Raw genomic sequence first — 230,686 nt, forward strand, 5'->3', positions numbered from 1 at the left:
CCGGTTGCTTTGACCACCAGCTCTTTTCGCCCGTCCATCGCCGGATACACCGCCGCCAGCACGGTCGGCGAGATCAGGGTCGCGTCGTCGATGAACAGCACCCGGCCCTCTTTCATCGCCCGAACGAGGGGCCCGTCCACGAAAATGAAACGGCCGTCGGGGGTTTGGGTGTACTCGCCCACGAAATCGGCGACCGTAGTGTCCCCGTCGCCCTGCACCGTCAACAGGTCGCCGTAGGCGGCCTCGATGAGCGAGGTCTTCCCGGTGCCGGGCGGACCGTACAGCAGCACCGGAACCTCGGCCGCGCGCATGGTCTGCAACACCTCCACATCGGCGCGCCCGGCGAGCTGGCGCAGGTGGTAGTCCTGCCCGTTCGGCCGGGCCACCGTGTTACCCGTGCGGGCCGGGGCCGCCGGGGCGGCGGGCGCGGCCGGGGCCGGGGTGGCGGATTTCTTGGTGCGGCGGGCCGGTTTCGGCTTGCTGGGGGCCGGGGCCGCCGGGGTGGCAGGCGCGGCCGGGGCCGGGGCGGTAGCGGCCGGGGCGGCCGGGGTGGCGGCGGTAGTCGTGGTGGCGGTGGCGCGGTAGCGGCGGGGCGCGGCCGAGGTGCGTTCGGCGTGCCCGGCGGCGGTCAACGCCTCGAGAGCGTTGCCGACCGCGCCGGAAGACCGGCCGAGCCCCGTGGCGATTTCGCGGGGCGACTGTTCGCGGACGGGGTCGGCGGCCAGCGCAGCGGCCACCATGCGGCGCAGTTCACCGTTGGGCAGGCGACCGGCGGCCGGTGCAGCGGTAGCGGCGGGGGCGGGTGTGGTGGGCATTGCGACTCCTGCAATTCCGGTTCCGAATTCGTGGCCGTTTTCGGCATACGTGCGGCGTGGCCGCCATTCGGATTTCTGCGAATTTCCCGGCGAATTCCGGGAACGTGGTCGACGCTAGCTCGACCTCGAACAGCCTCACAACCCCGAAAACAGCTCAATTTTCCGGAATTTTTCCGGACAACCGCGAGCCCGACTACGCAATTCCGGAATGCGCCATGCAAGCAGCCTCACCAGCGCACACCACACCTCGGCCGACAAAGACCCAAAAAAGACAATAAAATTACAAATTGGAGGAGCGGGGAAGATCGCGGAAGATGGAGATACAGCAGCGGGAAGCGAGTCATTCGAGAGCACGGCCAACCACGCGAGAGAGCCCGCACGAGCATGTCTATCCATCTTTGTGGATAGACAATCCCCGATGATATCCGCGCGGATATCCGCCGCCCGACCTGCCTATATGACTCGCAGAGGGTGCGTCGTTCCAATCTTCGCACCGAATCGCGCATCGAAACCCACCATGGAACGACGCACCGATCTTTTTTCATCGAGCCACTCAGGCTCACCGCAGCTACACCCACAGCCGAGCACGGAGTGTTCAGCGGCGAGGAAACCGTCCCGAATACAATTCGATTAGACATTCCACTACCCCTGGCACGCATTTTAAGTCAGTGCCAGAACAACCGGAATTCCGGCTTCTACATTAATTGACATGCCGCGCGAGCGGTAATGGACGCCAGCATTCAACTCTATTTCTGGGCGCTGCGGAGCTGTTCGAGGAGTTGGCGGGTTTCTGGACTCGGACGCTGCCCAATCTCGGAAAGCCGCCGGGTCAGGAGTCGGTAGGTGCGGGTGAGTGCGGCGGTTTCCCCGCGACGGGCGTGCAGGCGTAGGAGGTCGTGCCAGACCGCCTCGTTGTAGGGGTCGTTTTCCACGGCGGTCTCGAGCATTCCCAAGGTCGCGTCGAGGTCGGTGCTGCTACGGGTCGCCAGCCAGCTCAAGGCGTTGAGCGAGGTCCGCCGGGCCGATTCGCGCAGGGATTGAACCCAGGTGTCGGTGAGGTCGCTGGCCAGCTCGCTTGTGGCCAGCGCCGCGATACAGCGGGCGGCATCCGCCTGCTCGGAGTCGCTGCGCGCGTGGCGACGTTGAGCCACCGCTGCGTTGAAGTCCCAGTAGTCCACCCCCACCTGGCTCGACAGCCGGACCTGGGTGCGGTCCTCGGCGAGTACTTCGCTGACCTGTCCGCCGGTGGCGGTGCCCAGCGCGGCACGCAAGCGGCTCAGGGTGTTCGCCAAGGCGCTGCTGCCCCGGGTGCCGGGCCGCTCACCCCACAGCCGCTCGATCAGCTGCTGGCGTGGCAAACCCTCGGGATGCAGGGCGAGCACAGCCACCAGTTCGCGGGCACGCGGTTGTAGTTGGGTGGTGATTTCCACGCTCTCACCGGTTTCGGCGTCGTTCCAGAAGATGCGGGTGGGCCCGAACACCCGCACTGCCAGCGCGGGCGCGCCGTCGGCCGGTGTCGGCCCCGGTGCAGGCTCAGTGGTCTCGAGGTGCGGGCTCGGCTCGGGCACCGCGGCGAGGTCACCTTCTGCGGGTTGGCCGGCATCCTCGGCCGCCACCGCGAGCACCGGTTCAGAGGCCGGTGTTTCGGTGGTATCGACCACGACGGGCTCACGCGGGCGAAGGCGCGGCGTCGGCACGGTGGCGGGGTCGATGGCATAGATCCTGGGCGCGTCCTCGCCGCGGCGAGTGCGCCGCACCGGACGGCCTTGGTGGCGGGCAGATTGTCCGATGTGGGGTGGGTCGAACTGGCCGGTGCGTTCGTAGCGGCGCAGTTCGATCTCGACGGCGGTGATGGTGCCGCGTGCGGGCGGGATGAGGTGCTGGCGGGAGCGGCGGCCGGTCAGCAGGGCACGGGCACCGGAGCGGGAGACCGGCAGCTCGCCGACGACGGGGAATCCGATCGCGTCGATGTAAGCGCGGCTGCCGCCGATCACCACTAGGCCCCGGGGGCGCCGACGGCGGGTGAGGTCGAGGACCCGCTGGGCGGCGGTCTCGGGGTCGATGTGCTCGGCGCGGACCACGAACAGGGCGGAGTCGGCGGCAGCGATGACCGGGTGCGCGGGCGCACCCGGCTCGGGGACACCGCAATCGGCGAACACCACCGCGCCGAACCCACGCCAACCCCGGTCCAGATCCGTCAGTAGCGCAGCAGCCGGGACCGGGTCGTCGGGGGCATGCCCGGGCGGGGCTGCCAGGAACGCCTGCCCGCCAGGCAGATACTGCACGTGCTGGCCCAGCAGCTCCCCTGTCATGGGCACACCGAGGGCGGTTCGGCGGGCCAGGCTCGCCGAACCCAGATAGGGGTCCGCGCCGACCATGTCGGCGAGCTGGCCGCCTGCGGGGTCGGCCTCGACGATGAGGGCGGTTTCGGGTCCGGGCCAGGTGTGGGCGAGCGCGACGGTGGTCGTGGTGGTTCCCGCGCGCGAGCTCAGTCCTGCGACGGCGATCAGGTAGGGCGCCTGCGGCCTCATCGGTGGGCTCCTATCCCTGCTTCTGGACGTTGGAGATCAGCAACGCGCCCCCGCTGTCGGCGGGTCGGGTGTTGATCAGTTGGAGGTAGTCGGTCCGGGTGCGGTCCGGGCGGATCTCGGCGATGTGAACGTTGGCGGTGGTCGGGGCGATCGGGGTGATCGCGACGCAGTGGCGGGTACCGGGCGGGATCGAGGCGATTCCCGCGGCGAGTCCCTCGAAGGTGATGCCGCTCTCGGGCGCGAGCAACGGCATCGCCTTCCCGGCGTCGCGGTGGATGTAGTAGGCGGCCTCGAAGGAGGCGATCACCCCGGCCAAGGTCGTCGGGTCACCGGCCTGCTCGGTGACCACCTCGCCGGTGAGCCCGGTGCACGGGCCCTGCACTGGCGTGGTCGAGGTGGGTGGTGCGGCCGTGGCCGGTACTTGCGCTCCGCTGTCGCCGGTCTTCCCGGGCGATGCGAGCAGCACCCCGGCCAGGACGGCGATCGTGGCCGCCAGCGCGGCCCAGGCTCCGCGCGGCAGCCGCTCCCCTAGCCCGGTCCCCCAACGGGGAATCCCGGGGGTGTCGGCCGCGCTGGGAGTGTCGCGTATCCGGTGGTACCAGAACTGCTCCGGCAGGAGCGGCTCGTCGGGCTCACCGAGATCATGGTCGGTGCCGGTGTCGGCGACGAGGCGCAGGTCCACAACAGCCGGGGGCAGCTCGACCCAGGCGTCGACCTCGTCGTCCTCGTTCTCAGGTGGGTTGCGCGGGTACCTCGGCATTCATCTCGCCTCGACTCGGATCAGTGGTGTCTCCGGGGGCCTGCCCGCACCCCGGTGGTGGGGGAAGTGGGGTGCCCGGGTGCGGGCAGGTTCCCCCGGAGGGGTTCAGGGGCGGCTCACGCGCCTCGCCTCGCCTCGGCCTCGTCTTGAGCCGGGATCGGCTGGGACACCGGACCGTTGGCGATGTCGGTGGTGAGCCGGGCCAGGACATCGGAGATCGCCCAGTGCGCGGTGGAGCGGTGGTCGCCGTCGTATTCGCGCCAGTCAACGTTCGTGCCGCGCTGCCGGTAGGCGATCATGGCGCGCCGCCCTGATCGCACCGGCACGACCAGGTCCAGCTCGCCGTGGTAGAGGTGCAGCGGCACAGACGATTTCACGTGTGCCAGCGACTCCAGTGCGAGGACTCGTCGCCACCAGTGGTCGTTCCACGGGTCACGGTCGCGGCACCAGTGCGCCAAGGGTTGAGGGAAGCGTTGCAGCAGTTCGACGACGGTGAGGTGACGGGCCTCGGCGGCGGCGGCGAGCCCGTCCTCGTTGAGCACGTGCCGCAGCGGGAGCTGGTTGTAGGCGTGAGACAACCCGATCAGCCCGGCGAACGCCAACCCCGCGATACCTCTGCGGGTGCCCCGGCTGATCAACGGGGCCAGGACCGCCAGATCGGAGAAGACCGCTCCGGCGGCGACACCGCGCAGGTCGATCTCGGGCGCGTACCACGGTTGCAACTCGCCCGCGACGGCCGCGACCCGACCGCCGTCGGCGTACCCCCAGGCAACTACCGGGGCGACGGGCAGGTCCAGATCCGAGGCGCGGTAGACCGCGCGGGCCAGGTCGAGGACCGGTTTGGCACCGGCGGCGCGGGCGGCGAGGAAGGTGTGCGGGCCGGTGCCCGCGCCGAGTCCTTGCCCGTCAGGGATGGCGACGACCCAGCCTCGCTTGAGAGTGGATTCGATGCCGGCGAGGTCGTACTCGGCGCCGGTCGCGAGCAGTTGCGAGGGCGCGCAATGCCCGCCGAGTCCGCGGAAAGGTGGGCAGTAGAGCAGGATCGCACCGGTCCCTGGTTTCGGCTTGGTCTCAGGGATGAGGACGATCGCCGAGGCCGCGATCGGCTGGGAGCGGGAATCGCTGGAGACGTAGACGAGTTGCCACGCCCCGGCCGCGTCCGCCAGCTGCGGGACGAAAACCGGTCGCAGGCGCACGATGTCGCCCGGACGCGCCCCTTCGGGGAGAACGGGGGTGGTGTAGAAGTCGCTGATGGTCATTGGTTGCCTCCGGCGAGGTCGTGGGCAGCGGCGGTCAGCCACGCGGCCCCGCTGGCGATGTGCCCTGACGCGGCATAGCCGGTGTGGCGGGCAGGAATGTCGGTGTAGCGCAACAACACCGCAGGATTGACCAAGTCGGCGTTGTCGGAGACGAGCTGGCCCCACGCCGCCGACAGTCCCGCCGTCAGCGGCGGCAGCGTGGCCAACGGGTTGGCGGCGACCGTGGCCGTGATCTCGGCCCACCGCGCGGTCGCGGCGGCGGTCTCGTCCGGGCCCGGTGCCGGGGTACGCGAGTCTGCGGCCTCGGTGAGACGCTCGGCCAGACTCGCCGCGGGCACGTAAGCCACCGTGCTGGGCCCGACATGGAAGTCGTTGAGCACCACCGTGGTCCAGGCATCCCCGATTGCACCTGACAACAACGACTGGATCGAGCCGACTGCGGCGATTGGGTCACGCAGGTCGGCCTGGGCGGCGATCTGCGCGGCGACCCGCAGCAAGGCGGCCCGGTCGGGTGCCGCGCAGCTGAGGTCACCCTCGACACAGATGTTGGCAACCCGGCCCGTCAACTCGCCGTAGTCGACCCCGGACGTGGTGGCGATCCCGCCACCGGAAGCGACAGCCGAACTCAAGCTCACCCGCGACACCGCCGCCCCGCTCGTCCCGGGGGGCGCGTCCGGAATCGTCTGCCCGGGGCGTCCCGCGATGACCGGTGAACCGGGGGCACGGTCGGGGTCGGAGTACAGGATCACCGCGGCGACTCGCGCAGGCGCCACAGGGCCTTCCCCGGCCCCGACCATCTGCGCGAACCCGGACACGACTTGTGCGCCTTGGGAATAACCGACAATGGCCTGCGAGGTCCCCGGGCAGATCCCCGCAACACGCTCGGACTCGGCCAGCAGCGTGTTCAGTCCCGCGCTGGCCGAGGCCGCATACGGATCGGTGCCACCACCGGTGCCCGGTGCGCCACCGAACGATGCCGGATAGCTGATGTAGGAACGTGCGATCAGACTCGGATCGGCGGCGGCCACCGGGCCGAGCAGGTGACCCAGCATCCCCGAGTCCGCGGTCGTCGAAGCGCTCGGCGAAGACTCTGAGGTCCCCTGCACACCGAGGACCCACAGAGCCGGGCAGCCTTGGCCGGCGACCTCGGGCTGCGCACTCGCAGGGCCCGCGCTCGTGGGGCCGAGGACAGCGGCGACGGTCGCGGCGGCGACGGTCGCGGTGGTGAGCAGGCGTAGCCCGGTCATGGCTGCCCGACCCCCACCCCGGCACCGAACCCCGCACCGACCGTGCCACCGACCAACGCCCCTAGCGCGGCGGCAGGCACACCAGCGACGGCGGCCCCGGCTGCTGCCCCGGCCGCCGCTCCCAACGCGGTACCGGCGACACCGGAGGTGACGGTGCCGATCACCGGGATCGCGATCACGGTGCCGATGGCGGCTCCGGCGATTCCGCCGATCGTGCCTCCCGCGAGCCCTCCCACGACAGCACCGACCGCTGCCGCCGGGGCACCGGTGAGCGCGCCGCCGATCGCGCCACCCGCTCCGGCTCCGGCGACGGTGGCACCGGCGACGCGGTCCGAGCGCCCGGCAGGCAGCCCGACCGAGTCGAGGAACGTCGCGGCCTGGGCTTCCAGGTCGGCGCTGACGGTGTTGATCGTGTCGCCGACCTCCGGGGGCAACCATTCGGGGTCGGGGAACACCGCCGTCCCGATCCGGATCGTGTCCGGGGGCGGTTCGATCGGCGCGACCGGCTCCACCGGTTCCGGCGAGTGCAGTTCCATCAGATACACCGGCGGGGCGGGCGCGGGTGAGGGTTCCGGGCGCGGTTCCGGTCCGTTGCGGATCTCGGGCGGCTGTTCGACATACACCGGCGGTTCCGGTTCGACGGGGGCCGGAGGCGGTGCGGGAGTATCGGTTCCGGGTTGGGCCGGGGCGGTGACGCCGGGCTGGTCCGCGATCGGGGCCAACGGCGCCATCGCACTCGCGGGCTGGGCGGCCAACACCATCAGCACAGGCACCGCACCCGCAGCGACCGCACGGCCACCCCACAGCATCCAGCCCTCATGGCCTCGGCGAATGCACCGGCCTCCGGCACCGTAGAGCGGCCCGACGGACACGACCGTTGACGATGTAGCACCGTTTTTGGACATGACAAATGACTCCTTTCAGGTAAAGGAAGGAATGAAGGAATGAAGCAGAGAAGCAATAGGAAGTTTTGAGGCGAATGAAGCCGCCGGTCCCCGCCGGGAGATTCCCGGCTCCCGGCGGGGATCGCAGCCGGGAGGCTTAGCTGATCATCTTTTGAGTAGTCAAAAAATGATCAGCCTAGATCAGAAGAACGGCAGCACCTGCGTGGCGATTGCCAGCACGTTCGAGACCAGTGACGCACCGGCGCTGAGAACCGACAGGATAGTGTAGAGGTCCATGACTTCCCTTTCAGAGGAGGAGCGATTGCCTCACCATCACAACCCCGAAAACCACTGGTGCGCCACCCTTTTGACGGGGACAAAAATCGGTACCATTTTCCGTCCCCCCATGCACACACACGGTGGCCTGCAACGATCAGCGAAACAGGTACAAAAAGTGTCACCAAAGAAATTTTCCGGCGGGTGTCCCGCACCGGGGAAAGGGTGCCCTGAACACTCCGCGCGCCCCGCGCGGAGGTCCGTAGCTAATTGTCAGCCAGGTCACAGTGAATGATCGGTGGCCGGGCTGTTCCCTTTCTGGTAGAAGTTAATCAACTCGGGGGAGTTAACCCTTCAACCTATCGCGTGGTGAAGGGGCGACGGAAGACTCAAATAGGAGGGGCTTGACACATGAACCGGCGGACCGGCTCGACCCGGCGACCGCGGCGAGGCAAGGCCCGCCGCCCCACATCCGAGCTACCCGACCTGCGCCGATGGGTCCGACAAGTCCGCGAGGCCCGCGGCCTGACCCGAGCCGAGGCCGCCGGCCGACTCCAGATCAGCGAGGACCTGATCAAGAAGATCGAACGCGGCGAACGTTCGGCCTCGCCGACAGTGCTCGAGCAGTTCATCACCGGGCTCGGCATGAACGAGTCCCAGGCCCGCTACACCCGCGAACTCGCCGGGCCACCGCTACCGCTGCCCTCGATCGAGGAGCTACGAGCCCGCCCCGTCGCCTGCGAGCACCACACGACGTTGCGCCGTCTCGATGAGCGAGGTTTGGTCGGTGCGTATCTCGACCCTTTGTGGAACGTGGTCTACGCCAGCGAGCGCTTCCGCAGCGAGCTGCCTGAGCTTGCCGACTACGACGACAACCTCAGCCAGTGGTTCTTCCACCCCGGCAGCACCGCACCCACGGCCGAGCCTCTCCTTGTGCACTGGGACGCCGCCGCGACTTACATGGTCGCGTCTCTGCGCGCGAAGTTCGGCATCTACCGCCACAGTCCCCGCGCACGAACGCTGCACGAGAAACTCAGCGCGGCAACCACTTTCCGGCAGTTGTGGACCGACAGCATCGAGGTCGCCTACGGCCACAAAACCGTGCACCCGCTGCAGGTACGTGATCCCGACACCGGCGAGAAACGCACCATCCGCATACACCTCGGCGTCGGAGCAGAAGGCCCTCCCGACCTGCGATTCTGCTTCGTCTACCCCGACCCGTGCAAGCCGCCGAGCAGCGGCACCTGACCCTCCACCGCCCCACGACCACCCGGAAGCCCCGGGCGGAGACATCCGAACGAAGGAGCCCGACCATGACCAGCAATCCCCAGCACACCCGCCATCGCGGAGCCAATCCCGACGTCGCCAACCAGCCACCGGCACCGCGTGCTGCGCTCGCCGTCGACATCGTCCTCATCCCGCCGCAGAAGCGAGACCACTGACATGCCCCTCGTGCTCTCCGGGATGCCCGACTTCCACGACACCCTGGAATTCCTGCGCCACAAGCGCCAGCTATCCCGCGAATCCACCGCCAACAAAGCAGGATTCGGCATCTCCCGCCTCAACCAGATCATTCAGACCCGCACCAAACCAGGACCCAAGGTACAGAAGGGTCTGTTCACCTTCTTCGACGACCTCACCCCCGACCAACAGCGACACCTGCACGAACTGCTGCACCCCGCCCCCGAGCTAGCCCCGATCACCGGCCTACGCCGCTACCTCACCAACGACGGCGTCCACCACCACCTCGACTACCTCGACCGCTGCGAGGTCATGGGCGCCTACCTCGACCCACTCCAGAACGTCCTGCACGGCAACAAGGTCTTCTACCGGATCATGCCCGGCCTCGATGACGCCGACCACAACATCGTGCGATGGATGTTCACACCCACCGCCCGCGACCTCATCGAGGACTGGCACGAACACCTGCCCTACAACATCCGCAACCTACGCGCCGCGCTCGGCCGCTACCGCGACGCGCCCCGAGCACAAGCACTGTTCCGGACGCTGCGCGACAACCCCGGGTTCCAGCAAGCATGGGACACCACACCCCTGCAGGTCAGCTACAACTGGCACCGCGCGATCCCACTCCGACTCCACCCACCCGGCAACGCGCACCCGATCCAACTGAACCTCGAAATCGACCAGTACGGAGCATGTTTCGAGATCTTGTCCGTCCACGGCCTCTACAACACAAACGCCATCGCCTGCTGAGGTTCACCTCGACCGTTCCAACAAACCGACACCGCCGGTGAGGCCCCTCGGTTCTGGGCCCCGCCGCGCGGTGGGACATGTCGTTTGCAATCTCGCGGCGTGTCCGTGTTAGGCGATCGGGTGCCATCCCGACCACGGTCGTGGGCCATAGGTGCCGCGTAGGCAGTCAACTCGATGTTGCGCTTGAGCAGCGTGGTTAGCCTTCGTTCCTGCTGCTTGGGCCGCCATACAGGTCATCCGCAGCTCGCGAATGTCTCTCAACAGTGAGAAGCCCTCCCAAGTCGTGACGTCGTGGCCGTATGCGTCACAGAAGGCACGGTAGCGTTCGGCCGAGATCCAGCCGAAGGAGCTTTGTTTGATCGCGGTAGAGACGAGGTCCCACTCGGGTGGGCCGACCGAGGCTCGCTCGAGGTCGAGGAACGTGGTCACTCCGGCGTCGGTGGTGACCACGTTGCCTTCCCAGGCGTCGCCGTGGATCGGTGACCACGGCATGCCGGTGGGCAAATTTTCCCAGCCTGCGCGCAGGTCCGCGAGCCGCTGGTACAGCCACTGCCGATCTGCGTGGCTCAGCGATGACGCGCTGTCGATGCGCTGCTCGAGCCGGACGAACGGTTGGACTTCGGGCAGGAACGGCGGCGCGGCCAGCTGGTGCAAGGCGCGCAGCGCCCTCCCGATCTCGTGCTCGCTGCCGTTGTGGTGCGGCGGCAGCTCTTTCCACAGAGTCACCGGCCGCGAGTCGATCACCGCAAAGTCGGCGCGAGTGCCCATCGGCTGCACAGCCGAAATATGCTGTTCTCGAAGCCATTCCGCGATATCCACCTCGCGGCGTGCAGCTTCGGTCTGGCCCGCCCGCGCAACGCGGATGACCATGTGTTGATCAGGTACTCGGAAGATCGCATTCTCCGCGAGTTTGATCGGGACCATCCCGTCTGGGTCGACGCCAGCATCTGCGCATGCCGTGCGAGCGATACGTTCGACCTGCGAGGTGTTCATGTGGTGGTAGCAGGAGTCGGTATCTGAACTTTGGCGCGGTGGGCGTAGCGGCGTAGTTCGGCGATGTCCTCGTTCGCGCGCTGGGACTTGAGGTCACGCGCGCGGCCGAGGGCTTGGTTCGCGATGGTGGTTGCCTCGTCCGGGTCACCGGTGGCCATGACCAGCGATGCGAGTTTGATGGTCGACATCGTCCGGGACCGTGCGGCGGTGTCGGCGTGGCCGTCGACGGCTGCGGTCAGCCGGTCGCGTGCCTCACCGATGAAGCTGCCGTGCACGGCGATGTCGAACAGGGCGTGGCCGGTGTCACCCGCGTGCTGCGCGCTGTCGTAGTACCGCATCCACGCTGGGTCGTTGCCGGGTACACACCTGCTGAAGTCACGGTCGGCGTTGGCGACGGACGTCAGCGTTGCGGGAACGTCACCCAGCTTGGCGTGCACGCGCGCTTCGGTGGTGTGCAGCATTGCGCGTTCGGTGGCGGTGAGCTTGTCTGCCTCGGTGAACGCCCTGCGGACGTATCCGAGTCCGTCGTGGTTGCGGCCGGTCCAGATCGCGTGGCGTGCCATCGACGACAGGATCTTTGCTCGCAGGTTCACCGCCCCGGACTCTTCGGCGCAGTCGAGGGCCAGTGCAAACATCGAGTTCGCGTCGTCGTGTGCGCAGGCGTCGAAGGCCATGAACGCCGCCGTGTGCGCGAGTGACCCGACAGCCATCTGCAGGGCCGCGCGGTCGCGCGCGGAACAGTTGGCTTTCAGGTAGGCGACCGCGACTCGTAGTTGCGCGACAACGACATCGCGGACCAGGCCGCCGCCATAGGTGGCGTCCCACCGGGCGAATAGCTGGGCGGCTTCGTGAATCTGTTTGATCTCCACTGCGCCCACTCGCGTCGGGTTGACGGTGGTGCGGGCTTGGCTGAGCATCTGGGTGAGGCGGTCCGGTGACACGATGACCGTCGCAGCGGTAGCTGCGGCCACACGCAGGAATCCTTGTCGGTCCACGGGCTCCACGGTAGCCACGTTCGGCAGCTTGAACCACAGTAGATCCGGCGGGATGCGCAGGACGGTTGCCCACTTGACCAGCTTGGAGAGCGTCTCGGGCGCCGGACCGTTCTCGATCCTGCTCAGCTGTGCCTGGCTCAGATCCAGCCACTGCCCTACCTGGATCTGGCTCAATGGCTGCCCGTGAGCGGGGTGGTTGCGGTATGCCTCGATGACCGCGCCTATATGCCAGTTCGCCAGCCCCTCACGCAGTGGGCCGTGATCCCAGAACTCGGCTGGCATCTCGGGCGGCCCGTCCGCCGAGGCGATGGGCGAGCAGTTCGCACACCACGGTCCGATGTTGAATCGACTCAACGCGCTCCCACACGTCGCGCATGTGCGCCCATTGCCGGCGCTTTCCGCCATCGCTTCGCTCCCGTCGCTCCGACCCCACACAACGCGAATATTTCGACGCTATCACCAGCTCACGCGACTGGCATACGTCCGGCGCATATCGGTTATGCCTTGTGCGCGTTGCCCATAACCCGCGGGGGAGCGACTGTCAGTTAGTCCGAATTAGCACCGATACGGACTCCGCGACTACTGGCAAAGCCGACCGAGGTGACCAATGACCACCACCCTCGAAAACGATGTGTTCGCCGTCCCCGAGCCCGGGGAACCGATGACCGTAGAGACGATCGCGCACGACCTGAGGGTGGCGCGGTGGACCGTGGCACGAGCATTCAACGCGCTACGTCACAACGGCGATGCCTTCCGGAACCGGAACGCGCAGTCGCAGATTTCGGCGGACAAGCGCCGCCCGGCTCGACAGGCGACCCGATGAGTGGCCACGCCCTGCCGGACCCGACGTCTCCGCCGACCTGGGAAGAGCTGCACACGACCCTGGAAGCGATGCGCACCGACGGGTGGCTCACGAGCATAGCCGCTTCTTCGAACTCGGTCGGAACTTCTACTGATGACCGGACCGAGCCACTACCGCGAGGGACACGATGACCTCGACCATCCCAGCCACGCTGGCTTTCTCCGAGACGCCGCGCTCCCGGTGCGAGTTCTACCGGCGGGTGTGTTCGCTGCCCACCGTGGTCGAACCCACCACTGGGCGAATCACGATGCAGACCAGACAAGTCGGCGCGATCATGATGCCCACCAACCTCGCCCGTCAGGTGAAGTCCAGCCTCGACGCGCGAGGTGTCGCGCCGTTGTCGATCATCGGCCACCCACGCGCCGATATGTGGACCTTCCTCGTGCGTTCGGACATGCGCCCCATCGGCGACCCCACCGTCATCGCGCAACTCTGGCGCGCGCGGGTCGTGGTGATCCGCGAGGGCGACAATGCCTTACCCTCCCCCGCACCCGACCCGCTGATGGTTCGCACCTGGGTCTCACCGGCTACCGGGACATTCCGCCCCTCCGGCGCAGTGGTCATCGAGTGCGCCCGGGCGTGCCTATCGCAGCAGGCCGGGCGATGAACAACGACAGTAGGCAGTCACCGTGTCCTGACGAGTCCGACGTTTGTCTCTCGGTCCTGATTTCCAGCGTTCGAATGGAATTCGCTTCCTGCGTTACCGCCGCGCTGGTTTTCGTTTGTGACGTGGCCGCCCGGCGCCCCGGAACTGTCGCCGTCTACCCCGGCCAATGCACCGGCCTGCCCCGCCTGCCCAACGAACGGCTCTACCTTCTGCCCTGATCACACCCTTGCGCCTCCGGGAGCGCTCCCCCACGCCCAGCGACCACACCCGGTGGATCCCCACCAGATTCTTCAACCGCCGAAATTGGATGAAAGGTTAGATTATGTCCTACTCCAGCTGGTACGCCGTGGCCGATGGCGGCCTGGAGACGTTGCAGCGCAGCCTGATCGACATCGAGTCCACGACCAAGCATCAGCGCGGCTACAGTCCCGAAATCCTGCCTGGCCTCGTCCAGACCCTCGACTACGCCCGCGCGATCCTGTCCAGGTGCACGACCGTGCTCGGCGTGCCTGACGACAGCGAGGCGACCGCGGCGGTGCGGATGCAGCGCCAGGCCGTGCTTGACGCCCCCGGGCACCGCTTCCACCTGCTGATCGGTGAAGCCGCATTGCGGCGCACCGTGGGCAGTCACGCGATCATGGCCGCACAGATCCGCCGGCTCGGTGACATCCTCACCCAACGCGACAACGTCGATATCGGCGTCATCCCTCTCGATGCCGAGTTCATCGGCCAGGCTGAGAATTTCGTCATCCGCGACGAGTCCGGCGTCGATATCGAGACCGTCGCCGGCTCGGTCGAAACCAGCGGCGCCGACGAGATTGCCCTCGCGCTGCGCACTTTCGACCTGCTCGCCGGCCAGGCCCGCTACGGCGAGCACGCCCGAGCCCTTCTCGACCGCGCGCTGGCCGAGCATGTCGGCCCCGGCATCTGAAACTACCCGCCCCCTGCCCGGGCCCGACCTGTCTTCCGTTAGGCCGTACCCCTCGTCACGGCCGGGACGGGTCGGGTCCCGGCAGCCCCTTCTCATCACGGGAGTTGTTCGACATGGCCGATCACGACCTCGCGCTGCGACACGACGTGCCCAACAGCGCCCGCGTGGTCAACAAGCTGCTCGGCGGCAAGGACAACTACGAGATCGATGCACTCGTCGCCGCGGCAGCGGGCAGGAAGTTCGTCGCCTCGCTGCGCGAGGCGCGACGGTTCCTGCTGCGCGCAGTCAACGTCCTCAGCACTGAGCACGGCGTGCACCAGTACGTCGACCTCGGGTGCGGGCTCCCGCTGTCCCCGGACGTGGGTGATGCAACCGCGGACCGCGGCGAGACTGGGCGCGTTCTCTACCTCGACCATGACATCTTGGTCGCCGCGCACGCCCGCGCCCTGCTCGAAAACAGCCCGAACCGCCGCTTCGCCCTGGTCGATATCACCGACACCGCCGACGTCCTCAACCAGATCAGCGGGTTTCTCGACCTCGGCCAACCCGTCGCATTCTGCCTGTCCGGCACCGCCGAACTACTCCCCGACGCCACCACAATGCTCGCGGAACTGACCACCGGTCTGCCGCTCGGGTGCTGGATCATCTTCAGCCACATCACCGACGACGTCTTCAGCGAGGACATCCGTGAGACAGCGGCGCAACTCGAGTCTCACTCCATCACCTACCGGCCCCGCGAGCGCACAACCGTGACCAACATGCTCGCCCCGTACCGGCTGCTGCAACCCGGTCTCGTCGCTCCCCATCAATGGCGGCCCGAAATCGGCAGCCGCGTCTATCGCGGCCTCCATCCCGTCGAATTGGTGTTGAGCGCCTATGCCGCCGTGGGCCACCTCCCCCGCTGAAGGAATCGACCGACGACCAACGCTTCTCGCGAAAGCGCTTCAGCGAACTCACCCGAGCTCAGGTAGCAGCGATCTGTGCGTTGGCCGCCATCCCGAAGAACGCCCGCCAGATCACAGGAGGACACCTGGTGGGACCAGTCACAGCCACGCTGCGGCGCGCGCGCCGGGACCGCAAACCTACTCAGTTTCCCCCAGCCCATTCTCTCCAAATGTTCTCTTATGAAAGGTGATTCACCATGATCGATTCGACTGACCCTCAGTTCGTCGCTACCTGTGCCCGCGAGGGCATCGGCGTCGAGGAGGCCGCTGCTGCGGTCGCCAACGGCACGATGGTGTTCTTGCGGTCCTACGATTCCCGCTCCCAGGACGGCTACAGCCCGATCCTCGTCGGTGCCGGGACGCGCCGGAAGGTGACCGCGCTGATCGGTCTCGGCCCGCGCGACACTGACCGCGCAGCGATCGTCGACAGCATGGCGGTGATCAACGCCGCCGGACCCGACGCCGTCATCGACCTGACCACCAACCCCGAAGGGATCGCGCTGCGCCGCGAACTCAAGGACGTCGTGGGCGTGCCGCTGGGGTGCTGCCTGACCTATGACCTGTTCGCCCAGCCCCGCACGAAGCTCGGCCGCGAGGAGTTCCTCGAGCGCTTCGAACTCGGCCTCGACTCCGGCGTGGATTTCGTGCTGATCCACGCCGGAATCAACCCCGAGTTGGCGCGGCTGAGTGAGAAATCGGACCGGATCATGCCGACGACCTCGCGCGGTGGTGGCTTGATCGCCCGCTACATGCGCATGCACAACACCGAATCCCCACTGCACGAGCATTTCGACGGGATTCTCGAAATCTGCCGCCGCCGTGGAGTTGTGCTCGACCTGGGCGACATCTTCCGTCCCGGCGCGACCGCCGATGCCGGAGACGAGCTGAAATGGCGGGAGATCGAACTGCTCGCCGGACTGCGCAAGCATGCCCTCGACGCGGGAGTGCAGGTGCTGTGTGAGACCGGCGGACACATCCCGCTGCACCGCATTCCCGAACTCATCCCCGCCTACAAACAAGCGCTCGGAGGCGCACCCTTGTGGCTGGCCGGGCCGATGGTCGTCGACAACGCAGTCACCCTGGACTCGATCGTCAACACGATCGGCGTCGCCACCGCGGGTGCGCACGGTGGCGACATGTTCGCCTCCATCACCCAGGTCGAGCACTACCTGATGCCGACCGGCATCGACACCGCCGAAGCTGTGCGCAACGTCAAGGTCGCCATCACCGCCTTGGAACTCGGCCGGGGAAACACCACCGAAGCCGCACGCCAGCGCGCCATCTCGGTGGCCCGGCGAGCCAACGACTGGGAAGTCCAAGCCACCCACGCGCTCTACCCCGGACTGGCCACCAACGCCTTCATCAACGCCGGACTCAAAACCGGTGCACCCTGCACGATCTGCGGATCATTGTGCCCGCACCTGACCGCGAAGAAGGACCGCGAGGAAACCCCAGTCCCGGCCACCGCCATCCCCCTCCCACTCACCATCGCGGAGAGCTGAACCATGACCACCACAGTGGATACCAACCACGCCGCCACCCTCGCAGACGCAATCACCCGACGGCTGCCCGATGCCCAAGATCTCGCAGCACCTGCGCACAGAATCGCCGACGATCTGGTCGCCCTCGGACGCCTGGTCCCCGCCGAGGACTGGTTGATTCTGGGTGGGTCGATGGCCCGCGGCGAGCCCACCTTGATCCACCACCACGGTGGCCGAGTGCTCATCAGCGACGTCGATCTGCTCTACGTCCATTCCGCGCCCGAGCCCGCCAAACCCCTCGACCAGCTGAAAGCGATGGCCGAAAGGTGCTTTCCCTCAGTTGACATCATGGTTCTGCCGGAACACCAGTACCGCCACCTGCACACCTCGCTGGGCTACGACTTTAAAAACCTCGGACTCGATCTGGCCGGCCACGGACTGCCCGAACACACTCCGGTGCGGCTCGATGACCGCGACGCCTACGAAATCCTGCTGTACTACGTGCAAGCCCACTACTGGCACGACCTCAACACCAAATGGCTCGCCGGTTGCGACACCGCTCAATTCCACCTGCTCGTCAACCGCCTGTGCATCAAAGTCCTGCGCGCCACCGCGATGCTGGACGGTGCTTATGCCCACCACGACTTCGCCAGCATGGCCCCGCACCTGTCCGAACAGATGCGCGCCGAGCTGCGATGGCGCACCGACCCCACACAACCACCCCTGGACCCAGGCAGATTCTGGCACTACCTGCATGACGCGTTCCGCCGCTTCGACTACGTATTCGGCGGCCCCCGCCCCGACGCCGTGCGGCTGAGCCGCTACGCGGTCACCAACAGCGGCCAAGTCATCGCCCGCCACCACCGCATCGCCCACGACCTCGCCCGCCAAGTCGCCGCAGCCTGGGTAGCGAAACCGGACCTCGGTGAACTCGCTACGGTGGAGGCCGCGATCTGGTCGCGCGTCACCGGCTGGGCCGGGACCAAACCCGCGCCCGGCCCCTCGGCCTACTTCGCCGCGCACCAACGAGAAATTCATGATCACCTCCTCGCGATGAAAGTGCAGACCACATGAAGATCCTCGTCACCGGTGGCGCTGGCTACGTCGGTGCCACCGTGACCCGGCTCCTGCTCGACGCCGGGCACCACGTCGAGGTCGTCGACGATCTTTCACGCAACGACGACCAGCAAATCCCCGCCGAAGCAACGTTCCACCAGTTACGCGTGCACGACATCGCCCAAGTACTCACCTCGGACGCGGGCTTCGACGCCGTTCTTCACTTCGCCGGGCTCATCGCGGCCGGCGAGTCCATGGCGCACCCACAATGGCACTGGGACAACAACACCGCCGCGTCACTGGCACTCCTCGACGCGATCCAACAGGCCGCGGTGCCTCGTCTGGTGTTCTCCTCCACCGCCGCCGTCTACGGCGAACCCGACCAAGTCCCCATCCTCGAAACCGCCGCGACCAACCCGGTCAACACCTACGGCGACACCAAACTGGCCGTCGACAAAGCGATCGCCTCGATCACCCGCGCCAGCGAGCTCGGCGCGATCAGCCTGCGCTACTTCAACGTCGCGGGCGCACACACCTGCGCAGACGGAACGATGATCGGCGAACGCCACACCCCCGAAACCCATCTGATCCCCCTCGCACTCGACGCCGCCGCAGGACTACGCGACAAATTCTCACTGTTCGGCGACGACTACCCGACGCCGGACGGCACCTGCATCCGCGACTACATCCACGTCACCGACCTCGCCCAAGCCCACCTGCTCGCACTCGACGCGATCCAGCCCGGCGAACACCGGATCTACAACCTGGGCAACGGCATCGGGTTCTCCAACCGCGAGGTACTCGACGCAGTCCGGAAAGTCACCGGTGCGACCTTCGAGACCGAGATAGCGTCCCGCCGCCCTGGAGACCCGGCAGTCCTCTACGCCTCCTCCGAACTCGCACAAAACGAACTCGGCTGGCGACCCACGCACCCTGATATCGTCGAAATCGTTTCCCACGCATGGAAATTCCATCAGCGCTTCACTGGCCGACGGTCAGCGGCGGGCTAGACGAAGACACTCGCAGCGCTGACGGACCTTCTACCGCAACTCTCCACCACCGCGGCGACTCTGACTCGCGATGTCCTGGAAGCTGTCATCGCTTCCCCTGTGATGCCGCTACCCACCGCGCGTCTAGCGGGAACGATCGTCGGCGCACTGACCCTGGTCATGTACACGATTTCCACCGGACTGCGAGCACGCATCGAAGATGTCGTCGTCGACCGAGCAGCGCGAGGTCACGGCATCGGACAAGCCCTGACCAACACCGCGCTCGTCATCGCAAAAGACCACGGAGCACGCTCGATCGACCTCACCTCGACCCCGAAGAGGTCCCCGCGAATCAGCTCTACCAGCAGCTCGGATTCACACCACGCGAGTCCACGACCTACCGCTTGACTCTTTGACCGCACTCGACCAGCCGCTGCGACAACGCCGGCCCCGACCCAAGGACACTGAATGGACACCGCTCAACCGACAGCCGAGGGCCAGATCCGCCAATATGCCATCGCGCTGGCCGCCCTGGCGCACAACGGTCTCGTCTTTTCCACCGATGTCTTCGACCGGCAACGCTACGAACAGGCCAAACAGATCGCTGCGGACCTGCTCGCTCTCATCAGCAACGACACCGTCGAGGACCTGCAGAAGAACGTGTACCTCGAACAGGGGTACATGACGCCCAAAGTCGACGTTCGAGGAGGAGTGTTCGATGAGCAGGCCCGCATCCTGCTCATCCGTGACCGCAGCGACGAGAAATGGACCCTGCCGGGCGGCTGGTGCGATGTGCTGGAACCGCCCTCACTCGCTGTCGAACGCGAAGTCGAAGAGGAATCCGGCCTCGCAGTGCGCGCCAGCAAGCTCGTGGCCCTGCACGACCGGGATGTGCAAGGCCACCAGCCCGCCTTCCCGTATCACGTGTACAAGCTGTTTTTCCTGTGCGAGATCGTCTCGCACGGTCAACCCAGCCCCGTAGAGACCATGGAAGTCGGCTGGTTCGATGTCGAGGCCCTCCCCGAACTGTCATCCACCCGGGTGCTCGATACCCAAATCCGCCTCCTCCACCAGCATTGGAACAAGCCCGACCTGCCAACCATGTTCGACTGACCACTCTCGATGCTCGGACCGCGGTCCCAGAGCTCGTTCACCCACCACAGGCCCGGTTCAAAGCGTGCCGCTCCTGGTCCCAGCAGCCGGTCCCCAGCCCGAAGTCATCTCGTGCTCTCCGGCGTTCCCTGTGGTTCTGCCCCGACCCTGGCTGATCAATTCGAAGGGCTCCACTACCAGGCTGAATGGATCATGGACATGCTGGGGTACGAGCAGCCCCGACCGCCGAGGCCGATGTCGCGGCTGGCCGTGAACGAGCGGATCGTGATCACCGGCTGCGGCGGCAGCGGCCAACTCACCTCACCTCACCTCGCCTCACCAACCAGCTCGCCGACCTGCACGCGCTACCGCTGACACACCTCTGCCGTCTACTACGACACCGACTTGGAACCCGCGCCCACCCGAAGAGTTCCAGGCCATCCGACAGCGCCTCGCCGCCGGGATCACGCCGGCTGATCAAGGCAACTACGCGGGCACCGTGGAACCTGGGCAGAATCATCGCCCGACTCGTCCTTCTGCTGCGGCCTGCCGAATACGTAGCCCGAACGGTGTGAGGCCGCGGGGCTTGAAGACCGCCAGGATCATCGCAGCAGCCAGAACGATAGAAGCGGCTGCACCGTGGACAATGAAAGTCGGCGCCCGCAATTCGAGCAGAGTCGAGTCTGGGCGCGAGGCGACAGCCGCATAGTGGTCGACCGTACTGGTGTAGAGGATCAAGATCGCCGTTGCGACCACGTTGAGCACGAGTTTGATCAGCACCCAGTAATGGCGGATGAGACCCCATGGTGTGCCGAGGGATTGAACGATGCCTGTCACTAGCGTGCCCACCGACAGTGGCACCAGCACCCACCATGCCAGTGGTCGGGCGACGAGGTCGACCGCACGCACCAGCTGCACGTCGGAACTGGTGACCCCGACGACGGCCAAGGCCAGGAAAGCGACGACGGCGCCGAGCCAGCCGACCGAGATGCTGACGTGCGCGGCGAGGGCGAGTTTGCGCCCGCGCGGGCTCAGCATCGCACGAACTGAGCGCTGGCTGGCGCCGCAGCCGACTGACTGTGCCGCCCTGGCCCGTGCTGGCCTCCGCTGACGAGCAGTCCGATGACGAGCACCGCCACCAAGAGCGCGACGACGACTCCGGTCACTTTCACCCAGCGGGGCGTATTCGGGCCGTGGGGGCGTTGCGGGGAGTTGTTTGCCATCTGGAGTCCTTCGGTCAGCGCACCATAGTTTGCAAGACAGTATGTCTCTATCAATTACGATCTGTCTATGACCACGGCAGGCTGTATCCTGGTTGGGTGCCGAAGCTGTGGAGCGAGACGATCGACACGCACCGCCGCACGGTGCGCGACTCGATCCTCGACACTGCCGCGCGGTTGGCGATCGAGCACGGGGTCGCCTCGATGACGATGTCGGGGATCGCCGAGCAGGCCGGGATCGGGCGGGCGACGCTGTACAAGTACTTCCCCGATGTAAGCGCGATCCTTGCCGCCTGGCACGAGCGCCAAGTCGGTCACCACCTGGAGCAACTGGTGGCGGTGAGTGATACAGAATCCGATCCGTCCCGACGACTGGATGCCCTGTTGGGCGCCTATGCGCGGATTCTTCGCGAGTCCAGGCACCGTCACGACAGCGATCTCGGCGCGATGGTGCGCCACAGCGGCCCGCACGTCGACCACGCCGAACAACGACTTCGCCAGTTGGTGACCGAGGCGGTGGCCGCCGCCGCCGCGACCGGGACGGTGAGGACGGATACCCCTGCCGATGAGCTGGCAATCTATTGCCTACATGCGTTGGATGCCGCCGTCGCGGCATCATCCGACGCTGCGGTAGCCCGGCTGATCACAGTGATCCGGGCTGGATTGGGACCCGCCTGAACATCCGCCGAGCAGCAGCAGGCGCGGCGAATATTTCCAGCGGTCGAGGGTAATCGCGCCTTGTGGGGGTGTGCGCGAGGAGGTGAACAGTGATGCCCGGGATGTGCATGCAGATGATGAACATGCTGCGCGACATGTGGAACATGATGTTCCCGTCCATGCCGATGTGAACGACGCCAAAAGGGTTAGGCTGTGCTGCACTGTCCGTCGGGAGCCACCGATATCTGCGCGGCCCTGCGTGGGTCCCGCGCGGGCCGCTGGTTTGTGTTTCGACGAGAAGATCATGTCCCACTCCTGAGGAGTTCACATGTCTCGACGTTCCATCATCGCTCGAAGGCTCGTTCCGTGTATCGGATTGGTCGCGCTGGTCGTTGCCGGCTGCGGGAATGACGACGATTCGGCACCGGTCCACCATTCCTCAACGACACCCGCCGTCTCGACGAGTGCGGCTACCGGCACCGCCCAGGCCGGCACCTTCAATGACGCCGACGTAACGTTTCTGCAGATGATGTACCCGCACCACGAGCAGGCCGTGCAGATGGCCGAGCTGGTCCCTTCACGATCCCAGGACCAGCAGGTCATCGACCTCGCGGCCGGGATCAAGGCAGCCCAGCAGCCTGAGATGACCCAGATTCAATCGCTGCTGGCCAGCGCTGGGAAGCCCGACCCCGCCGGTGGGGCGATGAACCATGACATGCCCGGAATGATGTCGCCGGAGCAGATGTCCTCGCTCGAGGCGATGTCGGGGCCGGAGTTCGACAAGATGTGGTTGCAGATGATGATCGACCATCACCGCGGGGCGGTGGAGATGGCCCAATCCGAAATCGCCTCCGGAACCAACTCCCAGGCCAAACAAATGGCAGAGACCATCGTGGCCACACAGCAGCAAGAGATCACGCAGATGGAAACTCTTCTGGGACAAAAGTAAGCGTGGTCCGGCCCCCTCGAAGCCCTGTGGCCTGCGCCGCCCTGCGGTTCTACGGGCCGGTGGATTCGAAGCGGCGCTGAGGCTTGACAGGCTGGCCCGCGAGCGCGACGCGGAGGGCTTCGGCGCCGCAAGCCAGAACGCACGCCGCGGCGGTTCGGGCGGCGGGATGGCGGGCAATCCGCAGGATCACCGCTGTGAAGGTGTGCATCGTTGCCTCCGCTTTCAGGAAAGGGCGGGGCCTCACTTGGTTGTGCAGCCCCACCCTCTTTTCTCGATCACATGCTCAGAGCCTGGTTATGTGATGTCGATGGATCCTCTTTCGGCTATCCGACGAGGACTGGTTCGCGTGCTTCGCGCGGCCAACGCCGGTGTGCGTCGTCGATGACGAACGGGTGGGTGTGCTGGTAGATGCGGTCGCTGATGCGGATCGCGTCGGCGAGGCGGGCGGGGTCGATGGTGCCGACCTCGTGCAGGTGGGTGATCTCGGCGGGTTCGTTGCGTGGCCAGTTCCGTACCGCGACGGTGGCGCCGAGCCCTGCCAGGCCGATCAGCACCACCCAGGTGGTGGTGAATCCGGCGGCGCTGGTCAGCCATCCCGCGATCGGGTAGGTGAGCAGCCAGGCCAGGTGCGACAGCGAGAACTGGGCGGCGAACAGTGCCGCGCGATCGGCCGGCTGCGAGGAGCGCCGCAGGATCGCGCCGGTGGGGGTGAGCACGCCGGCGGTGCCGGCGCCGATGAGTGCCCATACCGCGCTCGCGGCGGCCCACCGCCACTGGCCGGCGTCGGCGGTCGAGAGGGCGATGGCCGACCCGAGCCCGAGGATCAGGGTCGCGGCGCCGGCCAGCATCACTGGGCGGGCACCGGTGCGGTCGAGTACTCGCGGCAGCGACAGCGCGATGATCATCGTTCCGAAGCCGTTGGCGGCCAACAGCATCGCGACGCCGGTCTGTGATCCGCCGAGGGTGTCGCGGACGTAGTTGACGGTGTTGACCATGATCACCGAGCCTGCCGCGGCGACGACCAGGTTCAGCCCCAGCAGCCCGCGCAGCCGTGGTGTGGCGGCGAAGATCCGCATGCCCACCGCGATCCGCTTCGCGAAGCTGCCCTGGGTCGTTGCTCCGGCGTCAGGGATGCGGGTCGAGACCACCAGGGCGGCCGAGACGGCGAAGCCGATGGCGGTGCCGACGAACAGCCAGTGGAAGCTGATCAGGGTCAACGCGGCCGCGGCCAGCATGGGGCTGAGCAGCGTTTCCATGGTCGCGGCGAGCTGAGCGGCCGACAGCGCGCGGGTGTAGTCACGTTCGTCGGGCAGGATGTCGGGAATCACGGCCTGGTAGGTCGGAGTGAACGCGGCCGAGGCGGTTTGCAGGATCGCGATCAGGACATAGATCTGCCAGATCTGGTCGATGAAGGGCAACGCCAGCACGACCCCGCCACGGATCATGTTGAGCGCGACCAGGAACAGCCTTCGCGGGAAACGGTCGGCATAGGCGGCCACGATCGGGGCAACGGTGACGTAGACGAGCATCTTGATCGTCAGTGCGGTGCCGAGCACCGCGCCGGCGTCGGCGCCGGCGAGTTCGTAGGCGAGCAGTCCGAGCGCGACGGTGGTCAAGCCGGTACCGAACAGCGCGGTCATCTGCGCGGTGAACAACCGCAGGTAGTCGCGGTGGGCGAACAACGAGGTCATCGGGGGTGTCCTTCTGGTCCTGTGTCGGTGCGGGGCACCGGGTCTAGCTGAGGGTGGCGACCGTCATGGGACGCTGCGGGCCCCCGATTCCCGGTCGTCGTGTCACGCGGGGACACGACGACCGGCCGGGGTCAGCTCTGGACGAGTTCGTAGCCGAGGTTTTCGACGGTGGCCTGGATCAGTGCGGCGTCTGCGGCGCTGGCGCCGGTGACGGTGACCGCGCCGCTGGTCAGATCGATGTCGACGTCGTCGATGCCGGAGAGCTTTTCGAGTCCGGCGCTGACCTTGCCGACGCAGCTGCCACAGGACATGCCCGAAACGACATAGGTGCTCGTGGTGGTTGTGGTGCTCATGGCCGGGCCTCCTTGTGTGGCGTTGCTTTCCGAGGAGAGACGCTACGACATCATCTCCCGAATGTAAACCCCTAGGGGGTATAGGTATCACGCCATTTACCCATATACCTAGTGGGGGTATATTGGTGACGTGGGTCACCGGGACTCGCATCGAACCGGAAAGGGGCCTGGCCGTGGTGAAAACGCAATGGAGTGATCGCGCCGGCATCGAGGCGCGAACCGCCGACAGCACCCGAGGCGAGGACCTCGCCATGGCCGCCACGAGCGTCTGGATCGTCGTGGCCGTACACCTGGACGGGCGTGCGCACTACCTGGATCTACCGGACTCGTTCTTCACCTGGTGGCATCTTCTGTTGTATTCCGGCGTCGGCGCAGCGGCTGCCCTGCTGTTGGCGATGGGCGTGCGGCGCCGCAACGCAGGTCGATCGCTGATGTCGGCAGCGGTGTCGATGCCCCGGGGGTACGGTTGGTCACTGGCCGGGGTCGGCGTTTTCTCCGCCGCCGGGGCCGCGGACATGGCGTGGCATCTGAGGTTCGGGGTCGAATCCGGGCTCGACGCGTTGGTTAGCCCGACTCACCTACTCCTGTTCACCGGGGCCGTGCTGCTGTTCTCCGGCCCACTGCGCGCGATCCAGATCAAACAGCCCTCAGCACCGGCCTGGGCCCCGCCCGCTGTCATTGCCGCCGCCGCGATCACCGGGATCATCGGCTTCGCCCTCAGCTACGTCTCCGCGTTCACCACCGACGCGCCACTGCGCGCGGTCGAGGACTTTCCCGAGGGCACCCCCGAGCACTACGCCACCGAGATCCCGGCCCAGGCCGGGCTCGGCGCCTACCTGATCACCACCGTGCTGGTCGTGGTGCCGATCGCACTGCTGCTGAAGCGTCGGCGATTGCCCGTCGGTGCGATCACCGCCATCGTCACCGGGTTGGCCGTCCTCGCCCAGACCGTGCAGAACTTCACCCGGCCCTCGGTCGTGGTGGCCGCCGTCATCGCCGGGCTGATCATCGAAGGACTCGTCGCGGTATCCACAGCCTGGGTGCCCCGGGTGCCAACAGCAGCCATGGTCGCGGTCGTGCTCCCGGCGGCGCTGTGGTCGGTGCAGTTCGTGGCCTTGCAACTCGGCCCGGGAGTCGCGTGGTCGGCAGAACTCACCGCCGGGACGGTCGTGCTGTCCGCCTTGGTGTCGGTGGCGCTCGTCTCTGCCCTGGGCGCCCGAAAGGCGTGAGGGAACCTAAGCCTGCGGAGGAGAGATCCCGGCGCGCTTACCGGGCAAAGCCGACGGTTTCTACGATTTTCCTACGTAGCTTCGCTCTCGGGTGCCCGCCATCGACGTGAACATGATTCATTTCCGCATACCTGCGCCGTGGTGGCGGCGCCGGATATGCGGCTCGACTGCCCGGGCGCGCCGAGTCGGTGTTCAGCCGAGAGCTGCGATCAATTCCCGGCACGCCGCTTCACAGCGCCGACATGCCTGCGCGCAGACACGGCAGTGTTCGTGGGCGGTATGGCGTTCGCATTCATCCGCGCAGCTCGCGCACGCCGTCGCGCACGCTTCGAGAACCGCTCGGGTCAAGTTCGCGTCGTAGCCGGTGTGACGCGACAACACTCTTCCCGTGGTGTCACAGATGTCGGCGCAGTCGAGATCGGATCTGATGCACTTGACCATTTCGGCCACTCCCCGCTCGCTCAAGCAGGCATCCGCGCACGCGGTACAAGCCTGTGCGCATTCGAAACATCGTTCGATGCACGTGGCAAGCACGTTCCGGTCGACCTGGCCGAGATCGGCCGGATACGAGTCGAGCAGTTCAGCGACGGTACCCATGAAATTCCTCCTCGACGACAAGTTTCAGCTGGTCGTCGGTGCATTACCCGGCCACCGGGCTGCGAAACCGCAGCGCACCGGCGGACTCGACCGGTCACGGGGCGATCGTCTCGCAGTCTCAGGACCCGGCACCCAGCAGTACATGGCGCGCGCCACACCTCGGATCGGTTGCTACACACCGAGCCCGTATCTACTGTCTAACTACGTAGATACTCGTATCCGTTCGACACGAACTCATCGTCGAACCCAGCACAGAGGAGTACCCCACAGTGAGCCAAGCAGGCCGTCCTGTAGTTCTGATCGCCGACAAGCTCGCCCAGTCGACCGTCGACGCGCTCGGTGACGGTGTCGAGGTTCGCTGGGTCGATGGCCCCGACCGCCCGGCGCTGCTCGCCGCGGTGCCCGAGGCCGACGCGCTGCTCGTGCGTTCCGCGACCACCGTCGACGCCGAGGTGCTCGAGGCGGGCAAGAAGCTCCAGATCGTCGCCCGTGCCGGCGTGGGCCTCGACAATGTCGACGTGCCCGCCGCCACCGAGCGTGGCGTGATGGTCGTCAACGCGCCGACCTCCAACATCCACACCGCCGCCGAGCACGCCGTCACCCTGCTGCTCGCCGCCGCGCGCCAGATCCCGGCCGCCGACGCGACCCTGCGCGAGAAGACCTGGCAGCGCAGCAAGTTCAACGGTGTCGAGATCTTCGGCAAGACCGTCGGCGTGATCGGCCTGGGCCGCATCGGCCAGCTGTTCGCCGCCCGGCTGGCCGCGTTCGAGACCAAGATCGTCGCCTACGACCCCTACGTGTCGCCGGCCAAGGCCGCCCAGCTCGGCATCGAGCTGCTGTCGCTGGACGAGGTGCTGCAGCGCGCCGACTTCATCTCGGTGCACCTGCCCAAGACCCCCGAGACCAAGGGTCTGCTCAACGCCGAGCGTCTCGCGCTGACCAAGCCGGGCGTCGTCATCGTCAACGCCGCGCGCGGTGGCCTGATCGACGAGCAGGCGCTGGCCGACTCGATCAACTCCGGCCACGTGCGTGCCGCGGGCCTGGACGTGTTCGAGACCGAGCCGTGCACCGACTCGCCGCTGTTCGACCTGCCGCAGGTCGTCGTGACCCCGCACCTGGGTGCGTCCACCTCCGAGGCCCAGGACCGCGCGGGCACCGATGTCGCCAAGTCGGTGCTGCTTGCGCTGGCCGGTGAGTTCGTGCCCGGCGCCGTGAACATCACCGGTGGCGCCGTGAACGACGAGGTCGCCCCCTGGCTCGACGTCGTGCGCAAGCAGGGCGCGCTGCTGGGCGCCATCGCCAGCGAGCTGCCCGTCAGCATCGAGGTACAGGCGCGCGGCGAGCTGGCCGCCCAGGACGTCGCCGTGCTGGAGCTGTCCGCGCTGCGCGGTGTGTTCTCGGCGCTGGTCGAGGACCAGGTCACCTTCGTCAACGCGCCGTCGCTGGCCAAGGAGCGGGGCATCACCGCCACCGTCACCACGCACACCGAGAGCCCGAACCACCGCAGCATGGTCGACCTGCGCGCCGTGTTCGGCGATGGCTCGACCCTGAACGTGGCAGGCACGCTGACCGAGCCGAACCTGGTCGAGAAGATCGTCAACATCAACGGCCGCAACTACGACATGCGCGCCGAGGGCCTGAACCTGGCCGTCCTCAACTACGAGGACCGCCCAGGTCAATTGGGTTACATCGGAACGGTTCTCGGCCAGGCCGGAGTCGACATCAAGGCTGCCCAGTTGGCACAGGATGTCGATCCCGGCGGTGCCACCGTTGTCCTCCGTGTCGACAAGGAGGTCTCCGCGGAAACGAAAGCGTGGATCGAGAAGGTAGTCGGCGCCGCCAAGGTCGTCTTGGTCGATCTGGCCTGATCGCACCGACAATCCACCGGTACCAGCAATGACGTGACGCGCCTGGCGACAAAGCCTTCACCGGAACTACGGAGACGAGGCGTAGCGTGACGCGCAGTTTCGCATCCCCAGCGACCTGTCCCCGTTGCACACAATGGGGACAGGTCAGTGTCGGTACCGGCACGACGTGTCAGGGGCAGAGGGTCGCGTGAACGCCTGGATGCCGGGTATGCGGCTCGCAGGGAACACTGACTGAGGAGGCATACCAATGATTGCTCAGCTCACTCGACTCGCCGCATCCGCGGCCCTGGCGTCCGCAGCGATAGCCGCGAGTGCTGGAGCGGCCGCCGCTGACCCAGGCTCGGTCTCGATCGACGGCAATATGCAAGTAGCAGGCATGAACGTGCTCCACATCGACGCCCAAGGCACCGGCGATGGACCGGCGACGGGCACCTACGTCGCGAGCGGCCGGTTGGGGAATATGCCGCTACCGGTACGCGTGACCGGCCCGGTGACCTGTCTGACGATCAACGGAAACACCGTCTCGCTGATCTATCCGATCACAACCGCCGAACCGGTCATGATGTTCGCACCGGACTCGATGGCCATCCAGATCACTGTCACCAAGGGCGTCAACGGGGAACCGAGCCGGATCGGCTACGGAGTCCCGATGCCGACGAACAGCTTCCGGGGATGCCAGCCGGGCGCGACGCCATTGATCTTCGACGGGACAATCGACATCAACTGATTGCGTATATCGCGGCCCGACAGCCACGCCAGCTCGCTGCGCAGCGCTGTACGGCGTGGCGTCAGAGCGGCATTCGCCCGTCAGCTGTTGCTGGAGCGGAAGCCTCGCAAACGCAGACTGTTGCTCACCACGAACACCGACGAGAACGCCATCGCCGCACCGGCGAGCATGGGGTTGAGCAGACCTGCCATCGCCAGCGGCAAGGCGGCAACGTTGTAGGCGAACGCCCAGAACAGGTTGCCCTTGATGGTGCCGAGCGTCTTGCGCGACAACCGGATCGCGTCCGCCGCGGCCCGCAGATCGCCTCGGACCAGAGCCAGGTCACTGGCCTCGATCGCCACGTCGGTGCCGGTTCCCATGGCCAGACCGAGGTCGGCCTGGGCCAGAGCCGCCGCGTCGTTGACGCCGTCTCCGACCATCGCGACGACCTTGCCCTGGGCTTGCAGCTTCGTGATGACATCGACCTTCTCGCGCGGCAGCACCTCCGCAATCACCTCCTCGATGCCGACCTCCTCGCCGATGGCCCGCGCCGCGGCCGCGTTGTCGCCGGTCAGCAAGATCGGTGTCAGCCCCAGCGCACGCAGTTGGGTTGTCGCGTCGGCGGAGGTCGGTTTCACCGTATCGGCGACGACCAGGACACCGCGCGCCTTCCCGTCCCAGGCCGCCACGACGGCCGTTTTCCCCTCGGATTCGGCGACGGCCATGACTCGTTCCAAGTCCGAGTCCAGGCTTTGCGCTCGCTGCGCCAGCATTCGGCGACGCCCGACGACAACCCTGCGGTCATCGACTACGCCCTCCACACCCAGGCCCTCGACGTTGGCAAAGCCCTGCACCGGCGCGAGGTCGCCGAGCTTGTCCCGGGCGGCCTTGGCGATCGCCTGCGCGATCGGGTGCTCGGAGGAATCCTCGAGCGCTCCGGCCAGCTCCAGGATCTGCAACTCGTCCTCGCCGTCGGCGGCATACACCTTGAGCAGGCTCATCTTGCCGGTGGTGACGGTCCCGGTCTTGTCCAGCACCACGGTGTCGACCCGCCGGGTCGATTCCAGCACCTCCGGGCCCTTGATCAGGACACCCATCTGGGCACCGCGGCCGGTACCGACCATCAGCGCGGTGGGCGTGGCCAGGCCGAGGGCGCAGGGGCAGGCGATGATCAGCACGGCGACCGCGGCGGTGAAGGCCGCGGCGACCGAACCTCCGGTGCCGAGCCAGAACCCCAGGGCCACCACCGACAGGGCGATCACGATGGGGACGAAGATGCCGGCGATCTTGTCGGTCAGCCGCTGCGCCTGGGCTTTGCCGTTCTGAGCTTCCTCCACCAGCTTGGCCATCTGGGCCAGCTGAGTGTCAGAGCCGACACGGCTGGTACGCACCACGATCCGGCCGCCGACGTTGACGGTGGCGCCGACCACCGCGTCGTCGACGCTGACCTCGACGGGCACCGATTCCCCGGTCAGCATCGAGGCGTCGACCGCCGAGGAGCCTTCCATCACGACGCCGTCGGAGGCGATCTTCTCGCCGGGGCGCACGACGAACAGGTCGCCCACGGCGAGCTGCTCGGCGGGTATGCGCTGTTCCTTACCGTCGCGCAGCACCGATACGTCTTTGGCGCCGAGCTCCAGCAACGCTCGCAGCGCGGCACCGGCCTGCCGCTTGGATCGGGCCTCGAAGTAACGTCCGGCGAGAATGAAGGTGGTGACTCCGGCCGCCACCTCCAGATAGATGTTCCCGGCCCCACCTTCGCGGGCGATGGTCAGTTCGAACGGGTGCGTCATGCCCGGCATACCGGCAGTGCCCCAGAACAGTACATACAGCGACCAGCCGAGCGCGGCGAGCGTGCCGATGGAGATGAGGGTGTCCATCGTGGCGGTGGCGCAAGTTGGTCCAGGCCGCCCTGTGGAAGGGCAAGGCACCCCAGATCACCACCGGCGCGGCCAGTGTCAGCGACAGCCACTGCCAGTTGGTGAACTGCAGTGCCGGAATCATCGCCATGGCGATCACCGGCACTGTCAGGACCAGCGAGACGAGCAGACGTTGCCGTAATGAGGCCGTCGGGTCGTCGCCTCCGGAAGCGGCTGATGACGCGTCCGGTTTCCCGGCCTTCGAGGTCGGGAGCGCGGCGGTGTAACCGGCTTCCTCGACCGTGGCCACCAGGTCCTCGGGCGTGAGGACGCCGGAGTATTCCACGCGCGCCTTCTCCGTGGCGTAGTTGACCGTGGCGGTGACCCCGTCGAGCTTGTTCAGTTTCTTCTCGATCCGATTGGCGCACGACGCACACGTCATGCCACCGATCGCCAACTCGATCCGGGTGGAGGATTGCGTCGTGGTGCCCATTGCAGGCTCCGTTCCGTACTGGGGAAATCTGGCTAGAGGTAGTGACAGGTTCGATCAGTCGGCAAGCTGATAGCCGGCCTCGCTGACAGCAGCGGCGATGACGCTTCGCTCGACGGTGTCCGTCGCGTCGATGGTCACGCGCCCGCTGGCGAAGTCGGCCTCCACCGCAGTGACACCCGCAATCTTGCCGACTACTTTGTTCACCGAATTCGCGCAGCAGCCGCAGGTCATTCCGGTCACGGTCACAGTTGTGGTGGTCATCGCTGATCATCTCCTAGCTCTGCGGTGCCTCCGACCGCATGACGACCATCATACCCCCCACGGGTATTGCGCGCTGCTGCTCTTCGGTGACCACTCAGGCCGCGTCGATTCCCTCGCACCCGGAGCCGACACACGGGAGGCGAAGTGCGATGCGCGCGACAGTGGACCGACATCTGCTGGCCTGAGAAGGCGCCGGCCGAACTGCATCACGCACGCGGCAGCCCCGTCGCGAACAGGCAGCTGCCGGAGAAGGGCGGGGGTGACGCCCCGACCTCGTCACCTACCGCTTTTTCGATGACGGGGACGGAGGCGAGATGAAGGAAATCGCACGCCTCCGCCCCAGCCGACACCCCAGGTTCTGGGGGGTGTCCCTGTGCCGGGATCACCATTTCGGCACAAGTACTATTCTACTCAGTAGAACGGTAGTCAGGGCTGCCGAGGAATGCAACAGCTCGGCGTCCCCTGGCACAGGCCCATCGGCCGATCTGGGCCCGCGCGGCCCCCGTTCGGCGATCCACATTCGGACGCGGACGTTGCGATCACTGTCGGCATTCGCCGGGCAGTTCGACCAACCGCAGCGATCCACGATCGCAGCGCTGCAACGACTCCGGCTGCTCCAGCGCCATGCGGTGAGAGGCATCGCCGCCGCTTGCGCGTCCATAGACCCTCGCCGGTCAAGAGAGTAATCTGTGGAATTGGCGACAAGCTCGGTCTATGTGGACATCAGGGAGACGCCATGACGCCCAGACGAGGCGGGTGGACGAAATGCCAGGCGTTTACGACACTGGCCGCGCTGTCGGCACTGACGTTGGCGGCATGTAGCTCTGGGGGCGGGGATCCCGGCGCCGCTCGAGAATCCGGCCTCACATCGACCTCGGCCAACTCGACACAGATCGCGGTCAACGAGAACGAATTCTCCATCAACATATCCAACCCTCCATCGACGGCGGGCGCGTACACGTTCGTCGTCGAAAACTCGGGATCGGTCTCCCACGATCTCGTGATCGAGGGCCCAGGCGTGGAGTCGCGACGCACACCGCGGATCGAAAAGGGCGGATCCGGCGAGCTGGCCGTCGATCTGGAGCCCGGCACCTACACGCTATGGTGCTCGGTGGGAAACCATCGAGAACTCGGCATGAGCACCGAAATCACCGTCAGCTGACCGGAACCCAGGATGCGGCACCACTTTCGGCGACAGGGCCATGGCGGGAAACTCGGCCCGTGTTCGCCGTGGGCGGCGATACGGCGGACGGCTCGGGCGGCCTTTGCCGATAGAACGCTGGTAGAACAAAAGTGAGGGCGACGCCACGAGTCGTCGCCCTCACTCCCGAAGGCCGGCCCCGAGCGCGCGAGATGAGGGGATCGCGCGCCGAGGGCCGTGGCCAACACCCCTGGCTCTTAGGGGCGCCCGCGCCGAGAACGGCGCAAGTACTATCTACGTCAGTAGATAGTAGATAGTAGGCTCGTGGAATGCAAGCTCCCGGCGGAGGACCAGCACCGGCGCCGCAGCAGCGCAATCATCGGTCGCCCTCGGGGGCCGATAGTATGGCGGCGAGCCGCAAACGCTGTGGGCAACGCCCGTATCTTGATCCGGCAGAGGAGCCAATCGGTGCCATCGATGTCTGTGCGTACGGTCGCGATCGTTGAAACCGATTCGCTGCGGGCGCTCTCATGAGTGTGGCGCTGTGCCTACTGGCCTACACCGTGGTCGTGGCGGTGCTGGCGCCGCCACTGTTGCTGCGCACGGCCGGCGACGGGCAACATCCCCGCTTGGGCCTCGTAGCCTGGCTCAGCGCGATCGTCTCGGTCCTGTTGTCCTGGGCGGTCGTGGTTGCCTTCCTCGGCGTCGATGTCGTTCGCGATCTGCTCGCAGATCAACATCTGGATCTCGGACGTTGTTTCAGGCAACTACACGACGCCGCGGCCGGCTCGTACGGAACCGCTGTCCAGATCGGCTTGTGGACGCTGGCAGGACTGGCGGTGCTCGCGGCTTTCGTCGCGGCGTGGCGGCTGTGCCGTTCGCTGGTCCGGGCTCGATCGGTGACTCACCAGCATGCGCAGGCGGCACGGATGGTCGGTCGCCGTCATGACCGCCACGACGCGGTGGTGCTCGATCATCCCGAACCGGCGGCCTATTCGGTGGCAGGCAACCCGAACACCATCGTGTTGACCCAGGGCATCGTCGCCACCCTCGACGAGGAACAACTGGCCGCGGTCATGGCCCACGAACGCGCTCACCTGCGTGGACGCCACCACCTGCTACTCGCCTTCACCCGAGCACTCGCCTCGGTGTTCCCCCGCATCGAGTTGTTCGCCACCGGCGCCGCGCAGGTGGCGCGCCTGACCGAGATGATCGCCGACGACGCCGCCGCCGACATCTACGGACCCATCACTGTCTGCGAGGCGCTGGTGACCTTGGCAGACAATCACGGCACGGCCCCGGTCGCGGCCACCGAAGTGGGGCTGGTCGATCGGGTCCGCCGCCTCGCGGATCCCCCGGCACCCACCCGGATCAGTCGTGTCGCCGCCTCGGCCGCTATCGCCGCGGTCGTCCTGGGACCGATGATGGCGACCCTGGCCGCGGCAGGTGGGATCGGTGTCTGCGCGCTGGGCACCTGAACCCGGCAAGGGCCCGCCGGTCGCGGGGCAAGCTCGGCTCAGCGTCCGGCGATCGCGCTGGCGGTTGTTCGGCGTCTTGTGAACTACTGTTTTGTATCCAGGAAGGTGAAGGAGTCGATGATGGCAGGCCGGTCCTTGGTCCCCGACGCCGCCCGCTGGCCCGGTGGTGACCGTTTGCAGTGGCTGACGCTGTCCGCTTTCGTATTCCTCGGCGGCGCCGCGGCGCTGCGGGTTGTCGGTGTCCCATCGGTTGATCTGCACGGGCCGACGCATTTCCTCGGGCTCATGGACCCTTTCTGCGGCGGAACCCGGGCCACCTACCTGCTGCTGACCGGCGAAGTGTCGGAGTCTCTTCGCTACAATCCCGGCGTCCTTGTCCTCGCCGTCGTCGCCCTGCTTGCCCTGGCGCGCGGCGCGGTCGGGGTGCTCACCGGCCGCTGGTTACAGATCGCGCTGCGTCCAGGAATGGGGCGCGTGTTGCGGATCGTCGCCGTGGTCGCGGTGCTGGGGTTGTGGGTGCGCCAGCAGATCAACGCCGACCTGCTGACCCAACCCTGGCCGGTCCCGTAACTATCGAGTGACCGCCGCGGTGTAGCCCAACTCGGTGATCGCGGCGATCACGTCCTCGACGGTGGTGACCGCGACATCGAGCTCCACGGTGCTGCGGCCCTTCTTCATCGAAGTCTGCGTGCCGGCCACGCCGGGCAGGTCTTCGAGGGTGTCGTCGATGAGCAGTGCGCAGCTGCCGCAGTGCATGCCCTCGATCCGGAAAATGTGGGTGGTCATGCGGAGTTGTCCCTTCAGAGGATGGTGATCATGCCCGAGTACATGCCCATACCGCAGGTGTAGTCCAAGCGGCCGGGCTGCAAAGTGCCGACGTCGATGCGGGTTTCGCCGCTGGTCGGCAGCATCGCGGTGATGCCGAGGCTCGGGACGACCATCGACCGGATACATCCTTGTGTTCGGTTGGTCTTGACGACGAGCGTGGTCGGGATGCCCGAGACGGCTTCGATATTCTTGGGACCGTAGGAGCCGGTCTTGGCGGTGATTGTCAGGGTCTGCACACCGTCGGCGACGACAGCGGCCGAGGCGTCTGCTGCTGGGGGTTCGAATCCGATCGACTCGGTGATCCGGCTGGCCGCCAGCGGCGAACCGGCGAGCTCGAGGCCGCCGTTGAGTGTGTAGAAGCCCATCGCGAGCACCACGACACCGGTGGCCAGGGCCAGTCTGCCCCGCCACACCGTGGCCGCGACCCGGGCGGCGTATCCGAGGATCGCGAACAGCGGGCTGGTACCAAGCACGAAGACCGCCATGATCGCCGCACCCCACCACGGTGAGCCCGAGGCCAAGGCCAGCGCCTCCACCGACAGCGTCACCCCGCACGGGATCAGGACCGTCGAGACACCTAGCACCGCCGGAGCAAGCGCGGCCTGCGATCGTGCCCGCTTGCGCAGTACCCGCATCCAGGACGCGGGTGGTTCGACCACGATGCCCCGGAACCCCGGCACGCCCAGCTGCGCGAGACCGAAGACGATGATCAACAGCCCGGCCCCGATCTGCAGCCAGGTCCGGGCACCGGTCGACAACTGCACGGCACCTCCGACGGCACCCAGGACCGCGCCGAGTACGGTGTGCGACAACAGTTTCCCGGCAAGGAACCCGCCGACCGGGGCGAGATCATCGACGACCCGTTGGCCCCAACGCGGCTGGCCCGTCGTTGTCCCAGCGGCACTGTCGGAGGCCGATGCAGCGCCGATACCCGCCGCGGTGGCGGCGCGCTGACGGGTGATCAGACCGGTGAGCAGACCGCCTTGCACGGCAGCACACGACACACCGCCGGCGAACAAGCCGGTCACCAGAACAGGAAAAAGATTCACGAAGACTCCTGCGAGGAAAGGAAAGACAACGGCATGACAGATCGCGCCGACGACAGAGTCGGCGGCGCGAGACCCGAGACGGTCACAACATCGGACACATCCCGGGCGCCCGCTCCTATGTCCGCAACACGCAGAGTTCGACCAAGGTCGGTGCACGCGGCAGGACCGCCCGCACCCGTATCATCGCGACATCCGGGGCTCGGCGAAGCACAGTGGCAACGACGTCGCGCCGCGGAAAGGCGAGTGTCGCCAGCATCGCCAGGAATGCCGCCAAACACGCCATCACCAGACCCACCGGCGGGGCAGGCACGGCATCGTCGGCCACCGTCAACGGCGTATCGGCAGCCTGGACGCCCACCCTGGAATCAGGGCCGTGGTCATGCTCGTGGAAACCGGCATCACCGACCTGCGCACCACCACACTGACCCGCCACACCACCGACCATGGCGGCCGAGTGCGCCATCATCCCCATCGGCATGCCGGTCTGGCACTGCGCCCCGTGCACGAGGGCGATCGCGACGAACGCCGACAGCGCCACCGCAAGCCGCAGCAGCGCGACTCGTCGTGCAGTCATCGGCGCGAAGATCACGCCGTGATCCTACTAAGCGAGCCAGTAGGAAGCGCAGCCCACCCGCGATCACTACGGTCGTGTTCGATTGCCCTCGACGCCACCACCGCTAGCGGCCTCAACTCAGGCTGAGACTTCACAGTCCGGCACTCCGGGCTCCACTGAGCTCGGTGAGCGCGGCGCTGCCCGGGGCGAAGGCATGGCGGCATCGCAAAGCCGACAACGTGCTGCCCGATTCTCGGCGAATGCCGCCACGACCCCGAACAGTGCCATGCGTGGCCCCTGACCAGGCCAGTGAGTGCTAGCGCGGTGGTTTTCTGCATCTGCACCCACTGGCCGCTCAGCGACTATCGAGAGGTGCGGCGGGTGCGTGCCAGTGCGGCCACCGCGGCGGCCGCGGCGATCACGCCCAAGCCCAGCCCGCCCGCAGCCATCCAGCGAGTCGCCGAATCAGTGCCGGTCTCGGAATCGTGCTCGTCCTGGGCCGCCGGGGCGGCGGCGTGGGAGTGCCCGTGTCCGTCACCGGCGGGAGCGGGTGCCAGAGCCAGGACCGGCAGCGGGAACTCCGGTTCGGGTGCGCCCTCGGCGCTGGGCTGGTCCCAGGTGACGACCTTGCCGTCGCTGTAGGTCTGCACGGCCCGGAAGGCGACGGAGTCCTTGGTGGGCAGCGGCCCGGCGTAGAGATCGAAACGCTGGAACTGGCCCGGGCCGACACCGGAACCTGGATCCGCGGTCCAGGTGACCGAGGTCGCCATCTTGGCCGCATCCCGGTTCACCGTGGCCGTCCACCCGGGCAGAGGTTCGGTACGCGCGGTTTTGAGACCGGGCAGCTCGACGGTCAACGCGGTGGTCGAGGCCTGCTCGGATTCATTGGAGATGCGGAAGGTCAATACCGCGGAGGTGTTTTGCTTGGCGCCGGGGGCTTCGACACCCAGGTGCGCCGAGGCGATACCGCCGGCGAACACGGTGGCGGCCGCAGCGGCACCGAAGGTGACGGCCAGGCGCCGCAGAACTGTGGTCATGTCATATTTCCTTGAGTAGGTGGTGAGCAACGATCGGGAGCCGGGACCCGATGGGAGGGCCCCGGCGCTCGACGACATCACCGGCCTGGCTGTGGAACCAGGCGGGCCTCACCGCCTGGTTTCCGGTCCGGTGGCGGGATAACGCGAGCGCCGGTCCTCGGCAGAGGGGTGTGTGCGGGGCGGCGGTGGTAGGACCCGGCGGTGTCCGCGTCGCTCGGGCTCCGAACCCGGCCACGGGCGCGGCGCGCCGTTCGGGATGCGAGGCCCGGGGCCGAGGCGGTCTTCACCGGCTGCTGGCCGAGGCCGTGGCGGTAGGGGCTGTCGGCGGTAGGTGCGCTGGTCGGACTCGGCCGTCGGTCGGAGCTTGGTCGCTGTACCGAGCCGATTCATCGGTTCGACGCCGTGCCCGGGTCGGCGGCGCAGTGGGGTGGTTACCGGATCCGAGCCCGCAAAGGCGGGTTCGGTGAGCCGGTGGCGTCCGCTGGGCAGTCGATGACGTCCGGTGACGTGCTGCTCGGGCGTGGTCGCGGTGCGGTCTGAGCGTTCCAGCCGGGCCAAGGCGTAGGCGGCGATGACGCCGATCGCGGTCAAGCCCGCCCAGACGACCCAGTCCAGTCCGGCGTCGCGCGCGGCGCCGACGAGGGTACCGGTGGCCAGGTTGCCGACCAGGATGCCGACGCCGACGACGGTGTTGTAGAAGCCGTAGTGGGTGGCGACCAGCTTGTTTCCCGACAGCGAGACCACGGTGTCCATCTCGAACGGGAACACCGCCGCCGTGCCGATCGCCAGCAGCGTGGTGGTGACCAGCAGCGCGGTCACCGCGGCCACGGTGCCGAAAAGCCCCGTGGTGGGCACGATGATCAAGGGGATGAACGCCGCAGCGAGCACGGCCATGCCGGCGACCAGGCTCTTGCCCGGCCCCCAGCGGGCACGCAACCACGCGGTGATGCGCAGCTGACCGGCGACAGCGACGACGCCGGAAACCACGAACAAGGCCGAGACCAGGGTTTGCGAGCGTGCCCCGGCGATGAATTCCGCTTGCAATGGCAAGGCCAGATACACCTGGAACGACAAGACATACGAGCCGATCATCGCTACCGAGAACGCCAGGAACCGCCGGTTGGACATGACCCGGCGCCAGTCGTCGAGCACCGAGGTCTTCTCGGCCGGGGCTTCACCGCGGCGGGCGGGCAGGGCGAACAGCTGAGCGATGGTCAACGCGGCGAACACCGCCGCCGCGACCCCGGCGGTGACGCGGAAGTCGACCGCCATCAACGCCAGCCCGACCAGCGGTCCGGCGAGGATGCCCGCTTGATAGAACATGTTGAAGACCGCGAACGCCTCGACGCGGCGCTCGCCGGTGTCAGCGGCCAGATAGGCGCGCACGGCCGGATTGAACAACGCGCCCGCGAAGCCGGTCGCCGCGGAAGCGATCAACACCGCGGGCAGGGATTCGGCGAAGACCAGCAGCGCGAAGCCGCCGGTACGCAGCAAGCATCCGGCCACGATCAACGGTTTGTAGCCGAGCCGATCAGCCAGGGTGCCGCCGATGAGGAACATGCCCTGCTGGGAAAAGTTGCGTACACCCAGGACCAGTCCGACCGCCCACGCCGCGAGCCCCAGTGGGCCGGCCAGGTATCCGGCCAGGTACGGCATCAGCATGTAGAAGCCGAGGTTGATGCCGAACTGGTTGATCATCAACAGCTGCGCGGGCCGGTCGAAACTGGCGAATTTGGTGACCACGGTCACGAGGCGAGTTCTCCTTCTGCCATTGCCGTCGGCGAGACCACCGTGGTGCAGCGGGTCCAGCGCTGCACGACCCGTTCACCGGGGTGGCTGATCGCTTCGGGCGCGATCGGCGGGGTGGTGTCGAGGAGCCCGTGCTCGGCGCAGTAGGCGTCGTTGTAGATGGTGTCGAAGTAGCGGTGTGGCCCGTCGGGGAACACCGCGGCGATTCGGGTCGACGGCGCGGCGACGCGGGCGGCCCATCCGGCGACCAGCGCGACCGCGCCCACGCTCCACCCGCCGGTGGCGTGGTGTGTCGCTGCCAGTGTGCGGCACGCCCACACCGATTCCGCCGGGGCGACCCAGTGGACTTCGTCGAAGGCCGCGTAGTCGACGTTGGCGGGGTAGATGCTCGAACCCAGGCCGCGCATCAGCCGCGGCCCGGCCGGTTGGCCGAAGATCGTCGAGGAGATCGTGTCGACGCCGACCAGTTTCATCTCCGGGTTGTAGCGGCGCAGCACGCGCGCGACTCCGGCCGAGTGTCCGCCGGTGCCGACCGCGCACACCAGGACATCGACGGTGCCCAGCTGCTCGATCAGTTCCAAAGCCAGGGATTCGTAGCCCTCGACGTTGTCGGGATTGCTGTACTGATCCGGGCACCAGGCGTCGTCCTCGGCGGCCAGCAGCTCGGCGACCCGGTCGCGCCGCGCCTGCTGCCAGCCACCGACCGGGTGCGGTTCGGTGACCAGGTCGACCGTGGCGCCGTAGGCGGCCAGCATCTGGGCGACGATCGGTTCCAGCCCCGGGTCGGTGACCACGGTCACCGGGTGCTGGTACACCATCCCGGCCAGCGCCAACCCCAGGCCCAGCGTGCCGCTGGTCGATTCGACGATGCGCGCGCCAGGCGCCAGATCGCCGCGTTCGCGCGCCTTCTGCACCATGTGCAGCGCGGGACGGTCCTTCATCCCGCCAGGGTTGAATCCTTCCAGCTTGGCCCAGAACCCGCGATCGGCGCCGGCCAGAGGTTCTCCGATCCGCAGCACCGGGGTGTTGCCGACCAGACCGCGGGGTGCATCGATGGCATCTGGGGCGCCCAGCATGCGACGGGTGTGGGCGAGTTCGAGGGTGGGGAAGGTCGAGGTGTTGTTCACGGTTGCTGTCTCTTCTCTGCACAGGCGACCGCTTTCGCGGTACGCCACGACGATGGGCAGCGAGCACCGGCCGGACACGACGGATCGGCCTGGCGCTGACCGATCAGCGTCGGGAAATACAGAACAGAGTCAGTACAGTGCGCCCATCAGGCGAACGCGGCGCAGTAGGCGGCCCACGAATACCACCAGCGCGGGAGTCCGGTGTCGACGCCGGCGTCCAGACCGCGGTGAAAGCGGCGAGCACCAGAGCGGCCAGCGTCAGCGACACGATGCCCGGCGGCAGCGCCTTGTCCGGGCAGTGCCCGGCGTGCGCGATGCACAGCTGGGTCGCGTCGACGGTAGGGAGGGCGTGGTCGTGGCCGGTCGCGGCGTCGAAATCGGCGTGGTCGTGGTCAGTCGCGCTGACGGGCGCGGCAGCGGTGAGCGCGTGATGGACACGTGAGCCGGTCTGATCATTGAAGAGCAGGCAATCGGCGGCAGGAACGATCACCAGGGCGGCCAGCAGCAGAACTGCCAACCAGCTACCCCTGCGCATCCGACCGAGAGAATTCACGATGCCGCGACAATAACGAACACATAACGGCGAACGCAATGGCGCCGCCGCCACATCCACAGCGTCGCGATGGGATCGTGTGCCCGTCTTCGTGTCGTAGACCGGCGCGGAGAGCCCCCACGCTGCCTTGCTGCGCAAACTCCACCTCCCGAACTCGATCACGCTGGGCACCAATACTTTTGGCGGTTCCTACCCTATCCGCAAGCGGAGGGTTGGTTGACAACCACAGCGATCAATCTACTATCTCGGTACGTAAATAGTTTGTGTTGTGTGATCAGGCGCACGCCTCGGCGTGTCGGACCACAAGACCTTGCGCGAGTCACATCCGTGACATGCCCCGGTGACGAGCACGTGACGAGCACCGTTTGTTCGTCCGAATGCGGCTAACCCGCCGCCCGCCGGCGGTAAACCGCACCGGCAACGATGAAAGGGACCATCATGACCACCACCGCCCGACCCCAGCGACATCGCCTTCCCGCCCGCCTGCTGGCTGCCACATCGATCGCCGCGGCTGCGACCTTTCTGGTCGCTGTTCCCGCGACCGCGGCACCGTCGGCCTCGGGGACCAGCGGCCGACCCGCGGGCGCCGATGACGGCCGGGGCACCGCCTGGCATGGCAACTCTCGCGTCGACAACGGCCACAGCACCGATGGTGGTCCACGCGGGCACGGACACGATCGCGCCGACGCCGGTCGCCACGACCCGTCCGACGACGGCGGCCACTGCACACCTCGCGTGTGCTCCGGACCCCGCTAGCCGCTGGAGTCGGGGTGATCGATCCCTCGCGGCCGCTGCCGCAGCGCCTCACGCAACCGCTGCGATTGCGCGGGGGTCATCCTTTCGATGAACCGGGCCAGCACGTCTTCAGCGCGGCCGCCCGCATCGAGCGCGGCGCGCATCAGTCCGGCGCTGTACTGCTCGCGAGTCAGAGTGGGCCAGTAGAGGTAGGCCTTGCCGTGACGTTCGCGGTCGAGCCAGCCCTTGCGGTGCAGGTTGTCCATGGTGGTCATCACCGTGGTGTAGGCGATCTCACGCCCGCCGGCGATCACCTCGCGCACCTGGCGAACACTGACCGGCTCGCCGGCCGACCACACCGTGTCCATGACCACCGTTTCCAGCTCGCCGAACCCGCCGCCTGCCACCCGAACCTCCTCACCTTCCGGCTTACCCGCACCGAGCGGGCCGCGCAGATCTCGGCGACGAGACGCGCGCGACAGCCTGGCCGTGATCGTAGGACGAATTCGTTTCACTCGCGCGGCAACGAGGTGAACAACCAACACGCCCGCTCACGTGCCTCTCCCCACACACGAGCGCCCTAGCATGCGACGAGAAATCCTCTTCACCTGCACAAACCCAGTCATTCACCGGCCAGTCGATCACCGGTATCGACACGACGAAGGAGACGCCCATGTCGTCACCACCCAACCTCGGCATGCTCAGAACCCGGCGCAACTTTCTGGCGCTGAGCGCCGGTGCGGGCACAGCCGCACTGCTGGCGGCATGCGGGAATTCCACCTCGCCTCAGCGTTCTCCGGTCGGCCCCGATTCCGAAGCGGTCCGATCCGCCGAGGACACCCGGCGATCGGCCACCGCGGCGGTGCGCGAGGTATCGCTGCGTCCCGCGCCGAGCACGGTCGATCTCGGCGGGGTCCAGGTCCAGACCTGGACCTACGACGGCTCCCTGCCCGGGCGTGAGATCCGGTTGCGCCGCGGGGAGGTGCTGCGTGCCGAACTGAGTAATGCTTTGCCCGCGCCGACGACGGTGCATTGGCACGGCATCGCCTTGCGCAACGACATGGACGGCGTTCCCGAGATCACCCAGGACCCGATCGCCGCGGGCGCGAACTTCCGCTACGAATTCACCGTTCCCGATGCGGGCACCTACTTCTTCCACCCGCACGTCGGTGTCCAGCTCGACCGCGGCCTCTACGCCCCGCTGATCATCGAGGACCCTGACGAGGGATCCGACTACGACACCGAAGCCGTCATCGTGCTCGACGACTGGCTCGACGGTGTCGACGGCCGCGACCCGGACAAGGAGCTGGCGAGGCTGCGTGAGCAGGGCATGGCCGGAATGGACATGGGAGGGCAATCCGGCGGCATGGACCACGGCGGAATGTCGATGAGCGGCTCGGCGCCGATGTCGGCACCCAGTGACCCGGCGATGCCGTTGGGCACCGACACCGGCGACGTGCAATACCCCTACTACCTGATCAACGGGCGCCTGGGCACCGACCCCGTGGTCCTGCAGGGCCGCCCGGGACAGCGGATGCGGCTGCGCATCATCAACGCTGCCTCCGACACCGCCTTCCGCGTCGCCCTCGGTGGTCACCAGCTACGGGTCACCCACACCGACGGCTTCCCCGTGGATCCGGTGTCGACCGCCAACATCCTCATCGGGATGGGCGAACGCTACGACGCCGTGGTCGAACTCGGCGACGGGGTGTTCCCGCTGGTCGCCTCCGCCGAAGGCAAGACCGGTCAGGGCTTCGCGCTCATCCGAACCGGATCCGGCACTCCACCACCGCCGGATGCTCGCCCCACCGAACTGGCCGCGATCCCGCTGTCAGCGGACAGGCTGAGCGCGGCCGAGGCCGTCCGGCTGCCCGACCGCAAACCTGATCAGATCCTCGATGTGGTCCTGGAAGCCGACGTGAACAAATACATCTGGACGATCAACGGCAAAGCCTTCCCCGACCATGCCCCGCTGGATGTGACTGCCGGGCAACGGGTCCGGCTGCGGTTCAACAACAAGACGATGATGTGGCACCCGATGCACCTGCACGGCCACACCTTCCAGGTCGTCACCGGCTCCGGGGCCGGGCCACGCAAGGACACCTTGATCGTGGTGCCCAACCAGACCGTCGAAGTCGACTTCGACACCGACAACCCCGGCCAGTGGATGCTGCACTGCCACAACGTCTACCACGGTGAAGCCGGGATGATGGCCGTCGTCTCCTACGAGCAATAACCCCAGGCCGAGTGCCGCTGCCCCATGCCGCGGTTTCCACCGCGCGTCAGTGCGCGTACCGCCCACCGATACCTGATGCCCGCCACCGATGCGAAAGGAGGTGACCGACCGATGAACCCGATGAAGATGTTGTGCGACTGGATGTGCTCGATGATGGCCTCGTGCTGTCAAATGTGACCCCCAACGGGTCACGTGGGTCGGCCGTCGAGTCGCCAGTCGGCCGACCCACGAAATTCCACCAGGGCGACGTGACAAGCAAACTACTATCTGCGTACGTAGATAGTAGTTCTACGAGATAGGCCACTATGAACACCAAATCCTCACCGCAGAGCACGCGCCGGATCGCCACTAGCGTCGGCCTTGCGATCTTCACCGTCGCCGCCACTGCCACGCTCGCCTCTCCGGCGCTCGCCGACGCCGGCACCACCGCATCGGCCACCGAGGTCTCCGCCGCACACGACAACCGCCACCGTGACCACCACCCGGGCAGTCGCCACGGCAACCACCGCAACCATCAGGCCCCGCTGCTCAACAACTACCGGCCCGGATTCCCGCTTCCGCGCACCGGCAGCTGGTAACACAGGCCTGGTCAGATGAGGGTCGATCCCACGATGGCGATCGACCCTCATCTGCACTTCGACCAGGTCGAAGTGACAGAACATCACCGAACAACCTACGATATTGCTACGTAGATTTAAGGTTCCTGTCAGGAGGTTGGTCGTGGCACACCGATTCGGCGATCTCGAAGCCGTCGTGATGGAGCGCGTGTGGGCGGCCGAAGACGACCTCACCGTCCGTGACGTCTACGAAAGTTTGCTGCTCGAACGCGAGATCGCCTACACCACGGTGATGTCCACCATGGACAACCTGCACCGCAAGGGCTGGCTCGACCGCGAACGCCATGGCAAGGCATACCTGTACTGGCCCACCCTCACCCGCGAGGAATACAGCGCACAGCTCATGCGTGATGCCCTCGAAGGCACGCGCTCCGATCTCGTGCTGGCGCATTTCGTCGACCAGATCAGCGAGGATGAATCCGAGGCCTTGCGCGCCCTGCTCCGCCGCGGAAAATCCAACCGATCCAAAAGCTGAGCCATCCCGTTCGCCCTGGTCGCGGCGAGTTCGGCCGCGGCTGCGCCCCTGCCGTCGACCCAAAGGAACGTCAGCGCATGTCCAGCGATCACCTACGCTCCGACGCCGACCCAGCGACCGCCCACACTCACGAACACGGCGGAAGCCGTGGCCCTGACCACAACGAGGCCTCGCACCCGAGACCCGAACATCACGAGCACACCGCCACCTCCGGCCACGATCACGGTGCGCCTGCACCCGACCACGGCACCCACGACGATCACGCCGGGCACACAGGCCACGGCGGGCACGCGGGCCACGGCGATCACGTCGCGATGTTCCGGCGCCTGTTCTGGGTGATGCTCGCCCTGGCCGTGCCGGTCGTCGCCGCGGACATGATGTTCGCCGACCTCATCGGCTACACCGTGCCCACCGGGTTGCAGTGGGTGTCCCCTGCGCTGGGCACCGTGATGTTCTTCTGGGGCGGACGGCCCTTCCTGACAGGGGCGGTCAGCGAGATCCGTTCCCGTCAGCCAGGGATGATGCTGCTGATCGCGCTGGCGATCACCGTGGCCTTCGCCGCCTCCTGGGGCTCGACACTGGGCCTGCTGGCCCACGAGCTCGACTTCTGGTGGGAACTGGCACTGCTCATTGTGATCATGCTGCTGGGCCATTGGATCGAGATGCGTTCGCTCGGCCAAGCCTCCAGCGCGCTGGAATCGCTGGCCGCGTTGCTGCCCGACGAAGCCGAACGTCTCGGAGAGGACGGCACCACCGCCACCGTGCCGGTCACTGACCTGCGCACCGGCGACCTGGTCGTCGTCCGCCCGGGCGGACGAGTCCCTGCCGACGGCAGCGTCGAGACCGGCAGCGCCGACGTCGACGAATCCATGATCACCGGCGAATCCCGCCCGGTCCACCGTGGCCCCGGCGACCGGGTTGTCGCCGGAACCGTCACCACCGACTCCGCTCTACGGGTCCGGATCACCGCAGTCGGTTCCGACACCGCGCTGGCCGGAATCCAGCGCCTGGTCGCCGAAGCGCAGAACTCGACCTCACGCGCCCAGGTGCTGGCCGACCGCGCCGCGGCATGGTTGTTCTGGTTCGCTTCCGGCGCAGCGGTCATCACCGCGATCACCTGGCTGCTGCTCGGGCAGCCCGAATCCGCGGTCACCCGCACCATCACCGTGCTCGTCATCGCCTGCCCCCACGCCCTGGGACTGGCGATCCCGCTTGTGGTCTCGATCGCGACCGAACGAGCTGCCAAAGCCGGTGTGCTGATCACCGATCGCCGCGCTCTCGAAAGAATGCGCACCGTCGATGCGATCCTGTTCGACAAGACCGGCACCCTCACCCGCGGCGAACCCGCCGTCGTCGCCACCACCTCGACCCAACCCGGCATCGGTGACGACGAAGTCCTGGCCTTGGCCGCAGCCGCAGAGTCCGACAGCGAACACCCCTTGGGTCGCGCCATCGTCAACACTGCTACCGAACGCGGCATCAGCATTCCCACCGCGACAGATTTCACCGCCCAGAACGGTGTCGGAGTCACCGCCACAATCAACGGCACAAAGATCAGCGTCGGTGGGCCCGCGATGCTCGACCAGCACAACCTCGACCCAGCACCCGCTGCGGCCGAGTGGTCCGCGCAGGGATCGACCGTGCTGCACGTCCTGCGCGACGGGAAGCTCATCGGGGCACTAGCTCTGGCCGACGAGATCCGCCCCGAATCCGCCCAGACCATCAAGGCCCTGCACGCTCGCGGCATCCACGTGGCCATGATCACCGGCGATGCCGAGCCCGTCGCCCGCACTGTCGCTGCCCAACTCGGCATCGACGAAGTCTTCGCCGGAGTCCTGCCCCAGGACAAAGGCGCCAAAGTCCAAGCCCTCCAAGACGCCGGGCACACCGTGGCGATGGTCGGCGACGGCGTCAACGACGCCCCCGCCCTCGCCCGTGCCGACGTCGGCATCGCCATCGGCGCCGGCACCGACGTCGCTATCGCTTCCGCCGGTGTCGTGCTGGCCTCCGACGACCCCCGCGCTGTCTTATCGGTGATCAAACTGTCGCACGCCACCTACCGCAAGATGATCCAGAACCTGGTCTGGGCAGCCGGATACAACATCATCGCCGTGCCCCTGGCCGCGGGCGTGCTCTCGCACTGGGGCATCACACTTCCGATGGAAGTCGGTGCCCTGCTGATGTCGGCCTCTACCGTCGTCGTCGCGGTCAATGCCCAACTGCTCCGCCGCCTGGACCTGAGTCCGGACGCGGTGCTAGCTGACTAAGCCGAGTCGCGTCCGCTCGAGCCATCCTTTGCGGTGCAGGTTGTCCACCGTCGTCATGACGGTGGACAACCTGCACCGTCGTCATGACGGTCGTGTAGGCGATCTCTCGGTCACGAAGCAAGTCGCCGTACACCTGCCGGACCGTGATGGTGTCGTCGGCCGACCAGGCACGGTCCATCACAACCGCTCCCCAGTTCCCCGAAACGATGCCCCATCGCCGCTCTCCCGGCCCGACGTGCCGACGGCTCGCGGACCGGCAGCACGCAAGATGCACCTACTATGTCTCTACGTATTAGACGCCGAAAACTGGACTGCCCGGTCTCACAACTCGGCCGACGGATACCGCTCCCAAGACTGAGCGGAGACAGCCCAGAGATCGTGATCGCGGCGCCTACCACCGACGCTGAGATAGCTGACCATCGTGCCTTCACGCACCAACCCGATCCCGCGAACCAATCGACTCGAGTTGACATTGTCCACATCTATCGGCGCAGTGACGCGCGCGAGATCCAGTTCATCGAAGGCATACCCGACGATCAGACGCCCCGCCGCCGCACCGATGCCGCGCCCGGACAGTCGAGAGTCGACCCAGATACTGAGTTCGCCACGCTTGTCGTGAGGCTGTATCCACAGGTCGCATTGTCCCGCGAATCGGCCACCGACCTCGATGACCGTGCGCACGATACGGTCGGCCTTCGCCTCCGCTCTCGACCATAGCCACTCGTGAATCCACACCCGCTCGCGGTGGCGCGATTCCCAGCTCCGCTCGTCGGTCAGCCAGAACGGCTCGATCGCCGAACGGTCGGCGATTCGGATCGCGCGCCAGGTAGACGCGTCGGACAGTCGCGGAGGGCGCAGAATCACCGGCTCACCACTGGAGGTTCGGCCGACAAGAATGACACGACGCGGAGTGCGTAGCGAGGTGACCACGAGACGGAGTACACGCGATGCGCAATAGCGCGCCACCGCGACCACCATCACCAACGCCGGTCTACACCTCGACACGACGCTCCGACGAAGGCTGCCCGCGCGCACTCCCGTTTGAGCTGGCAACCCGTCGGAAGTTGCAGATGCGGGACGCCGATTCACGCGAACGGGGCTGCTGCAAGATCGGGTGACAGTGGTTAAGCAGCCTGTCGGGCTGCTGGGGACATGATGGTTTCGAATTCGATCGGGGTCAACCGGCCGAGCCGAGCTTGTCGGCGCCGACGGTGATAGGTGCGTTCGATCCAGGTGACGATGGCGATCCGGAGCTGATCGTGGGTTTCCCCAGCGCTGCCGGTCCAACACGTTGCGTTGCAGCAGGCTGAAGAAGCTTTCCATGGCGGCGTTGTCGCCGGCCGCGCCGACGCGCCCCATCGATCCGACCATACGGTGACGGTTGAGCGTGTGCACGAATCTCCTTGACCTGAACTGAGATCCGCGATCGGTGTGCAGAATGCAACCGGCCACATCACCTCGCCGGGCGACAGCATTGTTCACCGCGGTCACCGCCAGCCGGGACTTCATTCGTGAATCGATCGAATAGCCGATGATCCGGTTGGAGAACACGTCTTTGACCGCACACAAATACAGCTTGCCTTCACCGGTGCGATGTTCGGTGATGTCGCTGAGCCACAAACGATTTGGTGCGTCGCTGCGGAAGTTCCGCTGCACCAGATCATCGTGGACAGGCGGCCCTGGTTTGGCGTTCTTGCCGCGCCGGGACTTGCCGAACGCGCTCCACCACCGATTGCTCGAGCAGATCCGCCACGCGGTCCGCTCGGCCATCGTCTCACCGGCTTCGTGGGCCTCGTCGGCGAGAAACCGGTAGCCGAATTCGGGGTCGTCGCGGTGCGCATCGAACAACGCATTGGCTCGATACGCCTCGGCGACCTCGGCGGCGGTCACCGGATCGGCCAGCCACCGATAGTAGGGCTGGCGAGCGAGCTGCAGCACCCGGCACGTCACCGCCACGGGGATCCCGTCGGCGGCAAGCTCTTTCACGAGCGGGTAGAGCCTTTTCCCGGTATCTGAGCCTGGGACAAATAGGCAGCCGCGCGCCGCAGGACCTCGTTCTCCTGCTCCAGCAACCGGATCCGGCGGCGGGCATCACGCAATTCGGCGGACTCGCTGCGAGTGGTTCCCGGCTTGTTCCCGTCGTCGACGTCGGCTTGGCGCATCCACTTCGACAACGTCATCGGATGGACGCCGAAATCGGCCGCGATCTGGTCGAGGGTCACCCCGTCGTCGCGGTTGCGGGCGACCCTGACCACGTCGTCGCGGAACTCTTTCGGATACGGCTTGGGCACTGTGACATCCTCTCAGGCCCGCCTCCCGGCAAGCCATCTCGATTGTCACCTACACCTGCAGCAGCCCCGAACCTATCCCGGGTCACGCGTGACTGCATCTTCGTTGTGCCTCACCCGCAGGCACAACGTAGATGGGAGCGCGATAGGATAGGTCGCGGCCGGACAGCATCGCTAGATCGGGTAGGAATCCGCGATGACCAGGCGTTTTCCGGTTGCCCATGTTTTGTGTGTCCTGCCGGGGGCGCCAACCTGCGCATCATTTGCGCAGGTCAGGGCCGTTTGGACGAGATCGAGATGCTAGAGAGCGAGGAAAACCCCAGGTGACGGGTCGCAGGTTGGCGCCCTAGGGGGGTTAGCTGACAGCTAACGACACGCCGACGGAATCCGGCGACACGCCGGAGGTCCGATTTGTCAGACGGCAGCGTAGATCGGTGGCACAACATGAGAATGACCGAGAACACAGCGCCACCCGATCCGAACGCCTCCAACGAATCCCGACAGCGGCGTCCGCCACTCGAAGCGGTCTGCGAGATACTGATTGCCAAAGACCGAGACAGCGAGCAGTTAGCACGGCAGCAGGCTGAAGCTCTCCTCGACGTCCTGCGATGGCATGCCACACAACGCCCATCATCTCCGTAATCCGCTGGCCGACATCCGCATATTCGCTGCGCACCGACAAGCGAGATTCGGTTGAGATCTCGCTGAGCGGCCGCATACGAACCGAGTCAGTGTGACGAACGACTTGTCGGCCGACACTACGCTCGCCCGAATCACCTGACGTCAGCGTCATCGTCACGATGGGCCTGCGATTCCGTGGACATGCTTGTGTGCTGGGACTTCTCCGGTTCCGGGCCCACCGGCGGGGCCGCCGGTTTCGCTACCCGGGCACCAACAGCCGATCACGTGGATACCGTTGTCTACGTGCGTGATCTGCTCGGTGGTTCGGCGACGGCGGTCGCGCTCGCGCTGGGCTGTTACGGTGCCGGATCAATGGTGGTGGCCTGACGCTCGTGCCCCTCACCCAAGAAACACGGCCTAGCGGCCAGCTACGCCTCGCACGGGCGCTGCTCCGTCTGCGCAGGTGAGTGCGCCTGCGATGTCGAAATAGCGTGGGCTGATCCGTCGAGCTCGCTGGCGCGCGTGATCGATGCGATCACTTCGTCGGCGGCCAGTTTGGTGTCGCCGTCAGTTCGAGCCTCGCGCCCTGGTTGTCGTGGCGCGAGGCTCGATTGGGTTGACCGTGTGCGGGGCCTTGTCAGGCGCGCGTCGGCAGCAGCTCGGCGACGAGGGCTTCGACGCGGGTCTTGATCTCGTCGCGGATCGGCCGCACGGACTCGACTCCCTTGCCTGCGGGGTCTTCCAGGACCCAGTCCCGGTAGCTGACGCCCGGGAAGGCCGGGCAGGTGTCGCCGCACCCCATTGTGATCACGACGTCGGAGGTTTCTACCGCGTCGTAGGTGAGGATCTTCGGGGTCTGGTCGGAGATGTCGATACCGAGTTCGGCCATCGCCTCCACTGCGGACGGGTTGATCGTCTCGGCAGGGGCGCTCCCGGCGGAGCGGACTTCGATCGAGTCGCCGGCGAGGTGGGTGAGGAATCCGGCGGCCATCTGGGAGCGTCCGGCGTTGTGGACGCAGACGAACAACACGCTGGGCTGGGTGCTCATGTGGGGCAATGCCTTTCAGTTGGCGGGGAGGTCGAGTTCGGTGAGCAGGAGCCGGACGCGGGTTTCGATCTCGTCCCGGATGGGTCGGATGGCGGTGATGTCGAGTTCGGCGGGGTCGTCGAGGTCCCATTCCTCGTAGCGGCGTCCGGGGTAGAGCGGGCAGGCGTCGCCGCAGCCCATAGTGATGACGACGTCGGCGGCTTGGATGATTTCCTCGGTCCACGGTTTGGGGAACTCGGCGGTGATGTCGATGCCGACCTCGGCCATCGCGGCGATGGCGGCGGGGTTGATCTCGTCACCGGGTTCACTGCCGCCGGACCAGGCCACCGCCCGGTCCCCGGCGAGATGGGTGAAGAACCCGAGGGCCATTTGGGAGCGTCCGGCGTTGTGGGTGCACAGGAACAGCACTGTGGGAGTGCCGGTGTGGGCTTTGCCTTCGACGCGGGCCAGGGCGTGCAGGCGTTGGCGGGCGAAGCGTTCGGCCAGCAGCGGCAGAAAGTTGATGACGGTCGCGCGTCCGGCGAACTGGTCGTAGGAGGAGTGCAGGAACCGTTCGATGGTCTCGACGCCGAAGGTGCCGTCGAACTCGCGCTGCAGGTGCGTGGCGGCGGTTTTCAGGGCGAGTTGCTGGTCGATGGTCAGGTCGTGGCGGGTGTGGGTGGGCGCGAGTGGGCTGTCGCTCATGATGTGGTCCGTTGCTCGGCGGGTGTGGTGAGTTCGGTGAGCAGGTTGTTGACGCGGGCGGCGATGTCGTCGCGGACCAAGCGCATGCGCTCGATGCCGTCGATGCCGCGTTTGGAGGGTTCGTCGGTGTCCCAGTTGACGAGCCGCACCCCGTCGACCGGGTCGATGTGTGCTTCCCGCCCGAGCGTGACGACCACGTCGACTGAGCGCAGTAGGGCCGGGTCGATCGGTTTCGGGATCTCGGCGCTGATGTCGACACCGACTTCGCGCAGCGTTTCGGCGGAGAGTGCGTTGATGGTGGTGCCGGGTGCGGTTCCGGCGGAATGGACCTGCACGCGGTCACCGGCGACGGCTCGCATCAGCCCGGCCGCCATTTGCGATTTGCCGCCGTTCTTCACACAGACGAACAGCACGGACGGGGTGGTGCTCACCGCGGTGTCACCTCATCGGTTGTCGCGGCGCCGGTGCGCTGGGTTGGCTGGAATCGTTTCCGCAGGGCGAGGGACACATAGACCAGCGCCACGAGGACGGGGACCTCGATGAGCGGGCCGACGACTCCGGCCAGGGCTTGGCCGGAGGTGGCGCCGTAGGTGGCGATAGCGACGGCGATGGCGAGTTCGAAGTTGTTGCCCGCAGCGGTGAACGCAAGGGTGGTGGTGCGTTCGTAGCCCAGGCCCAGGGCCGCGCCCATCGCGTAGCCGCCGCCCCACATGATCGCGAAGTAGGCCAACAGGGGGATCGCGATGCGGATGACGTCGAGGGGGTGGGAGGTGATCTGCTCACCTTGCAGGGCGAACAGGATCACGATGGTGAACAGCAGCCCGTAGAGCGCCCACGGCCCGATCTTGGGCAGGAAGCTGGATTCGTACCATTCGCGGCCCTTGGCACGTTCACCGAAGCGGCGGGTAAGGAACCCAGCCAGCAGCGGGATACCGAGGAAGATCAGCACCGATTTCGCGATCTGCCACGGTGAGGTGTCGATGGTTGTCTGTTCCAGGCCGAGCCAGCCCGGCAGGACCGAGAGGTAGAACCAGCCCAGGACGGCGAACATGATCACCTGGAACACCGAGTTCAACGCGACCAGCACGGCAGCGGCCTCACGGTCACCGCAGGCGAGGTCGTTCCAGATGATGACCATCGCGATGCAACGGGCCAGCCCGACGATGATCAGTCCGGTCCGGTACTCGGGCAGAGCCGGCAGCAACAGCCACGCCAGGGCGAACATCAAGGCCGGGCCGAGGATCCAGTTCAGCACCAGGGAGCTGATCAGGAGTTTGCGGTCGCCGGTGACGGTGTCGAGTCGGTCGTAGCGGACCTTCGCCAGGACCGGGTACATCATGATGAGCAGGCCGATTGCGATCGGTAGCGAGATGCCGTCGATCTCCACGGCCGAGAGGGCGTCGCCGAGACCGGGAATCATCCGGCCCAGCAACAGCCCGGCGATCATGGCGACGCCGATCCAGACCGGCAGGAACCGGTCGAGAGTCGACAGCTTGCCGACGACGGCGGGGTGCTCGGTGGTGGTCGTGCTCATGCGGTGACTCCGATCGCGGTGCCGCTTTCGACGAGCAGAACTTCCGACAGTCGTTGCAGGGCTTCGGGGACGACCCGGTAGTACACCCAGGAGGCGCGGCGTTCGCTGTCGAGCAGACCGGCTTCGCGCAGCACCTTGAGGTGATGGGAGATCGTGGGCTGGGTCAACTCGATCCCGGCCGACAGGTCGCACACGCAGGCTTCCTGGCCTTCACGGGAGGCGATGGTGCTCAGCAGGCGCAGCCGGACCGGATCCGACAGTGCTTTGAACACGCTCGCCAGCTCGACGGCGTGAGGCTCGGACAGGGGCTCACGCACCAGTGGCGCGGCGGAGCACGCCTGCACAGGCGTCACCACCAACTTCGACTTCGACATACGCCAATATTGACCGATATCAATATGGTGAGGCAAGCAAACAGCCGGTGAACGCCAGGGACGAGCCCTACCGCATAGGCGAGCGGCGCTCGAGCAGGACGGTGTCGTGCCAGACGCCGTCGCGTTGGGCGATGCGTTCGCGGACGCCGACGGTGCGGTATCCGGCGCTGTGGTGCAGGGCCAGTGAGGCGCGGTTGTCGGTGAAGATCGAGGTCTGCAACGTCCACAAGCCGTCGTCGTCGGCGGCGAGGACCTGCTTGTGCAGCAGTGCCTTGCCCACGCCGCGTCCACGGTGAGAGTTCGCGACGTAGACCGAGGTCTCGGCGACACCGGCGTAGCAGTCGCGGCTCGATACCGGGGTGGCGGCGGTCCAGCCGACGATCCGTCCGTCGATCTCGGCGACCCATCGGTGGGCGGGCAGCCAGTGCTTGTCGAGGTGGGCGCGGGTGGGGACTTCGGTCTCGAAGGTGGCGATGCCGGTGGCGATCCCCTCACCGTAGATGCGCCGCACGTCAGCCCAATCCCTGGGCTCCAGGGCGCGGATGGTGACGTCGACGGGCAGGTCGGCGGGGCAGCACGGACGCGGGGCGAGCAGGCCCATCACCGCGTCGGCGGCGTGCGGCAGTCCGGCGCAGCATGCCTCGTTGACGGTGACGATGGTCGCGGCACCTTCCTTGTGCAGGCGCACGAATCCCACGTCGGCGAGCTTGCGGACGTGATGGGAGGTCGTGGACTGACTCGTGCCCAGGATCTCGGTCAACGCGCCGACCGTGATCCCTTTCGGGGTCGTGGCCACCGCGTGAAGTAGTCGCACCCGCACCGGTTCGGCCAGGCAGGCGAACCACTCGGCGTAGGTGGTGGCTTCGCCGGTCGGCAGGACCTGGGCTTGGGGCAGAGCGATGGGCATGCGGCCAGTATATCGACGTAGATCGATGGTTGCTTTCATCGATGCCAGTCGATACTCTCGGCCGTAGTTAATCGATCTGTATCGATGAAAGAAGGTTCGTCATGAACTCCCTGCCCGTAGTTGTCGTCGGAGCTGGGCCGGTCGGTCTGGCTGCCGCTGCCGAGCTGTCCCGCCGTGAGCTGCCGTTTTTGCTGCTCGAACGCGGTGAGCACGCCGGTGCCGCTGTCGCGCAGTGGCATCACGTGCGGGTGTTCTCGCGCTGGGCCGAGCTGATCGCCCCGGCCGCACGCCCGCTGCTCGACGGTGCGGGCTGGTCCGAACCCGACCTCGAGGGCTACCCGACCGGCGCGGAGTGGGTCGAGCACTACCTGCGCCCGCTCGGCGCAGCACTCGGCGATTCGGTCCGGTTCAACACCGAGGTGACCGGTGTCGCGCGTCGAGGCCGCGACCGGGTCGTGGACGCCGGACGCGACAGCGAACCGTTGACCGTGCACGTGCGTAGCGCGCACGGGCGCGAGGAACGAATCATCGCCCGCGCGGTTATCGACACCTCCGGCACCTGGACGACACCGAACCCGCTCGGCGGAGACGGGCTGCCCGCCATCGGCGAAGCCGCTGCGGCACAATGTATTTCCTACCGTGTGCCCGACCTCACCGACCCTGATATCGCGGCCCGCCACGCAGGCCGTCACGTGGTCGTCGCCGGAAGTGGGCACTCCGCGCTCACGGCGTTGATCGTGCTCGCCGAACTGGCCGGCGAGCACCCGGGGACTCGCATCACGTGGCTGCTGCGTCGGGGCACGATCGGATCGACCTTCGGTGGCGGACAAGCCGACGAACTGCCCGCTCGCGGCGCCCTCGGGTTGCGCGCTCAGGCAGCGGTCGAGGCCGGACACATCAACGTGGTCACCGGATTCCGCACCGAGACCGTCGAACACGCCGACCAGGGCCAGCTCACGCTCATCCCCGCCGAAGGCGACCCCGTCACCGATGTCGACGAAGTGATCGTGCTGACCGGGTTCCGCCCGGACCTGTCCTGGCTGTCGGAAATCCGTCTCGACCTCGACGCCACGTTGCAGGCTCCGACGAAGCTGGCGCCGTTGATCGACCCGAACGCGCATTCCTGTGGCACGGTCTACCCGCACGGAGTCACCGAACTGTCCCACCCCGAACCCGGCGTGTTCCTGGCCGGGATGAAGAGCTACGGCCGCGCGCCGACGTTCTTGGCGATGACCGGATACGAGCAGGTCCGCTCCATCGTCGCCGCCCTCGCCGGAGACCACGAAGCCGCGCAGCGAGTCGAACTCACCCTGCCCGACACCGGGGTCTGCGGCGGATCCGGCTTGTTCGACGCCCCCGCCGAAGAATCCACGGGCGGATGCTGCGGGGCCCCGACCGCAGTGCAGGAGCTGACCCTCAGCGTCCCGACCGCGATCCAGGAACTGCCCCTGACCTCTTCGCCTGCGCGCTGATCCACTGCGATGCAGGTTGTTTCGATATCAGCGGCACCCGCCGCGACCGGGTTGCGGCGGGTGCTGGTGGTCTTGTGCGTCACCGAGATCACCAGCTGGGGAATCCTGTTCTACGCCTTCCCGGTCCTGCTCGGAGCCATCGCCACCGACACCGGTTGGTCGGCCACCGCGCTGACAGCGGTGTTCTCGGCCGGACAACTCCTCACCGCGCTCACCGGCATCCTCGTCGGCCGTCGCCTGGACCGCCACGGACCCCGCATTGTGATGACCGCAGGCTCGGCGCTCGCGGTCACGGCACTGATCGTCGTGGCCACCGCGCAAACCCTGACAGCGTTTCTGCTGGGCTGGGCGCTGGCCGGGATCTCGATGGGTGCGGTGCTGTATCCCCCGGCGTTCGCGGCGCTGACCCGCTGGTACGGGCCCGACCGGGTGAAAGCGCTGACCGTGCTGACCCTCGCAGGTGGGCTGGCCTCCACCGTCTTCGCACCCTTGACCGCAGCCCTGGCAACCAGGTTCGACTGGCGCGCAACCTATCTGATCCTCGCCGCGATCCTCGCGGTCGTGACGATCCCGGGCCATTGGTTCGGATTGCGATTGGTCTGGCCGACCCGGCCCGAAGAAGGCACCGAACACGCCCACCTGGGCAACCCCGGCAGCATCGCGCGCAGCCGGGCATTCATCACCCTGGCGATCGCGTTGAGCGTCACCGGATTCGCGTCCTTCGCGGTCGTGGTCACCCTCGTGCCGTTGATGACCGAGCGCGGGATCTCCACCACCACCGCAGCACTCGCTCTCGGACTGGGCGGACTCGGGCAGGTCGTGAGCCGGATCGGCTACAGCGCCTTCGCCGACCGAACCAGTGTGCGCACCCGCACCGCAATCATCCTGATCGCGATCGCCGCCACCACGATGCTGCTCGGAATCTTCACCACCGCAGCAGCACTGACCGTCGCCGCGATCCTGTCGGGTATGGCACGCGGGGTGTTCACCCTGCTGCAAGCCACCGCGATCACCGATCGGTGGGGTTCGGCCCACTACGGGCAACTCACTGGGCTCGTCTCCGCACCGATGACCATCACCATCGCCTCAGCACCGTTCGTGGCCACCGCCCTGGCCGCGAACCTGGGCGGCTATCCCGCCACGTTCCTGATCCTGGGCACAGCCGCCGCCCTCGCCGCGGCACTGTCGCTGACCACCATCCCGAAACACTCACCGAAAGAACAACACTCATGATCGACGCAATCGTCATCGGCGCAGGACAATCCGGACTCACCGCCGCCCGCGCGCTCACCGACCACCACCTGACCCCAGTCGTGCTCGAGGCCGGGCCCGACCCCGTCGGGTCCTGGTCGCACTACTACGACAGCCTCACCCTGTTCTCACCCGCCCAACACTCCAGCATGCCCGGTCTGGGCTTCCCCGCCGAGCCCGACCACTACCCGCATCGTGACGAGGTCGTCGACTACCTGCGCCGCTACGCGAAAACCCTCGACGCCGACATCCGCACCAACACCACCGTCACCACCGTCGAGTCCCACCCCGACCAAGGATTCGTCGTCCACACCGGCGACGGCCAACAACTCCACACCGCCGGAATCGTTTCCGCCACAGGCTCCTTCGGTAACCCCTATGTGCCCGAACTGCCCGGAGGAGACAAATTCCAAGGCACCGTCCTGCACGCCGCCGACTACCGGCGCCCCGAGCACTACTCGGGTCAACGCGTCATCGTCGTCGGCGCGGGCAACTCCGCCGTGCAAATCGCCTACGAACTCGCCGACCACGCCACCGTCACCCTCGCCACCCACAACCCGATCAACTTCTTGCCCCAACACCGCGACGGACACGACATCCACCACTGGCTCGTCTCTACCGGATTCGACCAACTCCCACCCGAATGGCTCATCCGCTACGTCGGCGGCACCCTCGTCATGGACACCGGCGACTACCAACACGCCCTCACAACCGGGCGCATGGACCGCCGACCCATGTTCACCAGCTTCGACACCGACGCCATCGTCTGGGCTGACGGCACTCGCGAACCGGTCGACACAGTGCTCTTCGCCACCGGTTACCGACCCAACCTCGGCTACCTCACCGAGCTCGGCGCCCTCGCTGACGGATACCCACTCCACAACGCCGGTATATCCACCACACACCCCGGCCTCGCCTACGTCGGGCTCGAGTTCCAGCGGACGTTCTCCTCCAACACGCTGCGCGGCGTCCACCGCGACGCCGAACACGTCACCACCGCGCTGGCCGCTCACATCAACCGGGCACCGGCGAAAGTCGGTCTGTAAGCCTCCCAGCGCTAGGCGTCCGGGTGTCGCCTACCAGCAACACCCGGGCTATAGTCGAACATGTGTGCGAATCCACGCGACCATACGTGAGGCTCGGTGTCTGGACAGAGCCCTCGCCGCGGTTCTGCCCCAACGGCCACCGCCTCGGCGCAGGACGAGCAGTCGTCGCCGCAATGCCGTGTCGGCGCGTCGGCGGCCACCACCGCGCACACACCTGCCTCGCCTGCGGCGCGACCACCTACAGTCCGCCCGCGCACACCGACTGCGAACACTGACCGCCTCACGCCAGAAGTTCTACTGACGGACGGTTCGGCACCACGGCGACCGGGCGCATCATGGCGACCAGGACGACAGACAGCCCGCAGGCGGCTCACGGGCAGCGCCGCTAAGGCTCCCTACTTGGCGGGCCAGACGCAGTTCCACTAACCGCACGGCGTGGTGATGGTCGAACATGGATTCGATCGAGCAGTGTGTGGCACTGGATAGCGTCGATGCAAACGTTCTTCGCAAGTGGGGTTCAGCTTGGCTTGACTTCACTCACGCCGACTCGGTTCTGCTAGCACGCCGCAGTATCCCAGCGACTGCTCCGAACCTCTTCTTGCGCCGAGTCCTGTGCGAGTCGGCAGTAGTCAGCTACCGCCGGGTCGGGCAAGGCCAACAGCGACGATAGACCGACCTCAGCGCGCTGTTTGCCGAGTGACGACTGAACTGTCCGGACAGAGCGGGCCGATCGACACCGGAACCGTCCAGAGTCGATCGGCCCGCCGTGATTGCGGGAGCCGTCCTGCTGTCACATGGGACAGCAAGGGCCCATCATGCTGCACATCCAGTCACAGATCATCTTCAGCGGGTTCACGTAAATCACCTCCCTGGGTTGCGTGTTCGGACTCGTCGGCCGCGCGATCGGTGGATTGATACGGTGCCGTCGTCGTGGTTCCCAGAGCTGCCAAGACAATCTCGGCTGACCGGTGGACCACAGCGATGCTAAACGTTCCATTAGGATGGAAGGTCAAGTCGTGCAAGCGGCTGGCGATCGGTTGATCGGGCTATTGGGTGCCGACGGATTGGTGCTTGCCAGGGCGGCGCCGGTTGCGCCGTGCTGGCTTGGAATTGGGCGAATGTAATGAGGCCAGGGTCGTCACGAGTCGACCGTTGCGGTGTAGCCGAGTTCGGCGATGGCTGCGATGACATCGCCGGGGGTGGCGTAGTCGAGGTCGACGGTGGTGCGGTTGTGCCTCCGGGAAGTGCGGGTCTCGCGCACACCAGGCAGGTCTTGCAGGGTGTCGTCGATGAGCAATGCGCAGCTGCCGCAGTGCATGCCGTCGACCCGGAAGGTGTGTGTGCCCATAGGTTTTCGATCCCTTCTCAAGCAATGGTGAGGGTGCCGGAGTACATGCCCATGCCGCAGGTGTAGTCCAGGCGGCCGGGTCGAAGAATCCCGAGGTCGATACGGGTCTCGCCGGTGGTCGGCAGGACTTTCTGGATGTCGAGGCTCGGTATGACCAGCGACCGGATGCAGCCCTGGGTGCCGTTGGTCTTGACCACCAGGGTGGTCGGTACACCGGGCTTCGCTGCGACGTTGTCCGGTGTGTAGGCGCCGGTGCGGGCGGTGATCGTCACGACCTGCGCGCCGTCTGCGACGGTAGCGGCGGAGGCATCGGCCACCGGCTGGCTCGCGCCGAACGCCTCGGCGATACGCCCAGCGGCCAACGGTGAACCGGCGAGTTCGAGTCCACCGTTGAGGGTGTAGAACCCCATCCCGAGCACCACCAGTCCGGTCGCTACCGCCAGCCCGGCATCACCGAGAAACAGCGCGTACAGCGACCAACCGAACGCGGCCAGCACGCCCACCGAGATGAGAGTGTCCATGGTCGCGGCGGCGTGACGCAGGTTCGTCCACGCCGCTTGGTGGAACGGCCAGGCGCCCCACACGACTATCGGCGCCGCCAGGGTGAGCGGCAGCCACTGCCCAGTTGGTGAACTGCAACGGTGGCACCATTGCCATCGCTACCACCGGCACCGCCAACGCCAACGCCACCGACACTCGCATTCGCTGGCGCAGTGAGCGAGTGTCGGTGTCGTATGTCTCGGTCTCATAGGAGGTTTCGCTATCAGGACCTCGCACCGGGTGTGGAATTCGTGCGGTGTACCCGGTGGCTTCGATCACCTCGATCACGTCGGCGTCTGCGGTGTCGGAATCGATCTCGACACGGGCCTTCTCGGTGGCGAAGTTGACGGTGGCCACGACACTGTCCATCGTATTGAGCCGCCGCTCGATTCTGGTCGCGCACGACGCGCACGTCATCCCGCCGATAGCGACTTCCAACCGCCGCGGCGCGGCAGCCGCGTCCTCGGCCGGTAGGGGTCCGCTCGACGCGGGCATCACCGGCACCGCGACGAGCACCAGCACGTCATCCCGCATACTGCACACTCGAGCTCGTTCACGCCGACCTCCATCCATCCACACGCCTCCCGCTTGGCAATCCCATCCTGAACCTTCCAGTAAGATGGAATGTCAAGGGGCCGGATCCGAGGGAGTATGCGATGAAGATCGGTGAACTGGCTGCAGCGGGCGGAGTCACGACAAAAACGATCCGGTTCTACGAGGGCGAGGGCTTGATGCCTGAACCGGGCCGCACTCCTACCGGCTACCGCGACTACAGCTCCGAGCACCTGGCCCGGTTGCAGTTCATCCGCCGGGCGCAAGCGGCGGGGCTGAGTCTGCGCGAAGCAGGTCAGATCCTGTCTGTCCACGACCGCGGCGAACAACCCTGCGGCCATGTCCAAGCGATCCTCAGCGAGCGCCTCGACCAGGTCCGGGCCCAAATCGCCGAACTCATCACCCTCGAAGCCCACCTGCAAACACTGCTGGACACTTCCCGTACCGACCAGCCCACCAGCCACGACGACTCCACAGTCTGCTGGATCATCGAATCCAACGTCTCGGTGTCGAACGACCAACCGCTCGATGCCGACCCGTTCGGTCATGTGAGCGAAGCGGGCTCAACTCCTCCAGGTGGTGGAGTTGGCAGGTGAGTTGTTCTCGCTCATCGAAGTTGGCCACCAGACGGCGTGCGGGCAGTCGGTGGCTCGCCACTGAGTCGCCGCGGCGTCATATCGGCAGCACGACCGCGGTGACGAATTCGTTGCGCAGCCAGCCGATGAACACCGCCCACACACCGCTGACCAGCGCCGCACCCACCAGGATCAGCATGACACCACCGGCGATTTGAATAGTCCTGGAATGTCGGCGCAACCAACCGACACCGCGCAAGGCCTTCGCGGAGCCGAAGCCGAGAACGATGAACGGTGATCCGAGTCCGACGCAGTAGGCAACGATCAGCGCCACGCCGCGCGCGGCGGTCGTGCCTTCGGTTCCGGCGGCGACCGAGAGGACTCCCGCAAGAGTCGGCCCCAGACAGGGCGTCCACCCCAACCCGAACACTCCCCCGAGCAAGGGCGCTCCGGCAAGCGAGGATATCCGCAACGGGGCGAAGCGGGTGTCCTTCTGCAGCGCCGGGATGAGCCCGACAAAGGTCAGACCCATCACTATCGTGACCACACCACCGATGCGCTGGAGCAGATCCTCGTTGATCCGCAACGCTCCGATCACCCCGAACACCGACGCGGTGGCAAGGACGAACACCACGGTGAATCCGGCGACGAACAACGCCGCCGCACCGGCCACCCGCCAGCGGTCTGCGCCCGAGCCCGGCTCATCGGCACCGCCGGGTGAGGTGCTGGCGCCGGAAACACCAGCGAGGTAAGACAGATACCCGGGCACCAGCGGGACAACACACGGCGACGCGAACGAGACCAGCCCGGCGAGTATGCAGGCGGCGAGCGCGAGCAGCAGTGGCCCGGTCGCGGCGGCGGTCTGAAAACTGGTGCCTATCCCCTGGGCGAGCGCCGTCATCGTCGCGCCGCCACACGCTCGATCACCGGTTGCAGATCCTCTGCCAGCAGGGCACGCAGGAACACGGCCGCTACCCGGTGCTGCCGATCCAGAATCAAAGTGGACGGGATGACGCTGGTGGGATAGCTGCCGCCGAGCGCGATCAGCGTCCGCATCGAGGGGTCATAAATCGACGGATAGCCGACTTTGTAGTCGATGACGAAATCCTGGGCTTTGTCACGCTGCGGATCACGGACATTTATCCCCAGAAACTGCACTCCCATGTCCTTGGTGGCCGCATATACGCGTTCGAGGTCGTCGGCTTCAGCACGGCACGGCCCACACCATTGACCCCACAGGTTGATCACCACCACCTGCCCGGCGTAGTCGGCCACGGACACAACCTTGTCTTCGGCCATGAGGTCGGGCCCCGACAGGGCCCCGATCTGCCCGCGAGCCTCCGGCGGATCGTAGAAGATGTCTGTCTGCCCGCCCGGTGAAACGAAGTCGAACGTGCCACCACCAGTCGCGACCGAATCGGAGCCCGCAGCGCAACCGGTCACGGCGATCACCGAGCAGATGCCAAGGGCGAGCACGGCGATAAACTGGGATCGCCGAACGTGTGTTGGGGTGGGTCGTGCGGTCGTTCGCGTGCCTTGTCGCTGGATCATCGGGTCATCTCACTGATCGCGGCCCGAATCTGGGCGGGGTTGTCGAATACAGCGGGTGTAGTGATGCGCGCGACCGAACCATCCTGCTGGACAAGGAAACTCAGCGGCAGCACCGGGGGCGCGGACAATGCCCCGCGCACGTCGCCGGAATCGACGAATGACGGATAGTCGGTGCCCAGGGCTGTCAGTAGATCCAGGGCAGCGACGGGGTTGTCTTGCACGTTGATCCCCACGACGCGAACCGAACCGGGCTCGTTCGCGTACGCATCGAGCACGGGAATCTCTTCCCGACACGGCCCGCACCAAGATGCCCAGAGATTGATCAAGGTCGGCTCGCCGGTCAGCGCGGCGCCGAGGTCGACGGTGTCGGTCGACCCGAGACACCGCGCCGAGACACCGCGCAAGTCGGCGTCGGCCTGCGGCGCTACGGCGGTAGTCGGGCAACGCCGCAGCTGTGCCAAGCCCGCGTGACCCACCTCGGGAGCGTTTGCGGCGGAGCCGGTGACTGCATCCGCCGAAACACCCGGTTGCCCGGATCGGGTCTGCGACGAAGTCGATCGCGGCCAGATCGCCACGATCAACGCGACAATTACCAACAGGCCAACGACCACCCCACGAGCACCCGGCTGCACGCGCGACAACTTCTCCATCACCACCACCTGTCTACTATGCATCGTAGTAGACAGGTGGGTGGCACGGACCGGCGCCCACGTTCACAACAGCGTGCTCCAGTAGCTCCAGAAGCGGATGCCGATCAACGACACGATCGTGAGAGACCAGACGGTGACAACGACGCCGTGGTAATCGGCCGTGACGTCGGCCAGTCGCCGGCCAGCGGCGGGGACAGGCAGATCACCCACCACGAGGTTGCGCAGGGTGACGTAGCCGAAGATCGGGATCGTCACTGCCCACACCACCATGCAGTACGGGCACAGGGCCCCGATGCTGTATAGCGTGTGGTAGATCAACCAGTGCACGAACACGACACCGAAGCTGACACCGGCCTGTAGTCCCAGCCAGAACCAGCGCTGGAACCGTGCTCCGGACAGCAGCCCGGCACCCACAGTGGTGACCACCGCGAACCCGGCGATCCCCAGCACAGAATTGGGGAGACCGAACGCCGCCGCCTGCGGGCTGTCCATGACCGACCCGCAGGACACGATGGGGTTCAGACTGCAGCTCGGCACATAGGCGGGATCCCGCAGTCGCGCCATCTTCTCCACTGTGAGCACACTCGCAGCCACCGTGCCGAGGAGACCACCGATCAGCAACAGCCAGGGCAGCAGCCGCGGGAACGGGTCCCGATAGTCCCTTCTCCGAGTCGGCGTGGCGATGCTTGCCTCACTTGGCGAGTGCGGCATCGATGGCCTCGATGAAGTCTTCGGCGGAGCGCGGTTGGAGTTTGACACCGTCGAGGAAGAAGGTGGGCGTTCCCTGCACACCGAGGGTTCGGCCGTCGGCGACGTCGTCCTTGATTCGTTGCAGGGTGGCAGGATCGCTGTAGGCGGAGTCCCATTGCGTCATGTTCAACCCGAGCTCGCTGGCGAAGCCACGGAAGACGTCGTCCTTCGGAACGCGCTGCTCGGCCCACTCGGACTGTGTTTCATACATCTTCTTGTACATCGCCTCGAACGCACCCTGCCCGGCGGCGGCCTCCACTGCACGTGCCGCGCGTTCGGCGTTGAAGTGCGACGGGATCGGGAAGTAGCGCACGACGAATGTCACTCGCCCGCTGTAGGTTTCGCGAAGTTGCTCGACGAAGGGAAACGCTGCGCCGCAGGCCTCGCATTCGAAGTCGAGAAATTCCACCAGCGTGACCTTGCCGTCGCCGACGGGACCGACCCGATGACTGTTGTCGCGGACGAGCACGCTCTGAATGTCGGCCCCCGCGTCGGGCTGGTCCTTCTCGGAGCCGGAGTTGATCGCGACGATCACGGCGGCCACCGCGACGAAGACTGCAACGATCACTGCCGAGATCATCAAGTTTCGCGTTCGGCGAGAGGCTCGTTTGTCCGGGGTTGACGTGTTCATACGCTGGGCCTCGCCAGCCTTGCTCTGCCTTTGCGGCATGTCGGTTCCTTACTGTTTTCCGAAAGCGGGAATGTCGGACGGGTCTCGGTGCGCGCGGTTTCCCGCCATAGAGGGCGCATCCGATGCCGACGACAGAGGCCGCTCGCTATGGATGACGGTGATGGGCAGTTTGCCGTGCGTCGAACACGACACGGCCGCGTCAAGCAGTTGCCCCGAATGGTGCGTCGGCGGTGCCGACTGCGGATGCCGACAACACGCGGACGCACCGAGAGAAGGCCTGCTCCTATGTGCGCAACACGCAGAGCATGGCCAAGCTGTGCGCGTGGCAGCGCCGCTGAATGTTGCGCGGGCGCGGCCCCGCGCGTGCCGGTACAACAAGGATCGGACGGGCGCGGGCCTGCCGAGCCACGGCGAACAACACGCTCAGGAGCAGAATCACACACAGCCCGAGCACTCCGACCGGAGCCTCCGGCCCCAACACGGCGCCGGCGAGAAGATCAGCGCCAGCGTCGAGGTCGCCCGCCACTTCCGACGCTGACGGCGCAGAAGTGCCCTCATCGCTGACAGCAGCTGACGACACATTGATGGTCGCGCACCGCATGTCATGACCAAAGGCGCGAACCTCATCCGCGCACGGTGAAGTCTGCATCATCGCCAGTCCCACCAGAGCTGCCAACACCGCGGTCAACCGCGCGAGTCCCACTCGCACAGCTACACCGCAACGCCTGCTCTGCACGCCGCCAGGGTAATAGATGATCCGAAACCGCCCAGACGACCGGGCCGACGACTACTCGCGACAGACGACTGCTCAATCAGCGGGCTTTTGCGCCAGAACCCGGAAGGTGACCCCACCGCGGCCGGTGCGACGTGATTCGGAAATCACGAATCCGGCGGCTTCCAGGTAGGGAATCGGGTCACGCAGCAGATGGTCGGCCCCGAACCTGACGCTGATCGGCTCGATCAAGCGCATGAAGAGCCGAGCCGGTGCTGAGGTGGATGGTCCGTGCTCAGCGAGCACGAAAACCCCACCCGGGACCAGCGCCCGGTACGCCTGCGCACAGGCACGTCCCGGGTCGGGAATGGTGCAGAAAGTGTAGGTCGATACCACCGTATCGACGCTCGAGTCAGCAACATCGAGGTCCTGCACGTCACCCAGACGGAGCTGCACCGCGAGATCCTGGCGGTGCGGACGCTGTCGAGCGATATCGAGGACACCTTGGGAGACGTCGACGCCGATGACCCGTTCCACCTCGCTGCCATAGCGGGGCAAGTTCAACCCAGTGCCTACGGCAAGTTCAAGGACCCGTCCCCTGGCATGACCCACGGCCCAACCACGCGCGTCACCGAGCATAAATCGCTCGAACGCGCCGATCTGGCGGTCATAACGTGTGGCGTTTCTGTCGAAAACCGCGGCGATGCGGTCGATGCTCGGCTGCTGCATGATGCCTCTGTTCGGTGGTCCGTCGGGTGAGTCCCAGTCTGCGCTGCATCTCCAACAGTCACTATCGGGAAAACCCCTGAACTCTCTAGGTAGCGGCTTGGTGCCGCCAGCGCGTCCAGGTCCCGCGGGGTCGGCGTGGGGCTGATCTGGTCACAGACCCGAGTCCGTCGGTCGGGTTGCGGCGAACACTCGGCCCAGGCGGCGTGAGCGCTCAATGATCGGCGTCCACGTCGTCGCTTTCGTTGAGCACGGTCGTGCATAAGTGCCGCAGTCGCACCGTATGCGGGCCGTCGTAGGCAGCAGCGAGCAGCAACCAGCAGGGCACCCACGCGAACGGGCACGCCGGATCAAGATGCAGGTCGATTTCGGCAGCGATACAGCCCAGTCCCCGGCGGTGGCTCGCATGAACTCGACGATGCCCATGAGGCTGCAGTTGGTTGCCGCGAGTAGGGGGCGGGATGCGCCCGCCAATACCCCCTCGGGTATCTTCGTCTCGACACGAGGTATACCCCCTAGGGTATTTACGAAAGGTGGAATGGTGGACACGAAACTCGCTGTCACCGAACCCGCTCACCACGGCACCGGGCACTCCGGTGCGCTGGGCCGGTGGGGTGCGTTCATGGCTGGCCACACCAAGGCGGTGATCGGGGTGTGGTTGCTGGTGCTGATCGCACTCGGAGCCGCCGCGCCTAGCGTGTTCACCTCTCTGGCCGGGGCGGGATGGCAGGCCAACGGCTCGGAATCGGTACGCGCACGCGAACTGGCCCAGCGACACTTCGGCGGCAATTCCTCGGCCGCGGTGCAGGTGGTGATCCATTCCGAGGCCGCCAGGATCGGCGATCCGGCGATGACCCGTACGGTCGAGCAGGTCACCGCGGTGTTCGCCGGTGACAAGCGGATCGCGCAGGTGATCGCCCCGCAGCCCGGATTCACGATCAGCCCTGATGAGCACACCGGAATCGTGATCGCGGGCGCAAACGCCTCCACCGACGACATGGTCAAGGCCGTCGACGAACACAAGGACGCGTTGAGCGCGCTGTCCCAGGACGGGATCGAGGTCTACCCGACCGGGGCCTCGGCGTTGTGGAGCGATTTCAACGTCGCCAACCACGACGCGATGATCAAGGCCGAGATGTACTCGTGGCCGGTCACTTTGGCGATCATGGTGCTCGCGTTCGGGTCACTGGTCGCTGCCGGGCTGCCGTTGCTGCTGACCCTGGCGGGCCTGGTCGCCTCCGCGGGTGGGCTGGTGTTGCTGAACCAGATCACCCCGATCTCGGTGTGGGCGATGAACTTCGCCATGATGTTCGCCCTGGCCCTGGGCATCGACTACGCGTTGTTCCTGGTCGCGCGCTTCCGCGACGCCCTGGCCCGCACGGGCGATCCCCGCGCCGCGGTCGCCGAGACCATGGACACCGCCGGCAAGGCGGTCCTGCTCTCGGGGTTGACGGTTCTGGTGAGCTTGTCGGCGGTGCTGATCGTGCCCGCCCCCGCGGTGCGGACCATGGCCGTGGGGATCATGCTCGCGGTGGTGTTCGTGCTGGCCGCGACCCTGACCCTGCTGCCCGCCGCGCTCGGAGCGCTCGGTGGCAAGGTCAACGCTGCGGCGTTGCCGTACGCGCGCCGTCAGCAGCACCGCTCCCCGGTGTTCGCACGCTGGGGTCAGATCCTGCACAAGCACCCGTGGCCCCTCGCTGCGGTGGCGCTGACCATCCTGATCGGGTTGGCGATACCGATGTTCGGGCTCAAGACCGCGATGCCCTCGATCACGGTGGTGCCCGCCGAGGCCCCCGTGCGCCAAGGCTATGAACTGATTCAGCAGCAGTTCGGACCTGGAGCCCCGGGCATGCTCTCGATCATCGCTCCCGCCGCCGAGGCCGAGACCACCGCGACCATCGCGCGCGCCAGCGACGGCATCCTCATGCTCACCCCACCCCAGCCCGCCGCCGACGGCGCCGACCTGGTGATGATGCAGGCGATGCCCGCGGTGGATCCGTCCGCACCGCAGATGGCCCAGATCCTGGACCGTCTGCGCGCCGATCTACCCGAGAACGCCGTCGTTGGTGGTGCGGCGGCGGAGAACCTCGACCTGCAACAAGCCCTGAACGACTACCTGCCCATCGTGGTGGCGGTCATCCTGATCCTGGGGTTCGTGCTGTTGCTGATCGCGTTGCGGGCTCCGCTGATCGCGGCCCTGGGCACCCTGGTCAGCTTGCTCTCGACCGCGGCCGCGTTCGGGGTGGCCAAGCTGATCTTCCAGGACGGGCACGGTGCCGGGCTGCTCGGTTTCACCCCGCAAGGGTTCCTGGACGGGTGGGGGCCGGTGTTCTTCTTCGCGATGATCTTCGCCATAGCCATGGACTACACGGTGTTCCTGTTGGCTACCGCCAAGGAGCATTACGAACGCACCGGCGACCCACACGCCGCGCACCTGGACGGGCTGGCGCATTCCGGGCGGGTCATTTTCGCCGCCGCGGCGGTGATGGTGGCGGTGTTCTTCACCTTCGCCCTGGCCGAGCCGCTGCCGCCGAAGGAGATGGGCATCATCCTGGGTGTGGCGGTGCTGCTCGACGCGCTGCTGGTTCGACTGGTATTGCTGCCGGTGATCCTGCGCCTGACCGGGCACGCGGCCTGGTGGAGCCCGGCGTGGTTGCACCGGGTTCTGCCCGCCATCAGCTTCGCCCACCACTGACCCAGCGACACCGACCCCTCTCCCGGATCCTCACTTCAGATACCCCTGGGGGTATTGTGGGGTGAGGATCCGAGAAAGGGACACATCATGATCGGCAACGACGACGAAATCGCGCAGGTCCTCAACCGGCTGCGCCGCGCGCAAGGCCAACTGGCCGGGGTGATCGCCATGATCGAGGCCGGGCGCGACTGCAAGGACGTGGTCACCCAACTCGCCGCGGTCTCCAAAGCCCTCGACCGCGCCGGATTCAAGATCGTCGCCACCGGTCTGCGCGAATGCCTCACCGAAACCCCCGACGGTGAGCGCGCACCCCTCAGCATCGAGGAACTGGAAAAACTCTTCCTCGCCCTGGCCTGACCCCCAACACACGCCCGGGGTCTGGCACTCACCGAAAGGACTCCCGCCGATGGCACTGCCACCGCGACCGCGCGAATGGACCATCACCCGCCTCGTCCCGGCCCTGGCCGGAACCCTGGTCCTGCTCAGCGCACTGCTGAGCACGACCCTGTCGCCCTGGTGGTTGATCCTGACCGCCTTGGTCGGGGCGAATCTGCTGCTCTACAGCGCGATGGGCTGGTGCCCGGCCACCCTGGTGATGCGCCGGTTCGGCCTCGCCGACACGTCCTGCCCAACCCCTACCGCCTGACCACTCGTCTCGGATCGGAGCACATGATGGACCTAGCCCTCTCGACGAGCCTGCACACCACCTTCGACGACGCAATCGAACGCACCCGAACCGCGCTGGCCGAGCAAGGATTCGGCATCCTCACCGAGATCGACATGCAAGCCACCCTCAAAGCCAAACTCGGCCACGACATGGAGGACTACCGCATCCTCGGCGCCTGCAACCCGCCCCTGGCCCACCGCGCGGTCGAGACCAACCGCCAGATCGGACTCCTGCTGCCCTGCAACGTGGTGGTCCGCCGCGACCGGACCGACCCCGACACCATCATCGTCGAAGCCATGAACCCTCAACTGATGGTCCAGGTGACCGACCAACCCGCCTTCGACACCGTCGCCGACGAGGCCACCACCCGGCTGCACGCAGCACTGGCCGCGCTGGACTCGACCCGGACCTGACACCTCGCCCAACCCACCGCGGCCAAACGAGTCGCCCGTATCGAGACACCGCCTGACCGGGTGGCTACCGGATCAGCTCGACTCCAGCAACGCGGCGAGATCAGGCGGAGTGGTCATGGTTTGGCGCAATCCGACATCGGCACGGCCGGTGTTGCCTTCCGGGGCGAGCCCGGCCAGCGACCCTGGTGCGGCGAGGATGATCCGGATGACCTGCCCGAAGGCTTCGCGCCGGTCGCGTTGACGTACCGCCAGGGCGAACATGGCGACGTGGTTGGCGGTGTGCAGCCAGGGATCGGGTTGGGACAGGATGTGGGCGCGTTCGAGATGGCTCCAGCGTCGTGCCAGGTCGGTCGTGGTGTTCGCGGCCTGCATCTCTTCGTGGTAGCGGGCACGGGCAGCGTCGGGAATCTTCGCCATGGGGGTGCTCCTTCGTGTTGAGCTGAGCGTCAGGCTTTCTTCGCCTGTTCGGCGGCGCCGAGCACAGCCGTCGCCTCCGGGCTGGGCTGGACGGTGCCGTGACGGGTGAAGGGTTCGGCGAGTTGGGCGAGGTAGCCACTGGGGTAGTCGGGTTTGGCTGCCATGCCGAGGTCTGCGCTGGAGAACCGTCGGTGCGGGTCGTAGCTGTAGGTGCGCAGCAGGTGATCCCAGATCAGGGTGAACAACCCGAAGTTGACGTCACCGATACCTGCCCATTTGAGGTGGTGGAAACGGTGGCCTTCGTTGAGCGCCAGAACGTATCTGAGCGGGCCGACGCGATAGTCGGCGTTGGAGTGTTGCAGCAACAGTTGCACCGCCACCGCTAGCGATAATGCCGCCGCGACCGGGACCGGGATCCCGACCAGCAGGAGCGGTGTGACTCCGGCGGTCATCTCGACGGTTTGGTGCAGCGGGTGTTTCATGAGGCCGTTGAGGCCGTAGAACCGTTGCACGCTGTGGTGTACGGCGTGGAATCGCCACAGGATCGCGATCTTGTGGCTGGCGTAGTGAGCCAGGGTGATACCGAAGTCGGCGACGAGTATCGCGATCAGCACCTGGACAATGAAAGGCCAACTGCCAGGCCAGATCCCGTCACCAGGAATCAGCGCGGCCAGTGCGGGGATGGCGGCGACGCTGCCCAGGATGAGGGTTTCGTTGACGAAGCCGTGTGCGGTGTCGCGGCCGGTATCACCGTGGGAGGTGTTCCAGTCCGCCCGGTACGGCAGAAGCGCTTCGGCGGTGAACGACACCGCCACCGCGATCCCGAGTAAGGCGAGCAGCCACAGTTTGTTGGCACCGGCGGCGGCCAGGGCGACACCGGCACCGTTGATGCCGAGCAGCATCAACGGCGCATAGCCGAAGCGGACGAGGGCAGAGATGAGCGTGGACACGGATTCAGCTTCGCGCCCAGGCAGTAGGTCGGGCTTGAAGAAATCAGCTGACTCTCCGCGCCGGTGACGTCTCATCGATCAAGCGGATGCCCCGGGTGTCGCACCGAAGTATGGCTACACCCTGGCTACAGTCTCAAGTAACACTTCATTCTTTGAGGTGGCTGTGGCTGGTGTGATCGATGGTGCCGGTTCGGACGCATGATCCGGGCCCGCCATCGTGGTTTCTACTGACGTAGGAGTATTCGTGCCGAACTACACCCGCAAACGAAGCTATGTGCTTCCCCTGGTCGCGGTCGCTGTGGTCGCGGCGCCGGTCGCGGCCGGTTTCCTCGGTGGTGACGGACAGTACCGGTTCTCCAACGACAGTGAAACCGATCGGCTCCGGCCTACTGCGACGACCCAGGTCGGGTTGGCTGGGGCGCCGAGGGTCGTGTTGCCGTTGCGCGAGCTGGCCGGCATGCAGTTACCGGACCTGAAGGTCGCGGATCTTCGGCTCGTGCCCGGCGCCCCGCCGCTGCCGGAGGGTTCCCGGGTCGGGCCGATCGGGTTCGTCACCGACGAGGGGGCTGCGCCGATCTCGGCGCGGACTCCGGCGTTGGATCCAGGTGTGGTGCCCGAGCACTTGGCAGATCGGGTCGGTGCTCAGGTCACCGAGCTCACCAACGGGAGTCATTTCAGCATGGTCGGGTTGACCGCGCCGGATCTCGCGGGTGTCACCACGATGGTGCGGGCCCGCCAACTCGACAGTTCCTGGGGTCCGTGGTTCGAGGCCGGGACCGACGACAGTGTTTCGGCTCGCCGCCCCGGTCCGGGGCGCATGCAGGGTAGCGAACCGGTCTATGTCGGTGACACCGACGCGGTGCAAATCCTGAGCACGCGCAAGCTAACCGACACAGCGGAGCCCGGATCACGGGGACCGGCCCCGGTCGCGGGCCCGGACCATCTCGGTCCCGCAGTCCCGCAGATGAGCGCGGTGTTGCTCGATCCCGGCCGTAGTGAGGAGAACCTGTCGGCGATCGCGGCACCGCTGGCTGGTGGCGGGCCACGGGTGATCAGCCGCGCGCAGTGGGGCGCCGACGAATCGATCCGGTGTGAGGATCCGACCTACGACGACGGCCTGGGCGGGATCGTGGTGCATCACACCGCGGGCCGCAACGACTACAGCAAGGCCGAGTCCGCGGCGATCGTGCGCGGGATCTACGCCTACCACGCCGAAACGTTGGGCTGGTGCGATATCGGCTACCACGCACTGGTGGACAAATACGGCCAGATCTTCGAAGGCCATTTCGGCGGTTTGGACGAGCCAGTGCAGGGCGCGCACACCGGTGGTTTCAACGAAAACACCGCTGGAGTGGCGTTCATGGGCAATCACGAATCCGAGGACCCGACCCAGGCGGCGATCACCGCGATGGGTCAGTTCGTCGGATGGCGTGCTCGCGTCGCGGGTTTGGATCCGCGGGGGACCACCACGATGATCTCCGAGGGCACCGAGTTCACTCCGTATGGCGAGGGTGAACAGGTGCAGTTACCGGTGGTGTTCTCTCATCGCGATGTCGGTAACACCACCTGCGCCGGGGATGCCGCCTATGCGCTGATGGACCGTATCCGTTCGATCGCTGCGGGTGTGGGTTCGGGTGCGGGGCCGAGACAGGCTTCGGTGCCGGTGCCCGCGCAACCCGATCCTGATGTTGATGCCGACGTGTCGGCGCTGGCGGCGTTGACGGGCAAGCTGTTGGATCTGGTCGACCACAATATGTTGGCTCGGCGTTGGGTCGATGCCGGTGGACCGCAGGGGCGGCTGGGGTTGGCCGCCTCGGAGCCGGTGCCCACCGCCGAGGGCGGGCAGTATGCCAGGTTCGTCAACGGTTACCTGTTCCAAGCCCCCGACGGTCAGGTCTATGAAGTCGCCGGGCGCATCGGGCAACGGTTCGCCCAGCTCGGCGGGGACAACGGCGTGCTGGGCACGCCGCGCAGCAACGAGTACCCGGTCCCGGGTGGCGTGCGGGTCGATTTCGGTCGCGGGTCGTTGGTGTTCAACGAGGCGACCGGTGTCGTCACCACACTGGGGCTGCCCCAGCCAGGTTCCGATCATCCGAGGCCGCCGGCCACTCCCACGCCGGCAACAGCAGACACTCCACCAGCACCTGCACCGCTACCGGCAGAGCCCGCACAGGTTCCGGCTCCGGCGCTGGCTGATACGCCAGAAGTTGGGCCCGGCGAGGTGCCGGCGGCCGGACCGTGAGGTAGTTCGCGCGCTGCCATCAGCGTGATTCGGTGGTGACTCGCTCGCGTGGGGGTGGTGGCCGCCATCCGGTGGCGACGAGTGCTTCGGTCGGAGAGATGCCGATCAGATCGCGGCAGGTGCGAGTGAGGTGGGCGCTGTCGGCGAACCCCGCTGTGTGCGCGGCTTCGGTGAGGGAACCGCCTTCACGCACGACAGCGAATCCGAGCTGCAGGCGTACCCACCGCCGCCACGCCACATACGGCAATCCCACCTGCGCGGTGAAAATATGGGAGAGGCGGCTCGCCGAAATCCCGATGTCGGCGGCGAGTTCGCCCAGCGAGGGTGGACCTCCCACCCAGCAGGTCGCCCGGCGCAGCGCCTCGGCCACGACAGGGTGCGAGGCCCGGCGCACCGATCTGGTGACCGGACCGCCGCCCGGCGGAGCCGGTAGGGGCGCAGCGACGCTGACCCAGCTGGTGACTGCGTGGCGCGGTTGCCCGCCCAGTCGGGCCAGTGCCGCGTGGGCGGTCACGCTGTCGGGATCGAGGAACGCGAGGAATCCGCTGGTGCCCGGTTCGGTACTGACCTGGTGGACTACACCGGGTGGGATAATCGCGGCGAGCGCGGGCGTGGTGTGTCCGGCCGCGTCGGCGAGGGTCAGTCTCCCTCGTGCGACGAAGAGCACCTGCACGGCGGCGTGCGCGTGGGCAGCTGCGTCGCCGATCTCGCCGGTGAATGTCATGAGCCCGGGAGTCAACGAAACCCCGCCGGACCATCGGTGCTCGGGAGCGCTCACCTCCGCACGCGCCATGTCCGGTCGTTCCCGGACAGCAATCGACAACACGAGCACGGGCACAGACAGGTCACCTCGCGTCCTCCCTCTTGGTGATCTCGTGTGTAAACAGGGTGGTGGGCGGTCAGAGGCCGAACGCGCCGCCGCTGACGAGGATGACAATTCCGAGAACGACCAGAACGAGCGGAAAGAGTATGTGTTCCCACCGCTCCAAGATCTCGGCAATGCCCTTGCGGGTGGTGAGGAACTTCGCGGCGAGCACCAACACCCCGACCAACAGCAGGAACACGACCGAGTAGGCGAAAATCGCCGCCGTTCCCACGGTGGCGAAGACAGGGACATAGACGCCGATGTTGTCGCCTCCGTTGGCGAAGGTCACCGCGGCAACCGTCCACACCGCCACCTTCTTGCCCTCGACCCGATCGTCGTCGTCGTGGTTTCGCCACGCTCGCCATGCGGCGAGCAAACCGAGCAGCAGCGGTATCAGCCCGAAGTAGGCGATAGCGTGTTCCGGCAGCAACGCGGTCACACCGAGCGCGACGAGGATGGACGCGGCGAGGATCGCGCCGAAACCGAGATATTGCCCCGTTGCGATGGCGAGGGTGGTTCCGCGAGTCCCCGCGCCGCGGGCGAAGAACAGGGACAGCACGATGATGTCGTCGATGTTGGTCACCAGGAAGAGCCCGATGGCCTGCAAGATCGTGGTAACCATTGGCGTGGAGGCCTTTCTCGGGGAGCACACAGTGATTGGGCGGACGTGCGTTGTCGGGCTGCACCCTCGCGGCTGGCTACCGACTGTCTACCTCATCGCGGGCTGGGCGCCGGTGATGTTCGCCCCGGCGAGGGTGTCTGTTTGGGGAGCTTGGCGGCGATGGCCGCGGCGAGCAGGGCGCTGACAGCGGCGCTGGCCAGGAACACCGCAGATATAGCTTCGGTGTAGGCGTGGGCGCTGGTGGCGGTAAGGTCGGCACCAGCTGGGTCAGGAAGCCCGGTCGCGACCAGTTGTGCTCCAGCGATGTTGTCGCGTGCCGCGCCGACCACGGCCTCGGGTAGCCCGTTCAGGTGGGGGTCGAGGTCGCGGGTGTAGACGACGGTGAGCAGGGTGCCCAGGATGGCGACGCTGAACGCGGCCCCGACCTGTCGGATGGCCATCAGCAAACCGGCTCCCGCGGCGCTGCGGTGTTCGGGCAAGCTCGCCATGACCGCATCGACCGCCGGTGCCAACGCCAGCCCTGCGCCCAAGCCGATAACCGCGAGGCACGTCGCCACATAGCCGTAGCCGGTGTCAACGGTGATACGGGACGCGAGCACGAAACCAGCTGACGCGATTACCATTCCGGTGACGATCGGGACTTTCGCGCCGACGCGGGTGACGATCTTGTCGACCGCGGCCGCGGCGACGATGATCGCCAGCACCAACGGAACCAAGCGCAGTCCGGTGCCGAAGGCGTCGTGATGGCGCAGGATCTGCAAGTATTGCGGCAGCACGAACAGCACTCCGACAAGGGTGAAGGTCCCCGCAGTAGCGGCCAGGGTGGGCCAGGTGAAGGCGGGATCGGCGAACAGTGCCAGATCGACCAGAGGGTGGCGGGCCCGCCGTTCCCACATCACAAATCCCACGATCAGCACCACACCGGCTGTGAGAGTGGCGAGCACGATGGGGTCGGCCCACCCGTACTCGGGTGCTTGGATGACGGCGAACACCACCGCCGCCGTACCGGGCACGGCGGTGACGATCCCGAGCCAGTCCAGCGGCGGTGCGTCCGGATCGGCCGACTCGGGCACCAACACCATGCAGGCAACCACAGCGGCGACACCGACCGGGACGTTGATGAGAAACACCGAGCCCCACCAGAAGTGCTGCAAAAGCCAGCCTCCGACGATCGGGCCCAGCGGCAAACCGACGCCCAGTGCGCCCACCCACACCGCGATCGCGCGACGACGCTGGTCTGGACCGAACAGCGTCGGCAGGATCCCGAGTGAAAGCGGCACGATGATCGCGGCTCCGATGCCCATGACCGCGCGGGCGGCGATCAGCGAACCGGTGGACCCGCTGTAGGCGGCCCATGCCGACGCGGCGACAAAGGCGACCAGACCTACCAGCAGCAGCCGTTTGCGGCCGTAGCGGTCGCCGAAGCCACCGGCGGGCAGCATCAGCGCGGCGAAGACCAGCGTGTAGGCGTTGACGATCCACTGCAGCTGGGTGGTGCTCGCGCCCAGGTCTTGCGCCAGGGTAGGCAGGGCGACGTTGAGGACCATCAGGTCCAGCCCCACGGTGAGCAGGGCCACGACCAGCGCCGCCAACCCTGCCCACCGACGCGATGGGCTCGGTTCAGTCCCGATTGCCGGTGTGGCGATCGGGTGAGAGTTGTTCTCGCTCATCGGAGTTTCCGATCAGGGTGGTGATGATCAGGGCGGTCGCGCCGAGCACGATGAAGGTGTCGGCCAGGTTGAAGGTGGGCCACCAGCCGGTATGCAGATAGTCGGTGACCAGCCCGTCGGGGGCTCGGTCAATGACATTGGCAGCGGCACCACCCAAAATTGCGGCGAGTGCGACCCGGGTGAACAAGTTCGCGCGCGGTGCGACAACCCATCCGGCCACCGCGACCGCCGTGGTGATCACCGTGGTGATCGACAGCATCACCCAGGTCGGTGCGTCGGCGGCGATCGAGAACGCGGCGCCGGGGTTGAACGCCAACCGCAGATCCACCGGCCCCGCCTCGATCGGCGACCCGTCCAGCGCGGTCTGCGCCCATGCTTTGAGCGCGAGGTCGATCCCGGCGAACACGGCTGCGGCTGCGGCCCACCGCAGTCGCCGCCCCCACCGCGAAACGGTGGGAGCAGACGACGAGGTGGCGATCACGCGGAGGCTCCGGCCAGCGCCGGGGCGGGCTTTGCCGTCGAATCGGGCAGCGAGGCCAGGGACTTCGTGCGTCCTGCGCGGACACCGTTGGCGATCACGACGATCTCGGCGAGCTCGTGGACCAGCACCACCGCCGCCAATCCGAGGATTCCGAACAGTGCCAGCGGGATCAGGATCGTGATCAGCCCCAGCGACAAGCCGACGTTCTGCAACATGATCCGCCGGGCCCGGCGGGCGTGCTCGAGCGCGCGCGGCAGGTGCCGCAGGTCCTCCCCCATCAGCGCCACGTCGGCGGTCTCGATGGCGACGTCGGTGCCCATCGCGCCCATCGCCACACCGAGGTCGGCGGTGGCCAGGGCGGGGGCGTCGTTGACGCCGTCGCCGACCATCGCGGTGAACCGGTCGGTACGCAGTTCGGCCACGATGCGGGCCTTGTCTTCCGGGCGCAGGTCCGCGTGCACGTCTTCGATCCCGGCCTCGGCGGCCAGCGCGGCGGCAGTGCGCGCGTTGTCGCCGGTGAGCATCGACACGCGAATACCCAGGGCATGCAACCGGTCGATGACCTCACCCGCCTCTGGACGCAGTTCGTCGCGCACAGCGATCGCACCGATCACCTGGCCGTCGAGCTCGATCAGCACCGCGGTCGCCCCCGCGTGCTGCATCCGCTCCACATCGGCAGCCAGCGCACCGGGTTCTATCCAGCCCGGGCGGCCCAGTCGTGCCGCCCGGCCGTCGACCAGACCGGTCAACCCGGCGCCGGTGACGGCCTCGACGTCGGTCGCGGGAGCGAAGGTGTCGACGGCGGCGAGGATGGCACGAGCGAGGGGATGCTCACTGCGCGATTCCAGCGCCGCGGCGACACCGAGCACAGTTTCCTGATCGACGCCGGTGACCGTCGAGATCTCGACGACAGCGGGCTTGTTCGCGGTCAGCGTGCCGGTCTTATCGAGCGCGACCTCACGCACCCGACCCATCGCCTCGAGCGCGGCGCCGCCCTTGACCAGCACACCCAACTTGCTCGCAGCACCGATCGCGGCCACCACGGTGACCGGTACCGAGATCGCGAGCGCACACGGTGACGCCGCGACCAAGACGACCAGCGCGCGTTCGATCCAGGTGACCGGATCGCCGAAGAGCGCGCCGATCACCGCGATGGCGGCGGCGGCGATCATGATGCCGGGCACCAGCGGTTTGGCGATCTTGTCGGCCAAGCGTTGGGCGTCACCCTTGCGGGCCTGCTCGGCCTCCACGATCCGTACGATCCGCGCCAAAGAGTTGTCCTCAGCGGTCGTGGTGACCTCGACGGTCAGCACGCCGGTGCCGTTGATAGACCCCGCGAACACCTCCGCACCCGGCCCGGCTTCCACCGGTACCGATTCGCCGGTGATCGCCGAAACATCCAGCGCGCTACGGCCTTCGACGATCACGCCGTCGGTGGCGACACGCTCGCCGGGGCGAACCAGCATCCGGTCCCCCACCCGCAGCTCCGCCGGGCTGATCACGGTTTCAGTGCCGTCACGCAGCACGGTGGCCCGGTCGGGGACCAGGTTCAGCAGCGCGCGCAGACCGCGGCGAGTGCGGGCGACCGCGTACTCCTCGAGGCCCTCGCTGATGGAGAACAGGAACGCCAGCATCGCGGCTTCGCCGACCTCGCCCAGGATCACCGCACCGATCGCGGCGATCGTCATCAGCGTGCCGACCCCGATCTTGCCCTTGGCCAACCGTTTGAACGTCGACGGGACAAAGGTGTAGGCACCGACCAGCAGTGCGGCGATCTCCAAACCCAACTCCACGGGGCGTGGGCCGCCGGTCCAGCCAACGATCAGTGCCGCCACCAGCAGCACACCGGCAACTGCGGCAGCGCGCAGTTCACTGACCTCCCAGAGCTTTTCGGGTTCCCGCTCCTCGGTCTCGCCGTCTGCGGTGGGTTCGTCGTGGCCGCAGCCGCACGCGTCGCTCACGCTCGCACCTCCGCAGTGGTCTCCGTCGTCGGGGAGGTGGCGTCGGTGCCGTAGTTCGGGCACAACGCCACCGCGTTACCGGTCGCCGCGAGCAGGGTCTCCGCCGAGGCGAGCAGATCCATCAGCTCAGGACGGGCCAGACTGTAGAACACCTGCCTGCCCTGCGGACGACCCACCACCAGCCCACAGTCACGCAGGCACGCCACATGCGCCGACACCGTCGACTGCGCCAGTCCGAGCCCGGCCATCAGATCCGCGACCCGCGCTTCCCTGGACGCCAACCGCTGGACAATCGCCAACCGCGTCCCATCCGAGAGGCTGTGGAACAACGCCACCGCCGGATCCAAGCCCTGCGTCTCGACGAGGCAACCCTCGCCCTCATTAATCGCCATACGACGATGATAGCGGCAGAGGGTATTGATATCGACCGCTTGCGTGATTAATCTCATTTCAACGATCACATCGTCATTTGACGATCAATGGTGATCGGTTACGGAGGGAGAACACGTGAACCAGCAGCGGATCACCGTCACCGAGAGGTCGCGGCAGAAACCACTGCCACCTGGCTCGCCAGGGCTGCTGTATCGGTGGGGCGTTCTCATGGCCCGACGCAGACGCGCGGTCTTGGCGATCTGGGCGCTACTACTGGCGGTGTGTGCGGTGGCCTACCCACTACTCGAAAACCGGCTCGGTGCCATGGACTTCGGCGTCGAAGGCTCCGAGTCCACCGGGGTCGATCGTCTTGTTGCCCAGCACTTTCCACAGTTCGGCGCCGAGCAGGCGGTCATTGTGCTGAGATCCTTTGCCCTCACCGCCGACGACTCCGACTTCCGTGCAGCGGTGACTCACACAGTCACCGCGGCCAAGGAGGTGCCGGGCGTGGTCGATGTCATCGGCCCCTACGACGGGCCGCCCGGATCCCAGATCTCGGCTGATGGGCACGTCGCGATCGCGCTGGTCGGTATCGGCGGCGACATGGCAGAACGCGCGAGGGTCGCCCGCGACCTGCAGGGCGCTATCGCCACCACGGGCGACGACTCCGTCGAGGTGGGACTGACCGGATATTCGGCGGTGCAGAACGCGGCCACCGAACTACAGAACGCCGACCTGGCCCGCGCCGAGGCGATCGGCATCCCGGTCGCCCTGATCCTGCTCGTCCTCGCGCTCGGCGCTCTCGCCGCCGCGGCGGTCCCGATCGGAGTAGCCATCGCGGGATTGCTGACCACTGTCGGGGTGTTGTTCGGTCTCACCACGGTGACCGTGTTCGATTCGCTGACCGTGGCCATGGCCACCATGGTCGGCCTGGGCGTCGGTATCGACTACGCGATGTTCATCGTCAGCCGCTTCCGCGAAGAACTCGCCCATCCCGTGGTCGCCGACCACGCCGCGATCGCGGCCGCGGTCGGCCGCTCACTGGCCACAGCAGGCAAGACGATTCTGGTCTCGGGCCTGGTGGTGATGATCTCGCTCTGCGCATTGATCATCATCCAGGCACCGATCTTCCGTGGCATTGCCATCGGCGTCGCCACCGCTGTCATCAGCATGCTCATCGTCGCCGTCACCCTGCTTCCCGCCCTGCTCGCAGTCCTGGGCCCTGCTGTCAACCGCGGCGCACTCCCGGCCCGCTGGCGCCCCGCCGACAGCGTCACCGACCTTCCTGGTGCCAGCCCGGGTCGCTGGGCGCGCTGGGCGTATCTAGTCATGCGCCGACCGGTCCTGTTCGGCACGGCCGCAGTAGCGGTGCTCGTCGTCGCTGCATTCCCGGTATTCGGGATCCGCTACGGCCTCGATATGGGCACCAGCGCCCTCGACGACACCCCCACCGGACGCGCCACCACCGCACTGACCACCAACTTCCCGGCCGGAGCACTCTCACCAGTCGAAATCATCGCCACCGGCCCTGGCGACACCCCACTCAGCGGCGACGCGCCCGAACGGGTCAACCGATTCCTGACCGAGATCGCCGGCGACGAACGCATCGCCACCGTTCTCCCCACCCAACTCAACGACGGACGAGTACTGGCAATGGCGATCCCGTCAGTCGCGTTCGACTCCATGGAGGCCACCAACCTCATTCGCGACCTTCGCACCGCAGCGGCTGACGCGGCCGGAGTCGAGGTCCGCATCGGTGGCAGCACCGCCGAATTCGTCGACCTCTCCGACGAAATGACCACCAAACTGCCGCTCGTCGTCGCCCTCGTGCTGACTGCCTCACTGATTTTCCTCATCGCCGCGTTCCGCAGCATCGCCCTGCCGGTCAAGGCCATCGCGATGAACCTGCTCGCCACCGGCGCCGCCCTCGGCATCACCGTCGCGGTATTCCAATGGGGCCTCGGCGAAAACCTCCTCGACTTCACCAGTCCCGGCTTCGTCCAGGTCTACCTGCCCACCGTCGTGTTCGCCCTGCTGTTCGGCCTCTCGATGGACTACGAGGTCTTCCTCATCCGCCGCATGCGCGAATACTGGGATGCCACCGGCAACAACCAGCACGCAGTCGCTGCCGGACTCACCCACACCGCCCGCCCCATCACCGCGGCCGCCGCGATCATGATCGCCATCTTCCTCACCGCCGACATCCTCGAACTCAAACAACTCGGCCTCGCCCTCGCTGTCGCGGTCTTACTCGACGCCGTCCTGATCCGCCTCGTCCTCGTCCCCGCCCTCATGCGCCTGCTCGGAGACTGGAACTGGTGGCTACCGACCCGGCACCGGATCCGATCCGACACAAGCGCACCCGAAACGTCGGCCGCCGCTGATTAGCACGGCGATCACGACAGGTTGGTGTCTTCGCGTTTGCTGACCGACAGCCGGGCGCGCACGGCCCAATGATCGTCCTCAGCGCCAACGGTCAGTGCGCCACCCGCGAGTTCAGCACGTTCCCGCATTCCGACGAGGCCGTGCCCATGGGGCACCCCATGGGCACGGCCACCGTTGAGCACGACCATCGCGATACCGCCCTCATCACTGCTGATCCGAAACATCACCGGAACGTCGCGATCCGCGTGCTTCATCACATTAGTGAGCGATTCCTGCACCAACCGCAGCAGCGTCAGACGATTGATCGCGTCGAGCCCGCCGAGCTCGGCGTCGATCTGCGCGTCGACGGTGAATCCAGCGCTACGGACGCGGGTAATGGCCGCGGCGATCTCGGTGGCCACCGCATCGCTGTCAACCAAGGCCACCACACCCAGCGCTGGATCGCGTAACCCGGTCAGGAGCCTGCGGATATCGGACAGCGCGTCGGCGGCGGTTGCCCGTACATCGTCGAGCACCCCGACGATGCGCGAATCCGCCCCACGAACAACATGTCCGGCGACCGAGATCCGCAAAATGATCGAAGCCATGTGATGAGCGACCACGTCGTGCAGTTCTCTGGCCATGGCTGCGCGCTCATCGATGCGCGTGCGCGCCTCGGCGTCGGCGGCCTGCCTGCGCAAGTTGTCGGCAAGATCGCGTTGACCACGCAGATACAAGCCCAACAACAACGGAACTCCTGCATAGGCAGCTACTTCGACTGCGATATAGGCACGCCCGATGGAAGTCTCATGCAAACCAACCCGCCCGAGCACGATCGCAGCCGCCCAACCCGCAGCTGCGACCACCACCGTCGCCCATCGATGCGTCCTGGCGATGACGACCACCAGCGCAACCGCACCAAGATAGGGCACCAGCCCCGACACACCCCACGCTGGTGCACGCAGCATCGGCACCGCCAACGACGACAGCACAACCGAGACCACCAACGGCCACCGCGCGACCGCCACGAACACCACTGCGGCGGCCAACGCCAGCAGCCAATAGTAGGTCGGCACCCGGTACTGGCCCGGATACGTGCTGGCCAACAACAGTATCGGGATCAACATCAACGGTAGCCACCGCAACAAACGCTGCAGGTCGCGGCGTGCACGCAAGTCGATCACACGCTCACCGTAGGCGAAGCGCTGCCGAGCAGCTGACAGCGCCGGAGCGACACACTGTTGTCAGCTCTTAACTCACCGCGCGATATGATCGGCACAGGCGGACCGGGGTCGCTAGACCGTGTAGGAATCCACGATGACCAGGCGTTTTCCGGTTGCCCATGTTTTGTGTGTCCTGCCGAGGGCACAAACCTGCCACGGCGTTTCCGCACGCCATACCCGCCTTTGCCGTTGCAGGTTCGATTCCGCAGGGGCATGTGGGTGTCCATTGCCCACCATCGATGGAGTAGTCGCGCGACGACCGCTGATGCACTGCTGATACCGCCGACGCTCCACCGGCAGGCCAGACCCGTCACTACACTCGGCAACCATGCGGTTACGAGCGAACGACATCTACGGCGGCGTCGTCGGCACGGTGCTGGCGAGCGTCATCGTGGCGGCGATGCCGCTCGGCGAGAATCCCAGCCAGGCGGCGCTGTGGGTGTGCGTCAGTATCGCCATTACGGCGATAACCCGCAGTTACGGGCAGCATGTCTCCACCCACAGCGCCGATTCGGAAGCGGGATTCTGGACGGACCTCGGGCGCAACATGCTCACCGGCATTCCGCTCGTGATCGCCTGTCTCCCCACGATTCTCATCCTGCTCTTCGCGCATGTGCTGGATTGGCACGACGATATCGTTCACCCCGACGGTTCGGTCACTGTCGGCTACACCACCGTTATCCTGGTGGTGAACATGGTGTTGCTGTTCGGCTGGGGATTGCTGGCAGCCCGAGCAGGCGGCTATTCCGCGTGGAAAGCGGCGGCGATCGGGCTGGGAAATACGGCGCTCGGCTTGGCGGTCTTTGTGGTGAACTCGCTCAACCAGTAGCAACTGAAGCGGCATTCGGCCGCGGCGAGACCCGCACGTCGGCTGCCAGTCCAGCCGATCGGCGGGGCGGAAACCGGAACCTGCCGGATGTTGTGGTGACGCGGCGACCACGACATTGGTGGTATGACCTCGATACAGCATTCGGAGCAAACCTCGGCTCCGCCTGCCGGGCCAGCGGCGGAAGACGCCGCGCCCGCCCCACCCGGTCCGTCGACTGCGCGGCTGGCGGGGCTCGACGTGGCGAGGGCGCTGGCGGTTTTCGGCATGTACACCGTGCACATCGGCCCCGCACCGGCGAGCGGCGTCGGCAGCTGGTTTCGGTATGTGGTCGAAGGGCGCTCCTCGATCCTGTTCGCCACCCTCGCCGGATTCTCGCTGATGCTGATCGCGGGCCGTCGGGAGCCGAAGACCGGTCTGGCCGGTCGACAGGCGAAAGCGCGGATCGCGATCCGTGCGCTTGTCCTGTTGGCGATCGGTACCGCGATGACGATGGTCTACGGCGACGTCGTGATCCTCGCCTTCTACGGCGTCTACTTCCTGCTTGCCCTGCCGTTGGTCAAGCTGAGTGCCACGAAGCTCGCGCTCATCGCGGCCGGGCTCGCCCTGGTCACCCCTCAGCTGGCCTTCCTTCTGAAGAAGGTGCTGTCCGGGTCGGTCCAGCAGACCATCAACGCCTACGACCCGCTCGAGAAGCTGAGCAACGTCGGCGTGCTCGATCTGCTGCTCACCGGCATGTACCCGACCATGACATGGATGCCGTTCGTGATCGCCGGTATGGCGTTGGCCCGCCTCGATCTGGCGACCGGTGCGGTGCGAAAGCGGGTGGCCGCACTCGGTGCCGCGCTCGTCGTACTCGGCTACGGTCTGTCCCGGCTGCTCGGCGGTGCGGACGCGTTGAAGAGCATGGCAGGTTCCGGGCCGCCCCCGGGCACGGACATGAGCGCGAAAATGGACATGAGTACGGGGCCGTTCGGTGCACAGGGTCCGGGTTCGTTGCTGTTGGCCGGACCACACAGCGGTACCACCTTCGACATCGTCGGCAGTCTCGGTGTCGCGATCCTCGTGATCGTCGGCGCGACAGCGGCGCTGGAGCGGTTCGGATTGCTGAGGCGTCTTGCGGTGCCGATCATCGCTGTGGGCAGCATGTCGCTGACCTGCTACGTGGGCCACTTCGTCGTGCAAGGGGCCGTGGGGATGCACATGGGTCCCACTGCCGCGCAGTCGTGGCTACCGCTGCTCTGGTTCGTCCTCGGGGCAACCGTGTTCGCCACGGTATGGTCGCGCTTCTTCAAGCGCGGACCGCTCGAGTATCTCCTCAACGCGGCGACCAAACCAGCGAAATACATCCGCTGAGGTCTCCGGGCCGGGTGGACTCGTCGACTGACGTGTCCACCCGGCTTCGCACGTCGTATTGGCCTTCTAGCGCAGCCTCGACACCCCTGTCGCCACTGCCGAACCCGCACCATGGAAGATCACGCTGCCCAACACCACGATCACCATCACCGACAGCGTCGTCTCGGCCGCTCGGCCGTCCAGAACGTTGAACGCCATCAGCCCGAACACGATCGAGGCCGTGCCACGGGGGCCCAGCCAGCCGACGAGCAGCCGATCGCGCCAGGAGAAGTCCGAGCCGAGCATCGACAGCAGCACCGGTCCGACCCGCACGACGGTCAAGACCGCGGCGCCGAACGCGATCAGTCGCCAGTTCAGGTCGTAGGTGACCACCAGAACCGCGACGCTGCCGAAGACGAACCACATGGCAACGGTGAGCAGGAAACCCAGATCGTCGAGCAGTTCCAATTCCCGTCGGAGCGCGGCCTCGTCGCGCATCGACCTGTACACGATGCCGCAGACGAACGCGGCGACGAACCCGTTGCCGTGCATGCCCGCGGACAGAGCGAACGCCAGGATCGGCGCGGCGACGACCGCGACCCGTTTGGATTGCTCGGTCATCAGGTCCTGACGATCACCCGCATTGGTGAGCAGGGCGAGGACGACACCGACCGCCAGGCCGACAAGTACGGCTTTGATCGTCGCGGGCAGCGCGGCCTGCAGTGCGGCGGCCACACTCGTCCCGTGTTTCGTGCCGCCTGCCAGCACGAGGGCGCCGAGGAATATCGGCGACACGATGCCGTCGTTGTAGCCGCTCTCCACGTTCAACAGAGTGCGAAGGCGCTGGGGGAACCGTGCGTCGCGCACGACCGCGGTCGCGGGGGCGAAATCGATCGGCACGACCGCGCAGGCGATCACGAGCAGGACCGACCAGGCCAATCCGGGCAGCAACCATCCGCCGAGCAGCATGGCGAGACCGATGCTGAGCGGTAAGGCGACGAACAACAACCGCAAGGCCGACCATCGCTCTCGACCGAGCAGTCCGCCGCGGACCTCCGCCGCGTCGCTGAACAGCAGGATCGCCAGGATGATCTCCGCCGCTTTCAACGCGACCTCGGTGTTCAATGTCTCGCCGAGTGAGCCCTTGGTCGTGATGCCCATGGCTGCCCCGGCGACGACCATGATGATCGGGGCGGTGATCCGCCAGCGCTCCAGCCGCCCGGCAACCACCGCCCACAGCGCGAGCACCGACGCCACAACGGTCAGTACCTGATTCACCGCGCTACCTCTCCGTACCGGTCCCGATCAACGCACCTCGGCGCTGCCTGCGATGATCGTGGCTCGCGGACCCGGCCGATCGTGGCACGACACGCTCACCGGCAATCGCTCCGAGCCAACCGCGGCACCTGTGCCCGCTTGCGGACACAGGTGCCGTTCGGCGCATCAACGCGCCGTGGCCCGTTCCTCGATGCGCAACGCGCTCACCAACTCGCGGTACAGCTCGTCGGTGTCCACGAGCTCGGCGTGCGAGCCCTGAGCGCGAATGCCGCCGTCCTGCAACACCACGATGTGGTCGGCGTCGACCACGGTCGACAGTCGGTGGGCGACCGTGACCACCGCGCCGACCCGCGACCGCTGCCGCACGCATTCGTGGATCGCGGCCTCGGTGATGCCGTCGGCATGCGCGGTGGCCTCGTCGAGCAACAGCACATCGGGTGCGCCGAGCAGGGCCCGCGCCACCGCGATGCGCTGACGTTGACCGCTCGACACCGAGGACGAACTCAGCGGCGTGTCGAGCCCGTGCTCCTGCGCGGCGATCGTCTCCCGCAACCGGGTCGCCCGGATGACCTCGGCGAGATCCTCCTCTGACGCGTCCGGGCAGGCGTAGAGCAGGTTCTCCCTGATCGTTCCCGGAACCACCGGCGTGTCCTGTTCCACGTAGGCCAACCTGGCCCGTACCCCGGCGTGGCCGTAGTCACTGTAAGGCCGCCCGTTCAGCAGCAGCTGTCCCTCGCGGGGTTCGAGGAACCGCATGATCAGCGACAGCAGCGTGGTCTTGCCCGACCCGGAGGGGCCGACGATCGCCACATGCCCGGTGCGCGGGATGATGAGATCGATGTCGCGCACGGCATCGTCCCGGCCGTAACCTGCTGTAACGCCACGCAATTCGAGCACCGCCGAGGAATCGGCGACGGCGTTCGCGTCGATCTTCGCTGTGCCGATGTCGGATTCGATCTCGAGCTGCTCCATCTCCCGGATGCGCCCGGCCGCGGCGATGCCGCCCTGCAGGGTCATCACATGCTGGCCGAGTCCGGTCACCGGTTCGATCAGCGCGAACGCGTACAGCAGGAACGCGATCAGGCTCGACAACGCGAGCGAACCCTGACCGACCCGCCACGCGCCGACGGCGACGACAACGACGATCGCGATCTCCACGCCCGCCCAGGTGATCGCCGACGCGATGGCCTCGCGGCGGACCGCGCGCAGCGCGTGCCCGGTCGAGGCCTCCGCCTCGGCGATGATGCGCCCGGATTGGCGCTGCTCGGCACGACTGGTCTTCACCGTACGGATCGCGTGCAGGGAACCCGCGAGTGCGGCGCCGACAGCGCCGAGGCGCTGCTGGGCCCGCTGCCGTTCGGTGGCCACGGCCGGCATCAGCGCCAGGAACAGCACACCGACCACACCGATGGCCACCAGCGTGGTGACGAGCAGCATCACGTCGAGTACGGCCATCAGCACCAGGGTGCCGACGAGCATAATCATGCCGTTGATCAGGCCGAGGAGGCTGGCGGAGGCGGCTTCCTGCAGCAGGACGGTGTCGGAGGTGACCCGGGTCACCAGTTCACCGATGGGGCGGCGGTTCAGCGACGGAATGGTCGCCTGGAAGTATCTGCGCACCAGAGACTTCCGCGCGGTCAGCACCACCCGTTCGCCGATCGTGCCGAGCAGCATCGTCTCCAGGCACAGCACAGTCGCGCTGAACACCGACAGTCCGAGCAGTGCCGCGACCGGAGTGGTGAGCGTGGCACCGGATCCGACGGCGTCGAGGATCCACTTCGTGATCATGGGGGTGGCCAGGCCGGCCGTCGCACCCAGGACTCCGAGCACCGATCCGAGTCCGAGGGCGCGACGATGTGGCGCGACGAACGACCACAGGACCCGGAGCCGGGCAAAGGTGGGCGACGTTTTCTTCATGCCATCGAACGTAAGTTCCCGACGACCGCTCACACACCCCCGCAGCGAACTCTCAGCCACTCGGCGGAGCGAGACCAGCCACACGGCGGAGGCGACGCGACTTCCGGATCACCCGGTCTGGCGGCGCCGGAGCGACGCCTCTGCCGGCGGCGACGGGCACCCACGGCGAGGGGGGTCTTCCACGGGTGCCCGTCTTCTCACGCGCCCGGTCGGGCGCTGCCAGTCACCGCCCTTGCCGGTAGCGGTGACCTGCGCCGTGCCTGATTCACAGCGCACTCCGATTCTGCGATCTCGGTATCTCGACGGGAACCCGCCGATCGGCGGTAGCGCCCCCGGCCGACGTCGGGTTCGCGGCGGACGGGCGCGACGGCGTCCTTCAGGAACGGGGCAGTCGAAGTTCGACGCGGAAACCGCCTTCCTCGGTAGGAGCGGTGTGCAACCGGCCCTGCAACAATTCCGCGCGCTCGGCCAAGCCGATCAGGCCATGACCGGAGCCGGGCAAGGGAATCGCTGTCCGGGTGGGCGGCGAATTGCTGACGATCACTCCGACCTGATCGGCATCGGAGAATAGTTCGACGTGGGCGTCGGCACCGGGCGCGTGCTTGCGGACGTTGGTCAGCGCTTCCTGCACCGTGCGGTAGATCGCCCGCTGTGCCGCGCCGGTGATGTCGGGGGGCAGCGTGCCCACCAGATCGACGGGCAGTGCGCTGGACTCGATCAGGCTGTGCAGGTCTGCCAGTGTCGGCTGGGGAGTGAGTTCGGTGGTCTTGCCGCCGGAGGCACGCAACAACGTCACCAGGTGCCGCAGTTCCTCGAGCGTCGCCACGCTCAGCTGCCGAATCGTGCGGGCCGCGTCCCTGGTGTCGGTGTCGGGTGCGGCGACCATCAAGGCGCCTGCCCGCACGGCGATCAGGCTCACCTGGTGGGAGACGACATCATGCATCTCGCGTCCAATCTGCGCCCGTTCCCTGGCGAGCACGGCTTGGGCGTGCAGCCGGCGCTCATGGTCGCGCGCCTCCTCGATCTCCAACAGTCGCTGGGCGAGTTCGTCTCGTGCGCGCACCAATTGACCGAAGAAGACCGGAGCGATGGCAGTACCTGCCGTATAGGCGAAATAGGCGATGGCATCGGTGCGCGACAACTCGAAGAACGGGCTCGACGACGCGGCGACGAGACCGGCCACCGCCGCGCACCCGACCGGCAGATAGCGATTGGCGGACAGTTTCGCCAGTGTGTAGAGCGCGACCGCCGGGGCGACGACGAGTTCGGTCAGAGCCAGCGCCGGAATCGTCAGCACGAAGGTGAGCAGCGGCCAGCGCCGCCGGAACACGAGACCGAAGCAGGCGAGCGCGGCGATCGTCAGTTCATCGGGATCGTATTTGACGCTGCCGAACCACGCGTCGGCCACCGCGAGCACCATCAGCGCGGCATCGACCACCCACAGCGGCGTACGCGTGCGCGCCATCGTCAACATCAATCGTCGTGCCGATCGGTCAGTAACCCGGCCCGCTGGGCGACCAGCGCCGCCTGGACGCGGCTGGCGACGCGTAGTTTGGCAAGGATCGCGCTGACATGATCTTTCACCGTTCCGACGCTCAGAAAGATCCGCTGCCCGATGTCGGCGTTCGACAATCCCTCCGCCAACAGCACGAGGACGTCTCGTTCGCGCTCGGTCAGCCTGTCCAACCGGGCGACCTCGTCGTCGGTCGCGGCCAGCCGGCTCAGGGCGTTGTCCTGGTGCAGCAGCGTCGCAGCGGCTTTCGGGGACATCACCACTCCCCCAGCCGCCAACGTGCGGACCACCTGCGGCAGCTGGCCCGGTTCGGTGTCCTTCAGCAGGAACCCCGCCGCGCCGGAGCGCAGCGCGGTGACGACGTACTCGTCGGTGTCGAAGGTCGTCAGCATCGCCACCACCGGGGGTGCGCTCATCGCGCGCACCTCATGCAACACCGTCAGCCCGTCCACGTCCGGCATCCGGATGTCCAGCAACACCACGTCCGGTGCCTGCGCGGCGATCAGCGCGAGCGCGCCGCCGCCGGAACTCGTCCCGACCACCTCGATATCGGGCGCGGCCCCCAGGATGAGCTCGAATCCGGAACGGACCAATGCCTCGTCGTCGACGATGATCACTCGAATCATGAATTGACCTGCTTCGCTGTCGTCTCGGTTGTGCCGATGGCGCGGCCGCCTACGACCGTACCGCTGAGCATCTGTTCACCTTCGGATATGCGCAGCGCCCTCGGCAATGCGTCGAGCGGTGTTCGAATCCAGCCGAAGGACCGGTTGCGTCCCCCCGGTCGACGGATGGCAGACCCCGTCGACCGGCGCCTACGCTCGCTGCGATCGCAGGTCCTCACCGCTGGTCACACAGCGGCGATCCCGGTCACCGCGGTGCACGTGCTCGCATCGCTTTCAGCATCTGATGAGGGTTGGACATGAACAGATTTTCCGGTAGCCGCCACCGGATCCGGGCCGCAGGGCTCGGGGCCGCCGCACTGACGGCGCTCGGCGTACTCGCCACCGGCACCGCGAGCGGTGACACCGTCGTTCCGTTGCCCGACGGTGAGCGTCTCGGTCCGGGTGTCAAGATCACCCGCACTCAGGAGCGCGCGGTGATCTCGCCGTCGCTCGCCGCCAACGGCGCCGGGCGCGTCGCCTGGTTGTCGGGCACCGTCATCGCCGATGTCAGCGCGACCCCAACCGGCACGGTCGGACCGAACAACGGCGCCGCGGACAGACCGGGCACCAACAACTCCTCGACACACGGGGCTTCGCGCGTCACCACCGGCTACATCGTCGGCTGCCAGGTCAGCATCGGCGACGAGGCGATCTCGGCGGGGGTGTCGGGTGGCGTCAGCACCGGCGGAGTGAACGCGGGCGGTTCGATCGGCGTGAAGCTCGGTCCGGGCGACGTGGCGTTCGTCGCGCTGGGAGGCAAGGACATCCTGAAGCCGAGTGTCTACGCGGTCGAATACCAGGACGCCGAGTTGCAGATCCAGGGCTGTGCCGGCTATGCCCAGGCACGTTCGTTCACCGTGGTCGAGATCATCGGTGACCACTACTCCAAAACCTCACTGTACGGAATGCCGTTCAGCATCGGATGACCCGGAATCGACCACTGCTCAACAGCATTCAACCCTGAGGGAAAAGCAACCATGATCGATCGCAAGACTGCGGTGCGCCTGGCCGGTGCCGGTGCCGCCGCGACCATAGCGCTAGGGCTGTGCTCCACCGGCGCGGCCAACGCCGACACTTTCGTACCGCTACCCGGCGGCGAGATCTCCCGCACGCTCACCGACGGCACCGTGGTGACCGTTCGCCTGGTCGGCGAATCCGCCACCATCAACCCCTCCATGGGTTCGACTCCGGTACATCGCAACACCTGGGTCTCCGGCAGCGCCCAGGTGGAACTGTCCGGCCCCGGCGTCAAGGGCGGCGCCATCTATCCGGGGTATGTCGTCGGGTGCCAGGTGAACATCGGCGGCGGCGGGGTGACCGGCGGCGTCGACGCCAAGTCCGACTGGGAGGCTGGGAAACCCGAGATCGGCGGCAAGACCGGCGGCAACCTGTCACTGGGGCCGGGTCAGGCGAAGGCGATGTACCTGCTCGATCTGGAAGAAGCTGACGACTACGGCGACGAATCGCACAAGACCCGCAACAGGTTCAGCGGCACGAGTGGCAGCGTCACCTGGTCCGATTCGACCATCGGATTGTCCGGCTGCGCGGGCTACGCCCAGGCGCGCGCCTTCGTCACGGTGAAGGTATCCACCGAGGCGGTCAGCTCCGTGGTGACCCTGTGGGGTCAGCCGTTCAGCATCGGCTGAGGCCGGGACACCGATCGCGGGGGTACCACTGAATTCGTACGCTGATACCCCGGCTGCTCACAGCTGAATGGTGTCGCCGTACACGGTGACCGTGCTGTCGGCGGTCGAGGTTCTGATCGTCGCCGCGGCGACCGAGCGTATCGTGACCGGGCCGAGGCAGGCGTCGACATTGATGGTGACCCCTTCGGCGGTGATCGACCCTCGCGACGCGGTCAGTGGCTTCTTCCTGATCTCGACGGTCGATACCTTGCCGGGCACGAGCGTGGCGGAGGTGTTCGGCGTCAACGACGCGCGCGCACCGAGCGTCGCGCCGGAGACCGTTACCCCGGCGTTCCCGCCGAGCGAGGCGCCGACGCCCAGTCGCAGACCACTGGAAACATCGACGGCCAACCGATTTGATAGCTCAGGGTCAAAGTCCCGTCTACCACATTCGGCAGGTGCGCCCCGGCCGCCTCGGCAGCGGCCTTCACCGCGACCACACCCGCACGGCTCACGGGTGAATTCGCCAGGTTGGGCCCGCTGTCGAGCTTCTCACCCGTCTTGCTGACAGTCAGCGTCCAGCCGTCGTCTGTCACAACCTGACGGGAGGCATCGAACACCGGTTCGGCACCGGCCACGCTCACCGTCAGCGCGGCGAGTGGAATCGTACCGAGCAAAACTCCGGCGCAGAGCGCCGCCGTACGTCGTGCGTCTGTGTGCATCTTGATCACGTCCAAATTCAGGTTGCGGCCGACGCTATCGATGAATGCCTCACAGCTGCACGGGGTCACCGTAAACGATGACGCTGTGGTCCGCAGTCCGTGTGGACAGGGTCGCGGTGGCGAACGAGCGAATGGTGACCGGTCCCACGCAGGCGTCCACATTGACCTCCGACTGGTCGAAGCTGATCGATCCGTCCTGCCCGATAAGGGGTTTGTTGCCGAACATCACCGTGCTGACGGTCCCCGGCACGAGAGTCGTGGAGATCGACGGTGTCACGGTGGCCTGGCCACCGAGTGTGACGCCGGGAACCGGCGCGACGGTAGGACCCGAGGTCGTCAGTCCCAGTGTAATTCCCGAGAAAACGTCGATCGCACAGCCGACCTGGTATCCGACCCTGATGCTGCCGGACCCGACCGGTCGGCTACCCGCGCCACTGATCACCGCGGCAGCTTTGAACGTGACCACCCCCGCACGGCTGACCGGCGACTGGGACAGGCCAGGGCGCCGCTCCACCGACTCACCGGTTTTACTGACGCTCAACGTCCAACCGTCCGCAGTGATGGTCTCACGTGAGGCGTCCACTGGAGTCTCGGCACGAGCCGGGCCGGCGCGCGCACATTTCCGTCACTGCCGCACTCAACAGAATTCCCGCGCCGAATTTTCGGCCTCTTAGCATTACAGCCATGAAGTCCCATCCGAACCAGCCGATTGACAACGACTTCCGCGCAGTGAGTACCCGGCCCGCCGGCGGGTCGTCCGGACAGACGGCCTCGCGCATCACCGTGCGGACGTCAGTTCCTCACACGTGCAGGAGCCGACGATCACCATCGTCCCGCCATCTACCCACCCCGGAAATCCGCCGACCGGCTGCGCACTCCCCGTCCAACGTAAGCACGCGCCCAACTGGACGCTCATCCACGTTCCTGTGGCTCGATCTCGCCCGGAGACCCCGATACGAAACCCGAACCAAGACGGCCAGGCCATTCAACTGATTGGATGTCCGGCCCAGAAACTCTGGTGGATTCCTGGTAACACCGGCCAGGACGTCTAGCCTGTTCCCACGGCTTCCGACACGAACGTCGGAGAGTGTTTCGAGTTATGGAGTGCCGAACTCGGGGACCTCTACCTCGCCTGGAATCTCATGAATCGGCAGTTCCGGGACGGCGCGAAACCGGAGTCGCCCGCGTCGCGTGACAATGCCGCTCCGGAGGCGAGGACACCGGAACCCCACAAACCAGAAGGTACCGGCGCGGGCACAGACGCGGTTCAGATGATCGACGGCGCCGCACGACCATGTCATCCTCACCTTTCGCAAGGATCCCGACGCATGGGGGGTCGGATCGTCCGACCAGCGAGCATGCTGATCTACATCGCTGCGATAGCTGTGTGCAACTACTTCGGGTCCAGAGCAACCCCATCGCAGTCTGGTACGGATCGCGGCCGCCGCGTTCTCGTACGTGCCCCACCGAGGTGATTCAGCGGCTGGGGTGGGATCAACTGCCGACTCGCACCTGCCGCACGCACCTCGATGTCGAGGCTCTGCACGCGGCCCGCACCGTGACCAAGTCCGCGGCTCACCGAGGCAACGATGGTCGATGGGTGTCTTCGGTCGCGACCAGTTGGCTCCGGTCACGATCGAGACGGTCCGGCGGGTGCGGATCCGGCCGAGCAGCGGCGATCGTGGCCACGCCGTCAGTCAGCACGTCGACCACCTCTGCGACCCGCTCAGGTGGGGTGGCGACCAGCATGATCCTGTCCAATCGCGCGTCCCTCCCGGTGGCCGGCGAGCAGCCTGAAGTCGCACTCGTCAGGTCGGTGCAGCGCCGCCACGACCCCGGCGGTCGAGCGGCAGCGACGAGGTTCGCCAGCACACTGCCGCGCCGGCACGCAACGACACCGCCATACGGAAGTCCGCCGCCGATCGCTTCGCTGACCGGCCCCCGCACCGGCACCGGCACCGGCAGTAGATCGGTGGTGACCGTCGGCGCCGACGAAGCTCGGACAGCTGCCGTTCGCGGGGGAGCGTTGTCAGGTCCGCCCCACGAACAGAGATGGTCCATGTGCACACTTGACTTGCGCTTTGGCCGGAAGTTGTGTGTCGTGGAGTCGTTTCCGTCGTCCACGGCACCGTCATTGCACGTCGCTGGCGTGTCAGTCCGCCCCATCGACACCAGAACCAGGGTATCGGCGCGACGCCCGGAAACCGCGGTGGCGCAATGATACCGAGCCTCGTCTCCGGCATCCCCCGCGCCCACGACTCCGTCCCGCGTGTGGTCGACGACCTCCGGTCGGCAGGCGTTGTCCCGCCGACCACCACGTGGCGGGCTCCCCTGCCGCTCCCGCCGTTGATCGACCCCGACGCACCCCGGCGCCCGCCGATCCGCTATGAGGTGCGCCGCATGGACAAGTCCGGTCGCCTGATGGCCCGCCCGCTGCTCGACTACCTGGGATGGCCGCCACGCCAGCGACTCGAGGTCCGCCTCGACGAGGATGTCCTCACCCTGACCCCCGGTCAGGACTGCGACGACACCGTCTACATCGACAACCGAGCCCACCTGCGCCTACGCGCGCGGCTGCGCCGCGATCTCGCAGTCCAGGACGCCGACGATTTCCTGTTGGCCGCCGACCCCACCGCCGCCACCCTGCTGATGTTCACCCCCACCGCCGTCGCCGCCCTGCTGCGCCCCTGGACCGCCCCGCTCGAGGAGAACCACCCCGCATGAGCGCCCCCGTCTCACCCGCTCAACTCGCCGCCGCCAGAACACTGCTGCAAGGCCTCGGCATCCAACCCGTCCACCTGCTCACCGTCGCCACCTCGTCGGTCCCGACCTTCGCCCAGTACATCCCCATCGTCTACAACTCCATGCCCGCCACCGTCACCCGCGACCACTACCGCACCTACTGGAACAAACTGCTCGAGATCTGGCCCGAGCGTCGACTCGACGAACCCACCGTCTCCGAACTGCTGACCTTCGTCCACACCGTGCGCGAACAACGCCTGCGCCGCAGCACCGACCGCGGCGGCATCAGCACCGCCAACCACTGCATCCACGCCCTGCGCTGCCTCTACCAACACGCCGTCAACGACCGCCTCCTGACCGCCGCCGACAACCCCGCAACCAAACTCACCAAATCCCAACGCCCCGCCACCACCCGCCGCGCCCTCCCCCACGACGCACTCGCCCAGATCTGCGCCGCCGTCGGCACCGGCGGCAACGATCCAGCCCTCGACACCCTCATCATCCGCCTGCACATCGAAACAGCCTGCCGCCGAGCAGGCATTCTGACCCTGCGCGCACAAGACCTCGACCTCACCCGCTGCGTGATCCAGGTCCGCGAAAAAGGCGGATTCGCCCGCTGGCAACCCATCTCTCCCTCCCTGGCACGCGCACTGGATCACCACCGCCACGCCAGAACCCCGGCCCCCGATCAACTTCCCACCCGAACCCGCAACGGCCACCCCATCACCCCCGACCGCAACCAACGACTCCTGCGCTACCGCAACGGCCTGCCCCTGGGCATCCGCCGCTACAACGTCCTCTGGAACCGGCTCGCCCGCCAACTGCCATGGATCACCGACCACGCCGTCTCCACCCACTGGCTGCGCCACACCACCTTGCGCTGGGTCGAACGAAACTACGGACCCGCCGTCGCCCGCGCCTACGCCGGACACACCGACCGCAACAACGGCAACGCCATCGATATCTACACCCGCGCCACCATCGACGAAATCGCCCACGCCCTGGCCACACTCACCGGCGAACCCCACCCCCTCGCCACTCCACCCACCCACAACCCATACAACCACCCGCCCCTACTCCCCGCCCGCGCATAACCCGTCGAACCACAACTCAACCGTATGAGCTCACTCCGTTCCCCACCGACTGTTCGGATACCTTCGCTCGCCGCGCAGCCTCGGCGACAGTCACCTCACCGGCCAGGACCGACAACACGATCCGGACCTTCTCCTCGGCTGGCACCGCCGATGGTCTCGCCATGAACGATCAGACTCCTTAGCAGATCAGACCCGCAAGCAACGGGCCCTACCACATAGTCGGACGTGCGACAACCGGAGCTTTTTCGCAATGATCCTCTCCGCCCGACGGCTTGGTACGAGTGAAGGGGCGAGCCGGATAGGATCGAGTGTGGCGTCGGAGTATGTGTTGAGCGGCGCGCGAGGTGGGAGGTTGGATGTCCTGGCGCGACAGCGCTCCAGAGTTGGTGCAGAACGACTTGGACGGGCTGCTGGATACGGCGTTGTCGCTGGCCGAGCAGCATCTGGCGGAGCGGGGTGGTTTTTTCCCGTTCGCGATGACGGTCGGCCTTGATGGTCGCGTCAACGTGGTCAACGCTGTCGCTGAGGATGCGCAGACCGCCAAGCAGTGCGCTGTGGAGGCGTTGCGCTCGATGCGGCGTCGGATTCGCGCGGCGGCGGTGGTCGTGGACGTGGCGGTGCCGGCAAGCGGTTCGAGCGGGATCGAGGTGCATCTAGAGTATGCCGAGGGGCCGGCGATAGGTGTGCTGGAGCCGTATGCGGTCCGCGGCGGGAACGTGTCGGTCGGCGCGCTCGAGGGCTATCGCACCGAGCCGGTTATCTGGTGAGTCGACCCCCGCCGGGTCAGCCTTGGTCGTAGTGCAGGATTCGCTTGGCCAATCGCCGATGTGAGGCGTATTCGGCGTTGAGGAACGGTTCGACGTGTTCTCGGACGCCTTGGGCGCGTAGCTTCGACAAGGCTTCCAGAGCGCTGCCTTGGACGCTTGGGTCGTCGAGTTGGGCCAGAGCGATCGCGGCCGCGTCGGGGTGTCGCGATCTACCGAGCCACGCGATGACCATTGCGCGGCTTCGGCCGAATCTGCGGTCGGCCGCGATGGCTGCGAGCGTGTCGAAGTGTTCCTTGCCTGCGGGGATGTCATAGAGGGCGATTCCTGCTGCGCTGCGGCTGCGTTCGGTGATGGTGTCCTTCGCGTGATCGAATTGGGAGATCAGCGCGGGCACGGCGGCGGTCTTGCGGGATTCCTTGGTCCCCAGCGCTCGGCAGATGCTGAGTCTGGCCAGGTCGCGGCCCTCGGTCTCGGGCCCCGGCCAGCGGGTCTCCAACTCCGTCAGCCACGAGGCGAGGACTGCGATGATCTCGAGGGTGATCGAGCGGTTGGGGATGTCGAGGATGGTGTGGGCGTAGCCGCCGGCGCGCCGGTAGTCCTCGAGCAGGCGGGTAGCTGCGGCCTCGTCGGTGGGAGTCAACTCTGCAGGTCCATCGTGACGTGTTTGATCCTTCCTTGGTCGACCAACCCTTGCAGGGGCGCGGTGAGCTTGGTGTTGGTGTCGGTGATCAGGACGAACTCGTAGCCATTTGTCTGGCAGTAGATCAGATCATCCTTGATCTGCTCAGTCAGGCTCTGCTGTTGAACGTTTTTGACCTCGGTGAGCCGCTTCTGGCCGTGGTCGATGTCGTCGGGGACACGTCGGGCGCCGGTGGATCCGACGAAGGACTCCTTGGGTTTGACCGGGTCGATCCCGGCACGCGCTTCGCCTTTGGCTCCTTCGAGCTTGTTGCGGCGCGCCGTCCCGCCGGACAACGGGGGGCTGCTGCATGATGTGGTGATAGCGATTAAGCGGCCTGTGGGGCTGCTGGGGTCATGATGGTTTCGAATTCGATCGCGCCGTAGTTGTTCGCGCGTGTCCCATCGCTGCCGATCCAGGACATTGCGTTGCAGCAGGCTGAAGAAGCTCTCCATCGCGGCGTTGTCGCCGGCCGCGCCGACCCGGCGCGTCGACCCGGAGATGCCGAAACGGTTGAGCGCGTGGACGAACCGGCGGGAACGAAATCGAGACCCGCGGTCGGTGTGCAGGATGCAGCCAGAGACCTCACCGCGACGCGCAACCGCATTGCGCAGGGCCGCGACCGCGAGCCTGGACCTCATGCGTGAGTCGATCGAGTAGCCCACGATCCGGCCTGAGAACACATCCTTGATCGCGCACAGACAGAGCTTTCCTTCGTCGGCGCGACACTCGGTAATGCCGCTGAGCCACAGCCGGTTTCGCTCATCGGCGGTGAAGTTCCGGCGGACGAGGTCATCGTGAACCGGCGGCCCCGGTTTCCAACTCTTGCCGCTGCGTCGTTTGCCGAACGCGGTCCACCACCGGTTGTTCGAACAGATCCGCCACGCAGTCCGCTCAGCCATCGCCTCACCCGCTTCGCGGGCCTCCTCGGCCAGAAGCCGGTATCCGAACTCGGGGTCGTCTCGATGCCCGTCGAACAACGCATTCGCCCGATACACTGCGGCAAGTCCGCCAGCGGTCACGGGTTCGGCCAGCCACCGGTAGTACGGCTGGCGAGCGAGCTGCAGCACCCCGGCACGTCACCGCCACGAGAACCCGTTCGGCGGCAAGATCTTTCACGAGCCGGTAGAGCCCTTTCCCGGAAGCTGCGCTCGCGACAGATACGCCGCGGCGCGGCGCAGCACTTCGTTCTCCTGCTCCAGCAACCGGATACAACGCCGCGCATCACGCAACTCGGCCGACTCGGTCCGAGTCGGGCCCGGTCTATCCCCGTCGTCGACCTCGGCCTGGCGCATCCATTTCGACAGCGTCACCGGATGCACACCGAAACCAGCGGCAATCTACTCCAGCGTCACCCCGTCCTCACGGTTACGAGCCACCCGGAACACGTCCTCGCGGAACTCCTGCGAACACGGCTTGGGCACGGAACCACCCTTCCAGGCCCACCTTCCGGCAGGCCAGATCGATGTCACCTATCCGTGCAGCAGCCCCTTCAGTACGCTGAATTCTAGGACAACCCTTCCTATACCGAGAGGTTGGTTTGAACAGTGCAATCCCTGGTCCCTCGTCTATTCATAGGATCATCCGGAGAGTCACTGCAGATCGCCGAATACCTACAGATGATCGCCAACGACTTCTGCGAGGCAACCGTCTGGAACCAAGGCACCTTTGGGTTGGGGCGGTCGGCCTTACAGGATCTCACCGACGCCCTCACGAAGCACGACTTCGCCGCACTAGTGCTAGCGGGCGAGGATAAAATTACTACCCGCGGTACAACCCATCCCAGTCCAAGAGACAATATCGTCTTCGAATTGGGCCTCTTCATGGGCGCACTCGGGCCTGAACGGACCTTCATCGTGTACGCCGCCGACGATCGACCGAAGCTCCCCAGCGATCTGTCCGGCATCACCTATGCGCCATATCGGCGGCGGGCGGACGGAAATTGGAGAGCCGCGTTGAATCCGGTAGCCGTGTTGCTTCGAGAGGCCATGCGGGACGCACGGTCCCGGATGCCTGCCGTGCGTATCCAGGTCGACGAGATGACGCCTCGAAGCTCGACCGAGAGCAGGTCGGAGGCGACGATCGATAAACTGATTGCTTACGCCGCAGATCTGACTACAACCTACGCTGGCGGTTCAGCGGGTATCGAAAAGCTGACCACAGATCCCGACTCTCAAGATCGTTGGGTGGGAAATCTCCTGGGGATGCTGCAGGACGCGTACGCGACGAAAGATCCTCAAGTATACGTCGCCTGGCTAAGGCCTAAACCGCAGCCGCCGAGGCGACTGAGCGCTTACAGATTCCGGAATCTGAGCGACCTGCACAAGCACTACTTCTTCTCCTGGGGCGAAGGGTTGGCTGGCAAATCATGGGCAAACAGTACTGCGTCGATGCACTCACCATCTCGTCCGCACCCCTGGTGGGTATTTCGGGAGGGTTGCGACAACTCGACCTACCTGTGCGCACCGGTCGGACCCGCTTCCGGGGACGGCGGCATACTCGCGGTTGGTTCGGACGGGCACTTCGACGTCGATGACCTCGATCTCCGCATGATCGAATTGTTTGCTTCGCTACTTGCCCTCACCTTGCCGAATCAGCTCGATCAATGATAAGGCTCTCATCCCCGCTTCGCCGGGTAGCAGACCTTTCCGTTCCTCGTCGAGGGGCACCAACCCGGTCGACCCGGTTCCCCAGCTGATCGCCACCCGCGTCGTCGCCGAACTCTCGGTCGCCATCGTCGAATTCGCCCCCGCCGTCCCTAACTCTGCTACCGCTGCCTGCTGCCGCTACCGAGCGTGCTGATCCCCCGGGTCGCGCCAGCAGGATCACGGTGAGGGTCGTGAGCGCGGCCAGCCAGGCGGTGGTGACCGCTCCGTCGAGGGGGGTGGTAGGCAGAGGCCAGGTTGAGCCCGGCATGAGCCAGTAGCTCGGTCGGCCTGTCGGTCGGCGGTGTGCGCTGTTCACCGGCGAAAGGTCGGGCGCTGGTACTTACTGGTTGGCGAGGTCGTCGCGGATGCGGTCGAGAAGTTCCTGGTGGTGCTGGCCGTAGGTCTCGGCGGCGAAGCGCACAGCTTCCAGCGCTGCTCGCAGCGGTTCGGCCAGGCGGGCGTATTCGTAGGTGGCGATCGCCTCGACCTGCGGGACGATGCTGGATCGTGCCCCGAATCCGGGACGAGGGTGAGTTCTATCGTGGGATCGGTGGCGAGGCGGTGGTAGGACAGCGAGTGATTGGCCAACCCGGCCGGTGGTTCACGGCCTTCGTCCAAAGCGTCCAGCGCCTTACCGAAGTCGGGGATCCGGCTGAGTCCGGCACGCTCGAACGCCCAGCGTGCGCACCGGCGCGCGAGAGCGAACTGTTGTTGTGGGGGCAGGGCGGTGATGGCGTCGAGGAGGTTGCGGTCAATGTCGGCCACCGCGGAGGCCGCGTTCCGGACGGCGGGGTCGTCGAGGATGGCGCCGGTGGGTGGGCGCCCGCCCCATCGGCCGCGGGTGGCGTAGACGGCGTGGGCTTCGGGGCTGTCGCGATGGACCGCGCGGTAGCCCCCTTCCTGGGTGGGGACCCATACCTGTTCGTAGTCGATGACCGGGATCCGGCTGGCAGTACCGCCGTCGGCGTGGCCGGTGGTGAGGGTGGTGATGGTTCCGGTCGGGTCGGTGGTGGGGGTGAGGGTGATCAGGTACGTCTCGGCGGGTTCGGTGACGTCGAGATCGGGGTGGGTGTCACGGCCGCGGGCGTGGACCCGCACGCGCCACCGTCCGGGTGGGATGGTGCGAACTGCGGGGGCACATGTTCGTCGAGCCCGATCACCCGCAGCGGTTCGGGAGAATCGATGACGGTCTCCTCGACCACCTCCCAATCCTCGGTCGCGGTGTCGGCTTCGTCGGTGCTGTCGAGGGTGAGGGTGGCCGGGCCGTGGGCGGTTCCGGTGAGGACGGTGACGAAACCGGGGGCGGCCCAGAGGTTTCCCTCGCCGGTAACCGCGGTGGTGTCGGTGTCGGTGGCGGCGAGCAGGAACTGGTGGTGCTCGACCTGGACGGTCCCGGTCTCGGTCACTGGATGTGCTCCTTCGAAGGTTATGAGCCTCTGACGTAGAAGCGGTCGTTGTCATGCACGCGGTTCTTCACATAGAACCAGCTCAGGATGCCGCCGCCGCGCAGATTGTCACGACTGCCCATCATGCACATGCTGACCCCGTTGCTGTCGAAATATCCGGGTGGCGTCGGCAGCAATGCCACCCAGCTCGGCTGCGATTGCGCGCAACTGCCCTGATAGGTGCACGCCTACTGCTCGCTCTCAGTTTCCTGCGCCGTGAGGTGTCTTTCCACGGATTCGAGCTTCGTATTCAGGGTGTCGGTGTGGCCCGGACGAAGGTCAGCCTTGATGATGATGCTGGCGCGTCCGGCGGTCGCCATGACAGCGTCGGTGGCGGCTTTGATGACGGCCATGACTTCGTCCCAGTCGCCTTCGATCTCGGTGAAGCTGGCCGCCGTCCGGTTCGGAAGTCCGCTGGCGCGGATGACCCGAACTGCGGCGGCGACGTGAGCGCCGACATCTTCACCGGCGCCGACTGGTGTTATCGAGAATGCTGCGAGCACGGCTGTTCTCCTCCTGCTGGGTGCCGTCATACAGATCAGAGACTATCCAGCAGCACAGCGGTCTTGTCGCAGAGTTCGGCGACGGGGCCGCTGGTCTTGATCCGGGAGTCTGTCGTGAGTCGGTGGATGCGGCAGATGTCTCGAATTACTCGTGCTGAGGTAGTGCCTCGTGCGTCGGCGAGTACCTCGTGAGCAAGGACGACGCCGTGTTCGGGGTCGCCGTGGCGCAGATGCAGGGCGGCCAGTTGGGCGGTGCTGCGCAGCCGAGATCGTGCGTGGGCGTCGGGCAGACGTCGTGCGGCTTCGAGCTTGGTCATGGTCGGCCCGAGCTCGAGTCCCCGCTGAAAGGACAGAGTGAACAGGCCGTGCGCGAGGTCGGCGGCCAGCAGCTCGGCGCTGTAGTAGGTGGAGAATCCTTCGTGCGCCAGGTCGGGGTGGTCTTCGTCGGCGGCTTCGTTGAAAAGCGACTCGGCTTCGATGACCGCGCGAACGCACTCGCGGTGGTTGCCCTGGGCACCGAACGCTCGAGCTTTGACCGCAGTGATATCGGCTCGTCGAAGCAGCGACAGCTTGTCCGCCCGGATCGCCGCGATGCCGAGCTTATCCAAGGCGTAATCGAGGTGACCGAGGTAGATCGCCTGGCGGGCCATGCAGGTCAACAGAGCTGCCCGCAGCCACCGGGGGCCGTCGTCGCCGATGAGGTCGTAGCCTTCGTTCCAGTCGTTCAGGGCACCGGCGTGGTCGCCGCGGTCGTACCGGGCCCAGCCAACAACGCGGTGCAGGGTTGCGACCGCGGCCTTGAGTTCCCGCTCTACCGGCGGAGGCATCGTCGCCTGGAGAAATTCGCGGGCACGCACGAGCTGCACGGTCATGCCCTCGAACGCGCCGTTTCCGGCGTCGTCGCCTTGGCGGAACTCCTCGGCCCAGGCGTTGACACGCTGAGCGTGCTCGATACCTACGCACCGCGGCACGTTGCGCTCGGTCGAACGGATCGTTGGTTGCGGTGCGGGAAGGGCTGCGATGACGGGGACGGCTGCCAGTGTCCGCAGGAACTCCTGCCGATCCACATCGACCTCCTTGACCCGGACGCTGGTGGTCCGGGGGTTCGCCAATCCGAGCTGACCTGGTGCGACGCCGAACAACCGACACAATGCCTCACGGTAGCGAAGGTGGGGCCACGACACCGACCCGTTGACCAGCCGTAACACCGAGTCACCGGTGTAGAGCCCACGACGTCCGGTTGACCGCTCGACGAGATCGTTGATCTTGTCGGCGACTTCCTCATAGGTCCATCCGGCGTCGCGGATGGACTGGTACAGCAGGTGATTTCTACTCAGCCGGGTCACGATCACCCACCTCCCGCGCAGTCACCGAGACGGCTGCTCGAGCCGCACCACCGTCACTCCATCGTGCCGGTTCGTCCACCCAGCAGATTCGGTTTTCGCCCAATCCACTGCATCGCGTGACGCGACCACCCGACCCAGCAGAATCCACAGCATTCCAGCGACTGTGAGTCTGCTGGGAGAACTGCTGTGGTGGGCCGACCCGGTCACCTGTCAGGATCGAAAGATCGAGTAGCACAGCCCAACTGGCCATTTCGGCTCGCGGCATTCGAGGCGGCCGATTCGCCGTCCAGGCGAAAACACGCGGGCTATCGGCCGCAGCCTCCCACGAAGCCCTGCACCACCTGCACCCTCACCGGGCGCGGTGGCGCGGGCTGCGGTGGGCAGCTTACGACAGGAAGGCGTTCGATGACGATCTCCCCAGAGCCGGTGCCGACGCTGGCCGGCGCGGCGCACAGACCAGTCCCGCCCGTCGATACGGAACGGCCGTCACAATCACGGTCGTGGGCCGCCTTCGACTCTCGCCCGGTCGCCGAGCTGCTGGCGGCAGCGGTCGGTGAATACGGTGATGCTCCCGCAGTAGAGGACGGCCAGATGGCAGTCACCTACCGGGAACTCGATGAACGCGCTGGTCAACTCGCTGAGCAGATCGTCGCAGCCGGTGCGCACGTCGGGGACATGATCGGGGTGTGTGTCAGCCGGTCGATCGCACAGGTCGTCGCGGTGGTCGCGGTGGTGAAGGCAGGGTGTGTCGTGGTCCCCTTGGACCCGGCATACCCCGCGGAACGGGTGGCGTTCATGCTGGCCGATTCCGGCGCCGCGATCGTGATCACCAGCCCTGGTCACAGCGACAGGGCAGGCCTGGAACCGGTTCTGCGGCAAGTTCGGTCGCTTTCGGTCACCTCCGACGGCACGGTGATCGCGCCCTTCCCGACTGTCGTCGCGGCGGGCGCGAATCTGATTGTGCAGGCGCCGGTCTACATGATCTACACCTCCGGATCCACCGGTCGGCCGAAGGGGACCACGGTCAGCCATGAGGCGATCGCGAACCTCCTCAGCTGGCATCGCCGAGTGTGGCTGTCCGAGCCCGGCACGCGGGTGCTGCTCTACTCGCCGATCAGCTTCGACGTGGCCTTCCACGAAATCTTCGCTGGCCTGGCCACCGGCGCGACACTGGTCGTCCTCGACGAGGGCACCCGCACCAACCCGATCGCGCTGCTCGAAATTGCCCGCAGGCAGCGAATTCAGAAGTGGTACATGCCGTTTGTCGCCTTGCAGCAGGTCGCCCAGGCCGCGACCACCGCCGCCGAAGTCCCGACCGAGCTGACGGAGTTGATCGTCGGCGGGGAGGTCCTGCGCATCACCCCGGCGATCCGGGAGTTCGCCCGCCGCAGCGGGGCCGTGATCCACAACCACTACGGCTCCACCGAGTGCATCGACGTCGCCACCCACACCCTCGCCGGTGACCCGGCCACCTGGCCCGCGGTCGCGCCGGTGGGCCGCGCCAGCGTCGACAACATGGCCCTGCACATCCTCGACGACTCCCTCACCCCGGTCGCTCCCGGCAGGGTCGGCGAAATCTACTGCGAGGGTGCCTGTCTCGCAGTGGGATACCACCGCCGACCAGGATTGACCGCGCAGCGCTTCGTCGCAAACCCGTTCGGCCCGGCCGGGTCACGGCTGTACCGGATGGGCGATCTGGGCCGCGACACCGGCGGCGGGGTCATCGAGTGCATCGGCCGCGCCGACAACCAGCTCAAAATCCGCGGCTTCCGCGTCGAGCCCGGAGAGATCGAAGCCGCCCTGGCCGAGCACCCCGCGGTCGGCGAATGCGCCGTCGTCGGCGTTCGCGCAGCTCACGGCAATGCCCGCCTGCTTGCCTACGTCGTGCCCGCCTCCGGCACCAAAACCGCCGATCTGGGCGCGCAGCTGCGTCGGCATGCCGCCGCGACCCTGCCCGAACACCTGGTACCCGCAGTGGTGCACGTCGTGGCCGCGCTGCCGCTGACCCCCAGCGGCAAACTCGACCGCAACGCCCTTCCCGAACTCGCCGCGGCTGCGGCCGACGGGCGCGCCCGGCCGCTGACCGAGACCGCGGCCACCGTGGCCCGGATCTGGTGTGACCTGCTCGAGGTGAGCTCGCTTGACCCCGATACCGCCTTCACCGACCTCGGCGCCGATTCGCTGCTGCTGGTGCACGCCCACCAGCGCCTCGAAGTCGAATTCGGGCGGCCGCTCCCGGCCGGCCTGCTGTTTCGGGAACCGACCATCAACGCAGTCGCCCGACAGTTGTCCCAGCCTGACCCCGACCGCCCGGCCGCCCTCACACCCCCGGTCAGCGCCACCGGTGACGCGGTCGCCATCGTCGGGATGGCCGCCCGGGTGCCCGGTGCGGGCGACCTGCGCCGGTTCTGGTCGAACCTGTGTGCCGGTGTCGAATCGATCGCGCCGCTGACCAGCGCCGAATTGGCGGCCCTGCCCGCCCATCAGACCAGCGACCCGCACTTCGTGCCGGTCGCCGCCCAGCTCGAGGGCATCGAGAACTTCGACGCGGAGTTCTTCGGCATCAGCCCCGCCGAGGCCGCCGTGATGGACCCCCAGCACCGGCTCTTCCTGGAAACCGCTGTCGAGGCGATCGAGGATGCTGGCCTGGACTCCGACCGGGTCGCGGTGTTCGCCGGGTCGGCGATGAGCACCTACCTGGTCAACAACGTCCTGCCTACGCTCGGCCCGGGTGTGTTCTTGAGTCACCGCAACTTCGACCGGGCCGCCGATCTGCGCACCGAGGCGGGCAATGCCGGAGACCATCTGCCGATGCGGACCTCGCATCTGCTCGGACTGCGCGGCCCCAGCATCAATGTCCAGGCCACCTGCGCGACCTCGCTGGTCGCAGTCCATCTGGCTCGGCAAGCCCTGCTCGCCGGAGAATGCGACGCCGCCCTGGCCGGCGGGGTCACCGTCATCACCCCGCAGGCCACCGGCTACCGGTGGCGCGACGGCCTGATGGTCTCGAGAGACGGGCACTGCCGCCCGTTCGACGCCGCCGCCGACGGCACCGTGTTCGGCAACGGGCTCGGCGTGGTCGTGCTCAAGACTGTGGCCAAGGCGCTGGCCGACGGTGACCGGATCTACGCGGTCGTGTCAGGATCAGCGGTCACCAACGACGGCGCCGACAAACCCAGCTACACCGGCCCAAGCCTGGCCGCCCAAGCCGAGGCCATCACCGCCGCGCACCGCGCCGCCGGAATCACCGCCGACGACATCTCGTATGTCGAAACCCACGGCACCGCAACACGATTGGGCGACCCGATCGAAATCGCCGCCCTGACCCGGGCGTTCCGGACCAGCACCGACCGGGCCGGTCAGTGGTGCGCGATCGGGTCGGTGAAATCCAACCTCGGACACCTCGACGAAGCCGCCGGAGTGATCGGGCTGATCAAGACCGCGCTGAGCCTGCACCACCGCCAGATACCACCCAGCCTGGGTTTCGCCACCCCCAACCCCGCCGCAGACCTGCCCGCCACGCCGTTCTACGTCAACACCGCACTGCGCGATTGGCCCGCCGAACCAGACCGTCCCCGCCGGGCCGGGGTGAGCTCGTTCGGTATGGGCGGCACCAATGTTCACGTGGTCCTCGAACAGGCTCCCGCTCCGGCCGCGGCCGGCTCGCCGCTGCCGGAGCGGCCCGTGCAGCTGTTGCCGGTCTCGGCACACAGCCCGGCCGCGCTGCGCGAACTGATCTCGAGCTACCGGCGTCTGCTGGACGAGGAACCGGACCGGTTCACCGACCTCTGCTACACCGCGGCCACGCGCCGGCACCGCCGGTATCGTGCCGCGATCGCCGCCACCGCCGCCGCCGCCGCGCGCGCCGAGCTGGATCGGCTGCTCACCAGCCCGGATCTCGGCAAGCCCGCCGGGGCGGGGGCTGGGCCGTTGGTGTGGCTGTGCACTGGATACGGCTCGCAGTACCCGCAGATGGGGCGCAGCCTGTATGAGGCCGAGCCGGTGTTCCGGGAGGCCTTCGGCGAGTGCGCGAGCATCGTCGCCGCCCAAGGCGGGAGCTCGCTGACCGACCTGCACTACGGACCCGACCCAGCCGCGCGTCTCTCGGACCCGACGTGCGCGCATCCGGCGATCTTCGCGCTCGGCTACGCCACGGCCTCGCTGTGGCGGTCCTGGGGCGTGCACCCGGACCTGCTGATCGGGCACAGCCTTGGGGAATACCTCGCCGCCACGCTGGCCGGGGTACTGTCACTGCCCGACGCGCTGACACTTGTCACCGCCCGCGCCGAACTGGTCGAAAACCTCACCCCGCCAGGGAAAATGGTGCAACTCGCCGCTGAGGCGGCCACCGTGGAAACCCTCATCGCGCCGTGGGCCGACTCGATGGCGGTCGCCGCGATCAACGGCCCCGATACCGTTGTCGTCTCCGGCGCACCGGCCGCGGTCGATCAGCTCATCGCCGAATGCGACCGCCGCGGCATCCCCAGCAGGGCCCTGGCGGTCTCACGCGCCCTGCACTCCCCGCTGATGGCCCCCGCCGCGGCCGGACTGCGGCGCGTCGCTGAATCGCTGACCTACCACCACCCCCGCGTCGACCTGATCGCCGCCAGCACCGGCGCGCTGGCCCAGGAATCCGATTTCGGGGCCGACTACTGGGTGGCGCACCTGAGCAGCCCGGTCCGATTCGCCGACGCGCTCACCACCGCCAACCGAGCGGGAGCCACTACCTTCCTCGAGATCGGCGCGACCCCGGCCCTGTCCGCGCTGGGCCGCCGCGTCCTGCCCGATGAAGCCCGGCGCTGGCTGGCGAGCATGAGCCCGCGCGACCCGCTGGCCGCCTACGACGCGCTGGCGCGGCTCTACACCGGCGGCGCCGAGATCACGTGGTCGGCCGTGGCACCGCGCACCGGCCGCCGCACGCCCGCACCGGCCTACCCCTTCCAACGGCGCCGCCACTGGATCGACCGCCCGGCCGACACCCTGCCCGCCAGCGCGAACACCGCCGCTGACCCCTCGCCATCGGAGACCGACACCGTGACCCCACAATTTCTCGACCTGACCTGGGAACCCGCATCCGAGACCGCCGCCAGCGCCATGACGGGTACCGTTGTCGTCATCGGCCCACCCGGCGACCTGGCCTCCCGGCTCGTCGACGGGCTGCGCGCGAACGGACGCGGATGCGCGCAACTGCGCACCAGCCCCACGCACCTGCCCAACGCCGGGGAACTGGCCAGCGAGCTTGGTCGCCTGTCCGGCGCCGGAACCCGGCTCCAGATCGTCCTCGCCGATGTCACCTGCACCGGCGTCGATCCCACCGAGGCCTTGGCGCGGATGATCGATCTCGCGCGCAACATCGTCGCGCCCTCGGGCACGGTGCCGGTGGCCGGGCTGTGGCTGGCCACCGGCGAAGGTGATGTGCGCACCACCGCGCTGGCCGCCCTGGCCCGCACCATCGCCGCCGAACACCCCGAACTGACCTGCGGCGCGGTCACTATGCCCCTGTCACCGACCGCGGCCGATATCGACGCGGTGATCTCGTGCCTGCACCGGCCCGACACGGGTGAAGCATGGATGGTCCGCGCCGGCCGACTGCACCACGCGCGCCTGACCACCCGCGACGCCACCGGCAGCGGGCTCGTCGACGCGGTCCCGGTCCGCAGCGACGCCACCTACCTGATCACCGGCGGCCTCGGCGCGCTCGGGCTGCGCACGGCCTTGCTGATCGCCCGCCGCCACCCCGCCCGTATCGTGCTGCTCTCCCGCAGCGGCCACGCCGCCGACCCCGCAGCCTGGGACGAGTTGGCAGCATCTGGGGCCGAGGTCGAGGTGGTGGCCGGTGACGTCGCCGACGCGGACCTGCTCGCCGGTCTCATCGACCGCCTCGGGGCCCGGTTGCGCGGGATCGTGCACTGCGCAGGAGTGCTCGACGACGCGATCCTGCTGCACCAGGACCGCCGGCGCGTCGCCGCTGTGCTCGCGGGCAAGGTCGGCGGGGCGTGGCTGCTGCACGAACTGACCCGGGACCGGGAACTGGACTTCTTCGTGCTGTTCTCCTCGCTGGCCGCGACCATCGGCTACCCCGGCCAAGCCGTCTACGCCGCCGCCAACGGCGCGCTGTGCGATCTGGCCCGCCACCGCCACCACCACGGCTTGGCCGCCCTCGCGGTCAGCTGGGGCAGCTGGGCAGGGCCCGGGATGACCGGCCGACTCGCCTCCGAACTGCGCGAGCGCATCCAGGCTGAGGGCGAGACGCTGCTCGACCCCGCCGCCGCCGCGGTCACCGCGCTGACCGCGCTGCCGGGCACCGGCCCACATATCGCGATCGCGACGGTGGACTGGGACCGCTTCGCCGCCACCCGCACCTACCCGACCCCCGTCCTGGCCGCACTCACCCACCTCACCCCGGCCACCCGGCCGACACCCGCGCCGGCCGCCCCGCTGACACCCAAATCCGATGTGGCACAGACGGTTACGCGACTCGTTGCCGAGTTGTTTGGCGTCGACCCGGCCGAGGTCGACCCGCACCGCGGCTTGACCGCCCTCGGGCTCGACTCGTTGAGCGCGCTGGACCTGCGCACGAAATTGCAGCACCACTACGGTGTCTCGCTCCCGGCGACGGTGGCCTTCGACCACCCCAACATCGCCGCCCTCACCGGGCACCTGACCGGCCTGCTGGCCGCAGCCGGGCCCGGTCCGGGCCCGGCACCCACCGCCGCGCCGACGACGTCCGGCGACCGCGCGGGCGCGGAATCCGGGGAAGATGCCGAGACCGGTGACCGGGTAGCGGTGATCGGGATGGCGCTGCGGTTCCCCGGCGCCGACACCGTGACCGGGTTCTGGGAGCAGTTGTGCGCCGGTACCGACGTACTGGCCCCGATTCCGGGCGACCGCTGGGACATCGACGCCTACTACGACCCGTCCCCGGCCGCACCCGGCAAGATGACCGTGCGCCACGCGGCCACCCTCGCCGACATCGACAGCTTCGACGCCGCCTTCTTCGGTATATCCCCGGCCGAAGCCGCCCGGATGGACCCCCGGCACCGGATGCTGGCCGAGACGACCTGGCATGCGCTCGAGCACGCAGGGATTGACCCGACCACGTTGCGCGGCAGCGACACCGGCGTCTTCGTCGGCGGCGACGAATTCCTCAACGATCACCTGCGCCGCCTGGACCCCGCCGACCTGGGCACCGACCCGCACGTGGCCACCGGCGCCACGCTGAGCATGACCGCGGGCCGCCTGTCGCACCTGCTGGGCTGCCACGGCCCGAGCATGGTGCTGGCCACCGCCTGCTCCGCGAGCCTGGTCGCCGTGCACACCGCGATCAGCGCGATCCGGCGCGGCGAATGCGACACCGCGATCGTCGCCGCCGCCAAACTGCTGATCGATCCGGTCGAAACCGTCCAGCTGTGCAAGACCGGCGCGCTGGCACCGGACGGGCGGTCCAAGGTGTTCTCCGCGGCCGCCGACGGGTTCGGCCGCGGCGAAGGCGTCGCCGCGGTGATCCTCAAACGTCTCGATGCCGCACTCGCCGACGGCGACCCGATCCACGCCGTGGTGCGCGGCTCGGCGCTCAACCACGACGGCCCCAGCTCCGGGCTGACCGTGCCCAACCCCGGCGCCCAGGCCGCCGTCATCTACAAGGCCCTGCGCGATGCCGGGGTGATCCCCGACCAGGTGAGCTACCTCGAAACCCACGGCACCGGAACACAACTCGGAGACCCGATCGAGCTCGGCGCGCTGGCCACGGTGTTCGCCGGGCGCGGCACCCCGCTGCTCATCGGGTCGGTCAAGGCCAACATCGGCCACCTCGAGGAGGCCGCCGGGCTGGCCGGGCTGATCAAAGCCGTCCTCGCACTGCGCACCAGGACCATCCCCGCCCAGCCGCACTGCGAACCGCTCAACACCAACCTCGACTGGGACACCCTGCCGGTGGCGGTGCCGCGCACCCTCACCCCGTGGCCGCCCGCCGCCCCTCTCATCGCGGGAGTCTCCGCGTTCGGCATGTCCGGCACCAACGCCCACATCATCCTCGAAGCCGCCCCAGCACGTCACACCGCACGCAGTACAGGGCAATTCGTGTTCCCGATCTCGGCTCGCGACGACGCCGACCTGCGCGCCGCCGTCGCCGGCCTGGCGGACGCGCTGTCGGCCGACCTCGACCCCGCCGAGCTGGCCTACACGCTGCAAACCGGACGCCACCACTACCCGTGGCGGCTCGCCGCGATCGCCAGCTCGCCCACCGAGCTGGCCACCCTGCTCGCCGGTGTGCTCGAAGGCACCTACACCGGCTCCGACGTCATCACCAGCAGCAACACCGCAGGCTCATTGTCGGCGGCCGCCGGGCCCGCGCACCGCGCCGCGCACGCCTGGTGCGCCGGTCAGCAGGTCGACTGGGCCACCCTCTACCCCACCACCCCGGCCCGGATCAGCCTGCCCGGCTACCCGTTCCGCCGCACCACCACAACCCGCGCGGCTACCGCGCCGACGGCACCCGACACCGACGCAGGCACTGCACCTGTTCCCGCGCCCGCCGACGAACAGCTCTCGCCGCAGGCCGGCGAGGTCGGTGATCTGGATATGGCCAGGCAGATCCATGCCCGCGTCGCGGAACTGCTCGGCTACGCCCCCGAGGATCTGGACCCCGCCGGTGAGCTGGCCGGCCTGGGCGCGGACTCGATGACCTACACCCGCATCGGGCACTACCTGCTCGACACGCACGCCGTCACGGTCAGCTTCGACGAACTGTTCGACCGGGCCGTCACCGTGAACGCGCTGATCGAGATGGTCACCGCCACGGCACGCCCGCGCCAACCACACACCCCGGCCACACCCGCGCCGTCCGCACAAGGGAGCGCGCCTGCACCCATCCTCGTGCAGGGACCGGCCTCGCTGGACAGTGCCACCGAAGCGGCCACCGAGAACCTCTCGAGCGCCCAGCAACGGTTCGTGGCCGGGTTCGTCGCCGACTACGCCGGCCGCACCGCGACCTCCAAACAGGCGGCGGCACGGTCGATGCCGGTGCTGGCTAACTGCCGAGCGGGCAGCTTCGTGCCCGCCCTCAAGGAGATCACCTACCCGATCGTGGCCGCCCGCTCCGACGGGGCCCGGTTCGTTGACCTCGACGGCAACGAATACCTCGACATCTCCATGGGATACGGGGTACACCTGCTCGGCTACAACCCACCCGCACTCACCGCTGCGTTGCGCGATCAACTCGACCGCGGCATCCACATCGGCCCGCAGACCGAGGCCGCCGGGAGGGTCGCCGCGCAGCTGTGCCGGCTCACCGGTACCGAGCGGGCGGTGTTCTGCAACTCCGGCACCGAAGCGGTCAACGCCGCGCTGCGTTTCGCTCGCGCCGCGACCGGCCGCACCCGCTTCGTCATGTTCGCAGGCTCCTACCACGGCTGGTCCGACACCACCTTGGCCCTGCCCGCTGGAACCTCGAGGTCGCTGCCCATCTCACGCGGTATCGGCGACGGCGCGATGGGCGATGTGATCGTGCTCGACTACGGCAGCGACGAATCGTTGCAGGTGATCGCCGAGCTGGGGCCGAGCCTGGCCGCGGTACTCGTCGAACCGGTACAGAGCCGCCGCCCCGACCTCGCCCCCGCCGAATACCTGCACCGGTTGCGCGGACTCACCCGCACAACCGGTACCGCGCTGATCTTCGACGAGATCATCACCGGGTTCAGGGCCGGCCCCCGCGGCACCCAGGGCTGGTCGGGCGTGGACGCCGACCTGGTCACCTACGGCAAGATCCTCGGCGGCGGCCTGCCGATCGGCGCCGTAGCTGGATCCGCCCGCTTCCTCGACACCGTCGACGGCGGCGCGTTTGTCTACGGCGACACCGTCTCCGCGCCGACGACCCCGACGACGTTCTTCGGCGGCACCTTCAACAAGAACCCGATGACGATGGCCGCCGCCGCGGCCGTGCTCGACATTCTCGAACGCGAAAGCCCCCACATCCAGCACCACCTCGAACGCAAGGTCGCCTGGCTGGTCGACGAATTCAACCGGTTCTGCCGCCGCGAGGGCTTCGCGATGAAGATCGTGGCGTTCTCCTCGCTGTTCCGGTTCATCCCCGAACACGACTACCGCCTCCACCGCAGCCCGCTGGCCCACGAACTGTTCTTCGCGATGATGGCCCATCGCGGCATCTACATCCTCGAAACCCGCGTGTGCTTCCTGTCGACCGCCCACACCGACGACGACCTCACCCACATCCTCGACGTGGCCAAACAATGCCTGAACACCCTGCGCGAGCACGGATTCTTCCCCGCCGGACCCCAGAACACCACCGCGCCGGCACCCGCCGCCCTGCCGACAGTCTCGCTGTCCGGCCGATCGGCGCAGGGCAGCCGCAGCAGCGTTCTGGTAACCGGGGCTACCGGGTTCCTTGGAACCCAGCTGGTCCGCCGACTTCTCGACACCACCAGCGGCGATGTCACCTGCCTGGTGCGCGCCGATGACGACGCCCACGCCCATCGACGCCTACACGACTCGCTCACCCGCGCCGGAGTGAACACCGACGCCCGTCGGCGCGTCACCGCCGTCGCCGCCGACCTCACCCGCCCCTCGCTCGGGCTCGATCCGCACCGCTGGAGCCAGCTCAGCGAAGCCGGCGACATCTTCCACTGCGCGGCCTTCGTGCACTCGCTGCACCCCTATGACCGGCTCGCGCCCACCAACGTCACCGGCACCGGCGAACTTATCGCCCTCGCCTGCGCCCGCCGACCCGCCCGCCTGCACCACGTCTCCACCGACGCGGTGTTCGACGCCTACGGCTACCACCGCTACCGCCGCATCACCGAAGACCAGCCCCTGGCCCACCGCGACAGCCTCTACGGCGGCGGCTACGCCGAAACCAAATGGGACGCCGAAACTCTGGTCGCCGAAGCCCGCGGCCGTGGACTGGCCGCGGCGATCTACCGGCCCGGCGCGCTGCTGGGCGCCACCGACGGCGACGCCGGACAAGTCGACGACTTCCTGCTCCGGTTCCTGCGCGGCATCATCACCCTCGGCGTCTGCCCCGACATCGAAGCCACCATCGACCTGGTACCGGTCGACTACGCGGCCGCGCTCATCGTGGCAGCAGCAGGCACCCAACCGGCCGCGCGCACCTTCCACCTCACTCACCCCGACCCGATCAGCTACACCGAGCTGATCGAGCTCGTCCGCGCCTACGGCTACCCGGTGCGCACCGTCGCCCTGCACGAGTGGGACGCCATCCTGGCCGGGCTGCGCCACGAACACAACAACCCGCTCTACCCCCTGGTTCCGCTGCTGACCAGCGGTGACCCCTACCTGCGCGCCGCGCGCCTGGCCGTCGACAACAGCGCCGCGATCGCGGCCGCACACCAGATCGGCTGCCCGCCCCTGCACGAGTTGATCCCGCTGTATCTGACGCGGTTGGCCCACCAAGGCCTGCTGCCCGCACCGAACCCGCGCACCCACGAAACGACGGTAACCCGATGACCCTGCCGCCCAACCAGTTCCCGGGCATGCCCGAAACCAGCTTCGACTGGGTCCGCAACACCCTGGGCTGGACCACCTCGAGCGATCAGCCCATCACCAGCGAACCCCTGTCACGCACCGACGGCGAGATGGGCGCGGTCTACCGGCTGCGCTGTGGGGACAACTCGCTGATCTACAAGACCACCCCGACCGGTGACGGGCACTGGCAGAACCTGACCCGCGAGGGCGACCTGCTCGGCCGCGAGATCGCCAGCTACCAGACCCTGGCCGCGTGCGGCCCGATCGCGCGCACCATCGCCCCGCGCTGCTACCGCAGCATCCGCCACGGCGACGGCACCGGCGCCATCGCCCTGGAAGACCTCGGAGACGGCGTCAGCGCCGCCGAGATGGCCGACGGACTGAGCTACCGCCAGGCCCACGCCGCGGTCACCACCCTGGCGACGCTGCACTCGCTGACCGCGGTCACCGGCACGCCGACCTGCCCGCACCCGTGGCTGCTCACCGCGGGCTCGCCGGCACTGATCACCGCGATCACCGTCGGCCTGGATGACCTTCCCGAAGCACTGTCCGGACTCGGCCTGGCCCGCCCCGGCAGCGCCCCCGCGGCCCAACGCGGCGACCGCGACCGCGTCCGGCAAGCGTCCCTCGACGCGCACCGCAGCACGGTGACCGCGGTGTGCCACGGCGATGTCTGCCCGGCCAACATCATCTTCACCGCGACCACCGGTCTCACCCAGCCCACCACCGCGCGGCTGGTCGACTGGCAATTCGCTATGTGGGGCAACCCGTTGACCGACCTCGCGCTGCTGCTCACCACCTCGCTGACCCCGCGAGCGCGCCGCGCCTGGCACGAACAGCTCTTGCGCCACTACCACCACGTCCTCACCCTGCGCGCCGAGGTGTCCTACTCGTGGTCGGCGTGCCTGGCCGACTACGAACGAGCACGCCCGTTCGCCGCCCTGGTCGCCCTGGCCTCGGCCGCGGCCTACATCAGCGAGATGACCCCCGCTGACCGGGCCCGCTTCGCCGACCGGATCGCGATCGCCCTCGATGACACCACCCCGACCGCGAGACAGCCTTCACCACAGCGTCGTTCGCGGATATACCTCGTGGGTGACGCGCCGCGTCGCGTGGAAGTCGCGGTCATCGGCGCCGGGATGTTCGGTGCCGCCGCCGGCAAGTACCTCAGCGAGGCCGGTGCGGACACCCTCGTCATCGGCCCCCGCGAACCCGACGACCACCGCGCCGGTGACCAGCACAGCTTCGCCGCACACTACGACCAGGCACGCATCTGCCGCCGCCTGGGCTGGGATCCGGTCTGGGGCGAACTCGATGCCCGCTCCCTGGACCGGTTCCGCGAAATCGAGTCCGCCTCCGGGATGAGGTTCTTCACCGACAGCGGTTCGCTGGTCCTGCTCGCCGGATCCATCCGGCAACGCACGGACGCGATCGCCGCCCAGTGCCGCGACCAAGCCATCGCCGTGCAACGCCTCGACGAAACAGCCCTGGCCGCCCGATTCCCGATGCTGGGGCTGCCGCCGCTCGAGCAGGGAGTGGAAGGACTCTACGAACACAGCCGCGCCGGGCATCTCAATCCGCGTCGCCTCGTCTCAGCACAACTGGCCCTGGCGCAGAACCACGGTGCGCGCATCCTGCGCGCCGCCGTGCGGGCGGTCGGGCGCGCCGATCGCCGGTGGCGCCTGCGCCTGGACGACGACCACGGCCGCCGCGAGGTGATCGCCGAGAAGGTCCTCGTGGCCGCTGGCGCATTCACCAACCACAACAACCTGCTCCCCGGCACCGAGCAGCTGGCGATGCAGGCCTACGCCGAACCGAACCTGCTGATGCGGGTCGACCACGCCCAACGCACGGCTCTGGCCGGGCTTCCGCCGGTGGTCACCGTCGACCCGGCCGACACCGGCGACGCCAACACCTCGATCTACCTGGTGCCACCGCTGCTCTACCCCGACGGGCACGCCTGGCTGCGTATCGAGCCTGGCATGCAGCCGTGCGTGCAGCCCCTCGACAGCGCGCTCGAGATGACCAGCTGGTACGCCGGACAGACCCTCACCCGCGCTCAGGCGACGATGCTGACCTTCATGGCCACCATGATGGTGCCGACCTTGGCGCCCGTCGCGACCCGGCACGCGGCCTGCATCATCGAGAAGACCCCCACCCGATACCCCTACATCGGCCACCTCGCCCACGACTCATTCACCGTCGCGGTCGGCGGCAACGGCCACGGCGCTCGCGGCTCCGACGAGATCGGCCGGCTCGCGGCGCACATGGTGCTCGGCAAACCCTGGGACAGCCCCATCGACCAGGACACCTTCACCCCGATCACCGGCGCCACCGCCGTGCCGTGCCTGAAACCGCCCTTCGGGCTGTGCTGAACCCACCCCTACGACAACGGGCCCGCCCAGCTGTGACGCTGGCGGGCCCGGTCGTCGTGGCCTCGCCGAAATTACTTCGCCACGACGATCGCCGAATCCGGCACCGGGATCGGGTAGTCACCGGTCAGACATGCCGTGCACAGCCCACCCCGGCTACCAGGGGTGATCGCCTCGACCATCGCATCGATGTCGAGGTAGACCAGGCTGTCGGCACCGAGGTAGTCGCAGATCTCCTCCACGCTCATGTGTGAGGCCACCAGCTTGGACCGGTCGGTGGTGTCCATCCCGAACCAGCACGGCCACTTGTACGGCGGGGACAGCACGCGAAGATGGATCTCGGCCGCACCGGCGGCGCGCATCATCCGCATCGTCTCGCGCAACGTGGTCGCGCGGATGATCGAATCCTCCACGACCACCAGGCGCTGGCCATCGATGTTCTCCCGGATGGGGTTGAGCTTGATCCGCACCGCGTTGGCGCGCAGCTCCTGGTTCGGCGCGATGAACGTCCGGCCGATGTAGCGGTTCTTGACGAACCCGTCGACGAAGGGGATCCCAGATGCCTCGGCGTACCCTTGCGCGCCCGGCACACTCGACTCTGGGATCGGCACCACCGCATCCGCGGACACCGGCGCTTGCCGGGCCAGTGCCTGACCCATTCGGCGCCGCACACGATGCACGTTCTGCCCCAACAGGTTGCCGTCGGGCCGGGCGAAATAGACGAACTCGAACGAGCACAACGCGGGCGCCGCTGTCGGCTGACGCAGCGTGCGGGCATGGACCCCGTCGCCGTCGATCACCACGACCTCGCCCGGGGCGATCTCGCGCACAACCTCGGCGCCGACGACATCCAGGGCCGGGGTTTCCGAGGCCAGCACCCAACCATCGTCGAGCCGACCCAGAAACAGCGGCCGGAACCCCTGCGGGTCGCGAGCGCCGATCAGGAAGTCCGAACCCAACAGCACCAGCGAGAACGCGCCGCGCAGCTGCGGCAGCGTGGCGATGAACGCCTCGATGACCTCCTCACTGTCACCACGCGGTTCACGCCCCGACAACCCGCGGGCCACCAGCTCGGCGACCAGCGCGCTGTCACTGCCGAGGCCGTCGTAAGGCATCTCCAGGCGCTCGGATAGTTCGGCGGTGTTGACCAGGTTTCCGTTGTGGGCAAGGGCGAACTGGTGCCGGCGCACATCACGGTAGACCGGCTGGCAGTTGTTCCAGTCGCCGGAACCGGTCGTCGAGTAGCGGGTGTGCCCGATGGCGAGATCACCCTGGAGGGTTTGTAGGCGGCGGTCGTCGAAAACTGTCGACACCAGGCCGGTGTCTTTGTCCACCCACATTTTGTGGCCGTCGCTGACAGCGATACCGGCGGCTTCCTGACCGCGGTGCTGCAAAGCGAAGAGACCGAGGTAGGTCATGTGGGAGACGGGCTGTCCGGGCGCGTAGAGGCCGAAAACACCACAGGCCTCCTTGGGGGAGTCGTCCACAGCGAGTAGGCTACTCGCGGAACGCAACTCAGGTAAGGCCAGTGGCCACGATCGCGTGGACGAACCGGTGCCGTCGCGGGAGCCGCGCATGCAGCCCTACACGCCGAGCCACTCGTTCAGCGCGGACGCAACCCCATCGTCTTCGAATGCTGCGCACACCATGTCGGCTGCGTTCTGGACGCGCAGGGGCGCTTGCCCCATCGCAACACCTAGTCCGGACCACCGCAGCAGCTCGAGGTCATTCAACCCGTCGCCAATCGCCATCGTGTTGTCCACCGCTACGCCGAAATCGACCCGTATGGACTCGGCAGCAGATGCTTTGCTCACGTCATCCGCAGTCAGATCAGCGAAGGTCTCCGCTGGATCGATCCAGCAGCGAACGCCGGGAATCCGCAGATCGGACAGAACGGTGGATAGCTCATTAGCAGTGCGGCCAGGCCAGTGCACCGCCAGCCGCGTCGACACGGCGTCAGCGATTTCGTCTAGCCGCACCAGCTGAACAGGCCCGAAATGTGTGTCGGAATCCGAGGTCTCGTCCGTTGCCAGGATACCCACGCCTGGAACCTCGGCGACAAAGATCGCATCGATGATTCGCTCACGTAGTATCCGCACGGGCTCGGCGAGATGGAACTGGTTGCAGTTCAGAACCTGTCTTGAGTCGGCATCGACGATAACAGCGCCGTTCGAGCAGACCGCTCGTCCAGTTCCGATTTTCAGTTCATCGAGAAATGGAATCGTCGCCGCAACAGTACGGCCGGTACAGAGGACAACCTTGACACCACGGCCGACGGCAGTAGCGACGGTTTTGCGCACCGGCTCACTTATCAGCCGGTGCCCGTTCGGATCCCGATACGAATCGGGGGGACAAATCGTGCCATCAATATCGAGGGCGACCATCCGCGCACACCCACCGAGACGCCGATCTCCGCTCAAACATTCCTCCCAATGACAGTCACCGCGAGCTCGGCCACCTTCAGCAGCTCTGTTAACTCCTAGCATACGTATCCGGTCCATCGGAACCGGCCTGAATGCGCCGTTACCTGCTCGCTGCGCTATGTCGGCTATGGCCACGGGTATGACAGCCGTTTCCCGTTTACGTTGGTGAGCAGCCAGGACCGCGCCCCGGGCGAGCTGACGCGCCGGGCGACGGTCATGCGCGCCGAACTCCCCTGCCCCGGCTTCGGGGCGCGGCCGCGAGAGCCACCGTCGCCCAGAGGTCAGGTGCTGGCTCACCCCGCCACGCCGCCCTCCGAGGCCGATGCCCGACTCAACGAAGTCAGCCGTCCGAGGTTCCCCCGGTTCGCTGGAGGGCTCAGCATCGTCGATAGGACCATAAGGAGCCCCGCGTGGCAGCACCGAAGAAGTACCCCGATGAACTGAGAGCTCGGGCGGTCCGGCTGTATCTGGCGTCGGTTCGAAGCCGACGATCGGCGCTCCGCGCGCAGGTATAATCGCGACTGCACCACCACGACCCCGCGGGCCCGCTCATCTGCAACCCACGCGCCCGCCGCTTCACATTCCTGGTTCATCCCGACATCGACCCGACCCGCCACTGTTCGCCGAGCCGCGGCAGCCAAATCGCGTTGCCTGCCCTCTCTCGACAGACGGCGGTGACGAGACCCGGCTGGGTACCGGGGTACCGGGGTGGGCGGCGACGTAGTCCAGCCGCACCCGCGCGGGTGCGGGCAGCACCGCGCGCCCCGCGCGACCCCCACACACGAACTGCCGCCATTCGCGCGCGTGCGGGGCGCAGGCCCGCGCCCAGGCGGGTCGCCCGAGCGAATTCGACAGCGTCGCGATCCTCACCACTGTCCTCGGCGTCCACCACCGATTCCTGCGTCATCGCTTGGCAGCCCGGTGGGGCCGGTGAGGTCGGTGCGGCGGCCGATGATCTTGGCGATATGGTGGCGGGCTCGCTCGTCGGGGGCGGTGATGCCGGATTGGCCGTGGTCAGCGGCCCGCTACCGTGGCGAACAACGGCACCGGGAGGGGTAGTGCTCCAGGCGGCGGCGGTGGCGAGGCTGATCCCGCTGTCAGCAGTCCCGATCGAGCACCTGGCTGGCCATCGAGAGGCGGCGGTGTGCACTACATCGTCGGTCTGGTGGTTCGAGCGCGTCGCCGCAAGCTTGATCAACTGTCGAAAGCCGGTTTCCAGACCATCTGATTGCCGAATTGCATGTGCGACGCGAATCCAGACTTCCCCCGCGCTCCCCGCGGAAGATGACGCAGATCGCCTTCGGTGAGTTCCTAGACGGCTCGTCGTATCGGATAGTCTGTGTCCCGAATGGCGTAAGGGGGTGCGGTGTCCGGGGATCTTCACGTTGACGTGGTTCAGTTGCGCGAGGCTGCGCGGTTCATCGATGACAAGGCTCGAGCGATTCGCAGCGAGGTTCAGCAGCTCGACCAATCGATCGGAAATGAGCTACTGATCGATGGCTGGCAGGGTGTGGCCGCCAGCGCGTACGACGAGTCGTGGGTGGAGTGGAAGCAGGGCGCCGAAGCGGTGATCTCTGCGTTGGAGGAATCCGCAGTCGCTCTGATCGAAGCTGCGAACCAGTACGAGCTGCGCGACGAGACGAATTCCGCGGCGATCACCGGGTTGACCGGATTGGACCTGCCGTGAGCGGCAACCAGCAATACCGGATCGACCTCGAGCAGCTGGACGCGGCCATCGACACACTCGCGAAGTTCGGCAAGACAGTGGAGGACTGGCTGGCCGAGGTCGACGGCAAGATCGCCGATCTGCACCTGTCATGGTCGAGCCAGGCCGCCGCCGCCCAGCGCGACGCTCACCAGAAGTGGTTGGCCGGGGTAGCCGAGATGCAAGAAAACCTGGACGAGCTGCGTGAGGTCGCGCGCAAGGCGCACGCGAACTACAGCGCGGCGATCGACGTCAACACGAAGATGTGGCCCTGATGGCACCACCGGTGCAGGTGGATGTCGAGGGGTTCACCAAAGCAGCCGACGTCTATGCCGATGTCCATGCCACTCTGACGTCGGGCATCACTGCGCTGACGACCGCGCTCGGCTCCTGTGGCGGTTCCGCGGGGTCGGACAACGCCGGCCGCAAGTGGACCAACGATTACGATCCCGCGGCCTGGGACACTGTCGACGCACTTGGCGATTTGGCGCTGGCCTGCAGCCAGATGCATGACCTGTTGCAGTTCACCGGGGCCAATCACGGCAACGCCAACACTCAGTCGGTTCCTACTGCAAGCCCTGATGATCTGCTCTTCCCGCCCGGTTCGTTGGCTGTCTACCAGCCCGCCGAGATCCCTGCGGCCTTCGGCGGCAGCGACGCCGAGCCCGCGGGATGGGATCTGGTCACGGGTGCCGTCCAGGGCGAGCTGTGGCCCAACGGTCACCCCGACAAGTTGCGAGATGCCGCAGAAGCGTGGCGAGCGATGGCGACAACGGCGCGTACAGCGGCCGCTGAACTGCCCACCGCACGCGGTCTGATCGAAGCCCAACAGAGCCCGGAGACACCACAGGCCATCGAGCAGGCCGACATCGTCAAGGGCCAATTCGAGGCCCTTGCCGGTGCCTGCGACGAGTTGGCGAAGTCCGCCGACGCCTATGCCGACTCCATCGAAAACACCAAGCGGGCGATCGTACGAGCCCTGGTGGAACTGTTGGCGATCGTCGCCCTGGACCAAGCCGCAGGATGGATCGCCGCGCCCTTCACCGGCGGCGGTTCGGCCGCCGCCGCCCAAGGCGGCATGGCTTTGGCGATCGGCATCTACGGAGCACGTATCGCCGCGACCATCCGCGCCTTGATCGGCTTGGCCGAGGTCGCTCGTGTCCCGGTCGCCGTGTCGCAGGCGATCGCGCGCGGGTCGGAGGCCCTCATCCCGCTGCTGCGAGCGCGTCCGGCGCTGGCCGGAGTCGAAGGCGCAGCAACCCCTGGCCCTTTCACCACTTTCGCCAACCTCCGTCGCCCGCACCTGACGAAGGACACACGCGACGCGATCGAGGCGGCGACTCCACGCTGGCGCCGCCAACAAGACCCGGTCGACGACTTCTACGTCGTCAAGTCCGAACCCGAAGTCAAGGTGCCCATCAACAAGTCCTACGACGACAAGCCGTGGGTGACACAACTCGAGAAGACCCCGGACGGCAAGTACTACATCGACCATGCCAACGGCAATCTCTACCCGGTCAACCCGAAATGGGAGTACGGGCACAATAGCGGGTATGAGCACCGCCGCCTGCTCGCCGAAGCCCAGAGCCGAGGCATGACCCAACGAGAGTTCGACGAGTTCGTCAACAGCCACCCCGAACGGTTCCACATCGAAGACCAGTACGGAAACCGAAGCCACCGACGGGAGCAGAAATAGATGCCACAGCGCGATGAATGGGGCCGCACCCGCTTACACTACGCCGCCCGCGACACCGACCTCGACGCCATCGACCAACTCCTGCAGGCGGGCGAAGACGTCGACGCCCGTGACCACGAGGGGTGGACGCCCTTGCACTACGCCGCCCAGGAAGCGCACCCCGCGGCAGTCCAGAAACTCCTCGACGCCGGCGCCGATGTCAACGCGGTCACCGAGAAAGGCATGCCCGCGATCTACTGGGCCGCCACCGCCGCCTCCGGAGACCCCATCGCAACAATCCGCTTGCTGCGCGCCCGCGGCGCGGATCCCACCCGCAACACGATCAAAAGCTACTTCGGCCTTCGCAGCCCCCTGCACTACCTCGACCAGGTCACCAACCGCCCCGATATCAAAGCCGAGTTCGCCGATCTCCTATGAACCGCGACGAGAACCTCGATACCGACATCGCAGAACTCACCGCGAAAGCACACCGAGTTCGCGAAGCACTCGCGGCGATCAAGGGCACCGGCCGCGCCGCGAACGGCTCAGTCACCGCGATAGTCGACTCAGCGGGACGACTGCGTGATTTGAAACTCTCGCGCGAGGCTCTCAAGTGGGGCGACCGCCTACCGTCACTGATCCTGACGGCAACCGCAGCCGCCGAGACCGACGCCGCCCGGCAAGCAGACCGTGCCGCACAAGCGCTCACAACCGACCCCAGGGTCCAGGCAGGGCTGAGAACTGTCGGCGACGCCCTCGCAATCGACGATGCGCGCCCTAGCCGAGAACCTCTCAGCGAAGACGAAATTCAAGCCGCCGACGATGCCTACTTCGATCGGATGCGCAGAAACGGGTGGACCGAATAGGGAGGCTGATCGTCGGCGAGCTCCGAAGCTTGAACGACGGTTCCCCCGCCTGGTATGAAGACGTGGCGTATATCGCACCCTGCCGATGACCTACCACGTACCCGGCATCTGGTTGGTGCCAGCAACAGCGGTGGAGCGCACGGATGGGTAGTGCATGTCCTTCGCGCCACCGCACCGGAACCGTCGCGAATTCAGCGCACACAACTTATTGACCATTACTCGCTCAGCAGCTTCGTACCGACCATCTCCTGGCCCGCACGGTCGTCCCCTTCATCGGCGGCATCGGCTTCAACGTCGATCCCGCCCGCCGCGGCCACGACCTGATCGGCACCGGCGTCATCGTCGACGTCCCCCACGGCAACGGCTGGCGCGTCATGCCCGCGTCCGCGGAGTCACCGCGGCGCGGACGAGCTGCGCTGTTGGCCGCCGCACCCACACCCACCACGCCCGGAACCTGTACGTTCCGACAGATTAGCCGCACGCAGAGGCGCCAATTGCGGCCACCGTGCTCGTTCTGATGGCTCGGATCATCGGCGCCTGCGGGCTCGGGCTTCGTCAGGACGGCGCAATACGCGCGATCGCTGGTCTCGTCGCTTCCTCCACGCGATCCGGCTCGGCGTCGGGACGCCTGAGCGGTCTGAGTGATGTATCGGCTCATCCCGGTGCCCGCCCCGCCGGTGATTCCCGGCCCCGCCCGGCACGGGCGCCCTTGCCCGGCCGTCGCACTCGCCCCGCGCTCCCCGACGACTCGACGGTGCCAGCATGACCGAGGACCACGGCCTCGGTACCGGCAGGCATCGGGGTGGACCGCGACCGCGGTGGATGCCTGCACGGAGGCGTGCGCCTGGGTCCGCGGCGATGTCGCGCCCCAGATGCCGGTGGTCGCACTCGGGCCTGAACATCGCGGTCGTCGAGGCCCCGGGGAGTTGAAGCCCTGGGCCGGACGTGCGCATCGAACTCGCCTGCCCCGGCTTGGGGTGCGGCCCCGAGGTGACCATCCCTCATCCCGGAGGCCAGGTGCTGGCGCGCCGCGCCACCCTCCGAGGCCGACGCCCGTCTCAACGACGTCGGCCATCCTGCGGAGTAGCAACAGCCTGGTCCAGGAGCCACTGCTGGTAGGTCTGGTGCCGGAACTGATAGGCGGTGGCGTTGACGCGGAGCAAGCCGCTGTTGCGGGCCCATTCGAGGAAGACGGCGGGGCGAGTGGGGAAGTTCGCGGTGAGCTTGAAGAGTAAGACGGCCAGGTAGAACCGGCCGCTCGCGAGTCCGGTTGCCAGGCCGCACATGAGCGCGGCTAGAAGTCCGGCCAGGAGCCCAGCTGGGAGTCCGAGTACAAGGCTGACCGCGCAGACGAATCCGAGCCCGAACAAGGCGCTGCGGACGAGTGCTGCCCGTAGATCGTTGCGAATGAGCCGTCGCGCATCGCTCACCAATGCCAGTTGGTCCGCGGAAGTGGCTTGCAGGCCGACCACGACTCCGTACAGGGGGCCGAACACGATGCCGGCCCCGAGCCCAACCCGGAGCCCCACCACCGGCCCGTCCCTGAGCCCTGCGAAGAGCCCGGACAGGAGGGCAATGTAGAGGCCGACAGACAGTCCGGCCTTGAGCCCGGTCGGCCATCGCGCACCGGTGGGTACTTTCCAGGCGATCAGTTTGGCGCGCGACACAGACAGGTGCCCGGGCGCGATGCTGAACACGAGGTAGAACGCAAGGGCGAACATGAGCCCGCCGATGAGGCCGACTTGGACGCCGGCGATGACTCCATCGCGGAGCCAGAACGCGAGACCGAACACGAGCCCGTATAGGAGTGCGGCGGCCAGCCCGTGGAGCAGGCGGACCCGGTTAGGGCCAGCAATTTCCCAAATTTCATCGAGCCGGATGGCGGTGCCGTTGGTACCGATGTCGCGACGGTGTTCGAGGTGGCGTGCCAGGGTGTGCAGCCATTTGGTGACGGTGTCGGTGGTGTAGTTGCGGAAGTGCTCGGTGTCGTCGGTGGCGGCGATCGCGGCCGGGATCTGGGCAGCGAACAACCGATCGCGCACTTCTTCAACGGTGGCGCTGTCGAGCAGGGCGGCGGCGGTGGCGGGGCTATGGTCCAGCGTGGTGACGGCCAGGCCGAGCAGCCAGGGATTACGCAGTGCAGCGGCCAGAGGGCTATCGGTGTGCTCGAACTCGGCGTGCTCGCGTATGTGGTTGATGAGCTGTTCCCAGGCGGGGGCGGTGGCGCCGATCCGCTGTTGGTGGCGGACGAGGTATTCGGCGGGCTGGCCGGCGGACAGCGGGTCGAGGCTGAGGGTGGCCGCTCCCCGCAGGCCGTTGTCGCCTCCGGCGTGTTTGAGGCGGTCGAATTCGTTGCTGCGGCACAGCACCACGACCTGGCGATGTGCCCATTCGCGTTGGTTGAGCCGGTCCAGCAGGGCTCGCGCGCGGGCACCGCCGGTCGTGTCGTCGTCCATTTCGTCGAGTCCGTCGAGCACGGGCAAGATCATCCCGGCCTTGACCATCTTTCCGGCCACGTTGGGCCGCAGCCGGTAGTCACGGCCGAGCCGGGCGACCAACCACGCCGAGAATCCCTGCCCGCCGTCCCAGCCAGCGGCATTGACCCGGACCGGCACCGGCTCCGCGGCACGCTCGGGATCAGAGTGCAGTTGGTTGCGTCGCGCGATCAACCCGAGCACGAGGTAGGTCGCGGCCACCGTCTTCCCGGCACCGGCGTCACCGAGTACCACCATCCGTCGTGGTGACTCGAGACCGGCGAAGTACTCGGCGATCCGGTTGACCTCGGTCGAGCCGTCCGACGCCCCGCTCAGCGGGTCCGCGGCAGCGGTGAACCGCACATGCATGTACTGGCCGGGCGCGCCCCGGAGTTCCCGCTGAACCTGTTCCTCGGCGGTTTTGACCGCGGCGGCGAGTCGGTCGGCAAACGCGGCCAGCGACGCCCAATCCGACTTCGGCCACCACCACCGAAATGCCGTCCGGGCCGCAGGCCCGAGCAGTCCACCCGCCGCACGCCCGGCCGCAGTCTCCATCCCCGTCACCCACAACAGCCTGCCACCGCGCCGACCGCGCCACACCGCTGACACCACGACACGCGGATCAACCATTGCGCAGCAGAAGGCGGCGTGCAACGGCAGGACTCACGCAAGCCGATGGCGTCTGCGGCGTGTCTGTGGCGGGATCGATGCACACTGGGACCCGCTCCGATCTCCTGCCGGACCCGCCCCGACCATGTGGAGGAATCATGTCGTGACCAGGAAAGCCGCCGCTCGCCTCAATTGCCTACTGCGGTCGGGCGTCAAGTTGAGCTCAATTCCATTCAGGCCGGGGCACCACTGGCCCTCACACCTCGCGACGACGATACGGTGGAGCGATGCAGGGCTCACTCTCCGACGCCCATGGCGTTGCGTTGCGCACCATCTTGTCCGGTCGGGTCGCAAATCGTCTCGGCCGAGCTGGCATCGAAACGGTCGGCCAACTGGTACTTTACAGTGCTGAGGATTTGAGCCGAATGATGCAAGTAGGTCAGGGCACGATCAAGGAAATCACCACCACCCTCGGCCGGTTCGGCTTGACTCTCGCCCCCGACGCTACGCCGGTTACCGGCCCCACCCTCCTCGAGCGACACCGCGCGCTGCTGGCTCAGCACGAGCAGTTGCTGGCGCTCCTCGAGCGAATTTACTCGGATCCAATGACACCCCCCACCATGCGCGCTGAGATCACCACGTTCACAGAGGAACTCGACCTATCCCTTACATTCGAGCAGGCCGTCGTTCTCGAGCGGCCCACCGATCGCGCCCTCCGTCGCCAAACCTCGGGATGAGGCAGTCATACCTGATCCACGCGACGATGCACTGGGGCTATCTGGCCGTTGCGCCCGGCGACAGTACATGCCTGTGCGAGGGTCCGCCCAGCCGTCTCGACACCGCGCTGTAGTCCCACGCCCACGCCTGAGCGCCCAGGCGACCACAGATGTGGATGAGGCGGCCTTCGCGTTGAGCACCGTGCTGACCGGCGGTCGGCGTTGTTGCGAAGCCCTGCAATGATTACGGCGTCCCAGAGTTCGCGCAGTGACGGCCAGGACACCACGTCGGGTGCGATCTCTAAGCACGCAATGTCGAGTGCATTCGTCCGCTGATGGAGCTTTGCCGTCGCGGTGCGTTAGTAACCACGCCGTGTTCGATCAGGCTCTGGGCGGTTTCGATGATGGTATCGCGGGCCGGTCGTAGTGAGAGGCCGAGTTCTTGTTCGAGTCGCCGCCCAACTAGACGGCTGGGGCGCCCCAGCGATGGAACTGCCAGCTTGAGTCCGCGATCGACATGAGCGCCGAGCCGCACAGCCCAGTCGGGAAGTACTCGACGGGGCATACGAAAACCATGAGGTCCGAACTCCTCGTCGAGGATCGCTGCGATCTCGCTCATCCAGACGTGGGGGCCCGCGCAGATGTAGCGCTTCCCCGCTGCCGTAGGGAGTTCCATCGCTCGTCGGTGCGCGATGGCCAAATCGCGGACATCGACTATAGGCCAGCCTGTTCGGAGCAGTCCTGGCACCGACCCGCTGAGCAGTCGACGGATGACGGTGTGCGAGGTCACCAGTGCGGGCCGCTGAAGGGGGCCAAGGACGTTGCCAGGCAAGACGGTGGACAGTTCGAGGCATCGGCGCGCTGGCACCTCCCGGAGAAACTCCCAGGCCGCACGTTCGGCGCGAAGCTTGCCCAGCGCATAAGGATCCAGCGAATCCTCATTGGACCAGTCGTCCTCGTTGAGCACTCCCTCGCGCGGTGGTCGACCAGCAACGGCCAGTGTGGAGGAGGTCAGGACCACTCTCCGCACCGTGGGTGATCGCTGGGCGGCGGCCAATACGCGAAGAGTGCCGTCCACCGCGGCGGTGACCATGCTGCGCGGCTGGTGCTTCATCGGAACGGGCGAGGCAATGTGCAGCACGTACTCGCAGTCGGCCACAGCCTCATCCCATCCACGGTCGACTGACAGATCGGCGTACACGAGCTCGAGGTCCGCGCCCGCAGCGGCGGCCAGGCTGCGCACATGTTCGCAGATTGCATGGTCGGTGCTCTCCCGAACCGACGCACGGACCGAATAGCCGTTGGCTACCAACTCCTCGATGACGTGGCCAGCCACGTAGCCGGTCCCCCCAGTGACCAGGACTGTACTCACTTCACTCCTTATCGACCGAAACGGCATGGCCGTACGTTCGTTCCGACGTAGCATCAACATAAACACGACTGTCCGGTCGTTCGCGATGCGTCGAGACGCACAAACTGTGCGCATCCGGATCGACGGGCTTGTGGTAATGCCGCCATTGTGCGCTTTCCCCGAGCGCACTCCTGTTGTCCGTCGGCTTGACAGCGCCTGAACGCCCGGTAGTTTGTGAGTCATGTCGACACCGGGGGTTAAACGGCTTGTACGCTGCGGGGAAGTCGTGCGCGAGCATCGCGAAAACGCCGGCTACACACAGCAGCAACTCGCCGATCTCAGCTACACAGCAGTTTCAACCATACAAAAGATCGAGCTGGGCAAGCGTGAGCCGAATCGCCAGGTCCTCAGGCGGATCTTCGACGCCCTGGACGTCTTTCCTCTTGCGCAGGACTACCTGATGTCGCTGGCCGATCAGCCTCGCGAAGTGCAGGAACGTCTGCTGGCAGACGAGACCTCCGAGGTGCAGGAACAAGATCTTGCCCTACTGGACAGCTTGCATCATCCCGCATGTATCCAACGGCCGGCAACGTTCAATGTCGTCGCGGCCAACGATGAATTCTACGAAATGTACCCAGGGATCAAAGAAGTGGGAAACGCCCTCTACTATCACCTGCTGGATCCCAGGGCTAAATACGTCGTCGCCGATTGGGAAGCGCAAGCTCAGCTGTTCGTCAGCGCTTTCCACTGCCTGGCACCGGCGCTGATGACGCGTGAGAAATGGGACGCGATGGTACGTGAACTGAGCACTGCCCCGGAATTCGTCAGGATGTACAAACGACGGATGCCCCCGAACCAGTTCATTCAGGATCGCACCACGGTGACCACCCGAAATCCCGCCACGAACAGCGAGCAAGTGTGGTATCGAAATGTCACCACTATGATATTCCCCTACCAACGATCCACCTGGTACATGTCGTTCCATCCCGTCACGCCGCACACCCGCCATTTCGGTGAACGAGGGCAGAACGATGGATGACGCCGGCATCACCAGCGACGCCGAGTTCGCCACTGCTCGCCGAATTCTGACGGCGCTGGCATGCCATGCGAACAGTCACTCTGCCGACGATGCCGAATGGACTCGGCGCCGTGACGACTATCTTCGACGACGTACGGCACTGAGTCCGCAGGATCGGGCGGCGGTGACCGAGGTGCTGACTGTCGATATTGTTGCGTTCCACCAACTTCCAGACGCGCAATCCTGGTTGGCATGACGACACCGAGCGGACCGGTCACTCGCCTTCCCACAGCCACGGCGAGAGAGATCTTCGACCGCACCATCGTGCCGGTCCTGCTCGCCGATGCCTTTCCTCACCCGCACCCCTACGCCGTCATCGTCGTCGGCCAGCCCGGCAGTGCACTAGAGAGCTGGACCAGTAAGCGCCGCGCACGCAACATGGACACCGCGCCCTGCATGCTGGATCTACACAGCCTGCGCACCCTGTTCCCCGGATACGCGCGATTGTGCCGCGAATTGGGTGCGGTGGCAGCAGCGGCGCACATCCAGCCCGATGTCCACCGCTGGCTCACCATGAGCGTGGAATTCCTGCGAGCGCGGCGAGCGGCCGTGATCATCGAAGATGATCTGCCGTCCCCGACCACAGCTGCCCACATCGTCGACCGCATGACCGCGGGCCCCGATCCCTACCCAGTCGAGGTCGCGCTCCTCGCCGTGACCGCTGAGCAAAGCCGCTTGGCGCTACTCGAGACCTACCAGCACACCACCGAACTCCTCGGCCACGCCAATGAACCCGACCAGGCGCTGCACGACCACGCCTACGCGGCGGTTCGCGAGATTGCCCGCTGGAGCGATACCGAGAGCCGAATCGCCGCAACTGCTCTCCACTCGGGTAGCAGCGAGGCCCCGACCGTCGTCCGTCGAACCAACCCTGCCGCGACCGAGACCCGGTTCGGCGCGAGATGGCCGGCCCCAGCCGAAACGCTGCCGATGCAAGTCCTGTTCGACGTCGAACGCGACCGCGGCTGGGACTTGGCCCGCAGCCGGCGATGGGTCCGAGCACACGCATCCCTGGCCACTCGCATGGCTCCGCGATGGCGCACGGACCTGGCCGACCTCGAACAGGCCGCGGCACCCAAGCTGATGTTCACCACATTCTGGCGATCGAGGTCCGTCGGCCTGACCTTCGGCTACTACCCCGTCGTTACCACCACCGACGTTGAGGTTCTGGTCGACCTGCTGGCCGACCACGATCGCGTCCTCATCGGTGTCGTCGACCCTCACGCCGATCCTGACGTCGCGAGGTCACCGGCGGAGTTCACCGGTCCTCTCGCCGATCTCGATCGCGTTGCCGATGACGCGTCGACGATGCTCACCCCCGGAGAACAGGTCGCGATGTGGCGGGCGGTCCTACACGATCTGCAAACGCAAGACCGCGTCGACGTCACTGTCATCCCTCGCCCGGAGCTCGACCCAGCCGATTTCTGGCAACGCTTTCCCGCCACCGAGTACCGCCTCGTTCTGCCCGCGCCGCCCCCGCACAGCGACCGGTCCCCGAGCATCGCCCACGCCTATCGACAGACCCTGACCGGCTTCGTGCACCTGCACCACCCTCGCCTCGGCCAGGGACCCTACCGGGACCTGGACAGTGTGCGCCGCGCATTCCACAACGGCGACCGCGGATGGGAGCGCCAGCTCGCCCGCGGTGCCCTGGCGGCCTTTTATGCCGCCGATGGGCCCAGCCGCGTCCTCGACACACCACCTGCTGAACCAGGCTTTCGGGCAGTGGCCGCCCTCGACGCCTTCACCGATTTGACCACCGGCGCACTCACCCCCAACACGTCGATCCGCCTTGCGATCGAGTCCGCCCTCCCGCCCGCCGCACACGCCGTGCCAGACCTCACCGCCACCGACGCTCCGTCCCCCGGACCGGGTCCCGCCCATGGCCCAGCACCCGGCCCGTCGCCATGATCGCCCACTGCGAAAGTAGCGCCCCGAGAGCCTGCAACACTTCCACCAAGGCACCAAGGTGCTTCCGCGCATTCGCAGCTGCGCACATCAGCCCACTGCACACCAGCGGACATACGCGACGCCCCAGGACAGCGGACCAATAGTATTCGACCGCATCACCGCCTCACCTGCACACCCACGACACACCAAGACCGGCCCATATCTGAACGCCTCGACCCGACAGCAGATTTCCCCGACCTTTTTCGCGGTCTCGACCCCAGTATCGTCCAGGCCGTCGTCCGTGTATTGACATTCGAACGCCTCTACGGCATCACGATTTCCCGCGAGATCATTGATGACACAGTAGGATTCGTCATCGGCGCGCTCAGCGAGGCTGATTACGACCGGCGAGCGGCACAGCGCGCCACCGTCGCCGACGAGTAATTCCGCAATGAGCGACGTCGATAACGAGCAGTGGCGGTGGCCTTTTACGGTCGATCATCGTGCGGTCTTTCCTTCTTGTCTCGAGCTACCCGATCGGTGGGTGATCGGGGTGGCGTCAGCGTAGGAGGCGGGTCTACCGGCTACCTCGGTAGCCGTCGATCAGGACGATGAACAGCGGCACCTGCAGCTCGGTCGGCCAGTCGACTTCGAGGTGGTCGTAGTCGGCGGTGAGCAGCAGCATCGAGTGGGTGTGCTCGGTCTCCGCGTAGCGCACGAGTTGTTCCTGAACAACTTCGGTGCTCCACCATCCCGCCGCCTTGATCTCGACTCCGGCTCGGTGGCCGTCATCGTAGGACCACAGAAAGTCGATCCGGCTGCCCTTGGCCGAACGTTCGTGGCGCGGCAGCCACAGCTCGTGCTCGACGGTGGCATCGTTGTCGACACCGGCGTCCTTCCAGGTTGCCCATATGATCTGGTGTAGCTCTTCCTCGTTGGTGTAGCGGAGGTAGCCGACCTCAACGAACGGGTCCACCAGCGGCTTCAGATAGGAGTTCCAGACCGGTGAATCGACTGGCTCACCGGGGCGCATGAAGCGCCGGCGCGTGTAGTGCTTGTCGAGATAGTCCCGCTCGTCGTCGGCAGGTCGGTTGTCCGGCATGGTGGTCCCCCTACTCGTCGATGAATGCCTGGCACGAGGGTGCTTTAGCACCGAAACATTCGGTGCACTCGGCGTTCAAGGGACAGTCATAGCAGCAGCATTAGCTTGAGGGCTACCGCATCGATCAGGCTGAGAGTGAGTACTCACACTGCAAGGCGCCGTGCCGCTCTGCCAGTTCGGGGATGGCGGTGGCGGCGTGTGATCGATGTCAGGGGAGGCTGCCGAGCACTGCCCCTGATCCGCGTGGGGCTCTCGACCCGGACCGCAATCGGTTGGGTGGACAGGAGAAGCCCGCGCTGGCGCGGCATCTCCGATGCGCGCCAGGTCGACCACGACCTGATCGGCGGGATCTGGCAGCGGCTGGTCTGCCCCGCGTGTCGCCCAGCGAAGCCGTCGACCGGGTCGCCAGTATGGTCTGCACGCTCGAGCAGTTCCACCGGCAGACGAAGCGCAGCACTTCGTCGAGCCCTCGTCGAAATTACGCGATCCACGCGCACACCTGCTTACCGGACGAGTTGGGAAGCTGCACGTGAGGTTGGTCTGAACGCGCCGGTGCCTCCGGTCGAGCCAGCCGGGATGCTCGCCGATCACGCGGGTCTGGTCGATGCCGCGTACTCGAAGGTCGCTGCTCGATTGGATGCCTAAACCCCGGCACCGTCGGTGACAACGGCAAGACTGCAAGCGGTGGCGCTGGTCGCGGTGCCCGACCCCGCGAGCCTCATCTTTGTACGGCATGGGGTGGAGGCAGCCCGCGGTCGCTAGCCGGACCGGATTAGCGCGATATCCAGTCCTCTCGAGATCGCCCCTGGACGACGACTCCGCAAGGAACTCTATTTGGAGTGCAAACTCATTCCGCGCCTTCTGCCCGCCGAACCAACGCCCTTCTCGCTGCTGTTGATCGCGTGCGGCAATGCCGGGTGTCGGTGGTCCCACGAGTTCGGGTCACTCGGGCAAACCGATTCCGCTTCCAGGATCGGCGTTGAACTTCTTTGTTCCGGGTCCCCGCACCTTGATCTCCGGGTCGACTGGTTCTGCGCTCACATAGTGGGTGTTATCGGCGCCGTAGCTACCACTCCCTTTCGATGCCCTGAATCGTGTCTAGACAAGGCTTTCCGAACCGACGGGAAAACAAGAAGAGGACCGCAATGAAAATCCCATCGCCGTCGTCCGCGCCCGGTCGACTTATCGCGGAAATTCCCGGTTTACTCGGCTACTACCCGGGTCGCGGTGCCGCGCTGCTCTTCCTCCGCCATCCCGACCCCGGCTCATCGACTTTGGCCACGGTAGCTTTCTGCGGTGAAGCCGATGCCAGTTGGTCGATGCCGGGCACGTTCGAACGCTTCGGCGACAGCGTGATCATGGTCGTCGTTGACGACCGTTGCACCTCCGGGATGGCCAGCGGTCAACCTCGGGGGCGGCCGAAATCCCCGCTGCTCGAGCTGTGCCTGAGTTCGATAGCCGGTCAGCTGAAGAGTGTCGGTGTCGCGATTGTCGCGACGTGGGTCACTCCCGCGATCGCTCACGGCTCACCCTGGTGGGATGCCGAAAATCCGGACAGAAGGGGGCTCGTCGAGGACCCGGCCACCAGCAGCAGCGGCCTGTCCCGCGCCGTTAACGGGCGAGGAATCTATGCCAGCCGTGCTGCAATCGCAGCGGACCTAGCGATCGATGACCGTGCCAGCGCGGCGGTCACTGCTGCCCTGACCGCTCTCGGCCGCGGCCCATCGGGTGCACCGGCCGATGCCTCGGCCCTGTCGGTCGAGGAAGAACGCAGCAGCGCGCAGTTCGCGCTGGAGTGCATCGACGCAATCGCGCAGGGCGAATCGCTGAGCCCTCGACAGCTGGCTCGGCTCGCGGTCGCGCTGACCAGTCGCCACCAGCTGTCGATGCTGTGCGGAGTGGCTGAGACGCATCGTCGGACCAGCGCCGAGAACCTCTGGATGCTGATGACCCGCGTGCTCGCCGGTCCACTGCGTGCTCATCCGGCGTGCTTGCTGGCCTTCAGCGCGGTTCGGCGTGGCGACGGGTCCCTGGCCGCGATCGCCATCGAGATCGCTGCCGCCGCCAACGGCAGTGACGTGCTCGTGCGACTGCTCAGCATGGCGATTCGAGGCGGTCTGTCACCGCGCCAACTGGGCGGCGTTGCAGAAGCCGGGTGCCGCACCGCGGCGGCGCTGGGAGTCGACCTCGGTCCCCTCAGCCCACCGAACCCTGATGCATGACGCTCGGCCAGGGCAATGCCGACGAAGCGGGCTGTCAATGCTCGTCGGCGGTGGGCGAGAGAGCAGAGCAGATCGGCCACGTTCGCGTGCAAGGGCAAGTGCTGGTCGGGCGGCCATGCGATATCGCGGCCGTCGCTGAAACTCGACGGCAGGGGGTCTCCTCGATATAGACCGGTAGCCCGATGCTCGACGTCATCCCCCCCCTTCCTGTCGATTCTGCTGTCCGCGGCCGCCTCTGGCGCGATTGTCTTGGTGGCGCTGATCCGGCGGTGGCCGGCGCTGCCGCCCGTCCGTCCAGGTGCAGGCTCCCTGGGAATGCCTGGGTGGTGCTGGAGGCGAGATCCCGTGCCGGTGCCCCAGCCGACATCGTTTGAACGAATGGAGTATTCAGTGTCTTCACCAGTCTATACAGTTGGTGATTTCGACCGCCGGCTGGCCTTCGCTGTCCTGTCCCGCGCGGCTGCGCGTGGTCATGCCGTCGATGCCCAAGCAGTCATCGACGTTGTCGAAGCTGCCGACAGACTCGGTCATGAGCAGGCACACCAGGACTTGCCTGCTCTGGCCCGAGCCGATCTCGGTCGCGCCTACTCGTCCGGCGCGCGTCTGATCACCCCGGACGATCACGAGTGGCCGCACGCCCACCTCGCGTCCGTGCGCGCGGTCGATGAATCCGTGGTGCCGGTGGCGTTATGGGCGCGCGGGACCGGTCGGCTTTCTGAGCTTGTCCACCGAGCAGTCCTGGTCACCGGGTCCAGGGCTGCGAGCCCCTATGGGTGCGGGGTGGCCGAGCACATCGCGGGCGACCTCGCCCGAGAAGGATGGACCGTAACCGCTGGCCTTGCTTACGGCATCGAGGCGGTCGCACACGAATCGGCGCTGTCGTGCCCGGCACCCACGCTGGCCGTCCTCAGCAGTGGAATCGATCGCCCCGCTCCCGCGCGCCACGCCGAGTTGTGTCTCCGCATCAGCGCGGCCGGGCTGGTGATCTCCGAACACCCTCCCGGCGCGGCGGCTTCTCGCGGCAGGCGCCTGGCCTGCCACCGGCTGCTCGCCGCGCTGTCGACGAGGATCGCCATCATCGAGGCCGGACGGTCCAGCGACGCGCTGCAACTCGCTCGATGGGGCACGCGATGGCGCCGGCCGATCCACGCCGTACCCGGACCCGTCGACTCGGTGACGTCGGTCGGATGCCACACCCTGATTCGCGACGGTGCCGCCGCGCTGGCAACCAGCGCCGCCGACATCATCCGAGAATCCGACCAAGACCAGTCCGAGTCTCGCACACGCCGGTGAACCGGCCGGTCGTTCAACGCGGCGCTGCATCGTCCGCTCTCGCCAGACCACAATGCTTGCACCGCGACGGTTCCCGGCCCGATGTACGAGCCCACGGTGGCCAGCAGTAGTCGGTCTCGCTACGACCAGGTGGATTTGATGGCTAGCCTGCCGTCGTTGTTCGCCGCCCAAAGATGCGTCGGCACAACCCTTCCGGGCGCTGCCGGGTGATCCGGCGAGCACCTTCATTGCTCACAGCGTCGATCATGTCCCCACCGGTCCCCGTCCCGCGAGCCACACTGGATCCGCTGAGACGGGAGTTCGCGTGTGCCATCCCGATTCCACCGTGGCTGATGCTGCTGCTGGGCCCGATGCCTGCCCCGTCCGCGCCATGGTTGGCGGCTTATCAGGGCGAGACCACGCCCCCTCTGTTCCGCTCGTGATGCTGGCGGCTCCGCTCGTGGGCCGATCGGCCCAACCGGTTGATGACGGCCCGCCTTCGTGCCCGTCCTGCTTCCGAGCAGCACCTGCCGCTGTTCATCTGCTTCCGAGCAGCACCTGCCGCTGTTCATCGCGCTGTCAGCCACGAACCGGCCGGCACGCACGATCGCCCGTCCCCGACCACGCGGCCGTCCCGCCGCCGCACACACAGAAAGGCTGCGCATGTCCACCGCACCGCTGACGCTCACCGACACCGGCAAGAAGACCATCCACGGTGACGCCGTCCTCACCGTGCATGGCGCCACCGAAGGCACGATCGCCGTCGGCTACCAGCGCCATCGTCGCCTCGATGGGGAAACCTGGTATCTGGCGATTCACCTTGCGCCCCGACTTCACGACGCCCTGGGCGCGCTGCCGCCGACCCGGATCGTCATCGACGGCATCGAACGGTTCGGTGGAGTTGTAATCCATCAGGTCGATCCGCCCCTGCCCGCGTGGCCGGAACACTACGACCTCGCCGACCCTTTCCCCTGGCCGGACGGTACCCACGACGCTAGCTTGACGCCGCTGGTCGAGGCAGTCCTGCAGCAGTGGCACAGCCCGGCCCGGCTCGCTGCCACCCAGGCCGCGGCCGGCCAGTCCTCGCCCGAGCCCCACCGCCCCCGATAGCCGACGCCAGGCCTTCTGGGCGGGGCGTGAGACGCGTCATCAACGCAACGTGGCGTGGCTGTGCCCCGCGCCGCCGTCGGCGGTTGAAAGGAGTATCCGTGTCCGTTGTTCCTCGCCTGCGCAAGTGGGTCACCATCGGCGCTCTCGCGTGGCGTCCGCAGCGGCCCTATCCTCCGGCGATGGCGGGCCTCTACCACGAACGCGCCACCTCCTGGCGGTTCTGGCCAGCCTGTGGCCAGCGGTACTGGTCTACAACGACCCTCGGAGGCGCGGCTGTGCTGTCCTGTATGTCGCGACGCCGTGCGGACAGGTCAGCTACACATTCTCGACCGGGATCTGCCGCTGTTCCTCGCAGTCGGCGTTCCGGTGGTCGACGACGACCCGCGTGCCTGATGGGACGGCAGTACCAAGGGGGATGATCGCCACGGACTTGGCCGAGCGCACCCTCGGCTACGGCTATCGATGGAGCGACACCCGCTCCGGCCAGACCGTGAGGCGATCGCCGCGACCCACAGCGACGCCGGGGAAATCGTCGCCCAACTACGCGCTCGGCAACACCGGTACGGCCGCACTCCCGATGCCACCGTCATCCGCCACCACGCCACCACCCCGCCCACGCCGCAGCCACCTCTCTGACCTGTGCGTTGCGGGGCTGTAACCGATCACCCGAGTTCCCCGAGCGCAGGCAACCCACTCTCGGCCTCGCGGCCCCAAATCGACAGGAAACCCAGCGTTGCACCTGCCGCCCCATCTTCCCGAACACAGCTTCTCCCTGGTCATTCCGCCCGACGGAGACATGTATCCGATCAACCTCGACCCGGCGCGCGCGCTCGAGCAGATGTACGACCATCTGGACTGCCGTTACGTCGATGTTGTGCGTTTGACCGACCGACTGGACATGTGGCTCGACGACGAGGGCATGCTGCGCCACTGGGTCAACGTGCCGGCCACCTCCCTCGCCCACCTCTACGGGTTCACCCATCAGCTCTACTTCGGCCCCGTCCTGCTGTGCTCGGTCGACCCCGACGGCAACAGCATCGACCTGCCCGCCGAGATCGTCGGCGCGCTGCGCGATCGCCTGCGCAACGCCACACAGCAGCCCTACGGCAACCCGAACCACACCTGAACAGCGCGCCCAGCAGCCACCACCGGCCACCTCCCACTGAACCAGAGCAACCCGGCGACACCCATCGGAAAGGAAGCCCTATGACCCTAGACCAGCACGACAACGCGTACCGCGAGGGTGAATCTCCCACCACCGTTCCTCACAGTCAGTCCCACGCCGAACCGGACTCCCATTCCACCCAGCAGACGCGACCCGAACACGGGCAGGCCGCCGGCGAGCTGCTGTGGCTGGACCCCGCCGTGCTCGAGCAGGCGCGCAATCGCCCCGAGAAGCCAATCGCCCCCGAGGTCGAGGCCTCGATCGCCGAGCACGGAAACCTCGTGCCCCTGGTGGTCGTGCGCACCGACGAGGACCGGTACGCGGTGTGGGACGGCTGGCACCGCGTCATTTTGCTGCGCAAGACAAGCCATATGGCTCGCTGTGCGGTCTATCCTCTCGACACCAGCGCCGAACAGCTGGAACTGGAAGCCGCGCGGATCGCGTTGCAGTTCAACACCGGCGCGCACCGCTACAGCCAGAGCGAGATCGACCGCGCCGACGCCGTCGCGCAGATGCTCGATCTCGGCCTGTCCGACAAGCAGACTCGCCAGCAGCTGGTGGGCGTCACCAGCAAGGAGATCGCCGCCGTCAAGACGGTCACTCGGTCGGCGACCGCCAGACAGGCACTGTATGACAGCGACCTGGATCTGGTGCAGGCGGCAGCGGTCGCCGAACATTTCGCCGACGACCTCGACGCGGTCAACGAACTCATCGAGGCCGCCGCCTGCGGGCAGTTCGACCACCACCTGCAGCACCTGCTCGACGCGCGAGCCGAAGCAGCCGCCGAGGCCGCCACCGCCGCCGCCTACCGCGCGGCTGCGCACCGGTTCGAGAAGGCCGGCATCGCGGTGCTCGAACCGGGCGATGCCGAGGACGCGGTTCTGCTCGACGAACTCCTCGACGCCGACGCCAACACCCCGACCCCGCAGTCCGTGCCCACCGAACACCTCGCGGTGGTCCTGGTCCGGCAGGCCGTGGTCGAAGGGACCGAGGAGCGAATCCCGGTCGACCTGATCGACCTTCGGACCGAGATGTACCCCGACGACGAACCCGACCCCGGCATGTACCACGTCGCCGCGGTCACGCTGCTCGACGACTTCGCCCCCGACTACTACTGCACCGACCCCGAGGCGCTCGGGTTGGTCCACGCCCGCCTCGACGACGAGCCGGCCAACGCAGCCGATCATGCCGAGGAGGTCGAGGACCCGGCCGAGCTCGCCGAACGCCGCGCACGCCAGGCCCTGCAGGCCCGTCAAGCCGCCGAAGCCGAGCAGGCACGCCGGGAGGAGGAGGCGCAGCGTCGCGCGCAGGTCACCGAGCTGAACCGTCGGGCCAGGGCGGCGACGAAGGTTCGGCGCGCCTGGCTGGCCAAGCACCTGTTCGGAGGCCAGAAGACGGTGTCGGTCGGCAGCTGGGAGTTGATCGGGCGCGTGATCGCGCATCCCGACCTGCTCACCGGTCACCACACTTCCGGGCTCGTCGCCGACCTCGGAAAGAAGGTCCCCAACAGCGCGTCGAGCACCGGTGTCAAGGCGCGCGACAACCATGGCGCGCTGCGTGCCTTGCTGCGAGTTGTCGCTGCGATGGAAACCCACCTACAGCCCGTCCATGAACGTCCCGACTACTACCGGCGAGCCGACTCGCTCATGGGCGACTATCTCCGATTCCTCGGCGGGCTCGGGTACCCGCTCGCGCCGGTCGAGCGTCTCGTCGTCGGGGACTTCACCACCGCCCAGGTGCTCGGCGAGACCCCGCTCGGCCCTGACACCCCCGGCCCGGCGGACTCGCGGGCCACTACCGACGGCGTCAGCGGCGACCCCGCGTCTGAGATCCTCGGCGACGACGCCGAGGAGACCGGGACCGATCCGCTCGAGCCTGCCGCATAGCGCCTGCGCGGCTGACTCCGGGCGATGGCCGACGCGGTGCCCCGCGGATTTCGCGTCTGTGGGGCACCGCTGTCCTCACACGGTCCCGCCGCCGTGCCCCATGTGGACCGCACGGCGCTGCCACCGCAGGGGTAGCAGAACGTGTCTCCTGCTCGCGGCGATGCCAGAGGCGGTGAAGGTCCTCGGCACGCTGCCGCCCCTGATCGGGGAACTCCGGTACTGCCGTTATCCAGCCGGTGCTCGCCTGGCAACCAACGTTCCCGCCTGCCTGACAAGAACGCCCGTCAGGGAGGGACGTGGGCGGCACCGCGGCGCTGCCGAAGCACCATCGGGGGCGGTTGCGCTGCCGGACGAGCGCAACGGTCCGCCTCGACGGCGAACCTGGGCCACCAACGCAGTCGCCCGAGCCCCCACGCGATCGGCCGAGACATTGTTGACGGCGAGAACGCGCCGTGCACCTGCGCTGCGCGCCGCTACTCCCGCATGCCCCGCCGAATCCAGCGAACACGGCGGCAGACCATCGTCGATCACCACGCCGCTGGGGCAGGCAATCGATCTCCTGCACGGCCCTTGCGCTACCGGTCGCTACTCGACGCCGCGCCGTCAACAGCCGGACAACCTCCGCTCACATCATGAAAGGTCTTTCTATGAACGCGAATTCGACACTGCCCGCGTTGCCTTCTCGCGTGCTCCGTCGAAGCGATGCCGCGACATTGATGCGCGTGCTCGAGGACCAGCAGGCACGCAAACTCGACGTCGTGGTGCCCGGCTACCAGGTCTACTCGCGCAACGGGTGCCTGTCCCTGACAGGTCTCACCGATCCCGCCATCACCGAAGACGGGGTCTACGACCTCAACGGCGCCTATACCTTCACCGATTCCGCGGTCGCGGACCTGGCCACCGACCACGACATCCCGCTGCCATACCTACGCCGCTGCCGCACCACCAACATCCGCGCGTTCGATCACACCATCAACGACTGGACTCGCTACGACGAGGACCGCAACGTCCTCATCCGGCTGCTGTGGGGCAGCGACCGCGCCCACCCCGGCACCAACGGGATCGTGCGGGCGGTGCTCTCGGACGCCTACGGGGTCCGCGACAACCTCGATATGGCGACCGCGTTCCTGGCCGGCCTGCGCGCAGCAGGGGTCGATTCGACCCAGATCGTCGAGGCCGATCTCACCGACAACAACCTCTACATGCGCGTCGCCGCACCGCAGATCGCGATCCGAGCACCGGAGTTGCTGCGCGACTACCGCTCCCCCTTCACCGGACAACCCGGATCGGAGTGCCCGATCGTGTTCGCCGGTGTGGTGTTCTGCAACAGCGAGACCGGACACGGCAGGACCCGGGTCTCACCACAGATCCGGATCAAGGTGTGCGACAACGGTATGACGCTCACCAGGCAGGCTCTCACGCAAGTACACCGCGGTGCCCGTCTCGCCCCGGGAACGGTGCGTTGGCGTCGCGACACCTGCGAAGCCGACGATCGCGCCTTCACCTTGAAGATCCGTGACGCCGTCGCCGCCTTCCTCACTCCCGAGTTCCTGCAGGACCGCGTCGACGAGATCACCGAGGCCGCGACCACGAAGCTGACAGCCCCCGAAACCACCCTGACCGTGGTGTCGACCAAGCTGCGATTCACGAAAGAGGAACGCACCGGCATCTGGAGCCACTTCCTCGCCGCAGGCGACCGGTCCGCAGGCGGGATCATGCACGCGGTCACCTCCTTCGCCCAGGTCGTCGGTGACCGCGGCGATGTGGAACGCAGCCACGAACTGACCGCACTCGGGCTCGACGCGCTGAACCTGGCCGCTGCTCACGCCTGATGGTCGGCCCTGGCCGCGCGACAGCACGAGCCGGGGCCACCCCAGGAGAACGACATCATGGCTTTGCCCGCCGAACACCGCCGGCCAGCAGCGCGTGAACGCGCCGCCGGCGACTCCGACTGGACCTGCCGCCAGCCTGGGCACACGGGCTCGCTGGCACCCGAACTACTGCACGCGGCACAGCATGCGGCTGCCTGCGGGTTCTTCGTGTTCCCCCTGGCCCCAGGTTCGAAGAAGCCCGCCGTGCCCAAGCACAATTGGCAAGCCCTCGCCACCCGCGATCCTCACCTGATTACCCGACGCTGGAGCCAGGCACCGTTCAACATCGGTATCGCCTGCGGCCCGAGTCGGCTGTATGTGCTCGACCTCGACACCGAACGAGGCCACCGCGCCGGGCCCACTGATCATGGCCGCGATGCCCTCACACGCGTGGCGGCCGAACACGGAGTCCCCTACCCGGGGTCGACCTACCGGGTGTTGACCCCGTCCGGGGGCGAGCATCTGTACTTCACCGCCCCGCGCACCCCGCCGTTGAGGAACAGCGCGGGCCGGCTGGGGCGAGGAATCGATACCCGCGGCGTCGGCGGATACGTCGTCGCCGCCGGCTCGTTCACCCCCCGCGGCCGATACCGCCTGATCAATGACCAACCCCCGGTTCCCCTACCGGAGTGGCTGATCACCGCTCTCACGCCACCGCCTGCACCGCCGCCGGACGCGGTCGACCTGCGCGTGGTGCGCGCGCACGCCTATTGCCGTGCAGCACTGGCCCGCCAATGCCGGCGTATCGCCACGGCACCTGTCGGGCAACGGCACCATACCCTGGTCTCGGCTGCCAGCTCCATCGGTCGGCTTGTCGGAGCGGGACTGCTGTCTCGCGCCGACGCCCACCACGCCCTGCGCTGCGCAGCACACACCCATGTCGGCATGAGCTGTTTCACCGCACACGAGGCCGACCGCACGATCAGCGACGGCTTGGACTACGGCATCGCGCGACCCCGCCACATCCACCTGAGCTGACCCCGCCCCTGCCGCAGGGCATCGCAATCCACCAGCCGCCCACACCCCGCCCCCGTTCACCGCATCAGTAGACAGCGCGTCCAGGAAGGTGATCGGCGGTAAACGCCGAAAGGACATCCGTGCCCGATAACGAGCCCCTAACCGATTCCGGGGTGACCAGCGCCTCGCGTGCCATCCCGGGCCGTCAGATCGCGGTCCGCGAACTTCAGCCCGGCGACCAGCTCGTCAACGAACGCTACCTTGCTCGCCGCTGCACGGTCGAAACCGTCACCGCCGAGCTCGGCCGTGATCTTCAGCCCTGGTGGGCGGTTCGACTCGTCGGCGGCGGCATCATCGCGGTCGACAGCCTCGACGACACCCTCGCCCTGGCCGCACCGCGCACCGACACACCCGCCCCGTCCTCCGACCGGCCGCCCGACCCCTTCGACCCGCCGCCTCGCATGCGCAAATTGCTCGAACTGGCTCACCATCACCGCCGCAACTACATCGTCACCCACGGCACAGCGACCAGCGGCGAGCCCTTCGTCCGGGTACGGATCGCTTGGATGCCCGCGGGCTGCGAGACCAGAACGGACGTGGAGCTGACCTGGCACACCTTCGACACCGGCACCTACCGGCTCTTCCACGCCGCCGCACACGGCTGCCGTCGCCCGCACCACACAATCACGCTTTCCACGGCGCGACGGCTGGTCAGCGGCGAGGTCTGCTTTCACCGCGACCGGTCGCAGGACTGAGGCATAGATGCTCGTACTCGGCGGACCGGCCATGTCCTCGTCGTGAGGCGCCTCATCCACGATCAAGCCCGGCGACTGCTCGACCAGGCACCGCAGCAGCGGCCCCGGCTCACCGGTGACCCAGCTCGCCGAACCGTAGGCCGGAGATCTCCAATCGCGCGCTACGATGCGGTAACTCGCGCCGCCGCCGAGCTGGCGGTCGAACAGCCACAGCGTGTCCCCCACTGCGGGCGGGTGCGGAGTGCGGACCAGGCCGTCGCCATGCCAACCGTCCACCGACAACAGCCGATAGAAGAACTTGCCCGGATGGTCGACGGCCCGGGTCCGCACCAGGAAGCTGCACTCGACGTCATGACTCATGGCGCCGATCCTCTCCGACGGACCACACGTTCCGCCACGAATTCATCGACCTCGTCAGCGAACACCTCGGCGCCGCCTCCACGACGACGAATCCATGAAAGGGCGAGCGCGGGCAGGCCCAGCGGCCCGCCATCTGTCAGTTCGTATCGCAGCGTGCAGCTACTCCCCCGCTCCATGACGAGTACGCCGCTGACCAGAGGTCGTCACACGCCTGAATCCGCTCCACGATTCATATTCAGGAGGACAGGACATGCCCTTCCCGCCCCCGCCGGCGAGACGTCGGTTGCCATCACCACCCCCGCTCCCGCGGCCCGGTCCCCAGCCATCGAACATCACGCTCTGGCTGCGGTCCGACAGGCCCCACCACACTCGGGCTCGCCTGTCGGCCTCGCGAGCGGGGTGGGATGTGCGCGGAGGCCGCGGGGATTCGCCTCGTGCCGACCATCGCCAAGACGCACCGACCGGCGGGGATCGACGCATTACGGTGCTGTCTGATCCGCAGTGGCGGAGGCGACCCGAACACGACCGCACCGCAGTTGTGCAGTCGCGGGCGGTGCTCGACGGCGACTTACTGGCGGGTGCAGGGTGCGGAATCGATGCAGCTAACACCGCAGTCGCGCTGCCCGAGCCGATCACCTTCAGCCCCGGTGCAGCCGCATACGGCCAGGTCGACGAGCTGCTCACGATCGCACCCACCGAACCGGGGGTATACGAAGACCTGTCCGAAAACGCCTACCACGCCGACCTGAACGCCCTGTCGAGCTCACAGGCACGACGACTGTGGTTGGGCGTATCCCCCCGCCAATTCCGCCACGAACAACTGAACGGAACGCGCGACAGCGACACCCTCGAGTACGGGCGAGCCGTACACACCCTCACCCTGCACCAGGGTCCCCCCGTCGTCGAGGTCAACGCGAAAGACTGGAAAACCAAACGCGCCCAACAACTCCGCACCGCCTACCGCGCCGCAGGCGCGATACCGCTGCTGACCCAGCGCTACGCCGAGGCGCGCGCCATGGCCACCAGCGCCCGCACGCATCCGACTCTGGCACCCCTGTTCGATCAGGGGTGGGCCGAGGTGTCCTTCTACTGGCGCGACCCAGACACCGGATTGATGCTACGAACACGTCCGGACTGGCTCCACCCCACCGCCGACGGCGGCATCACCGCCGTCGAACTCAAGACCGCCGACAGCGCCGATCCCGAGGACTTCGCCTGGTCGGTGCTGCGCTACGGCTACCACCTCCAGCAGAGCTGGTACCAGCACGGTCTGGCCGCACACGGGCTCTCCTCCCGGCTGTTGTTCGCAGTGATCTCCAAACAACCCCCGCACGTGGTCACCGTCTGCGAACTCGACCGTGCCGACCTCGTCGACGCTGCCCACCAGAATCGGCGCGCAATCAACCTCTACGCCCGATGCCTGGCCGCCGACCGATGGCCTGACTACGGCCCCGGCATCCACCGCATCCGTGTTCCCCGCCGCGCCACCCTGCGCTACCGCCCCCGTTGAAAGGACTCTCGTGCCGACCGCGCCCCCGAGCCGCCCACGATCCCCCTTGGCCCTCACTGCGGACCAGACCGAATTCACCGACGGGCAACTCGACGCGCTCACGGCCCGAGGGATCGCGACCGACGCCCCAGCGCCGTGGCTGACGCTGTTCTTCCACACCGTCGTCACTACCGGACTTGATCCATTCCGCGAGCAGATTCGGCTATTGCTGCGCCGCGAACCCGTATTCGACGAGCATGGCGAACTGTCGATGGAGCGGCGCTGGTCGATCGAAGTCTCCATCCAGGGATACCGCATCCTTGGCCGCCGTGCCGCAAACGAGGCCGGAATACGGATCACACAACCCGGCGCCCTCTGGTACGACGACCGCGCCGGAGTCTGGGTCGATGCCTGGCCTCATCCCACACCACCGACTGCCGCGAAATACACCCTCACCGCTGTCTTCCCCGAGGGCGAGCGCGAATCAGTCGTAGGGCAAACGCATTTCGTTGAGTACATCAAGACAACCTTCGATGGGACGCCGACGCGCGGGTGGGCGAAGATGCCCGCGCACATGCTGGCCAAATGCGCCGAAGCCTTGGCCTGGAACCGGCTGTTCCCCGAAACATTCAGCGGTGTGGTGCTCACCGACAGCGACGACATCGATCGCACCCCCGCCAGCCCTCGACACTCAGCCTCCGACACAGCCGCCGAGAACACGATCCGCCCCGCCGTCGATGTCCTCGGTCCACCCCGCACGACGCCGAGCAGCCCACCACCCCCGCCGGTGACCGAAGCCACCGACGACCCGGCCACCGTTGCCACCGCACCCACCCCCTCTGCACCCACTCCTCGCAGTGATGGGCCACCAGCTGTAAAGCGGGCACGTGGCCGGGCCCGCACGTCATCGCCGACCCCCACGGAGTCGAGGCAGAGCGCGATCGACACCCTGCACGCGGCGCTGGGCGACCCTGCGGCAGTCCACCGGTGGGTAACAGACCACCTCCGGCGGACCATCACCAGCCTCGACGACGTCAGCAACGACGAACTGCAGACACTGCGGGCCACACTGCCGGCGACCAAGCCCACCAGCGAACCGACCTGACCCCAACACCCCACCGGTCCGGCACGCCCTGACACCCGACTGAGCCCACCAATGCACCCCCGAGGAGACCTCTCTGCTGTGACCGTCGCTCACTTGCCCGCGCGCCTGCGGGTCCGTCTGGCACCCGCCGATGCCGCCGAACGCGTCCTCGGACTCCGGGTCGCCTGCCCCTACCAACCGTGCTCGGCACCACCCAGCGCGCCCTGTCGTCGAACCGATGTCACTGGAGCCCGACATGAAACCCGCCTCCTACACCCGGTGAGGATCAACACCGCCAAACGCGAGCTCGGCCCCGCATCACCGGTCGGGCCCACACGGCGGCGCGCCCTGACCACCCGCGGCCGCCCCCGTGCGACCTGGCGCCCACTCCACCACAGCCCCACAACCCCACGCCATGCACCACCTTCCACCGTCGGACCCCGGCCGGGCGCGGCGACCCCTCGTCCGATTCGACGACCCGTCGGCGCCGCAGGGCCGTAACCCTTTACCCGTCGAGATCGTGACCACGGGATCAGGTGCACGACATACTCGGGCACCTGGCCCGTGTCGACGGTCATTCTCGGCTGCTCGACAGCACCTGCTGTCCTTCGCTGCTGTCGACGGTTCGCCTCCCCATGGTGTCGGAACCGCCCAGGCCACGGTCGATGTCCACCTCACGCACTGCCACCATCCCCGCCGAGCGGCCTGCGGCGAGACTCGCCCCTTTCATACCGGAGAACACCCTGATGGACCTCCTTCCTCCCTTCACGATCGCTTCCGCCTCCCTGATCGGTGCCCGCTCGGTCAACCAGGATGCGTTTTCCTGGGCCATTCACGGCGACCCCACCTCGACGGGGTACCTCGTGGCCGCGGTCGCCGACGGCATGGGGTCGCGCCCCGGGTCGGAACTGGTCGCCCGAGCAGCGGTCGACGCCGCGGTCACCATCGGCGCTGCCCTGGAATACCAATCCGATCCGGTCCACCTCATCCACCTCGCCGGCGTGGCGGTCGGCGCCTTCGCCGAATACGCACAGCGAAAGGACATCTTCTACGCCTTCGCAGACGGCGAGAACAACCCCGACACCACACTGGTGGTAGCGACCATCGGCCACGACCGCGAGGTGCAGATCGGCTGGATCGGTGACAGCCGCGCCTACCTCCGAATCACCGACGGACGGCTGATTCCGCTGACCCACGACCACAACCTCGGCCACATCGGACACCCGCATGTGCTGACTCGGACCCTGCGCCACCTCGACGAGGGCCCCGAGCACGCGGCGTGGCATCCCAGCCGACGCCGCGAGTTCACCCCGCGCCAGATCCTGCTGACGACCGACGGTATCCACGACGTCCTCACCGACGAGGTCATCGCCTACGCCCTGTCGACGGCGAGGACGCCCGGCCGAGCCGTGGCGTGGCTGACGCAGTGGGCAGTCCGAGCCGCAGGAACCCACGCCGACAACGCCACTGCCGTCCTGATCACCATCGCCGACAACCTCTCCGGCTCGCCGGCGCCCCGCACCCGGCTGCCGCGCGTTGACTGCCGCGGTCCGCGCACCAACTGGTGAACCCTTTATCCCGATCCCGCCACGGAGGCACCGTTCGTGTCCATTCCTGCGATCCCCGCACGTCTCGCCCACCGACCAACTCATGCCGGCCGTGTCGTCCCCTACATAACCGCCTGCCACCTCGACCGTCCCGAATGGGGCACCAACCACCCGCAGCGGCTGGCCGAAGTCCTCGCCCACCGCCTGTGCCAGATCTGCGGCACAGCCCTCGACGGCAGCGGGCGAACAGTGGTCTACGCACGTCCGGCCGATTTCGCCTTCGCGTCAGTCCAACGTCACGGTGTCGGAGGGCTGAGGCGTCATGAATGCGTTTTCCGATTTCGATGGGCTGGCACGGGATCGCCGACCTCCAGCAGATCATCGGCGCGCTGCTGACGATCATGCTGGTCGTGGCGGTACTCATGCTGATCGTCTCCGCGATCACCTCGGCGGACCGAATCTCGCTGCCGCGTCCAAGGCTAGCCGCTCGTTCAGCATGTGTTGGGATGTAGTCAGCGTGGGCGGCCTGGACTGCGAGCACCCGTTTGACACCTTCTCACCCTAAGGCTGGATCGTGGTGCCGTTCCGCGTATCCGGAGGCGTCACGGGTGTGAGTGCACCTGAGAGGCGAACCGTTACGGCCCCGCCCCCTGCGAGCGGGCTTCGTCGTCAGGAGCAACCCCGTGTTCGACCTCGCCACCTCTCTCGGTCCCGGACTCGTACCGTTCGACGACGGACAACAAATACGACAGCGGTGCGGCATTTCTAGCGCGAATGTCGCTGCTCTCTGAACGCACACCTGGCAACGCCAGCCGCCCACCGGATGCAGCCCCATTGGGAGGGAACCGCGTGTCAGGTAGCGAAGAAACGCTGGCGGTCCAGCATGATGTGTTAGCTGAGCATCTACGGAAGGTGACCGTGTCACCGGTAGGAGGGATCCGGTGATGACGCCTGCCCAGGCGAAGCGCGCTGAAGAATGCTCGTGGAAGATTCTCCGCAAGTCACTCGACCAAGGCCCGTCCCGTCCTGGCAACACTGCGTCGGAGAGGCGAGCTGGCGCGATCTACACAGGATGGCCTCGATGAGAACGGGCCCCGTGTGGGCGGCCATGGAGACTATCGGGAAGAACACCATTCGGCAATTGCTGGTTCCTGCCCACGATGGCCTCGATCTTGCGGGCAGCGCCGCCGCTGCCCTCCACGTTCGAAGCAGGTATGGCCGCTGGCCAACCGCATCAGGACCAGACGAGCTGCTTGGGGAAAAGCTGGCCGCGGTCCTTCCCGAGGGAGGCGCGTCGAGCGACGAAATCACTTGGACTGGATCGAGGCGCCCCATACCTGCAGATGTCGTACGGGACTCGTTCGACGGAGCGATAGGGTTCACGTCTCACAGTCGGCCAAGCCTGCGCCGCCCCCAGATCGGGGCACTGCATTCCATCGTCGGATACCAGTCGTCGGGCCTCACTGAGCCAGGAATCGTGGTGATGCCGACCGGGACTGGCAAGACAGAGACCATGCTCGCGTGGCTGGTCGCGCAGCGTCCCGAACGGGTCCTTGTCGTGGTCCCGTCCTCAGCACTGAGAGACCAGATCGCCTCTAAGTTCGAGACGCTCGGTATCCTCCAGCAGGAGGCCATCGTCACACCGGGCGTAATAAGACCGCGGGTCGGACGAGTCGCAGGACGATTCGACGACGAAGAGAGTGCTGCCGCCTTCGTGGCTGCTTGCAACGTCGTAGTCGCGACTCCGAATGCGATTCACGCGTCTGCCGCTGACATGCGACGAGCATTTTTCTCCGGGTTCACACATCTCCTGGTTGATGAGGCGCACCACGCACCGGCTCGGACGTGGACGGAGATTATCCGCGCTTTCGGTGAGCGTCCAGTTTTGCTGTTCACCGCGACCCCCTACCGGCGTGACGGACTGACGCTGCCGGGACGAGTCATCTTTCGTTTCCCACTCCGGGAGGCCCAAAAAGAGGGCTACTTCAGCACGATCGACTTCACGGCCGTCCTCGATCTCGATGACGATGACGAAGCACTTGCCAGGGCCGCACTGTCCCGGCTACGCCGCGACCTCGACGCCGGACACGAACACTTGTTGCTCGCGCGAGTCGGATCGAAATCACGAGCAGACGAGATCCACCGGCTGTACTCGCGCCTCGCCCCCGAGTTCGCCCCGAAGGTGATCTATGACTCGCTACCGGCGAGCAAGCGGGACGCCGCGATACGCGCCATGAGGGAGCGGTCCAGTCGCGTGATCGTCTGCGTCGACATGCTTGGCGAAGGCTTCGACCTCCCCACACTCAAAGTCGGAGCATTCCACGACACGTATCGCTCCCTGAGCCCTATGGTCCAGCTCATCGGTCGACTAGCCCGCACGTCTTCCCCCGTCCCGATCGGCACCGCGAGCGTCTTCATCCGCCAAGACCCGAAACAGGCGCTCTCGCCGCTGCGGTTCCTTCTACGCGAGGATCCTGACTGGGACAAGGTTCTCAGCGACATTACGGAGCGCGCGACCGAGCGCGCAGACGAGATCAGCGAGTTCGAGGCGTCCTTCGTCGACAACCCGCCGGACGTGCCCGTCGGCCTGTTAGAACCGAAAATGAGCGCTCGCGCCTTCGCGACGACGACAGCCGACTGGGAGCCACTCGCGGCCCATACGGTGTACGGCGAAGCGATCTTGGACGGCTTGATCAGTATCAACCGGGATGACAGCATCGCATGGTTCGTGATCGAGACGGTCTCCGAACTCCGCTGGGGCGATATCCCATCCCTGCGCGCGACCGATTACACGCTCGTCGTGCTCTTCTACGACCGAGCGCAAGGCCTCCTCTTTGTCCACTGTTCTGATACGAAACGTAGCCTTGACGACCTCGTCGAGGCTGTGGTTGGGCACGAGCCGACCCCAGTCAACGGCTACGACACCTTCAAAGTCTTTGCAAAGCTCGACCGCCTCGTCCCCACGAACATCGGCCTCCTCGATGCTCGGGATCGAGACAAGCGCTTCTCCATGCACGTGGGCAGCGATGTCGAGACAGCGCTGACAGAAGCCGAACGCACCCACAAGGCAAACACTCACGTCGCTGCCAAGGCGTTCCAAGAGGGCGAGCGCGTCACCATCGCCGCGGCGCTATCAGGAAGGTTCTGGTCGATGCGGACCGCGTCGAACCTCGCGGAGTGGCGTAGGTGGTGCCACGACCAGGGCGCAAAGCTCCAGGACAGCTCCGTAGACGTCCGCTCGCTATTTCGCGACATGATCATCCCTGTCGACGTCAAGGTGCGACCTCCGTATCCGTTCCTCGCGGTCGAGTGGCCGTGGGAGCTGTACGTCGGCACTGGAACGTCGTCGCGACTCACCTACGGCGACAAGGGTGTCCCCCTGACCGATGCTGGATTGAGGATCGACGACTACGGCATCGACGGGCCGCTTCGCTTCTCCGTAGTCACCCCAACGTGGGAGCTCCCATACGAAGGGCGGTTCGGCTCGACCGGCGTTCATTACCGTGCCCGCGGCGACGAAGCCGCCGTCGAAGGAGGGCGCGGAACGACAACGCCGCTGTCGACGTGGCTGAACAACCACAAGCCAACGCTTCTTCTCTCGGGCGACCGACTGATTACTGGCGATGACCGGTTGCTCGCGCCTCGAACCGAGCTTCCACCCTACCCACGCGAAAACCTGCGTTCCCTCGACTGGGCCACGGCAGGCGTGGACATCACGGTCGAATCGCAAGGTCCCGAACGCAGGGAAGACTCCATTCAGGCTTTCATGGCGCGCTACCTCCGTGAGAACCAGACCTTCGACGTCCTCGTCGACGATGATAGGTCAGGTGAGGCGGCTGATCTGGTTGGCATCCGCGTCGATGGAGGAGACCTGCACGTCACGCTCGTGCACTGCAAGTACTCCTCGAAGCCAGATGCGGGTTCCCGGCTCGCGGACCTCTACGAAGTTTGCGGCCAAGCTATGCGTGGCGCACGATGGCGAGACAATGCAGCGCTACCGCTCCTCGAACGCCTTGATCGTCGTGCCGTCGGCTACACGCGTCGCTTTGGTGGTTCGGCGTTCGAGATCGGGGATCGCGAGGTGCTCTTCCGGATCAGGCAGCAAGCGTCCTTACTGTTCCCGCGATTCACGACGATCATCGCCCAGCCGGGCCTGAGCATCGTGTCGGCAAGCGACGAGCAACTACGGCTCATCGCCGGTGCCGCCTCATACGTGCAGACCGTAACGAAGGGCGCGTTCGAGGTGTATGGATCGTCCTGATCGCGTAGAAGAATGTTGGCGGGTGTCGCGCATGACAACGCCGTTGGCGAGCAGATGGGTCCTGACGTTGCCGGGCGCGTAGCCCAGCACCGTTCCAATTCGTTCAAGCGAAGCACCTTTGTACTAGCGAATTTTCATGTCAGCAGTCTCTTCCGGGGTAGGGGACTGCTCTGCTCCCTAGCCTGACTCCGGTTCGCGGAGGAGGCGTGTCAATCGTTCGCGCCCAATCCCGACTTCCATTGCGATCGCGGCTTCAGCCGAGAGACAGCGGGCAGTCACGGGGCCGCGGAGAGCGAGCTGCTTGTCTAACCGGCACCTGCCGACCTCGGGACGACAGTGCGCGAAGGCGGGATATGGCCAACGACGTCGCCGCCAGGAGCTATGGCCTCGGTGCTGCCAGCAGGCCCGGTCGGCATTGGCTTCTCCTCTGGATGATCGAGACCGGCAGCCCTTCGGACCCGCATGGCCGCGCGCGGGTCCTCGGCCGCGACAATCTGAGGTGATTCCGACGTATCACGACGGCGCTCCTCGGCCAGGATGCTCCGTACCCGCGCTGTCGGGATGTCGAAGAGCATGGCAATTTCGGTGACACCACAGCCGTCCTCGCGAAGACGAACGACGGCTCGCTGCTGGGCGCTACACTGCGCGCGGATCCGCAGGGCCGCTTCCTCGCGCAGGCGCTGCCCGCGTGCCTCCAGATCGGTCAGCTGCTCGCGTAGCTCGATTTCGATCGCAGCAATCGTGTCGCCCGCTGCGTAAAAGTCCTTCTCGGCAGCGTCGATTCGCTGCTCACGCTCCCGAGCAGCCGCCCGACGCTGCTGCCGGCGACGCTCCCGCTCAGCCTGCTCAGCGGCGACGAGAGGCCGACGACGACGTCCGCCGCGATGGGCAGCACCGGCACTGTTGTTCATTCTCACTCCTGACCCGTCAGTGTCTCTGCTGTCGGCGTCAGTCCCCGCAGCCCAGACTACCCTTGCGCAACACCGGACAGCCCAGCGGCACCCGATAAATTGAATCTCGCCGAGCACCACCGGGTTCCAATCCCTTGAGCGTGCTCGGCCCCCGCAGTCCGGGCGTGGGGCCGCTCATCGAGCGGCAGACTTCTCACAAGTCTCTGCGCGGTAGCACGAAGGCGGGTTCGGCCTGAGGTCGGGCCCGCCTTCGTCGTCTCCGCAGCTCCTCACACACCACCGCCCGCGACGGGCTGCCCCACAACGCCGGGTTGGTACCAACCGCACTGCCACCGAACTCGGTTCTCGGCCCATTTGGTCCGTCCTCCAGGGAAAAGAATGCTCTCCGAACTGCTCTCACATCTCCTTTCGCTGTTCACCTGGCCCGAATGGGCGGTGCTCGCCGTCGCGATCAGCGGCCTGGGCCTGCTGACCACATGGGCCGTGCGCTTCACCCGCCGCCGCTGACCGTCGACCCCGCCGAACCACCGCACTCTCGGGTCGGTCGCGACCGACAGCGAGCGAGCAACCATCGGATGCATGCCAGCGGACCGGTGGCGGCGGCCCTTCAACCCTTTCGAAAGACAGGAGTCTCCTATGGCCGGAGAAACCACCATCACCGTCATCGGGAACTTGACCGCCGACCCCGAGTTACGATTCACCCCACGTTTCACGTGGGTCCACGAATTCCGAAGTGGCTATCACGCGGAACTGAAGTGAGCGCCGCTTCGACGAGGGCGTTTGACCCCGCCAGTTCGCGAATCCGAGGGTTTCCGGCCCAGGGAACAACGGTTGTGTCCTTACCCTGCGGCGTCACCCTTCACCGGCTCGACCGCAAAACCACACGGCGGTGCGGCGGTGCGGCGGAAGGGACGAAACCAGGGTGCACGCCCATGCACTGAAGGAATCGATGGCTTGTCAGACCACCCTCCTATCCTTGAGCTGGCCATCACCGCGGGAGGAGCAAGCGCTGTCGGGCAATCGCTGCTCGACCAACTCACACGGCGGACCGTCGACGAGCGACGGCAACTAGAGGAGTGCCGGGTAGCGCGGGGCTCACGGTCGAGACACAACATGTCGTGCTTGCGCCGGACCGAGGGTACTAGGTATAGTGGTACCGATAATTGCAACGATGTAACTACAAGGCTCGAACTCCCCGCCCTGGCCCAAGCCCACGCCAGGCAGTTGCATAACCAGCGATGAGGCATCCATGACACAAATAGGGACCGAGTTCTCCAGCCACGTGCTCTCCAGCTACCGAAGTGCGGCGGAGAGCAAGGCAGCAGCGAGTGCCCCCTTAACCGCCTCGGCAGGGCAGATTGTCACCGGACACCCGGAGTTCGCAGATCTCGCGGTAGGGCAAGCGCGCAGCTGTGACATGGCGTCGGTTTTCCTCGACTTGACCAACTTCACAGCACGCACCTTCTGGGACGACCCCGAAGACGTGACCCGCCTTGCACACGCAGTACTATCCGGTTTCACGCTCGTGGTGAAGCGTTTCGGAGGGCACGTACTCGGCCTGCGCGGCGATGGACTCTTTGCCGGTTTCGGCCCCACACCTCAGCCGAAGGCGGTTGTCGCAGTCGCGGCGGCAGCCTGCGCAGCCGCCTTGGATGCAACCCAGAATTACCTGAATCCTCAATTGAAATCCTGGGGAATCGAGCCCGTCCAGGCACGTGCAGGCGCCGACTACGGTAAGGCAACTTTCGTCCGGTCCGGGACGCCCACGGTGAACGAAATAAATATTGTAGGATTCGCTTCGAACTTCGCAGCCAAGTGCGAAAAGGCAGCAAAGTCATGGGAACTGGTCGTTGGGGAGGGATTTGCGGACTACATCAACTCGCCAGACCTCTTGACAGCACACGAGAACTCGCCGAAACGGTATTCTCGAGGTTCGGATCTCCGTCGATACAATTACTATCTACACTCTTGGCAACGCATACTACCCGAGGCGGATTCGGCGATGTCCGAGATTAGCGGTAGGCCTCTCGAATCAGTACTCGGAAGGATATGACGGTGACAATCGCAAATCTGCTCAAGATACACGGACACAATTTGACGCGGCGAGTTCTCCCAAACGGGCTACTGGTTTTCGACACGTCCACCGAGGTCAGGCAGACAGCTTCATCCATGCCTCTGAAGTCGCACACCTTCCACGGAGGAGAAGCACCACAGGACAGCAAGGACTCACCTGGATGGTGGCTCGCCGAGGGAGCACTCGACGTGGAGATAGAAGCGATGCGCACGCACTTCCCCGACTTCCGACTCATTGGTGGCGACGCAGACTCGCCCCCAGCCTGGGTAGGCTCCGTGCGAACCAACAATGCCGAATTCAAGATTGCGGTGATGCACCGCTATAGCCGCGGGCTTCCCGATGTTGCGCCAATCGATCCCAAACCTCGCCGAAGGCGAGTCGGACGGATACACCTTCCTGCACCCCACCTCTACTTGAACGGCTTTCTTTGCGTAGCAGCGCAGGAGGATTGGGACCCATCCGCCGATACCGCCGCAACAGTAGTCGGGTGGGCAGCCCACTGGCATGCATGCTACGTCGAGTGGGTCTATACCGGAAAATGGCCGACGGAAAGCTATGTCTCACATGCTGCGTAGAAGATCAGGGCCTCAGCCCCCTGAAAAGGAGGCCGTCGCAGGCTGGGAGGACGCCAAATTTGCCATGCAAGAGTTTGGCAACTGGATCAAGAACGCCGACACGAAGGTCACAGTTCTGGCCGCCGCCCTCGGTGTCGTAATTACTGCAACCGCGTCTAAAGCCGATGTCTTTCGGGGGACTCTCAGCAATCCTCACTTCTCCTGCAAATTGGTCTTGATCGCCGCCCTGATCCTTTGGGCAGCAGCCGCGGTAACTACAGCAGCGTTTGTCTATCAAGCGTTGATACCACGAACAACTTCGGCAGAGAGCAACCGGTTCGCGTGGCCCGCCATTGCAGCCATGCCCCAACCTCCTGCGGATCTAGACCGACGGACCGTCATCGAGGAAGCTTGGCGACAGAATCATACCCTCGCTCAGATCGCCCTATGCAAATACTCGGCATTTAAGAATGCTCTTCGCGCATTCGGGTTCGTATTAGGCCTTAGCGCAGCCGCGATCGCAATTGCTACATGGGGCGGGAGTGCCCCTACGTAGTGCTGAGCGGCACTGAGATCATGCCAGACAGGCTGCTTGCCGATACCAAAAGCCGCAGCTCAGCGTCTGCTCCTCACACAAATATGAGAACCCCGGATTGAAATCAATCCGGGGTTTTCGTAATTAAGCCCTCCGCCTGACTACTCAAACTGAGGTGCTCTACTTTCGATGACGGAGCTATCTGATCGCGGTTTGGAGTCGCATGCAATCGGACCGAGCGTTGTACACTACAAGCCTGAAGGATTCATCATGTCCGGAGATACAGTCATTACCGTCAAAGGCAACCTAACAGCCGCACCAGAGCTGAGATACACGCCTGCGGGCGTGCCTGTGGCAAGTTTCACCGTCGCCTCCACTCCCCGCGTATTCGACCGGAGAATAAACGAATGAAAGGACTCCGAAGCGCTCTTCTTGCGGTGCAATATCTGGCGAGAGGCTGCCGAAAACGCTGCGGAGAGCTTGGACCGAGGCTCACGTGTGATCGTGAGCGGACGCCTGAAGCAGCGGTCTTACGAAACCCGTGAAGGAGAAACACGGCAGGTGGTCGAGCTCGAAGTCGACGAGGTCGGCCCGTCGCTGAAGTATGCGACTGCGAAAGTCTCAAGGGTCAACCGCAGCGGCGCAAGCGCCAGCGGCTCATACACCAACCACGGGGGCGCTCTGGACGCAATGCAACCCAGCAATCCCGGGACCGTTACTTCCGGATTCGGCGAGTCGGGTGAACCACCTTTCTGAGCCGCGTCGTCACACTGAACTGGCACCTTTCCCATCGAGGTCGCGGTGGTGAAGGGTGTCGGTATAGCGTTCGGCCCCTTTGACGCTGAGCCCAAAGAGGTCACAAAGTCGACCGCCGCTGACCGTCGACCCCGCCGAAACACCGCACTCTCGGGCCGGTCGCGACCGACAGCGAGCGAGCAACCATCGGATGCATGCCAGCGGACCGGTGGCGGCGGCCCTTCAACCCTTTCGAAAGACAGGAGTCTCCTATGGCCGGAGAAACCACCATCACCGTCATCGGGAACTTGACCGCCGACCCCGAGTTACGATTCACCCCCTCAGGGCAGGCAGTAGCGAATTTCACCGTCGCGAACACCTCCCGGGTGTTCGACCGCACCGTCAACGAATGGAAGGACGGCGCGGCGCTGTTCTTGCGATGCGCCATCTGGCGCGCGGCCGCTGAGAACGTCGCGGAATCGCTCACGCGCGGCGCACGGGTCATCGTCTCCGGACGGCTCAAGCAACGGACCTTCGAGACTCGCGACGGTGACCGACGCACCGTCGTCGAACTCGAGGTCGACGAAATCGGTCCATCGCTGCGGTATGCCACCGCCAAAGTCAGCAAGGCGAAGCAAACCACCACCCGCCCCTATCTCAACCAGCCAGCCGATCACTCCACTGCCGACCGGGCCACGAGCGACACCCAGGACGGCGATCCGTGGCGTGGCGAGGAGTCATGGCCGTCGAGCGCCGCCTTCACCCACGCCGACGAGGCTGCGCAGCCACCCTTCTGACCACTCTCGCGGGGCATCGGCACCACAGCCCAGCCTGATTCACGGCGGACCGTCCGAACACCTCCTTTTCCAGCCCTGAATGAGAGGCGGTGTCCCAGGCCGCTACGCCGCCACAAGCGCCCCGCCGCATCCCGACCGCTGCCGTATCCCGCTAGCCGGTGATCGATGACTCGGCGCACACCAGAAGCTGCTCAATTCAAAGCCCGCGTGCCGAAGACCCTAGATCGGGTACCACCTCAGCGGCGAAGAGGCATGGTTTCCCATCGCGGTCGTTTCACACCCCGGTGGTGCGGTAACAGACCCGGCCCACTGCTGATTTGTCTGCTCACTGCAAAGCCCCGCCCGGCTTTCGGCCGGCGCGGGGCTTTGTCGTCTCCTCTCCCCAAGAAAGGTCGTGATTGCTCGTGCCCGCTGCCACCGTGGCCGAGGACATGTGTGAGGACTGCTCGCATCCTGTGCCGATACCCGAACTGGTCGCCACCGTCGAGGGCGAGCGTCTGTGCCGGGGATGCGTGGCCGCGCTTGTGCCGTGCGACAGCTGTGGCAACCACGCCCGTGAGCGGCGTCGGACCGTAGAGGACGCCTGGTTGTGCAGCGAGTGCTGGATCGACTGGCCGCGCTGCGATGATTGCCAGGACTACACCCGTGAAATCACCGCGCTGATCGGCGGGCGCGATGTCTGTACAGGCTGCCGCGCCCACTACCTCACCTGCGACGCGTGCGCCGCCTATGCAGTCGACATCAACGCCGTCGACTGCGGCCAGCAGGTGTGCTCGGAGTGCGCGGCCGAGAACTACCACGAGTGCGCCGACTGCTGCACTCTCATTCCCCTCGGCGAGGCCTCCTGCCGTTCGTGCCCGAGCCCGAGTCGCAGCAACCCCCACCTCTTCGACTCCGACTACAAACCCGAGCCGGTCTTCCACGGTCGAGGCCCGCTGTTCCTGGGACTGGAACTCGAGGTGAAGACGCCACGCTCGGTTCTGGACGAGGCGGTCGACCTCGCCGTCGACCACCTAGGCGACCTCGGATATCTCAAGGATGAGCGGTCGATCTCGTGCGGATTCGAAATCGTCACCCACCCCATGTCCCACCCGTTCGCGCGCCAGCACTTTCCCTGGCCGCTGCTGCGTCAACTGGACATGCTGGGCGCGTTTACCGATGACGGCGTCGGCATCCACATCCATCTCTCCCGATCCGGATTCTCCGGCCCGGCCCATATCTACCGCTGGCTGAAGTTCGTCTACCGCAACGAGGAGCAGATCATCACCCTGGCTAGGCGGCGCAGCATCGAATGGGCTGCCTTCGACAGCGAAGCACGCGCCCGCGCCGCCGAGGACGCCCACGGCACCCGCGACGAGGACGTGTTCGTCTCACGCTATCGGGCGGTCAATGTCCGTCCGGCAAACACCTTCGAACTGCGGGTCTTCGCCAGCTCCTTATGCCCCCGAGAAGTACAGGCCGCATTGGCGTTCGCCGATGCCTCGGCCGAATACACCCGTCGCCTCACCACCGCGCAGATCGCACGCCACCGCGGTTGGGAGTGGCGCGCCTTCACCGCCTGGGTCGCTAGACGCCGCCCCGCCTATGCCCCACTGATCGCCGAAATGGAAACACTGCGTTGTGCATCCTGACCTTCTTCACCCCGGGCAGCGCCCCTGACCTTGATGCTCTGAACAACGGCGCCCTGGCCAACCCAGACGGACATGGCTATGCCGTCCTCACCGGCACCACCACCATCACTGTCGGGCACGGACTCGACGGCGCGGCGGTGCTCGCCGAATTCGCCTCCGTGCGCGAACGGTTCCCCGAAGGCCCAGCGTTGTTCCACTCGCGCCTGGCCACCCACGGACGACATGACATCGGCAACTGCCACCCCTTCCCGATCGGTGGCGACGTGCGCACCGTGCTCGCGCACAACGGCATTCTGCCCTCGCACGTCCACCCGCAACGTGGCGACCAACGCTCCGATACCCGCATCGCGGCCGAGAACTTCCTTCCTCGCGAACCGTTCGGGCCCTGGGATTCCTGGGCAGGGCGCGCCCGCCTGGAACGCTGGCTCGGAACCGACAAGATGGTGATTCTCACCGTCGATCCGGCCTACCAGCGCCGCGCCTACATCTTCAACGAACACCTCGGCATCTGGGACAACGGCACCTGGTACTCCAACACCAGCTACCTGCCGTTCGACGACGAGGGGGAGGAGTGGGCCGGGTACTGCCTCAACTGCGGCCAACCCACTATCGCCGACACAGCCGACGAGCTTGACCAGACATGCCAGCACTGCGCGTGGTGCGGCTTCTGCACCCCACTGCCACCCCGGTTTCCGGGTTGCGATTGCGACCACCTAGACCATACGCACCGCGACGCCGGCACTTGCGACCCTGAACATGCCCGGCTCGATCGCGGTCGGGCGCCACACGGCATTCGACGCGCACCTCGTCGGTGTTGAAGCCACGGGCGATGAAACTCTCGGCCACAGGCACCGTAGCGAATTCGCTTCGGCAGGTGCCGTTCCCGGCAATGGTGGGTGGTGTTGGTGGGTCGGGCTGCTCGTCCGGCCGCGCGCCCAGCCCTTTTCGAGGGCTACCAGCTGCGGTCACGCCACGCGTCCGGGCCCGCGCCCGTGCGCCGACGAATTTCTCCTGCGCGGCGACACATCGAAAGCTCAGCAGACCCATCAGCGCGAGAAATTCGCCGTCGCCCGTCCCGGCGCGTTCCCTCCCGCGTGTCGCGCCCACAGCTGGCTTCACGCCCTCGGGCTGGTCACACGACCGGCCGACCATCCCTGTGTTGAGGACGCCCCCTCGGCTCAGGTACCGGCAACGCTCACAGATTGGAACCTCTGCGTTGACTACTGTCCTGGATACCGATTCCCGATTCATCCCTGCACTCGCCCAGGTCGACTACCTGCTGTCCACCAACCGGAGCGCCGCGCGCCGATTGTTCGCCCGCTCGCTCGTCGAGGCCACCCCCGAAGAATTCGGTTTCCTCGACGAGATGGCCGAAATGTTCTCCCGCCACCCCTTCCGCGAGGCCCAATCCTGGCTGACCGGCGTCGCGTTGCGGCGGCCCGAACTCGCCGATCTGATCATCGCCTGCGCCCCGGATACCGATCCCGGCCTGTACTCGCGTCGGCAAGCCGGACTCGACATCGTCGAGGTCGAACTCGAACAGGCGTATCTGCCGCGCAGCGACTTCCGCTGTGGCGGACCCCGCGACCTCGCCCTGCACCGTCCGCCCACCCGCGCCATGGACGCGGCTCGGATGCGTCCGGACCGCGTCGCCGAACGCATCCGACGCCGCCCCCAACCAGCGGCCACTGAACAGATGAGCGAACGCCACCACGCCCAGGCCGCCTACGACGACTACACCACCCGACACGCGTACCGCGTCGACATCGACGAGGCGAGCCCACCGGCTACCGAGCTCGACCGGCGCCCACGCCACAGTGGACGCGTCGACCGACGGCCCGAACTCGCCGACGATCATCGTCGAAGGATGTGGGACACCGTGTACTTCGACCACGTCGCCGACCAGTACACCGTCGAACTGCGCGACGCCTGGGACGCCGCCCGACGCCCCGCCACCGCCGACCGAGCCGCATCCGAGGCACACGCCATGCTGCAAGCCGCCGGTGACCTTCCTGCCACCCGCCGACCCCAGCAACATCAGCGCTCGAGACGCCGGATCAGCGACGCCGAGCGACATGCCTTCGCCAAGGACCGCACCGGAATCGACCCCGATGACGGCCGCGAGTCGATCCCGTACCAAGGCAACGGCATCGATGATGTGCACGCCGCGATGCATCCTGTCGTCGGCTGGCGGTGCGTCTCCTGCTTCATCGAACGCGCCCTCAGTGACCAACGGCCACTGCACCGGCGCGGCGGACACCTCGTCAGTGACGATGGACTCTGCGGGGAATGCCGGGAGACCCTTCACCCGGGTATCCCGAGTCTGCCGCAACCGTTCACCTTCGATCAGTTCGTCCTCAGCCGCTGCCTGTACCTCACTCGCGCCTATCCGCAGGCCGCGGTCGCGCTCTTGGCCGAGGTCTACCGCCGCGCCGCCCCGCATCCGATCTGCCGCATCATCAACCGGTTCTGCCACCATCACTTCGGCGCCCCCGCAGTCGCGGCCAACCGTACCGCCGCACCGGCGACCACGAGGCGCCCCGCACCCGCTCGCACGCCTCGGCGCCCGATGCTCGGCGCCGGACAACACCACGGCCGCTGCGACGGCTGTGTCACACCCACCATCGTCAACGCTGACGGCTACTGCACGCCGTGCCGCATCCGACTCGGCCTGCACTCCCCCACCGACACCAGCGCCGCCTGACCCCGCGTCATCCGCCACGGCCGGGACCGCCGACCACCACACCGACGGTCCCAGCCACGCATCGTCGACCGAGGTTTCCGACAATCCGCTCCCGTCTGCGCCGAGGCGGAGACGCCGCTGAGGCACCTGGCGCGCTGGTTGGGTGCGCGGCTCCCGGGACGACGATCAAACCCGCCTCGTCCGCCGCTCTCATCGAGCACGCTAGAACAACCCGCCTGGCCATGAACCGCGATTCATCCGTTCATCGGCAACGGGACTCTCCTCTTCGGCAAACTCGGCACTACCCCTCGCGTCCCTGTGATCTGCCTCACTTCAGCCGGTTACACCTCTTGCATCTGGGGTATCGGTTCGGCATCGGGCGGTAGTGCTCGCAGCGCTGGTGCAGAGGGCATCAGCTCACCCGGTGGCAGCCAGTCATGGCTCGGGTTTGTCATGGAAGCGTGACCGCGTCCCTCCACAAGATCACCGCCGGTGATGGGTACGAGTACTACACCCGTCACGTCGCTGCGCACGACGCGGCAGAACGTGGCGGCCTCGCGCTGGCCGACTACTACACCGCACGCGGGGAAACTCCCGGGCAATGGATGGGTTCGGGCCTGCCGGATCTGACCATGAGGTTTCAGGACAGGCCAGTCGCTGTCTCGGCGGTCGAGACAGGTTCCGCCGTGACCGCCGAGCAGATGAAGGCTCTGTTCGGGCAGGGTGTGCATCCGCAAGCCGCCAGCATCCGGGCCTCTGTGATCGCTCAGGCGTTGGCGGCGGGCGCTACACGTCGCCAGGCGGCGCGCTCAGCCGAGTTCGCCGCCGCACTGGGCGAGCGGTTTCGCATCTATGCGCCTTCGACGTTTCGACGACGGTGCGCACAGCGCTTCTGCGAGTTCAATACGGCCGGTGGACGGCCCCGTCGTGCGCCGCTTGCCGAGCACGAGCGCGCCCGGATCCGAACGGCTGTCGCCCGCGAGATGTTCGTCGAGGAACTCGGGCGCGGGCCGCTCAACGACCGCGAACTCTCGGCATGGATCGCTCGCCACAATCGTCACACCACAACCGCTGTCGCCGGATACGACTGGACATTCAGCCCGGTCAAGAGCGTCTCGGTCCTGTGGGCGATAGCGCCGCGCACCGTCGCAGAACAGGTCGAGGCCGCGCACCGGGCCGCAGTCGCTGACGCTCTGACCTTCCTCGAACGCCACGCTGCATTCACCCGCCGCGGCCGCAACGGAATCGAGCATCTCGAAATCACCGGACTGATCGCGGCGGTGTTTCAGCACCGCGACTCACGCGCTGGTGATCCGGACCTACACACCCATCTGGTGGTGTCGAACAAGGTCAAGACCAAGGCCGATGGCAGATGGCGCGCCCTCGATGGGTCAATGTTCTACCGATCCGCGGTCGCGGCCAGCGAGGTCTACAACACCCGCCTCGAACTTCACCTGCAATCCTTGGGTGTCCGCTTCGCTGACCGACCCGGCGCGGGTATCGGCAAACCGCCGGTCCGCGAAATCGTCGGCGTGGATGCAGGGTTGGCGCGGTACTGGTCGCAGCGACATGCGCAGGTCGTGGAACGGCTGGGTCGGTTGAGCATCGACTTCCAACGCACGCACGGCCGCGAACCGACGCCAGCAGAAATGTATACGCTCAGCAAGCGCGCCGCGCTGGACACCCGCGCCCGCAAGCAGCACCGCACGCGCGCCGAACAGCGCCAGACCTGGCGCGCACAAGCCATCATCGTTCTCGGCGGACGCCCCGCCTTGGACAACATGCTCGCCACCATCCTCGACGGCCCACCAGCCACCGGCGCCGTGATCGATGAAGCCTGGATCCAGCGGTGCGCTGACGCCGTGATCGAGGCGGTCTCGGCCAAACGCTCGACCTGGAGGCGCTGGCACGTCCGCAGCGAAGTCGAGCGCCGAATCCGCGGCCACGTGACCCGCGACCAGTGGCAGCACGTCGCCGAAGCCCTCACCGCCGCGGCCCTGTCGCCGCCACGGTCGATCCCGCGCGGTGACCCCGACCGGCATGCCGAGCCTGCACTGCGCATCCCACCGGCACTGTTCACCCGCAGCGACGGAACCAGCATCTTCCACCCGGACGACGTCGTCGTCTACACCGCACCGGCAGTGCTGGATCTGGAAGCACGATTGGCCGAAATGTCGCTTCAGGCCGGCGCGCACGCCCTCCCCGCGTATGTGGTCGAGGACGCTATCGCCGACTACAACAGCGACCCCGCCAACCACCGACGGCGCCTCAACGAAGGCCAGACAGCCATGGTGCGCGCGTTCGCGACCTCGCGACGGCGCATCCAGTTCGGCAACGCCCCAGCCGGGTCGGGCAAGACCTCGGCGATGCGGGTGCTCACCCGAGCATGGCTGGAGTCAGGCGGTCGCGTGCTCGGGCTCGCACCCACCGCACGCGCGGCCGCCGTGTTGCAGGCCGATACCGGCGTGCGGGTTGCGACTGTGGACAAGCTTCTTCATGTGCTCGCCCAGCACCATGCGACACCCCAACAGCAGGCAACCGCAGACCCGAATAATCGCCCGTCGCTACCGCAATGGGTCCTCGACATCGACAACCGCACCCTGGTGATCGTCGACGAACACATGCAGATCGCCGACCTGCCCCGGTTGCGGATGTTGACCTACCTGCTCGCGCGTGGCGCCACGATTCGCATGATCGGCGATGACCAACAGCTGCCCGCCGTAAATGCCTCCGGCGCCGCCGCGGACATGATGCGCGGCCACCCGCCCATCAGCCTCACGCACGTCGTGCGCTTCGCCGATACGGCCGAGGCTTCGGCATCGCTGATGCTGCGTGAGGGCCGCGCAGCCGCACTCGGGTTCTATCTCGACCGCAACCGCATTCACATCGGCGCACCCGGCGCCGTCGTGAACTCCGCATTCACTTCATGGCGGCGTGACGACGAACGCGGTCGAGACTCGATCATGCTCGCCCCCACCCACGCTCTCGTCGCTGAACTCAACACCTTGGCGCGTGCCCACCGACTCACCCAGACCGATGCGTCGGACCGCGAAGTGCTCCTCGCCGACGACCTGTCGGCCAGTCGCGGCGACATCCTTCGCACCACGCGCAACGAACCAGCCCTGCCGGTGGGTGAGAGCGACTACGTGCGTAACGGTTACCAATGGGTTCTCGACGCGGTGCACGCCGATGGCAGCATCACCGCGACACACCTGCTGCCCGGCCGCGAGCTCGCCGCCACCGTCCACCTGCCCGCGACCTACGTCGCGACAAGCGTGCGGCTCGGCTACGCCGCCACCATCGACTCCGCGCAGGGCACCACCACCGACACCTGCCACGTGGCACTCAACGGCAGCGAAACACGCAACCAGCTCTACGTGGCGCTCACCCGCGGGCGTCTGGCCAACCACCTCTACCTGACCACCGCCGTCGACGGTAGCGAGCAGTCATTTCTCACCACCCACGCCGCACTCCCGCGCACCGCCGTCGACATCCTGACCCAGATCCTCGCCCGCGACGGCACCGCCGTCTCCGCCCACGCCGACCTGCACCACGCCCGCGACCCCGAGCATCGCCTCAGCCACGCCGTCGACATCTACCTCGACGCCCTCGACCTCGCCGCCAGCGACCTGCTCAGCCATGCCCACACCATCGACCTCGACGCCGCCGCCGAACACATCCTCCCCGGACTGACCAGGCTTCCCGGCTATCGGACCGTACGCCGGCATCTCATCCACATCGCATGCAGCGGAGAAGACGCCGTCGCCGCGCTGCGGGAAGCGGTCAGCGTCCGCGAGCTGTCTACCGCCGCCGAGGTCTGCGCCGTCCTCGCCTGGCGACTCGACCCCCGCGACACCTACTCCACCTCGCCCGGACCACTCCCGTGGCTGCCCGGCATCCCCGACGCCCTCGCCGAACGCGCAGGCATCGTCGACTACCTGCGCGCACGCGCACGCATCATCGCTGTCCTCGCCGAGCAGATCCGACGCCGCGCACGCGACTACACTCCCGCAACCACACCGGCCTGGGCACGACCGCTTCTGGGCGGGGATCCTCGCCTGGTGGCCGAGCTGGCGGTGTGGCGGGCAGCAGGCCACATTCCCGACGAAGATCTACGCCCGTGCGGACCCGCCCGCCGCGCGGCCGCCGAACGACGTCACCAAGAGCTGCTTTCCGCCCGCGCCAACGAAGTGGTCACCGATGGACATCTCGCCGTCACCGTCTGGGCGGCGGCCGCGAAACGCATCAACGGCCGCATCCTCGACGACCCCTTCTGGCCCGTGCTGGCCGACCGGCTCGACACCGCAGCCCGCGCCGGGATCGATATCGAGACCCACCTCTGCGACGCTGCCGCGACCGGCCCGCTGCCGGATGCCATGCCCGCCGCGGCGCTGTGGTTCCGACTCCATGCCCTCACTCTCGACGCCCTCGACACCGGCAATCCCGAGCCGGCCCTGGCACCCCACTTCGCCGAGCAGGTCCGCGCGGCACTCGGCATCGACCTCGGAGACCGTGTGGTGGCCGATTCCGCGTGGCCACGCCTCGTCGCCGCGCTCGAACGGGCCACCGCACACCGTACATCCACCCTCCGCCAAGCGCTGAACACCGCGATCACCTTGATCGATGAACAGCGCGGCGACGACACCGACACCGTGCGCCCCGACCAATACGCACTTGCTCTTGCCTGGCGCATCGACAACCTCATCGACCACGAAGCCGCACAGCCACCCAACGACCGAACCCCCGAACCCCCTGCAGAATCCGAAGACACCCACTCCGAGCTCCCCGACATCGCGTCACCGCCCGACCACGCACCCACACCTCCAGGCGACCCCGCACCGATAACCCGTGCGCGCGAAGGGCAACAGCCGCCGACCGGGACGAACCACGTCGGCGGTAACCCTGCTGACGCACCACAGGACCACTCCGACGATATCCATTCCGTTGCAGCACTTTTCGCCGCAGGCGCTGACCGGACCGCACGCGCCGCGCTGGAGAATCTGCCCGAAGAACACCGGCGCATCCTCCGACGCATCGAAGCAACCCTGCGCCACTATCCCTTCCCCATCGCCCGCGCCCGACTGCAGCAGGCAGCCCTCGACAACCCCCACGCCACCGACCTCATCCAGACATGCATCCCCGCCACCGATCCCGGACTGCACCAGCCCGACCACGACACATCACCCACCACCCACTACACCCGCGACCGGCGGCGAGAAGCACCCCGCGACAACCCCACCCGCAACGATCCCACGCACCTCCGTCAAAGCCCCGGTGTCGACCGTGATGTGCACGAACACCTCGTCGGACGCGTGGACCACATCTATGGCACCAACGACGACCTCCGCACCCACCGCAGAAACCAGTACGGCAGCGGCGAGAACGAGCCCGAACTCACGCTTCCCCGCGATCTTCCCTGTGTGGCGTGCGGCCTCGAACGCCCGCTTCGCGACCCTCGCCCTCCGTCAACAGCCGGCGACGGCTACGACGACGGCCTGTGCAGCGAATGCCGTGCCAACGGGGTTGTCGGCGTGCCGCCCCACCCACCAGGACGAGCCCTGATCGCCCGATGCGAGCACCTCACCACGACCAACCCCGTTCAGCATGCCCTCGCTCTGCTGCGACGCGACTGGCGGCGGCTTCCCCTCGCCCACCGGGTCGCGATGACGACCTGGATCCGTGATCAGAACTCGGAGCACGCCCCGGACGAGGTCAACTCGTTGCTCGCCCTCACCGATGCTCAGCTCGACACCGCCATCGACGATATCCGCGCGGAAATCGCACTGCACACCACCCTGGATGCAGTCTCCAACCGCCGCGACACCACACCGAGCGCCGGCGGCACCCCGATCGAATTGAACTCTGAAGCCCGTGACGCCGTCACCGAGGCCCGCAAGACCGCAGCAATCGTCCACAGCCTGCGGACACGAATCCGGGAGCTGTCGGCCGAAGCCAGTCACGTACGCGCCGCGCTGCCGACGGCGGGCCGGTCCGCTCGCCCCGCCCTCGAACGGCGCCTAAGCGCCGCCGGCCAAAAGAAGCGAGAGCTCGTCACCGCTCTGAACGCCGCTCGCCGTGCCGCCGATGATGCCCGTCAGCAAGCAGAACTCCTCACTCGTCCGCACCCGCGCTTCCAAGGGCTGACTGACGATCGAACAAGCGATCCGCGCAACTCACCAGAGGGCCTTCAGCACGCTAATGACAGTCCAGCGCCGGCACACCTCCTCCGGCGTCTCGACGAACTGACCGCAGAGCGTGAGCGCCGAGATGCATCCGTCCCACGAGAACGTCGGCGTGAAAACACTCACCTCATCGAACAAGGCCTCGAGCAACGAGATCCGTCGCCGCCAACGCCGCCCACCCGATCACGACCGGAAACGACTCGAGGGCCCGTGAGCGACCTCGAGCTATAAGCGTGACTCCTGCACACGCTCTGCAGGTCGCGACGGCTCGTCGCGCGCTGGTCCTTCCCGCACGGCCGCAATTGCCTGCCGCGCGTGTGCGGCCTGGGTAGCCGGAGGGATCCCCCTGACATCGACCGCGAATCGGAGCACTTCCATCGAGGCCGCATACCGCCAACCGTTCGCAGGTCCTTGCTACTTCGGCCGATAGTCGGGGCCGAATCCAAGCTCCTCGAGCGGCGCGCGTCCGCCCGTTGCGAACCAGTTGACAGGGGGCCGTGCCGAGGTGAGCCCTGAAAGGTCATTGTGCTGCTCGGGTGTGCATCGGTGCAGCGGACCGTCCCCGGCGGCGAGAATGACGGCCATGTGGGGGTCGACGTGGTCGACGAACAAGCTGCTGAAGGCCGTGGTGTCATCGCTGCGGCGAGCGATCTCGAATGCACGGTGGACGAGCGCCAGGCGCACCGATGGGCCGTGATGGCGCCACCACTGGCGGCACCAGGTGTAGTTGCCGTCGCGGCCGTTGCCGGCCAGCCGCACGGAGACAACCGGTAGAAGCCACTGTTGCACGAAGTCGCCCACCGTGGGAAACCGCAGTGGTGAGGTCTGGTTCGCGCGCTCGGTCGACGGTTCGGATTGAGTCGCGGGGTAGTCGAACCAGCCGGACGGGACAGGATCCGCAGTCAGGGACGGATGCGGGGTGTGGTGGGTGCGGTTGCAGCGGTGTAGGGGGCCGTTTGCGGCGTCGAGGATGGTTCGCATGTGGGAGTCGACGTGGCGGGTGACGAAGGTCGACACAGCGGCTCCGCCTTGTGCGCGGGCTGCTTCGAACGCTTCGTGCAAGGCTGCGATGCGTACCGAGACGGCACGGTGTGCCCACCATTGGGAGCACCAGGTGTAGGTCCCTTCGCGGTTGGCTTCACCGAGCCGGACCGCGACGAGGGGGAACAGCCATCGATCGGCGAAGGCAACGAAGTTCGGGTATGCGCGAGGTAGTGGTGGCTTCCTGCCGGGACCGCTCATTGCGGCTCCTGGGGGGCTGCGACAGTGATCTGTGGTTGGTCGTCGCCATCGTCGGCGTCGGCAAACTGCGCGAGCGATTGTTCGACGACGTCACGGAACTCTGTGTCGTGCCACCAGATCTTCCGTACGAGAACGGGTTTGTGTCCGGGGAGGCGCACGAGGGCTCTGGTTTTCGGTAGTGCGGCCAGGTCTGCGATGGAGAGGATGGGTTCGGTACGCCACGTCCGGGTGCGGCTGATGCCGGTACTGCTGGTGCTGGTGGAGTAGTCGGCGACGTCGTGGTCTCCGGTGAGTGTTGACCATTGCTGGAGGAAGTCGGTGTCGCCGATCCCTCCGCCATAGACCTCGATGGATTGCGCGCGGATGGCCTTCAGTCCGTGGGAGCCCCAGAGGGTTTCGCCTTGTTCGAGGACTTGTAGGACGGTCATGAGGATGATCCCGTGGCCGCCTGCGTAGGTGTAGTAGTTCGGCAACGCGCCGATCGGGCAGCAGTTGGCGGCTTCGTCGAGGACACCCAGCAGGGGGACGGCGAGGCGGCCGTCGGGTCGGCTGCGGGCGGCGGCGAGGGCGGCTTCCAGAATTTGGCCGACCAGCGCGGCCGTCAGTGGTGCCGCGGAGTCGGGTCCGGACATGCTCAGCGCGTAGAGGGTGTCTGTGCTGGTGACGAAGTGGTCGGGGATGAACTCGGGTAGGTGGTGGGTGGCGGGCTGGGTGTGCGCGGTGATCGTGATCTGGGTGCCGTCGTCGTAGGCGGTGATTGTGCGTCGTTGGGGTGGGGTGATCATGCCTGCGTAGGTGGCGTCGGAGAGGACGTTGAGGAATCGTCGCGCCATGTCGTAGAGGCCGTCGCGTTGGCGAGCGTAGAGGGTCTGTGTCTCGAGGATTCGGTGAGCGGCACGGTGGTGGCCGCCAGCTCGCAGGATCAGCGCCGGCGTTTGGTCCTGGTCCCTTCCGAGCCACTCGGTCACATGCAGCAGATCGCCCCGGGCGGTTGCGGCGGCGAGAAGGTGACATGCCAGCAGTTCTTGTGCGCCACCGTCGAAGTAGGAGTCGACGCGTGAGTCGGCGTCGCGGGACGCGTCGACGAAGAAGGAGGCGAGTTTGCGTGCGGTGGCCATGCTGCGAACGGGGCGGAGGAGGTTGACCCACCAGTTGACGGCTACCGCTCCGGTGACAGCTTGCGGGTCCGATAGCCATACCGTTCCGCGGTGTCGGCGCCCGGTGAGGGTGTGCCGGTAGAGGTCGGGTTTGTTGCTGGTGGCCAGGACTGGGCCCCATCCTGCGAGCACGGCGGGGATCGCCCATGCCATGGTCTTGCCGGTGCGTGTGCCTGCTGCGATGAAGACGCCGAGTTCGGCGGGGACGTGCAGGGGAATGGCGCCGAGGAGGGTCTCCCCGAGCGGGGGGCCTGGCATGGACCGGATGGTGTCGGGCGCGTCGTGCAGTAGGTGCGCTGCGGCGGAGGCGTTGTGTTCGAGGCGGGCGATCGAGAGTGCGGTGGGATGTTGCATGGTGCGCGCGGCGGCGTCGATCTCGGTGTTTCGACCGTGCCGTCGGCGGACGGACTGGGTGATGGCGATCGCGGCGGCGGTGGAGAGTACGACCAGCGGCGGCCACGCTTGCCACGGCCAGGGACGCACCCCGAAGGCGAGTTCGAACAATGCTGCGAGCGGATGCCATTCGATGGGCTGGCCCGCCACGGCCGCCCCGGTCGCCCAGGCGGCCCAGACCAGAGTCAGCACGCCGAGTGTGGCGAGTCCGATCACCAGCAGGGTGAGGTCTTGCCCGAGGCGGGAGCGGCCGCGCCGACGGCTTTCGCGGTTGCCGCTCATCGCCCCGACCATGCCACTGGATGCTCGTCGTGGCACCCTGTCGCAGCGGTGCGGCTGACGTGTCGTGGTGGCGATTGTGTGACAAGGCCCCCGCTCGAGAATGTCTGCGCCCGGGTTCCGCGAGCCGCAATCGTGCGCGTCGGGGTCATAGCTGCGGGCCGGGCGCTGGGGATGGCCTGTCGGGGGCGCTTATGGTCGGTGGGTCGGTGAGCGCTGCCTCGGTGGCGGTGGCGATCAGGGTGGTGCGTAACGCGTCCTTCAACGGTCCTTGGTCAGCGTGGGGTGATATGGAAGATCGGGCGCTGTCGCGCATGTTGTGCAGGCGATGATGGAGGTCGCCGGGGATGGAGGCGAAGCGGCTCGCGAGTTCGAGGGCCATGGCCGGGTCGGTGATTTCGGCATAGGCGTTGGCACCCTCGTCGAGAACCACGTCGTCCTCGCCGTCAGGTCCCGGGTCGAGGACTTGGACGAAATAGCTGTGGGTAGGCCGGTCCCACCCGACAACAACTTCTCGTCCTGGCGGGCTGGGATCGGTGGGTGGGAGGTGGATCCTGTTCACGGCCATCGAAAATCCTCACCTTCTCCAGGTGGCTGTTTCGGTCAGGGACCAGCGTCGGGGCCGGCGTGGGGTTCGGGGTTCCTGCGTGCGGCATCGGACGAGGTGGTGGGTGGCGTTGGAGCGGTGTCGCAGTCCGGCGATGTGGTGGCGCGAATGGACTCGCCGATGGCGGGTCCTGCGTTGTCGGCCTGAGGTGGGTCGCCTGGTGATCTGCGGTGGGCGTCGACAGCGTCGATGGTGTAATCGACGGCCGCGTCGTGGAGGTCGCTGCGTTGCTCCTCGGTCAGCGGGGTTGCCTCGGGGACTGCTGTAGGGTCGAAGCCATCGTTGTGGGCGCGTTCGGCGTAGGCGTCGGCGTCGTGTCGGGCCTGGAATCCCATGTCGGCGGTGGTGGTGGCTGCGGCGAACGCCGCGGCGTCGGCGATGGTCTTGGCGTAATGGCGCTGGCCGGTGGCCAGGGTCTCGGTCAACCCGACGCTTCGTCGTCGCTGTTCGATGCGTTCGGTGATTTCCTGCATCTCGAGCTGATGTTTGTCCGCGGCGCGCTCGTCGCGGCGACGGAGTAGTCGCATCTGTTCGTTGTGTTCGGCGGTGGCGCGCTCGTCGCGGCGTCGGCCTTCGTCCTCGCGGCGCTCGAAGTCGGCCCAGGCGATGTCGCGGCGGGCGCGGCTGAGGTTGAGCTCGGCCTCGTTTCGTGCGTCATCTCGCCGGTTGCGTGCGTCGCTGTCGGCGGCGCGTCGCTGCGCGTCGGCGACTCTGACCATCGTGTCGATCTCGATCTGTGTGCGCCGAGCGGCGTGAGTCGCGATCACCGCCTGATGGGCTTCCTGGTCGCGATAGTCTTTGCTCGCGTCGGCGTAGCGGCGACGTTCCAAGTCCTCGTCGGCGCGCTGATCGCGGCGACGCGCGTTGTGCAGTTCGGTCGAATGCCTGGCTTCGGCTCGGGCGTCTTCGTTGGCGAGGTTGCGCAAGCGGGCATTTGCCAGTGTCGTTTCGCGCTGGATCCGCAGCACGTGCTCGGTGTAGGCGCGCGATTCGGCGCCGCTTCCGCGCAGTAGCCTGCCGGTGAGCTCGCTGGTGCGCAGTGCCGCTGCCACCATCGCGGCGACCGAGCCGCTGGCTTCCTCGACCGATTCAGACATCGCGGCACCGGTCCGTGCCGGTCGGCTGGCCGGTGGCGATGAGCGGATCGGAGTGGCGCGCTGCGCGAGCGGTCAGCATGGCTGCTCTCTCCTCTTGTGGTCGGGGGGTGAGCAGATGCGAAGGGGACCGACTGCTTTCAGCGCGCACATGCTCACCTCCCCTCGTTCCTTTCTCACGACGGCAGGGCACCGTCGTGTCTCATCCCAGCGCAGCCGCCAGGGGTTTCGCTACCGTCGCCGGTAGCGCAATTTGCGTGACCGGTGAGGTTGTGGGGCGCGGTATTCTCCCAGCGCGCGATCACCGGTTGCGGGCTGCCCAGGTAGAGCAGGCGGCGGCTCGGAGGTGTTTCGGCGACAACGATTTCGGGCTGTAGCTGCACGCGGTGGCTGCCGTGGTGCAGGAGCGTCGCGGCGGTGTGGTGTCGGCTGTGGAGCACCGTCGTTGTGTTCCACGCGGCGGCGAATCCGCTGCGTGTGCGGAGGTGGTCGAGGAGCCGGTGTGCGGAATCGGATTCTCGGTGACGTGCCAGGCCGGGCTTGAGCAAGGCCGCCATGAGAGCCGATTCGGCGTCCCAGTTGTGGAGGTGGTGGCGGCCGCTGTCGCTGAAATGCCAGGACACCCAGTTGCGGCCCGGCTCGTCCATCCCGGGGAAGGCACGCGCGAAGCTGGGGTTGGCTGCGATGAGGTTCCACAGGGGGTCGAAGTAGGCTGCCACGATGCCGCCACTGTCGAAATCAGTCAGTCGATCGGTGAGTGTTCGAAGGTCTTCAGTTGGTGTGCATAGTGTTTCGGGTAGTGGTTGCGGTGGGTCGCGCAGGGTGTGCAGGTAGGCGGCTTGGTCGGCGGTCAGTTGGTAGCCCTCGGCGACGAGGCGCAGCGCATCCGCGGTGGGGGTTCGGATGCCGGTTTCGACTTGGGACAAGTAGTAGACGCTGAGCCCGATCCGTTGGGCGGCGCGTTCGCGCGGCAGCGACCGCCCGGTGCGCGCGATGATGATGTTCTCGCGGACTTGGCGCAGGAAGCTGCCCAAGCTCGGCATTCGGACCGTTTCTGGGACGGAAGTCCGGGAGGCCTGTTGAACGTGGCGGTGCACGACGGCGCGCGCCTGCCGCCGCGTGAGTGGTGTTTCCCTGTCGTGAGCCGGGTTCATTGCGCTCGGTAGGACGCGAGCCGCCAGCCGCCGTCGGTGCGCTCGACCTCAGCGATCAGTGCCAACCTCCGGTAGGGCGTCGCGGTGCCGTCACGGTGCAGTACTTGCTGGGCGACAGTGATGTACACCGAGGCGCGTCGGTCGACGACGGAGACGCCCGCCTGGTCGGTGGTGGCGACCACGATGTCGCCGGACTCGGCCCACGCCCGCCATGGGCCCGGTTCGCGGATCTCCGAGCCGGCAGCGGAGGCATCGGCATCGTGGGCCAGCGCGCCGGTCAACCATGGCCGGGCAGCAGCAAAGTTCTCCCCGGAGCTGGCCGATCCGGGTCGCCAGGTGAACATCGCCGTCAACGCGCGGTCGGCGACGACCACGGGGGCGGCGGTCGCCGGGTCCGGGCCGAGAATGCGGGCGTCCGCGTCAGAGGGTCTGTCGTGACGGTGCACCTGCCCGTCGTGCAATGCGGGGGCGCGGTGAGAATCGGAGTGATCGGCGGTCAGCGCGCCGGCAACGGCGGCAGCGCCTGCAAGTGCGGCCACGATCAGCGGGGCGCGCATCCCGCGAGCGTGTGCGCGGCAGGAGTGGTTTCGGCTGTGTGGCATGGCGTTCTCAGCTGAGGGTGGTGCTGTAGTGGCGGGCTTGGGCGAGAATCGTGTCGACGTAGGGGCGGGTTTGGACCTGGTAGTCGCTGTGGCCGGTGGGGAATCCGCCTGAGCGCAGGACAGCGCCTTCTCCGGCGTTGTAGGCGGCCAAGTACAGCTCGAGCGGATTGTGGGTGGTCACCGCGCCCTCGGCGATCCAGCTGTCGATCTTGCGGGCCAGAGCGCACATGTAGCGGCCCTGGCCGGTGATCGCGTCGGCGGGCTCCCAGACGCTGGCGGTTCCGTTGCCGTCGGCGTCGATGACGTAGGGGCGGCCGTCGTCGGGGTTCATTGCCGCGGCGGTCCCGGGCAGGAACTGCGCGATTCCTTGGGCGCCTGCGGAGCTTTCGGCGTTCGGGTTGAATCCGGATTCCTGCTTGCCTTGGGCGGCGAGCAGGGATGCGGTGATCTGTGGGCAGAGTGTTCCGGCGTGCCTGTACCACTGTTCGTACTCGTCGGGCACTGCACCGGGGGCGAGGTCGTCGTGTCCGGACTCGGATATGGCGGCCTCGCATCCGGTGGGCGCCGCAGGAGCGGCGTGGTCGCTGGTGTGGTCGTCGGCGGTGACGCTGATGTGCACGTGGTCGTAGTGGTCGAGGGTGGGGTCGCCGGTCTCGGGCATCTGCTGGTTCGTGTGGGTGGTGTCGCGGTATACGCCGCGCCAGATGGTGTAATCGATCGCGAGCTCGGTGCCACGGTCCATGACGTAGTTGCGGATGTCGTCGCCCAGAGCCTTGCCGCGGCCGCTGAGGTAGTCGGGGATCATCACGTCGATGGCTCGTCCGTCAGGGTGGTCGGCGATCGGATCGCCGGGGGCGGCGGGTCGCCAGGTTTCGAATCGCGTGACCTGCGGGTAGTGCGCGGCCAGCTCACGCAGCACCCGTACAGCGTTGACCTGTAGTCCTTTCTCGGAGCCCTTGTTCGGTGGAAGCGGGGGCAGGCCGGGATCGGTTTCTGGTGCGGATCTGGTGAAGGGCGCGGGGTCCGTTGCGGCGACATCGGGGGCCACGGTCGGGAGTCGTGGTGTGGTGAATGGCGTGCTGGGTTCGCTGGCGCCGGTCAGCCACTGGTTCGGGTCGGTCGCGGTGCCTCCTGCCAATCGTGTTCCGCCGGTCCAGGTTTCGAAGTGCAGGTGCGCTCCTCCCGGCCCGGCGGGCACGGTCTGGCCGTTGTAGCCGACGCGGGCGATCTGCTGACCGGCGTGGACGGTCTGGCCGGTGGTGACCAGGACATCGTCGGCGAACATGTGCCCGTAGACGGTGGAGGAGACACCGTCGGGCAGGTTGTGGTCGAGGACCACCCAGGTGCCGAACCCTGACGCCGGGCCGGCTTGGGCGACGACTCCGGCGGAGGCGGCATAGATCGGAGTGCCAGGTTCGGCAGCCCAATCCGATCCGTAGTGGAAGGTACCTGCGCGCGGCCCGAACCCGGAGGTGAGGGTGTAGGTGTCGGCCTTCATCGGCCTGACCTTGTGTCCTTCGTCGGCCGAAACGGCGACAGCGTCGGGCACAGGGGTGCAGGCGTCTGGGCCGTGTGGTGGGGCGAGGACGACCAGGATCACGACGATCACCGGCAGCACGACACACGCGGACACAGCCAACATGACCGCTTTCACCGTCCCACCGCCTGCCGGCCGCCTGCGATGTCGGTCATCTCGGGGCTGTCGTGGGTGTCGAAGGTGGCGAAACGGGTGTTGGTGTCGTGGATGCCGGTGGCGCGTTCGGTGGCGGTGAGTTCGACGAGGAACGGGATGCCGGGTTGCCGGGACTCGCCGATCTTGAGCAGGAACTTCCCTGTTCCGGGCGGGGTGGGACGGACGGCGCCGGGCCCGATCGCCTCCCCGGTGAGCGCTTGCGGGGCTGACCAGCTGGTGACCATGGCGCGTTCGGCGGCGGTGAAGGGGATGATCTGTTGCAGCCGGGTGACTTCTTCACCGGGAAGGGCGCCGAGGATCTTGGCCCGAGCGCGTTCGAGGAAGCCGAGAGCGCGCTGGATGGCGGCGTCGCTGCCGAGGGATTGCAGGTCTTTGATCGTGTGGCTGATCATGATCAGGGAGGTGGCCATGCCGCGCTGCAGACGGGTGAGTTCGTCGACGCGTTCGACCATGAACTCCCCCAGCCCGAGAACCTGCCACAGTTCGTCCATGACGACCTGGAAGTAGCGTTGCGGGGCGAGACCGGCATCGGTCAGCGTGTTGAGCGCTTCGATTGCGGAAAATCCGGCACCCCAGCAGGCCAGCATCACCGCGGCCTTGAGTTTGCGGTCCCCGGGCGGGATGTGGGAGACGTCGATGCACACCGCGGTCGCGTCCAAGCGCAACGGCACGGTGGTGTGGCCATTGAAGACCCGCCCGAATGGGCCTTTGGTCAGCGCGCGCAACGACTGCCGCAAGGGGACGATCGCGCTGAGATAGCGGTCGTCGCTGTCGGCGGCCGCATCCAGACGCAGCTCGCTACCGCCAGCGACGATGACCTCGAGCAGGTCTTCCAGCAGCGGTGGATGCTCGGGGGTGAATCCGCGGCCGCCATCCGCAACAGGTGTGATGAGCAGGTCCAAGGCGGTGGCGATCACCGTGTGCTCGTAGTCGGCGACACGGTGACCGCGCACGAGTTCGATGAGCGCGCACACCAGCGCGATCTGGCGGGCGCGCAGTTCCAGCGCAAGGGTTTGGGCGCGTTCGGTGTCCCCGGCGTGCTCGAGCCGGTCCACGATCTCGCCCATGACGCCGGGATCGAGTGGGTTGAGATGGCCGTAGCCGTAGCCGAGATCGATGACCTGGCCTCCCACCAACTCGACCAGTCTGCGGTAGTCGGGTTTGACGTCGGCGAGGATCAAGGGGGTGATGCCCTGAGCGATACCACCGAGGACGATGCGCCGCACCAGCGACGATTTGCCGAACCCGTTGAGACCGAGGACGAACAAGCTCGGGGCGGTGATGAACCCGCCCCGTTGGAACCAATTCAGCGGGTCGAAACACACCGGCGCCCCGGTGCGCAGATGCGGTCCCAGGGGCGTGCCGACAAGGGGGGCTCCGGCCCCGACCGACCACGGCCACAAACCGACGACCTGGGCGGTGGTGCCGCGCCATTCGGCGGGCCGGCCGACCGCCGAGACGCGGCCTCCGGTGGGGCCGGCGAACCCGGTTGGGGTCAACCGCAGCCGCGGCCGGTCGGTCGGATCGAGATCGTCTCCGGCGGCCAGTGCGTCGAGGTTGCGGCGGCGGTGTGCGTCGCGGGCCAGCAGCACCCCGGCCCACCAGCCCCGCACTCCCCTGGTGCGGCGCAGCCGTTCGAGTCGTGTGCGTTCACCTGCCCCCAGCACCTTCGGCCCACCCGGGCGAGCGGACCCCGGTTGCGGGGAAGGGACGGAATACGACGTGTGGCCATGATCGGGGGACATCGCCGTCAGCCTTCGAGTGTCTCGGGAGTGGTGGCGTGTTCGGGCAGGATGACGCCCACGCCGAGGCCGGCGGCGAAGGCCGCCGATTGGTAGGCGTGGCAGCGGCGGATCGACAGCCGCGCTTGGGTCGAGAGGTCGTGGACCAGGGCGTCCAGCCGCGGCAGGTCGTCCCCGCGGGGTGTGGTGAGGGTGATGAGTATGCCGTAGCGGGTCAGCCCGTGCCCGCGCGCTTGCTCCTGGCGGGCTTGCTCGGCCGTGGCGACGCGGATACCGGCGCCCGCCGACACCAGCCCGCCGCGGGTGTTCTGCTCGGCGACACGCGCGTTGCGGTAGTCGCTGTCGACGATGTGGGTGGCCTCGGCCGCCGAGTGCGGCCGATAGACCACGGCGACACGTTTGCGTGGCAGGTCCGGGTTGGGAGCCAGGAGTCGTTCGAGCACCCGTTCATCGACGACACCGGCGGGTGCCCTGGTCATCTCCCACGTGATCGACACCGCGCCGGCGTGTTCGAGCCGGTCATAGCATTGGCGTTCATCCGCCGGGCCTGCCATGGACCAGTCGACGCAGTGACCGGCCGGGTCCGTAGCGGCGGCTTCCAGGTCGGGTTGGGCGGCAGGATCGTAGGCACGGCGCACGAACGAGGTGATCTGCGCGGCGGTCATGGGGGTAGTGCGGACCCCGGCCTCGGCCACGGCGGCGAGGATGCCGGGCAGGCGGCGCCCGATCTCGAGGGCTTGCTCGGCAGGGATCTTGCGTCGTTCGGGGGTGGTGGCCTCGAAGGTGATCGCGATCCGCGCGTCGAGTTGAACGCGTTCGGTGGCCAGCTGGTCGGCCAGCTCCCCCATCACCTGCGCGGCCAGATCCGGGGCATCGGGTCGGGTCAGCGTAGCGACCTCGGCGAGCAACCGATTGCCGGTCTCGGGCACGGTATCGACAACCGCGACAATGGCTTTGACATCGGGGGCGCTGCCCAGCGATGCCAGAAAGCTGCCCCACGCGGCCACCCACTGGTCGATGAGGTCTTGGTCGACGGCTTCGCCGCCCTGGGGCCAGGCGCGCAGCACGACGGTGTACTCGTCGAACCTGGGCAGGTGGATCATGCCGAACCGGTGACCGTCGACGGTGCGGCTTTCGTAGAGCCGGGTCGGTGCGAGCAGTCCAGGTAGTCGTGCGGCTCCGCCGGGGATGGCGGAAAACGAACCCGAGCGGTAGAAGTGCTCGCCGCGGCGTCCGCCGCGCCACCACTGCCACAGCAGCAGCGCGCGCACATAGCCAGTTCGCCCGCCGATCTGGATGACCAGCGGGGCGGTGATCATGACGCCGACGGCCAGGGTGATCGCGGCGGCGCGCAGCCCGAACACCGCTTGGGTCAGCACGACGACGATGATCACGGCACCGGCAGTCAGCATCGCGACCCAGGACAAGCCGAACAGGCCTTCACTCCGGGGCCGTGAGCCCGCGCTGTAGGTGCGTTCGCGGTAATCGCTCATCGACGGTACGGTCCTGTCTGTCTCGAAGGTGTCAGCGCGTCACCGCGGTATGTCGTGCCCGCCTGGGCCACGGCGAGGCGTGATGGATCCGGTGGATTCCGGCGCGGAACCGGCGGTGTCCTCGCCCAGCCGGTCCACCGCCCGGGCGACACCGGTGGCGCGGGCCGCGGCCCGCGTAACGTCCGCAGCCGCCCCGGCGGTCCCCGGGGCACCGGCGCCAGAGGGGCGTGAGCGGGCGGCACCGGCCGGTCCAGTACGCGCGACCGCCCCGCCCCTGCCCGATCCGCCAGGAAGCCCCGGCAGCGCGCCGCCGCTGCGGGGCAGCGCCGGCCGCGGGCCCGGCGGCGGGTTCCCGGGAGGGCCGGTCGGGTCAGTGCCCGGCGGCGGGGCCTGGCGGGGTACGGAGGCGTCCCCTGCGGCGAGCACGCCGCGCGCAGCGAACGCTTTGACCCCTGCCCCTGCCGCCAGCGCGGCGCCGGCCACCGCACCAGTCGCGACCGCGCCACCGCCGCCGGATCCCATCACCGCCAGTGCGGGGGCGACCAGCCGCATCAGGGCGGGCAGCACGAACGCCGCACTGCACAGCAAGACGACTCCGACCAACGCGCGGTGAGCCGATTCGGCGGTGTACCGGTCCTGGGCAGCGTCGGTGTTGGTCTGGTCCGCGGTGACGAAGGCGACCATGTACACCAGTGCCGCGACCGGCTTGAACAGCAGGAACGCCACAATCCACGCGGTGAGCTTCTGGAAGGACTGTCGCCCACCGCTGGTGCCCGAGGCAGCCGCGGCCAGCGGGTAAATCGCGACGGCGACGACGAGCAGGGCCTGGCGGATGATGGTGAGCACCGCCATCGCCCCGGCGCCGATCATGCCGACCAGCGCGACGACGAAGATGAAGCCGGGGCTGAAGGCCATCAGCTCGGTGTGCAGGAGTAGTTCGGTGGCACCGCGGGCGTTGCCGTCGGTGACGTCGGCGATCAGCCAGCTCGTAAAGCCGTCGCTCATGCGGGCGCCAGCCAGGATTGCCGCACCGGCCACCCAGCTGCTGGCAGCGGTGCGTGCCATCATCTGGAAGGCTTCGTGGGCGTGTTCGGCGGCCAAGTGGGCGCGCGCGATGCCGATACGTGCTGCCGAGATCGCGATCGAGATCGCCAGCAGCCACACTTGCAGCTGGCGGGTGTAGTCATCGACGCGCATCCACAGCGTGGGTGCGTTCGGGTCCGAGCCCGCCAAGATCGTGTCGTTGGGGAGATAGGTCCAGGCCACGCTGATTTCGAGCACGTCGCCCAGGCCGTCGAGGAGGATCGCGGTGACCTCGCCCATCGTGGTGTCCCACAGTTTCGTGGTCGCGGCGTCGACGGCCTGGCCGGGGTGCGAGGCCACGTTGCCCGCCTTGCAGACTGCCGAGGCGAGATCTGCCGCCATCGACCCCACCACCGGTATCTGAGTCATCTGATCGTGCAGCTCGTTGCAGGTCTGGTCGAAACCGAACGTGGTCGCCGATTCCGATTCCGCCGGCGGTGACGGCGTGGTCGGTGGTTGCGCGACGGCGGCGACGGGGGTGAGCATCATCGCGATCAGCGCCGCGAGGGCACAGACTCGGGCCAGCCGTGTCCATCGTGTCAGGACCATCGCGTCCACCCCGTCAACGTGGTGATCGTCGCGGTCGGCAGCTGTTCCCCGCTGCCCCGGAGCCGCCAGTCCCCGTCCACCCACACCATCGGTACGCGCGTCGTGATCCACGACGCGGACTGGTGCGGTGGTTGGACGCGCACGGCCAAGCCGATGACGGCGAGGTCCTCGGCATAGGATTCGACGCGAAAGGCGTCGTGCGCGATCAAGGTTCGGGTGAGCGCGGCCGGTTGTTGCTGGGGTAGGCGGCCGGAGGCGATGCCGGCGTCGAAGCGCGCCCTGTCGGCGTCACTGAGCACCAGGCGCTGCGCCAGCACAGCCCGGTCCCCCGGGCGGGCGATCACTTGGTAGACGCTCATCGCTGCGGCCAGCGCCGCCCCTTGTGGGGTGTGGGCGTAGCCGCCGGCGACACCGTCGCGCATCACGATGGGGCCGTCAGAGGTCGAGAACGGCACCACCGCACCGTGTACCCGCTGCCACCCGCCCGGCTCGTCCAGCCCTGCCGGTGCGGCGGTGAGCCAGTCCAGGTCCGCGGACGCACGGGTCGGGCTCGTTTGCGGTCGCAAGTGACCGGCTGGGTCGGCGGGGATGTCGACGCGGCGCCCGAACTGGTCGATCTCGGGCACGCCGAACCCCGTTGTGGGCCCGGTCGATGTGGCGACCGGGCCATGCGGGATCGACGACGGAGTGGTGGGCGTGTCCTCGTCGGCGCTGCGGTGGCCGACGAACGCGGCAGCGGCCGCGACCGCCACGAGGGCAAGTGCCGCAGCCGAGATGACCGGCAGTGGACGCGAACCGCGAGTTCGCTCGTCCTTGGCGCTCATCTGGGTGCCTCCAGCGGCACAGCAGCACCGACGGCAGGCACCGCGACCACCACCGGGTCGGTTGACGCGGGGTCGGGCAGGTGCAGGCGCCAGTCGTTGCCGACCCAGGTGACGGTGGCGATGTTGACGGCGACCGAGGTATCGGGGAAGGAGGTGTAGATCTGCACCCGCGCGCGGTCGGGGGTGTAGTCGGTGATGGTGTAGCCGCGCAGGCGAGGAGCGGTCGCTGAGTCGGCTGTGCCGGTCACCGACACCAGCACTCGTCCCGCCGCCCAGCTGTCCTTGCCGGGTCCTGGTGCAAGTTCATGCGCGGCGACGGAGGCCCAGTGGTCATCGGGAGCCAGCGACATGCGGACGGTGTGCACCATCGCCGCCAGGGCCGCGCCCTGCGGGCTGCGCGCGAAACCTGTTGCTGCGGTGTCGGTGTGGTGTGCCGGCCCGTCGATGCCGATGGGGATGGCCACGCCGCGGTAGTCGCGCCAGTGCACCTGGGCGGGAACAGCCACCAGATCAGCAGGCCGCTGACGCCCGGGATCAGAGGCGGCACCACCGTCGTCGACGCAACCAGAGGCCGACGCCAGTGCGGCGACCGAGGCGAACGCTGCCACGCGTCGGCGCCAGCGAAGGTACGGAAACTCATGCATGGAAGGCTCTTTCGTCACAGGATGCGATCACAGTGCGAGGTCGATGAGCAGGGACCCCGCCACCGGCCAGGCGGCGCTCGCCAGGATCCAGGACAGCAGGACCCGCACCACTTCAGCCGGACCTGGTGGCGGGCCGGGGGGTGGATGGAAGTACTCCCAGCCGGCGCGGCCGCCGACGACTGCCAGTTTGCAGATCAGCGCGGCTTCGACCAGCCACAGCAGCCAGGTGAACAACTGCCGCAACGGCTCGGTCACGTCGGCGGGCAGTTGCTTGTACGCCAGTAGGGTTGACACCATCTGCCTACCGACCCGGCTAGCTGTTGCTGATGATGGTGTTCATGATGGTGCCGGCGCTGGTGGCGATCGTGCCGCCGATCAGGGCACCCAGAACCATCTTCGGAGACTCGAGCATTCCGCCATGCCACTTTTCCCAGGCGAAGCGCCCGCCGGCGAAGATGATTGCCGCCACCCCAGACAGCAGGGTCAACCATTGCACCCATCGCATCAGTCGCTGCAGCCCGCCGACACCGGGCGGTGCTTCGGGGGTGTAGTTCTCGATCTGGGCCAGCACGTCCGGGTACCAGGCGGTCAGCGTGGGCAGCAGGCTCACAGCGGTGTCCTTCCGATTTCAGGGACTCGGTCGTGGAGCGCGGCGACGGCCGCAATAAGTTCCTCGCCCAGTACGCGAACGTCCGGCGGGACGGTGTTCGCTGGGTCGGCGTCGGCGAGGGCATCCGCACCGGATGGGTCGGGGCACCAGATCGGCAGCGCCGCAGGGGCGGTCAGCGTCCAGCTCTCGTGCCAGTCGATGCGCCAGGTTCGGGCGACCAGTCCGCTGTAGAGGTCACGGTCGCGGCGAATCGGCGCCGGAACCCGGCCGGGTCGTGCGGCCACAGTGACCATTCCGACGACGGTGCTGTCTCCGGCGAGTCCAGCGTGGTGTTGGCGCAGCACTGCGTCCGCGGCGGCGAGACCGCTGACGGTCTCGCGGGCGACGACCAGCACATACGGCGTTTGCCCGGGAGCGGGGACCGGCCAGCGTCGATAACAATCGGCGGCGGGCCCGAGAACCCGCTCGAGGGTTGTTGTTCCGGCGCCTCCGTGGGCGGCCAGCAGCCACACCAGCGGCGGCCGTTCATCCGGCATCGTCCCGGGGTGGACGGGTACAGGACGGTCCCACTGGGTCGCCCGCTGGTCGGGCGGCGGTGCGATCACTGCTCGACGCTGCAGCAGGCGCGCGTTCCGCGGGTGGTGATGGGTTTCCGGCCGCGGCGGTGTCAGGGCGGTCGGGTTCATGCCGACACCACGGCGAAGATCAGTGTCCGTCCATCACGGTGGGTGGTGTGGATCGTCTGGGAGTGCGAGACCCGGTGACCGTCGGGGCGGCGTTCGCTGACCAGGACCGACCATCGGTCGGGTCCGGCGGCGGTGATATCGGTGCAGTGAGTGGTTCCCGCGGGCACAGCGTCGATACCGGCCTGGATCTCGGCGTCGCTGCCGAACCGACCGTCGGGGGCGAGAACCGTCCGAACTGCGGCGGCATCGCGGTCTACATAGTAGGCATGCTCGAGGGCAAGGATTACCTGAGGCCCGGATTCGGCGGAGCCGGCACCGTTTCCGGTGATTCGCTCGCCGGTGGTCCCCGCTGGACACCATTCGGTGGTCGTCGGCAAGGAGAACGTCGCCGACGCTGCAGTGGGTTCAGCCGTCGCGAATTCCGGAGAACGGTTACCCAGCACCGCTGCGGCCGCGGCGCACATGGCCGCTGTCACGGTGAGTGCTGCAGCTATCGCACCTGTCGTCCGCAACAGGCTGCGGCGCCGGTCCGGTCCAAGGCCCGGATCACGGTCGGCCTCGACGGTGGCGGGCGCGGCCGTAGGGAGCCAGCTCTCGAAGCTCTGGGAACGCTCGTGGAGGTGGCTGGGGTCGGGCACGAGGGTGTGGGAACCCGAGGAGCGGGTCCACACTTCTTCGTCGGTCGCGGTGCGGCCGAGGTCGGGTTCGTAGCGGTTCACGGTCCCGCCTCGCTCGGCGGTTGCGGCGGGCTCGACGGCACGGTCGAACGATCCGTCGGGGTGGCCCTGATCGTTGCCGATGGTTCGGTGCTGGGCGCGGTGCGTGTCGGGCCGGGTGTCGACGGTCTGAGGTGGGCGAGCTCGTCGAGAAGGGCGGTCAGCCAGGCGACGGTGACCGCGACGGGGCTGCGACCGTCGCTGGACACCGGCACGGTGGTGTAGGCGCCTGCCCGTGCGAGCGCGTCGCTGTAGCGGACCCAGGTCGTGGTGTCGATCAGCGCCGCGTTGTCGGTGACCGTGGTAACCAGGCTGTCGAACGCCTGCCCTACCAGACGAGTCGCCGCTGCCGGTGGAATCAGCTGCGGTAACGCTGCGGCGAGTTTCGCGCCCAGCGCGGCCAGGCCCGCGGCCGGATTGGCCAACCCCGCCGCAGCGATCTCGGCAAGATTCGCCGGCGTGAGTACCGTCTTGGCGATGGTGGCGACCGAATTCAACGCGATGGTGCCCACTTTGACCACGGCCTGCAGTGCGGCGTGCAGGTCGAGCGGAGACCGCGGATCGCTGGCCTCTGCGACTCGCTGGGCCAACGACACCTGCGAGGACAGCTGCAACGACGACAGCGACTGGCCCGCGATGTCCTCATTGACCACCGACACCGCAGTTTTGATCGTGGTGAAGGCCAACGCCTGTGTCACCGCGGCGAGCGCACGCAGGGGGTCTCCGCCAGCCTCGCTCACCGACTGTGTCACGTTGGCGACCACCGTGGCCACCGGCGCGCGCGAGGTCGTGTCACAGACCAGGTCACCGGCGATGCAGAAGCTGGCCACTCGTCCCGCCAGGGCTCCGTAATCTCCGGACCCAGACCTGCGGTCAGGCGATGGCGTTTCTGCAGTGTCAGTTCCGCTGACCTCGGCGGCGGCGGTGGCGATTCCTGCCCCTGTGAGTGGCTGTTGAGGTAGGAGGTCCAACGCCGCTACCGCCCGACTGTCGGTGCGGGGTGTCGGGTCGGCTCCGCCGTTGCTGGCGGCTCCGGGTAACAGCGGCGCCCCGACGGGTCTCGCGGGATCGGCGAACAAGGCTACTGCCGCTACGGCTTCCGCTGGTACCGGGCCGCCGCCAGCGCCGACCTGCTCGGCGAAGGCCGCGGCCGGCTGAGCGGCCTGGGCGTCTGCCACGATGGCCAGGCGCGTGCCGGGGCACCGGTCGTAGGTTTCGCCGGCGATCTGCGATAGGGCTGTCGTGGTTTCGGCAAGGCTGGCCTGGAAGGGCGTGGGACCGCGCCCGCTGCTGACCCCATGCCCTGTCGGGCGCATCCGCACATACACCCGAGCAAATTCGCCCTGCTCGCGAGTCACCAAGGGACGCAACACCTCGCCGACCAGGCCGGAATCGACATCCGTGGGGGTGCCGTCAGCGGCCTGACCCGGAGATTGAACGCCGACAGCGAACAACAACGGGCACGGCCCGGTTGAGGCGGGGTCGGCAGCAGCACCCGGCGAGAAGCTGGCTGCAATCAATACCAAGGTCAGCGCCGCGAAACCTCCCCGAGCTATCGAGCTGATCACGTGCAGTCCTCCCCTGCTGCCGCGTCCGGCGCCGCTTGCGCCTCGGCGCCAGGTAGCGGCGCAGGCTCGTCGACTACTGGTGCGGGAACAGGCGCCGGGATCTCGGGCGCGGATTCATCCGGCGGGGACGCGCCTTCGCCGAGTGCGGCGCCGCCGGCAGCACCGATTGCGGCACCGACCGCGCCCGCCGCGACGGTTGCTGGGACACCGGCGAGGACTGCACCGGCCATACACCCGACCGTGCCTCCCACCGTCGCGCCGAAGGGGGCCAGTGCACCGCCGGTGGTGACGCCACCGATCACGCCACCGGCAACACCGCCGACCGCCATGCCCACGGCACAGCCACTGAGACCGCCGACCATGCCACCGGCCGCGGCGCCGACGTTCGCCCCCGCGGCAGCACCGACTATCGTCGCGGCGGCCCGCCGGTCCGACTGATCGGTGGAGAAGCCTGCGGCGTCGAACGCCGCTGCGGTCCACCACTCTGCCTTGTCCGCCAGGTCCTGCCCCACCGCCTGGACTTCCGCCGGAACCCACTCCGGCACCACGACCTCTGCCGTGCCGACATGGATGATCCGTAGCTCCGGCGCGGGCGGAACGGGCGGCGCAGGATCAGCTGGGCCTTCCGTCGGTACGGTCTGCGCTTCCTCCTCCGGCGGCGGCGGTGCAGGCGCGGGCGAAGGTGCAGGTGTCGGTGCGGGAGCAGGTGCCGTGTTGCGTTCCACCTGCTGGCGCGGCTGTGGACGCGGCGGATTGGGAATCAGGTCCACCACGGTCGGAGTCTCGTCGACAACGACCGGTGCCGGAGTAGGTGGTGCGGTGATTCCCGGCTGGTCGCCACGACCGGGTGTTTCCAGCCCCGGCTGGTCGGCCGCGGCGGGGCCCGCCGCCAGAACCCCGGCGACGCCGAGGGCAGCCGCCACCTGACAGGGGCTACGGCGAAGCTTCATGCGAATCTCCATCTCTCCGTGAAGGGGCCGCACAAACCAGTTGGGTTGATGTGACGCTTGTGCGGCGTGGGCGTGAGGGCGGGTCGGGTCATGCGCCCGGATCGGGCGGTGCTCTCCGCTTGTCTTGCAGCCGGGAGACGAAGGTGTTCAAGGCGACTGCGGTGTGCGCCATCGCTTCGGCGCGGTGTAACTCGCCGTGACCGCGGAACTGCTGGCTCAGCTCATAGGCGACCAGCACCATGTGCGCCGACAGCAGCACTGCATCCCGAGGAGTCGGTCGGTCGACGGTGTGTAACTGCGCGAGGCCGAATGCCACCACCGACAACCGCGATGGGGCAGCCACCGCGGGCCGTCCCGCTCCCGCGGCTGCGGCCGCAGTCAGGGCCGCCTCCGAGAGCGGACCCGCACCTTCCGGTTCCATTCGGCGAGCCCAGGACGCGACCGCCCCCGCCAGTCGCGCGGCAGACCAACAGCATTCGCCAGCAGATGGCGGGTACCTGCGCAGGCGGGCGGTAAATCGATCGACGTCGGTGACCATGCGTGACCACACGACGGGATCGGTCAGCACACTGCGGTGCCGGTCATGAGGACGGGAGGAACGCAGCCCCCGCCACTCCGACTGCGCCGCCGCCACCGCGCGTGGGCCGCGGTCCCAGTCACGCCACAACACCGGCAACGCAAGATCGCTGCCGAGTTCGATGTCGGTGCGGGAAACGCCGCTGCCGATGACGGCTTCCACGGCGTACCCGGCCACAACGCCGGCGGCAGTCCGGGTTCGCGGCCAGATCGCAACGCCGCTGTCGCGCACGCGACGAACGAACTCTGCTTCGGAAACGCTCGCCACCGAAGCGGCGCGAATCAGCAACTCGGTTCGGCGCCACAACCGCGGCAAGGTGTCCTTGCCAGTCGACGGCGGACCTGAATCATGTGAGCGTGGAGTGGAGTCCCCGCAGTGCGACATCGACGCCTTCCCAGTGCATGCAAGGCAACAAGATTCAGCTGCCGCAACAGGGATCGGGCGCGACCAGGGACGGTCGCAGAACCTGACGGACTCGACACCGACACAGCAGGACGGATACCGAGGATTACAGCGCTACATCCGGAACCGCGTCACGCGAGAACCCGGGAAACCTCTGAGACCAGAGGCGCACTAAGCACACTAGATGCTGAGAGCCGCCGACCGCAAGAGCCGCTCATGGCAATGTTCCAACCGCGGGCATTGCGATCAGTCGACACGCCCCTACCGCCACCTCGCGCCAAGACCCAAACGAGCATCAACGATCAATCGCCAGCCACACGTCACCGCTTCCCAAGCGCCCTCTCTCGTCCCACAGTCGCTCGCGGTCATCGTCCTTAGAAGGGCCCTTACCTCCTCGACGCGACTCCTGATCTAGGTCAAGAACCGCTACTACGGATTTGACATCGCACCCGGCTTCTGAACCTGGCTGGAGCAGGCGCACAGCGGTGGGCTCGCCTGCAGCTTCCAGGCGGTGCGTACCGAGCTCCTCGCCGGTAGCGTCGAATTGGCTGACTGGGCCCAGGACAACAGCTCCTTCCTCCCGCTCGATGGCGCCGCTTCAGCTCAATTCGCACCGCTGACCACGTGGGCTAACTCCCCAGCCGCGTCCTTCGCCAGCGGATCCCCAGCCTCCAGGTCCTCAGCCTGCTGTCGCTGCCGACGCTGCACCGCAGGCGGGATCCGGGCGGGGGCCGGCACCTCGAACACCAGGAACGCCTGTCCGCCGCTCACCTCCACATACCGCGGGGTGTCACCCTCCGGGATCGTCTCCGTCAGGTAGGGGAATAGATACCCAGATCACTGGTCATCGAGTCCGCCTGGATGAGCAACCGGACATCCTTGTCCTCGGGTATCGAGATCCGGATCCTGACCTGTTGCGGGCGCATCCCGTCATTCTCTAGAACAGCGAATGGATGCGCCACAGTATCGTCCCGTCCGGGCTACTCCGCCGTGTCGCCCTCATAGCATGGGGCGGGCCCTGCGCGTTCGTGGGATATTTGTCAGGTGAACCGGAGAGAGCGACGTGCAGCCGCGCGGCGACAAGCGAAGGCCGCGCGGCGGGAAGAACGTCAGCGGACACTCGAATGGGGCCGGCAGCACCTGCAAGCGCCGACTCCGCCGCAGAGTATGTCGGCGGGCTACAGCATTCCGATGCCGGACCTCACCGGCCTTCCTCCGGAGGCCGGCCCGGTGCTACAGGCGATGCAGCAGAACCAGCCGATGGTCGTGGTCGCCGGGATGGTGGGCGTCACACCGCTGACTGAAGCCGCGCGGCGGTCTCTGCTCGCCGAGGTCGACACGCAGGATGCTCTCGTCCGGCTGGCGACGATTCAGGCTAAGTGGGATCAGGCGTCCACCACGAACTGGAACCTCAGGCCACTACACCGGGAGCTCCTGACGGATGCGTCCGCTGATTGGGCACCTGCGGTGAAGGCTGAGGTCGGCCGAGGGAACGTCTTCGCGACGCCACAGGTCACCGTTCAGCTAATGCGCGAGCTCTTGGAGACGGAGTCAACGGCGACACGGACGCTGACCTCCGATGAGGTGGTGCACCTGCTGATCTCGATCGCCACAGAACAGCAGACGACTAGCGAGTTTGGGTCGGATGTACCGACCGCCGCCGAGGTGGCCGCGCTCGACAAGAAGTACCAAGCGATGCAACCGGCAGACCTGATCGCCTTGTCGCAGGAGTTCCTGCATCATCAGGCGGCCAGCTCGCTCTTCAACGCGCCGCGCAAGATCGAGTGCCTCAAAGCCGATGTTGTCGACTTCTGGTACTCGCCGTGGGCTAGCAGAGCACATGATTCTCTCGGTGCGTCCCCAGCCGAAACTTTCAAGGACGCGACCGGGATTACCCTCGACGACTTCCTCCGAGTGGGTGCCTCACTCTCCGACATGATCACCGATGGCCGAACGACGGTAGACCTCGACGACCTCGCGCATGACGAGCAGCTGCGAGCCTTTGTCAGCGAGAACATGACGCTGGACCTCGGGGGCTACCGCGAACGTCTCGCAGCCGACCGTGCCAGCGGCGACGTCAAACTGCAGCGGTACACGTTCACTCGGTACCCATTCCTTGACCTCGGCGGCGGCAGCCTGCTGATTCTTCGCGCTCAGTGGGCAACGGAACGTTTCTTCGGTGACACCGCCCAGTTCGACGTTATGGCCGCGTTCGCAGCGAAGGGAGATAAGAAGAGCGCGAACAGGTTCAACGACGGAATGAAGTACCAGTTCGAGGACATCGTGGGGGCTACCCTCGGCCGCATCGCGGCGCGTAGTCGGAGGGTCGAAAAACTGGTCTCGGAACCCGCGATGCAAGAGCAGTGGACTGAGAAGAAGGGAGAGAAGCCCTCAGTCTGTGATTGGGCCCTTCGCGCCGGACCAGTCACGATTCTCGTAGACGCGACCCATCACCCCCTCAACGCGACGCTTGCTCAAGGACTCGGTAACGGGGCGTTGTACGACGCGGATTCGGACTTGATCCTGACGGAAGGAAAGTTCCAGCAGTTCGCGTCGGTCATGCGGCTGATTCGGCGACTCGGTTTCGCCGGGCAGCCGGACCCGAACGCCGTCTTCGTCCCGTTCGTCGTAGTCCCGAACTCGGGCACACCGAGCTCCATGTTGACCGAGCTCGACTACGGTCAGCGCGCGAAGGAGGTCTTCGCTGAGTTCCAGGGCCGCGTCGCTCGACCCACGGTCCTGCAGCTCCAGGAACTCCAGCTGTTGGAAGGCATCGGCGACCACCTCCACCTTGACTCCGTCAGTTTTCTGTGCGAGTGGCGCAAGTTCCCCATGCCGCTGTCGCTGCAGGAGTTCCTCGAACTGCAGGGGAAGCCTCAGCCGATCTCGAAGCACATCCTGAAGGCCGCGAAGCAGCTCGATCGCCGGCTCCAGGGGAGAGATTCAGAAGCCGCATGAATCACGACTTCTTCGAGGAAACGACTTCGGCTTCCGTCTCGGGGCGAGTCCACCTCGACCCAGCTGCGAACGGACCTCCTGAAAGAACTGCGCGCGGGGCCGATCCATGGAACCATGGACATGGACGCAGCCATTGCTATCACCGACCTGGTGTGGAATGAGCTCATTGCATACTGCAACGGCGGGAAGAACACTCTGGATGAAGGAGATCGCTCTCGCTCTGCGGGCGCTAAAGGCCACGCTCGACCGCATCGGGATGCCTCTGAAGCTGCCGTAGCGCGACTTCTCAACCTTCCGGGCGTACTGGCTGAAGAACGACGGCAACGGGCCGTGGCAAACGCGGCGCGGGATCTGCTGGAGAAGTTCTTCAGGCGGGTGCAGGAGGAGCTGGACCGGAACGAGGAAGCGCAGTTCCACCCACTACAGCAGAGGCGGTGTCACCACCCACTTCGACTGGCTGGTCGAAAGTCGATGAGGAACCCACCGAACTGCGACGGCGGTTCCGCACCGCAATGACCAGGAAAGGACAGTGAGGCAAGACAGGGTGTCTCCAACACGGTGATCGAACTCACCCACAGCGTTAAGCACTCGACGGAACCTTCGCGGAGGGACGCGGGGACCGCAGCGGACTCGGGAATCATGCTCGCGAACATCCTGCGCCGTGTAGATCAGGACTTCTGAGCGCCGCAATCGCGCAGCGCTCGCCTCTGGTCGGCGCTGCCTAGGGCGTGCCTCAAAGTGACCTCAGACGGGCGAGAGTTGCTGTGATCAGCGGGTTTTGGATGTGGCGAGGTCTCCGGTAACTGGTTGGTCTACCAAGATCCAACGCAACACCGGAGACCTCGTGAAAGCGGTGACCCGACGAGCCGATTTGACCGATGCCCAGTGGGCCCGGCTCGAACCACTGCTTCCCTGCCCGAAAACGACACGGCCGTCCTTCTCGATTCACCCGCCGCCAGCTCATCGACGGCATCCGCTGGCGGGTCCGGGTCGGGGCACCCTGGCGTGACATCGCGCCCTGCTGCCGATCCTGGCAAAGCGATCTATGCCCTGTTCCGGCGCTGGGCCTGGGCACAGATCCCGCACCAACTGCAAGCCCTCGTCGTCGCCGATGGCGAGATCGGCTGGATGGTTGGCGTGGACTCGACCATCATGCGTGGTCACCAGCACGCCGTCGGAGCCCGCCGCGAGGGCCACCGCCAGGCTGAGCCACCCGCAGCCCACCGCGTCGGCGAGCCGGGCAAAAACCAAATGGAGTACTGGATCACCAGCTCCTCCGCCAAGCTCAAACCCACGGGTTCAGTTCGGGGCGGTTGGAGTGCGTAGGCGGGCTATCACTGCTTCGGGTGCAATTGAGAAGTTGTCCTTCTCAGCAGCGAGGCACTCGAACAACTGGGCACTGGCGGCAGCAAGTCCGGCGGGTAGATCAGCGTCGGTCAGGGTGTCGGCCACATCGACCATTTCCTGCTGCCATCGCCACGCCCGGGCTGCAACGCTCGGCAGGTAGCCGCGGTCGGCGAGCGGTTTCGCGCCAAGCTCGTGAGCTTCGGCGATCAGCGCGTCGGTGACGCCGTGGGCGTCGGCCAAACCGTGGGCCAGTGCGGCCAGCAGACGAGTAGTTCTCAAGTACGACGCGGTTGCCATTTTCAACGCCGACGCCGCTCCGAGGCGCTCTCCGAGGTTTGTGGTGGTCAGCCCGGCGCTGATGAAGAGGTCATATGCACGAGCGGCGGCTGGGGCTGGGCCTGCCAGATGGATGCGTGGGCCGGTTTCGGCTGTTGGTGGCGGTCCGCTGATGACCGCGTCTATCACATCGCTGCTGTCGTCGAAAGCAGCTCGGATCGAACGCATTGTGGTGGGGTTGGTGGCGTTGGCATCGATGTACAGGCCGGTGAAGCCGTGTTGGGCGACAGTTTCAGCAAGAGACACCGCGACGTGGGCTGGGCAGATCGAGACGATTGTCGTGGCGCGGGCCGTCAGCTCGGTGAGGTCGTCGACGGGGGCGAGCGCGGCGGTGCGTGCGCGTTCTGCGGAGGCGGGACTGCGCCCGGTTGGACACCACAGCACAGTGTGTCCTGCGGTGGTGAGGCGGGCTCCAATTGCGGCCCCCATTCTGCCGGGGTGCAGGAGGCCGACGATCATGTGTTGTCCTCGGAGGGGTCGGCGGGCTGGATCGGTGCGCTGCGTATGCGGTCGCGTAGCGCGCTGGTCAGCGCGCTGGTCTGCCACCTCGGTCGCTCGAGCGCAGCGTGGAGTTGGGTCAGCCGTCGGGCAACGGCGGCGGTGGGGCGGTTTTCGGCGAGGTCAATGACGTGGTTGAGTTGTTCGGCGGCAGCGTCGAGGTCGCTTTCGGCCAGATACGCGGCTGCGAGGTCGAGCCTGGCCAGCGCCAGCCCGCCGACTCGTCGCACTGGCTCGGGGTCAGCGAGATATCCGGTCACGGCGGCGGTGCAGTGTTCTCGTGCGGGGGCGATCATCGCGGGCCCGCCGAGAAGAACGGCGGACGACCCGGTATAGAGCGATTGCTTGGCCAGTGGGAATGCCATCATGCCGCCGAACTCGTCTTCGGTGTTCAGAGTGTCGCGAGCGTGGTCAGCGCGCCGCAGCGCCGACCGGGTTCCGTGCTGGTCGCCTAGGCGGGCGCGGGCGCGGGCCTCGATACAGAGTGCGCGGATTCCGGCGGTGCCGTTCTCGGGGCTGTGCCGGGAGGCGTCGGCTGCCAGCTCGGACGCGTAGCCGTAGTCGCTGTCCCAGTAGGCGATCAGTGCTTGCATCCCCCGCACCCATGCGCGCATGCCGTGGTGGCCGGCGGCCTCGGCCGCGACCAGTGCGGCCCGAGCGTGGGTGCGGGCGCCGGAGAAATCACGGAGATCGAATGAGGCGTTGGACAACACTCCCGACAGTGCCGCTGCCAGCAGGTACAGCTGTCGAGCCTGCCCCGGCCGATGTCGTCCTCGTAGCAATTCGTGCACCCGTATGCGAAGTGTTCGGGCTTGCGCGGCGACAGGTGCGAGTGGGTGTGCTGGGTAGGCGGCAAGGATTTGGTGGAGGTCTTCCCCGAGCTGATCGAGGGTGTGCGGTCCGCAGTCGGACTGCTCTGCGAAGCCGACGAAATCAGCTGATTCCCTTGCCGCCATGGACATCACATCCCCGAGATCGGGCTCGCCAGTGGATGGTGTCCATGATGATACGGATAAGCCAGACCGGTCGTCTGCGTGACCAGCCGCACCCGACCCGGGCGATGCAGATGCGGGCATTGGATGGGGTGCGCCGAGCAGCTCCTCGACCGGTTCATCGGGAGACAATCGCGCCAACACGCGCAACCCTGCAGGAAATGGGCGGTGGGTTTCACCGCTGATCCAGCGCTGGGCCTGTCGCTGGGATAACGGCGCTGGACGCGCCGGTGCGAGTTCGGTTTCGCTCTGTGCCAGCGCGGTCGCGGTCCTGTTAATGGCAGCGATGAAGCCAGCTCGGCTCCGCCGACGCAGGTTCGGCAATTGCCCCAATCGTGTATCGGTCAGGCACCACAGCACGCGGTCCCATCCGCAGGACCGCGAGACAGGATTGTTCGATCAACCGAGCCCAAAGCTATGCGCGCAGACAGTGACATACGCGACGACCGACGACTTGGGTCCGTACCACATTCTAGGCGCGGGCGGGCGGCAGAATGGCAGTGTGCGAGTACTCATTCTGGGTGGCAGTTGGTTTCTCGGGCGCGCGGTCGCTGAGCAGGCCTTGGTCGAGGGTCATGAGGTGACGGCCTTTCGCCGCGGCCGCACTGGCGCCGATGTGGAGGGTGTGTCGGTGGTGCGGGGTGACCGCACCGACCCGACGGACCTGGCGCGGCTGGCGCAGGCGGGTCCGTGGGATGTCGTGGTCGATACCTCGAGTTTCGTCCCTCGTGAGACCCTCGCGCTAGCACGGGCTCTCGCGCCTGTGGTGGGCCGGTATGTGTTGGTGTCGACGGTGTCGGTGTATCAGGGGTGGCCGATCGAGCCGCTCACCGAGGACTCGCCGGTGCTGGAATGCCCGTCGGATGCCGGCCCGGATTACGGGTACGACGGCGACCCCGGCCCGTCGACGTATGGGTTCGGAAAGGCCGGGTGTGAGCGTGCGGTGCTGGAGACGTTCGGTCCGGAGCGGGCGCTGCTGCTGCGGCCCGGGGTGATTCTCGGGCCGTGGGAGTATGTCGGGCGGCTGGAGTGGTGGCTGCGGCGGATGCAACGTGGTGGCCGGGTGTTGGCTCCGGGCCTGCCGTACCGTCCGATACAGCCGATCGACGTCCGCGATGTGGCCGCGTTTGCGCTGATCCCTGGGCTGACCGGTGTCTACAACTTGACCGCGAAGGGCCGGGACACGATGGCGGACCTGCTGACCGCGTGCCGGGAGGTCACCGGTCGCGATGCGGTGCTGGAGTGGGTGACCGATGAGCATTGGCTAGCCGAGCAGGGTGTGCGGCAATGGACCGAGCTGCCGCTGTGGCGCACCTACCGCGGCGCCTGGGCGGTGGATGCCCACCGCGCCCGCACCGCGGGGCTGGCGTGTCGTCCGATCGCGGCGACGGTGGCCGATACGTGGCGGTGGCTCAGCGACGGCGGGAGCGCGGTCGAGCACGAGCGCGCCGCCGAGCTCGGCATCACCGGTGAGCGTGAGCAGGCGCTGCTGCGGCTGTGGGATGCGGTGCAGCTCGACCACTGCGGAGCCTAGCTGGGCAGGCTCCGCATCCCTGCCGCGCGCGACAGCGAGATCGCGGTGAACTCTTCGATCTGGCCGATCAGGGCGATGGCCTCGGGCGCGCCGCGGTAGCGGGTGGTGCCGAGAATCCGTGACAGCGCGTGCAGGCGTAGCGCGATCGCCTCGGTGCGGCGAGCGGTGGGGATCTCGAACACCGCCCGCAGCGCGGCCTGAGCGCCGGCGAGGTCGTCGCGTAGTGTCCTCGCTGCGCCGAGGTCGACGTGCGCGCTGAGCGCGCCGAGGGACCACCGCTGCTCGGGTGGGGTCGCTTCGAACAGCGCGACAGCCTCGGTCGCGGCCTGCTCGGCGGGTTCGCCGTCGCCGAGCGCCACGAAAGCCGCACCGGCACACAGCGCGTGGCGGGCTCGGTCGAAGGCCAGCTCCCCGCCGACTTCGTCCAGGAACGCGTCCTGGCCGGCGCGATCGAGCTCGTCGGTGGCGGCGGCGAGCTCGTCGCGGACCTCGCCGCGGGCGCCGAGCAGTGCCAGTGAGCGGGCGTGGACGCTGTGCAGCCGTGCCCGGGCGGTACCGGCGGGCGCGGTCTCCAGTGCGGCGGCGGCGGTGCGAGCGGCGGCGCGGGCGTGCCCGGACCAGAACGCGAGCGTCACTTGCAGGGCGCGTGCCCAGGCCTGCAGAGAGTGGTGGTCGATGACGCATCCGTAGGTGTAGGCGGCGCGGGCCTGCTCTTCGGCGGCCTCGACCAGCCCGAGATCCCAGGTGACCGAGGACAGCAGTCCGCAGACCTGCCCGGCGAGCAGGTACAGCTCGGCCTTCTGCAGCGGCTTATGGGTGCGGTCGAGCTGGGTGTAGATCGTGTCGCGCAGCGTGACCAAATCGGTCAGCATCTCCAGCGGCGGGCTGACGTAGTAGGCGCGGGCGGCCTTGGCCGCGGCGGCGTGCAGGTGCTCGAGGGCGGAGGGATCCAGTGCCGCCGCGGCCTCGAGGGCGTGGCGGGCCGACTCCTGGGCTGCATTCACGGCGTAGTCCTGTCCGGTCGCTGCGGTGGGCGTGTGGGTGCGCGGCGGGCCTAGCAGGGTGTCGATTGGCTCGCCGAGCCAGGCCTCGAGGACGCGGCGGGCGCCAGGACGCGGCACCAGACCTTGAAGCCACCGGTGCACCCCTGCGCGGGTGATGGATGTGTCGACGCCGAGCGATGCCGCGCGGCGGTTGAATTCGCGGGCGAAATCGGCGGTGCTGATGCCCCGCTGAGCGGCCAGCTGCTCGAGCCGGGTACGCGCCATCCCCTGACCTCCACCCTCCCATTCACGGTAACCACATTTCACCGCATTCCGGCAGCGCCACAACACAAACGGGCCATCAGTGAGACAAAACGAGACGAAACGAGACGAAACGAGCCAGTAATGACCCACCCAGCCCGGCGAAGCTGACACCAGGACCCCGACGTCGGGTCGCCTGCCGCACTCGACCGCAGCAGGCTGCGACGCCCCTGTCCCCGACGTCGGGTCGTCCTGCCACACCTCGAGAAGGGGCACACCAACTTTGGATGCACTGGGCGTCTACAACCTGCACATCACCGGCACGAGTAAGGCGGCGATCAGGCTCGCGCGGCAGACGATCGAGCTTGTGGCCGCGCGCGAGCGGCTGACCGTCGTCGAGACGATGCCGATCGACCCCGACAGCATGATGTGGATCTCGGATCTGGTCGAGGCGGTGCATCGTCTGGGCGCGCATGCGGTGATCGCGCCGGATCTTGCCCACCTCGACAGCGCGCAGCGGGCCGTGACCGGCGTCGCTGACCTGCTCACCCCCGCTCGTTGGCTGCGCTATGTCGGCTACGGCCACGGCTACGTCCGGCCCTCCCAGGCTCCACGACCGGTGGGTCGCCGCGAGTCCCTCCCGCAATAGCCCCGGCAGACCGGGCATTTCGAGATCGAAGGACACGACCTGATGTTCACCACCTCTCCCTCTGCTGATCCTGTGCTGATCGTGGGTGCGGGCCCGGCCGGGCTCACCCTCGGGATCGAGCTGTTGCGCCGGGGTGTGGCGTGCCGGGTGATCGACCGCGCCGCCCACCCGGCGACGACGTCGCGGGCGTTCACCCTGCATGCGCGCACGCTCGAACTTCTCCACTCCGCGGGGATCGCCGACCACTTCGTCGGCCGGGGCATCCGCAGCGTGTCGATGGACTACCGCTTCCGCGGCGTCACCGACATCGCGCGGCTGGACTTCACGGCTCTCGAGGACGACAGCCGTTTCCCGTTCACGCTGGTGATCAGCCAGGACACGATCGAGACGGTGCTGCGGGAGCGGTTCGCTGCTCTGGGCGGCGTCGTCGAGTGGAGCACCGAGCTGCAGCCGACCATCGCCCGCGACGCTGCGGGCGCGATCACCGTCGAGCTGGTCAAGGGTGACGGGCGCGAGGAGACCGTGCGCACCTCGTGGCTGATTGGCTGCGACGGACTGCGCTCGACCGTGCGCAGCTACCTCGGCGCCGGCTACCTCGGCGGCGAGTACACGGGCATGGAAATGCGGATGATGGATGTCGAGCTGCGAGGGTTCCCGCTGCCCGATGATCGGGTGCACTACCTGATCGACCGGGACCGGCTGCTGCTGGTGACCCGCCTGCCCGGCCCCTGGTGGCGCGTCCTGATCAGCGACAACGGCACCGGCGACAATGGCGCCGCCGCCGCCCCCACCGCGACGCGGGAGGGCTTCCAGAGCGTGCTCGACGACCACTTCGACGGCGCCGTGGAAGTGGGCACGCCGAAATGGATCACCACCTTCCGGATTTGGCGGCGCCTGAGCACCAGCTACGGCGACAGCGGGATCTACCTGGGTGGCGATGCCGCCCACATCCACTCACCCGCTGGCGGGCAGGGCATGAATGCCTGCATCCAGGACGCGGTCAACCTGGGCTGGAAACTCGCCGCCGTCGCAACCGGCCGAGCCCCGATCACACTGCTGGAGTCCTACGAGCGGGAGCGGCGCCCGATCGCTGAGCAGGTGATCGCCGGCACGCATCTGCTGCACAAGGTCATCATGGCCCACGGCACCCCACTCATCGAGCGGGTCGCCATCACCCGCGAGCCCGGCTTCAACGTCCGCGCCGTGCGTCAGATCTCCGGGCTGGCCTACACCTACCGCGACGTCACCACCACCCCGCCGGGCATGCCGACGCCGCTCGGGCTGGCCGCCGGTGACCGGGCCCCCGACGCCGTCCTGTCTCGTGGGCGGCGGGTTCATGATCTGCTGGCCCACCCCGACCACACCCTGCTGATCCTGCAGCGCACCCAGTCCACGGCCACCCGTCATCTCATCGACGCCTTGGCCGACGACATCGATCGCCGGTTCCGGGGCCTGGTCCGAACCACAATCGTCACCGCTCCAGCAACACCGCCGGCCGAGGGCCCGGGCGCGGTGGCTGCCGACACCAACGAGGCACACCAGCTGCTCGGTACCCCGACCGGGGACGGTCTCTGCTTGATCCGCCCCGACGGCCACCTCGGCCTGCGCTGCGGCCTGCCGCACCGCGCCGCGCTGCTGACCCACCTCGACACCACCCTCACCCCCACCGCCGCGCCCACCATCTGAAAGCCGCCATGTCCCAGTGGTTCACCGAACACCCCGCCGACCTCGTCGCCGATGACCTGTCCATGACGGCGCGCGGGCCTCGGACCCCGCTCTACACCCGCGAGTTCGCCGCCGACCCCCACCGCACCTACCGGCAGCTGCGTGAGCAGTTCGGAGGGTTGGCGCCGGTCGAGCTCGCCCCGGACGTCCCCGCGACGCTCGTGCTCGGCTACGCGACCGCGGTGCGGATCCTCAACGACCCCGAACGCTTTCCAGCTGACCCCCGCATGTGGCAGCAGAGTCTGCCCGAGGATTCGCCGGTGCGACCGATGATGGCCTGGCAGCCCGCCGCCCGCTACAACACCGGGGCCGCCCACGCCCGCTACCGGCAGGCTTCGGCGGCCGGGATCGACGGTGTCGACGGGCTCGCCCTGCACCGCACCGTGGAGACCCTCGCCGTCCCGCTCATCAACGGCTTCTGCACGACCGGGTCGGCCGATCTGCTGGCCGACTACGCCTACCCGCTGGTGTTCGACGTCCTCAACGAGTTGCTCGGCTGCCCCGCAGATCTCGGGCAGCTCGTCACCGCGGGGATGGCCGCGCGGTTCGACACCGTCCACGCGACCGAGGGCATGGCCCTGCTCACCGAAGCCCTCTCGGAGTTGATCCGGCGCAAGCGCCAGCACCCCGGCGATGACATCACCTCCCGGCTCGTCCAGCATCCGGCCGGGTTGGACGATGAGGAGATGCTGGCGCAGCTGATGAGCTTCTACGCCGCCGGCATCGAACCCCAACGCAACCTGATCACCAACGCGCTGCTGCTGATGCTCACCGACGACCGCTTCGGCGGCAGCGTCCTGGGCGGGAGCCTGTCCACCCGCGACGCCCTCGACGAAGTCCTGTTCAACGACCCACCGATGGCGAACTTCTGCACCACCTACCCCCGCCAATCCCTGCTCTACGACGGAGTCTGGCTACCCGCCCACCAACCCGTCATCATCAGCCTCGCCGCCTGCAACACCGACCCCGCCATCACCGGAGGCGACCGCAGCGGAAACCGCTCGCACCTCGCCTGGAGCACCGGCCCGCACACCTGCCCCGCCAAAACCATCGCCTACCAAATCGTCCAAGACGCCATCGACCAACTCCTCGACGCCCTGCCCGACATCCGGCTCGCCTGCCACCCAGATGAGCTGGAGTGGCGGCCGGGGCCCTTCCACCGCGCCCTCACCGCACTACCGGTCACTTTCCCCCCGACCCCGCTTATCGCTCTGCCATCCACCACCGACGCACCAGTCATAGGCCCGATCACGGGGTGACCCTCAAGGTCCGGCCGGACACAGCTGCCCCTCTGTATGTGTGAGCGGCATGCACTGGCGTTTCGACCTGTGCCCTCAGCAAACGCCGCGCGTCGACCGTATCCACGTGCCGTCGCGGCGGCAGTCCACCCTTCCAGCCAAAGGAGAAGGTCCTGAACCCAACCGAACAGATCGTCCTGTCGGGCGGCACGCTGCGGCCCGACCAGCTCTCCCTCTTGCAGACGCGCGGCCCGCTGGTCCGCGTCGTGCTACCCGGCGAGGTACCCGCATGGGTTGTCACCGACACTCCAGTCTTGAAGCAGTTGCTGGTGGACGCTCGGCTGTCCACGGACGCCCACACGCACTGGCGGGCACTGCGACAGGGGCAGATCACTTCGCGGTGGGTGCTGTGGCCCTGGGTCGCGGTGCAGAGCATTCTCACCGCCGCCGGCCCCGATCACCTGAGGCTGCGCGGCATCCTCGGCACAGCTTTCGCCCACCGGAGCATTCAGGATCTGCGGCCGCGCATCGAAACCACTACCCATCAGCTGCTCGACCAGCTGGCCCGCACCCCTGCCAACGAGATCGCCGACCTACGAACGGATTTCGCCCGTGTGCTATCACTTCGGGTGCTCTGTGAACTCTTGGGCCTGCCGCCGCAACCGACGACATCGCTACTTGCCTGCAGCACCGCAATATTCGACACCACGCTCCTGCCCGAGTTCCGCGAAGCTCCTGTTGCTCACCTGTACCGGACCCTCGACGACCTGATCGGCGACAAGCGCACCCACCCCGGCGACGACCTCACCACCGCACTGTTATCCGTGTACGACGACGGAAACCCGCCCAGCGAGCAGGAATTGCGCGACATCCTCCTGGTGACCATCACCGCGGGTCACGGAACAACCGCCCACCTGCTCGAGAACGCAGCCCTGGCGTTGCTCACCGACGCGGCCCTGCGGGCCGACGTCCTCGCTGGGCAGCGGTCATGGCCGACGGTGATCGAGGAAACCCTGCGCGCAGAGCCCCCGACAGTGCACCTACCGTTCCGATTCGCCACCGACGACATCGAGCTCGATCGTGGGCAGCGGGTCGCCAAAGGCGAGGTGATCCTCACCGGTCTCGCCGCCGTAGACCGCCGTCCCCACATCCACCGCAACCCCGCACGGTTCGATCCACGCCGCAATATCACCGACCACCTCGCGATCAGCAACAGCCCCCGCGTCTGCCCGGGTGAACCCCTGGCACGCCTCGTGGCGTCCATCGCCCTGCCCGCGCTGTTCACCCGATTCCCCGACCTGACCCTGGCTACCCCGCCCGGGCGGCTCGACTACATCACCAGCATCGTGGACAACAGCCACCTCGGTTTGCCGGTCTTCCCTCACCCCTGGCGGCGGTAGCCATGCCTGCACGTGAATCGACGACCGCGTTTTCCACCAGCGGCTCCCCAATCAAGGCAGCCAAGACGTTCGCCGCGCACCTCGCAATCCGGTGGCAGCTCAGCCAGGCAGGCGCACCCCTAGCAGCAGCGCTCGCCAGCCTGGTCGAGAACCTCCTGATGCGATCGACTACCCCACCGAACCGGGTGCCGGCACTGATCCCTGCAAGAGTGCGCGAAACGCGCGACCGCGTGATCGTCGCCGAAGTCTGGAGCCTGGCCAACTGCTCCCCCCGCAACCCAGGGATGGGACTGGCCCCAAGCGATGCCACAGCCCCCGGCCAGCGCGCCGTTCTCCTATTGCTACTACGCCATGACTCGGCTACGCGTCCACTGACCCTGCCCCAAACGTTGCTACCCGCCGGGAACGGTCCGCTGCGGTCACGACCGGTGGGTACCGGATGTCGGTCCTGACCCACCCAGCACAGCGCATCGCCCGCCCGACCCCGATGCGCGCGACAGGCGTGCATCGGAGGCCGGGCCTTGCCCGCAGCGCATGGCCGGGTGAAAGATGGACACAACATGGGCCGGGAAGCCCTCGTCACGTCACTCCAAGGGGGTTCACCGGTATGCGCACTGCGACACTCCTCACCACCGCACTGGGTCTGCTCACCCTGGCCACCGCAGCCTCGACCGCTCTTCCACTCGACACCGGTTCGGCTACACCGACTGGGCCGGTCGTCAGGATCGGTGACTACTGTGGTGGCACCCACGCACCAACGGCGACCATCGGCCGCACCGCCGACGGAATGACGGCGTACTGCGTCCGCGTCCGCTACACCGATGCCTATGTCTGGTCCCTCACCCCCGACCTCGTGCCCGTGGACCCGAACGTGCCGATCGGACCGGGCGACCCCTGCCTCGATGAGGGTCAGCATTGGGTCGCCTATGACGGCCGCGCCATCGTATGTGAACGCACCAAGAACGGGCGGATGGCCGGCAATCTGGTGTGGATGTACGCGGTCTGAGCCAGCACAGAGTGCCAACGGAAACTGTACGGCCAGGCCAATTTCCGCGACAGTTTTTCCGCCCGGAAGCGGCCAGAGAGTAGCGCCTGCCGTGGGATGCGGCCGTGACCGGTGTCACGAACGCACCCCGCTCCCATCTGATCAGAAACCGTGTCATCGTTGACGGCGCCATACTGGGGAAGTGCGGAGCAGGTGGGCGGGGACAGTGGACGCAGTACGAACTCCGGTTGGTCTGAGGTAGTAGACGGTGTCGTCCGGGAAGATGAGCCATCGTCCGCCTGCCCGGGGTACTGGCGCTGCTTCGATGTACACCTCCGCCGACGCGCTGTCGCGGGCGTGGACAGTCGTCGGCGACGTCCCAGACGTAGCAAACCCGGGCCCTGAACGCGCCGAAGGCGTAGCCCAGCAGACAGCGCCGGATCGGCCGTGCTCGCCCACATCGTTGACCAGAAGATCGGATGGCATGGCTGAGACAGCAGATTCGCTGCCAATGTCGTCGGATCGGTCTTGTGCTGACGGGCTCTTCGACCACGGAGTGCTCGGAATCTGGAGCGACCCGTGAGAGTGCAAGGTGAGCCACGATCTCCATCGCGCTCGCTCGGCGCGGTGGCGCGCGACCGTCGTCTGCTGTAGCGCGGCCAGGCCGTGCTGGTGGGCGATCTGGTCGAGGTTGGTCGATCCGACGCCGACGACGCGGCGGCGGTGGTGGAGAAGACCGACGGTGGTGAGTATGTGCAGCGCGGTGTAGCCGGAGCTGCGGGTGAGTCGGGCTGCGGCGAATGCGCCGAGGGGGTCGGTGGCCCCGTCGGTCACCACCTCGTATAGGCGGCGGCAGTGTAGACCGAGGACCCGCCAGGCGGGATGGACCGGCTCGACTCGAACCCTGTGCCCGATGGTGTCACTGCGGGTGACGCCGTCGAGGGCTGGGGTGGTGAGGGCGTAGCGGTCGGCGCGACACCCTGCGCCAGCGCACACCCGCCGGATCGGGGCACCAGGAAGGTCCCGGATGGCGCGCAGCGTCTGCCAGACCGTGGTTTCGGGGAGCCCACCGGCGAGCAAGGACAGGGAGCGGCCGCCGAACTCGACGATGGGCAGGCCGCGCTGGGCAATCGGCCGCAGTGCGCTGGCGTAGGCGAGGGCTTGCAGCACGGCGTGCACGGTCCACCGCTTCGAGGAGCGCGGCCATTGCGCGTCGGCCCACCGAACCGCCGCAGACAGCCACGCGTGCACAGCCTCGTGTCGCTGTCGCCTCGGCTGTCCCCCTGTGTGCTTTTTCTCCTTGTGCGTGGCGGCCAGGAATTCGTGAGCGTGGCGTGAGGTCCAGGCGCAGGCAGCGGCCCAGTCACGATGCAGAGCACGGAGTTGGTGTCGTCCGTAGCGGTGGTAGGCCCGGTCGAGGCCTACCCACTCCCCGCCATTGGCAGGCAGCTGGGCTAGTACATCGGTGAAGGTGTAGCCGCGCATGGCCGCTGCGACGAGGACGGACTGACGTGCTCGTGAGCGATCGAGCCGTCCGTTGCGCGCGCGCCACCGATGGGACGGAGCAGCACCGTCATGAGCGAAGGCGAGCACCTCGGCCGGGATCGGCGTGGTGCGACGGTAGATGGTGCGCAACCGGGCATGCTCGCCGCTGCCCTCCCACAGCGCTGTCCGATGATCGGCGCTGGTAGGGCCGTTCTTCACGATCATGGGCGGGCCCGGCACGCTCGCGCCCCCGGGGCCGGACGGCGGGATGGTGGGCTCGTCGGCGAGAAGTGCACGGAGGCGGTCCCAGAAGTCGGGTGCGGACCGGGTGGTGAGAGCGCAGACCGCCTCGGTGAGGGTGCCCTCGAGAGTACGAAAGCCGCCGGTGCGGCATCGCGTGCCTGGTGGGGTGATAGCGCCGGTGGTGTCGTTGAGCATCGGGGAGATGTCCAGGCTGGGCAGCCGCGCCGCGAGCCGCCGCAGGACCGGTTCGAGTTCGCCACGGGTCAATGTGAGGCCCAGTGGGAGCGGGACGAGGATGTGGCGCCCACCGCTGGTTGAACGGTCGGTGACGGGGCGGGCGCCGCAGGACGACAACCATCGCTGGCAGCGGCGGACGTCGAGATCTACGTCGGTAGAGGTGTGGCCGTGTTTGGCGTCGAAGTCGAGCACCAGCAGCCGGGTCCGCCGATGCAGATACACAGGCACCGCGGCGGGGCGGTTCGGGAGTTTGGTAGTCAAGGCCCGGGTGCGGTCAGCGTAGCGGCCGACGCTGGTATCCCACAGCCGCATCGACCGTCTCGCCGCGATCAGCGGTGCCAACGCAGCGAACACGCGCGACGCGACCACGGTGCGGTCATCGAGTCCTGGCTTTCCACAAGCTTTTTCAAGGGGTGGTGAGGCAGCGGTGCTTTGTTCGCCGACAAGGCCGGGCAGTTGGTCATCGGCGGTGCAACGATCGGAGAAAGGATGGTGTCGGTTACGCCGTGGCCGGTCGTGGCACGCCCCATGGCCAGGGAGCGGGAGGCCGAAATCCCCATCCGCGTTGTGACTGTCCCAGCCTGCGCGCGCACTGCACCGCGGTGCGCCGGTTCGCGGAAACACAGGGTGGTGCGGACCCTGCCTCCGCCCGACAACAGGTTCGCGTACAGAGCAATCTGGAGTATTCGCGCCGTGCAATTTCGCGACCTTCGCTGTGAATAGACCAATGAGTCCAACGAGATCCGCGCCGAGACCGGCGTTCTTGTCTTGTCGCGGCGCTCGAGAAGTCAACGCCTCCCCGTATCGGATACCCCGTCGGCAAGCAAGAGCCGGTTCGCCTAGCGCTGAAACGTCTCTCGTACAACGCATTCGGCCCTGGGCATGGCCGCTGCGCCATTTCGTGGACGCCGTTGCCATCTCGGCTTCGGCCACCGCCCGATGTCAGGAGCTTGCGTGAGTTGAGTGTATCGAATTGCGAAATGGCAATCTCGACAAGGTCGAAGCCGATCCGAGCAGATGACGGTCGGTGCCCTTGGACAGCGCTCCGAGCCGTGTGCGAAGGGCTCGGAGCGCCGCGGGTAATCGTCGCTGGGTCTGTAATCAGCAACGGTTCCAAGCATAGGGCATCCCCACTCAGGTCGTGGCGAGCCGTCGTTTCGGCGTCTGGAGAGGAGGGCTGTACCAGCCGGCCCAGTCTTTCCACCAGGTCAGGTAATTGTGGGCGGCCATCGGCGCGTCGAGGCCGTCGAGGGGTATGTCAAAAGCGTCGATGAGCGTGTGGAGGTGTATCGACAGAGTTCGGCGGCGGCGTTGCAGTTCGGCGAGGACGGCGTGGGCGCGGTCTGGGGTCATTTGCTGGTGGGCTGTGTACCAGCCTGCGTGAGTATGGATGCGTTCGAGGGCGTAGACGGCGCCGAGGTGATCGAGCAGGTCGGCTGCGGTGGGATCGGTGCATTGGGTGGCCGCGATGTCGGTGGCGGTGGCGGCGAGGCGTTCGCTGACGGCCTGGGCGAGGTCGATCGCGGCGGTGTCACGGTCGATGGCGGTGCCGGTCACGCGGTGATCGTCTCGGGTCAGGGCCTCGGCGAGGACGTGTTCGCGGTCGATCATCATGTTCAGGTACCAGGGCAGTTGACCGGGGGTGTCGGGCAGGGTGAGCGCGGTCAGATCCAGGCCGTTGCGGTGGGCGAGGCCAGCTTGCCGCCACAGCAACTGGGATTCGCCTTCGGCGGTGATGATCCCGTCGACGAGGCCGAGCCACTCACCGAGACGGTTGATGCGGAGCGATCCCTGTGCGGCTGCCCGCGGGCGGCAGGTGTGCAGCACATGGTGGGCGGAGTAGGCCAGCAGCGGTTTGGCCAGCATGGACCAGATGCCTTGAATCGGTTCGGCGCCGGGGGGCGTGGTTTCGGTGCGGAGTTGGTGGATGTGGCGGCCGAGGATGCTGGTGGCGTAGGTGGTGGTGACCGCGGCGAGTAGGTCGCGGCGCACGGTGCCGCAGTGAACGAACGCTGCCCGACCGCCGGGCCGCCGCTGGATGAAGTAGTTGTGTGTCAGCGCGATTCCGGCTCGTGCCATCGCGGCTGCGGCGTTGGCCAGGTCCAGTCGACCGTCGCCAAGGACGCTGATGGCGCGGTGGAATCGTTCGCGGGGCGCGAGTGCGCAGTCCAGGACGCCGTCGCGGCGCATGAGGGCCCAGTCGCCGCCGAGCAGCGCGTCGCGCGGGGCGAACGTGCCGGAAAAGCGGATCAACGCGTGGTCCATCGGCGCCCAGTTCTTGTCCGGGAGGGCCTGCAGGTGCAGGCCTGCCACGAGACCGTTCTCACCTCGGAAGCGGAGGAGAAACGGCAACACCCCTTCATCGCGGCCGTCGACGATGAGGCGGGCGGTGACGACGCCGGTCTTGCGGGTGTGGGGGTCGGCGATGTTGGGCATGAACTTCCAGGACGCGACCGATGGGGAGTCGATCCAGTAGCCGTCGCGGCCGCTGTCCCAGGTGGCGGTCGTGTGTTGGTCGGCGCCATTGGTTCCGCCGAGTTCGGTGAGCAGCAGCTCGCCCGCCGCGTCAGCGGTGTCGAGTTCGGCAAGCAACTGCTGTTGGTAGGGCGAGTTGTTGCCGAGGGTACGGATCGCGCCGATCGCCAAATCGAAATGCCCGGTGAGCACGGGCAGCAAGTGCGGTGCAGCGATACCGGCCCACTCGCACAGGGCGCCCCGCAGGGCCGGGTCCGCGGCAATCGAGGCCGCTGATCCTCCCAGCGCCTGCACCGCGCTGCGAAGCAGACGCGGCGCGTAGGCGGCTTCGGCGCTGTAGGTCGTCGCGGTCGATGGCCCGTCCCCGAGGTCCAGGACCGCGGCGCGGACGCGTGCGTGCAGGGCGTGGTCGCTGCCGAGGACCGCGACGCGCAAACAGGTCGAGGCCGACTGTGCACCGGCCTCGACCGGTCCTGGAACGTCGGTGCTGGCTGGGGCGAGTGGTCTGATCATGACGGTTCTCCGATCGTGCTGACGATGGTTCGCGTGGACTGCGGGGGGAGGTTGACGCTGCGGTGCCGGTAGGGCCGGGCAGGCGCGTGTGGAGCGTGGTGTCGCTCGCAGGGCCGGGGCTCATGCATTCGTGGCCGCGGCGGCTGCATTCCGGAGGTGAACGCGGCGGGCTACGGGGACGGGACGGAAGACCGTGCTCGGGTCACGCCGGGCCGCGCGTTCGAAGGCACGGGCAGTGCTGGGCCACGGCGCGACCAGCTGACCCTGGGGGGTCTTGTACCAGCTGGGTCCGCTGTCGGGCCAGACCGAGCGGGCCCAGGCGTGGTCGAGCCAGTGGCGGTAGCGGTTCATCGCGGCCGTGCTCGGTTCGATCGCTGCGGCGCCGATGTATTCGCGCCAGCGAAGTGCGGCGAGGATGAGCGTGATCTGGGATTCTTTGATCGCGATGTTGGATCCCGCCGGGTTGAAGGTGGAGGGTCCGGCGATGAGGAACAGGTTGGGAAAGCCCGGCAGCGCGGTGCCCAAGTAGGCTTCGGCTCCGCCCGCCCACCGGTCGGCCAGCAGCCGTCCGGCCCGGCCGCGGACACGCACGGAAGCGAGGAATTCGCTGGCCCGGAACCCGGTGGCACACACGATGATGTCGGTGTCGCGGGACGTGCCGTCGACGGTGCGGATTTCGTTGTCGGTCACGCGGGCGATGCCGGTGGTAACGAGCTCGACGTCGTCGCGGGTCAGGGCCGGGTAGTAGTCGTTGGACAGCAGGATCCGCTTGGCGCCGACTGGGTGGGTGGGGGTGAGTGCGGCGCGCAGGCTCCGGTCGCGGATCTGGCGGCGCAGGTGGGTGCGTGCGAGGGATTCGGCCAGCGGCGCGGTCCAGCCGCGAGTCATGATAGGTGCGAACAGTACGTCGGCGGCGGCACCGGTCAGCCACCGGTAGAGCCGGTGGCCGGCGGGCAGTCGTGCCAGGAGGGCGCGGGTGGCGGGCCCGAACTCGTGGCCGGGTTTGGGTAGTACCCAGGTAGGTGTGCGCTGGTACACCGTCACCCGCTCGGCACGCCCGGCGATCGCGGGGATGATCTGGATCGCGCTGGCGCCCGTGCCGATGACAGCGACCCGACGGCCGGACAGGTCGATCGAGTGGTCCCAGCGGGCTGAGTGCATGACTGGCCCCAAAAAGTCTTCCAGGCCAGAGATGTTCGGGTAGTGGGGGCGGTGGAGCATGCCGACGCTGAAGACGACGATGTCTGCGGTCACCGGTGGACCTGCGGTGGTGGTCAGTATCCAGCGGCCGCGGTGCTCGTCGTAGGTGGCGTCGATGACCGTGGTACCCAACCGCAGGTGCGGTAGGAGGGCGAACGTGTCGACGACGCGCTCGAGGTAGGCCAGCGTGTCGGCTTGGCGTGGGTAGCGAATGGCGGGGTCCCGGTAGGGCGCGGCCGAGAGCGAATACAGGTGGGCGGGGACGTCGCAGCTGCAGCCGGGGTAGGTGTTGTCGCGCCAGACCCCGCCGACGGCGTCGGCGGATTCGAGGATGAGGAAGTCGTCGATGTCGTCGCGGCGTAGGGCGATGCCCATGCCGATGCCGCCGAATCCCGCGCCGACGACAGCCACTGTCACGTGCGTGTTCATGGTGTGCCTTGTCTGTGTGTCTCGAGATGCTGGAACGTCCCGTGGGGACCCGCGCCGAAGGTGTGAAGGGGCTTGGTCACAGCGGTTCCTCGCCGTGGTCGTCGGGCGCAGTCCCCGTATCGACGATCCGGGGGTTGGCGAGTCGGATGTCGAGCATGGCTTGGGGGGTGGGTGTCCGGGTGAGCACCGTCCAGCGGGTGTGGATGCAGGTCCAGCGATCAGCGGGTTCAAACCTCAGTCGCCAGCGCAGGGCTGCGCGGGGCGCGCCGCCGATCAACCGTGTGCGGGTCTCAGCCAGGCGCACCTGATCGTGGGGGTGGATGATGGGGTGCTGCCGCCGCCAGCGGTGCACGGGCTCCGGCGCCGGCCGGATCCAGTCGTGCACGAGGCCGGTCGCCAGGTCGACGACCGCAATTCCATGGCGGCGAGGCGCGGGAACGGCGCGCACCAGCAACTCGGACACCGGTGTAGGCGCCGGCGGGTGGGCGGCGCTGACATCGCACACGACGGCGGTTACCCCCGGTGGATCGGCGTGGCGGGTGGCGGCGAGGAAAAGGCTGCGGCCGGTAGCGCTAGCGTGGCCGCGGCTGACCGCGAGGGCTGACCATCGGTGCCGATCGGCGGCAGGGTCGAGCAGCTGCAGCAGTCCGAGACGGTCCTCGAGCACGGCGAGGCGGCCGAGCAGGTCGGCCAGCGGGCGGGTTGCCCCGCCCGTTGTTCCGGTATCGAGCAGTGTCTCCGCGGCGGGAGTGGTCACAGCGAGGCCGGTGGCCGGTTCCGGCCAGCTGATGACGCCGACGGCCGGGCGCGCCGGGATCGGGCGTGACCGCGGACCGGCCCAGGCCTGGACGGCGGCGACACGGCCGACGCTGTCGGTGACCGGTACCGCGAACAACCGGATATGTGTTCCGGAGGGCAGGTAGACCGATCGTGCGCGAGGCTGTGCCTCGGCGGTCGCGATCTCGACCAGAGCCGGCAGTTGCCGTCCCACAGCGGCCGAGCCGGCGATGCGAGTGCGCGACAGGCGAGTGTGACGGCGGGGATGGCCGCCCTCAGCCACCACCCACTGCTGAGCTGGCTTGCGTTCGATTTGCACCAGCACCCACGGGTTCTCGCGCGCGTGACCTCCCGCCTGGTACGGCCCTCCGCCGTGTGCTGACGGCAGGAAGGCGGGTCGGCTCGACACGACGAGATCACCCGCCCATCCGAGCCGGGACACCGCCGCCACGTGCGTCCTGCGCCTGCCGGGGCCGTCGACGCGCGGGCGGGCGAGGTCGGTGCCCGCGCACCACGAGGGCGACGTTCGCAGCAGTGCTCGCGGCGGCGACAACCGACACCAACACCGCGTCGATCACAGCAGCGGCCATGTCCTATCCCTCCCCACCGATTACGGCGCCGGCGGGTTGGCGCCAACGCTGATGGGCTGCAACCGATTCAGGGTCAACCGAAACAACCGTTGGCTCCATCACGGCATACCGGACATGCCGACTGCCGGCACGATGCGCGAGCACAGTCGCAGTGTCTGCACGCGTCGCGGACAACCGGGGCCCGCCCGTCATCGGGGCAGAGGAATCGGCGTTGTCTCCGAGGGGGGCCTGCAGGAGAAGCGAACCCAGCAGCAGCAACAGCGCAAGCAAGGCAAGGGCGGCGATCACGGAGCTCATTCGGCGCCAACGCAACCGGTTTCGGCCCGCGCTCGCACGTCGCGGAGGTGTCGCCGAGGAGCTGATGAGTCCGTCGCGGCCGAGCGTGTCGGTGAGGTCGGTCCAGACTGCGCCGGGCTCGAGGACGCGGCAGTGGATCGCGGAGATGCTGCTGACACCGGCGCTGTGTAGAGCATCGGTCGTGTCCGACAGCGCCAGCAACACCGCGCCAACACGGCGCGGCGTTCCGACCACGATCAAGACGGCGGAATCGACGCCGTCCATCAACCCGATGGGTGCCGAGGTTTCTGCACCGGGGTGACACGTCAGGGCCGTCAACCACTGGCCTCGGAATCCGGCAAGGATCATCGCCGGATCTCCATCGGCTGGCGACGGTGGGAGCTGGCGAGCCGCGGCGATCACGCGGTCGACCAACGCTCGCAGGTCGGTCGGCTCGTGACCCGATGGTCTTCGCAGCGAGGTGTCGGGCATAGGGAGTGTCCTCCATGAGCGGGCCAGGGGCGAGGGGCCCGAGCATCCGACGAGGCGGGGCCCCTCACGCCCCGGCAGAACCTGGACCTGCGCTACGGCGTGGACAGGTCGTCGGCCAGGGCATCGACCCAGGCGCGAATCGGCTCGCTGTGTCCCTGCGCGGCGTATCCCGTATGCGCGAGGGGCGTGGTGAACAGCTGTCCGATTACGGCGGGATTGACCGCGTCGGCGTTGTCGGCGCCGATCTGCCCGATCGCGGCGATCACCTGGCCGACCACACGGGGGACCTGCCCGAGCGGGTCCGCAGCGATCACGGCACCGACTTGGCTGATCTTGTCTGCCACGGCCTGCCCGTGCGCGGGCTCGTACTCGTCGACACCCGGACGGGCCGCCTGGGCGACGCGCTGCGAAATGCTCTGCTGTGGAATGTAGTCGACCTGGCCGCCGACCACCGAAACGTCGTCGAGCACAACCTCAGCGGTCACCTCGGCCACCGTGTCCGACCACGCCGCGCCGAGTGAGCCCGCAGCGGCGAGCGGATCGTGCAGATCGGCGCCCGCAAGCAAGCCCGCCCCCGCCCGCACAACCGCGGCATTGGGTGCGATGTCGCAAGCCAGGTCTCCCGATGCGCACACCTCTGCGACCCGCCCTGCCAACGCCCCGTACTCGCCGCCAGTGCCAGCAATGCCACCAGTGCCCGGTACGGGTGCCAATTGGACGCCCGCAACCGACGCACCGCCGCTCCCCGGTGCCGGGTCGGGGGTGCGCTGGCCGGGACGGCCGGGCAGCGGATCCGGTGTCTGGTTCTTGGCCGGGTTTGCCAGCAACGCCACGCCCGCCACCTGCTCGGGCGCGACCGCGGATGCCCCCGCACCGATCTCCTCGGCGAGCTGCGACACCGCAAGCGCGCCTTGGGAATAGCCCGCAATTGCCAGGCGGGTCCCAGGACATTGCGCCAACGCGGTGGTGGCCATCTGCGTCAACCGGTCGTGCGCCTGCGCCACGGATTCGGCGAACGGCAGACGCCCGGAACCGGTGCCGATCAAGCCGCCGAAGCCGGCGTCGTAGGGGACGTAGGCGCGGGCCACGTCTGGATGCGCGGCGACCGTGGGCCCGAGCACCGCACCGAGCATGCCGGTGTCGGCTGTCGGGTCGGCCGTCGGTGTGGACTGCCCGGTGCCTTCGACTCCCAGGACCAGCAGCTCGGGGCACGGTCCCGCCGGGATCGCGGCCGGGAGTTCTTCGGCCGCGGCGCTTCCGGTTCCCGTGATCACCGCGGCCGCGGCGGCGGTACATGCCGCGGCGCCGAACACCCGTGCGCGTGGGCCACGTTGGGCAGCTCGGATATTGTGTCGATAGTTTCGTGTCACTGTCCTTCATTCCTTCGTCTCGCCGAGGCCCCCTCGAGGATGGTGGGCCGCGGGCACTCGGCCGCCAGGCAGGGCCCTGAACCCGCAGGGGTATCCAGGGCCCCGTTCAGTGGTGTGCTGGTGGCCTGCTGCCGGGGCTGGTCACAGGAACGGCAGAACCGAGTAGACGATGTTGAGCACGATCGAGCTCGCCGTCTGTGCCAACGCCAATCCGTTGGCCAACGCACCCAAGATTTCGTTCACCGGACAATCTCCTTCACAGTTTTCGGCATGAGTCGACCCATGCCTGAATTTCATAGAATTCGAGGCGACGCGTCCGCCAATCAGTCGCGAGCGCACCTCACATCCCAGATACCGAGTGCGGCAGCGCGGTTCGCGGCGTCGATGACGCTCACCATTACCTACCCGATTACCGGGAATTCCACATCGGTTGGGCCGGTATCCGTTTCTCGAGCTCGGCCGCCCCTGCGGAACAACCTCAGCATTCTTGGTCACTGTCCCGCTGTCAATCGAATCGCATTGCACAAAGCGGTCACTCGAATTCCCCAGATCCCACCCTCGAGGCGTCCGAGGCACCCCGTGGACGGACAACCCGGCGCGTGAGGCGCTGGCTGCACGCACTACTAGGAGGATCTCCAGGTAACTGTGACCGCCGATAGAAACTTGCCCTCGCTAACTCCCAAGACAGCGGTACCGTGCCGCGAGGTAGAACAGTGGACGCAAGCTCCACGACTCCACCCTCCCATGCACGGAATCAAAAGGAGCACATTTTGTGCAACTCACCGAGAGTAATGGGCATCGGCCTGCGTTGCTGATTCAAAGGAAATGGCGCAAACGGTCCCCTGGGCACACGAGCACGCACGCTTTGTGCAGGCAGCAGGCATTGCGTCGCGGGTAACCACCATGATTGCTTGGGGGAGGCCGGTCCACCCCCTCTCCAGTGCCGTATCGGTGAGGAAAGCGGCCCGCCGACCATTACTCACACGGAGGCAACGGTCTATGCCCATCACGTTCTCGCTCCGGTCTCTGCTGAGCACGGGCGATCTGGTCAAGCCGGCTTCGCCGATTGATCCACACAGTGCAAGCCATGCCGGCCACACCCGACGAACTGACCCGAACTCGCTGCGGCGAGGCCGCCAGCCAGAGAACAGTCGCCTTCCAGCGGCGCTCTGGTCACAGCCACCAATCCACCCATCTCGGTTTCCGAGATCTCGATTCCCCGTCCCGTCGGGCGTCTCGACAACATTCGGCGAACCGTGAGGTACCGGTGTCCGCAGGAAAGCAGCGGCTCTACTTTTCGAGGCGCAGTCCCGATTCTTCATTCGGCGGTCTCCCGTTCGAGTATCCGCCGTCGATGTACGATGTTCCGATCGGCTCCATGCACTGCGCGACAACGGTTCTGGATACTCGGGGTCACCTCGGGGAACGATCAGCGCTACGGGCACTACGCTGGGGGCCCGGTCACCAACTCGACATACACACCAACCATCACGTCGCGCTGGTGACCGCCACCGAACGCGGCCCCCACACCATCGGACCGTCTGGGCACCTGCACCTGCCCATCGACGTCCGCCACGCCTGTCACCTGCGAGCACACGATCGAGTGCTGCTCGTCGCGGCACTGGACCGCGAACAACTGCTGGTCTATCCGATGCCCGTGGTCGCCACCGCACTCTATCGACACCGAAAACTCCTGTGGGACCGATGACGAGAACCGACGACATCACGGCCGCCCTGGATCTGATCACCCGGCTAGGGCTCACGATCGCCGACCTCACCGAGCACATCCACCACCAGAAGACCACACCGACGTTCAGCGAATACATCCCGGTGGTCCGCGCCGCGGTCGCCCCGACCACCGCCGCCAACTACAACACCTACTGGCGCCTCATCGAACACCACTGGCCCCACCGGCGCATCGACCAGCCAACTTCGACAGAAATCGGCCAGCTCGTCCACCAGCACCGCGAACACCTGGTGATCCGGGCGAACTCCCGAGACGGTCACGCCGCAATCGCACACTTCATCTCCGCGTTCCGCTGCCTCTACTCCCACGCCGAACGCGACCGACTCATCGCCCCTCGCGACAACCCCGCCGCCGCCGTCCCCCGCCCCGCTCCCCTGCCCGGCAAACGCCACGCACTCACCATCGAACAAATCCTCGAACTAGCCCACATCGCCGCCACCACCGGCGACGACCCCGCCCTGGACGCCCTCATCGTGCGCCTGCACATCGAGACCGCATGCCGGCGAGCAGCAGTGCTGGGCCTGACCCTGCCGGACCTGAACGTGCCCGACTGTTTGATCAAACTCCGAGAAAAAGGCACCACGATGCGCTGGCATCCCATTTCCCCGACACTCATGCGACGACTCATCGAACACGCCGCAGAACGCGGCGGCACCGAGACAACCCACCACGTACTGCGCTACCGCACCGGACACCCACTCGGACGCCGCCGCTACGACACCCTCACCACCCGCCTGCGCGACCATCTACCCTGGGCAGCAGCCCTGGGCGTCAGCGCCCACTGGATCCGTCACACAACCCTCACCTGGGTCGAACGAGAATTCGGCATGGGCATCGCCCGCGCCTTCGCCGGACACAGCGACCGCCCCACCCACGCCGTGGCAACCTTCACCTACGTCACCGCCTCGATCCCCGAACTCGCCCAGGCAGTGGCAACACTGACCGGCGAACCGCACCCCCTCGCGCGAAACACCGACAGGCAATGACCCGACGCCAAAGCGATTTCGACCGGTGCGTCGAATCGAAGCCGTGGCAGTGAAGCACGCGATGACGCAGGGATGGGTCTGCAGCGGTCACCGCGCAGTGGCCCACTCATGAAGTCACCATCCCGCGGCTGGTCGCAGCGCGATCCGGTCTGTGCGTACCATCCCGCTCGCCGATGAACAGGGCCCGGCTCCGCAGCGTACCGAAGACGATCACTTCGCCCCGCTGAGGCCGCAAGTCCGCGGCGATGATCCTCTGAATACAGAGTTTGATTCCTATAGCAACATATGACCTTGCTTCCGGCTTCGAAGTCGATCTGCTCGTGTGGTTGTCCGAATCCCAGCGCCTTCAGTGTCTATCCCACTCAACGGCAGACGCCCCAGCCGCCACACATGACCACCGGGGCGATACGTGTAGCGCCCATCATGAGGATTTCGGAGTTGCGCCTCGTGTCGCCTGGCTGATCGCACGGCCGGACTGCGAACGATCTAGATGTCCGTTCAACGGAGTGTTCGACAACGGTCGCGCAATCCAACCCATGCGAAGGGTCCGCGCCGCCCACCCGTCAGCGCCATCTGTTTCGCCGCCGTTACGGCGGCGAGTACCGACTGCGACTCGCCAGCGCGTTTGCCAGGACAGCACTCCTACCCCAGAGTGACGGTGCGACGGCCTCTCACTCACATCACCCAATCAGCAAGGAGAGCTCCACCCCGAAGCACGAGCAAACCCGAATCCGCGCGAGACTGACGACGGCGGGGAGGGCTTGCGCCGACTGTTGATCAGGCCGCGTTCGTCTCGTCGGGTGGTGTCGGTCCGCCGATCCATGATCGATCGGTCGCTGTAGCGCAGGAGATCGTGTGCATTGTGTCTACCAAACCCACCTGCTCGGGGACGTCGATGGGGTGTCGTCCCTTCCATCGAACCCAGATCGCCAAGTTCCCGGCCTCGGCCTCGGCGACCAGCTTCTGAAGCGACCACCTCTTGTTCCCCCTGTCGACCTCGATGACGATCAGGGGAAGGTCTTCACCGCGATCGCAGACGATGTCAAGACGGCGCCGGACCTCCCGTCGCCCGTGCACCGGCCGCGTTATCATCGCCGGCACTTCGAACTCGACCTCCCGACCTTGGCGGCGGGCCCACTCGGCGTTGGCCTCGGTGATCAGCCGGGTAGCTTGCTGTGAGCTCCGGCCCGCCAGCGAGATCTGGTCCTCGAGGGGGTCGATGATGTCGCGGAGCCGTGCGCGTAGGTCACGGAGTTCGTCGCTGTCGCGGCATTCGCATTCGAAGACCGACAGTTGGACGCGGGGACCGTAGCCAGACAGCAGGACGGCGACGTCCTCGCGGCGTCGGTCGTCGGTGATGTCGTAGGTGACGAGCACGATCATGGTCATTTCCAGCGCAGCGCGGTATACGGCTCGGCGGGGGCAACGAGGTGGCGGGCGAGGGCTTTGGCTTGCAGATGCAGGGCGACGCGGAGCCTGACACGGCGCCCGAGGGCGCGGTGGGTGATCAGGGTGAGCATGCGGCGTTCGTAGGCGGCGAGGAAGGTGTGTTTGGCATCGTCACCCATGCGGCAGCCGGTGTCGGGTTCGGTGCTGAACTGTTCAGGTCGCAACTGTGCGGTGGCGACGCAGCGCAACACCGCCACGTCCACGGTCATGGGGCGGAACTCCTCTATCAGGTCCAACGCCAATCCCGTTCGACCCCAACGGTGTTGATGTAGGAACCCGACCATCGGGTCGAGGCCGGCGGCTTCGAGCGCGGCCATGGCCTCATGACACGGCAGGGTGTAGCCGTAGGACAGCATCGCGTTGATCGGATCCGGTGGTGGACGGCGGGCACGGCCGGTGAATCCCCACAGCGGGTCCGACAGACGCGCCACCGACTGGAAGTAGTCACGGGCGGTGCTGCCCTCGATACCCAATACCTGTGACAGTGTGTCAGCGGCGCCGAGCGCGTCCGCCGATTCGGTGAGCCGGTCCGCGGCGGCCGCGGTGCCGGGGTCGTCGACCCGACGCGCGGCCCGCAGCAACGACACTCGGAGATTGTCGATCTTGCCCGCGACGAACGCCGCGGCCAGCACGCGGCACTGCCGTTCGTCGTCGGCGAGCCGATATTGGGCGCGGCGGGCCGTCGGATCGGAGGTCAAAGGGCTACTCAACCTGCCACCGAGGGTGCCATTCTCGCTGAGCAGCACCACGTCTATTCCGGTGTCGACCGCCTTGCGCAGGAACGGTGTCGTGAATCCGACCGCGCCGAACCCGACGACTTGCCGCACGCGCCGCAACGACAACCGCAGCAACGATTCCTCCCCGTCGGTGACCACCAACCGGTCACCACGCGTACGCACCACAGCACCCTGCCGTTCGACGTACACGACCGTCTCGAGCGGATGTGACAGCATCTCCGCCGCCGCGAGCGTCGAGGCCGTCACGGTCTGGCCGAGGAAGTCCACCCCCTCCTCGAACGACAGCACCCGACATTTGCCCGCGTTGAGTTCCAAACGGATATCCGACAACTCGGTGGCCGCCGACTGCAACGCTGGTTCACCGTCGCGGCGATCGGACACCGGAATCGCGAAATCGTCACCGTAGCGGATGATTCGCCAACCGGCCGTCATCATCGCGCGGTCGAACACATCCAGGTACAGATTGCTCAACAGCGGGGCCAGCATACTGCCCTGATGCAGTCCCCGACCACGATCCGCCGGCGTGGCACGCTCATCCGGCACGCGACGGTTCAGCAGCAGCCCGACCAGATGCACCACCCGCTCGTCGTCCACCAATTCCCGCAACCGGCGCATCACCTCCCAACGGGGAATGCGATCGAAACACTCCACGATGTCGCCGCGCGCACCAATCCGCACCACCGTCACGCGCGGACACGAGCTCGGCGACCGCGTCCTTCGTACCGAGCCCCTTCCGATACGCGAAACTCCACGGCAACAGGCGCGGATCGATCACCGGATCCAACACCGCCAGCAACGCCCGCTCGACCACACGATCCTCGAGACGCGGCACACTCAACCTGCGCACTCCACCAGAGGTTTTCGGGATCTCGACCCGGAACAACGCACCCGGATTCCACTCCCCCGCCGCCAATTCAGCAGCGATATCGGCGATCCGCCGAGCCGCGTCCGCCTCGAAACGCTCCACCGCCGGATCGAAACGCCCATCCGCCAACGCGTTGTCCCGCACGATCTCCCAAGCGTCCAGCAACGCTTGCTGGGTGAATGCCCTCGCGTAGAGAATGCCCATGATTCGCCCCATCCAGGAGTTCACCGCGACGATCGGGATCACGGAATCCGATGACCGCCCCGGCAACCACTCCGCGACATTCTGCCAGCACACCGCTATTCCGGCATCCGGGGCCGAGATCGCACACCGCCGGGACCACCCGCGGTACAGGGCGTCATGGCGTTCCCAATGCCCTGTCGGTCGGGCTGTGCGTAGCGAGCCATACCGGTTCGCAGGCGTACCACGCCGATCTCCAGTTTCTATGCCCTGTCGGTCGGGCTGTGCGTAGCGAGAAGCGGCAGAACCGTATGCCGTCAAGCGACGACCGTTTCTATGCCCTATCGGTCGGGCTGTGCGTAGCGAGGGCTACCAATTTTCGGTGGCTGTGACCTGCGTGAATGTACCACTTTGCGAGCACCTCGTCACGGCGGGCGTTGGTTCGATCTTGATCGTGCCGGATACGGGGTCTGCAGCGGCTGTGAGCTGCGGTGATGTGGTTGCGAGCACCGAGGCGTTTTTCAAGGTTTCGTGCGAGCGCTGTACAGGTGGGGGTCATGGGGGTTCAGTGTTGGTGTTCGCGGTGCCGAATCCTCGGCATCCGATGATCTGGCCTCGGGTGTCTGTGACTTCGTCGAGTGGGAAGACGAGGTCGGTGCGTTGGGGGTGGGCTAAGGCGATGATGCGGGAGACGATGAGATGGGTGTCGGGGGTTGGGTCGGGGAGGTTTTCGGCGGTGTCGCGGTAGGTGACGCGGGCGAGGGGGATGGTGATGCCGTGGTGGGTCAACGGCGGGGCGGGGGTGTGGTGTTCACGGACGCGGGCCGGCTGCGTTGTCGAGGGGAAGTGGGCGATGCGGCGGTCTTCGGTGTCGTAGAGGTCGATGGGGTGGAAGGTAAGGTTGATGAGGTGGGTCATGGCGTGGCCGGTTGGGAGGCATGGACGCGCATCGGCTGGTAGGTGTCGGTTTTGTCGTCGTGGTGGAGCAGGTGGGTGCCGGTGAAGAAGCGGATATCGGGGCGGGCGAGTTCCCAGCCGAGAGCGAGGGCGACAGTTTTCGGGATGAACGCGACGATGACCCGTTCGGTGCCCTCGGTGAGGTGTGGACGCAGAGCGTCGGCGATCGCTCGCGGGAGGGCGGCGATCTGGGCGGCGGTCAACGGTGACGCGCTGTCGGGGGCGGTGAAGGTGTGCACGGTGGCGACGCCGTGGGAGACGAGTTGGTTGGTGTCGAAATGGGCTGCGGCGCCGGTGAATGCGAGCACGATGCCGGTGCGGTGACCGGTGGGCGCTGCCAGGGTGGTGATCTTGTCGGTGAGCGTGATCGTGGGTGCACCGTCGAGGGTGATGGTGGTGTTGGGTCGGTTCGGGGGGTTGAGTTCGAGGAGGCGGGTGCGCGGGATCGGGGGCAGGTAGGCACCGACGGCCAAGGCGATGGGCCACAGCATGTTGGGGGCGACGGTGTAGCCGGTGTCAGGGTTGTCGTTGTTGATCAGGTTCTCGAGGGTCGCGCCGATATCGGTGGCGACGCGGTGGATATCGATGACGCCGTCGGCGTTGGTGTTGTCGGTCAGGTCGACCCAGCGGGTGATGGTCCGCCACGCCATGTGGTGGTCGGCGGCCTCGCCGAGCGCGTCGCGACGGCGGTCGCTCATTCCTTCGGCGAGGGCGTGGACGTAGTAGAGAGTGCCGCCACTGCGATGGGTATGCCCGCGCAACCGCACCGTCACCCCAAGCAGGACCAACAGCAGCAATGCGGTGATCCAGCGCTCCGGGACGAAAACGAACCCGTCGCCGGGTTTCGGCAGGCTGTCTTCGACGAGGAGGGCGGCGGTGCCGGCGAGCAGGGTCGCGACGGCGACAACGGCGAAATTGGCTGTCGCCAGGCGTCTCCGGTTGGGTTGCCACCACCATTGGACGACGTGTCCGCGAATACTGGTCAGTCGTAGGAGCATCGATGTTCCCCGGATCGTGATCGTTGAAACCTCTTCGGTCGGTGTATGAGGTTACGCTGTGGGTCCGGTGCTCGTCGGCACGATACGGGAGGTCGCCATCGCCGAGCAGTTCGTCAATCCGTATACGTTCGTTCCGTTTTCACCCTCCGTACCGGTGCGGCGGGCTCCGAACGGACATTCTGGGCGCGATGCCGCGAGCTTGTTGTCGGGTCGGTTGCTGGTCACGGTGGAGGCGCGTACTCCGTTGTTGATCCGAGGTTTCGGCACCGTCGAGGACCCCCGGCCGCCGAGCCGTCCCGATGGCGCGGGTGGACGTGAGTCGATCATTCCGGGTTCGTCGCTGCACGGAGCGGTCCGGTCGCTGCACGAGGCGCTGACGGGGAGTTGTCTGCGGGTTTTCGATTCCGACTTCGTTCCGCAGTATCGGCAGAACGCCGACGCGGAACAGGTCGGGCGGCTGCGGTTGGCGGTGGTCGCGCACGCGCCGGAACTGGAACCGGGGCAGCCGCAACCCGCGCCTACGCTGCGGTTGTGCGAGCCGAAGAACCCCGACGGGTATCGGCTCGACCAGGACGATCTCGTCGCTCTGCATCGCGATGGCGGATTGCGGTCCGGCGACAGGCTGCACATCGTGTGGGCCGAGGACGGGGAGGTGGCGTCGGTGCGGACGGACCCGGCCGGGGACTGGGTGGTTTTCCTCAGCGATGCGGGGACGCGGCAGGCATCGAGGCCGTATCGGGCGCAGGTACGGCGACTGACAGAGGAAACGATCGAGATCGACCAGGCGGCGTGGGACCGTTTTATGGAATTGGTGGAAGGCGCCGATGATCTGCGGACCGCGCGGCTGCGTGAGGTCGGGGCCGATCAGCGGTTCACCGAGGTGGCCCACACCTACAAACCTCAGGGGGCGCGCGAGCGCAGAGTCGTGGTCGGTTCGCGTCATCTGGTGCGGCGCAGCGTGATCGAAGGGCAGCCGCTGTGGGTGCGGCTGTCCGCCGACGGCACGCGAGTCGAGCTGGTCCAGTTGGCGATGGTGTGGCGGACCCATGGGAAGTCCGCGGCCGGGCAACGGATTCCGCCCGGATTCGCGCCCTGTGAGGATCCGGATGACCTGTGTCCGTCGTGCCGGTTGTTCGGCTCCGCGGATACGCGCGGGGAACCCGGTGAGGACGGTGAGGCGCGGCAGCGGTCCTATCGCGGACATGTGCGCTTCGATGACGCTGTCGCCGCCGCGTCGGTGACGGTGCGCGAGGTGAGGCTACCGCCGATGTCGGCGCCGCGTCCCGGCGCGGGACAGCACTACTTGGAAACGGCCGGGTGGGCCGGTGACGGTGGGGTTCCCGCCCTGCGCGAATGGGGATCACAAGCCGACAAGGGCAAACAGCCACGCCGGTTGCGGGGACGGAAGTTCTATTGGCATACAACCGTTCCCAACGGACTGCTGCCCACGCGGGGCCAAGCGCGCGCCCACCACGACGACAACGCCATGATCACCTCGGCGCGGGTCTACGCGATCAAATCGCGGTTCACCGCCACCATCACTTTCACCGATCTCGACGAGTTAGCGTTGGGATCGTTGATCGTCGCCCTGCAACCTCATCGAGCGCTCGGCGAGAAGGCGCTGATCCACATCGGCGGGGGCAAACCGCTGGGCTACGGATCGTCCCGGATCACGCTCGACTCGGCGGGCAGTTGGGTCACCACCGCCCGCGCCCGTTACACCGGCACGCCTGCCTCGCCCCTGGATGAACCGGCGCTGCAACGCCTGGCCGACCTGTTCGCCGAGCACAGCGAGACGGCCGTCGTGCGCGAGGAGACCTGGCCGCTGCTGAGCGCGGCACTCGAATTGGATCGCGTGCCCGCGAAGTTGGTGTGGTACCCGCCGGGCGACACCGACAACAAGAGCAAGAACCGGGATCGGGGATTCCCGTATTGGCAGCAGACCTCCGGGCTCGAACTGCCCGACCAGACCGCGACCCGCAAGGGGTACCCACTACAGCCGTTGCCCGCGGTGGACGCGCCGAATCAGGCTCTGGACATCGTCTTCGAGACCTCGCATCAACCGTTACGTCGCAACAAACGGGGGGTAGATCGGCGTTGACTTTTTATCTGGATATCAGTGTGGTGCAGATCCAGCGATGGCTCGCCCAGGCCGCGACGTTGAAGGGCCGCCGCGGCGCGTCGAGCATGATCCGCCTCGCCACCGAACCCGACCGCATTCGCGCACTGCTGGCCGGGCACGGCGATTCGGTCGGGATCAACACCGAACAGGGGTTTATCGACGGGGTCGTATCGCTGATCGTCGCTGAGAACAGCGGCGCCGTCGCCGTCGTGGAACAGAGGATCCTGGCGCACCTGCGCACCGCAATGCCGACCGCGACACTGCGGGTGATCCGTTCCAGCGGCCCAAGTTATGGCAGTCGTGTCCCGGAATCGACGGTGGATTGGCCCGCCGCGACAGCGGAGTGGCCGTTGGGCCGTCCCTGCGCGTGGTGCCGGAGATATTCCGCGACCGAAATGAGTGGCGGTGACGCCGATTCCGAGCCGGTCGCGTTGTGCGTCGACTGCCGTTCACGGCGATCACACGCGGGGTCCGCGCAGTCACCCAAGGCGATCCCCGGCCCGGAACGCGACCTCATCGCCCGACTCGACGACCAACGCCCGGTGCCCGACAACTTCGAGGCGTTGGCACGACTTGGACTCGGCCGCGCACGGGACAACACCCACATCGCCTTGATCTACGCCGACGCCAACGCGCTCGGCCGGTTCATCAAATCGATCGCGGCAAGCGCCCCGACGCTGCTGCCGCAACTGCCCGCGGTGATCCATGACGCGACGTGGGCGGCGGTCGTCGCGGGTGTGGCTGCCATCGACACCGGGCAGTCGAGTGTGCCGGTGATCGCGCATCTGGTCGGCGGCGACGACATCGTGGTCAGTGTGCCCGCGCACGGTATGTGGGATTTCACCGCCGCCATGACGGAGGCGTTCACGGCGACGGTCGGGGAGCTATTGGCGCAGGTCGTGGCGTCGGTGCCCGTGGGTGCCGGCGAGGCCGTGAATTCGGAGGTGGTGGCGGGTTCAGCCGTGGGAGTGCGAGACCGGATCAGCGCGCCGACACTGTCGGCGGGTGTGGTCGTGCATCACGAGTCGTTCCCGTTCAGCACGGTGATCGACCTCGCCGCCGATCTGCTGCGCCGCGCCAAGGTCGCGGCGCCGGGCCGCGCGGTGGTGTGCTGGCAGAGCGTCACCCACGAGGGCGACCAACCGAGTACCCGGCCCCCGGTCCCCGCGGCGGCACTGCGAGAGAACGGCGATGCGCTCGCCGGACTCGCGGCGCTGCCGGCCTCCCAACGTCAGGAATTGTCCTGGCTGCTCCGCGAACCCGACGCCTCGACCGCAGATCTGGACATCCAGCTGCGGCGGATGGGGCTGCGGGCGACAGCGGCTCCTTTCCTGCCCGAGCGCAACCGGAGCGAGGCCGGTATCGGTTTGGCCGACGCCTTGGACATGGTGCGGTGGTGGCGGGCATGACCGAACTGCGTTTCCGCATCAGCTTCGACGCACCGATCCGGGTGTCGACCGGTCGGGCGGGACCGGGTGTCGATGCCGCGGTCGATCCGACCGATCCGCTGCCCGCGACCAGCCTCAAGGGCGTGGTGCGTGCCACCGCGACCCGGCTGCTCGGGACCGATCATCGTCTGATCGAGGCGGTGTTCGGTTCACCCCGGCGCGAGAGTGCGTGGGAGTGGAGCGGCGCGAGAACCGAGACCGTGTGGACCGCACCGCAGCGGGCGGCACGCATCCAGGTGGTCGACCATGTCGCCGCCCACGATATGGTCGCCCTCGCCGAGCAGGTCCACACTCCTGCGGCGATATTCACCGTCACAGCGCTTGCCGATCTGCCCGTCCCGGAACTCGACGCCCATATCGGGGTGCTCACCATCGCCGCGACCGCGACCCGGTCCCTCGGCGCGGGACGCTGCCGTGGCACCGGATGGGTGCACATCGCCTGCCTCAACCATCCACCGACGCCCGAGCGGATCCGCGCGTTCCTCACCACGGAGACCCCGGCATGACGCACCGACGAGCCCTGGTCACCGCGATCCTGGACCAACCCGCCGCCCTCGGCACCGGATCACGCGGCGATTTCCGCACCGACACCCACGACCACATTCCCGGCAGTGTGCTGCGCGGCGCGTGCGCGGCGGCCTGGATCCGCGCACACGGCAAACCCGCCGACAACGACCCGCGTTTCGCCGAGATCTTCGAAGGGAACGGCGTTTTCGGTCCGCTGCACGCTCAGGAAACGCTGCCGCTGCCGTTGTCGACGCGCGTCCACAAATACCGACCCGAACCAGGTTGTCGGCAGGTGTGGTGGGACCGGGCATACGGTGCGACCGACGAAACGTGCGCCGACTGCGGACAGGAACTGCGTGACAGCAAAGGCGAACCGACCGGTGAGGTCGCCCGCGTCACCCGCGTGCGCGCCGCCCTCGACGAATACGGTGTCGCCGAGGACGAGAAGTTGTTCGAAACCGTCGCTCTCGCAGCGGGAACCAGGTTGTCGGGGTGGGTCAGCGGCGATGCCGTAGCCGCCCTCTACCACGAGCGATCCCCACTCACACGTCTGAAACTCGGTGGTGGGCGCAGCACCCGCGGCGCAGCCCGCATCACCATCGACCCGGCCGCCCGCCCCGAACCGTTGGAGATCCGCGCCGACGGTCACCTGATCCTGCGTTCGGCCGCGCCTGCGGTCTTCTTCGACGACTACGGCTTCCCCACCGACCGGCCCTCCCCCGCGCATCTGAGCGCGCTACTCGGCTGCCCCGCCGAAGTGGTCGAGCACTGGACCCGGTGGACCGAGATCGGCGGATGGCATGCCGCGAGCGGACTACCCAAACCGGTTGAACGCGCCGTCGCGGCCGGATCCACCTACCTCGTGGCCCTGTCCGCGACACCAGCCTCCGAACGCCTGGACATGCTGCGCACGAACGGAATCGGCGCACGTCGCCGCGAGGGATTCGGCGCGCTCTACGTCTTTCCGCCTCGCGCCGCCGACGCCAACGGTCTCGCGTCTCGAGACGCGGCGAGGTCGGATCCGGCCGTCTCGACCGACAGAGCACCAATCCCCAACGTGGTGCCGGTGCCTCGTCCCGCCGACCACACCGAGCCGACTCTTCCCAGAACAGCGCCCGTCGATTCGCGGATCGCCCGCGAACAGCGCCCTACCCCCGCCACCGACGCGGCACGAGCACCGGCCGCCCCCGACAGGGCCGAATATGCGGCGACGAGGAGCGCGACACCCACACCAGCGACCAGCGACCACCTTCACGATCCCGGTGCGACCAAGGGCACGAATCCGCCCGGCGCCGTGAGGCATCCGAACCAGGCAACCGCCCGGGCCGATATCTCGCCGGCGGAATCGGCCGAACGTGTCCGCGCCATCACAACTTTCGTCGGATGGCCGAAACTTCGCGCGCATCTGACGCACCGCATCAGCACATCGCCACCGGACGCGGCCGCCGACCAACGACTGCTCGACAAGATCGCCAAGGTCGCCACCCCCGCCCAGACCACCGCGTTCGCCGAACTACTCGGCCAATCCGACCCTGCCCTGCTCCAGGCGATACTCGACCGGATCGAGGAACCGTGAAATCGACCCTCATCACCGTACGCCTGCGACTCGACACCTCCGGCGGCGTGACAGCGCCCGAAGAACAGCGCATCGACGTCACCACCAACCCCACAGGTGAGTCCCGCACCCGCAATACCCGTCCCCTGCGGCGTGATCCCGCCGGGCGCGTCCACCTGCCCGGCTCGACCGTCGCGGGCAGTCTCCGCGCCCACTGCGCCCACATCGGCGAACTCGCGGGCGCGTTCGGTCCCGCTCCCGGCGCGAAGGTGCGAACCGCCTCACCAATCCAGGTCCTCGGCACCCGCACCCGCCCCAACGGCCCTCCCGGTGTTCGTGGACGCACGGCCATCGACCGCACCCGCGCCGCCGCCCGTAACCACACCCTGCACAGCACCGAAACACTCGCTCCCGGAACCGAGTTCGATATCCACCTACGGTGGGACGACGCCGCCGACATCGAACTGACCGCCCTGCTCGACGCCCTGCGCCACTGGAAACCGATCCTCGGCGCGGGCGCCTCGGTCGGCGCGGGCCGCGCCCGGCCCACCGGACTCGCCCACCGCACCTACGACCTGCACACCACCGACGGACTCACCGCGTGGCTGGCGATCACCGGACCCGACGACTACCCCGCCCCCACCGCGTTCACCGTCGACCCCACCCCGTACACCACGCGGACGCTGCGCATCACGACCGCCCTGCACATCGGCACCGGAACCACCCGGGTCGGTGACAAGGAGCAAGAGATCGCCGAAATCGTCCGCAGCGGAGACGACTACCTGATCCCCGGTACCACACTCAAAGGTGTGCTGCGATCCAGGATCGAATACATCTGCCGCGTCCTGGACGCTCCCGCCTGCGACACCGACCCCTGCGGCGCGTGCCGCCCGTGCCTGCTGTTCGGCCATGGCTCCCCCGGCCCCGACCTGCCACCCGCCCGCGCCCGGATCGCCGTGCACGACGCCATCGTGCGCGACCCGATCCGCGAACAACGCCAACACGTCGCCATCGACCGATTCACCGGCGGCGCGCACGACCAACTCCTGTTCACCCACGACGTCCTCACCGCCGGCGAATTCGACCTCGTCATCGAACCACTCACCGACATCGACACCTTCGATCGGATGCTGCTCGACGCCGCCGTCGCCGACCTGCACGACGGCCTGATCGGCCTCGGCGCACGCACCACCGCCGGATACGGCACCGTCACCCGAACCGACCACACCCCCACCGAACCACCCGACCTCACCCACCTGCCCGCA

At 67.2% G+C, this 230,686-nt stretch carries 190 protein-coding genes and 6 pseudogenes (2 of these 196 cut by a window edge); 91 read left to right on the top strand and 105 right to left on the bottom strand.

Going from position 1 to position 230,686, the window contains the following annotated elements; all coding sequences use genetic code 11:
- The 6 genes from CRM89_RS10130 to CRM89_RS10155 all read right to left on the bottom strand — a co-directional run.
- Positions 1-815, bottom strand: the 5' portion of a protein-coding gene (locus CRM89_RS10130) for an AAA family ATPase (RefSeq protein ID WP_098083844.1). It extends 397 nt beyond the left edge of the window; 815 of the gene's 1,212 nt are visible here — the first part of the coding sequence; its start codon is at positions 813-815; its stop codon lies beyond the left edge, outside the window.
- Between the two features lie 746 nt (positions 816-1,561).
- Positions 1,562-3,346, bottom strand: coding sequence for a BTAD domain-containing putative transcriptional regulator (locus tag CRM89_RS10135; RefSeq protein ID WP_098083845.1), 1,785 nt, complete (start codon positions 3,344-3,346; stop codon positions 1,562-1,564).
- A gap of 10 nt (positions 3,347-3,356) precedes the next feature.
- Positions 3,357-4,106 carry a hypothetical protein gene (locus CRM89_RS10140; RefSeq protein WP_098083846.1) on the bottom strand — a complete coding sequence of 250 codons (750 nt, stop codon included), beginning with the start codon at positions 4,104-4,106 and terminating at the stop codon, positions 3,357-3,359.
- Positions 4,107-4,222: 116 nt separating this feature from the next.
- Positions 4,223-5,365: a lipase family protein gene (locus tag CRM89_RS10145; protein ID WP_098083847.1), complete on the bottom strand. Its 1,143-nt coding sequence runs from the start codon at positions 5,363-5,365 to the stop codon at positions 4,223-4,225.
- Positions 5,362-6,417 carry a cutinase family protein gene (locus tag CRM89_RS10150; protein WP_228788368.1) on the bottom strand — a complete coding sequence of 352 codons (1,056 nt, stop codon included), beginning with the start codon at positions 6,415-6,417 and terminating at the stop codon, positions 5,362-5,364. The genes CRM89_RS10145 and CRM89_RS10150 overlap by 4 nt, the downstream gene beginning before the upstream one ends.
- Before the next feature lie 191 nt (positions 6,418-6,608).
- Positions 6,609-7,379 (bottom strand): hypothetical protein, encoded by a 771-nt coding sequence (locus CRM89_RS10155; protein WP_147296475.1) that lies wholly within the window; start codon positions 7,377-7,379, stop codon positions 6,609-6,611.
- Positions 7,380-8,183: 804 nt separating this feature from the next.
- Between CRM89_RS10155 and CRM89_RS10160 the strand changes: the two genes are divergently transcribed.
- From CRM89_RS10160 to CRM89_RS10165, 3 genes are all read left to right on the top strand, one after another.
- Entirely contained in the window at positions 8,184-9,020 is an 837-nt protein-coding gene (locus CRM89_RS10160; RefSeq protein WP_086845132.1) for a helix-turn-helix domain-containing protein, read from the top strand.
- Between the two features lie 65 nt (positions 9,021-9,085).
- Positions 9,086-9,214, top strand: coding sequence for a hypothetical protein (locus CRM89_RS31985; RefSeq protein WP_256385930.1), 129 nt, complete (start codon positions 9,086-9,088; stop codon positions 9,212-9,214).
- 1 nt (position 9,215) lies between these two features.
- Positions 9,216-9,986, top strand: coding sequence for a hypothetical protein (locus CRM89_RS10165; protein ID WP_086845130.1), 771 nt, complete (start codon positions 9,216-9,218; stop codon positions 9,984-9,986).
- Between the two features lie 108 nt (positions 9,987-10,094).
- Here CRM89_RS10165 and CRM89_RS10170 read toward each other — a convergent pair whose 3' ends face one another.
- A complete protein-coding gene (locus CRM89_RS10170; protein ID WP_086845128.1) occupies positions 10,095-10,979 on the bottom strand; it encodes a phosphotransferase enzyme family protein in 885 nt (294 codons plus the stop codon).
- Complete coding sequence (locus CRM89_RS10175) at positions 10,976-12,328, bottom strand: helix-turn-helix domain-containing protein (protein ID WP_127516116.1); 1,353 nt, start codon at positions 12,326-12,328, stop codon at positions 10,976-10,978. Before CRM89_RS10175 ends, CRM89_RS10170 begins: the two co-directional genes overlap by 4 nt.
- Positions 12,329-12,581: 253 nt before the next feature.
- On the opposite strand from CRM89_RS10175, the gene CRM89_RS10180 reads away from it, so the two are divergent.
- The 9 genes from CRM89_RS10180 (at position 12,582) to CRM89_RS10220 (ending at position 19,957) form a co-directional block, all read left to right on the top strand.
- Positions 12,582-12,797, top strand: a complete 216-nt coding sequence (locus CRM89_RS10180) for a hypothetical protein (RefSeq protein WP_086845124.1) — start codon at positions 12,582-12,584, stop codon at positions 12,795-12,797.
- A gap of 166 nt (positions 12,798-12,963) precedes the next feature.
- On the top strand, positions 12,964-13,443 hold the full coding sequence (locus CRM89_RS10185) for a hypothetical protein (RefSeq protein WP_086845122.1): 480 nt from the start codon (positions 12,964-12,966) through the stop codon (positions 13,441-13,443).
- Positions 13,444-13,765: 322 nt separating this feature from the next.
- Complete coding sequence (locus tag CRM89_RS10190) at positions 13,766-14,374, top strand: DUF5753 domain-containing protein (protein ID WP_086845120.1); 609 nt, start codon at positions 13,766-13,768, stop codon at positions 14,372-14,374.
- 113 nt (positions 14,375-14,487) lie between these two features.
- Positions 14,488-15,279 carry an SAM-dependent methyltransferase gene (locus tag CRM89_RS10195; RefSeq protein WP_086845118.1) on the top strand — a complete coding sequence of 264 codons (792 nt, stop codon included), beginning with the start codon at positions 14,488-14,490 and terminating at the stop codon, positions 15,277-15,279.
- Positions 15,280-15,515: 236 nt separating this feature from the next.
- On the top strand, positions 15,516-16,820 hold the full coding sequence (locus tag CRM89_RS10200) for a phosphomethylpyrimidine synthase ThiC (RefSeq protein WP_086845116.1): 1,305 nt from the start codon (positions 15,516-15,518) through the stop codon (positions 16,818-16,820).
- A gap of 3 nt (positions 16,821-16,823) precedes the next feature.
- A complete protein-coding gene (locus CRM89_RS10205) occupies positions 16,824-17,873 on the top strand; it encodes a nucleotidyltransferase domain-containing protein (protein ID WP_086845114.1) in 1,050 nt (349 codons plus the stop codon).
- Positions 17,870-18,865 (top strand): UDP-glucose 4-epimerase GalE, encoded by a 996-nt coding sequence (galE, locus tag CRM89_RS10210; protein ID WP_086845112.1) that lies wholly within the window; start codon positions 17,870-17,872, stop codon positions 18,863-18,865. The genes CRM89_RS10205 and galE overlap by 4 nt, the downstream gene beginning before the upstream one ends.
- 102 nt (positions 18,866-18,967) lie before the next feature.
- Positions 18,968-19,252: a GNAT family N-acetyltransferase gene (locus CRM89_RS10215; protein ID WP_228788369.1), complete on the top strand. Its 285-nt coding sequence runs from the start codon at positions 18,968-18,970 to the stop codon at positions 19,250-19,252.
- 60 nt (positions 19,253-19,312) lie between these two features.
- Positions 19,313-19,957 (top strand): NUDIX hydrolase, encoded by a 645-nt coding sequence (locus CRM89_RS10220; protein WP_086845110.1) that lies wholly within the window; start codon positions 19,313-19,315, stop codon positions 19,955-19,957.
- Between the two features lie 495 nt (positions 19,958-20,452).
- Here CRM89_RS10220 and CRM89_RS10225 read toward each other — a convergent pair whose 3' ends face one another.
- Positions 20,453-20,974, bottom strand: a complete 522-nt coding sequence (locus tag CRM89_RS10225) for a DUF2269 domain-containing protein (RefSeq protein ID WP_086845108.1) — start codon at positions 20,972-20,974, stop codon at positions 20,453-20,455.
- A gap of 281 nt (positions 20,975-21,255) precedes the next feature.
- Between CRM89_RS10225 and CRM89_RS10235 the strand changes: the two genes are divergently transcribed.
- Positions 21,256-21,834 (top strand): TetR/AcrR family transcriptional regulator, encoded by a 579-nt coding sequence (locus tag CRM89_RS10235; RefSeq protein ID WP_098083849.1) that lies wholly within the window; start codon positions 21,256-21,258, stop codon positions 21,832-21,834.
- Positions 21,835-22,141: 307 nt separating this feature from the next.
- The gene (locus tag CRM89_RS10240; protein ID WP_098083850.1) at positions 22,142-22,762 is read left to right on the top strand and encodes a DUF305 domain-containing protein; all 621 of its coding nucleotides are present in this window, start codon (positions 22,142-22,144) and stop codon (positions 22,760-22,762) included.
- 49 nt (positions 22,763-22,811) lie between these two features.
- Here CRM89_RS10240 and CRM89_RS30885 read toward each other — a convergent pair whose 3' ends face one another.
- From CRM89_RS30885 to CRM89_RS10250, 3 genes are all read right to left on the bottom strand, one after another.
- Positions 22,812-22,970 (bottom strand): hypothetical protein, encoded by a 159-nt coding sequence (locus CRM89_RS30885; protein WP_172964471.1) that lies wholly within the window; start codon positions 22,968-22,970, stop codon positions 22,812-22,814.
- Between the two features lie 115 nt (positions 22,971-23,085).
- Positions 23,086-24,453, bottom strand: coding sequence for an MFS transporter (locus CRM89_RS10245; RefSeq protein WP_086845102.1), 1,368 nt, complete (start codon positions 24,451-24,453; stop codon positions 23,086-23,088).
- Between the two features lie 131 nt (positions 24,454-24,584).
- Positions 24,585-24,806 (bottom strand): heavy-metal-associated domain-containing protein, encoded by a 222-nt coding sequence (locus tag CRM89_RS10250; protein WP_086845100.1) that lies wholly within the window; start codon positions 24,804-24,806, stop codon positions 24,585-24,587.
- Positions 24,807-25,057: 251 nt separating this feature from the next.
- Here CRM89_RS10250 and CRM89_RS10255 point away from each other — a divergent pair, with 251 nt between their 5' ends.
- A complete protein-coding gene (locus CRM89_RS10255; RefSeq protein ID WP_127516118.1) occupies positions 25,058-26,035 on the top strand; it encodes a hypothetical protein in 978 nt (325 codons plus the stop codon).
- Between the two features lie 192 nt (positions 26,036-26,227).
- Here the strand turns inward: CRM89_RS10255 and CRM89_RS10260 are convergent, their stop codons facing one another.
- Positions 26,228-26,632 carry a four-helix bundle copper-binding protein gene (locus CRM89_RS10260; protein WP_086849356.1) on the bottom strand — a complete coding sequence of 135 codons (405 nt, stop codon included), beginning with the start codon at positions 26,630-26,632 and terminating at the stop codon, positions 26,228-26,230.
- Between the two features lie 269 nt (positions 26,633-26,901).
- Between CRM89_RS10260 and serA the strand changes: the two genes are divergently transcribed.
- Positions 26,902-28,500: a phosphoglycerate dehydrogenase gene (serA, locus tag CRM89_RS10265; RefSeq protein ID WP_098083852.1), complete on the top strand. Its 1,599-nt coding sequence runs from the start codon at positions 26,902-26,904 to the stop codon at positions 28,498-28,500.
- Positions 28,501-28,747: 247 nt separating this feature from the next.
- Complete coding sequence (locus CRM89_RS10270; RefSeq protein WP_172964472.1) at positions 28,748-29,227, top strand: hypothetical protein; 480 nt, start codon at positions 28,748-28,750, stop codon at positions 29,225-29,227.
- Between the two features lie 80 nt (positions 29,228-29,307).
- Here CRM89_RS10270 and CRM89_RS10275 read toward each other — a convergent pair.
- Together CRM89_RS10275 and CRM89_RS10280 are read right to left on the bottom strand one after the other, a co-directional pair.
- Positions 29,308-31,558 (bottom strand): annotated as a pseudogene (locus CRM89_RS10275) (heavy metal translocating P-type ATPase).
- A 54-nt stretch (positions 31,559-31,612) separates the two neighbouring features.
- Complete coding sequence (locus CRM89_RS10280) at positions 31,613-31,819, bottom strand: heavy-metal-associated domain-containing protein (protein ID WP_086849348.1); 207 nt, start codon at positions 31,817-31,819, stop codon at positions 31,613-31,615.
- A 736-nt stretch (positions 31,820-32,555) separates the two neighbouring features.
- Here CRM89_RS10280 and CRM89_RS30355 point away from each other — a divergent pair.
- From CRM89_RS30355 to CRM89_RS10290, 3 genes are all read left to right on the top strand, one after another.
- Positions 32,556-32,981: a hypothetical protein gene (locus tag CRM89_RS30355; protein ID WP_127516120.1), complete on the top strand. Its 426-nt coding sequence runs from the start codon at positions 32,556-32,558 to the stop codon at positions 32,979-32,981.
- A gap of 548 nt (positions 32,982-33,529) precedes the next feature.
- Positions 33,530-34,438: a M56 family metallopeptidase gene (locus tag CRM89_RS10285; RefSeq protein WP_229434674.1), complete on the top strand. Its 909-nt coding sequence runs from the start codon at positions 33,530-33,532 to the stop codon at positions 34,436-34,438.
- A 105-nt stretch (positions 34,439-34,543) separates the two neighbouring features.
- A complete protein-coding gene (locus CRM89_RS10290; RefSeq protein WP_098083853.1) occupies positions 34,544-35,008 on the top strand; it encodes a DUF2752 domain-containing protein in 465 nt (154 codons plus the stop codon).
- Here CRM89_RS10290 and CRM89_RS10295 read toward each other — a convergent pair whose 3' ends face one another.
- The 8 genes from CRM89_RS10295 to CRM89_RS10330 all read right to left on the bottom strand — a co-directional run bounded on the left by CRM89_RS10295 (position 35,009) and on the right by CRM89_RS10330 (position 42,476).
- Positions 35,009-35,224: a heavy-metal-associated domain-containing protein gene (locus CRM89_RS10295; RefSeq protein WP_172964473.1), complete on the bottom strand. Its 216-nt coding sequence runs from the start codon at positions 35,222-35,224 to the stop codon at positions 35,009-35,011. It lies immediately after the preceding gene.
- A gap of 14 nt (positions 35,225-35,238) precedes the next feature.
- Positions 35,239-36,294, bottom strand: a complete 1,056-nt coding sequence (locus CRM89_RS10300) for a sulfite exporter TauE/SafE family protein (RefSeq protein ID WP_086849342.1) — start codon at positions 36,292-36,294, stop codon at positions 35,239-35,241.
- Positions 36,295-36,430: 136 nt separating this feature from the next.
- Entirely contained in the window at positions 36,431-36,904 is a 474-nt protein-coding gene (locus CRM89_RS10305; protein WP_086849340.1) for a hypothetical protein, read from the bottom strand.
- A 326-nt stretch (positions 36,905-37,230) separates the two neighbouring features.
- On the bottom strand, positions 37,231-37,905 hold the full coding sequence (locus tag CRM89_RS10310; RefSeq protein WP_086849339.1) for a YcnI family protein: 675 nt from the start codon (positions 37,903-37,905) through the stop codon (positions 37,231-37,233).
- Positions 37,906-38,013: 108 nt separating this feature from the next.
- Complete coding sequence (locus CRM89_RS10315) at positions 38,014-39,654, bottom strand: MFS transporter (RefSeq protein WP_086849337.1); 1,641 nt, start codon at positions 39,652-39,654, stop codon at positions 38,014-38,016.
- Entirely contained in the window at positions 39,651-40,730 is a 1,080-nt protein-coding gene (locus CRM89_RS10320; RefSeq protein WP_054811724.1) for a PLP-dependent cysteine synthase family protein, read from the bottom strand. The genes CRM89_RS10315 and CRM89_RS10320 overlap by 4 nt, the downstream gene beginning before the upstream one ends.
- 154 nt (positions 40,731-40,884) lie before the next feature.
- On the bottom strand, positions 40,885-41,496 hold the full coding sequence (locus CRM89_RS10325; protein WP_127516122.1) for a hypothetical protein: 612 nt from the start codon (positions 41,494-41,496) through the stop codon (positions 40,885-40,887).
- 590 nt (positions 41,497-42,086) lie between these two features.
- The gene (locus CRM89_RS10330; RefSeq protein WP_086849335.1) at positions 42,087-42,476 is read right to left on the bottom strand and encodes a BlaI/MecI/CopY family transcriptional regulator; all 390 of its coding nucleotides are present in this window, start codon (positions 42,474-42,476) and stop codon (positions 42,087-42,089) included.
- A 266-nt stretch (positions 42,477-42,742) separates the two neighbouring features.
- Between CRM89_RS10330 and CRM89_RS10335 the strand changes: the two genes are divergently transcribed.
- The 4 genes from CRM89_RS10335 (at position 42,743) to CRM89_RS10350 (ending at position 47,664) form a co-directional block, all read left to right on the top strand.
- Positions 42,743-44,305, top strand: a complete 1,563-nt coding sequence (locus CRM89_RS10335) for a multicopper oxidase family protein (protein ID WP_054811688.1) — start codon at positions 42,743-42,745, stop codon at positions 44,303-44,305.
- A 305-nt stretch (positions 44,306-44,610) separates the two neighbouring features.
- Positions 44,611-44,883, top strand: a complete 273-nt coding sequence (locus tag CRM89_RS10340) for a hypothetical protein (protein WP_054811689.1) — start codon at positions 44,611-44,613, stop codon at positions 44,881-44,883.
- A 142-nt stretch (positions 44,884-45,025) separates the two neighbouring features.
- A complete protein-coding gene (locus CRM89_RS10345) occupies positions 45,026-45,397 on the top strand; it encodes a BlaI/MecI/CopY family transcriptional regulator (RefSeq protein ID WP_169812125.1) in 372 nt (123 codons plus the stop codon).
- Between the two features lie 77 nt (positions 45,398-45,474).
- Complete coding sequence (locus tag CRM89_RS10350; protein WP_371391982.1) at positions 45,475-47,664, top strand: heavy metal translocating P-type ATPase; 2,190 nt, start codon at positions 45,475-45,477, stop codon at positions 47,662-47,664.
- A 321-nt stretch (positions 47,665-47,985) separates the two neighbouring features.
- Here the strand turns inward: CRM89_RS10350 and CRM89_RS10360 are convergent, their stop codons facing one another.
- The 8 genes and pseudogenes from CRM89_RS10360 to CRM89_RS10395 all read right to left on the bottom strand — a co-directional run bounded on the left by CRM89_RS10360 (position 47,986) and on the right by CRM89_RS10395 (position 55,120).
- Positions 47,986-48,642 carry a GNAT family N-acetyltransferase gene (locus CRM89_RS10360; RefSeq protein WP_098083855.1) on the bottom strand — a complete coding sequence of 219 codons (657 nt, stop codon included), beginning with the start codon at positions 48,640-48,642 and terminating at the stop codon, positions 47,986-47,988.
- A 146-nt stretch (positions 48,643-48,788) separates the two neighbouring features.
- Positions 48,789-49,955 (bottom strand): annotated as a pseudogene (locus CRM89_RS10365) (IS3 family transposase).
- Between the two features lie 1,255 nt (positions 49,956-51,210).
- A complete protein-coding gene (locus tag CRM89_RS10370) occupies positions 51,211-51,621 on the bottom strand; it encodes an arsenate reductase ArsC (RefSeq protein ID WP_054811692.1) in 411 nt (136 codons plus the stop codon).
- 15 nt (positions 51,622-51,636) lie between these two features.
- On the bottom strand, positions 51,637-52,305 hold the full coding sequence (locus CRM89_RS10375; RefSeq protein WP_086843866.1) for an arsenate reductase ArsC: 669 nt from the start codon (positions 52,303-52,305) through the stop codon (positions 51,637-51,639).
- Positions 52,302-52,736, bottom strand: coding sequence for a low molecular weight phosphatase family protein (locus CRM89_RS10380; RefSeq protein ID WP_098083856.1), 435 nt, complete (start codon positions 52,734-52,736; stop codon positions 52,302-52,304). The genes CRM89_RS10375 and CRM89_RS10380 overlap by 4 nt, the downstream gene beginning before the upstream one ends.
- Entirely contained in the window at positions 52,733-53,839 is a 1,107-nt protein-coding gene (gene arsB, locus CRM89_RS10385) for an ACR3 family arsenite efflux transporter (protein ID WP_086843862.1), read from the bottom strand. The genes CRM89_RS10380 and arsB overlap by 4 nt, the downstream gene beginning before the upstream one ends.
- Positions 53,836-54,213 (bottom strand): helix-turn-helix transcriptional regulator, encoded by a 378-nt coding sequence (locus tag CRM89_RS10390; protein ID WP_086843861.1) that lies wholly within the window; start codon positions 54,211-54,213, stop codon positions 53,836-53,838. The genes arsB and CRM89_RS10390 overlap by 4 nt, the downstream gene beginning before the upstream one ends.
- Before the next feature lie 67 nt (positions 54,214-54,280).
- Positions 54,281-55,120, bottom strand: a complete 840-nt coding sequence (locus CRM89_RS10395; protein WP_223518911.1) for a GNAT family N-acetyltransferase — start codon at positions 55,118-55,120, stop codon at positions 54,281-54,283.
- A 101-nt stretch (positions 55,121-55,221) separates the two neighbouring features.
- On the opposite strand from CRM89_RS10395, the gene CRM89_RS10400 reads away from it, so the two are divergent.
- Genes CRM89_RS10400 through CRM89_RS10410 form a run of 3 tightly spaced genes read left to right on the top strand, consistent with a single transcriptional unit; the run spans position 55,222 to position 58,889 of the window.
- On the top strand, positions 55,222-56,592 hold the full coding sequence (locus CRM89_RS10400; protein WP_086843858.1) for an NAD(P)-binding domain-containing protein: 1,371 nt from the start codon (positions 55,222-55,224) through the stop codon (positions 56,590-56,592).
- Positions 56,593-56,601: 9 nt separating this feature from the next.
- Complete coding sequence (locus tag CRM89_RS10405) at positions 56,602-57,825, top strand: MFS transporter (RefSeq protein ID WP_086843856.1); 1,224 nt, start codon at positions 56,602-56,604, stop codon at positions 57,823-57,825.
- Positions 57,822-58,889, top strand: a complete 1,068-nt coding sequence (locus CRM89_RS10410; RefSeq protein ID WP_086843854.1) for an NAD(P)/FAD-dependent oxidoreductase — start codon at positions 57,822-57,824, stop codon at positions 58,887-58,889. Before CRM89_RS10405 ends, CRM89_RS10410 begins: the two co-directional genes overlap by 4 nt.
- A gap of 1,138 nt (positions 58,890-60,027) precedes the next feature.
- Here the strand turns inward: CRM89_RS10410 and CRM89_RS10415 are convergent.
- From CRM89_RS10415 to CRM89_RS31645, 3 genes are read right to left on the bottom strand one after another with little or no spacing between them, the layout of a single operon-like run.
- Positions 60,028-60,237, bottom strand: a complete 210-nt coding sequence (locus CRM89_RS10415) for a heavy-metal-associated domain-containing protein (RefSeq protein ID WP_086843852.1) — start codon at positions 60,235-60,237, stop codon at positions 60,028-60,030.
- A 17-nt stretch (positions 60,238-60,254) separates the two neighbouring features.
- Entirely contained in the window at positions 60,255-60,740 is a 486-nt protein-coding gene (locus tag CRM89_RS31640; RefSeq protein WP_371391983.1) for a cupredoxin domain-containing protein, read from the bottom strand.
- The gene (locus CRM89_RS31645; protein ID WP_371391984.1) at positions 60,688-61,311 is read right to left on the bottom strand and encodes a cation transporter; all 624 of its coding nucleotides are present in this window, start codon (positions 61,309-61,311) and stop codon (positions 60,688-60,690) included. The genes CRM89_RS31640 and CRM89_RS31645 overlap by 53 nt, the downstream gene beginning before the upstream one ends.
- A gap of 122 nt (positions 61,312-61,433) precedes the next feature.
- Here CRM89_RS31645 and CRM89_RS10425 point away from each other — a divergent pair, with 122 nt between their 5' ends.
- Entirely contained in the window at positions 61,434-61,925 is a 492-nt protein-coding gene (locus tag CRM89_RS10425) for a heavy metal-responsive transcriptional regulator (RefSeq protein ID WP_054811703.1), read from the top strand.
- 76 nt (positions 61,926-62,001) lie between these two features.
- Here CRM89_RS10425 and CRM89_RS10430 read toward each other — a convergent pair whose 3' ends face one another.
- The 6 genes from CRM89_RS10430 to CRM89_RS10460 form a co-directional block, all read right to left on the bottom strand.
- Positions 62,002-62,805, bottom strand: a complete 804-nt coding sequence (locus CRM89_RS10430) for a cytochrome c biogenesis CcdA family protein (protein ID WP_067514643.1) — start codon at positions 62,803-62,805, stop codon at positions 62,002-62,004.
- Positions 62,802-63,455: a TlpA disulfide reductase family protein gene (locus CRM89_RS10435; protein ID WP_086843850.1), complete on the bottom strand. Its 654-nt coding sequence runs from the start codon at positions 63,453-63,455 to the stop codon at positions 62,802-62,804. The genes CRM89_RS10430 and CRM89_RS10435 overlap by 4 nt, the downstream gene beginning before the upstream one ends.
- Positions 63,452-64,105: a TlpA disulfide reductase family protein gene (locus CRM89_RS10440; protein WP_086843848.1), complete on the bottom strand. Its 654-nt coding sequence runs from the start codon at positions 64,103-64,105 to the stop codon at positions 63,452-63,454. The genes CRM89_RS10435 and CRM89_RS10440 overlap by 4 nt, the downstream gene beginning before the upstream one ends.
- A 63-nt stretch (positions 64,106-64,168) precedes the next feature.
- Positions 64,169-64,726 carry a vitamin K epoxide reductase family protein gene (locus CRM89_RS10445; RefSeq protein WP_228787596.1) on the bottom strand — a complete coding sequence of 186 codons (558 nt, stop codon included), beginning with the start codon at positions 64,724-64,726 and terminating at the stop codon, positions 64,169-64,171.
- 70 nt (positions 64,727-64,796) lie between these two features.
- Complete coding sequence (locus CRM89_RS10450; RefSeq protein WP_172964619.1) at positions 64,797-65,486, bottom strand: thioredoxin domain-containing protein; 690 nt, start codon at positions 65,484-65,486, stop codon at positions 64,797-64,799.
- Positions 65,487-66,294: 808 nt separating this feature from the next.
- Entirely contained in the window at positions 66,295-66,927 is a 633-nt protein-coding gene (locus CRM89_RS10460; protein WP_098083858.1) for a class I SAM-dependent methyltransferase, read from the bottom strand.
- Positions 66,928-67,462: 535 nt separating this feature from the next.
- Here CRM89_RS10460 and CRM89_RS10470 point away from each other — a divergent pair.
- The 4 genes from CRM89_RS10470 (at position 67,463) to CRM89_RS10485 (ending at position 70,699) form a co-directional block, all read left to right on the top strand.
- Complete coding sequence (locus CRM89_RS10470; RefSeq protein ID WP_086843839.1) at positions 67,463-69,619, top strand: MMPL family transporter; 2,157 nt, start codon at positions 67,463-67,465, stop codon at positions 69,617-69,619.
- An 87-nt stretch (positions 69,620-69,706) separates the two neighbouring features.
- Positions 69,707-69,976: a metal-sensitive transcriptional regulator gene (locus CRM89_RS10475; RefSeq protein ID WP_054811710.1), complete on the top strand. Its 270-nt coding sequence runs from the start codon at positions 69,707-69,709 to the stop codon at positions 69,974-69,976.
- 49 nt (positions 69,977-70,025) lie between these two features.
- Entirely contained in the window at positions 70,026-70,265 is a 240-nt protein-coding gene (locus CRM89_RS10480; RefSeq protein ID WP_086843838.1) for a DUF2892 domain-containing protein, read from the top strand.
- A gap of 26 nt (positions 70,266-70,291) precedes the next feature.
- On the top strand, positions 70,292-70,699 hold the full coding sequence (locus CRM89_RS10485; RefSeq protein WP_062986804.1) for a DUF302 domain-containing protein: 408 nt from the start codon (positions 70,292-70,294) through the stop codon (positions 70,697-70,699).
- A gap of 72 nt (positions 70,700-70,771) precedes the next feature.
- Here the strand turns inward: CRM89_RS10485 and CRM89_RS10490 are convergent, their stop codons facing one another.
- Positions 70,772-71,116 (bottom strand): DUF3703 domain-containing protein, encoded by a 345-nt coding sequence (locus CRM89_RS10490; protein ID WP_086843835.1) that lies wholly within the window; start codon positions 71,114-71,116, stop codon positions 70,772-70,774.
- A gap of 29 nt (positions 71,117-71,145) precedes the next feature.
- A complete protein-coding gene (locus tag CRM89_RS10495; protein ID WP_195013740.1) occupies positions 71,146-72,018 on the bottom strand; it encodes a sterol desaturase family protein in 873 nt (290 codons plus the stop codon).
- Between the two features lie 292 nt (positions 72,019-72,310).
- On the opposite strand from CRM89_RS10495, the gene CRM89_RS31650 reads away from it, so the two are divergent.
- Positions 72,311-74,308, top strand: coding sequence for an N-acetylmuramoyl-L-alanine amidase (locus tag CRM89_RS31650; RefSeq protein ID WP_223518915.1), 1,998 nt, complete (start codon positions 72,311-72,313; stop codon positions 74,306-74,308).
- 19 nt (positions 74,309-74,327) lie between these two features.
- Here CRM89_RS31650 and CRM89_RS10505 read toward each other — a convergent pair whose 3' ends face one another.
- The 6 genes from CRM89_RS10505 to CRM89_RS10530 all read right to left on the bottom strand — a co-directional run bounded on the left by CRM89_RS10505 (position 74,328) and on the right by CRM89_RS10530 (position 80,299).
- Complete coding sequence (locus CRM89_RS10505) at positions 74,328-75,032, bottom strand: AraC family transcriptional regulator (RefSeq protein ID WP_228787576.1); 705 nt, start codon at positions 75,030-75,032, stop codon at positions 74,328-74,330.
- 175 nt (positions 75,033-75,207) lie between these two features.
- Positions 75,208-75,795, bottom strand: coding sequence for a cadmium resistance transporter (locus CRM89_RS10510; RefSeq protein WP_054811715.1), 588 nt, complete (start codon positions 75,793-75,795; stop codon positions 75,208-75,210).
- Positions 75,796-75,887: 92 nt separating this feature from the next.
- Positions 75,888-77,465 (bottom strand): MFS transporter, encoded by a 1,578-nt coding sequence (locus CRM89_RS10515; RefSeq protein ID WP_054811716.1) that lies wholly within the window; start codon positions 77,463-77,465, stop codon positions 75,888-75,890.
- Entirely contained in the window at positions 77,416-77,946 is a 531-nt protein-coding gene (gene lspA, locus CRM89_RS10520) for a signal peptidase II (RefSeq protein ID WP_054811717.1), read from the bottom strand. Before lspA ends, CRM89_RS10515 begins: the two co-directional genes overlap by 50 nt.
- Positions 77,943-79,907 (bottom strand): cation-translocating P-type ATPase, encoded by a 1,965-nt coding sequence (locus CRM89_RS10525; RefSeq protein WP_054811718.1) that lies wholly within the window; start codon positions 79,905-79,907, stop codon positions 77,943-77,945. The genes lspA and CRM89_RS10525 overlap by 4 nt, the downstream gene beginning before the upstream one ends.
- Positions 79,904-80,299 (bottom strand): helix-turn-helix transcriptional regulator, encoded by a 396-nt coding sequence (locus CRM89_RS10530; protein WP_086843872.1) that lies wholly within the window; start codon positions 80,297-80,299, stop codon positions 79,904-79,906. The genes CRM89_RS10525 and CRM89_RS10530 overlap by 4 nt, the downstream gene beginning before the upstream one ends.
- A gap of 208 nt (positions 80,300-80,507) precedes the next feature.
- On the opposite strand from CRM89_RS10530, the gene CRM89_RS10535 reads away from it, so the two are divergent.
- Positions 80,508-82,667, top strand: coding sequence for an MMPL family transporter (locus CRM89_RS10535; protein WP_098083859.1), 2,160 nt, complete (start codon positions 80,508-80,510; stop codon positions 82,665-82,667).
- An 8-nt stretch (positions 82,668-82,675) separates the two neighbouring features.
- On the opposite strand, the gene CRM89_RS10540 is transcribed toward CRM89_RS10535, so the two are convergent.
- Positions 82,676-83,827, bottom strand: a complete 1,152-nt coding sequence (locus tag CRM89_RS10540; protein ID WP_082392796.1) for a sensor histidine kinase — start codon at positions 83,825-83,827, stop codon at positions 82,676-82,678.
- A gap of 367 nt (positions 83,828-84,194) precedes the next feature.
- Between CRM89_RS10540 and CRM89_RS10545 the strand changes: the two genes are divergently transcribed.
- Together CRM89_RS10545 and CRM89_RS10550 are read left to right on the top strand one after the other, a co-directional pair.
- Positions 84,195-84,695 (top strand): hypothetical protein, encoded by a 501-nt coding sequence (locus tag CRM89_RS10545; RefSeq protein WP_098083860.1) that lies wholly within the window; start codon positions 84,195-84,197, stop codon positions 84,693-84,695.
- 123 nt (positions 84,696-84,818) lie between these two features.
- Positions 84,819-86,048, top strand: a complete 1,230-nt coding sequence (locus CRM89_RS10550) for a DUF418 domain-containing protein (protein ID WP_098083861.1) — start codon at positions 84,819-84,821, stop codon at positions 86,046-86,048.
- Positions 86,049-86,114: 66 nt separating this feature from the next.
- Here the strand turns inward: CRM89_RS10550 and CRM89_RS10555 are convergent, their stop codons facing one another.
- From CRM89_RS10555 to CRM89_RS10570, 4 genes are all read right to left on the bottom strand, one after another.
- A complete protein-coding gene (locus CRM89_RS10555) occupies positions 86,115-87,305 on the bottom strand; it encodes a cation:proton antiporter (protein ID WP_098083862.1) in 1,191 nt (396 codons plus the stop codon).
- Between the two features lie 165 nt (positions 87,306-87,470).
- Positions 87,471-89,222, bottom strand: a complete 1,752-nt coding sequence (locus CRM89_RS10560; protein WP_098083863.1) for an ABC transporter ATP-binding protein — start codon at positions 89,220-89,222, stop codon at positions 87,471-87,473.
- A gap of 376 nt (positions 89,223-89,598) precedes the next feature.
- On the bottom strand, positions 89,599-90,687 hold the full coding sequence (locus CRM89_RS10565; RefSeq protein ID WP_211153580.1) for a sensor histidine kinase: 1,089 nt from the start codon (positions 90,685-90,687) through the stop codon (positions 89,599-89,601).
- A gap of 8 nt (positions 90,688-90,695) precedes the next feature.
- Positions 90,696-91,361, bottom strand: a complete 666-nt coding sequence (locus CRM89_RS10570) for a response regulator transcription factor (protein ID WP_098083865.1) — start codon at positions 91,359-91,361, stop codon at positions 90,696-90,698.
- Positions 91,362-91,651: 290 nt separating this feature from the next.
- Between CRM89_RS10570 and CRM89_RS10575 the strand changes: the two genes are divergently transcribed.
- Positions 91,652-92,326, top strand: coding sequence for an MspA family porin (locus CRM89_RS10575; RefSeq protein WP_098083866.1), 675 nt, complete (start codon positions 91,652-91,654; stop codon positions 92,324-92,326).
- 51 nt (positions 92,327-92,377) lie between these two features.
- Positions 92,378-93,046: an MspA family porin gene (locus tag CRM89_RS10580; protein WP_098083867.1), complete on the top strand. Its 669-nt coding sequence runs from the start codon at positions 92,378-92,380 to the stop codon at positions 93,044-93,046.
- Positions 93,047-93,103: 57 nt separating this feature from the next.
- Here CRM89_RS10580 and CRM89_RS32240 read toward each other — a convergent pair.
- The 3 genes and pseudogenes from CRM89_RS32240 to CRM89_RS30895 all read right to left on the bottom strand — a co-directional run bounded on the left by CRM89_RS32240 (position 93,104) and on the right by CRM89_RS30895 (position 95,496).
- Positions 93,104-93,909 (bottom strand): annotated as a pseudogene (locus tag CRM89_RS32240) (MspA family porin).
- Positions 93,797-94,288: an MspA family porin gene (locus tag CRM89_RS10595; RefSeq protein ID WP_172964477.1), complete on the bottom strand. Its 492-nt coding sequence runs from the start codon at positions 94,286-94,288 to the stop codon at positions 93,797-93,799. Before CRM89_RS10595 ends, CRM89_RS32240 begins: the two are co-directional and overlap by 113 nt.
- A 1,034-nt stretch (positions 94,289-95,322) precedes the next feature.
- A complete protein-coding gene (locus CRM89_RS30895) occupies positions 95,323-95,496 on the bottom strand; it encodes a hypothetical protein (protein WP_170986766.1) in 174 nt (57 codons plus the stop codon).
- A gap of 651 nt (positions 95,497-96,147) precedes the next feature.
- Here CRM89_RS30895 and CRM89_RS30360 point away from each other — a divergent pair.
- The 3 genes from CRM89_RS30360 (at position 96,148) to CRM89_RS10615 (ending at position 98,350) form a co-directional block, all read left to right on the top strand.
- Positions 96,148-96,471 carry a hypothetical protein gene (locus CRM89_RS30360; protein WP_127516125.1) on the top strand — a complete coding sequence of 108 codons (324 nt, stop codon included), beginning with the start codon at positions 96,148-96,150 and terminating at the stop codon, positions 96,469-96,471.
- Positions 96,468-97,583: a site-specific integrase gene (locus tag CRM89_RS10605; protein WP_098083871.1), complete on the top strand. Its 1,116-nt coding sequence runs from the start codon at positions 96,468-96,470 to the stop codon at positions 97,581-97,583. The genes CRM89_RS30360 and CRM89_RS10605 overlap by 4 nt, the downstream gene beginning before the upstream one ends.
- A 356-nt stretch (positions 97,584-97,939) precedes the next feature.
- Positions 97,940-98,350: a hypothetical protein gene (locus CRM89_RS10615; RefSeq protein WP_127516127.1), complete on the top strand. Its 411-nt coding sequence runs from the start codon at positions 97,940-97,942 to the stop codon at positions 98,348-98,350.
- 16 nt (positions 98,351-98,366) lie between these two features.
- Here the strand turns inward: CRM89_RS10615 and CRM89_RS10620 are convergent, their stop codons facing one another.
- From CRM89_RS10620 to CRM89_RS32250, 3 genes and pseudogenes are all read right to left on the bottom strand, one after another.
- Positions 98,367-98,990, bottom strand: coding sequence for a HEAT repeat domain-containing protein (locus CRM89_RS10620; RefSeq protein WP_098083873.1), 624 nt, complete (start codon positions 98,988-98,990; stop codon positions 98,367-98,369).
- Positions 98,987-99,325 carry a putative toxin gene (locus CRM89_RS32245; protein ID WP_280194238.1) on the bottom strand — a complete coding sequence of 113 codons (339 nt, stop codon included), beginning with the start codon at positions 99,323-99,325 and terminating at the stop codon, positions 98,987-98,989. The genes CRM89_RS10620 and CRM89_RS32245 overlap by 4 nt, the downstream gene beginning before the upstream one ends.
- An 84-nt stretch (positions 99,326-99,409) precedes the next feature.
- Positions 99,410-100,273, bottom strand: a pseudogene (locus tag CRM89_RS32250) (IS3 family transposase); the annotation flags it as partial.
- 303 nt (positions 100,274-100,576) lie between these two features.
- Here CRM89_RS32250 and CRM89_RS10640 point away from each other — a divergent pair.
- Entirely contained in the window at positions 100,577-101,638 is a 1,062-nt protein-coding gene (locus CRM89_RS10640; protein WP_098083875.1) for a nucleotide-binding protein, read from the top strand.
- A 351-nt stretch (positions 101,639-101,989) separates the two neighbouring features.
- On the opposite strand, the gene CRM89_RS10645 is transcribed toward CRM89_RS10640, so the two are convergent.
- Genes CRM89_RS10645 through CRM89_RS10660 form a run of 5 tightly spaced genes read right to left on the bottom strand, consistent with a single transcriptional unit; the run spans position 101,990 to position 104,971 of the window.
- A complete protein-coding gene (locus CRM89_RS10645) occupies positions 101,990-102,775 on the bottom strand; it encodes a hypothetical protein (protein WP_098083876.1) in 786 nt (261 codons plus the stop codon).
- Complete coding sequence (locus CRM89_RS10650; RefSeq protein ID WP_098083877.1) at positions 102,703-103,083, bottom strand: hypothetical protein; 381 nt, start codon at positions 103,081-103,083, stop codon at positions 102,703-102,705. Before CRM89_RS10650 ends, CRM89_RS10645 begins: the two co-directional genes overlap by 73 nt.
- A 20-nt stretch (positions 103,084-103,103) precedes the next feature.
- Positions 103,104-103,265, bottom strand: a complete 162-nt coding sequence (locus tag CRM89_RS30905) for a hypothetical protein (RefSeq protein ID WP_172964479.1) — start codon at positions 103,263-103,265, stop codon at positions 103,104-103,106.
- Between the two features lie 45 nt (positions 103,266-103,310).
- Positions 103,311-103,625: an MTH1187 family thiamine-binding protein gene (locus CRM89_RS10655; protein WP_098083878.1), complete on the bottom strand. Its 315-nt coding sequence runs from the start codon at positions 103,623-103,625 to the stop codon at positions 103,311-103,313.
- A gap of 35 nt (positions 103,626-103,660) precedes the next feature.
- The gene (locus CRM89_RS10660) at positions 103,661-104,971 is read right to left on the bottom strand and encodes a hypothetical protein (RefSeq protein ID WP_127516131.1); all 1,311 of its coding nucleotides are present in this window, start codon (positions 104,969-104,971) and stop codon (positions 103,661-103,663) included.
- A 405-nt stretch (positions 104,972-105,376) separates the two neighbouring features.
- On the opposite strand from CRM89_RS10660, the gene CRM89_RS10665 reads away from it, so the two are divergent.
- Positions 105,377-116,452, top strand: coding sequence for a type I polyketide synthase (locus CRM89_RS10665; protein WP_098083880.1), 11,076 nt, complete (start codon positions 105,377-105,379; stop codon positions 116,450-116,452).
- Positions 116,449-118,845 carry an FAD-dependent oxidoreductase gene (locus tag CRM89_RS10670; protein WP_098083881.1) on the top strand — a complete coding sequence of 799 codons (2,397 nt, stop codon included), beginning with the start codon at positions 116,449-116,451 and terminating at the stop codon, positions 118,843-118,845. Before CRM89_RS10665 ends, CRM89_RS10670 begins: the two co-directional genes overlap by 4 nt.
- Positions 118,846-118,916: 71 nt before the next feature.
- Here the strand turns inward: CRM89_RS10670 and purF are convergent, their stop codons facing one another.
- Together purF and CRM89_RS10680 are read right to left on the bottom strand one after the other, a co-directional pair.
- Positions 118,917-120,329, bottom strand: coding sequence for an amidophosphoribosyltransferase (purF, locus tag CRM89_RS10675; RefSeq protein WP_229434679.1), 1,413 nt, complete (start codon positions 120,327-120,329; stop codon positions 118,917-118,919).
- Positions 120,330-120,425: 96 nt separating this feature from the next.
- On the bottom strand, positions 120,426-121,226 hold the full coding sequence (locus tag CRM89_RS10680; protein WP_172964481.1) for an HAD-IIB family hydrolase: 801 nt from the start codon (positions 121,224-121,226) through the stop codon (positions 120,426-120,428).
- A gap of 1,405 nt (positions 121,227-122,631) precedes the next feature.
- Here CRM89_RS10680 and CRM89_RS10685 point away from each other — a divergent pair.
- From CRM89_RS10685 to CRM89_RS10705, 5 genes are read left to right on the top strand one after another with little or no spacing between them, the layout of a single operon-like run.
- A complete protein-coding gene (locus CRM89_RS10685; RefSeq protein ID WP_098083883.1) occupies positions 122,632-122,952 on the top strand; it encodes a WXG100 family type VII secretion target in 321 nt (106 codons plus the stop codon).
- On the top strand, positions 122,949-123,245 hold the full coding sequence (locus CRM89_RS10690; RefSeq protein WP_098083884.1) for a WXG100 family type VII secretion target: 297 nt from the start codon (positions 122,949-122,951) through the stop codon (positions 123,243-123,245). Before CRM89_RS10685 ends, CRM89_RS10690 begins: the two co-directional genes overlap by 4 nt.
- Entirely contained in the window at positions 123,245-124,666 is a 1,422-nt protein-coding gene (locus CRM89_RS10695; RefSeq protein WP_127516136.1) for a GH-E family nuclease, read from the top strand. The genes CRM89_RS10690 and CRM89_RS10695 overlap by 1 nt, the downstream gene beginning before the upstream one ends.
- On the top strand, positions 124,667-125,083 hold the full coding sequence (locus tag CRM89_RS10700) for an ankyrin repeat domain-containing protein (protein ID WP_098083886.1): 417 nt from the start codon (positions 124,667-124,669) through the stop codon (positions 125,081-125,083).
- Positions 125,080-125,511, top strand: coding sequence for a YbaB/EbfC family nucleoid-associated protein (locus CRM89_RS10705; RefSeq protein WP_098083887.1), 432 nt, complete (start codon positions 125,080-125,082; stop codon positions 125,509-125,511). The genes CRM89_RS10700 and CRM89_RS10705 overlap by 4 nt, the downstream gene beginning before the upstream one ends.
- Before the next feature lie 215 nt (positions 125,512-125,726).
- On the opposite strand, the gene CRM89_RS30910 is transcribed toward CRM89_RS10705, so the two are convergent.
- Both CRM89_RS30910 and CRM89_RS10710 read right to left on the bottom strand, forming a co-directional pair.
- The gene (locus CRM89_RS30910) at positions 125,727-125,867 is read right to left on the bottom strand and encodes a hypothetical protein (protein WP_172964482.1); all 141 of its coding nucleotides are present in this window, start codon (positions 125,865-125,867) and stop codon (positions 125,727-125,729) included.
- A gap of 702 nt (positions 125,868-126,569) precedes the next feature.
- Positions 126,570-128,540 carry an NACHT domain-containing NTPase gene (locus tag CRM89_RS10710; RefSeq protein ID WP_098083888.1) on the bottom strand — a complete coding sequence of 657 codons (1,971 nt, stop codon included), beginning with the start codon at positions 128,538-128,540 and terminating at the stop codon, positions 126,570-126,572.
- 341 nt (positions 128,541-128,881) lie between these two features.
- Between CRM89_RS10710 and CRM89_RS10715 the strand changes: the two genes are divergently transcribed.
- Positions 128,882-129,331 (top strand): DNA-directed RNA polymerase subunit alpha C-terminal domain-containing protein, encoded by a 450-nt coding sequence (locus CRM89_RS10715; protein ID WP_098083889.1) that lies wholly within the window; start codon positions 128,882-128,884, stop codon positions 129,329-129,331.
- Positions 129,332-129,611: 280 nt separating this feature from the next.
- Here CRM89_RS10715 and CRM89_RS10720 read toward each other — a convergent pair whose 3' ends face one another.
- Positions 129,612-130,682 carry an NAD-dependent epimerase/dehydratase family protein gene (locus CRM89_RS10720; RefSeq protein WP_229434681.1) on the bottom strand — a complete coding sequence of 357 codons (1,071 nt, stop codon included), beginning with the start codon at positions 130,680-130,682 and terminating at the stop codon, positions 129,612-129,614.
- 220 nt (positions 130,683-130,902) lie between these two features.
- On the opposite strand from CRM89_RS10720, the gene CRM89_RS10725 reads away from it, so the two are divergent.
- The 4 genes from CRM89_RS10725 to CRM89_RS30915 all read left to right on the top strand — a co-directional run bounded on the left by CRM89_RS10725 (position 130,903) and on the right by CRM89_RS30915 (position 134,073).
- Positions 130,903-131,700, top strand: coding sequence for a helix-turn-helix domain-containing protein (locus CRM89_RS10725; protein ID WP_098083891.1), 798 nt, complete (start codon positions 130,903-130,905; stop codon positions 131,698-131,700).
- The gene (locus tag CRM89_RS30370) at positions 131,693-131,935 is read left to right on the top strand and encodes a hypothetical protein (RefSeq protein ID WP_127516138.1); all 243 of its coding nucleotides are present in this window, start codon (positions 131,693-131,695) and stop codon (positions 131,933-131,935) included. The genes CRM89_RS10725 and CRM89_RS30370 overlap by 8 nt, the downstream gene beginning before the upstream one ends.
- Positions 131,932-133,650: a zeta toxin family protein gene (locus CRM89_RS10730; protein WP_098083892.1), complete on the top strand. Its 1,719-nt coding sequence runs from the start codon at positions 131,932-131,934 to the stop codon at positions 133,648-133,650. The genes CRM89_RS30370 and CRM89_RS10730 overlap by 4 nt, the downstream gene beginning before the upstream one ends.
- A gap of 285 nt (positions 133,651-133,935) precedes the next feature.
- The gene (locus CRM89_RS30915; RefSeq protein ID WP_172964484.1) at positions 133,936-134,073 is read left to right on the top strand and encodes a hypothetical protein; all 138 of its coding nucleotides are present in this window, start codon (positions 133,936-133,938) and stop codon (positions 134,071-134,073) included.
- Positions 134,074-134,206: 133 nt separating this feature from the next.
- Here CRM89_RS30915 and CRM89_RS10735 read toward each other — a convergent pair whose 3' ends face one another.
- Positions 134,207-134,731 (bottom strand): hypothetical protein, encoded by a 525-nt coding sequence (locus CRM89_RS10735; protein WP_098083893.1) that lies wholly within the window; start codon positions 134,729-134,731, stop codon positions 134,207-134,209.
- A 1,145-nt stretch (positions 134,732-135,876) separates the two neighbouring features.
- On the opposite strand from CRM89_RS10735, the gene CRM89_RS10740 reads away from it, so the two are divergent.
- Positions 135,877-136,953, top strand: a complete 1,077-nt coding sequence (locus tag CRM89_RS10740; RefSeq protein WP_098083894.1) for a DUF4192 domain-containing protein — start codon at positions 135,877-135,879, stop codon at positions 136,951-136,953.
- Positions 136,954-137,349: 396 nt separating this feature from the next.
- Here CRM89_RS10740 and CRM89_RS31660 read toward each other — a convergent pair whose 3' ends face one another.
- Positions 137,350-137,589, bottom strand: a complete 240-nt coding sequence (locus CRM89_RS31660; RefSeq protein ID WP_229435106.1) for a hypothetical protein — start codon at positions 137,587-137,589, stop codon at positions 137,350-137,352.
- 15 nt (positions 137,590-137,604) lie between these two features.
- Here CRM89_RS31660 and CRM89_RS10745 point away from each other — a divergent pair, with 15 nt between their 5' ends.
- The 9 genes from CRM89_RS10745 (at position 137,605) to CRM89_RS10785 (ending at position 148,923) form a co-directional block, all read left to right on the top strand.
- The gene (locus tag CRM89_RS10745; protein ID WP_229435071.1) at positions 137,605-138,246 is read left to right on the top strand and encodes a DNA-processing protein DprA; all 642 of its coding nucleotides are present in this window, start codon (positions 137,605-137,607) and stop codon (positions 138,244-138,246) included.
- A gap of 642 nt (positions 138,247-138,888) precedes the next feature.
- On the top strand, positions 138,889-139,335 hold the full coding sequence (locus tag CRM89_RS10750) for a hypothetical protein (RefSeq protein ID WP_098083896.1): 447 nt from the start codon (positions 138,889-138,891) through the stop codon (positions 139,333-139,335).
- A gap of 733 nt (positions 139,336-140,068) precedes the next feature.
- A complete protein-coding gene (locus CRM89_RS10755) occupies positions 140,069-140,461 on the top strand; it encodes a DUF3846 domain-containing protein (RefSeq protein ID WP_098083897.1) in 393 nt (130 codons plus the stop codon).
- A gap of 80 nt (positions 140,462-140,541) precedes the next feature.
- Complete coding sequence (locus CRM89_RS10760; RefSeq protein ID WP_098083898.1) at positions 140,542-142,386, top strand: ParB N-terminal domain-containing protein; 1,845 nt, start codon at positions 140,542-140,544, stop codon at positions 142,384-142,386.
- Between the two features lie 686 nt (positions 142,387-143,072).
- The gene (locus CRM89_RS10765; RefSeq protein ID WP_127516142.1) at positions 143,073-144,218 is read left to right on the top strand and encodes a DUF932 domain-containing protein; all 1,146 of its coding nucleotides are present in this window, start codon (positions 143,073-143,075) and stop codon (positions 144,216-144,218) included.
- 57 nt (positions 144,219-144,275) lie between these two features.
- Complete coding sequence (locus tag CRM89_RS10770; RefSeq protein WP_098083900.1) at positions 144,276-145,235, top strand: bifunctional DNA primase/polymerase; 960 nt, start codon at positions 144,276-144,278, stop codon at positions 145,233-145,235.
- A 119-nt stretch (positions 145,236-145,354) separates the two neighbouring features.
- The gene (locus CRM89_RS10775; protein ID WP_127516144.1) at positions 145,355-145,969 is read left to right on the top strand and encodes a hypothetical protein; all 615 of its coding nucleotides are present in this window, start codon (positions 145,355-145,357) and stop codon (positions 145,967-145,969) included.
- A 913-nt stretch (positions 145,970-146,882) separates the two neighbouring features.
- The gene (locus CRM89_RS10780; protein WP_172964486.1) at positions 146,883-147,839 is read left to right on the top strand and encodes a PD-(D/E)XK nuclease-like domain-containing protein; all 957 of its coding nucleotides are present in this window, start codon (positions 146,883-146,885) and stop codon (positions 147,837-147,839) included.
- A 46-nt stretch (positions 147,840-147,885) separates the two neighbouring features.
- The gene (locus CRM89_RS10785) at positions 147,886-148,923 is read left to right on the top strand and encodes a recombinase RecT (protein ID WP_098083903.1); all 1,038 of its coding nucleotides are present in this window, start codon (positions 147,886-147,888) and stop codon (positions 148,921-148,923) included.
- 553 nt (positions 148,924-149,476) lie between these two features.
- On the opposite strand, the gene CRM89_RS30920 is transcribed toward CRM89_RS10785, so the two are convergent.
- Complete coding sequence (locus tag CRM89_RS30920; RefSeq protein ID WP_172964407.1) at positions 149,477-149,734, bottom strand: hypothetical protein; 258 nt, start codon at positions 149,732-149,734, stop codon at positions 149,477-149,479.
- Here CRM89_RS30920 and CRM89_RS10790 point away from each other — a divergent pair.
- The 3 genes from CRM89_RS10790 (at position 149,649) to CRM89_RS10795 (ending at position 154,710) form a co-directional block, all read left to right on the top strand.
- The gene (locus tag CRM89_RS10790; RefSeq protein ID WP_172964487.1) at positions 149,649-150,470 is read left to right on the top strand and encodes a PP2C family serine/threonine-protein phosphatase; all 822 of its coding nucleotides are present in this window, start codon (positions 149,649-149,651) and stop codon (positions 150,468-150,470) included. The genes CRM89_RS30920 and CRM89_RS10790 overlap by 86 nt on opposite strands.
- A 305-nt stretch (positions 150,471-150,775) precedes the next feature.
- Positions 150,776-150,961 (top strand): DUF6112 family protein, encoded by a 186-nt coding sequence (locus CRM89_RS30925; RefSeq protein WP_172964408.1) that lies wholly within the window; start codon positions 150,776-150,778, stop codon positions 150,959-150,961.
- Between the two features lie 569 nt (positions 150,962-151,530).
- A complete protein-coding gene (locus tag CRM89_RS10795; protein WP_098086947.1) occupies positions 151,531-154,710 on the top strand; it encodes a DEAD/DEAH box helicase in 3,180 nt (1,059 codons plus the stop codon).
- A 305-nt stretch (positions 154,711-155,015) separates the two neighbouring features.
- Here the strand turns inward: CRM89_RS10795 and CRM89_RS30375 are convergent, their stop codons facing one another.
- On the bottom strand, positions 155,016-155,621 hold the full coding sequence (locus tag CRM89_RS30375) for a hypothetical protein (RefSeq protein ID WP_127516146.1): 606 nt from the start codon (positions 155,619-155,621) through the stop codon (positions 155,016-155,018).
- A 378-nt stretch (positions 155,622-155,999) separates the two neighbouring features.
- Here CRM89_RS30375 and CRM89_RS31990 point away from each other — a divergent pair, with 378 nt between their 5' ends.
- The 9 genes and pseudogenes from CRM89_RS31990 (at position 156,000) to mobF (ending at position 171,043) form a co-directional block, all read left to right on the top strand.
- A complete protein-coding gene (locus tag CRM89_RS31990; RefSeq protein ID WP_256385931.1) occupies positions 156,000-156,128 on the top strand; it encodes a hypothetical protein in 129 nt (42 codons plus the stop codon).
- A 129-nt stretch (positions 156,129-156,257) separates the two neighbouring features.
- A pseudogene (locus tag CRM89_RS30070) lies at positions 156,258-156,350 on the top strand (single-stranded DNA-binding protein); the annotation flags it as partial.
- A gap of 520 nt (positions 156,351-156,870) precedes the next feature.
- Entirely contained in the window at positions 156,871-157,674 is an 804-nt protein-coding gene (locus CRM89_RS10800; RefSeq protein WP_228833852.1) for an adenylate/guanylate cyclase domain-containing protein, read from the top strand.
- 1,380 nt (positions 157,675-159,054) lie between these two features.
- Positions 159,055-159,540: pseudogene (locus CRM89_RS10805) on the top strand (single-stranded DNA-binding protein).
- A gap of 251 nt (positions 159,541-159,791) precedes the next feature.
- On the top strand, positions 159,792-160,316 hold the full coding sequence (locus CRM89_RS10810) for a single-stranded DNA-binding protein (RefSeq protein ID WP_098083906.1): 525 nt from the start codon (positions 159,792-159,794) through the stop codon (positions 160,314-160,316).
- Positions 160,317-160,720: 404 nt separating this feature from the next.
- The gene (locus CRM89_RS10815; RefSeq protein WP_229434683.1) at positions 160,721-161,947 is read left to right on the top strand and encodes a hypothetical protein; all 1,227 of its coding nucleotides are present in this window, start codon (positions 160,721-160,723) and stop codon (positions 161,945-161,947) included.
- Positions 161,935-162,765: a hypothetical protein gene (locus tag CRM89_RS10820; RefSeq protein WP_195039643.1), complete on the top strand. Its 831-nt coding sequence runs from the start codon at positions 161,935-161,937 to the stop codon at positions 162,763-162,765. Before CRM89_RS10815 ends, CRM89_RS10820 begins: the two co-directional genes overlap by 13 nt.
- A gap of 398 nt (positions 162,766-163,163) precedes the next feature.
- Complete coding sequence (locus tag CRM89_RS10825; protein WP_098083907.1) at positions 163,164-164,651, top strand: hypothetical protein; 1,488 nt, start codon at positions 163,164-163,166, stop codon at positions 164,649-164,651.
- Positions 164,652-165,091: 440 nt separating this feature from the next.
- Positions 165,092-171,043 carry a MobF family relaxase gene (mobF, locus tag CRM89_RS10830; protein WP_172964488.1) on the top strand — a complete coding sequence of 1,984 codons (5,952 nt, stop codon included), beginning with the start codon at positions 165,092-165,094 and terminating at the stop codon, positions 171,041-171,043.
- A gap of 183 nt (positions 171,044-171,226) precedes the next feature.
- Here the strand turns inward: mobF and CRM89_RS10835 are convergent, their stop codons facing one another.
- The 18 genes from CRM89_RS10835 to CRM89_RS30390 all read right to left on the bottom strand — a co-directional run bounded on the left by CRM89_RS10835 (position 171,227) and on the right by CRM89_RS30390 (position 190,790).
- A complete protein-coding gene (locus tag CRM89_RS10835; protein WP_098083909.1) occupies positions 171,227-172,054 on the bottom strand; it encodes a DUF4913 domain-containing protein in 828 nt (275 codons plus the stop codon).
- Positions 172,051-173,886 (bottom strand): type IV secretory system conjugative DNA transfer family protein, encoded by a 1,836-nt coding sequence (locus CRM89_RS10840; RefSeq protein WP_172964489.1) that lies wholly within the window; start codon positions 173,884-173,886, stop codon positions 172,051-172,053. The genes CRM89_RS10835 and CRM89_RS10840 overlap by 4 nt, the downstream gene beginning before the upstream one ends.
- 145 nt (positions 173,887-174,031) lie before the next feature.
- Positions 174,032-174,316, bottom strand: coding sequence for a hypothetical protein (locus tag CRM89_RS10845; protein WP_127516148.1), 285 nt, complete (start codon positions 174,314-174,316; stop codon positions 174,032-174,034).
- A gap of 170 nt (positions 174,317-174,486) precedes the next feature.
- Complete coding sequence (locus CRM89_RS10850; protein WP_098083912.1) at positions 174,487-175,587, bottom strand: hypothetical protein; 1,101 nt, start codon at positions 175,585-175,587, stop codon at positions 174,487-174,489.
- A 173-nt stretch (positions 175,588-175,760) separates the two neighbouring features.
- Positions 175,761-176,618: a helix-turn-helix domain-containing protein gene (locus CRM89_RS10855; protein ID WP_172964490.1), complete on the bottom strand. Its 858-nt coding sequence runs from the start codon at positions 176,616-176,618 to the stop codon at positions 175,761-175,763.
- Positions 176,619-176,734: 116 nt separating this feature from the next.
- Complete coding sequence (locus CRM89_RS10860) at positions 176,735-177,295, bottom strand: hypothetical protein (RefSeq protein WP_098083914.1); 561 nt, start codon at positions 177,293-177,295, stop codon at positions 176,735-176,737.
- Positions 177,296-177,347: 52 nt separating this feature from the next.
- A complete protein-coding gene (locus CRM89_RS10865; protein WP_127516150.1) occupies positions 177,348-178,982 on the bottom strand; it encodes a M23 family metallopeptidase in 1,635 nt (544 codons plus the stop codon).
- A gap of 8 nt (positions 178,983-178,990) precedes the next feature.
- Positions 178,991-180,700, bottom strand: coding sequence for a hypothetical protein (locus CRM89_RS10870; RefSeq protein ID WP_195039642.1), 1,710 nt, complete (start codon positions 180,698-180,700; stop codon positions 178,991-178,993).
- Between the two features lie 83 nt (positions 180,701-180,783).
- Positions 180,784-182,268, bottom strand: coding sequence for an SCO6880 family protein (locus CRM89_RS10875; RefSeq protein WP_098083916.1), 1,485 nt, complete (start codon positions 182,266-182,268; stop codon positions 180,784-180,786).
- A gap of 39 nt (positions 182,269-182,307) precedes the next feature.
- On the bottom strand, positions 182,308-184,011 hold the full coding sequence (locus CRM89_RS32255; protein WP_127516152.1) for a hypothetical protein: 1,704 nt from the start codon (positions 184,009-184,011) through the stop codon (positions 182,308-182,310).
- A 709-nt stretch (positions 184,012-184,720) separates the two neighbouring features.
- A complete protein-coding gene (locus tag CRM89_RS10890; protein ID WP_229434685.1) occupies positions 184,721-185,230 on the bottom strand; it encodes a hypothetical protein in 510 nt (169 codons plus the stop codon).
- Between the two features lie 165 nt (positions 185,231-185,395).
- Entirely contained in the window at positions 185,396-185,665 is a 270-nt protein-coding gene (locus CRM89_RS10895; protein WP_098083920.1) for a hypothetical protein, read from the bottom strand.
- Between the two features lie 16 nt (positions 185,666-185,681).
- Positions 185,682-185,978: a hypothetical protein gene (locus CRM89_RS10900; RefSeq protein WP_098083921.1), complete on the bottom strand. Its 297-nt coding sequence runs from the start codon at positions 185,976-185,978 to the stop codon at positions 185,682-185,684.
- Positions 185,975-186,664 carry a DUF6668 family protein gene (locus CRM89_RS10905; protein ID WP_253805089.1) on the bottom strand — a complete coding sequence of 230 codons (690 nt, stop codon included), beginning with the start codon at positions 186,662-186,664 and terminating at the stop codon, positions 185,975-185,977. Before CRM89_RS10905 ends, CRM89_RS10900 begins: the two co-directional genes overlap by 4 nt.
- Entirely contained in the window at positions 186,661-187,383 is a 723-nt protein-coding gene (locus CRM89_RS30380; RefSeq protein WP_127516154.1) for a hypothetical protein, read from the bottom strand. Before CRM89_RS30380 ends, CRM89_RS10905 begins: the two co-directional genes overlap by 4 nt.
- On the bottom strand, positions 187,380-188,948 hold the full coding sequence (locus CRM89_RS30075; RefSeq protein ID WP_127516155.1) for a cutinase family protein: 1,569 nt from the start codon (positions 188,946-188,948) through the stop codon (positions 187,380-187,382). The genes CRM89_RS30380 and CRM89_RS30075 overlap by 4 nt, the downstream gene beginning before the upstream one ends.
- Entirely contained in the window at positions 188,945-189,910 is a 966-nt protein-coding gene (locus CRM89_RS32115; protein ID WP_127516157.1) for a hypothetical protein, read from the bottom strand. Before CRM89_RS32115 ends, CRM89_RS30075 begins: the two co-directional genes overlap by 4 nt.
- Positions 189,911-189,986: 76 nt before the next feature.
- Positions 189,987-190,790 (bottom strand): hypothetical protein, encoded by an 804-nt coding sequence (locus CRM89_RS30390; RefSeq protein ID WP_127516159.1) that lies wholly within the window; start codon positions 190,788-190,790, stop codon positions 189,987-189,989.
- Positions 190,791-192,068: 1,278 nt separating this feature from the next.
- Between CRM89_RS30390 and CRM89_RS10920 the strand changes: the two genes are divergently transcribed.
- Positions 192,069-193,835 (top strand): hypothetical protein, encoded by a 1,767-nt coding sequence (locus CRM89_RS10920; protein ID WP_127516161.1) that lies wholly within the window; start codon positions 192,069-192,071, stop codon positions 193,833-193,835.
- Positions 193,836-194,713: 878 nt separating this feature from the next.
- Positions 194,714-195,043, top strand: coding sequence for a transposase (locus CRM89_RS10930; protein ID WP_228809378.1), 330 nt, complete (start codon positions 194,714-194,716; stop codon positions 195,041-195,043).
- 91 nt (positions 195,044-195,134) lie between these two features.
- Here CRM89_RS10930 and CRM89_RS10935 read toward each other — a convergent pair whose 3' ends face one another.
- Together CRM89_RS10935 and CRM89_RS10940 are read right to left on the bottom strand one after the other, a co-directional pair.
- On the bottom strand, positions 195,135-195,977 hold the full coding sequence (locus CRM89_RS10935; RefSeq protein ID WP_098083926.1) for an NAD(P)-dependent oxidoreductase: 843 nt from the start codon (positions 195,975-195,977) through the stop codon (positions 195,135-195,137).
- Positions 195,974-196,972 (bottom strand): hypothetical protein, encoded by a 999-nt coding sequence (locus CRM89_RS10940; RefSeq protein ID WP_127516163.1) that lies wholly within the window; start codon positions 196,970-196,972, stop codon positions 195,974-195,976. Before CRM89_RS10940 ends, CRM89_RS10935 begins: the two co-directional genes overlap by 4 nt.
- A gap of 466 nt (positions 196,973-197,438) precedes the next feature.
- On the opposite strand from CRM89_RS10940, the gene CRM89_RS10945 reads away from it, so the two are divergent.
- Positions 197,439-198,542, top strand: a complete 1,104-nt coding sequence (locus tag CRM89_RS10945) for an NAD-dependent epimerase/dehydratase family protein (RefSeq protein WP_216641970.1) — start codon at positions 197,439-197,441, stop codon at positions 198,540-198,542.
- Here the strand turns inward: CRM89_RS10945 and CRM89_RS10950 are convergent.
- Positions 198,539-199,810: a hypothetical protein gene (locus CRM89_RS10950; protein WP_098083928.1), complete on the bottom strand. Its 1,272-nt coding sequence runs from the start codon at positions 199,808-199,810 to the stop codon at positions 198,539-198,541. The genes CRM89_RS10945 and CRM89_RS10950 overlap by 4 nt on opposite strands.
- Before the next feature lie 259 nt (positions 199,811-200,069).
- Between CRM89_RS10950 and CRM89_RS10955 the strand changes: the two genes are divergently transcribed.
- From CRM89_RS10955 to CRM89_RS10975, 5 genes are all read left to right on the top strand, one after another.
- Positions 200,070-200,435: a hypothetical protein gene (locus CRM89_RS10955; protein ID WP_098083929.1), complete on the top strand. Its 366-nt coding sequence runs from the start codon at positions 200,070-200,072 to the stop codon at positions 200,433-200,435.
- A 42-nt stretch (positions 200,436-200,477) separates the two neighbouring features.
- On the top strand, positions 200,478-202,121 hold the full coding sequence (locus tag CRM89_RS10960) for an FAD-dependent monooxygenase (protein ID WP_098083930.1): 1,644 nt from the start codon (positions 200,478-200,480) through the stop codon (positions 202,119-202,121).
- A 62-nt stretch (positions 202,122-202,183) separates the two neighbouring features.
- Positions 202,184-203,419 (top strand): cytochrome P450, encoded by a 1,236-nt coding sequence (locus CRM89_RS10965; protein ID WP_098086950.1) that lies wholly within the window; start codon positions 202,184-202,186, stop codon positions 203,417-203,419.
- A 293-nt stretch (positions 203,420-203,712) separates the two neighbouring features.
- Entirely contained in the window at positions 203,713-204,798 is a 1,086-nt protein-coding gene (locus tag CRM89_RS10970) for a cytochrome P450 (RefSeq protein ID WP_195039641.1), read from the top strand.
- A 607-nt stretch (positions 204,799-205,405) separates the two neighbouring features.
- Positions 205,406-205,804, top strand: a complete 399-nt coding sequence (locus tag CRM89_RS10975) for a hypothetical protein (RefSeq protein ID WP_086839857.1) — start codon at positions 205,406-205,408, stop codon at positions 205,802-205,804.
- 153 nt (positions 205,805-205,957) lie between these two features.
- On the opposite strand, the gene CRM89_RS10980 is transcribed toward CRM89_RS10975, so the two are convergent.
- The 6 genes from CRM89_RS10980 to CRM89_RS11005 form a co-directional block, all read right to left on the bottom strand.
- Positions 205,958-208,117, bottom strand: a complete 2,160-nt coding sequence (locus CRM89_RS10980; protein WP_098083932.1) for a hypothetical protein — start codon at positions 208,115-208,117, stop codon at positions 205,958-205,960.
- 765 nt (positions 208,118-208,882) lie between these two features.
- Complete coding sequence (locus tag CRM89_RS10985; RefSeq protein WP_098083933.1) at positions 208,883-210,658, bottom strand: hypothetical protein; 1,776 nt, start codon at positions 210,656-210,658, stop codon at positions 208,883-208,885.
- Positions 210,659-210,856: 198 nt separating this feature from the next.
- On the bottom strand, positions 210,857-212,353 hold the full coding sequence (locus tag CRM89_RS10990; RefSeq protein WP_172964493.1) for an NAD(P)/FAD-dependent oxidoreductase: 1,497 nt from the start codon (positions 212,351-212,353) through the stop codon (positions 210,857-210,859).
- Positions 212,354-212,441: 88 nt separating this feature from the next.
- Positions 212,442-213,593, bottom strand: a complete 1,152-nt coding sequence (locus CRM89_RS10995; RefSeq protein ID WP_127516165.1) for a GAF domain-containing protein — start codon at positions 213,591-213,593, stop codon at positions 212,442-212,444.
- A gap of 142 nt (positions 213,594-213,735) precedes the next feature.
- Positions 213,736-214,500 (bottom strand): hypothetical protein, encoded by a 765-nt coding sequence (locus tag CRM89_RS11000; RefSeq protein ID WP_127516167.1) that lies wholly within the window; start codon positions 214,498-214,500, stop codon positions 213,736-213,738.
- Positions 214,501-214,592: 92 nt separating this feature from the next.
- On the bottom strand, positions 214,593-215,813 hold the full coding sequence (locus tag CRM89_RS11005; protein ID WP_098083937.1) for a cutinase family protein: 1,221 nt from the start codon (positions 215,811-215,813) through the stop codon (positions 214,593-214,595).
- A 1,558-nt stretch (positions 215,814-217,371) separates the two neighbouring features.
- On the opposite strand from CRM89_RS11005, the gene CRM89_RS30395 reads away from it, so the two are divergent.
- Both CRM89_RS30395 and CRM89_RS11015 read left to right on the top strand, forming a co-directional pair.
- A complete protein-coding gene (locus CRM89_RS30395; protein ID WP_127516169.1) occupies positions 217,372-217,578 on the top strand; it encodes a hypothetical protein in 207 nt (68 codons plus the stop codon).
- Positions 217,575-218,603: a site-specific integrase gene (locus tag CRM89_RS11015; RefSeq protein ID WP_098083939.1), complete on the top strand. Its 1,029-nt coding sequence runs from the start codon at positions 217,575-217,577 to the stop codon at positions 218,601-218,603. The genes CRM89_RS30395 and CRM89_RS11015 overlap by 4 nt, the downstream gene beginning before the upstream one ends.
- A 777-nt stretch (positions 218,604-219,380) precedes the next feature.
- Here the strand turns inward: CRM89_RS11015 and cas2 are convergent.
- The 5 genes from cas2 to CRM89_RS11035 form a co-directional block, all read right to left on the bottom strand.
- Complete coding sequence (cas2, locus tag CRM89_RS11020; RefSeq protein ID WP_172964494.1) at positions 219,381-219,986, bottom strand: CRISPR-associated endonuclease Cas2; 606 nt, start codon at positions 219,984-219,986, stop codon at positions 219,381-219,383.
- A 2-nt stretch (positions 219,987-219,988) separates the two neighbouring features.
- Positions 219,989-221,404 (bottom strand): CRISPR-associated endonuclease Cas1, encoded by a 1,416-nt coding sequence (gene cas1, locus CRM89_RS11025; RefSeq protein WP_228803197.1) that lies wholly within the window; start codon positions 221,402-221,404, stop codon positions 219,989-219,991.
- Positions 221,322-221,900 carry a hypothetical protein gene (locus CRM89_RS31675; protein ID WP_127516173.1) on the bottom strand — a complete coding sequence of 193 codons (579 nt, stop codon included), beginning with the start codon at positions 221,898-221,900 and terminating at the stop codon, positions 221,322-221,324. The genes cas1 and CRM89_RS31675 overlap by 83 nt, the downstream gene beginning before the upstream one ends.
- A gap of 489 nt (positions 221,901-222,389) precedes the next feature.
- Positions 222,390-222,752, bottom strand: coding sequence for a hypothetical protein (locus tag CRM89_RS11030; RefSeq protein WP_098083942.1), 363 nt, complete (start codon positions 222,750-222,752; stop codon positions 222,390-222,392).
- A complete protein-coding gene (locus CRM89_RS11035; protein ID WP_098083943.1) occupies positions 222,749-223,789 on the bottom strand; it encodes a hypothetical protein in 1,041 nt (346 codons plus the stop codon). The genes CRM89_RS11030 and CRM89_RS11035 overlap by 4 nt, the downstream gene beginning before the upstream one ends.
- 58 nt (positions 223,790-223,847) lie before the next feature.
- Between CRM89_RS11035 and CRM89_RS11040 the strand changes: the two genes are divergently transcribed.
- From CRM89_RS11040 to CRM89_RS11060, 5 genes are all read left to right on the top strand, one after another.
- Complete coding sequence (locus tag CRM89_RS11040) at positions 223,848-225,890, top strand: RAMP superfamily CRISPR-associated protein (protein WP_098083944.1); 2,043 nt, start codon at positions 223,848-223,850, stop codon at positions 225,888-225,890.
- 416 nt (positions 225,891-226,306) lie between these two features.
- Positions 226,307-227,320, top strand: a complete 1,014-nt coding sequence (locus tag CRM89_RS32260) for a hypothetical protein (protein WP_371392057.1) — start codon at positions 226,307-226,309, stop codon at positions 227,318-227,320.
- Positions 227,317-227,865, top strand: a complete 549-nt coding sequence (locus CRM89_RS11050; RefSeq protein WP_098086951.1) for an RAMP superfamily protein — start codon at positions 227,317-227,319, stop codon at positions 227,863-227,865. The genes CRM89_RS32260 and CRM89_RS11050 overlap by 4 nt, the downstream gene beginning before the upstream one ends.
- Positions 227,862-229,442 carry a type III-B CRISPR module-associated Cmr3 family protein gene (locus CRM89_RS11055; RefSeq protein ID WP_098083946.1) on the top strand — a complete coding sequence of 527 codons (1,581 nt, stop codon included), beginning with the start codon at positions 227,862-227,864 and terminating at the stop codon, positions 229,440-229,442. Before CRM89_RS11050 ends, CRM89_RS11055 begins: the two co-directional genes overlap by 4 nt.
- Positions 229,439-230,686 carry the 5' portion of an RAMP superfamily CRISPR-associated protein gene (locus CRM89_RS11060; RefSeq protein WP_172964495.1) on the top strand. The gene runs 24 nt beyond the window's last position, so 1,248 of the gene's 1,272 nt are visible here — the first part of the coding sequence; the start codon lies at positions 229,439-229,441; the stop codon falls past the right edge of the window. Before CRM89_RS11055 ends, CRM89_RS11060 begins: the two co-directional genes overlap by 4 nt.

The sequence above is a fragment of the Nocardia sp. FDAARGOS_372 genome, from assembly GCF_002554515.1.
GTDB lineage: Bacteria > Actinomycetota > Actinomycetes > Mycobacteriales > Mycobacteriaceae > Nocardia > Nocardia farcinica.

Excerpts from the sequence above, each read along its gene's own strand:
- CRM89_RS30375 (WP_127516146.1), bottom strand. The coding sequence starts at position 155,621 with ATGAACAACAGTGCCGGTGCTGCCCATCGCGGCGGACGTCGTCGTCGG.
- CRM89_RS10705 (WP_098083887.1), top strand. The coding sequence starts at position 125,080 with ATGAACCGCGACGAGAACCTCGATACCGACATCGCAGAACTCACCGCG.
- CRM89_RS11030 (WP_098083942.1), bottom strand. The coding sequence starts at position 222,752 with ATGACCCACCTCATCAACCTTACCTTCCACCCCATCGACCTCTACGAC.
- CRM89_RS30355 (WP_127516120.1), top strand. The coding sequence starts at position 32,556 with ATGACGCCCAGACGAGGCGGGTGGACGAAATGCCAGGCGTTTACGACA.
- CRM89_RS10905 (WP_253805089.1), bottom strand. The coding sequence starts at position 186,664 with ATGAACCCGACCGCCCTGACACCGCCGCGGCCGGAAACCCATCACCAC.
- CRM89_RS10975 (WP_086839857.1), top strand. The coding sequence starts at position 205,406 with ATGCGCACTGCGACACTCCTCACCACCGCACTGGGTCTGCTCACCCTG.
- CRM89_RS10475 (WP_054811710.1), top strand. The coding sequence starts at position 69,707 with ATGATCGGCAACGACGACGAAATCGCGCAGGTCCTCAACCGGCTGCGC.
- CRM89_RS10215 (WP_228788369.1), top strand. The coding sequence starts at position 18,968 with ATGCCGCTACCCACCGCGCGTCTAGCGGGAACGATCGTCGGCGCACTG.
- CRM89_RS10195 (WP_086845118.1), top strand. The coding sequence starts at position 14,488 with ATGGCCGATCACGACCTCGCGCTGCGACACGACGTGCCCAACAGCGCC.
- CRM89_RS10940 (WP_127516163.1), bottom strand. The coding sequence starts at position 196,972 with ATGGCGGCAAGGGAATCAGCTGATTTCGTCGGCTTCGCAGAGCAGTCC.
- CRM89_RS10165 (WP_086845130.1), top strand. The coding sequence starts at position 9,216 with ATGCCCCTCGTGCTCTCCGGGATGCCCGACTTCCACGACACCCTGGAA.
- CRM89_RS10545 (WP_098083860.1), top strand. The coding sequence starts at position 84,195 with ATGCGGTTACGAGCGAACGACATCTACGGCGGCGTCGTCGGCACGGTG.
- cas1 (WP_228803197.1), bottom strand. The coding sequence starts at position 221,404 with ATGCGCCGGTTGCGGGAATTGGTGGACGACGAGCGGGTGGTGCATCTG.
- CRM89_RS10510 (WP_054811715.1), bottom strand. The coding sequence starts at position 75,795 with ATGGTTACCACGATCTTGCAGGCCATCGGGCTCTTCCTGGTGACCAAC.
- CRM89_RS30895 (WP_170986766.1), bottom strand. The coding sequence starts at position 95,496 with ATGCTGGTCGCCACCCCACCTGAGCGGGTCGCAGAGGTGGTCGACGTG.
- CRM89_RS10145 (WP_098083847.1), bottom strand. The coding sequence starts at position 5,365 with ATGACCATCAGCGACTTCTACACCACCCCCGTTCTCCCCGAAGGGGCG.
- CRM89_RS10770 (WP_098083900.1), top strand. The coding sequence starts at position 144,276 with ATGGCTTTGCCCGCCGAACACCGCCGGCCAGCAGCGCGTGAACGCGCC.
- CRM89_RS10840 (WP_172964489.1), bottom strand. The coding sequence starts at position 173,886 with ATGAGCGGCAACCGCGAAAGCCGTCGGCGCGGCCGCTCCCGCCTCGGG.
- CRM89_RS10375 (WP_086843866.1), bottom strand. The coding sequence starts at position 52,305 with ATGAGCGACAGCCCACTCGCGCCCACCCACACCCGCCACGACCTGACC.
- CRM89_RS10200 (WP_086845116.1), top strand. The coding sequence starts at position 15,516 with ATGATCGATTCGACTGACCCTCAGTTCGTCGCTACCTGTGCCCGCGAG.
- CRM89_RS10220 (WP_086845110.1), top strand. The coding sequence starts at position 19,313 with ATGGACACCGCTCAACCGACAGCCGAGGGCCAGATCCGCCAATATGCC.
- CRM89_RS11015 (WP_098083939.1), top strand. The coding sequence starts at position 217,575 with ATGACGAGAACCGACGACATCACGGCCGCCCTGGATCTGATCACCCGG.
- CRM89_RS10370 (WP_054811692.1), bottom strand. The coding sequence starts at position 51,621 with ATGAGCACCCAGCCCAGCGTGTTGTTCGTCTGCGTCCACAACGCCGGA.
- CRM89_RS10535 (WP_098083859.1), top strand. The coding sequence starts at position 80,508 with ATGGCCCGACGCAGACGCGCGGTCTTGGCGATCTGGGCGCTACTACTG.
- CRM89_RS10605 (WP_098083871.1), top strand. The coding sequence starts at position 96,468 with ATGAGCGCCCCCGTCTCACCCGCTCAACTCGCCGCCGCCAGAACACTG.
- CRM89_RS11055 (WP_098083946.1), top strand. The coding sequence starts at position 227,862 with ATGACGCACCGACGAGCCCTGGTCACCGCGATCCTGGACCAACCCGCC.
- CRM89_RS10395 (WP_223518911.1), bottom strand. The coding sequence starts at position 55,120 with ATGCCCATCGCTCTGCCCCAAGCCCAGGTCCTGCCGACCGGCGAAGCC.
- CRM89_RS10565 (WP_211153580.1), bottom strand. The coding sequence starts at position 90,687 with ATGGCGCGCACGCGTACGCCGCTGTGGGTGGTCGATGCCGCGCTGATG.
- CRM89_RS11000 (WP_127516167.1), bottom strand. The coding sequence starts at position 214,500 with ATGCCCGACACCTCGCTGCGAAGACCATCGGGTCACGAGCCGACCGAC.
- CRM89_RS10360 (WP_098083855.1), bottom strand. The coding sequence starts at position 48,642 with ATGGTGGTCGCGGTGGCGCGCTATTGCGCATCGCGTGTACTCCGTCTC.
- CRM89_RS10425 (WP_054811703.1), top strand. The coding sequence starts at position 61,434 with ATGAAGATCGGTGAACTGGCTGCAGCGGGCGGAGTCACGACAAAAACG.
- CRM89_RS10280 (WP_086849348.1), bottom strand. The coding sequence starts at position 31,819 with ATGACCACCACAACTGTGACCGTGACCGGAATGACCTGCGGCTGCTGC.
- CRM89_RS10495 (WP_195013740.1), bottom strand. The coding sequence starts at position 72,018 with ATGCTGCTCGGCATCAACGGTGCCGGTGTCGCCCTGGCCGCCGCCGGT.
- CRM89_RS10860 (WP_098083914.1), bottom strand. The coding sequence starts at position 177,295 with ATGCGCGCCCCGCTGATCGTGGCCGCACTTGCAGGCGCTGCCGCCGTT.
- CRM89_RS11035 (WP_098083943.1), bottom strand. The coding sequence starts at position 223,789 with ATGCTCCTACGACTGACCAGTATTCGCGGACACGTCGTCCAATGGTGG.
- CRM89_RS10800 (WP_228833852.1), top strand. The coding sequence starts at position 156,871 with ATGACACAAATAGGGACCGAGTTCTCCAGCCACGTGCTCTCCAGCTAC.
- CRM89_RS10935 (WP_098083926.1), bottom strand. The coding sequence starts at position 195,977 with ATGATCGTCGGCCTCCTGCACCCCGGCAGAATGGGGGCCGCAATTGGA.
- CRM89_RS10440 (WP_086843848.1), bottom strand. The coding sequence starts at position 64,105 with ATGGAGAAGTTGTCGCGCGTGCAGCCGGGTGCTCGTGGGGTGGTCGTT.
- CRM89_RS10615 (WP_127516127.1), top strand. The coding sequence starts at position 97,940 with ATGTCCTGGCGCGACAGCGCTCCAGAGTTGGTGCAGAACGACTTGGAC.
- CRM89_RS10960 (WP_098083930.1), top strand. The coding sequence starts at position 200,478 with ATGTTCACCACCTCTCCCTCTGCTGATCCTGTGCTGATCGTGGGTGCG.
- CRM89_RS10485 (WP_062986804.1), top strand. The coding sequence starts at position 70,292 with ATGGACCTAGCCCTCTCGACGAGCCTGCACACCACCTTCGACGACGCA.
- CRM89_RS10710 (WP_098083888.1), bottom strand. The coding sequence starts at position 128,540 with ATGGAGACTGCGGCCGGGCGTGCGGCGGGTGGACTGCTCGGGCCTGCG.
- CRM89_RS10570 (WP_098083865.1), bottom strand. The coding sequence starts at position 91,361 with ATGATTCGAGTGATCATCGTCGACGACGAGGCATTGGTCCGTTCCGGA.
- CRM89_RS10190 (WP_086845120.1), top strand. The coding sequence starts at position 13,766 with ATGTCCTACTCCAGCTGGTACGCCGTGGCCGATGGCGGCCTGGAGACG.
- CRM89_RS11050 (WP_098086951.1), top strand. The coding sequence starts at position 227,317 with ATGACCGAACTGCGTTTCCGCATCAGCTTCGACGCACCGATCCGGGTG.
- CRM89_RS10580 (WP_098083867.1), top strand. The coding sequence starts at position 92,378 with ATGATCGATCGCAAGACTGCGGTGCGCCTGGCCGGTGCCGGTGCCGCC.
- CRM89_RS10150 (WP_228788368.1), bottom strand. The coding sequence starts at position 6,417 with ATGCTGGGTCACCTGCTCGGCCCGGTGGCCGCCGCCGATCCGAGTCTG.
- CRM89_RS10390 (WP_086843861.1), bottom strand. The coding sequence starts at position 54,213 with ATGTCGAAGTCGAAGTTGGTGGTGACGCCTGTGCAGGCGTGCTCCGCC.
- CRM89_RS10320 (WP_054811724.1), bottom strand. The coding sequence starts at position 40,730 with ATGCTGGGCGCCCCAGATGCCATCGATGCACCCCGCGGTCTGGTCGGC.
- CRM89_RS10135 (WP_098083845.1), bottom strand. The coding sequence starts at position 3,346 with ATGAGGCCGCAGGCGCCCTACCTGATCGCCGTCGCAGGACTGAGCTCG.
- CRM89_RS10185 (WP_086845122.1), top strand. The coding sequence starts at position 12,964 with ATGACCTCGACCATCCCAGCCACGCTGGCTTTCTCCGAGACGCCGCGC.
- CRM89_RS10140 (WP_098083846.1), bottom strand. The coding sequence starts at position 4,106 with ATGCCGAGGTACCCGCGCAACCCACCTGAGAACGAGGACGACGAGGTC.
- CRM89_RS10245 (WP_086845102.1), bottom strand. The coding sequence starts at position 24,453 with ATGACCTCGTTGTTCGCCCACCGCGACTACCTGCGGTTGTTCACCGCG.
- CRM89_RS10695 (WP_127516136.1), top strand. The coding sequence starts at position 123,245 with ATGGCACCACCGGTGCAGGTGGATGTCGAGGGGTTCACCAAAGCAGCC.
- CRM89_RS10670 (WP_098083881.1), top strand. The coding sequence starts at position 116,449 with ATGACCCTGCCGCCCAACCAGTTCCCGGGCATGCCCGAAACCAGCTTC.
- CRM89_RS10700 (WP_098083886.1), top strand. The coding sequence starts at position 124,667 with ATGCCACAGCGCGATGAATGGGGCCGCACCCGCTTACACTACGCCGCC.
- CRM89_RS10335 (WP_054811688.1), top strand. The coding sequence starts at position 42,743 with ATGTCGTCACCACCCAACCTCGGCATGCTCAGAACCCGGCGCAACTTT.
- CRM89_RS30370 (WP_127516138.1), top strand. The coding sequence starts at position 131,693 with ATGGATGACGCCGGCATCACCAGCGACGCCGAGTTCGCCACTGCTCGC.
- CRM89_RS10180 (WP_086845124.1), top strand. The coding sequence starts at position 12,582 with ATGACCACCACCCTCGAAAACGATGTGTTCGCCGTCCCCGAGCCCGGG.
- CRM89_RS10810 (WP_098083906.1), top strand. The coding sequence starts at position 159,792 with ATGGCCGGAGAAACCACCATCACCGTCATCGGGAACTTGACCGCCGAC.
- CRM89_RS10920 (WP_127516161.1), top strand. The coding sequence starts at position 192,069 with ATGCCGGACCTCACCGGCCTTCCTCCGGAGGCCGGCCCGGTGCTACAG.
- CRM89_RS10490 (WP_086843835.1), bottom strand. The coding sequence starts at position 71,116 with ATGGCGAAGATTCCCGACGCTGCCCGTGCCCGCTACCACGAAGAGATG.
- CRM89_RS10715 (WP_098083889.1), top strand. The coding sequence starts at position 128,882 with ATGCAGGGCTCACTCTCCGACGCCCATGGCGTTGCGTTGCGCACCATC.
- CRM89_RS10550 (WP_098083861.1), top strand. The coding sequence starts at position 84,819 with ATGACCTCGATACAGCATTCGGAGCAAACCTCGGCTCCGCCTGCCGGG.
- CRM89_RS10930 (WP_228809378.1), top strand. The coding sequence starts at position 194,714 with ATGCCCAGTGGGCCCGGCTCGAACCACTGCTTCCCTGCCCGAAAACGA.
- CRM89_RS31645 (WP_371391984.1), bottom strand. The coding sequence starts at position 61,311 with ATGCGGGATGACGTGCTGGTGCTCGTCGCGGTGCCGGTGATGCCCGCG.
- CRM89_RS10260 (WP_086849356.1), bottom strand. The coding sequence starts at position 26,632 with ATGGGTACCGTCGCTGAACTGCTCGACTCGTATCCGGCCGATCTCGGC.
- CRM89_RS30885 (WP_172964471.1), bottom strand. The coding sequence starts at position 22,970 with ATGCACACCTTCACAGCGGTGATCCTGCGGATTGCCCGCCATCCCGCC.
- CRM89_RS30360 (WP_127516125.1), top strand. The coding sequence starts at position 96,148 with ATGGACAAGTCCGGTCGCCTGATGGCCCGCCCGCTGCTCGACTACCTG.
- CRM89_RS10205 (WP_086845114.1), top strand. The coding sequence starts at position 16,824 with ATGACCACCACAGTGGATACCAACCACGCCGCCACCCTCGCAGACGCA.
- CRM89_RS10740 (WP_098083894.1), top strand. The coding sequence starts at position 135,877 with ATGAAAATCCCATCGCCGTCGTCCGCGCCCGGTCGACTTATCGCGGAA.
- CRM89_RS10730 (WP_098083892.1), top strand. The coding sequence starts at position 131,932 with ATGACGACACCGAGCGGACCGGTCACTCGCCTTCCCACAGCCACGGCG.
- CRM89_RS10250 (WP_086845100.1), bottom strand. The coding sequence starts at position 24,806 with ATGAGCACCACAACCACCACGAGCACCTATGTCGTTTCGGGCATGTCC.
- CRM89_RS32260 (WP_371392057.1), top strand. The coding sequence starts at position 226,307 with ATGAGTGGCGGTGACGCCGATTCCGAGCCGGTCGCGTTGTGCGTCGAC.
- CRM89_RS10170 (WP_086845128.1), bottom strand. The coding sequence starts at position 10,979 with ATGAACACCTCGCAGGTCGAACGTATCGCTCGCACGGCATGCGCAGAT.
- CRM89_RS10480 (WP_086843838.1), top strand. The coding sequence starts at position 70,026 with ATGGCACTGCCACCGCGACCGCGCGAATGGACCATCACCCGCCTCGTC.
- CRM89_RS10270 (WP_172964472.1), top strand. The coding sequence starts at position 28,748 with ATGATTGCTCAGCTCACTCGACTCGCCGCATCCGCGGCCCTGGCGTCC.
- CRM89_RS10295 (WP_172964473.1), bottom strand. The coding sequence starts at position 35,224 with ATGACCACCCACATTTTCCGGATCGAGGGCATGCACTGCGGCAGCTGC.
- CRM89_RS10470 (WP_086843839.1), top strand. The coding sequence starts at position 67,463 with ATGGTGGACACGAAACTCGCTGTCACCGAACCCGCTCACCACGGCACC.
- CRM89_RS10560 (WP_098083863.1), bottom strand. The coding sequence starts at position 89,222 with ATGAAGAAAACGTCGCCCACCTTTGCCCGGCTCCGGGTCCTGTGGTCG.
- CRM89_RS10665 (WP_098083880.1), top strand. The coding sequence starts at position 105,377 with ATGACGATCTCCCCAGAGCCGGTGCCGACGCTGGCCGGCGCGGCGCAC.
- CRM89_RS10850 (WP_098083912.1), bottom strand. The coding sequence starts at position 175,587 with ATGTCTGAATCGGTCGAGGAAGCCAGCGGCTCGGTCGCCGCGATGGTG.
- CRM89_RS10310 (WP_086849339.1), bottom strand. The coding sequence starts at position 37,905 with ATGACCACAGTTCTGCGGCGCCTGGCCGTCACCTTCGGTGCCGCTGCG.
- CRM89_RS10950 (WP_098083928.1), bottom strand. The coding sequence starts at position 199,810 with ATGGCGCGTACCCGGCTCGAGCAGCTGGCCGCTCAGCGGGGCATCAGC.
- CRM89_RS10895 (WP_098083920.1), bottom strand. The coding sequence starts at position 185,665 with ATGGTGTCAACCCTACTGGCGTACAAGCAACTGCCCGCCGACGTGACC.
- CRM89_RS10760 (WP_098083898.1), top strand. The coding sequence starts at position 140,542 with ATGACCCTAGACCAGCACGACAACGCGTACCGCGAGGGTGAATCTCCC.
- CRM89_RS10835 (WP_098083909.1), bottom strand. The coding sequence starts at position 172,054 with ATGAGCGGTCCCGGCAGGAAGCCACCACTACCTCGCGCATACCCGAAC.
- CRM89_RS10410 (WP_086843854.1), top strand. The coding sequence starts at position 57,822 with ATGATCGACGCAATCGTCATCGGCGCAGGACAATCCGGACTCACCGCC.
- CRM89_RS10415 (WP_086843852.1), bottom strand. The coding sequence starts at position 60,237 with ATGGGCACACACACCTTCCGGGTCGACGGCATGCACTGCGGCAGCTGC.
- CRM89_RS10965 (WP_098086950.1), top strand. The coding sequence starts at position 202,184 with ATGACGGCGCGCGGGCCTCGGACCCCGCTCTACACCCGCGAGTTCGCC.
- CRM89_RS30925 (WP_172964408.1), top strand. The coding sequence starts at position 150,776 with ATGCGTTTTCCGATTTCGATGGGCTGGCACGGGATCGCCGACCTCCAG.
- CRM89_RS10430 (WP_067514643.1), bottom strand. The coding sequence starts at position 62,805 with ATGACGGCGCTCGCCCAGGGGATAGGCACCAGTTTTCAGACCGCCGCC.
- CRM89_RS10225 (WP_086845108.1), bottom strand. The coding sequence starts at position 20,974 with ATGCTGAGCCCGCGCGGGCGCAAACTCGCCCTCGCCGCGCACGTCAGC.
- CRM89_RS31990 (WP_256385931.1), top strand. The coding sequence starts at position 156,000 with ATGCTCTCCGAACTGCTCTCACATCTCCTTTCGCTGTTCACCTGGCCC.
- CRM89_RS10435 (WP_086843850.1), bottom strand. The coding sequence starts at position 63,455 with ATGATCCAGCGACAAGGCACGCGAACGACCGCACGACCCACCCCAACA.
- arsB (WP_086843862.1), bottom strand. The coding sequence starts at position 53,839 with ATGAGCACGACCACCACCGAGCACCCCGCCGTCGTCGGCAAGCTGTCG.
- CRM89_RS10255 (WP_127516118.1), top strand. The coding sequence starts at position 25,058 with ATGGCCGCCACGAGCGTCTGGATCGTCGTGGCCGTACACCTGGACGGG.
- CRM89_RS10505 (WP_228787576.1), bottom strand. The coding sequence starts at position 75,032 with ATGACATTCACCGGCGAGATCGGCGACGCAGCTGCCCACGCGCACGCC.
- CRM89_RS32115 (WP_127516157.1), bottom strand. The coding sequence starts at position 189,910 with ATGGAGATTCGCATGAAGCTTCGCCGTAGCCCCTGTCAGGTGGCGGCT.
- CRM89_RS10750 (WP_098083896.1), top strand. The coding sequence starts at position 138,889 with ATGTCCACCGCACCGCTGACGCTCACCGACACCGGCAAGAAGACCATC.
- CRM89_RS10450 (WP_172964619.1), bottom strand. The coding sequence starts at position 65,486 with ATGAACACGTCAACCCCGGACAAACGAGCCTCTCGCCGAACGCGAAAC.
- CRM89_RS10725 (WP_098083891.1), top strand. The coding sequence starts at position 130,903 with ATGTCGACACCGGGGGTTAAACGGCTTGTACGCTGCGGGGAAGTCGTG.
- CRM89_RS10795 (WP_098086947.1), top strand. The coding sequence starts at position 151,531 with ATGAGAACGGGCCCCGTGTGGGCGGCCATGGAGACTATCGGGAAGAAC.
- CRM89_RS10400 (WP_086843858.1), top strand. The coding sequence starts at position 55,222 with ATGAACTCCCTGCCCGTAGTTGTCGTCGGAGCTGGGCCGGTCGGTCTG.
- CRM89_RS10680 (WP_172964481.1), bottom strand. The coding sequence starts at position 121,226 with ATGGTCGCCCTCGATATTGATGGCACGATTTGTCCCCCCGATTCGTAT.
- CRM89_RS10350 (WP_371391982.1), top strand. The coding sequence starts at position 45,475 with ATGTCCAGCGATCACCTACGCTCCGACGCCGACCCAGCGACCGCCCAC.
- CRM89_RS31985 (WP_256385930.1), top strand. The coding sequence starts at position 9,086 with ATGACCAGCAATCCCCAGCACACCCGCCATCGCGGAGCCAATCCCGAC.
- CRM89_RS10340 (WP_054811689.1), top strand. The coding sequence starts at position 44,611 with ATGAACACCAAATCCTCACCGCAGAGCACGCGCCGGATCGCCACTAGC.
- galE (WP_086845112.1), top strand. The coding sequence starts at position 17,870 with ATGAAGATCCTCGTCACCGGTGGCGCTGGCTACGTCGGTGCCACCGTG.
- CRM89_RS10790 (WP_172964487.1), top strand. The coding sequence starts at position 149,649 with ATGGACCTCCTTCCTCCCTTCACGATCGCTTCCGCCTCCCTGATCGGT.
- CRM89_RS10530 (WP_086843872.1), bottom strand. The coding sequence starts at position 80,299 with ATGGCGATTAATGAGGGCGAGGGTTGCCTCGTCGAGACGCAGGGCTTG.
- CRM89_RS10515 (WP_054811716.1), bottom strand. The coding sequence starts at position 77,465 with ATGAGCGAGAACAACTCTCACCCGATCGCCACACCGGCAATCGGGACT.
- CRM89_RS10460 (WP_098083858.1), bottom strand. The coding sequence starts at position 66,927 with ATGCAGCAGCCGAGCATCGACCGCATCGCCGCGGTTTTCGACAGAAAC.
- CRM89_RS30920 (WP_172964407.1), bottom strand. The coding sequence starts at position 149,734 with ATGGCCCAGGAAAACGCATCCTGGTTGACCGAGCGGGCACCGATCAGG.
- CRM89_RS10865 (WP_127516150.1), bottom strand. The coding sequence starts at position 178,982 with ATGTTGGCTGTGTCCGCGTGTGTCGTGCTGCCGGTGATCGTCGTGATC.
- CRM89_RS10240 (WP_098083850.1), top strand. The coding sequence starts at position 22,142 with ATGTCTCGACGTTCCATCATCGCTCGAAGGCTCGTTCCGTGTATCGGA.
- CRM89_RS10405 (WP_086843856.1), top strand. The coding sequence starts at position 56,602 with ATGCAGGTTGTTTCGATATCAGCGGCACCCGCCGCGACCGGGTTGCGG.
- CRM89_RS10735 (WP_098083893.1), bottom strand. The coding sequence starts at position 134,731 with ATGCCGGACAACCGACCTGCCGACGACGAGCGGGACTATCTCGACAAG.
- cas2 (WP_172964494.1), bottom strand. The coding sequence starts at position 219,986 with ATGATCGTGCTCGTCACCTACGACATCACCGACGACCGACGCCGCGAG.
- CRM89_RS10875 (WP_098083916.1), bottom strand. The coding sequence starts at position 182,268 with ATGAGCGATTACCGCGAACGCACCTACAGCGCGGGCTCACGGCCCCGG.
- CRM89_RS10160 (WP_086845132.1), top strand. The coding sequence starts at position 8,184 with ATGAACCGGCGGACCGGCTCGACCCGGCGACCGCGGCGAGGCAAGGCC.